Raw genomic sequence first — 224,165 nt, forward strand, 5'->3', positions numbered from 1 at the left:
GGCAGCAGACCTTGGTCTGCTGCCGCTTCCGTGTTCACCGGGTCCGGGGCTATCAGTGCCCGGATTCGCGCTCCAGCCGCTGCCGCGAGTTGACCAGATGGGTGCGCATCGCGGCGGCCGCGGCCATGGCATCGCCGGCCTCGACGGCGGCCAGCACCGCTGCGTGCTCGGCCGCCACCTCGGCAAGGCGGGTGGTTTCCCCGTCGGTTGCGCTGGCCTCCAGCCGGTAGCGCGGCATGGCAATCATGGCCGGACCGAGGGCCGCTATCGCATCCTGAAGGAAGGGGTTGCCGCTGGCCTCGGCGACGGTTCGATGGAACTCGAAATCATGGGCCAAAGCCGCGGCCGGGTTTGAACCGGAGCGAGAGAAGTCAGCGTTTGCGGCGCGCAGGGCCGCCACCTGCTGGTCCGTCCGCCGGACGGCGGCCAAGGCAGCGGCTTCGCTTTCCACGCCGGTGCGGAATTCAACCAGCGCCCGCCGCTCCTGCAGCGTCCGCACCGGCCTGGCGGTCCGCGGCCCGTCCGGTTCTACCGGCGGCGTCAGGGCAAAGCTGCCGCTGCCGCGCCGGGTATGCACCAGGCCCTCGGCCTGCAGCCGGGTGATGGCCTCGCGCACCACGGTGCGGCTCACGCCGTGCTCGGCGATCAGCGTGTTCTCGCTGGGCAGCTTGTCGCCCGGCGCGATCTCGCCGTCGACAATGCTCCGGCGCAGCTCATCGACCAGGGCGGACGTCAGATTCGGTTTCATCGCTGAAGGTGCCTTCCTTCGTGACAGGTGCGGGAACGACGGCGGTGCAGGGCACCGCCGTCGTCATGTGGATTATGCGCGGCCCGGGTTAGGCGCGGCCGAACTCCACGCTGTCCGTGGTCCAGGCGCGGGCCTGGTCGCTGAAGGTAAAGCCGAGGCCCGGACGGTCCGGTACGATCATCCGGCCGCCGCGGGTCTCGAGACGCTCGTTGAACAGCGGGTCGAGCCAGTCGAAATGCTCCACCCACGGTTCGCGCGGGTAGGTGGCGGCCAGGTGCAGGTGGATCTCCATGGCGAAGTGCGGGGCCAGGTCCAACCCCGCCTGGTCGGCCAGCGTGGCCAGCCGGAGGAACTGCGTGATACCGCCGACGCGCGGCGCGTCGGGTTGGATGATGTCGCAGGCGCGGGCGGCGATCAGCCGTTCGTGCTCGGCGACCGAGGCCAGCATTTCGCCGGTTGCGATCGGCGTGTCTAGGGCGGCGGCAAGGGCGGCGTGGCCCTCGGCGTCGTAGGCGTCCAGCGGCTCTTCGATCCAGACCAGGTCGAACTGCTCCAGTCGGCGTCCCATGCGGAGGGCTGTGGCGCGGTCCCACTGCTGGTTGGCATCCACCATCAGCGGCACGTCGTCGCCGATGTGCTCGCGGACGGCAGCAACACGGCGCAGGTCCTCTGCGGTGTCGGGCAGGCCGACTTTGATCTTGATGCCGCCGATGCCCTCCTCGATGGAGCGGCTGGCGCGGTCCTTGACCTCGTCGATGGAGGCATTCAGGAAGCCGCCCGAGGTGTTGTAGGTACGGACCGAGTCGCGGTGCGCACCGAGGAACTTGGCCAGCGGCAGCCCGGCTCGCTTGGCCTTGAGGTCGTATAGCGCAATGTCCAGGGCGGCCAAGGCCTGGGTGGCGACCCCGGAGCGGCCCACCGAGGCGCCGGCCCACAGCAGCTTGTTGTACAGCTTGGCGATGTCGTTGGGGTCCTCGCCGATCATGGTCTCGGCGACTTCCTTGGCATGGGCATACTGGGCGGGCCCGCCGGCACGTTTGGAGTAGCTGAAGCCCAGGCCCTGATGGCCCTGTTCGGTGGTGATCTCGGCAAATAGGAAGACCACTTCGGTCATCGGCTTCTGGCGCCCGGTGAAGACCTTGGCATCGGAAATCGGGGTGGCCAGCGGCAGCGTGGCGGTTGAAAGCTTGACGTGCCGGATGGCATCGGGAGTGTAGGGCATGGCGGTCCTTGTGGGGGGGAGCAGGTGAACTCATCCTACAAGTAGCCAACTTGTTCTACAACCCTTGGGCTGTGCCTAGCTTACCGGAGTGACCAGCGAGGCGTCGCGCAGGTAGCTGCGCAGGTTCTTTAGGGTCAATTCCGCCATGTCGGAGCGGGTCTCGTGGGTTCCGCTGCCGATGTGGGGGAGCAGGACGACGTTCTCCAGTTCCGTCAGCTCGGTGGGGACATGTGGCTCGGACGCAAAGACATCCAGTCCGGCGCCGGCCAGGCGGCCCTCCGCCAAGGCTGAGACCAAGGCTTGCTCGTCCACTACGGAGCCTCGGGCAATGTTGACCAGATATCCGTCAGAACCGAGCTTGGCCAGCACGTCGGCGTCGACCAGGCGTGCCGTCTCGGGGCCTCCGGCTGCGGCGATGACCAGCACCTCCACGGCTTCGGCCAGGGCGGCCGGTGAGGCATGGTAGGCGAAGTCGCAGCCTTCGACGGGACGGCGGTTGTGATAGTGGATCTCGCAGTCGAAGGCCTCCAGTCGCTTCGCGATGGCCCTGCCGATGCGGCCCAGGCCGAGGATGCCGACCTTCTTGCCGGAAGCGCGGACGGCCAGCGGGTAGGACGGGGTTGATTCCCACTCGCCCCGGCGGACAAACCGGTCGGCGGCGGTGGTCTGGCGCAACACATCCAGGTAGAGGGCCAGCGCTATGTCTGCCACGCAGTCGGTGAGCACCTCCGGTGTGTTGCTGATGGCGATGCCCCGTTCCTTCGCCTGTTTGACGTCCGTGGCATCGTAGCCCACACCGAAGTTCACAATGGCCGCAAGGTTTGGCAGTCGGCGCATCAGGTCGGAATCCACACCGACCCGGCCGGAGCAGACCGCCACCTTAACGCAGTCGGCGTGCCGCAGCAAGAATTCTGCGCGCTCCGGGCCGTCCGGGAGCCGCAGGGCGCCGAACTCGCTGGCCAATGCAGCAGCCACGGCGGGATTTACCGGCCCGACCTGGAGGATCTGCTTCCCGGAGTTGGCTGGGTGGCTTTCGGGCTGCGCGGCTGTGTAGGTGGTCATACTGGCAACAGTAAGAAAGCGGTCGATTCAGGTCCAACACGCAGATGGCATGGATCGATACCCCCGAGGCATTGCCCTGAATTGCGTCCGACCGCAGCGATCGGACCGGGGGGGCTAGACCGGGAGGAACCGTCAGGGGACTGAAGGCCCTGTTGCTCGTTGTGCAGGCGCGATGTCGGACCGCGACAAACCGGCAGCGGCCCAGCGCGATGAGGTCAGAAACCAGAGCAGCGGGCCGAGGAGCGGTAATGCCAGCACCACCAAGGACCAGCCCGACTTAGCGGCGCGCTGCCGGTTGCTCCGCCAAATGCTGACCAGCGCTCCGGTGGCCAGGAGAAGGGCAAAGGGGCCGGCACAGATGACCGCTGATATCCACGTGACTGAATCGAGCAGCAAAGGACCCCCCTCCCTCAATAGTCCTCAGGCCGGACGCACCGGTTTACGGACTGCCTGCTACGAGTCTAGAATCGCATCCCTGCGGCGGACCATCCTCCTAGAGGATGAATTCCGTATGGGTGCCTCCACCCGGGGTAGCACGTGCCGTCGGCGGCCCGTCAGTTCTGTCGCGGAAACTTGGCCAGCACCTTGTGCATCGTGTTGAGGTTCCTCGTTGTGGTCAATTGCTTGTACTTCGCCTTGGCCAGGTGCTTGGACAGCTTCGACTCCAAGGTGCTGCCTTTCGGGACTTCCCAGTACAAGACATCGCCGCCGGGAGCAGCACGCTCTTCGGACGACAGCCCGGGGCAGTCCTCGAGCATTCGTTTCACTACGTCCTGACCGGTGGTGATCACCGCATAGGCATGTCGGGGAACACCGTCCTCGGCCGGGGTAAAAGGGTAGCCGTCGATGATGGCCGCTACTTCTTCCCGGCTTTTGACGATCACCCAGGCGTCGTAGCCGAAGGCTGCGCGCAAGGCTGATTGGACGCTTTCCTTGACCGCTGCCGGATCATCGGCCTCTGCGCGGAGAACTACGTTGCCGGACGCCAGCACCGTCTGGACGTCCGCGAAGCCGGCATGGGCCAGGACCTGACTCAAATCCTTCATGGCAATCCGAATTCCGCCGACATTGATGCCCCGTAGGAAGACCGCAAAGGTGTGGGGAGCCCGGGTAGTGACAGACATATTTTTATTGTGCCCTGCAAGGTGCTGGTCGGCCCGGTTTTCGTTGTATGCAGTAGGTGTAATCGGTTGACCAAACCGCCCCGAGAGAGATGAAGTCAGGCAGATGCAGAAATCGGCATATGTACCAATGTCGCCTTGCAGCCTCAGGGAACTGTCGTCTTGAGAAGTAACCATTAACCAAGTCGTTGAGTGAACCATTAACCATAGTCTGAGTGGTTACGACCGGGCTTTGCAGCGGGAATTCTGCCTTGTTTTACCCCGGGAGCACTCCTACGCTGAACCATGTTGGAGCGGCATCGGGAAGGATGCCTCATTCACTTTGGGGCACTGCGGCTGAGAACTGAGAGTGTCACTCGCAGTGCCTAGGACACGGGCGGGCATCCGGCCGGCGGGGGAAGCAGAGCGTGGCTCTGGCAACAGTATGAAAGCGGTGAGGGATGTCCTCGCTGGGCGTCCTATGGGGGATTCATGGCCTATGTACTGAGTGTCGATGTCGGCACAAGTTTCACGGCAGCAGCGACTGTCCGATACGGGGAAGGGGATCTTGACGCTCGGCAGCCGCAGCCTGTTGGTTTGGGTTCGCGTGCGGCAGCCGTGCCGTCAGTCATCTACCTAGGCGAGGACGGTACCGTCCTGGTCGGCGAGGCCGCCGAGAGACGGGGAACCACTTCCCCTGAGCGGGTGGTCCGCGAATTCAAGCGGCGGATCGGTGATGCTGTGCCGATCATGGTGGGGGACGAGTTCGTCACGCCCGAGAGCATTTTTGCCAGGGTTGTCCGGTGGGTCGTCGACCGGACGCAGGAACGCGAAGGCGAGGCCCCGGCAAGCGTGGTAGTGTCCCATCCTGCTAGCTGGGGCGACTACAAGGTCGGACTGGTCCGGGAGGCCTTGGCCGCCGTCGGACTGGCTGACGTGGTGCCGGTGAGCGAGCCTGAAGCCGCCGCCTTGCATTACGTCTCGCAGACGCGGGTGCCGGCCGGGAGCTTGATCGCGGTCTACGACCTCGGTGGCGGAACCTTTGATGCTGCCGTTTTGCGCAAGGACGACACCTCCTCGTTCACCCTGCTGGGCAGGCCCGGAGGTCTCGACCGGGTGGGCGGAGCGGATGTTGACGACCTCGTCTTTGACCACGTTGCGGCCAATCTGGACGGCGGACTAAACGGCGCTGACCTCACTACACCGCAGGCGCGGATGGCACTGGGTCGAATCAGGCGCGACTGCGTCGAAGCAAAAGAGGCTCTCTCGGTGGATTCCGAGGCGACCATCCCCGTCTTGCTGCCGGAATTGCAGACGGCTGTCCGCCTTGTGCGGACGGAGTTCGAGGGCCTGATCGAGCACCTGGTACGCGATACTATCGGCTCCCTGAACCGGGCGCTGGAGGCAGCGAACGTTGCCGCCGATGACCTGACCGCGGTTCTGCTGACTGGCGGCTCATCCCGGATCCCGTTGGTCGCTCAAATGCTGTCCGCTGAGTTGGGACGTCCCATCGCGATAGACGCGGATCCGAAGGCCTCGATCAGCTTGGGCGCTGCCTACTGCGTGGCCCGAAACCTTGTGGCTCCGGCCAACGAGCACGCACTGGCCCACGTGCGCAGTACGGAAGCGGAAGCAGCCACCACGAGTGAAGTGGGCGGACGGAAGCTTTCGCCCACCGGTTTTCCCGCCCCGATTGCGCAGTCGATCGCCGACGAGGGCACCACCCGTAAGCACGCCTTCTCTGTGCGCGCGGCCGCCGTGACAGTAGCGGTGGCAACCTTGACGGCCCTGACCGCCACGGCCGCTCAAAGTCCCCAAGATTTCGGTCTGTTCGGCTCATCACCGGGCATCGCCCAAGGCAGCGCCGCGGAACGGAACAGCTACCTACCCGGCGGCGCTACCCAGCAAAGCGAAGGCACCGGTCCGGGAAATTCGGTGATGGCAGCCGAGCCGGTGCAGCCCGGTATGAGTCCCGTTGTTTCGTGGGACACATTGGATGGAAAGGCGGCCGACAAGGCCGGCCAGGGCACGGAGGACTCGTCCAAGTCCGGTACTGCAGGGAACGCCCCGCAGGATAAAACGCCGCGAACATCAACGACGGCGCCGGACAGCAGGCCGGGGAGTGCTCCGGGTGGCACACCTACGACAGGTAGAGGCGGCACACCTACCGGTGCCCCCGGCACGCCATCCAATTCCGGCACCAACAGTGGCACCGGCACTCCTGCTCCGGCAAATCCTGGCACCGCGGTTCCGACCCAACCAACGCAGCCGAGTCCGTCGCCCGTGCCCGACCCAGTTGTCACACCTGTACCGACAACTGAACCGGAACCTCAACCGGCGGAGCCGCCCCCTGCTCCGGAGCCGACGTCGTCCGTTGAAGCTCCGCCAGCCGACCCCCCGTCATCACCGGCTTCGACCGGCGCGGAGCAGCCGACCATTCCGGCGGCCGATCCGACTCCTTCGGTGCCGGCATGACAGCTGCGCGACACATCGACGCGGCTGCTGGCCGGCGACTGGTGAACCGGAAAGCCGCGCAATTGCTGGCCGAGGCCTCGGTGGATCCCCGGTCACGGTTGTTGGCCAGTGTGTCCGGACCCGGCGGCTCAGGCAAGAGCACCCTGCTGGAGAACTTGGCGGTGGTCTACGGTGAGGCAGGAATCCCCGTGAGTTCGGGAACGCAAGTCCTGCAGCAAGGCGCGGTGGACGAGGGAACCACCGTGCTGATCGATGATGCGCATCAGTTGAACGCCCCTGACGTGGAGCGCATCCATCGGCTGGTCGACAACAAGCAGCATGTCAACGTAGTCGTCGCCTATCGCCTCTGGCCGCAGTTGCCGGCGTTGAAACGGCTGACGACAACGCTTGAGGCACACCGCCGGCCGGTCCTGTTGGGGCCATGGACCAGGGACGACGTGGCGGCCCACGCCGCCGCCACCCATGGGAAGCCGCTTCCCGGTTCCGTCATAGACCAGGTCTTCGAACTCACGGGCGGCATGCCGTGGCTGGTTCAGCATGCCATGGAAGCGATCGGTGATGGGGGCCGCACGGTACCGAAAGATCCGCTGGAGTTCGGGGGACTCGTCGACCAAATCGGCTATGAACTCGACAAGTTGGAGCCTGACCTTCGCGAGTTGTTGCTGGCGCTGGCGGTCGGTTTCGATCCAGCAGGGCCCCTGCCGGCCGATGTGGAGGCTGCACCGGGCGGAATCGACTCTCTGATGTCGCAGGCAGCGGCAGCGGGGTTGGTTCTTCCGGAGGGCACCCTTCCCGCGCTGATGCGCAGCGTCCTGCTTCGGACCACCCCACTGCATCAGGTGCGGGCGGTCCAACATGCCCTGGCCGATCTCATATCCACCGGCATGACCCCGGACCCTACTGACATAGCCCGTGGTCTCGCCCAAAGCGGACTCCAGGATCCGCGGGTGGCTCGCACGCTCCAAGCGGCCGGCGACAGTGCCTTGGCGACCGAGCCGCAACTGGCCGCAACGCTCTACGAGGAAGCGAGCGCTGCCGGCGCACCGGGAGTAACGACGGCGGCGCGCCGCGCCCAAGCGGCTCTGGTGACCGGAGACCTTGAGGGTGCCGGCCGGCTTGTGGACCCGGTCCTGACGCAACCTGAGGCACCTGACAAGGGCCGCGGTGCAGATGTGGCGGCGTCGTTGTGGGCCCAGCGCGGGATGCTGGCGCGGAGTGCTCAGGTCTACCGCTGGGTTGGCACCCCTGCCGCAGATGCGTCCAACGCTCTGGCCGCCGTCGTGATGATCGGCACCGGTGATCGAGACTCCGCCCTTAACTTGCTCGCCGCCGACCGACCGGAAGAATCACCAACGCTGACGAACGTCGCCGTCGCGCTCATGGGACAAGGCATCGCGGAGTCCGTTGGCGAACACACCGAACGCGCCCTTCCAGCCCTGGTCCGGGCTTCCGACATGCTGACTGCCGCCGGAGCCGCGATCCCACTGCCGGATAGCCCGGCGGCACTTGCCGCGCTGGTGGCCCTGCACAGCGGGGAGCTACCGGTGGCCGAATCCGTGCTCGACGATGCGCTGCGCGGAGGCCAAGGCGGGCCGGCCGACAGGCGCCGGTTGCTGCTCCTGCGGGCTTGGGTCGCCATGCTGCAGGACCATCCCGACAACGCCGTAGCTGCGATAGCAGAGGCTGCCGCCGGCGGAACCAGTCCTACTCCGCGCGACGAATTGTTGCTGGACGCTTTGCGCGTGGGTTTGGCACGCCGAACTGACGACATGGCCGGTTTGGTGCGTGCCTGGGAGCGGGCGCGGGGGCGTCTGCTGCATGTGGCAGTCGACCTCTACAACCTGTTGCCGTTGGGCGAACTGGCAGTGGCCGCCGCCCGCCTGCGCGAGTCCGAACGGCTTCGGCCGCATTTAGCTGACGCGTGGGCGCTGTTGGAAAGACTGGACGAGCCCGCCCTGTGGTCCACGCCGCTGCACTGGTACGCCGTCCAAGCCGCAATTCTCGCGGAGAAGCCCAGCGAGCTGGCACCCCACGCCTCGGCGCTGGTGCGGGCGTCGGGAAAGTATCATATGGCGGCCGTGCTGGCGACAGCCGGCCGGTGCTGGGTATCCGTCCTCGCGGGCAGGATCGACCCGCGTGCAGTCGAGGAATCGGCCCGCGCACTTGCGGCCGCCGGCCTTACCTGGGACGGCGCCCGGCTGGCCGGGCACGCGGCAGCCCATGCGGAAGAGCGCAAGGACATGAGCCGCCTCTTGGCCTGCGCCCGGGATCTGCACCCGGGAACGCGTGGCACAACGGAACCTAGCCATCCAGCCCAGTCCGACGCCAAGGACGAACCACGGATGATCCTGCCAACCGGAAAAGCACCCGCTCCGGAGGGCGCCGCTTTGAGCGAGCGGGAGCGCGAAGTGGCCCGGCTGGTTTTGGAGGGCAAGACCTATCGGGAGATCGGCGCTGCGATTTTCATTTCGCCGCGCACCGCAGAACACCACATTGCGCGGATCCGCCGGCGGTTGGGGGCTGCAAACCGCTCCGAGCTGCTGACCCAGCTACGGCTTGCGCTGGGCGAAGACGGCGCCCAAGGGCCGTAGTTCCGCGTCGTAGCGGGACCTGGGCCCGCCCTACCTAGTCCCGGGAAGCCGCAATCCCCCTCCGGGGAGCGGGCAGCGGGGGAGGAAGCCCCGATGCCGGCAGCAGCACCCCGACCGTAGCTTTGAATCAAGCCAAGCAACATTGCTCGGCGGGCCACCATCCATAGCTTTGGCCACATCCAGTAGGACCTAGATTGGGGAATCAACATAATGCCTACGCTTGCTAGCTCTCTTCTCGAATTCATCATGAATCTGCTCCGGGATCCGCGCGCTGCCGACGAATTCACCGCTGACCCGGACGCTGCCTTGGCCAGCGCCGGACTGTCCGGCGTGTGCTCGGATGACGTGGACGCGATCATGCCGGTCATCCTGGACTATGCTCCGGTTGGGTCCGGATCGTCCTTCGACCGCGAGTACAACACCGGTGGCAACCACGGCGGTGACACCGGCGACTGGTCCAGCGACAACAGCGGCTGGGGCCACGGACGGGACGATGACGACGACGACCATGGGCACGGGCGCGGCCGGGACGACGACGACGACCGCGGCCACGGCGGCGGGCGCGGCCGGGACGACGACGATGACCGCGGCCACGGCCGGGGCCGGGATGATGACGATGACCGCGGCCACGGTGGCGGGCGCGGCCGGGACGACGACGATGACCGCGGCCACGGCGGCGGGCGCGGCGACCATGGCGACGACCACGACCACGCGGTGCAGCAGCTGACGCACATCGTCAACAACTACTCCTACACCTCCCACATCGACGACCGCGACACCACCGTTGACCAGTCCGTGAACCAGAACATCTGGGCCGACGGGGACGTCACTCAGTGGTTCGACAACGACGCCGTGGTGGCATCGGGCGACGACTCGGTCGCGGCCGGCGACGATGCGGACGTGGACAATTCCACTGGCGACGAAAACAACCACTCGATCAACCTCACGACGGGCAACGTCGGCGGCGGAATCGCGATCGGCAATACGGACAACTCCATCGAGGACTCCTACAACGAGGACCACTCCATTGAGGACTCCTACAACACGGACCTCGACCTGGACGTCGACGTGGAGGATTCGTTCAACGACAACTCGAAGGAGATTGATCTGGACAACGTCGGCAACGACTACTCCGACAACTCCACGAACAACTCCCACAATGACAACTCCACCGATGTGGATGTCGACGCTGACCTGGACAACGTCGGCAACGACTACTCCACCGATGTGGACGTCGACGCTGACCTGAACAATGTTGGCAACGACAACTCCGACAACTCCACCAACGTCAACGTCGAGGATAACGAGCTCGCCATTGGCAATACCAACATTGAGGACAACGCTGTTGGCAACACCAACATCGAGGACAATGTGGTGGCTGTTGGCAACGAGGATAACTCGACCACAATCGGAGACATCGCTGCCGACATCGACGCCGACTTCACCTCGATTGACGAGTCGGTCATTATCGCTGACAACGACAACAACGATCTGCTGACCGATAACGACGTGGTCGATGCAGATGTCGAGATCGACTAACCGATACCGATCTGACAACTGAATCACGACAGATCAGCTGTCCAGCAGGGGGCCGGGGGGACCTCCTGCTGGACAGCATCACAGCGTTACGGTCCGACGGGGGCCGGAAACAGGAGGGGACACGGTGGCGGAGCTCGTCAAGCTGGTGGAACAGGGTCTGGAACTGGCCGCGAAGGGCGAACGCGCAGATTTGCAGCGGCGCCTGGAACAGACCCGCAAGCGGCTGAAAGACCCGACCACCAGGGTGATCGTCGTCGGCGAATTCAAACAGGGCAAGAGCCAGCTGATCAACGCGCTGGTGCATGCGCCGGTTTGTCCCATCGACGACGACGTCGCCACCTCCGTGCCCACCGTGGTGAAGCAGGGGAATCCCGCTTCGGCCGTGATCCTGGTGCCGAAGGGCGGCAGCGAATCCGCCGACGGGGAAGTGGAACTGGAACGTCGGCCGATCGCTCTCGAGGAACTGGCCCAGTACGTTTCGGAACGCGGGAACCCGGGCAATGAGCGCCGATTGGCAGCCGCGGAAGTCTTGCTCCCGCGCAAAATCCTGGACGGCGGACTGGCCCTGGTCGACTCTCCGGGCGTTGGCGGACTGGACTCGGCGCACTCCCTGACCACGCTGACCGCGCTGCCGACAGCGGATGCCATGCTGCTGGTCTCCGATGCATCGCAGGAGTTCACCGAGCCGGAACTCCGGTTCCTTCGGCAGGCCCAGCGGATCTGCCCGAACGTAGCCGGCGTCCTGTCCAAAACGGACCTGTACCCGCAATGGCGGCGCGTGGCCGAGCTGGACCGGGGGCATCTGGAGCGGATGGGGGCAGACATGCCGCTGATTCCGCTCTCCTCGGAACTGCGGCTGCAGGCCGCCGCGCTGCGCGACAGTGAATTGAACGCCGAATCAGGGTTCCCGGAGCTGGTGGCATACCTGCGGAACAACATCCTGGCCCAGAGCGACCGGCTCCAGCGGCGCTCGGTGGCCCAGGACCTGATCTCCGCCACCGACCATTTGCAGCTGTCGCTGAAGTCCGAACTGAGCGCACTGGAAAATCCGGCCGGCACGCCGGAAATGCTCGCCGACCTGGAAGCGGCCAAGGAACGCGCCGATGAGCTCCGCCGTCGTTCTTCCCGTTGGCAGGTCACGCTCAATGACGGCATAAGCGACCTGATCTCGGATATGGAACATGATCTGCGTGACCGGCTGCGCAGTATTCTGCGGGACGCGGAGCAGGCCATCGATGCCGGTGATCCCGGTCCGCAGTGGGACCAGTTTGTTCACTGGCTTGAACAGCGGGTCGCTTCGGCCGTCTCGGACACCTTCGTGTGGACGAACGAACGGTCGCTGTGGCTGGCGGAACGGGTCGCCGAACACTTCAATCAGGACGAGGTAACCCTGCCGTCGCTGCAAGTGGATTCCACCGAGAACGTGCTGGATCCGGTGGAGGGGGTCCCGGCCCTGGATCCCGGGCGCATGGGACCGGTTCAGAAGATCCTGATCGGCATGCGCGGCTCGTACGGCGGAGTGCTGATGTTCGGTCTGTTGACGGGAATAATGGGCATGGCGTTGATCAACCCGATCTCGGTCGGCGCCGGCCTGTTGCTGGGCGGCAAGGCATACCGGGAGGACAAGGAAGCCCGGTTGAAGCGACGCCAGCAGGAAGCCAAGGCGCTGGTGCGGAAGCAAATTGACGAGGTCGTGTTCCAGGTGGGCAAGCAGCTCAAGGACCGCCTACGCATGGTCCAGCGGGGCACCCGCGACCATTTCACTGCTCTGGCCGAAGAACACCACCGCTCGCTGGCCGATTCGGTGCTTGCTGCACAGAAGGCAGCGAGCAGTTTCAACCAGGAACGCGACCTGCGGATTCGGGAGATCAAAGCATCGCTCGCGCTCGTGGATTCGCTTCGCAAACAGGCTCTTGCGCTGGATGTTGCGCCGCAATTGGCGGCACAGAAATGAATGCGGCAGTGGGAGCGGACGTGGAGGCGGCTCGCAGGCTGGTCCAAGAAGCGATCGAAGCCTACCGCTACGACCCGGCTGTGCGTCAGGTTCTGGAGGGTTATGCGCAACGGCTCGACGAGCCCTTACGGGTGGCCATTGCCGGCATGGTTAAGGCTGGTAAATCGACGCTGCTCAACGCCATCATTGGTGAGGAGATCGCGCCGACCGACACGGGGGAGTGCACCAGGGTGGTCACCTGGTATCGCTACAGCGACACTCCGCGCATCACCCTGTACCCGCGCATTGGATCGCCACGAAACGTGCCGATCAATCGGACGCACGGCCGGCTGGTCTTCGAGCTCGGCGGGATCGAGGCCGGCGACGTCGCACGGCTGGTGGTGGACTGGCCGTCCAAGACCTTACGTGACATCACACTGATCGACACGCCGGGCATCGCCTCGCTCTCCCGGGACCTGTCGGCCCGCTCCACCGAGTTCCTGGCGCCCACCGACGCACCCTCGGAAGCGGACGCCATCATCTACCTGCTGCGGCACCTCCACGCATCCGACCTCGGCTTTTTGGAGTCGTTCCGGGACACCGCCGCAGGCCAGAGCGGCACGGTCAACGCGCTAGCCGTGTTGTCCCGCGCGGACGAGGTCGGTGCGGGACGGATTGATGCACTGCTCTCCGCCCAGGAGATAGCCGCGCGCTACCGTCGCGATGGCGCATTGCGTTCGCTGGCGCTCGGGGTGGTCCCGATTGCCGGCCTGTTGGCGCAATCGGCCCGCAGCCTGAGGCAGGCGGAGTTCTCCATCCTCACCGAACTCGCGTCCCTGGACCGCCGGGAGCGCGAGCGTCTCCTGCTGTCCGCCGACCGGTTCGTCCGCCCCGGAGGACCGCTGACTGCGACGCCGGAAGCGCGTGCGGACTTGCTGGACCGGTTCGGGGTCTTCGGACTCCGGCTGGCAGCGGCGCTGCTGCGCGGTGGCATCTCTGATCCGACCGTGCTGGCGCACGAACTGGCCCGCCGCAGCGGGCTGGATGAACTGCTGGCCGTGATGACCGGGCAGTTCCAAGCCCGCGCCGGACAGCTGAAAGCCCGCACCGCCCTGGTCGGCATTGAGAAGCTGCTGAACGACCATCCGCGCCCCGGCACGGACGCAGTCGCGGCAACCTTGGAACGGCTGCTCGCCAGCGCCCACGCCTTCCGCGAACTGCGGATGCTGGCGGTAGCGCGCACCACCGGGCTGCCGCTGGAACCGCAGCTGGCCGCCGAAGCCGAACGCATGATCGGCGGCGACGGTGTTTCTGCCCACGAACGGCTCGGCCTGCCCGGGGAAACGCCCGGCGACGAGCTGCGGGAACACGCCTTGGCATGCCTGCGGCGGTGGCACGCAGTGGCGGTTGATCCGCTGCGCGGCCGGGCCGTCGCGGAAGCCTGCCAGACCGTCGTCCGCAGCTGCGAGGAGCTGCTGGCCGGCATGCAGCCTGCGTCAGGCGGCCGGTCGGCCGCGCGCCTGGTTCTCGGCACGGAACCATTGGCTGGCCCCGCCCAGGACGCTGGCGACTACCGCCGCGCCGGCTAGGACCAGCTGCAGCACCAGCAGGACTCTGATGCCCAACTCTTGATCGCCCGGGGCCGCCAGGAAGGCATCGGCCAAGAGCGTCACGGCTCCATTGACCAACAACATGGCCAGCAACACGAAGCGTACTTTCCCGTGCCGGCGCATGAGCACACCCAGCAGCACAGCCTCGATCAGGATGACCAGCGCCAGCATGCCCAAGGTCCCCCAAAAGACCACCACCGCGAGGGCCTCCACGGTCTGCTGGTCGTCGCCCCGTTCCAGGCCGTTGATGAGTCCGCGCACGTGCTCGAGGATCTCGTCCCGGGCGAAGAACGCGAAGATCCCCGCGATCAACCCGGACGCGAAACTCAAGATCCACAGGAAACGGACCCTTTTGACGGCAGGTGGCGGCTTCAGGATCTCCCTGATCGGTGCCGGCGTGTGATCCGACAGGGGCGGACGCGGCGGCGCTGGACGTTCCGGTTCGCCGGACAAACCCCCGGTAGCTCCAGGCGCCCCCATTCCTGGTTCATGAGACATGCCAGTAATCTAAACCGCCATCTGTTCGGGCCGCAATGGCGCTCCCGACGCCTCCGGGGTCTCTCAGCCGACGTGGATTCCGGGGCGGCGGGCCGGATCGGGTTCGTTTTGGCGGATAATTTCGCGGACCACGGGCGCGGTGTCCCCCTGTCCCAGGAGCAGATAGCGGAAGAGGTGGCCGAGCGGGTTGCCCTCTGACCATTCGAAATAGGCATGAGGTCGGACACCGGTCGCGTCCCGGACCGCCAAAAGGATGGACGCAATCGCGTTCGGTACAGCGGGGCTTTCCGCCCGCAGCACCCGGTACCCATCGACGTCGACGCCGCGGACCCGCAGGACTTTGGTGAAGGCGGACGGGTCAACAATGTCGATTTCGAGGAATAAGACGTCCGCGGTGCCTGGCACGGCATTCATGTACCGTTGGGAGGCCTCTTTGGCGCTGTACTCGGCTTGATTGCCTGGCCGGCGTTTGGCGATGATGTCCAGCGCGCCGTCATAGTCCAGCGAATCGCTGATGAACCGCCGGGCTGCCTGGTCGAACTCGATTCGGTCGGCGCGCAGCTCGATCGTCCGGGTGACCCGGGATACCAGCGACACCGTGACCATGCCGAGGACGAAGAGTCCGCAGATGGCGATGCCGTCCGGCTTTTCCACGATGTTGGCCAGCAGCGCGTACAGCAGGACCAAGCTCAGCGCGGCGTACCCGGCAGCTGAGCGACGTCTCTGCCGGCGGGCAACAGTGAAGGTTACCGCGACGGCCGCAGAGACCATCATGGCCAAAATCCCGGTCGCGTAGGCTCCGGCCTGGGCATTGACGTCGGCGCGGAAACCCAGGGTGATCAGGACGCTGACCCCGGTGTAGACAAGGACCACCGGCCGGATGGCGCGGGTCCATTCGGGTGCCATGCCGAATCGAGGCAGGTATCGCGGAACAATGTTGATCAGCCCCGCCATGGCCGAGGCTCCGGCGAACCACAGGATCAGGATGGTTGCTGCGTCATAGAACGTCCCGATTCCTTCGCCAAACATCCCGTGGGCCAGATACGAGAGCGCCCTGCCGTCAGCGGGGCCGCCGGGAGCATAGGCCGCTGGCGGGACCAGGACCGCCGTGACGAAGCTGCTGCCCAGCAGGAAACCGCTCATCACCACGGCCGCACAGGTGAGCAGCTTCTTGCTGTTGTGAATGCGCGAGGCCAGGCGCTGGGCCCGGGTCTCGCCGGTGGAGGCGACCAGCGGCATCATGCTCACGCCCGTTTCGAAGCCGGACAGCCCCAGGACCAGCAGCGGAAAGGCCAACAGCAGGGTCAAGGCCAGGCTGCCGAAACCCACGTTCGCCGATGCCACCGCCTGGGTCCAGTCGGAGAGCAGACCCGGTTCTTGGGCGATCGTCGCCAGCCCGGCTGCGATGACCACGGCGTTCATGACCAGGAACACGGAAACCAGCGGTACGGCAATGGCCACCGCCTCGCTGAAGCCGGTGAGGAAGACGCCACCGAGGAGCAGCAGCAGGATGATAGTGACGGGAACGGCCCCGCCTTGCAGGAAGCCGGGAACGTAGGGATTTTCGAGCACGTGCACGGTTGCGTCGGCCGCGGAGAGCGTGATCGTGATAATCCAAGAGGTGGCTATGAACCCGAGCAGGACGAGGATGACCACCTTTCCCTTCCAGAAGGGGAGCAGCCGGTCAAGCATGGCCACCGAACCCTGACCATGCGGGCTCTCGGCGGCCACGCGCCGGTAGAGCGGCAGCATGCCTAGCAAAGTGAGCCCCACGATGAGCAACGTGGCCAGCGGCGACAGCGGTCCGACTGCGATCAGGGCGATCCCGGGAAGATAGGACAGCGTCGAAAAATAGTCGACGCCGGTCAGGCAGACGACCTTCCACCAAGGGTAGGACGCGGTTCCCGGAGCGCTTTCCCGGCCCACCGGCGGGACCTTGTCCTTGACCAGCCAGCGGCCCAGCGGGCGGCGGAGCGGCGGCGGGGGACCCGGCCTCGGCACAACGGCCGGGACCGCATGTTCAAGCGACCAACGCACCTGATTCTCCAGTTGCCCCGGCCGGCGGGCCCCGGTTTGAGGCCCTGTCGCGAGGCGCTCCCACAGTATAAATCCGACATGGGCCGGACACGAGCGGTTGACGGCAAAATTCAACCTCCCAGCAGGGGCTGTTCGCCTGGTGTCGCCAACGTCAGGACGGCTTCTTCGATGAGGTCGTGCTCCTCCAGCGCGCGCTCCACCCGGCGCAGCGCCACTGCCACATCATGTTCGGGCAGGTCGCCGGCCATGTCGACCGCCGCCACCACGTACAGCCGTGAGGGTCCGACGAATTCCATGTGCAGGTAGGTCACCCGGTCCACCTCCGGATGTTGCAACAGCAAATCGACGACGGCGGTGCGCGCCTCGCCGGTCGCGGGTTCTCCTACCAAAAACTTCCGGTTTCGGTCGATCAGCACTACCGCAATAGTCCCGAGCAGCAGGCCCACCAGGATGGACCCTATGGCGTCCGGAACCGCAGATCCGGTGATTTGATGCAGGGCGACGCCCGAAGCCGCAATGGCAATGCCGATGAGGGCCGCGAAGTCTTCGGCGAACACCGCCCGCAAGGTGGGATTGGAACTAATGACGACGTGCTCCAAGGTGTGGCGCCGGTAGTGCCTGGCGCCTTTCCGGGCCTGGCGCAGGGCCTGTGCAAAGGAAACCCCTTCCAGCACGAACGCCAGCGCCAGCACCAGATAGGCCACAATGAAGTCGCTGGCCGGCTCGGGGTTGGCCAGGACCTGAATGCCGTGCCACACCGAGACGACGGCCCCGGCGGTGAACAGGCCGAAGGCGGCGAACATGGACCAGACATAGGCTTCGCGCCCGTAGCCGAGCGGGTGCCGTGCATCCCGCGGTTTGTTCGATCGGCGATCGGCAATCAGCAAGAAGATTTGGTTCCCGGTATCGGCCCAGGAGTGCGCAGCCTCCGCCGTCATGGACGCAGAACCGGTCAGTGCCGCGGCAACAGACTTGGCCACTGCCACCAGTGCATTGGCGCAAAAGGCGATGATGACGGTCAGTACGCTGGACTTCTCCTCCGCCTCGCGCGCGGGCACCGTAGCCTTCATCACCGGATCGGGTTCCCCTCCGCGGTCATAGCCCCATCGAGGCCCAGCGCGGCCCCGCCGAGAAACCCGAAGGTCAACGCGGTCATCCACCAGGGCATTAGCGCTCCTCCCGTCCACGCTCAGGCTAGCGGCGGGGTAGCGAAATCGCTACGGCAGGAAGCCGCGCGGTTGCAGCCAGGAGGAAGGCGTCCCGGGAGTCGGTGATGCTGCCGGCAGTGCGGGTGCTACTTGCCGGGGCGTCCCAATCCGGTGCGCGCCATCGCATCCGCGTAGGCCTCATGCATGACGTCCAGCCATTCCTGCTGGCGCGCCGGCGAACCGGCGAACGCCCGGCCGCTGAGCGCCCGTACCTTGAACGTCTTGAAGCCGCGCCGCCAGAGCAGCGGGTTCTCGGTCTTCAGCAGCAGGCCGGCGAGCCGCTGGGCCTCGGTTCCGTGCGCCACCAGCACCGACGCCCGCGGCACCAGGGCCAGCATCCGCAACAGCGGCTTAAGTCCGGCGCTGATCTGCTGCGGGGTGAGCTTGCCATTGGCCTCGCCCGGGGTGAACCAGGGGTGCACGTTCCACGGCATCACGTATTCCGGCCGCAGGCCCAGCTGCCATTGAAGCCCGAGCATCCGCGTTGTGGCCTCCTCATCGCCCGGCCAGATGAAGCCGGTGTCCGACGCTTGCCCGATGTTGGAGTAAAGCGACACAATCCGGCATTCGTCAGCGTCGTGGATCGGGTCCACATAGGGGACCTCGGTGCCCGGCTTCTGCTCGCGCAGCTCGTCAACCAGGCGGTTGATGTCGGCGACGCCGGAATCGTACCTGCGCTCCATGAGGTCCTTGTGCTGATCGGGTACTGCCGGGCTTGTCATCGGGATGCGGGTCTCCTGAACGGGAAGGGAAGGTGAACGGTAGGCGAATCGGTGTGCCGAGAACGACGGCGGTGCCCGCCTGTGGCGGGACGGCCGCCTTCCGCTGCGGGAGGCGGCTATTGAGCATAGCAACCGAAGCTGGGAGCCTCCCGCCGCCGCGGTGCGGATTTCCGCGCCCGGCCTGCCCGCCCTGTGACGAAGATGACCCGGCCGTTAATCCACGGTGAACGCAATGCTGTGCCAGCCGCTGGCGCCATCCGGGGCTGGAGGCGCCGGAGTTTCCGTCTGCAGCTTGCCGTCTCCGTCCCAGGCCCGAACCCGGAGCCTGTGCTGCCCGGCGGAGACATCGTCCTGCACCAAGTACCACTGGCGCCAGGTGTCCACGGAAGCCTCCGCGGCCAGTTCGGCGTCGGTCCAATCGCCGTCGTCCAACTGCGCCTGAACTCTCGAGATGCCTCGGTGCTGCGCCCAAGCCGTTCCCGCGAAAGCCGTCCGGCCGGCGGCCACGCTGGCCCCGGGGCGAGGCACGTCGATCCGCGAGGCCGTCTTGATCGGGCCATGGTCCGACCAGCCGCGGCTGGTCCAATACGCCATTTTGTCCGCAAACCGCGTGAGCTCCAGGTCCACGACCCACTTTGTCGCGGACACGTACCCGTAAAGCCCCGGCACCACCATCCGCACCGGGAAACCATGTTCCAGTGGCAGGGGTTCGCCGTTCATCCCGATGGCGAGCAACGCGTTCCGCGCATCGGTGAGCACAGCCAGCGGGGTGGAAGCCGTGAACCCGTCGATGCTGGTGGACAGCACCATGTCGGCCTCCGCCAGCGGCCGCGCACGCGCCAGCAGTTCCCGCAGCGGGTAGCCCAGCCAGCGCGCATTCCCAGCCAGGTCCCCGCCCACCTCATTCGAAACGCAGGTCAGGGTGGTGTAGCTCTCCACCAGCTCGGCCTTGAGCAAGTCCTGAAAATCGATACTGATGTCTTCCTCCACCAGCCCGTGGACGCGCAGTTTCCAATCCGCCGGATCCACCGACGGGACAAACAGGGCGGTATCGATGCGGTAGAACTCAGCGTTCGGCGTCACGAACGGAATGGACCCGTCGACCGGTGCCTGCACCCCCTCCGGCAGCGGCTTGGTCGGCCGTGCCGGCGCCGGCAGCCCCAAGGCCTCCCGCACCTGCCGTGCGCCGTTCCGGGCCGCGGAGGCCACGCCGGCCGCAATCCCCATCACGACCGCGGCGCCCGCCATCAGTCCTGCGGTCGCGAGGAATCGGCGGCGTCCCGGATCGGATTCCCGTAGGGCTGCGTCCGCATCGGTGGCTTCGTCCGAGTCGACTCCCTCTGAGTCGACTCCCTCTGCGCCGGCTCCGGTCAGGAGCCGGATCAGCCAGCGCAGGCAGAACAAGCCAACTGCGGTTCCCAACGCCGTCGGGATGGCGTCCGCCGGCACGGAGCCGGCCCGGGTGAGGACACACACCGCCATGCCCACGCCCAGCGCTGCCACCACCAGCGCACCGGCGGTCCAGTTCCGAAGGGCCAGCACACCGATCCCCGCAGCCAGCAGCGCCGCAACGATCCCCATGGCGATGAACAGGACCAGTTTGTCGGCGGTGCCGAAGGTGGAGATGGCGAACTCGGTCAGCCAAGTCGGCGACAGCTCAACCACGGCGGCACCGACGGAGCCAAACGGCGAGGCGGCCGGGCCAAAGAACGCTGCGGCCAGCTCCGCCACGGCAAAGAGCACTGCCGCTGACACGATGCCCGCCACCATTGCCGGCACCCACGCCGTCAATACTGCGGCCTTCGACACTGGCGGTGCTGCCATGCCGGTCCTTGCCCTTCCATCGGTGCCGGGTCCTGCATGCCTGCACGAAAGACACCGCGGACCCTGGTTCGATCATCTACCCGGCATGGCGCCAACACAACCACTCCCGGCAGGCTCTCTGCCCGGCCGACTGCGGTCCGGTCCATCGGGCGTGCCTGCATCATGGCTGAGCGAACAGTTTCCCGCCCGTTCAGTAGAAATTGGTTGACACTTCAACAATCGGATGTTATGGTAGATGCATAAGCATGAAGTTCATCCGAGCTTCAAATCCAGACTTCACACCAGGAGGCACCACATGGCCGTTCAGCTCACCCCAGGAACCTGGAACCTTGATAAGTCCCACACCGAGGTCGGCTTCTCCGTCCGCCACGCCGGCATCAGCAAGGTGCGCGGCCAGTTCACCGACGCCGACGCCACCCTCGTGGTCGGCGACAGCCTGGCCACGTCCTCCGTCGAAGCCGTCGTGAAGACCGCCTCGTTCGACTCCAACGACGACAACCGCGACGCCCACGTCAAGGGCGAGGACTTCTTCAATGTGGAGCAGTACCCGAACATGACCTTCAAGGCCACCAGCGTCGAGGGCAACCCGGAAGAGTTCAAGCTGGCCGGGGAACTGACCATCAAGGACACCACCAAGCCCGTGGTCTTCGACGTCGAGTTCGGCGGCATGGCGGTTGACCCGTTCGGTGCGACCCGCGCCGGCTTCTCGGCCACCACCCAGATCTCCCGCAAGGAATTCGGCATCACCTGGAACGCTGCCCTGGAAGCCGGCGGCGTGCTGGTGGGCGACAAGGTCACCATCACGGTGGACTCGGCCTTCGTTTTGCCGTCCAACTAATTCCCGCGCCACGCAGGGCAGGGTCCGGAGGATCTCCGGACCCTGCCCTGCGGCGTTTAACCAGGTGATGCACGCTCCGGCGCCTTGCCGTCTCTTCCCCGGCGGCGGCCTGGCCCACCGCTAGGCTGGCACCGTGAAGATCGCGATCCTCGACGACTATCAAGACGTAGCGCTCAGCAGTGCCCCGTGGGAGCAGTTGCCGGCGGGCACCGCCGTCGAACGCTTTACTGACCATCTCGACGACGTCGGTGCGCTCGCCGAGCGCCTGGCCGGGGCGCAAGTGGTGGTGACCATGCGCGAGCGGACGCCGATGACCGCCGAACTGATGGACCGGCTGCCCGGCCTCAAGCTGATTACGACCACCGGAATGCGCAATGCCTCGATCGACCTGGACGCGGCACGCGAGCGCGGGGTGACCGTGTGCGGAACGCCAAAAGGGACCGCGGCGCCCGCCGAACTGGCCTGGGCGCTGGTGATGGCTGTGGCCCGGGAGATCCCGCAGAATGACCGGGACGTGCGTGCCGGAGTCTGGCAGGCCCGGATGGGAATCGATCTGGCCGGGTCAACGATCGGACTGCTCGGTCTCGGCAGGTTGGGCCAGCTGATGGCCGGCTACGCTGCGGCCTTCGGGATGGAAGTGCTGGCGTGGAGCCCGCACCTGACCGCAGAGCGGGCCGCGGAGCACCGGGCGAAGCTGGTGTCCAAGGAGGACCTGTTCCGCCGTTCGGACATTGTCAGCATCCACCTGAAGCTCGCGGAATCGACCGTGGGGATTGTCGGAGCCGCGGAACTGGACCTGCTCGGTGCAGCCGGCAGGCTGGTCAACACGTCGCGCGGACCGTTGGTGGATGAGGCGGCTTTGGTTGCGGCGCTGGCCGAGGGAAGGATCGCCGGGGCGGCCCTCGATGTCTTTGACGTGGAACCGCTGCCGCAGGACAGCCCGCTGCTCGGCGCGCCCAACCTGATCCTCAGCCCGCACATCGGTTTCGTCACCGTGGAGGCCCACCGGCTGGGCTACACCCAGATGCTGGAGGACATCCTGGCCTACCTCGATGGCGCGCCGATCAACGTCCTGACCTGACCGCCCGCGGGAGGGCACCCGGGCGCTCCGGGAGGCAGCATTGGTGTGGCGGCCGCCGTCGTGCCCTGGATCAAACCGATGCGTCGGCCGGGGCCAGTTCCATCGCGTGTTCCTCCACGTAGTCCAGCGCCAGCCGTACGGCACCGGCGGCCACTATCGCATCGCCGAACTCGGAGACCGCCACGCGCGGAGGGGTTGCGGTAAGCCGGGGGAGTTCGCGGGTGATCGTGGGCAGCAGGGCCGATGCCGAAGCCGCCACCGCGCCGCCAATGACCACCAGTTCGGGATTGAAGAAGGTCCCCAGTACGGCGATCACCCGGGCCATTCGCAGTCCGATCCGTTCCAGGATCCCCTGCGCCACCTCGTCCCCGCGCGCCGCCGCCTCGAACACGAAACGCGCCGAGACCCGGCTGGTTCCCGGTCCCACCAGTTCGCGGATCAGCGTTGGCTTGTCCGCGGCGAGGGCCTCGTTGCCCCAGTAGCGGGCGAGCCGGGCTATGCCGTCCTGGCTGCCCACCCCGTCCACCAGTTCGAGGGTGCCCACTTCGCCGGCGCCTCCGTTGCAGCCGTGCAGCAGCCGTCCAGATTCAATCAGTCCGGTGCCCAGGCGCTCGCCGGCCAGCATGACGGCCAGGTCGTCGACCCCCGTTCCCACGCCGCTCCAGCGTTCGGCCAGTGCCGCCAGATTTGCGTCGTTCTCCAGGAGTACCGGCCAGCCGTAGTCGGCGAAGACTTCGGTCTGCAGGCCGATGTCGAAGTGCGCGGACAGTTCGTGCCCGGCAGCCACGTTGCCGTGTCGGTCCACCACCGTGGAAACGCCGATGGCGGCGGCCAGCACGGCGGCCGGCGGAAGCCCGGCCTCAGCCAGCGCGCTGGCGACAACCTGCTTGATGGTGGCGCGGCGCGAGGCTGCGCTGGCGGGCGGTTTCTCGAACCGCTCGGACGCCCTGGCCAGGGTCCGGCCCCTCAGATCCGCCACTAGTGCGGTGGCGGTGGCCATGCCCACGTCCATCCCCAGCACGCAGCCAGCTGCCGGGTTGAATTCGAACCGCCGGGCCGGTCTGCCCTTTGTCGTACCCACAAGGCGTTCACCCGGCAGCTCGCGGACCCAGCCCCGGGCCGCCAGATCGTCGCAGACCGCTATCGCGGTGGCGCGGGTGAGTCCTGTCGCCGCGATCAAGTCCGTGCCGGTCACCGCGCCATTCGCCCGCATCACGGACAACACGGCTTTCAAGTTGGCCAGTCGCAGCACTTGCGGAGTGGTGGCGGTGGAGCTCACATCGTTCCCCTTGACCTTGTTCGGCAGCATCAGCATAATAGTAATGGAACATAAATTTAGACGCTAAATAAAAGGAGTTCCCGTGGCAGTGCGGATTGGTATCAACGGTTTCGGACGAATCGGCCGGAACTACTTCCGGGCCGCCATGGCGCAGGGAAAACTGGGCTCCGACCTGGAAATCGTGGCCATCAACGACCTCGGCTCGCCGGAAACGCTGGCGCACCTGCTTAAGTACGATTCGGTCGTCGGCCGGCTGGCTGCCGATGTGGCGGTTGCCGACGGCGATCTGGTGGTGGACGGCAAGGTCGTCAAGGTCCTCGCCGAACCCGATCCCGGCAACCTGCCGTGGCGTGAACTCGGCGTGGACATCGTGATCGAATCCAGCGGCCGCTTCACCTCGGCGGCAGATGCGGAAAAGCATTTGGTGGCTGGCGCGCGCAAGGTCCTGATTTCCGCCCCGGCCAAGGGCGACGTGCTCAGCGTGGTGATGGGCGTCAATGAGGGCGAGTACGACGACGGTGCGCACCACATCGTCTCCAACGCCTCCTGCACCACCAACTGCCTGGCCCCGCTGGCCAAGGTGCTGCACGAGAACTTCGGCATCGAGCAGGGCTTGATGACCACCATCCACGCCTACACCGCGGACCAGAACCTGCAGGACGGCCCGCACCGGGACCTGCGCCGGGCCCGCGCCGCAGCCATCAACATGGTCCCCACGTCCACCGGCGCCGCCAAGGCGATCGGGCAGGTGCTGCCGGAGCTGAAGGGCAAGCTGGACGGGTTTGCCATCCGTGTGCCGGTGCCCACCGGCTCCGCCACCGACCTGACGGTCACCGTGAGCCGCGAGGTCACGGTGGAGGAAGTCAACGACGCGTTCAAGGCCGCCGCCGCGGACCCGCGCCTGGCAGGCATCCTCACCTACACCGAGGACCCGATTGTCTCCTCGGACATCGTCACCGATCCGGCATCGGCCATTTTCGACTCCGGCCTGACCAAGGTCATGGGTAACCAGGTCAAGGTCATCGGCTGGTACGACAACGAGTGGGGCTACTCCAACCGCTTGGTGGACCTGACTTCCCTGGTGGCGGCCAAGCTCTCCTAGTCCGCGGCACCCCGGCGGCCGCCCCCAAGCTCCTAACGGGCTCCCACCCCGCCCGACTGTTCAGCAGGCGCCCTTTTCAGCCGTGAAAAGGGCGCCTGCTGATTTTTCGATTGGGCTTTGGGTTCAGGTGTACATCAACGAACCCGGGGTGGTGAGCAGCTCGCCGGTTTCCAGCCAGGTCTTCAGCCCGGAGAGGATCATGGGCCAGCCGCCGTACAGCTGCTCGTTGGCGCCGTCGCGCAGTTGGTCATGCGTGACAGTGAGCCGGCAGGAGTCCTCCGCCTGTTCGATCTCCCAGGTCACCCGCGATGTGCCCTCGGCGATCACGTCCTCGCCCCAGAGCGCGCGCATGGTCTGCACCAGTCGGTGCGGCGGGTCCACTTCCAGGTTTTCACCTTCGCCCAGCGGGGCATCCGCCCGGGGGTTGGTCATAGTGTAGCTGGAGCCCGGTGCCCAGTCGGTTTCGATCCGGTTGCCGAAGTTGTACTTGCTCCTGATCTCGCTGTCCGTGATGGCCTCCCAGAGCTTGTCCGGGGTGGTGCGGATGTAGATCTCAAAAATCTTTTCCATGGGGTTTTCCAATCGGGATTTGAGGTCGCTCAGCGCAGCGGCCCATGGCTGTGCATACTTGCTCACCCAGCGGTCGTGGATGAGCCGGATGGGCACCGGATTGAGGAAGTGGAGTTTTTCCCGGCCGCGGCGGCGGGTGACCACCAAGTTGGCCGCTTCCAATTGCTTCAGGTGCTTCATGACGCCGAAGCGCGAGATATTGAAGTGCGCTTCGAGTGCAGTGAGAGTCTGCCCGTCCTCGCGGAACAGTTCATCCAGCAGTTCGCGCCGGGTGGGATCCGCCAAAGCTTTGAACACGGCATCCATCAGCCCATAATAGGTGACCAATTAGTCACATGTCGAGGGCTTTTCAAAGTCAAAGGTTAGGCTGCAGCACGGCTTTGATCAGTGGCCGGCCGACGGCGTCGATGCTCCCGTCCGCGGTCAGGCGAAGAGCCTCCAGGGCCCGGTCCATCGGATAGGTCGTGATGAGGCGCTCGCCCAAGTCCGGCAGCGTGGCGAGGAAAGCGAGGGCCTGCTCGAAATCCGACCGGATGGAGATATAGCTGTGCAGGACGGAAAGATTCTTGCTGGTCCGGACCACGGGTGCCGGGGCGGTTCCGGTGGCATACATCGCCACCATGACCAGGCGGCCGCGGGGCCGCAGGTCCTGGACGGCCTGCGCCAGATTCAAGCCCGCGCCGGTCGCTTCGATCCACACATCGTAGGTGTCGGGCAGCTGCCCGGTGGTGCTGTCCAAACCAAGGCTTTCGGCCAATTCAACTCGAGCCGCCTGCCCCGGCCCCTCGCGGCCGATCATCGTCACCGTGGCACCGGCGCGCTGTGCCATCAAACCGGCGAGCAAGCCAATGCTGCGGGTAGTCGAAATCGCCACCCGCTCCCCGGGCTGGATCCGGGCCACCGTGGAGACCGCGCGCCAAGCGATGGAGGCGGGCTCGGCGAGAACCGCGGTGGTATCCGGAACCGATTCCGGCACGGGCACCAGGTTGCGCCACGGAACCAGCGCCCGCTCGGCTGCTTGGCCATGCTGGGTCAAGCCAAGACCGGAGCGCTTGGCGCAGAGGTGCGGCTGGTCCGCCCGGCACGCCTCGCAGTGGCCGCAGCCAACGGTGGAAATCGGCACTACACGGGTCCCGGGCGCGAGCCATTCCGGAACCAGCAGCCCTGCGCGGACCACCGAGCCGACCGACTCGTGGCCGATCACCGTGCCGAGCGGAACCGAGGCCGCCGCCGGGTCGGCACGGTAGACAATGACGTCCGAGCCGCACAACCCGCAGAGGCTCACCCGGAGCTCCACCTCGTCCGCCCCGGGTGCCCGGAGCGGATGGTCGATCAGCCCGACACCGCCGGGCTCGGCCGAGATACGCGCCAAGGCGGGGTTCATGCCTGCCTGGCCCAGCGTACGGCCGCGTGCAGCTGCCACCGTTCAACCTCCTCCGCCACGCCCAGATTCGTTGTTCCGATTTTAACGCCGGGGCTGCGCAGGACGACGGCGGCGCTTCGGTGGGCTGCGAAACCCAACCCAAGCGCCGCCGTCGTGGTGTGCAGGATCAGTAGCTGGCTGGAGAGCCGGCGGCGCCGTCCTCGTCCGAGGGGAGGTACTTGGCGGCCAGCGCTTCGGAGCCGCGGGCCAGCAGCGCCACGTCGGCGCCGACTCCCACAAAGTCGGCGCCCCACTCCATGTAGCGGCGGGCCGAGGCTTCGGCGAAGGCGTTGACCCCCACGAACTTGCCGGCCGCCTTGGCCGCCTTCAGCGCCTTCTCCACGCCGGCAACCACTTCGGGGTGCTCCTGCTGCCCAATCACGCCCATCGACGCGGCGAGATCCGACGGGCCGATGAACACGCCGTCCACGCCGTCCACCGCGGCGATCTCCGCGGCATTCTCCACGGCCTCTGCGGACTCGATCTGCACGATCAGCGTCAGCGTTTCCTCGGCGCGGGTGAGATAGTCCGGGATCCGGTTCCAGCGGGCCGAACGGGCCAGCGCGGAACCAACGCCGCGCACGCCGGCCGGCGGGTAGCGGGTGGCTGCCACGGCCGCCCGGGCCTGCTCGGCGGTGTGCACCATCGGGATGATCAGCGTCTGCGCGCCCAGGTCCAGGTACTGCTTGATCAGCACCGTGTCGTTGACCGGCGGACGGACCACTGGGATGCCGGGGTAGCCGCGCACCGCCTGCAGCTGGGCCAGCACGGACTCCAGCCCGTTGGGGGAGTGCTCGGCGTCGATGAAGATCCAGTCGAAGCCGGCGCCGGCGCACAGCTCCGCGATCAACGGCGAGCCGGAGCAGACCCAGATGCCGGCCAGCGGGCGGTCGGCGGCAGCCAGCGCGTCCTTGAAGGACGGATCGGGTTCTACTCGAAACGGCATGTGATGGTTCCCAGCTGTCCGTAGTCCGCGAACACCGTATCGCCTGCGTGCACCCACATCGGGCGGGTGAAGGATCCGGCGAGGATGGTTTCGCCGGCCTTGAGATGGTCGCCGTGCGGGGCGATCTTGTTGGCCAGCCAGTAGACGCCTGCAGCCGGGTGGTTGAGCACGCCGGCAGCCACGCCGGTCTCCTCCACGGTTTGGTTCTTGTACAGGATGGCGGAGATCCAGCGCAGGTCCACGTCCTGCGGGCGGACCGGGTTGCCGCCGATCACCATGGCGCCCATCGCGGCGTTGTCCGAGATGGTGTCCACGATGGTGCGGCCTTCCATCTCGATCCGCGAGTCCAGGATCTCCAGCGCAGGAACCACGTATTCGGTGGCGTTCAGGACGTCGAAGATGGTGGCGTTGGGGCCCTTGACGTCGCGGTTGAGTACAAAGGCCAGTTCCACTTCGATGCGCGGGTGGGTGTACTGGTCCCACTTCACCGTGCAGCCGTTCTCCAGGATCATGTCATCGAAGATGATCCCGTAGTCCGGTTCGCTGATGCCGGTGGCGTACTGCATGGCCTTGGAGGTCAGCCCGATTTTGCGGCCGGCCAGGGTGCGCCCGGCGGCCTCGCTGCGCTCCCGCCACAGGTTCTGGACCTTGTAGGAGTCCTCAATGGTCATCTCCGGGTAGCGGGCGGTCAGCCGTTGCACCGGCGTCCGGGTCCGTCCCGCCTCCACCAGCTCGTTGGCGATGGACTCAATCGTTGACTGGTCAAGCATGCTTGTGGCACCACTTCCTTGTTCCTCAGGGCCGCGACTGGCCCTTCAGCGGGCGGCGGCGCGGTCCCGGCGCCGCATGGGGAGGGCGCCAGCACCATCTTACGGTGGCGCTTGTCACCCCTTGTAAGTTGGTTACGGCGTGAGGGAACAACGACGGCGGTGCCTCCCCGGGAGGTGGCGCGCCCGTGTCCGGGGCTGTGGTGGGAGGCATTCATGGGGGTCTAGCCGTCGCGACGGAAGTCTGGGACGTCCGGGACGCGTTGGAAACCGGCTGATGCGTACGTGGCGACAGCACCGGCATTCGCGCTTTCGGCGCACACGATGGCACTGGACGACCCCATCTCCGCGAGAGCCGAGGCGGCCGCCACGGTGATCGCCCTTCCATAGCCGCGGCCGCGATGATCGCGGTGCACCCCCACGGGCTCGAGCAATCCCGGCCGGCCCGCACCGGCCGACCATACAGTCGCGGTCGCGACCGCGCAGCCATCGTCGTCATAGGCGAGCAGGCAACGGGCTTCGGCGTAGGGCGGGCCGGCGGCCATGGTGTGCCAGCGTTCCTCGGTGAATCGCGAGCTGCCGAAGGATGCGTGCTGCACCTCGGCTCGTACAGATGCCAGTCGGGGCCCGACGTTCTCAATCTGCATCCCGCAGTCCTGCACGGGCGTGCTGAGGTCGCGGCTCAAAGGTGTCCAGGGCTCGCCGGCTTTCCACCCGTGGCCCTCTAATAGCGATCGGAAGGCGGCACCGAAGCGCGCTTCGACAGTGACAGTTCCCTCCGGCAGGACTCGGCGCAGGGGATCGGCTATATCGGCCAGCATGTGGGACGCAAGCTCGGGGTTGTGCTCGGCCGGTGGCGCAATCGCGATCCGCAACAGTGTGGGGCCGTCCAGCATCCCGACGGCGAGGATCCGGCCAGCAAGGGCCCATGTTCGGAGTCTCGCGGCCAGGGCCGGCGCACCGATTTGCCAGGCCCATCCCAGATCGCCCGGATGTAACTGCACGGGCATCCCATCATGCTGCCAACTCCGGAGCGCGTCTAACACGGCGGGCAAGCTGCCGAGGTCCGGAGTATTCAGGGTGATCGACATGTTACCCATGACACACCGGCCCATCGGTCGGCGCGAGTCACCACGCCGGATACGAGGCAATGAGTGCCGGCCGCGACGAGCACTTCAGTGTCCGCTGGGACTTGGCCACGCCCGTCCTATCCATTCCCATGGCGAACCTGCAGAATGGCGCCATGGAGGATACAAAACTCAACGCACTGGCCCTGGTCTGCACACTGACCCCGTCGCCCAAGCCGTCCAGCAGCGAGCTACTGGCCCGGCAGGTCATCACGCAACTGTCCCGGCAGGACGTGGACTGTGAGTTGCTGCGGGTGGTGGACCATGACGTCAAGCCCGGCGTCCAGACGGACATGGGCGACGGCGATGCCTGGCCGTCCATCCGCGCCAAGGTGCTGCAGGCGGACATCCTGGTGCTGGCTACGCCGATCTGGCTGGGCCATCCGGCTAGCCTGGCCCAGCGCGTGCTCGAACGGCTGGACGCCGAGCTGTCCGAAACCGACGAGGCCGGCCGGCCCAGCATGTTCGACAAGGTCGCGCTGGTGGCGGTCGTCGGAAACGAGGACGGAGCACACCATGTCACGGCCGAGCTGTACCAGGGACTGGCCGACGTTGGCTTCAGTATCCCTGCCCAGGGGTCCACGTACTGGGTGGGCGAGGCGATGCATGGCACCGATTTCCAGGACCTGCCGGAGACTCCCGAGGTCACCGCGACGACCACCGCGGCGGCTGCCCGGAATGCCGTTCATCTGGCCCGGCTGCTGCGCCGCGATCCCTATCCTGTCGGGTAACGCGGCCCGCCCCCGGCTAGGGTAGGCAGGTGAACTCCTTCCTCCGCAAGCCCTGGACCGGACGGATCGGGGCGCTGCTGGGCATCCTGACCATGGCGCTAAGCCTGCGCCCTGCGGTCTCCGCGGTGGGCCCGCTGCTGGGCGAACTGGGCCCGGAACTGGGCTTCGATGCGACCACCATCGGCGCGCTGGCCATGCTGCCGCCGCTGGTCTTCGCGGTGGCCGGCTTGTGCACACCGGCGCTGATCCGCTGGCTCGGGCTGGAAAAGGTGCTGGTCGCGGCCGTGCTGCTGGCAGTCGCTGGCCAAGTGGGCCGCGCCGCCGTCGACGGGGTCTGGCCCTTCCTGGCCCTGAGCGCGGTGGTGATGGCCGGGTACGGCATGGGCAACGTGGTGCTGCCGCCCCTCGTGCGGAAATACTTCCCGGACCGCATAGCGGTGGTCACCGCAGGCTATGTGACGCTGCTGGCGGTGGGCACGGCCATGAGCCCGCAGTTCTCGGTCCCGTTGGCGGATGCCGCTGGCTGGCGGGTCTCGCTTGCGCTCTGGGCGTCGGTCAGCGCCGTGGTGCTCATTCCGTGGGCGGTGCAGGCGGTGCGCGACCGCCGGCAGGGCAGGACCTACGACGACGGTGCCTCGGCTGCGGCTGCTTCCTCGCCTACGCCAAAGAAGCTTAACCCGTGGCGCTCGCCGGTGGCCTGGGGCCTGGCCATTTTCCTGGCCGGCAATTCCGCACAGACCTACGTGTACTTCACCTGGTTGCCGCCGTATCTCACCGAGCACGGCATCGACGCCGCGACGGCGGGTTCGGCCTTGGCCTACTTCGCCATCCTGGGGCTGCCTGTCAGCCTGCTGGTGCCGCTGATTGTGCCCCGGCTGAAGCATCCGATCGCCGCCATCCTGGTCTTCACCGTTTGCTGGATGGGCGGGCATGCGGGACTGCTGCTGTCGCCGGACAACGGCACCTGGTGGTGGGTGACGCTCTCCGGGCTGGGACAGGGCACCTTCGCCGTGGCACTGCTGATGGTCAATCTGCGCTCGCGCACCGTCCACGGCTCGGCCGTGCTGTCCGGCTTCAGTCAAGGCCTCGGTTACGCCGGTGCCAGCGTGGCTCCGCTCTTGTTCGGGGTGGTGCACGAATCTACCGGCTCGTGGACTGCATCCTTTGCCATGCTGGGCGCCTGCATTGTGGTGATGCTGGTAGGCGCGGTCATGATCAACGGTCCGCGCCGCATTGAGGACCCGCCGGGGGACGGCCGCAGACGCAGGACCCCGCTCGACCCGGTGGACGCTACGCAGACGCCACCGCCGGTGGCAGGCCGGCTGCCCCGCTGATCCGGCTTCTGAAGCCCGGCAATTGGCCCACCTCCTGTCCCCCAGGGTGACAAGCCATGGGCCGATAACGCACCGGAATCCACTTCCGCCGCCGGTCCGCGGGGCCTAGACTCGATTCAACCGGATCATGGATCACATTGAGGCCCCTGCCCGGGCCCGCCTCAGGGGTTTGAAGACCTGCCGGGATAAGGGGCCGCCGCGGCTCACTCCTCAGAGACACCGGTTGATCGGCGGATGGCGGCCGCAGCCGGCAACAGGAAGAAGTTCGGCATGCGGATTGCCGTCGATCTCACCAAATGCCAGGGCTACGCCCAATGCGCCTTTCTCGCCCCGGAGGTCTTCCGTATCCAAGGGGATGAGGCGCTCACGTACGACCCCGACCCTAACGAGGCGGAACGCACCCGGATCCGGCGCGCCGCCGCTGCCTGTCCGGTTCAGGCCATCACACTCGAACAGACGGACCGGTCGGACGGATCGCACCATCTGGAAACGCGGCCCGGGACGGCTGGCAGCACCGGGGACGCCGGCAACACGTTCAAGAAAACAGGCCGGATCCTCATCGTTGGAGCATCCCTGACTGGGCTGCATGCGGCAGAGCGGCTGCGCGAGGAAGGGTTCACCGGTTCGCTGACCCTGGTCGGCGCAGAACCGCACGAGCCTTACGACCGGCCGCCGCTGTCGAAACAGCTCCTGGCCGGGACGATGCGCTCGGCAGATACCTCGTTGCCGCAACGCCGGGACATTGGCGCCAGCTGGCGGCTGGGCGTCGCGGCGACCGGTCTGGACCTGCCGGCGAAGCAAGTTGAGCTCGCAGACGGCAGCCGGATCGAATTCGACAAGTTGTTGATCGCCACCGGCCTGCGTTCCCGCCCCTGGCCCAACCCAGCGGAGGCGGCACTGGACGGTGTGTTGACCCTGCGCACCCGGGAGGACGCTTCGAGGCTCCGGCAACTCCTGGCCGCCCGCCCACGCCGGGTGCTGGTCATCGGCGCCGGATTCATCGGCTGCGAGGTGGCATCCGTGTGCCGCGAACTCGGTCTGCCGGTCACCGTGGCAGAGGCCGGACCAGCACCGCTCGTCGCCGCCCTCGGTGGCACGATCGGCGCCATAGCCGGGGAGCTGCAGATCGAGAAGGGCGTGGATCTGCGCTGCGACGTCCGGGTCACTTCGCTGGAAGGTGATGCCGCAGGACAGCTGCGCCGGGCCGTCCTGTCCGACGGGACAACAGTAGAGGCCGACGTGGCGGTCGCCGCACTGGGCTCGGTGCGAAATGTCGAATGGCTCGCAGACTCCGGGTTGGCGTGCGGCGTGTGGGGCGTGGCCTGCGACGCCGGCTGCCGCGCCTTCGATGCGAACGGGCTGGTCACCGATGACGTCTTCGTCGCCGGGGACATAGCGCGGGCCCCGCAGCCGATGTACGGCTACCAATTCCTGGCCGTTGAGCACTGGGGCAACGCCATCTCCCAGGCCGAGGTCGCGGCGCACAATATGGTCAGCAGCGAGACCGACCGCTGGCCGCATCTGGCGGTACCGCAATTCTGGTCGGTCCAGTTCGGCACCGAAATCAAGAGCGTCGGGGTTCCCTCGGCGGCTGATGAAGTGGCCATCGTCCAAGGATCGGTGGCGCAGCGGCGCTTCCTTGCGGTCTACGGCTACAAGGGCCGCATCGTGGCGGCCGTCGCCTTCAACCAGAACAAGTGGCTCGAATTCTACGAACCGTTGATTGAACAGGCTGCACCCTTCCCTCCCTCGTTCCACCACGTGGACGAGTCGGCCGATGGACACCCGGTGCCGGCCGGCTTCAGGCCGACGGTCAGCCCCACCCAGGACGCAACCGTCGTGGTGACCGGCCACGACCCCAACGAACGCCGCGCCAAATTGACCGACCGCGCCGCCGGTGACACGCCGTCCCGGAGACCGGCAGAAACCGCGCCACGATCCAAGGAGCATTCACCATGAACCAAGCCAGCTCGTGGGAGCAGGTCCTCGACTATTCCAACCGGGCCAACCCCTACCCGTTTTACGCTGAACTCCGCAAGATACCGGTGACACGGCTTCCGGACGGCACCTACCTGGTCAGCACCTACGCAGAGATCGCCTCGCTGCTGCACGACCCGCGGTCCAGCTCCGATATCAGCCGCAATGCCGCCGCAGCCGCCGCGGGCATCTCCGGGGAGGAGGGTGACGGCGCCGGCATGACGCCAACGTTCCTGATGATGGATCCGCCCGATCACGACAGGTTTCGCCGGATGACCATGCGCCATTTTGGACCGCCCACGACGCCCGGCCGGATCGCCGGGTTGGAGCCCCGGATGAGGGAAATTGTCACCGACCTGATCGACAAGATGGCGGGCCGCAACAGGATCGACGTCGTCGATGAGCTGGCCTATCCGCTGCCGGTCACGGTGATTTGCGAGCTGCTCGGCGTGCCTGCGAGCGATAGGCAGCGCTTCCGGGTCTGGGTGGACGTCGCCCTGCAATCCACCGATCCCGGGCTCGATCCCGAAACCCAGCAGAAAAAGCGAGCGGAAGCCGGTGCGGAGCTTCGCGCTTTCATGGAAGAGCTGGTCGAGTCCCACCGGAAGTCACCGGGCGACGACATGCTCTCGGCGATGGCCACCGACGACAGCCCGGAAGGCCGTTTGCCGGCGGAGCAGCTGGTGGGCACCGGCCTGCTGCTGCTCATAGCCGGACACGAAACCACCGTGAACCTCATCGCCAACGGAGCACTGACCCTGCTCCGCCACCCGCACGAGCTCCAGAGACTGCGCGACGACCCGGACCTGGCCATCCCGATGGTGGAGGAGCTGCTGCGCTACGAACCGCCCGTGCATTTTGTCCCGTTCCGCACCGCGCTCGACGATATCGACATCGCCGGCACCACCATCCCTGCAGGTGCCTCCTTCACGCTGCTCCTGGCCGCAGCCAACCGCGACCCCGCCCACGTCACCGACCCCGACCGCTTCACCCCGGACCGGCCCAACAACGGCCACCTGGGCTTCGGCGGCGGCATTCACCTCTGCTTCGGAGCTCCGCTGGCCCGGTTGGAAGCCCAGATTGCCCTCACAGAATTCGCCAGCAGAATCCAGAACCCGAGACTGCTGGAGGACCCGCCGGCTTACCGGCCCAGCCCGTTCCTGCGGGGACCGTCGCACCTCCCGATAGAGATCGACGGCATCACTGGGGAGAAGACGATCTGAACGTAGGATGGGTCCGGACAAAGGAGGCCCATCATGGATCGCCTGCGGATTGCGGCACGGCTGGTGCTGACTGCCATCTGGCTGGGCTTGATCATGGGAATCTCGCTGATCGAGGCACCCCTGAAGTTCCAGGCTCCCGGCATCACCATTCCGCTCGGCCTGGGCATTGGCCGGCTGGTTTTCACCGCGATGAACGTTGTGGAATTGGTCCTGGCCGGGCTGCTGCTGCTGTCCCTGGTGGGGCAGCGCGTGGACCGGCGGTTCTGGGCGCTGGTCGGGGGCGCCGTCGTCGTGCTCGTGGCCAAGGTGATGGTGATCCGGCCGCTCCTCAACCGGCAGACGGACCTAGTGCTGGCCGGCGCTGACGACGGCGGCTCCGCCCTCCACTACCTGTACATCGCGGCAGACGGCGTGCTGATCATCCTGCTGGTCTTGATGCTCATCGCCGCGGCACGCCGCTGGGTGCCGACGCCCGCCCTTGAACCGGAGCGGCGCCGGCGCTGAACCGCCTGCCGGCGTCGGTTGCCCGGCGTCAGCACCCGCAGTTCACCAAACGCCGGTTACCACTCGCCCTGGAGCGTGTAGGGCCGGGACCACAACGCAATCTGCAGGACCACGGCTTTCAGCCAGGCCTGCATCATCGCATCCACGTCCTGCGCGGAATCGCTGCCACGGGACAGGAAGGGCCGCATCGTGGTGACCACCGGCCCGATCAGCGCGATGAGATAGCGCAGCGGGACAACCTGGGTGGACCCGACATGGTCGGTGGCGTTCTTATGCTCGGGGGTGTGCCGCAGGGCAATCTCGTTCTGGTAGTCCAGCCATTCCTGGTCGTAGGGCTTGGTGCAGGTGTCCCGGATCCACTGGCCGAACCGCTGGCGGACAGCCGTCAGATAGTCCTCGATCGGCGGGCCGTCCGGCCGGGAAAAGTGGGCCACGAGGTGGGGCTGCCCGGCGATGAAGCGATACCAGACGTCGAGGACGTCCTCCACCTGGCCGTCGAGGATCTCACCGGCACGGCGCAGCATCGCAGCGTCGTCTTCGCCCAACATGACGCTCGCTTTGAGGTCTTCGAGCTCGGCCAGCGTGACCGGTGAGGTGGACACCGCGCCGTACTCGTAACCCGGAATGCTTGAACCGCTGGATGCATGGACCGACATGACAGTGCCTCCACTGAAAGGATTGTGGTGAATGGCGCCCTGAACGGCCATTAATACTCCGCGGCGCCGGTAGGGTCAACGAGTCAATTGCCGAAAGCAGGCGGTGCGACTTCGTCCGGCCGGGCTTCTCGCTCCTTCTTGCTGCGCTCGGTCGGCACGGTGACGATGATCGAGGCGATAGCGATCACGACCATGAACACATTGAACAGCAGCCCGACGGCTCCGCCGAAGCGCAGCGCCACGTTGTCCTGTCGGCCGATGAACAGCCCCCAGGACTGGATGATGCTTGGGTCGACCGCTTGGGCCGCTACGTACAGGGCAGCGGAAATGGCGACGCCGATGGCGTTGCCCAGCGAGGACGCCATCTTGTAGATGCCGGAGGCCGCGCCGACCTGGGCATCCGGGACGTTGGACAGGGCCGCATCGGTGGAGGGGGTCGCGTAGAAGCCCAGGCCCACGCCGAAGAGCGTGAACCCAATGACGGTGAGCACAATGTACTCACCGATCCGCAGGAAGGTGGTGGAGCACAGCAGGATGCCCACACCGGTGATCATGCTGCCCCACAGCATCGGCTTCCTCGGACCGAAGCGCTGCAGCAGTTTCTCGCCGACGCGGATGGTGGCCAGGATGGCGATCAGATAACCGAGCGTCAGCAGTCCCGACTGCAGCGAATTCATGCCGGCGGCGACCTGTACCAGTCCCAGCGCCACGATCAGGGTGCCCGCGGCGCCGTTGAGCAGGAAGTTGGACAGCGTCGCGCCGGTGAACGTGCCGTTGCTGAAGAGCTTCAGGTCCACGAACGAGTAGCTGCGGTGCGTCTCGATTTGTAGGAAGAGTAGACCGAACACCACGAAGGCAGCCACCAGGGCCAGGCCGGGCCCGCTGAACCAGCCGATAACCGGCCCTTGCGAAATATAGACGTTGATGGCCACCAGCATGACGATGAAACACGCCAATCCGCCCCAGTCGAAGTGGTGATGGCCGGCGTCGGGATCTGCCGCGGCCTGCGACTCCGGCGTGCCGCGGAGCAGGAACAGCGCCAGCACGGACAGCACGATCGAGATCCAGAAGATGGACCGCCAGCCCAGGAAGGAGGAGGCCATCAGCCCGCCGAACAGCGCGCAGAAACCGGATCCGCCCCAGGAGCCGATGGACCAATACGACAGTGCGCGCTGCCGGTCCTTGCCCTCGTAGTAGCTCTTGATCAGCGCCATCGTCGAGGGCATGATGCACGCTGCGGACAGACCCTGGATGGCGCGTCCGCCCAGCAGCATGAAGGACGTCAGCGCGCCCAGATTTTCCGGCGTCAGGGCGATCAGCAGCGAACCCAGGATGCTGAGGTAGATACCGATGTACATGATTCTGGCGCGGCCGATCCGGTCGGCCAGTCCGCCGGCGACCACGATGAAGATGCCGGAAAACAATGACGTGATCGATACAGCTAGGTTCGCCAGCGTCTGTTCGACGCCGAGCTGGTCCTTGATGCCGGGGATGACGTTGAGCAGCGTCTGGGCGAAGAGCCAGAAATTGATGACGGCCAGGACGATGCCCAGCAGCCACTTGTCGGTCGGTTTCCAGTCGGTCCGGACGGGGACCGACGTTGATGAGGTCATGGGAACAATCCCTTACTGTGCCAAGTACTACTGGGCCAAGTACGCCAGCGCGGCCACGACCTGAGCCTGGGTGGCGACCGAGAGCGTCGGATCGATGGCGGGGGCGAAGAACGGCGAGTGGTTGGCGGGGATGTCCTGGGAGAACGTCCCCTTTTCCACCGCAGCGCGGTACTTGTCGGCCGGAACGGAACCGACGGTCCAGTACGTGTAGGGGATACCAAACGCGTCCGGCAGCCGGCTGAAGTCCTCGGACGCGGTGTTCGGGTCGGTGTGGAAGACCTCGTCGCTGCCAAAGTGCTTGGTGAACGCGGCGGTGACGCGCTGAGTGGTTTCGGCGTCATTATCGGTTAGCGGGTACTGGTCGTAGTAGTCGAAGTCAGGATCGTTGGGCGAGCCGGAAGCCGCACACTCACCGCGGACAATGCGCTCGATCGAGGTCATAATCCGTTTCCTCAGACCCATATCGTACGTGCGCAGGTTCAGCAGCAGCACCGCATGGTCCGAGATGATGTTGGACTTGGTGCCGGCGTTGGAAGCGCCGACCGTTACCACCGCAAACTCGCCCGGCTCGGTCTCGCGCGAAACGATGGCCTGCAGCCGCAGCACGATCGACGCGGCCAGCACCACCGGGTCCACTGAGTTGTGTGGCATCGAACCGTGCGCGCCGCGCCCATGCACGGTGATCTTCAGCGAATCGCCGGCGGAAAGGACGGGCCCCGCGGTGGTGCCGACCTTGCCAGCCTCGGTGGTCATCACATGCTGGCCGAAGGCCACGTCCGGTTTGGGCAGTTTGTCGACCAGTCCGTCGTCGACCATTGCCTTCGCGCCGGCGGCTGTCTCCTCGCCAGGTTGGAAGAGCGCCACATGCGTGCCGGCCCAGCCGTCGCGGTGGGCAGCCATCAGCTTCGCCGCGCCCAGCAGCGCCGTAATGTGCATGTCGTGCCCGCAGGCATGCATCACGCCGTCATTTTCGGAGGCGTAGTCCAGTCCGGTGGCCTCCTTAACGGGGAGCGCGTCGATGTCCGCCCGCGAGAGCACGGTGCGGCCCGACCCGTTGTCCAAGACGCCGACGACGCCGGTGCCGCCGATCCGCTGGACCTCGTAGCCGAAGCCGGTCAACTCCTGCTCGATCCGGTCCGCTGTACGGTGTTCTTCCATGCTGAGCTCGGGGTTCCGGTGCAGGTCCTTGTACAGCTCCCGTTGCCAGTCCAACCCCTGCTTGAGGGAAGCGAAAAGGTCATCCGACATCGTCATGGTGTGCTCTTCCTGTCCGCCGGCACGAGAAGCGCAGGCACGCGGCTCTCGGAGGCGCGGTTTCCCCTTAACGTAGACCCGTGCCTGCCTGCACACAACGACGCCGGTGCCTGGATGGGGTGCGAAACCCCACGCAAGCACCGGCGTCGTCGTGGCGGACCTGAGACGGCCAGGCCCAGTATTGGACGGTCAGTCAGCCGCCGCTACAGCGCTGGCCGTCGGGCTAGAACGGGTAGTTGGCGATCTCCGGGCGGACGGTGAGCCATTGGAGTTCGGTGAAGGATTCCATATTGGCCTGGTGGCCGCCGATCCGGGAGCCGTTGCCGGAGTTTTTGGTGCCGCCGAACGGGGAGTTGGCTTCGTCGGAGACGGTTTGTTCGTTGATGTGGACCTTGCCGGAGTCCACCCGGTCGGCGACCTGCATGGCCAGTCCGACGTCGCCGAGGATGGACAGCGAGAGCCCGTACTCGTTGGCGTTGGCCAGTTCCACGGCTTCGTCGATGGTGGAGAACTTGATCACCGGGGCGACCGGGCCGAAGATCTCGTCCTTCCACGCGGTGTTCTCCGGGTCCAGGTCGGCGAGCACGGTGGGGGAGTAGAACGGGCCGTCGTTGGTCCCGCCGGCGGCCAGCCGGGCGCCGGCGGCGACCGCGTCCTGCACGATCGAGTCGATGCGCTTGAGCTGGTGTTCGTCGATGATCGGGCCGAGCGCGACGGTGCCGGTCTTCGGGTCACCGACCGGCAGGTTCTTCGCCTTCTCGGCCAGCGCGGCGACGTAGTCCTCGTAGATGTCTTCGTGGACGATGTGCCGGCCGGTGGTCATGCAGATCTGGCCCTGGTGCATGAACGAGCCAAACGCGGCGGCGGACGCGGCCTTGGCCAGATCGGCGCCGGGCAGCACGATCATGGCGTTGTTGCCGCCCAGTTCCAGGTGCGCGCGCTTGAGGTTGCGGGCGGCGGACTCGCCGATCTTCCGGCCGGCGGCGGTGGAACCGGTGAAGGAGATGACCCGGACCTCGGGGGCCTCGACCACGGCCGCGCCGATGTCCGCGCCGCCGGGCAGCAGGGACAGCAGGCCGGCGGGCAGGCCGGCTTCTTCGAAGATGCGCACCAGGCTCACGCCGCCGCAGACGGCGGTGCGGGGGTCGGGCTTGAGCAGCACAGCGTTGCCCAGCGCCAGCGCCGGGGCGACGGCGCGGATGGAGAGGATCAGCGGGAAGTTGAACGGCGCGATCACGGACACGACGCCGACCGGGCGGCGGCGGGCGAAGGACCAGCGGTCCTCGTTGGAGGTGAGCACGTCGCCGGCCGGCAGCGAGGGCAGCGCTGCGGCCTCAAAGCATTCGTTGGCGGCGATATGGGTTTCCAGCCCGGCCTTGGGGCCGATGCCGCCGGATTCGCGGACGATCCAGGCCTGGATCTCCTCGGCGTGTTCTTCCCAGAGCGCCCCGGCACGGCGCAGCACGGCGGCGCGTTCCTCGGGTTTGCGGGCGGCCCATTCCTTCTGCGCCGCGGCGGCCACCGAGGCCGCCTCGCGGACGTCCTCGACCGAGGCCAGGCCGTAGGATCCCAGTGTGTCGCCGGTGGCCGGTTCCACGGAAGAAGCGGTGCCGGCACCGCCGTCGCGCCAGCCGTTGAGGTAGATCTTGCCCTCCCACAGGGAGGCATCAAGCAGGGACATAGCCCGTCCTTTCAGTGATGGGGTAGTTACGTTCCGGCCGCCGCGGGGCGATCCGGGGTCTGGGTTCTTAGCCGGCGATCTTCAGCACGGCCTTGATGGTGCCGCCGGACGTGGAGTCGGCGACGGCCGTATCGATCTGGTCGAAGTCGTAGTACTTCACGAGTTTGTCGAACGGGAACCGGCCGGCCTTGTAGAGCGCGATCAGGCCGGGGATCAGCTGTGCCGAGGTGCTGGAACCGCCGAGGGTTCCGATGATCCGCTTGCCCCAAAGGGTGCGCAGGTGGTCCACCGAGAAGCGTGCCTCCGCGGGCGCCCCGCCGATCAGGATCAGCGTGCCCAGCATGCCGACGGCGTCCGCGGCCTCCTCCAGCACCTTGATGTTGCCGGTGCATTCCAGCACGTAGTCCGCCGGGCCGCCGCAGATCCGCTGGATCTCCTCCAGCGCGTTGGTCTTGCCGGAGTTGATGGTGTGCGTGGCACCCAGTTCGCGCGCTAGCTCCAGCCGCGAATCGTGCAGGTCGATGGCGATGATGGTGGCGGCCGGCGTGTTTTTCGCGGCCATGACGGCGGCCAGGCCCACAGCGCCGGCGCCGTAGACCACCAGCGACTGTCCGGGCTCCGGCTTGGCGGTGTTGAAGACCGCGCCGGCGCCGGTGGTGATGCCGCAGGCCAGCGGTCCCACCAGTTCCAGCGGGATGTCCTGGTCCACCTTCACCAGCGAGGTCGCCAGAGCCAGCGAGTAGTCCGCGAAGGAGGACTGACCGAAGAAGTGGCCGGAAATCGTGCTGCCGTCAGCCCGGGTATACGCGGATGTCCCGGCGTCCGGCCCCTTGAACCGGGAGCCGCTGACCAGCGCCTCGCCCAGCCGCAGGCAGTAGCGGTGCTCGCCGCGCAGGCAGTTCTTGCACTCGCCGCAGTAGGGCCAGCCCATGATCACGTGGTCGCCGACGGCCACATTGGTGACGCCCGGTCCCACTGCTTCCACCACGCCGGAGCCTTCATGGCCCAGCACGCCCGGCAGCGGCAGCGGCATGTCGCCGGCCTGCGTGATCAGGTCCGTGTGGCACAGCCCGACGGCGGCCACCTTCACCAGCACTTCGCCCGGCCCGGGCGGGTCCAGCTCCAGCTGCTCGGGTACGAACGGGGCGTTCTTCTCCTCGACTACCAGCGCATTGATCTTCATGTCCTGCTCCTAGCCCTGCGGAAGTTGGTTGATATGTCAATCAGTAGCCCAGCGGACGACGGCGGTGCAACCTTGCGGCGTGGCGCTCACCAGGGGGAGTCTCCTGACCCCCGGACGCCGACACCATCCCTGTCTACCCCAGGGACGGCGGCGCGGTCCATGGCGGGTTGAGCCGGTTGCCGAAGGTGGAGGGCTGGATGCCGGTTTGGGACAGCGACATCCCCTGCACATTGCTCAGCCGGCGGACGTTGGCCGCCAGGTGCTCCAAGAGCTCACTCATGGAAACATTCTGCACGACGCATGAAGGCTGTACATTCGGACCGTGAGCCTGTGGAAGGGCGGGGACAAGGACTGGTGGGACTTTCTGTTCATCGCCGGGGTGGTCCTCAAGGGACTGGACGGAGCGGTCGAAATTATCGGCGGCGTGCTGCTGCTGGTGGCTGATCCAGCCCAGATCCACGGCCTTGTCCTGCGGCTGACCCAGCCCGAACTCGCTGAAGATCCCCAAGATTTCATTGCCACGCATTTGTTGCATGCATCGGGCAGCTTGACCGGCAGCGCCGTGGCCTGCGCGGCCGTTTACTTGTTGGTGCACGGTGCCGTGAAGGTGGTGCTGGTGACAGCCGTGCTGATGAACAAGCTCTGGGCCTATCCGTGGATGATCGGGGTGTTGTTGGCGTTCATTGCCTATCAGCTCTACCAGTTCGCCGTCTCGCCCACGCCGGGTCTGATTGCCCTGACCGTCTTCGACGTACTGGTTGTGGTGCTGACCTGGCACGAATACCGCCGGCAGCGGGAACACCAGACCGCCTGACCGCTGGCTGCCGCCGTGCGGACTATGCCGTGGTGCCGATTTCCCGTTCCATGTCGGCGATGCTCAGCACTCGGCCGAAGAACGTCCCGACGGCATCCAGGGTGGCGGATTGGGCAGCTTCGGACCGGCCCCCGGTAGCGTCCGACAGGAACGCCACCTTGTAGTCGTTCATGTAGGCGCTCCGGGCGGTAGACTCGCAGCACACTTCGGTCAGAGTGCCGGCGATGATCACGGTGTCCACGGTGTTGAGCCCGCGGATGGTGGCCAGCACGCTCTTGAGCGGGGTGTTGTGGAAAGCATCGTAACGGTGCTTGTCCAGCACGTAGTCGTCGGCTTCGGGCTTCAGCTCCTCGACTACTTCCACGCCATCGGTTCCGCGGCGCATGCCGACGGTCTGCAGCCGCTGGTTGTAGGTGGTCTCCAGCGGGGACACATCGAACGAGTCAAGCAGCACGTGCCGGGTGTAGATCACCGGGATGCCCGCCTGCCGGCAAGCGGCGACGGCGGTCACCATCTCCGGCAGCCGCTTGCGTGCCATCGGCACCTCCATCGGCGCGCCTTCCAGCACAAAGTCGTTCTGCATATCGATCATCAGCAGTGCGGACCTGGCCGCATCAATGCTCCACATGGTGCCCCTTGGTGAGGATCTGGCCGGCGCGCGGCAGGTGACTGGACTTGAGACCTAGGTTACATGGCCCCCGACGTGCTGCCGGCTACGCCCAGCCGGCAGCGGGCGACGGCGAGGGCTAATCCTGCTCGTCCAACTCCCGCTGTGCGGCGGCGGCAGCTTTCCTCGTCCGGTCGGCAGTCTTGGCCGCAGACACCAGATCTTCCTCGGCCGCTTCGATCTTGCGGTCGGTAGCGGTGACCTCACGCTTCAGATCCTCGATGCGCTGTTTCAGTTCATCCAATTCATCGGAGAGTGCATCGCGGCGGTTTTGCAGCTGGTCCAGCTTGTCCAGGACCCTCTGTTCTTTTGCCTCGGCATCAACTTTGCGCTGCTCGGCCTTTTCCACCTCGGCCCGGGCCAGCCGGCGGCGCCGCTCCGCACCCTCGGCTTTCTGCTTCGCCGCCCGATCGACCCTGGCCGTCCGGCGTTCGGCGAGCTCATCCCGCTGCGGGGTCTTTGCGCTGCGGCGGGACGGGGGAGCGGGCGCGGGCGAGCCGACGGCTTCCGGCACGGCCACGATGCCGTCCAGATCCACCGGGTCCAACCCGGTCGAGGAGAACGATTCGGTGAGCAGGCCGCTGGCCAGTGCAGCCCCCGCTGCAGGGTCGGACATTGCGGCCCGCAGGGTCTGCTCAACATCGGTCACGACAGCCGGGCTGACGGGATGGCCCAGTTCGCCCGCCAACTGCCGGCCGCTTGACGCCAAGGCGGACAGAAGCCCGCGGCGCTGATCGCCCAGCGCTCGCATCTGACTGGGGTCCAGTTCGTGCTGCGCCTGGGTCATCGCCGCCCCCAGCTCGATGACCCCCTCGATTTCATCGCGGCGGTGGCGTGCCATCATGTTGAGCAGCCAAGCCGCGGCCGTCGGTTTCGACAGGCTACGCAACCGGGCGGCCAGAGCCTTGTCTCCGTCCTGCGCGGCTTCCTTGGCCTTCGCGTTGCGGGCAGCGGTGAACTCACCGGGCAACAGCGCGTAAAGTTCCTGCGCCGCGCTCTCCAGATCCATGCCGCCTAGCCTAATCGGCACCGTCCCCGGCGCCTCTCAGGCACGGCGCAGTTGCCTACCGGGACTTCCGAGTCTCTTTGTCGTTGGCCTTGCGCAGCGCCTCGACCAGTTCGGACTTATCCATCTTCGACCGGCCGGGGACATCAAGCTTCTTCGCCAAATCGTAGAGATGCTCCTTGGAGGCGTTCTCATCCACTCCGCCCTTGGTCTGCCGCGAGGTGTCCTTGCCGCCCTGGGCCTGCTTGTCCGAGGGGCCGTATTTCTCCTTCGGCTCCCAGTGGTCGCCCACTTTTTCATGGGTGTGCTTGAGCGCGCTATAGGCCACGCGGTGCGCGCGTTCCTCGTCGCCGTACGTTTCGGCGGCAGAATCATGGGCCTCCGCGAACGTCTCCTGCGCCTTCTTGCCGGAACGCTGCAGCGTGCTCGGCAGTTCGCTCTGCTTCGGCTTCCCGCTCTTGGTCGTCTTGGGCATCCGGACCACGTCCCTTCTTCAAGGATTTGTTTCCGTTCCACCTCCAACGTGGCACAGTTCAACGGCCGTGCCAAGGGACATAGCGCCCCTGTGGAGGGGAAGAACGTTCCCGCCGTCGTCGCGTCGAAATGATGATTAGGTGCCCGGAGCGTGCCGTTCAAGGGAACGGCAGGGAGTTGACGTCGGCTCGTGATTTCCGCCACGGAAGGTGGGCCCATAAGCTGTCGACGTGCTCAGCGTTCTTCGAATCCCGGGCTTGCTTCGTGCCTTCATCCCGGCGCTGACAGGCAGACTGTCCTTGGCGATGGTCGGCCTTTGTCTGTTGCTGGCTGTACAGGAGACCACCGGCTCATTCGCGCAGGCGGGATTCGTCGCAGCTGTTTTCGGTTTCGCCAACGTCACCGCTTCCCCGTGGCGGGCGCGCGCCGTTGATCGTTGGGGGCAGCGGGTGCCCCTCTCGATCATGGCCACCGCGCACGCCGCAGGGCTCCTCGGACTTGCAGCCATCATCGCCCCCGGTGGTGGCGCATTCGTGTGGTTGCTCGCCCTTGGAGCTTTGATCGGGTTGAGTGCGCCGCCGCTAGGTGCGTCCATGCGGGCCATCTGGTCATCCCTGACGGTTCCCGGCGACCAACGTCGGAAAGCGTTCAGCCTCGACGCGGTCAGCGAAGAACTCCTCTTCGTGGCTGGCCCCGTCGTCATCACGACCGTGATCACCACGGCTTCACCGAGCACCGGGCTCGTTCTCACCGCCGTTACCGCTCTCATCGGGACCTTGGGAATGGTGCTGAGCCGCGCATCCCGGAGCCTCGCTTGGGTGAGCTTGCCGAGGGCGAGGGGCGATCAGCCACTGCGCCAGCCCGGCTTTGCGCGCGTGCTCTTGGTGCTCGCCGGGGTTGGTGGGGTGGTGGGCGTGGTCGAGATCGCAGCTCCCGCCTTCGCGATCGAGTACGGAAGCGTCGAACTTTCAGGATGGCTGCTGGCCGCGTTTGCCGCCGGCAGTGCTCTCGGTGGCATCGCTTACGGCCACCTCAAGCTGAAGGCATCGCTGGTCAGCACCCTGTTTGTGCTGTGCTGCGGCATGGGTGTGCTGGTCTCGCTCGTGGCCTGGGCACCATCCCTCATCGTCTTGGCTGTGGGCCTCGCCCTCGCGGGGATGTTCTTGGCTCCTACGCTGATCACTGGATACCTCATCGCCGATGGCTCCGTGCCCAAGGCATCGCAGACCGAGGCCTCAGCCTGGATCAATACGACGGTGAACTTCGGTGCCTCGATCGCGTCCGCAGTCGCAGGAATCATCGTCGATCAGTCCGGGCCCGCGACTTCACTTTTCCTGGTCGGCTGCGCGGCCCTCTTGCTGGCCTGCACAACACCCTTCAGGCGGTTGTCGGTGCTCCCGGCTTCCGCAGCGCTCGAGGTGCAGTGACCCGGACCGCGCCCGCCGGCGTGTCCTGATGGGCACAATGGAAGGGTGACCCAGCCAGCCTCCCGGACCACCGAACCTCCACGCAGCCAGTACCGGCCGTTTAATCTGGAGGCCATCGGCTCGGGCTTGGTCTTCGCCCGGTCCCTGGACAACTTGGCTGCGGCGATGACTGCGGGGGCGGCCGCTTCCCCGCGCGGCGCTTCCGCAACGGAACCAATCCACGGCGGCACCGCCGTCGTGCAGGCTCCGCCGGGCACCGGAAAGACCACGCTGGTGCCGCCGCTGGTGGCGAACCTGGCAGCCCGGACAACCGACCGCCAGCCCCGCATCGTGGTCACCCAGCCGCGCCGGGTGGCGGCGCGTTCGGCGGCGCGGCGGCTGGCCTTTCTCGACGGCAGCAAACTGGGCGGCCGCGTGGGCTATACGGTCCGCGGCGAGCGCCAGGCCGGCGCGCAGACCCTGATCGAGTTCGTCACGCCGGGGATCCTGCTGCGCCGGCTGCTCTCCGACCCCGGACTGGAGGGCACGGACGCGGTGATCCTGGACGAAGTGCACGAGCGCGGACTGGAAACCGACCTGCTGCTGGGCATGCTCGGCGAAGTGCGCCAGCTGCGCGCGGACCTCGCGCTGGTGGCGATGTCCGCCACCCTGGATGCTCCGCGGTTCGCCTCCCTGATCGGAGCGCCCGACGGCGGTGGGCCGGCTCCGGTGGTCGACTGCCCTTCCGCGCTGCACCCCTTGGACGTGCGGTGGGCGCCTGCGGCCGGACCGCGGCTGGATGAGCGCGGCGTGGCACGTAGTTTCCTAAACCATGTAGCCGGCACCGCGGCAGCGGCCCACGCCGAAGCGCTCGCCGGCGATTCGACGATCGATGCCCTGGTGTTCGTTCCCGGCGCGTGGGAAGTGCAGCAGGTGGCAGCGCTGATCCGGGACAAGGTCCGAAGCGCCGGCAGCAATGGCGCCAAGCAGGCCGGGACGCGGAACACCGAGGTGCTGGAACTGCACGGCCAGGTTGATGCAGCCACGCAAGACCGGGCCGTCGCCGGCCGGGAACCCGGTGGGGTGCCGCGGGTCATCGTTTCCACCTCGCTGGCCGAGTCCTCGCTCACCGTGCCCGGGGTGCGGCTGGTCATCGACTCCGGCTTGTCACGGGAGCCGCGCCGGGATGCCGCCCGCGGGATGTCCGGCTTGGTCACCGTCTCGGCCTCGCGGGCTTCGGCCGACCAGCGCGCCGGCCGCGCCGCCCGTCAAGGGCCGGGCACCGTGGTGCGCTGCTACGACCAAAAGATTTTCGGTGCCGCCCCGGCGCACCCCACGCCGGAGATCGCCGTCGCCGACCTCACGGCGGCCGCCCTGCTGCTGGCCTGCGGGGGTGCACCCGGCGGCGAGGGGCTGCGGCTTCCGGACCCGCCGCCGGCCGCGGCCATGGGCGATGCCGTGCGGACCCTGCACGATCTGGGCGCCATCGACGACGACGGCCGGGCCACCGAGCTGGGGCGGATCCTGTCCCGGGTTCCGGCGGACCCGCGGTTGGGCCGGGCGTTGCTGGACGGTGCGGCGGTCGCCGGGCCGCAGGCCGCGGCCGAGGTTGTTGCGCTGGTCTCCGGAGACCAGCGCGCACCAGGCGCCGACCTGGCGAAACTGCTGGCCTCCCTTCGGGCCGCCGGAACGGGTGATCCAGCGGCCCGCCGCTGGCGCGAGGAGGCGCGGCGGCTGGCGGAGATCGCGCGGCAGGAGGGCACCGCCGTCGTGCCTTTCCGCAACGGTGGCCCGGCAGGCCCGGCGGAAACGGCGGGACATATTGTTGCGCTGGCCTTCCCCGAACGGGTCGCCCGCCGCGTCACCGGAGGTACCGGCCAGACCTACCTGCTGGCGTCCGGGACCCGCGCCGGATTGCCGTCGGGCAGTTCGCTGGCCGGCCACGAGTGGCTGGCCGTGGCCGAAGTGTCCCGGGCACAGGGCCGCGATGCGGCCGGGACCGGGGCAGTGATCCGTGCCGCGGCGCCGCTGGAGGCGGACACGGCGGAGGCCGCCGCCGGAACGCTGCTGACCGACCGGCTGGAAGCGCGGTTCGACGCCGGCAGGGTTGCGGCCCGCCGCGAGCGCCGGCTGGGGGCGATTGTGCTTTCCTCGACGCCGGTTAAACCCTCGGCCGCCGAAGGCCGGGAAGCGGTGGCACGCGCATTGGAGTCCGGCGGGCTGGGCATGATCGGCTGGTCGGAACCGGCCGAGGCACTGCGCCGCCGGCTGGCGCTGCTGCACCGGGAACTGGGGGAGCCCTGGCCGGATGTCGCGGAACCGGCCTTGCTGGCCCGGCTCTCCGACTGGCTGTCGCCCGAACTGGAGGCGCTGGCCGGCGGCAAACCGGCCGCGTCGGTGAATTTGGCCGAGCCGCTGCGCCGGCTGCTGCCCTGGCCCGACGCCGCCAGGTTCGACGAACTGGCGCCCGAGCGTCTGCAGGTGCCCAGCGGTTCGCGGGTGCGGATCGACTACCCGGCACCGGATGACCGCGGGCGCCCCGTGGTGGCGGTGAAACTGCAGGAATGCTTCGGCTGGGCGGAAACACCCCGGCTGGTGGACGGGCGGGTTCCGGTGCTGTTCCACCTGCTCTCGCCGGCCGGCCGGCCGCTGGCGGTGACCGACGATCTGGCTTCATTCTGGTCCGGTCCGTATGCGCAGGTGCGCGCGGAAATGCGCGGCCGATACCCGAAGCATCCGTGGCCGGAGGACCCGTGGTCAGCCCCGGCCACCGCCCGGACCAAGAACCGGATGTAGGCCGACACTCAGGAGGAAGGCACGCGGGAAGGAAGGGCCGCGGGTTACCGCATGAGCTGGCGGGAGATCAGCAGCCGCTGGATCTGGTTGGTGCCTTCGAAGATTTGCATCACCTTCGCCTCGCGCATGTACCGCTCGGCCGGGAAGTCCCGGGTGTAGCCCGCCCCGCCCAGCACCTGAACGGCGTTGGTGGTCACGCTCATGGCGTTGTCGGTGGCCACCAGCTTAGCGATGGAGGCCTCCCGGCCGTACGCCAGGCCGGCGTCCTTCAACCGGGCGGCGGAGAGGTACATGGCACGGGCGGTTTCCGTTTCCACGGCCATGTCGGCAAGAAGGAACGCCAGCCCCTCGTGCTCGATCAGCCGCTTGCCGAACGCCTCCCGCTCGTTGGCGTAGGACGCCGCCAGAGCCAGCGCGGCCTGCGCCAGCCCGGTGGCCACCGCGGCAATGCCCAGCCGGCCGGAATCGAGTGCTGCGAAAGCAATGGCCAGGCCCTGGCCCTCCTCGCCGATCATCCGGTCGGCGGCCACCTGCACGTCGTCGAAATGCATGGTGGCCGTGGTGGAACCGGTCAGTCCCATCTTGTGTTCCGGCGGTGCGGCAGTCAGTCCGGCGGCGTCGGCCGGCACCAGGAAGCAGGAGACCCCCCGCCGCGGATCGTCGGAGGTCTTGGCCATGACCGTATAGAAGTCGGCCTGGCCGGCATGCGTGGTCCAGGCCTTCGCGCCCCTAATCAGATAGCCGTCGCCATGCCGCACGGCGCGGGTCCGCATCGCCGCCGGGTCGGAACCGGCGTGCGCTTCCGAGAGGCAGTAGGCACCCAGGGTGTCGCCCGAGAGCATGTCCGGCAGCCAGGTCTTGCGCTGCCTATCGCTGCCAAAGTGCACCAGCGGGAAGCAGGAGAGGGCGTGTACGCTGACGCCGACGGCCACACTGCTCCAGGCTGCGCCGATTTCCTCGAGAACCTGCAGATAGACCTCGGCCGGCTGGCTGCCTCCGCCGAACTCTTCGGGGTATGGCAGGCTGAGCAGCCCGGTTTCGCCCAGCGTCCGGAAGACTTCGCGTGGGAACCGTTCGGCTTCTTCGGCGGCTGAGGCCTGCGGCATCAATTCGCTGGTGGCGATGTCGCGCACCAGTTCGAGCAGGTCCTGCGCTTCCTCCGTTGGCAACAAGCGCTGCACAACCATCGTCACTCACCCCTCCGGCTGCCGGCCTTGGGTGCGGGCCGGCTTTAGGACGTCCACAGCATCGGCAGGTTCGCCGCCGAACCGCGGAGCATCCGTATGTGATTGCGTGCGTCAACTACAACACGGGGTCCATGCAGGTACAAGCACGTGCGCATCACGATCTTGGCTGCGGTGCACAGTCCGTTGAGCGCGCTCCAACGGTTCAGGTTTTTTCACCAGTGACCGCGGCGTCCGGCGGGCGTACTCTGGGACGAAGCCCTTCAACATCGGAAGGTGATGTGCCATGGCCCGGAGATGGAAGCGGTGGCTGCCCGCCGCCGTCGTACCTGCTGTCATTGCCGGCGGGGTGCTCACAGGGTCGCTACAGGCCAATGCCGCGGGCGATTTGCCGGACAAAACCCCGCAGCAGTTGCTGGAAATGATGGCCGGCAGCGACGTCCATGAGCTGTCCGGGACGGTGGAGCAGGATTCCGCGCTGGGGCTTCCGGAGTTGCCGAAGGATCTGCCAGCGGAGCAGGGCGGGCAGTTGGCCACGGCGCTGGAACTGCTCTCCGGCTCCCACACCGCCCGCGTCTACCGGGGCGGACCGGACCGAGCCCGACTGCAGGTTTTCGACCGATTTGCCGAGCGGGACGTGATCCGCAACGGTCTCGAGGGCTGGGTCTACAACTCCAAGGAGAATGAGGCTGTCCACCTGATCCTGCCTGGCAAAACCGGCGGTGGAAACGAGTCTGACGAGAGTGCTGCCCCACAGGCCGAGGCGTACACTCCGGAGCGGCTCGCCGACTACCTGTTGGAGGGCATCGGGCCGGAGTCCAGGGTATCGGTCGGGGATGACACCTCAGTCGCGGGCCGCAGCGCGTACCAGTTGGTGGTGGTGCCCAACAGCACCGAAACGCTGGTGGGTTCCATGGTGCTGGCCATTGATGCCGAGACGGGCCTGCCGCTCGACGTACAGGTTCAGGCGCGCGGCCAGCAGGAGCCGGCATTCCAGGTGGCCTATACCAAGCTGAGCCTGGCGGCACCGGACGCCAAGCTGTTCGAGTTTACCCCGCCGGCCGGCGCCACCGTGACCGAGCATGCCGTGCCGCAGCACCGGACCGGCTCGGAGATGCCGCAGCATCAAGGCAACAACGACGGCGGGGCGGGCCCTCGGGATCAGGGCACCAAACACGGCACCGGCTGGGAGACCATTACCGAAGTCCCCGCAGCGGCTCTGCCGGACGGCTGGGCGGATTCTCCGCTGCTGGCACAGGCCAGCAAGCCTGTGGACGGCGGGCGGGTGATTTCCACCGCGCTGGTCAACGTGTATCTGACCAAAGACGGCCGCGTGTTCGCCGGCTCCGTCCCGCTGGAGCAGTTGCAGGCAGCCGCGGAGGGCCGGTGAGCGGCAGCGGCACCTCCGCCGCGCTGGCCATCGAAACCTCCGGACTGACCAAACGCTTCGGCCGGCAGACCGCCGTCGACTCGCTGGATTTGGCGGTACCGCACGGCTCGGTCTTTGGCTTTTTGGGGCCGAACGGCTCCGGGAAAACCACCACCATCCGGGTGATGCTCGGGCTGGCCGGTGCCACCAGCGGGAGCGTCCGGATCTTCGGGCATGACATGCCCGGGGCGTTGCGGAGCGTGCTGCCGCAGGTCGGGGCGCTGATCGAGGGCCCGGCCTTCTACCCCTTCCTCTCCGGTGCCGCCAACCTGCACCGCTTGGATACCGCGGACCGGCACGCTCCGGCTGCAACCCGCCGCCGCCGGATCGGCGAGGCACTGGAGCGGGTCGGGCTGACGCACGCGGCGAACAAGAAGGTGCGCGCGTATTCGCTGGGCATGAAGCAGCGGCTGGGCATCGCCAACGCGTTGCTGATGCCGCGCCAACTGCTGGTGCTGGACGAGCCAACCAACGGGCTGGATCCGCAGGGCACCCGCGAGGTGCGCAGCCTGGTCCGCTCACTGGCCGGCGAGGGAAGCACCGTGTTCGTCTCCAGCCACCTGCTTTCCGAAGTGGAACAGATCTGCAGCCACGCCGCCGTCATGCGCGCCGGCAGGCTGGTGGCCCAGGGGACCTTGGACGAACTGCGCCGCGTGGGCCTGACCCACCTGAGCATCCAGACCCCCGACGCCGAAGCCGCCCGGGACGTACTGCGCCGGCTTGGGTTGGAACCGGACGGCGCGGCGGCTGCCTTGGACGGGCAGGTGAGCACTGCGATGAACCGCCCCGAACTGCTGCCCGAGGACATCGCGGCCGCGCTGGTCGCGGACGGCGTGCGGCTCCGCGGGTTCGTGGTGGAGGCCGGCAGCCTGGAGGACCGGTATGTGGAGCTGACGGGGGAGGGGTTCGACGTTGTCCAGTGACGCGCAGTCTGTCCCCGCCGCGGCCGACTGCCAGAGTGCCGAGCCCGTGGACCGCCGCGAGGAGCACAGCGAGGAGCACCTCGGCGCCGGGCCCGCCGGACACCCCGCCGGTGGCTTGGCCCCAACCCCGCCGGAGAGCCGTCGGCCGTCCGCCGGGTGGGCGCTCTTCGGCTCCGAACTCAGCGTGCTGTTCCGCCGGCTTCGCACCTGGGCCATGCTGCTGGCCTTGGCCGCCGTGCCGGTGCTCATCGCGGTGGTCGTCCGGTTCGCCGCCGACGAAGGTGGGCCCGGCGGCGGCCCGCCGTTCCTGAACCAGATCACGCAGAACGGCCTATTCGTCGCCCTGACCGGCTTGGTGGTCTCCATCCCGTTGTTCCTGCCGCTGACCGTCAGCGTGGTCGCCGGCGACACCATCGCCGGCGAGGCCGGCCACGGCACCCTCCGCTACTTGCTCACCGCCCCGGCCGGACGGCTGCGGCTGCTGGCGGTCAAGTACGGCGCCGCCGTCGTCTTCTGCATCGCCGCTGCGCTCGCCATAGTGGTGGCCGGCGCGGTGATCGGCACCATCCTCTTCGGCACCGGATCGGTGACCCTGCTTTCCGGCGACACCATCGGCGTCGGCGAATCCCTGGTCCGGCTGCTCCTCGTGGCCACCTACGTGGCCCTGTCGCTGGCCGGACTGGCCGCCATCGGACTCTTTATCTCCACCCTCACCGAAGTCCCCGTCGGGGCGATGGCAACGACGGCGGTGCTCGCCGTCGTCACCCAAATCATCGGCGCCCTGCCGCAGCTCGACTGGCTGCACCCCTGGCTCTTCACCTACCACTGGCTCGACTTCGCCGACCTGCTCCGCCAGCCCATCTCCTGGGATGCCTTCGGCGCCAACGCCCTCCTGCAGGGCGGCTACATCGCCGTCTTCTGTGCCCTCGCCTACAGCCGCTTCAGCACCAAGGACGTGCTGTCCTAGGGTACTGCCTTGGCGCCTTGTTCCTTGCTGGCAGCTTGTGCCCTCCGGCAACGCTTGTAGGATGACGGGAGTTCAGCTCTGACGGAACGCCTTTGGACGGACTGACATGGCCACTTTTCTGGAACTTCACCACACGGGTGCGCCGCTGCTGTTGCCGAATGCATGGGACGTCGGCTCCGCCCTGGCCTTTGCGGCGGCAGGGTTCCCCGCCGTCGGAACTACCAGTTTCGGCATCGCGGCCAGCGCTGGCCAGCCCGACGGCGGCCGGTCCAGCAAGTCGGCAACGGCGGCACTCGCGGCGCCGTTGGTCCGCTTGCCGGTCCACATCACTGCGGACATCGAGGACGGTTACTCGGACGACCCCGACGAGGTTGCCGCCTTCGTGGCCGACCTGGCGGCCCACGGCGTGGTCGGGATCAACATCGAGGACAGCAAAGCCGGGCATTTGGTAGAGCCCGCGGTCTTGGCCGGCAAGGTTGCCGCCATCAAACAACGCACCCCCGGCGTGTTCGTCAACGCGCGGGTGGACAACATCTGGTTTGCCGAACAAGCCACCGTGGGCGCCGTCCGGCTCCGGGCTAACACCTACGCTGACGCTGGGGCCGACGGAATCTTTGTCCCCGGACTGGCCGACGTAGAGGACATCCGGCGCGTCACCGCCGGAATCGGATTGCCGGTCAACGTGCTGGCACATCCCTCGCTGACGGTTGCCGAGCTGGGAGAACTGGGAATCCGGCGGGTGAGTTCCGGGTCCCTGCCCTACCGTGCAGCAGTGGACGCTGCCGTCTACGTTGCCATTGTCCTGCGCGACGGCGGGCAGGTGCCGCCCGCCACTTCCTACTGGGAGATGCAGTCCCGCCTCGAGGCGTTCAGCCAAGGCCGGACGGCCTGACCACCAGGCTGCGACAGAATCGCCACCCTCCGCTGGGAGGACGGCGCCTCGGCGCCCCTAAGGTTGGAAGGCTCAGCTTCACCAGTGGCGTATAGCCCCTAACCGTTTGCTGTAACCTCTGCTGTTCGTCCGGCTGGGATCCGTCCCGTTCAGGCGAGGCGGTGGCGGCCGGTTCCGCGGCTCCACGGAATCCAGCTGCGGCTCCGGCGCGGCTGTTCGAGATGGCCTGCTTGCTCCATCGGATCAGCTGCGTCGTCCGGCAGCCGTCGGTCCTCGCCCGCCACAACATGTGCGGTTCCCGGCCCGGGTATCTGGGCGGCGGCCAGGTTCGGCATGCCGATGTCTCTGCCCATCCCGTGCAGGGGCTTTGGGCCCATCCGCTCCATCGTTTCGGATGAAGTGTCGCGCCGTTCCTGCTTTTCCCGCATAATTGCCCCCATGGCTTCTTGGTAATTCCCCTGCGGCCTAGAGTAAACCGGTTTTCTCGAAAATGGTCGAAAAATCCCGAGAAAATTTGCCCGACGATTGTTGTAACGGATAGTTACATCGGCGAGGCCGAGTTAGTGCGCTTGGAAGACTCTTGGTTTGAGAAGCCGGAAACCCGCTGCATGGTGGGCGGCGTCCGACCTAAGCCGGGACGCCGCCGTCGTCGTGGGGCGACGTCATGGGAGTCAGCCGAGCTGCTCCGCGAGGATGTCCAGCGCATCGCTCCAACCGTCGAAAACATTGTTATCTCCGGCGAAGCCAGCAATGCCGCGAAGGTGGAAGGTCATCTCCGTGTGGCCGCCTTCAAGTTCGGCCAGTTGCACTGTGATGACCGGCGAGTCTTCGATCCGGTCGCCGGGCGAGCCCCATGTGAACACGAGTCGTTCCGGTTCGACAACTTCGAGATACTGCCCGGCAGTGGGATATTCGCTGCCGTCGGGCGCGATCATCTTGTATTCATAGGTCCCGCCGACGCTCGGGTTGATGCGGACGAATTCGCGGGGGCTGGCGACTTCGCGGGGATGCCACCAGCGGGCGGCTTCGTCCGGGTCGGTCCAGGCGCGCCAGATGATCTCGCGGGGCGCGTCGAAGGTGCGGGTGATGGTGAATTGCTTGTCCTGTGTAGCGGTTTGCTCAATCATTTCCGGCATTCTCCTTGAGTTCGCGGAGCCGCTCGTCCAACAAATCAAAGCGCTCGTTCCAGAGACCTCGGTGGTGGTCGATCCAGGCCGAAACGTCGTCCAGGGGTTCGGTGCGGAGCGTGCAGTTGCGCCACTGCGCGGAGGCTGTCCGCTCAATCAGGCCAGCCTTTTCCAACACCCGCAGATGCTGTGAAACGGCTGGTCGGCTGATTTGGAACGGTTCTGCCAGTTCGCCGGCCGTGGCCGAACCCTGCCGTAGTCGGGACAGGATAGCCCGGCGGGTGGGATCCGCCAGTGCGGCAAAGACCAGGCTCAGCTGATCTGGCGCCCCTGCCATGTAAGCAACTCCTTATGTAAGTTACGACTTAAATATACTCGTGTCAGCGGGGCCGTCAAGAGGCCGAGCTACCCGGCTACACCTCCTAGAACCTGGACGAACTGCCCGATCCGCTGAAGCTCCCGCCGCTGCTGCCGTAGCCGGTGGTGCTGCCGCTGCTGCGTGAAGAATCTACGCTGCTCTGCGCCGAGCTGTACCCGGCGTTGAAGGCGTAGGCGGAGTAGAACATGTGCGGCGGGTACACCGTGTCAAGGATGGTGGGGGAGGACCGGCGGTCCCCGCTGCGGAGTTCTTCGTCCATGTCTTCACGCATTGTGTCCTTCTCGGACGACGTTTTGGCATACGCGTCGATGACAGTGTCCGCGTGTGCCTTGAGGAGGTCGGTGAATTCGCTGCGGCTGTTCTGTATAAAGCGCAAGGCGGTGTCCGGCGTGGTCCTGCCATCAGCGAGACCGGCGGCCCAGTCCTCCAGATCCTCCCGGGTACCGTCGCGGAAGGAGCGCAGGGCGGCAGCCGTTGCCGCGGACCTTGCCGTTTCCGGGCCCTCCTCGAGCAGCGAATCGATGCCGTCCAGATCCTCGCGCAAGGGCGCCAGTTGCCGGTCCCAGGCCCGATCCCATCCGGAGGCCAGGTTCAGGAACGTGTTGGTGTCGGCGATGACGTCATCCAGCGCATCCAGCTCCGTCGCAATGCGCGCATACTCGACCGCCGTCTTGACGTTCTTGCCCGACTTCAACTCCTTCTCGCCCATGGCATGGACCCTGTCGTTTAGCCTGCTTGCTTCGGTGTAACCGGTCATGAAGCCGCGGTATTTTTCCAACATCCGCGAACCGTATTCCGACGTCGGCGGAATAGTGTTCGCGTTGACCTCGGTGGCGTCGAGGTCCAGGGAAACACTGGAAAAGCTGCGGTCGCCGCGTTCGATCTCGCGACGTGCTCTGGCAAGATTCTGCCGCCGAACACCGAAGCGGACTCCACAGAACCCGACGACGGCGATGCCCGCCGCCCAGAGGCTGCCGATGAAGGCCCCGGAGCGGTACCACGGGCGGTTGATCAATTCCGCGCCGCGTTCGATGCCGGCGATCGTTCCGTCCGTCCACTGGGCGTCGCGGAAAAGGTCCTTGGTGGCCTCCTGGATATCCTCGCGCTGCTCCAGCGGGATCTTGCGGTCCTCACCCATGTAGGTCCCCACCCAGCGGCCTACCGGGTCCAAGGCGAAGATATAGAGCCCGTCCGCCCACTTCTGGCCGTCGGCACTCAGCCACTCTGCATGTTCCGCGCGGGCGAAGCGAAGCACCTCTTCGTTGAGATTGGCAGAGGCCGAGCCATTGTAGGTGTAGATAGCCACCTTCGTCGGCTGGTAAAAGTCGACGGCCTCCACGGCGGGAAGGAGTGTGTTTTGGTCAAGAACGCCGGCGGTGTCCTCCACGACCACGTCGGTGGGTGGCACGGCGTATGCGGCCGGGGCTGCGGCCAGCAGCCCGGCCAGCACCAGCAACAGCGTGCCAAGTATCCTTCTCATCTGTCCCGTTCCTCCGGTTCTGCGGTAAATGGCTTCACGGGCACCCTACCCGGTGCGGGGAACTGGCAGATGGACGTGACACGCGACGGTGGGCCGGCTCCGAGAGCAGGCCCACCGCCGTCGTCGTATGGGTGTTATCGAGGGCTAGAGGCTGACGCCGAAAACCAACGGGAGCAGGGTGTAGAGCGTCACCACGATCAGTACCAAGGAGACAAGATTCAGCCAGAGGCCGGCCCGCACCATCTGTTTGATCGACACCTCGCCGGAGCCGAAGGCCACCGCGTTCGACGGCGTGGCCACCGGCAGCATGTACGCCGAGCAGACAGCGAGGGTCATGACGATGGTCATCAGGAGCGGATCGATGCCGACGCCCACGGCAACGGCACCCATGATTGGGAAGAAGGCCGCGGCGGTGGCAGTGTTGCTGGTGAGCTCGGTGAGGCCCAGGCCGACCACCGCGGCGACCAGCACGATGACCACTGGAGGCATGCCGTTCAGCCCGCCCACCTGGTTGCCGATCCATTCTGACAAGCCCGTTGCGGTGAACATGGCGGAGAGTGAAAGGCCGCCGCCGAACAGCAGGAGCAGGCCCCACGGGATGTCGCGGGCCGAGGACCACTGCAGCAGCGGTGCCGACCCCTTGCCGGCCGAACGCTTGTTGGCCGGGACCAGGAAACAGGCAATGGCAGCGCCCATGGCTACCTGCGTGTCCGAAATGGTGGCGAGGAAGGGCAGGGCCTGGGCTACTGCGGGAATTTGGGCGATGAAGGGCACCGCGACCCAGAAGAAAATAGCGGCCAGGAAGATAGCGCCGACGCGCCGCTCGGGGGTTGTCATGGCCCCGAGCTTCGCGATTTCGTCGCGGATGAGCTGTGCCCCGCCGGGGATCTGCTCCAGCCGGGTACGGAAGACGAGCTTGGTCAGCACGAACCAGGCGATGAACAGCATGACTGCTGCGAACGGCACGCCGACCAGCATCCACTGGCCGAACTGCATCTCGTAGTTCTGTTCAGAACCGAGGTAGGCGGCCATCAGTGCCATGGGCGGCTGGCCAATGAGGGTGGCCATGGAGCCGATGGTGACGCCGTAGGCGATGCCGAGCATCATGGCCGCGGCGAACTTGGCGTCCACCGCGTCACGGTCGATGTTGCGGATCAGCTGCAGGATGGAGACGCCGATCGGCACCATGATCACCGCCGTGGCGGTGTTGGAGACCCAGGCCGAGATCATGGCCGAGGCGACCATCAGACCGAGGACGATCTGCGCGGGGCGGGTTCCGACGGCTCGGATGGTCAGGAGTGCAATGCGCCGGTGCAGGTTGCTCTTCTCCGTGGCCAAGCCCAGGATCACTCCGCCCATCACCAGGAAGACCACCGGGTTGGCGTAGGGCGCGGCGACATTGGCCATGCTGTCCATCCCGAACAGCGGGAAGAGGACCAGCGGCAGCAGCGAAGTCACCGGGATAGGGGCGGCTTCGGTCATCCACCAGATCGCCATCCAGAGCGCACAGCCCGCGACGGCGCGGCCTTCGAACGCCAGCGAATCCGGCAGGATGAAGAAAAGGGCCAGCCCGGCCAGCGGTCCGGCGAGAAGCGCTACGAGCTTCCTGCCGGTGCGGGTCTCGGGGGCTGTGGTCTGTTCAGCGTCGCCGCCGGGGCGAGCTTCGGCCGCCTCAGGGCGGTTCTGGGTTTCCTGTGACATCAATCGTCCTTGGTTGTGCGACGGGGACCACACAACCGTAGTCACGTGACTTGGCGAACAGAAGTACTTATTTGGGCCTCATTGATACTTCCGGAGTCATAGTCCGCTCACAGCTTTGTGTTACCGCTGCCACCGAGGGCGTGCGGTTGGCGGCACTAAGTCCTGCGGGATTGATATCCAGCAAGTATCAGTGGTGGGAAACTAGGTATTTTACCTGCCTAATTCCCGCGCCTAAAGTGGGTCAGAAGCCAGCGACCAGGCTGCGACCGGAACGGACAGGAGGCCGGTATGGAGACCCGCCAGCTGCGATACTTCGTGGCCGTGGCCGAGGAGCGCCATTTCGGCCGTGCCGCGCTTCGCCTGCACATGGCCCAGCCGCCGCTCTCACACCAAATCAAGCAGCTCGAGGAACAGCTGGGCACGCAGCTGCTGGTCCGCACCACCCGCAAGGTGGAGTTGACGCCGGCCGGGGAGCTGCTGCTGGTCCGGGCCCGAGGGCTGTTGGCCGAGATCGACCAGCTGGGACAGGACGTGAAGCTGGTGGGCCAGGGGGCCAGCGGCGTGCTGCGGGTCGGCGTGGTTGGATCCGCCACTTACCGGTTGATGCCGCGCATTGTCGAGGCGGCGGGCAGGCGGCTGCCGGGATTGAAGCTGCATGTGCTGGGTGAAATGCTCACTCCTGCCTTGGAAGAGGCGCTGGAGGAAAACCGCATCGACGTCGCTGTGCTGCGTCCGCCGGTACGGTCCGGAGAACTTGAACTGACGTTCCTGGAGCAGGACGAACTCGTCGTTGCGCTCCCGGAAGACCATCCCTTGGCGTCACACGGTTCGCTGGAGCTGGCCGACCTGGCCGGGGAAAAGTTCGTTTCCTATCCGCGGACCTCGGCGGTATGCGGCATCTTCATGGACGCCTGCCGCCAGGTCGGCTTCCGGCCCCGGATTGTGCAGGAAGCCAGCGAGACATCCACCCTGCTGGCCTTCGTCGCGTCGGGCATGGGGTTGGCGCTGGTGCCGATGACGCGCCGGGTGTTTGCCCTGCAGGGCACGGTACTGCGCCCGCTGCGCGACGCCCCGGCGGTGGATTTGGCGCTGGCTTGGCGGCGCGGCAGCGATTCTCCGCTGATCAAGAACTTTGTAGACCTGTTCGAAACATCCACTGTCCCGGAAGGAACCGCACGTGAAGATTGAGCGGATTGAAGCCATCCCCTACGCCATCCCTTACACGCACCCGCTGAAGTTTGCCAGCGGCGAAGTGACGACGGCGGACCACGTTCTCCTGCGCGTCCACGCGGACAACGGGCTCGTGGGGGTAGCGGACGCGCCGCCGCGCCCGTATACCTACGGCGAGACCCAGGCCTCGATCGTGACGATCGTTGAACAAGTCTTCGCCCCGCAGGTGACCGGCTTGGACGTACTGGATCGCGGCAAAATTCACGCCGTGCTGAACCGCACCATCCACAATCAGGTGGCCAAGGGGGCGCTGGACATCGCTCTGTGGGACCTGATGGGCAAGGCCACGGAGACCCCGGTGCACAAGCTGCTCGGTGGGTACATGGATCACATGCGCGTCAGCCACATGCTGGGCTTCCGTCCGGCCCAGGAGTTGTTGGACGAAGCCCTGCGGTTCGGCGAGGAGTACGGGATCACCACGTTCAAGCTGAAAGTGGGACGCCGGCCGCTGGCCTTGGACATTGAGGCGTGCCGTGTGCTCCGGGAAGGGCTGGGCGAGGACGTCGACATCTATCTGGATGCCAACCGCGGCTGGACCGCGAATGAAGCCCTCGAGGTCCTGCGCCGCACCGAAGGCCTCGGACTGAGCCTGTTGGAGGAGCCGTGCGACGCGAAGGAAGCCATGAGCCGACGCCGGCTGGTGGAGAAGTCTCCCATCCCGGTGGTGGGAGATGAATCTGTCCCCACTGCCGGGGACGTCTCCCGCGAACTTCTTTCCGGAGGCTGTAATGCAATCTGCATCAAGACCGCCCGCAGCGGGTTCACTGAGGCGCAGCAGATCCTGGGCCTGTGCACCGGGCTGGGCGTGGACGTGACCATGGGAAACCAGATTGATACCCAGGTCGGTTCCCTGGCCACGGTCACTTTTGGTGCCGCCCACGAGGCCACCAGCCGGCGCGCCGGAGAGCTGTCCAATTTCCTGGACATGGCCGACGACCTGCTGGCCGAGCCCATCCGGATTGAAAACGGAACCATTTCCGTCCGCGACGTGCCCGGCGTCGGCGCTGCCATCGACGAGGGCAAACTCGCCAAGTACCGCTTGTCCTGACCCCTTCACCAAACACCCAGGAGAATCCACACATGCTGTTCCTCGCCCGAATGGAAGTCCAGTTCCCCGCGCACCTGTCCGCGGAGGAGGTCATCCGGCTGCAAGGACTGGAGAAAGAGTACTCGCAGGGCCTGCAGCGGGACGGCCGTTTCGCCGGCATCTGGCGCGTTGTGGGCGAGTACGCCAACTACTCGCTGTTCGACGTCGCCTCGAATGACGAGCTGCATGAGATCCTCAGCGGTTTCCCGATGTACCCCTACATGAAAATCAAGGTCACGCCGCTGGCCAAGCACCCCAACTCCATTAGGTGACCGCCGGAAATTCATATCAAACCGGTCCCAATGGCGATCCAAAAGGTATTTCCCTCGACGATGCCCCGGGCCTAGATTGAGTGCCATATCACCGTCAGCTCTCGCGCCGACGATCCACCTCATCCACCACTGCTCGAAGGAGCGCCATGTCCATCGAATCCACCGCCAGTGCCGCAGCCTCTGGAAACGCCGCTACCGACCGTTTCCGCCAGTCGGGCAAAACCGGCGCGGTCCACGCCAGCCAAGAGCGGGTGAACCTGCTGGCCAGCAAGCTGGTCAACGCCGTCAACGACATCGTGCTGGAAGAGCGCGTGACGTATGACGAGTACAACGCCTTCAAGGCCTGGCTGATCAAGGTGGGCGAGGACGGCGAATGGCCGCTGTTCTTGGACGTCTGGGTTGAGCACTCCGTGGAGGACGTAGCCACCAGCCACCGTCACGGCAACAAGGGTTCCATCGAGGGGCCGTACTACATCCCCGACGCCCCGGAACAGAAGTCGCCGGCGAAGATCAGCATGCGCCCGGATGAAAAGGGCACCCCGCTGCTCTTCCAGGGCCAGGTCCGCTCCACGGACGGCTCCCCGCTGCCGAACGCGAAGATCGAACTGTGGCACGCCGACGAAGAAGGCTATTACTCCCAGTTCGCTCCGGGCATTCCGGAGTGGAACCTGCGCGGGAGCTTTATTGCCGATGCGCAGGGCAACTTCCACATCGACACCATGCAGCCGGCCCCGTACCAGATCCCCACCGACGGCGCCTGCGGCCAGTTGATCGCCGCCGCGGGCTGGCATGCCTGGCGCCCGGCGCACCTGCACCTGAAGGTTTCCGCACCTGGCCACGAACTGCTGACCGCCCAGCTGTACTTCCCGGGCGACCCGCACAACGAGGACGACATCGCCACTGCGGTCAAGCCGGAACTGATGCTGGACATCAAGCCGGCCGAATCCGGCACCGGCGTGCAGACCACCTACGACTTCGTCCTGGACCCCGCGTCCTAGCCGGCAGGCCAGGAGGACCCATGTCGCCGCACTCCGCCCTGCCCGCCGTTGATGCCCGCGGGCTGATGGAAGCCTTCGCCGGCTGGGGCGGTGCCGCCACAGTCGTCACGGTGAACGGCGGAGACGGTGTGCCCTGCGGAGTCGGGGCCAGCGCTGCCGGCCCGGTGTCACAGGATCCGCCGCTGATCCAAGTCACTCTGTGGCGCAGCCCCGGAGTGCGGCGCGTGCTGGGCAATTCCGCTTTCGCGGTCAACGTGCTCTCGCATAATCAGGCGGACAGCGCGCGCCGCATAGCCTCCCGGGCGACGTCCGGCCTGGAGTGGCGGGACGACGGCGGTGTCCCCATTTTGAGCGGCAATGCCGCCACGATCGTGTGCGCACCGTGGAACGTGTACGACGGCGGTGACCACGTTCTCCTCGTGGGTGAAGTTTTGAGATACGACTTCGGCACTGCCCGGCCGCTGGTGCTGGGGGAGGGCCTGCGGCCCGGCGCGGACGACGACGGACAACAACCGGAGCCGGTGCTGTGGTCGTGGGGCGCGTCCGGGGTGTGATTCTCCTGCTGTCTAGGGCGTGTAGGCGATCTGGCACGGTCATGGCAGGTTGAAGCTACTCGTGCCATCCAACAACGGTGGGCCGGCTCCAAGAGCCGGCCCACCGCCGTCGTTATTTGGGGGGTGAGAGGGGTTACAGCTGCGTGCCGGTGGGGCCGCTGTCCTTCACTTCGCCGCGCCAGGCGCCGGTTTCGGTGCCGCGGGTTTCAATGAACTCCTTGAACTTCTTCATGTCCGACTTCACCTGCTTGTCGTCGAGGTTCAGGGCTGCGCCCGCCTTCTCGGCAAAGGTTTCCGGGTCCCATTCGAAGCGAACGGACACCTTGGTGCTGTCGGCGCCAAGCTGGGTGAACGTGACAACGCCGGCGTGCGACGTGCCGTCGGTGCTGCGCCAGGCGATCCGCTGGTCCGGCTGCTGCTCGACGATCTCGGTATCGAACTCGCGCTCCACGCCACCGACCTTGGTCTTCCAATGGTTGGTGGTGTCGGTCAGCTGGGTCACCGACTCCACTCCGGACATGAAGTTCGGAAAGGACTCGAACTGCGTCCACTGGTCGTACGCGGTACGAACCGGAACGGCTACATCAATGGTTTCTTCCACGGTCTGCATATAGTGCCTCCTTTGGAATCGGGCCGGTCCCGCCATTGCGGGTTCACAACGGCCTCATGAACCCCACGGTACACAAAAGACAGCTTGCTGACTAATTCCGGCGCGGTGCGTAGGGTGGCTGGTGGGGGCAAATCCAGAACCGACCGACAGGAGTGGATAATGCGCGCTGTAGTGTTCGAGGAATTCAAGACCTTCCCCACGATCAAGGATGTGGAGCGGCCGAAACCGCGGGCCGGAGAGGTGCTGCTGAAGGTTGCCGGCGCCGGCGCCTGCCATTCCGACGTGGCCATTTACAACGACTTCGAAGCCGGCGGACCGGGCGCCGTGCCGCCGCCGTTCACGCTGGGGCACGAGAGTTCCGGCTGGGTGGAGGAGCTCGGCGAAGGTGTTGAGGGCTTCAACGTCGGCGACGCCTATCTGGTCTACGGGCCGATCGGCTGCGGGCATTGCAAGGCCTGTTCGCGCGGCCAGGACACGTACTGCGAGAACGCGGCCAAGATGCCGTACCTAGGGGTCGGTCTGGGGCGCGACGGCGGGATGGCTGAGTATGTGAGCGTGCCGGCGAGGAACCTGGTTCCCTTGGGCGACGCCGACCCGGTGGCGGCGGCACCGCTGGCCGACGCCGCGCTGACCCCGTACCACGCGATCAAGCAGGCGCTGCCGCATCTGGCCGGCGGCGGCAAGTATGCGCTGGTGATCGGGCTCGGCGGCCTGGGGCAGATCGCCGTCCAGATCCTGAAGGCGCTCACCGGCGCCACGGTGATTGCCACGGACATGAAGGAAGACGCGATGCGCAAGGCCGAAGAGGCCGGCGCGGTGACCGTGCCCGGCGGCGAGGGCCAGGCGGAGAAAATCCGGGAGATCACCGGCGGCCGCGGCGTGGATGCCGCCTTCGACTTTGTGGGCGTCGGCCCGACCGTCAAGACAGCGGCCGCATCGATGGCCCGGCTGTCCCGGCTGACCATCGTGGGGATCGCCGGCGGCACCCTCGAATGGAGCTTCTTCACCAACCCGTACGAGTCGGTCATCACCAACACCTACTGGGGCACCATCGAGGACCTGCACGAAGTGGTGGACATGTACAGGGCCGGCCAGATTGTGCCGGAGGTCCACCGCTTCAGCATGGACGACGCCTTGGAGGCCTACCGGAAGCTGCAGGCCGGCGAGATCTCCGGCCGGGCCGTGGTGGTCCCGCACGGCGGCTAGCCAACGTCATGGCCCGACAGCCGTGGGCCAGGCTGCGACGGCCGGCCCACGCCGTCTTCGGCGGGCGCTCCCGGGTACGCACAGCGCCGGCGGGTCACCATGTGCCCCTGCCCTGGTCGCCAGCACATTCATTGGCTGGCGGCGCTGTCCGGACTCGCCGCGCGGTTTTCAACATCGAAAGTGACACGTAGGGAAAATGGTTTACCTTTGCCAGTTCATCGAGCTGCTCGGATGTTTGGCGAGCAACATTCGACCAAGCCCATAAGCGGTCAGGGAAAGCGTCGATGATCACTGTTTATGCCGCCGGTTCAGCCGGTGAGTTCGACCCTTATATAGGTGACACCATTCCCCGACAAATGACCTGTTAATCTGAACCTATATGGATCCCGTTGGTCACTTGCTTGCCATGACTGGCGGATTCATGACCAGATTGTCCAAGTATTGGGCTGCCGTTGTAGCCCTTCGAACATTCGAAGCAGCATGCACTGTACGTGAAGCCGCTCGAAGGTTTCATGAAGGAAGCATTGACGTCGCTTCGCGGTTATCGCGACATAGGTCACCAAAATCTTGATTGCAACTGTGCTGCGCCTCATGTTGTATGTTCATTCCATTTTCATAAGACAGTGCTTTTGAAAAGAAAAAGATGCCATAGGATGAAGCTGATTAGTCAAGCAAATTAGACGAAAGAGCAATGCCCCCCATGAGCGACCACACGCCCAACACCTTCACGCCGACTCCCTCACCATCGGCGGAAAACCCGTACCCGTACCCGGGCTCGTACTCGAACCAGTACAAGCCCGAGCCCAAGTACAACCTGTTCGCGCTCATCTCGTTCATCAGCGCGTTCTTCCTGTCGGTGCTGGCGATCGTCATGGGCCACATCGCACTGTCGCAGATCAAGAAGACCGGCGAAAGGGGCAGGGGCCTCGCATTGGCGGGGCTGATCCTCGGCTATCTGGGTACGCTGGCGGGCTTGGCTTTTACTGTGGTGATGATTGTGGTGGCGCTGGCGGCGCCGACTTCTTCGGAGTTTGATGTTTTTGACAGCAAAGCGCCTAGTGGCATCCCCCAGACGGCACAGGCACCGACCGTGACCAATGACCTACCCACCTCGACGGAGGGGGGCACCGTCTCGGCGCACTTCTGCGAGGTACTGGCCAGCATGAATGCGTCGGAGCAGACGCCCGAGGAGGTGCTGAGCTCGTACAAGCGCCTTGGAGAGGTCGTCAGCCCTAACCAGCAGGTCTACGCCGATTTCTACACCTTTGTGGCCAATTCGCAGGAGGCCACGCCCGATCCGGACGAGCTCCAGACGATCATGGATAAGGTTCAGGTCGCTTCGGTTTCAGATTCCCATGCGTGTGCGGCGCTAAGCGGCGGAAAGTAGGCACAACACGTCACCCTGGTCGAGGGCCGCTCGGGCAAGGCCTAACCAGCGCGCGGCACTGCCCCGCGGCGGAATCACCGGGGCGCCCGCGGCGTTGAGCCGGATGTGAAACGTCTAGGTTTTCTCTCGTTCGGCCACTGGAGTCCGGTTGTCGGCTCGCCCGTTCCCACCGCGGCGGAGGGCCTGCTGCAAAGCATCGACCTGGCCGTGGCCGCCGAAGAAGCCGGCGTGGATGGCGCCTACTTCCGCGTGCACCACTTTGCCCGGCAGCAGTCCTCTCCCTTTCCGCTGCTGGCCGCCATCGCCGCGCGGACCAGCCGGATCGAGATCGGCACCGGTGTGATCGACATGCGTTATGAAAACCCCCTGTATATGGCCGAAGAGGCCGCGGCCACTGACCTGATCAGCGGAGGCCGCCTGCAGCTGGGCATCAGCCGGGGGTCGCCCGAGCCGGCGCTGAACGGGGCTGCGGCCTTCGGGTACCGGCCCGCCGAGGGCGAGACCGACGCGGACATGGCCCGCCGCCACACCACCGTGTTCCGCCGCGCCATCACCGGCGCGGGAATGGTTCCGGCGGACCCGAACCACATGCAGGGCGGACAGGCCGGCATGCTCCCCGTGGAGCCGGTCTCTCCCGGGCTACCCGAGCGGATCTGGTGGGGCGCCGGATCCCGGGCCACCGCCGTGTGGGCCGCCGAACAGGGGATGAACCTGATGAGCTCCACGCTGTTGATTGAAGACACCGGCGTGCCGTTCGACCAGCTCCAAGCCGAACAGATCCACCTGTTCCGCGAAGCCTGGCAGAAGGCCGGCCACAGCCATGCGCCGCGGGTGTCGGTCAGCCGCAGCGTGATGCCTCTTGTCGATGACGAAGACCGGCGTTACTTTGGGCTGCGCGGCCAGGCGGACCAGCATGACCAGGTGGGCATGCTGGACGGCACCCGCTCCCGGTTCGGCAAGAGCTACATCGGCGAGCCGGATAAGATTGCCGCGACCCTGGCTGCGGACCAGGCGGTGCAAGCCGCGGATACGGTGCTGCTGACCGTGCCGAACTACCTGGGCGTGGAATACAACGCCAAGCTGCTGGGCAACATCGTGCAACATGTGGCGCCGGCCGCCGGCTGGCGCTAGGGCACGGCTACTGCAGCACGTCGTTCAGGTCGTAGGAGACCGGCTCGTCCAGCTGCTCGTAGGTGCACGATTCCGGATCGCGGTCCGGCCGCCAGCGGACAAACTGCGCTGTGTGCCGGAAACGCTCGCCCTCCATGTGGTCGTACTTGACCTCCAGCACCCGCTCCGGCCGCAGGGGAACGAACGAGAGGTCCTTTCCGCCGCTCCACCGGCTGCCTTCGGACGTGAGCGGTGTGCGCTGGCCGGCCTCGTGCTGCTCTCGGTTCCACGGATGGTCGCCTGAATCGGCGATCAGCGGCTGCAGTTCCTCGAACAGCTCCTCGCGGCGTTTCATGCTGAACGCCCCGGCCACGCCCACGTGAACCAGCGTCCCGCCGTCGTTGTAGATACCCAGCAGCAGCGACCCCACCCGGCCCGGGCCGCTCTTGTGCACTCGGTAGCCGGCCACCACGCAATCGGCCGTGCGCTCGTGCTTGATTTTGAACATGGTCCGCTTGTCCGGCTGGTAGGTCCCGTCCAGCGGCTTGGCCACCACACCGTCCAGCCCGGCACCCTCGAATTCGTGGAACCACTTCTCGGCCACGGCCGGATCATCCGTAGTCCGGGTCAGATGGATGGGATTGACGACGGCGGAGAGCGCCTTCTCCAGCGCGGCCCGCCTTTCCTCGAAGGGGCGAGAGGTCAGGTCTTCGTCGCCGAGGGCCAGCAGGTCGAACGCCACGAACCGGGCCGGTGTCTGCACCGAGAGCAGCTTGACCCGGCTGGCCGCCGGGTGGATGCGCTGCTGCAGCACTTCGAAGTCCAGCCGGTCGCCGCCTTCGCCCACCATGATGATCTCCCCGTCCACCACGCAGCGCTCCGGCAACTGCTCGCGGAAAGCCTCCACCAGTTCGGGGAAGTAGCGGGTCATCGGCTTCTCGTTCCGGCTGCCAATCTCCACGGTGTCGCCGTCACGGAAGATGATCGAGCGGAAGCCGTCCCACTTCGGCTCGTACTTCATTCCACTGGCGGGGATTTTGGCCACCCCTTTGGCCAGCATGGGCGGTACGGGCGGCATCAGCGGCAGGTCCATGCGCCCATTCTGGGTGCTGGCCCAGCCAGTGTCCATGCCCTCGCGGGCAAGGGAAGCGGCTAAGGGGTCGGAGGAATCCCGGTTGGCATTGCGGGAGCTGTGCCTGCACAGCCCGTCTGGAGGCGTCAGACCCGGCGGTAGATGTCCGCCACTGGACAGTGAAACGGGTCAGAAGCGGCTATTCCAACGGCACCCAGATAGCGGACTATGGCCGCATACGATGCCAGCAGGCTGGTCTCCGTGTACGGAATGGAATGTTCGCGGCAGTATTCGCGAACCATCGGCGCCGCCTTGCTCAAGCAAGGGCGGGGCATGTCAGGGAACAGGTGGTGCTCGGTCTGGCGGTTCAGGCCGCCCATCAGCAGATCCATGATCCAACCGCCGCGGATATTGCGCGAGGCTGTCACCTGGCGGGTGACGAAGTCAGGCCGGCTGGACTTGGAATAGATCGGCATGCCCTTGTGGTTCGGCGCAAACGACGCGCCCATGTAGAAGCCGAAAACCGCCATCTGAACGCCAATGAACGCGAATGCCTGCCCTAACGGGAGCAACCAGAAGACAACCGCGAGCAGCACCGCGGCGCGGGCAGTGAGAATGCTCAGCTCCAGCCAGCGGTGCTCCACCTTGTCCTGCCGGATCAGGTACTTGAAGGAATCCACATAGAGGGCGAAGCCCAGGAACGGCAGCAGCGGGAACAACAGGTATCCCTGGAGCCGCGTGACGCGGGCCATGGCCCCGCGGCGCCCGGCTGCAGCATCCGGATGGAACGCGATGGACCCGGTCTTGATGTCCGGATCCTTATCCACGGTGTTAGGGAAGCCATGATGCCGGGTGTGCTTGCGCATCCACATGGCGTAGCTGATGCCCACGAGGCTGGTGCCGACTAGCCGGGCCGCCCAATCATTGACCCGCTTGGACTTGAACACCTGATGATGTGCAGCCTCGTGGGACAGGAACGCAAACTGGGTGAACAGCGCCCCTATCGCAGACGCAATCAGCAGTTGGTACCAGCTGTTGCCGAGCAGGGAGAATCCAGTCCAGGCCGCGGCAAGCAGGGCCAGCAGGACCGCGAAGAGGGTGATGTAGTACCAGCGGCGGCGTTTCTGCAGTCCGGATTGTCTGATCTTTTCCGCTAAGGCCAGATAGCCGGCGGCGATGTTGTTCGGAGCCTTAGGGGCAGGAGCTGTGGGGGTCTGTGCCGGGAAAATGGGTGCGAATGTCTTGGGCTGGGGGTCCATGTGGGATACCTCGAAACCAACCGGCGGCGGTACAACAGAAATACCGCACGAGCACCGGTCTCTGGCTGAAATCTACTCCTGTTGGACCAGCCTGTCACCAGATACGGAGATAGTGACTGGCGATGGTGGTGCCCGCAAGCGGTTGCTCCCCAGTGGAAGCGGCTGCTTCAGCGGACGAGCGCGCTAAATAGTGGACGGGATGTCGGGAGAAGCGCCCCGCTCAGCGGCGGGCCCGCGGGCGAGGTGCGCTGGGCAGATACTGCATTGAATCAAGCGAGGAACTGACTAGCGTCCGGTACCGGCCGCCGGGAGGGGCAGCGGGATCATTTGGGGGAGCGTACGCGGCATGTAGGTCCTTGCTGATGGCCTGGGCCGCGGCTTGGAGCAGCCGCACGAACCCGGTGACAGGCGCGTCGTCGTTCGGCACCACCACACTGACTGCGGCGACCACGACCTCGTTGACCCCGCGAATAGGCACAGCGATTCCGCGCGCCTCAGGATGGATATACCCGCTCCCGCAGGCGTAGCCGTCGCGGCGGATTTGCTGCAGCAAGCCGCGCAGGTTATCCGGTACCTGAACAGTCTGCTCGGTGTAACGGAACAAGTCGTCGGCCAAGACTTCGTCTTGGAAACTGGTGTCGGCGTGGGCAAGCAACACCAAGCCGCTACTGGAGGCATGCAACGGCAGACGGCCGCCCACCAGGGTCACGTTCACCACCGCATCGCGTGCGGACAGTCGCTCCAGGAAAAGCACTTCGTAGCCTTCCAAAATTCCAAGCTGGGTATGTTGGCGCACGCGGGATTGGACTTCCTGCAGGTACGGTTTGGCGATCTCGCGCAGACCCAGCGCACCCGGTGTCCGGCAAGCAATTTCCCACAGGCGCACGCCCAAGCGGTATGTTTTGTCCGGCTGGCGTTCCAGCAGGCCGAACTGTTCCATCTCGGTGACCAACCGGTGGGTGGTCGCCAGTGCCAGCCCGCTCCGAGCAGATAACTGCGACACGGTGAGGAACACGGCGTCCACGTCGAACGCGGCAAGGATCTGCATGATCCGGCTCAAAGCAGAACGTCCGGCTGACGACTTCGCCACTTCTTTTTCCTTTCATCGGAAACCACCCTGTTGAGCAATTGTGGCACGGCTCATAGTTCTGAGAGCCGGCAGAGGTGCCGGGAACGACGGATGCGGGGCTACCAGGCTCGGCGCGGGAAGGATGAAGATGCTTCGACGGAGAAACATCACCACAGCGGCCACCTTCGCGGTATTGACTACGGCGGCGCTCGCCTTGAGTGCGTGCGGCGGCAACGCGGCGGCAGGTTCGGAGGCCAGCGGCGGAGAGGGCGGCCCCGTTCAGGTGGGCTACTTCCCGCTGGTGCACACCTCCACCGCAGTGAACGCAGATGAGGCCGGGATCTTCGCGGAGAATGGGCTCAATGCTGAGCTCGTGGCCACCCAGGGTGGTGCCGCCGCTATTCCAGCGCTGATCTCCGGAAGCGTTGACTTTACCTACAGCAACTACACGTCGGCGCTGTTGGCCGTGGAGAAGGGGTTGCCCATCCGCTTGGTCTCCGGCAACGACGTGGGCAGTGCCGATCATGGCATTTTCGTCACCGCCGAGTCGGGCATTGAAAAGGTCGCGGATCTCAAAGGCAAGACATTCGCCGTCAACAACCTGCAGAACATCGGAACCGTGGCGATCAAGGCGCTGATGGAAGACGCGGGCTTGGCTGCCGACGACGTCAAGCTGGTGGAGATGCCCTACCCGGACATGCAAGCAGCCCTTGAACGGGGTGCGGTGGATGCCATCTGGCAGGTGGAGCCCTTCCAGTCCAGCGCCACTGAAGCGGGACTGGTCAAGATCGGTGACTTGTTCAGCGGGCCGGTGGCGGACATGCCAGTAGCCGGCTGGGTGACCACGGAGGCCTTCGCCAAGGAAAACCCGGAGGCAGTCGCGGCCTTCAAGAAGTCCATCGCGACATCGGCCGAAGAGCTGCAGGGCAATCGGGAGCGTCTAGTCGAGCTAGTGCCGACCTTCACCAAGGTGGCAGCCGACGTGGTCGAGGCCGCGGAAATGCCCAGGTTCCAGGGCGGGCTGGATGTGAAGCAATTGCAGAAAACCGCCGACTTGATGCTCAAGTACAAGATCACCGGTAGCGAGCTGGACGTCCAGTCGCTCGTCGCCGAGTAGGAGGATCCCATGACAGCTGAAATGCTCGCCTCGAACGCTCGCGTGCTGGACGTTGATCCGTTCAGTGACGACTTTCTCACCAATCCATATGACGCGCACGAGCAGATGCGCGAAGCCGGGCCAGTATTCTGGCTGGAGCGTTACGGGGTCTATGGCGTGGCCCGGCACGATGAGGTTGCAAGGGTCTTGACCGATCATGAAACCTTCGTCTCTTCACGCGGCGTGGGCTTATCCGACTTCGCTAAGGAAAAGCCGTGGCGGGCGCCGAGCCTGTTGCTGGAGGCAGACCCGCCGCAGCACACGAAGGCGCGGCAGGTGGTCACCAAGATCCTGACCGTGAAGCTGCTGCGCTCGCTGAAGGAGGGTTTCCAAGCACAGGCGGATGAATTGGTGGCCCGGGTGGCAGCGCGAGGCGGTGTCGTCGACGGCGTCCACGACCTTGCCGAGCCTTTTCCGCTTGCAGTGTTCCCGGATTTCATCGGCCTGTCGAAGGACGGTCGTGAGAACCTGCTGCCTTACGGCTCGATGGTTTTCAACACCTTCGGTCCGCGAAACGGCCACTTCGAGCGCGCTCTCGAGCGTGGAGCCGCAGCGCAAGGCTGGATCATGGAACAGTGCCGGCCGGGTTCTCCGGCGCCGGACGGGCTGGGCGCCCAGATCCATGCTGCCGCCGCCGAGGCCGGGTTCAACGAGGAGGACCAAGCCAAGCTGCTCCGCTCCTTCCTCTCCGCGGGAGTGGATACCACGGTGCACGGCATCGGCAACGCTCTGCAGTGTCTGGCGGAGAACCCGGAGCAGTTCGCAGCCTTGCGGGATGATCCGTCGTTGGCCCGGGCTGCCTTCGAAGAAACCGTGCGCTATACCTCGCCTGTGCAGACCTTTTTCCGGACCACCAACAAGGACACCGAACTCTCCGGCGTCACGCTGCCTGAAGGATCCAAGGTTCTGATGTTCCTAGCCGCTGCAAACCGCGATCCGCGCCAGTGGGAGAGCCCGGCCGCGTTCGATATCCGGCGGAAGGCTGCGGGCCACGTAGGCTTCGGCTTCGGCATCCATGCTTGCCTGGGCCAGATGCTCGCTCGCCTGGAAGGCGAGTGTTTCCTGACGGCTTTGGCCCGGCACGTTTCGCGGCTCGAGCTGGCCGGACAGCCGAAACAGCAGCTGAACAACACCTTGCGCGGCCTGGACAGCCTCCCGCTGCACCTGACCGCCGCCTGAGCACTATCGAGGAGCGATCTATGCCTAAAGTAACCTTCATCCAGCCCGACGGCATGCAAAACGTGCTAGACACCGAGGCCGGAATTAGCTTGATGCGCGCGGCCGTTTCCCACGGACTCCCCGGAATCGTTGCCGAATGCGGTGGAACGGCCATGTGCGCTACCTGCCACGTCTATGTGGAAGACGGCTACCTGGACGGGCTCCCGGAGATCAGCGACGTGGAGGACGAGATGCTGGACTGCACTGCCTCCGAACGCTGCGCCAACAGCCGGCTTTCCTGCCAGCTACCCGTGGTGTCCGACCTCGCGGTCCGGCTTCCGGACGCCCAGGTCTGACCATGCCGGTGGATGCAGGCACGCTGATCATCGGCGCTTGCCAGACAGGGGTGCAGCTAGCAGCCAGCCTGCGCGAGCTGGGCGACACTGCACCTATCACTCTGGTGGGGGAGGAGCACCATGCCCCCTACCAGCGGCCGCCGCTCTCCAAAGAACTGCACCACGGAGCAGTTGACGTCGCTGCCCTGTCCTTCCGTACGGCGGACTGGTACCAGCGCCAAAACATCTCCCTGATCACCGGCGAGCGGATTGTCCAGCTCGAACGGAACACCGACGGCGGTGTCGCGACTTCCGCGGGCAGGCGAATCTTCCGCTTCTCCCGGCTCGCCTTGGCCACCGGGGCCGCGGTGCGGCGACTGCCGCTGGAGGGCGCGGAGCTAGACGGCGTGCACTACCTGCGCGACGCCGCAGATGCCGGGCGGCTTGCCGCGGATCTAGCAACCGCCCGGGACGTGGTAGTGGTCGGCGGCGGCTTCATCGGGTTGGAAGTCGCTGCAGGTGCCCGCGCCGCCGGAAAGCGCGTCACGATCCTGGAGGCTGCACCGCGGCTGGTCGGCCGCGCCGTGGCAGAGGCGACCAGCGAGTACTTCCGTGCTGCGCACCAGCGCCGCGGCACCAACGTGGTGCTGGACGCGCAGATCACGCGGTTGGCCGGGACTGGCAGCAAGGTTGCCGGTGTCGAACTGGCCGATGGCACCCAGGTGAGCGCCGACGTCGTGCTTATTGGCGTTGGGGTGGTTCCGCGCACAGAACTGGCCGAGCAGCTGGGCCTGTCAGTGGGGAACGGGATCGAGGTGGATGAGTACGGCTTGTGTTCGGACGGACTTACCGTGGCCGCGGGAGACTGTGCCAGCCTGCCCAATCCGTATGCCCGCGGCGCCGGCGGCCGGGTGCGGATGGAATCCGTACCGCACGCCATGGGACACGCGAAAACGGCTGCGGCCACACTTCTGGGCCGCAGCGAACCGTACCGGATCCTGCCGTGGTTCTGGTCGGACCAAGCGGACATAAAGCTGCAGATCGCCGGCCTCTCCGCCGCTTTCGACCAGACGGTGCTGCGCGGTGACCCTGATGCTGACAAGTTCTCGCTGCTGTACTACCGGGAGGGCAGAATCATCGCAGCCGACTGCGTCAACTCTGCAGCCGACTTCATGGCAGTACGGAATGCCTTGGCCCACGGGCAGGACATTCCCGCTGCGGCGGCCGCGGATCCGGGTGCACGCTTGAAGCAGTTGGTCGTCGAGCCCGTCATCGCTTGAGGTCCCGAGCCGGACTTCTCCGGCCCGGTGTCCACGGCCCACCCGCCCCGGACGAAGAATCAGCAGGCGGCCTTCCCATACGTGGAAAGGCCGCCTGCTGAATAGTTGATGTGGAACGGGATTAGTCGCCGATGTAGAAGAGGCGCTTGTTGACGAATTCGTCCATGCCCAGCGGGCCGAGTTCGCGGCCGAAGCCGGAGCGCTTCACGCCGCCGAAGGGCAGGTCCGCGGCTTCACCGACGCCGTTGACGTTGGCCATGCCCACGTTCAGCTGCTGGGCAATCTTACGGGCCCGCTCCTCATCGGTGGAGAACACGGCACCGCCGAGACCGTAGTCGGTGTCATTCGCGAGTTCCAGGGCCTCTTCGTCGCTGGAGACCTTGTAGACCACTGCTACCGGTCCAAAGAGCTCTTCACGGTAGGCGCGCATTTCTGGGGTGACGCCGGTGAGTACGGCCGGGGCGAAATAGGCGGCGGGGCCGTCATGCAGGGTGCCGCCGGCGTGCAGGGTGGCGCCCTTGTTCACCGCGTCCTTGAGCTGCTCGTGCAGTCCTTCGGCGGCGGCCCGGGAGGAGAGCGGAGCGTAGGTGCCCTCGGCCTCTTCTGCCGGGTCACCGGGCTTGAGGTCCTTGGCCAGGTTGGTCAGCTCGGCCACGAAATCGTCGTAGATGTCCTCCATGACGATCATGCGCTTGTTGGAATTGCAGGCCTGGCCGGTGTTCTCGATCCGGGTGGCCCAGGCCTCGGCGGCCGTGGCCTTCACGTCTTCGGTATCCAGCACCACGTAGGGGTCGGAGCCGCCCAGCTCCAGCACGGCCTTCTTCAGGTTCTTGCCGGCCAGTTCACCGATGATCGCGCCGGCCCGCTCGGAGCCGGTCAGCGAGACGCCTTGGATACGCGGGTCGGCGATGATGTCCGCGATCTGTTCGTGGCTGGCGAAGAGGTTGATGTACACGCCCTCGGGGACGCCGGCGTCGTCCATAATCTGCTGGATGGCCAGCGCCGAGCGCGGGCACGTCTCGGCGTGCTTGAGGATGATGGTGTTGCCCAGCACCAGGTTCGGCGCGGCGAAACGGGCCACCTGGTAGTACGGGTAGTTCCACGGCATGATGCCCAGCAGCGGTCCGACCGGCAGCTTCTGGATCATGGCGCGGCCGCCGCCGATGGGTTTGATCTCCCGGTCAGCGGCCAGTTCCGGTCCCTCGGTGGCGAAGTAGTTGAAGATTTCCGTGCAGAACTCCGCCTCCCCCTTGGATTCGGAGAGCGGTTTGCCCATCTCTTCGGTGATAATCGCGGCCAGCTCGTCGGCCCGTTCGGTGAACAGGTCGGCCAGACGGGACACCACCTTGGCGCGGTCCGCGATCGGCACCTCTTTCCAGGATGCGTAGGCAGCCTGCGACTTGGCGAGGGCGTCCTTGACCTCGGCGTCTGTGGCAGTGGGGAACTCCTCGATCACCTCGCCGGTGGACGGGTTTTGGACCCGGTAGCCCGGCTGGGTGGATGAAGCGGCGTGGGAAGTGGTGGTCACAGCCCTGGTCTCCTTCAGATAATGACGTATCAGCGGGGCGGCCGCACGGCCGTCTCCAGTTTCCATCTTGTACCGTCCGGCCGGTTATGTGAAGCGGGTTACGCTGACGGCATGAGGGGAAAATGCCGGCCCCGGCGGAGCGTAGGAAGGCAGCACGGCCGAGAGGTGCGGAATGAAGCGCTCCGGCTCCATTATCACCAATCGGCTGGCGAACGAAGTGTTCGCTTTCCTGGCCGAGGTGGTGAACGAAACCACCGAATCCGGTAACTGCTCCTCACATCACACAACAGCACCAACGCAGGGCGCCTACGAGGTTCAACAGGTGAAAAGTTTCATGTCAAGGCCGGAGGGGGATGACGCGGCTGATTCCGGTCAGGGTTCATTCTCCAGTGCCTTCGTTCTCGCCCTCAGCATCACCCAAATCGCTGCACTCATAACAAGAAAGGAAACGGCAAGCGGAACCGCAACCACCGTCACGTAGAAACCGCCCAACAGTGCGGAAATGACGGCTTGCAGGCTGAGAATTGCGGCTGCTATCGCAGAAGCGATCATGACCCGCTTCCACTTTCCGGCATCGCGGCTGCTGAGCTGGGAAGCCCTGAAATTTCGGCTTGCCTCAGGCTCAAACAACTGCGCTAAAGACAGGCCCATGAGGCATGGAAAGAACGGAAATGCCGGATTTCGAAGAAAGTCGGGAGTGCTGATGGCTGCAACGATGACCGTGGCGGTCATGAACACAATAACGAAAACATACTTCCCCCGCCGGTGGGTCAGCCTCAACGTGCCGCTGCCACGGCCGCTCCGACCGAACAGAACGAGCAACCCCCACACCGCGACGAGGACGGCATACGCGGATGCGAGAAGGCGCAACCAGGAATCGAACGGCCCTATCCAAAAAAGGACAACGGACAGGACCCCCAGGACTATGACGAAAAGCCCATCAGCAATCCGGAGGCCCGTTTCGACCTTCGCGGACATCATGCGCTTATTGCACCCGGGGTCTATGCCGGTGTCAATCGATGGGGCGGCTGAGCGAATAGTCTTCTGGTCGAACATCGGCTGAGATGTCTCATACGAGCGGGATGCCAACCTGATCCCCCAAGCCGTTACCTTCGCCTTCGACGAGCAGGAATACGACCGAGTACTGCTGCAGACGTGGGAGTGGTTTGCCCGGAGGGCTTAGACTCGCGGCGTCATTCCAGCGGCAGGGGCGTTAGCTCGGGGAACATGGCATCAATGTCAGGCTCCTCCCATCGTTTGCCCGCCGGTTCGTCGACGTCGAAGACGCCAGGGTGGTCTGGGTAGTCGTCCCAGATCTCCCTGCCGGTAAGGTCCGTGTAGGTGTCGGAGGCGACGTAGGAGAGCAGTTCCGCCTGCGCGACCTCTTCCTGAGCGGTCAGGCGCCCGTCGGCCAGCGCAGAAGGGTCATCCCGGACCGCCTCGAAGTAGTCCCGGCCCTGGGCGACGACCCAGCTGCGGAAGTCCGTAAAGCAGTCATCGCCGCAGAGTGTCAGCAGCACGAAGGCCGCGCCCCACAGCTCCCAGGAATAGAGCTCCTGGTTGTGGCGGACGAACTCAGCATCGAACGCGGCGACTTCTGCGGCGGGAAGCTCCGACAGGCATTCTTTCAGCCCGTCGGCGTGCCTCTGGGTGCTTCCGTCAGAGGCCGCGTGCGTCCTTTCGATGATGTCCCAGAAGCCGCCGTCCTCGATGGTGGCGACGCCGCCGCAGGGTGCCGGCGCCGCCACCTCCTCACCGGATCCGCAGCCGGCAATCAGGATCCCGGCCGCCAGCAGCGGCACCGTCCAGGTCTTCGCCCTCATCCCGCTGTGCGTCTTCTCAGCGGCAGGCCCTGAATCGTCTTCGGTGTCACAGCCGCATGAGCTTTGTGGGTCATGCCCGCATGATTTCACGTCGCAGCGCCGATTCCTTGCAACACCGTCCTCTTAGTCTGCCGTGCTGCCAGGCGTCCGACCGCATTGTGACTGCCAGGCCACCCCGACTGGTGCTTTCCCGCCCGGGCTGCTTGATCCCTAGCGTTCGCGGAGCAGTTTCTCCATGTCCCGCCGGTCCTTCTTGGTGGGCCGGCCGGCGCCGCGGTCGCGCTGCGGGATGCCTAGAGCCGGAGCCACCGGGCGCGGCGGCGTGTGGTCGGTAAAGCAATGCGAGGCCGCCTCGGCGCCCACGCGCTTGGCGATCAGCCGGCGCACCTCCAGGATCCGCTCGTAGCCGGGCTGCCGCACCCGAAGGGTGTCCCCCGGCACCACGGACTGGGAGGCCTTGACCGGATTCCCGTTCAACCGGACATGTCCCGCACGGCAGGCAGCGGTGGCCGCGGATCGGGTCTTGTAGGCGCGGATCGCCCACAGCCACGCATCAACGCGCACCGAACTGGGGGTATTGGCTGAAGTGTTCATGCCCCTCCGAGTCTAGCGCCGACCCTCCGCCAGCCCCTGCAGGACAGGTCACCGTCCTTTCGCCGTCAAAGGTGATTTTTCCTTTCACCACGTGTTCACAGCCAGTTGGCCAGCAGGTTCGCAACCGCTGTGAAGCTCGCTGCAAGGGGGGAACCGCACGAACACCACCTACGAAGGGCCTCATTCCCATGGCATCTCGCTTGATCCGAACATTGACTTGCTCCGTCGCGGCCGTCGCCGTCGGAGCTACCCTCGCCGCCATTCCGGCGAGCGCACAGGACACCGGACAGAACACAGCGCAGGACAAGAAGACCGGGCAGGAAGCCCCGCTGCTGATCGGCCACCGCGGTGCCGCCGGGACGGCGCCGGAGAACACGGTGGCTGCGTTCAAGGACGGCCGGGCTTCCGGTGCCGACTTCTTTGAAATCGATGTGCAGCTCAGCGCCGACGGCGTACCGTTCCTGTTCCACGACGACACTCCCGCCCGGACCACCAACGTGGAGGAGGTCTTCCCGGAGCGTGCCGGTGACCCGATCACGTCCTTCACCTGGGATGAATTGCAGCAGCTCGACGCCGGATCCTACTTCGGTGCCGAGTTTGCCGGCGAACGCATCCCGCATCTGGACGACGCCGCGAAGGTCGCCACGGTGAACACGGGCGTGTACATCGAGATCAAGTCGCCGAAGAACTCCCCGGGCATCGAACAGCTTGTCGCCGACGAGCTGCGCACCGACGCCAAGTGGAAGAAGCTCGTCGCGGCGGACAAGATCCAGGTCCTCAGCTTCGATGAAACCTCCAACCGCACCTTCGCCGAGATCGCCCCGGAGATCGCGCTGCAGCAGCTCGCCAGCACCGTGCCGGGCCCGGCTGTGCTGGAATCCTGGGCCAGCTTCGCCGATTCGGTCGGCACCAACTACCGCACGCTGACGGCGCAGAACGTGGCCGACACCAAGGCCGCCGGTCTGGTCATCGGCGTCTACACCGCCAACTCGCCCGCAGCCGTCCAGCATTCCATCAATCTGGGCGTCGACGCCGTCACCGGTGACTTCCCGATCCAGACCGCCCGCTACCTGGACGGGCGGAAGCCCTTCCCGGCGGGCGCCGGCGTGGAAATCGCCGGCGCGGTCAATGATCCGGTCGGCAACGATGTGCAGCAGGAGACCGGCGAGCACGTGGTGCTGCGCAACGCCGCCGGGCACACCCTCGACGTCAGCGGCTACATCATCCGCGACGCCGCCAATAACGTGCTGGAAATCGGCGACGGCTACATCCTTGCGCCGGGCGCCGAACTGCGCGTCTACACCGGTCCCGGCACCAACAGCGCGCACGCCTACTACAACGGTGGCAGCGCCTCCGTGCTGAACAACGGCGGCGACTCGGTGGCCCTGTGGAGCCCGCAGGGGCAGCTGCAGGACATTTTCGCCAACTAAGAGGGAACCTCCTTTCACCAACGACGTCGGTGCTTGGGACCAGCTTCAGCGCTGCCCTAAGTGCCGACGTCGTTTATATGGCGTGCAATGTGTCGGCTTCTGCTGCACCTGTCGTCCGCCAGCCCACAGCGTGTGCGGAACTCCCGTCGATGCGTGAATTTTTGCAGCAAACATCAAACGTCTAATGTTTAGGGATGACATTGGACCGGACCCATGCAGAGCCGCCCGCAACCGTGAAGGACGAGGACCGCGACGTCCCGACGGTGGAGTTTGCAGACGCCTTGGTGCCGGAAATGCAGCTGCCGGAGCCGGCACCAACGCCGGGGTTGGGCCGGGAGCCAACTCCGGAGCCGGTCACCGCCGGCCGCCGCCGCTGGCTGGCCGCGGCGGCAGTGGCCGCCGTCGTCCTCATCGGGCTGAACCTGCGGGCGGGCATTGCCAGCGCGGCGGCGCTGTTCCACGATCTGCAGCAGCTGTTGGGCTACGGGCCGCTGGTCGCTGCGCTGCTGCCCACGGTCCCGGTGCTGTGCTTCGCGCTGGCCGGGGCCGCGACCGCCTGGTTGAGCAGCCGAATGGGGCTGGAGCGGGCCATCGCGCTGGCACTGGCGCTGTTGGCCGCGGGACTGGGGCTGCGCGGCGTCGAGTCCGTCGGCTTCCTGCTCGCGGGCACGGTGGTGTCCATGTCCGGGCTGGCGGTCTGCAACGTCGCGATGCCGACGTTCATCCGCAAGTACTTCGCGCACCGGCCGTCAACGATGACCGGTGCCTACACCATTTCCATGTCCGTCGGAGCAACCATCGCCGCAGCGGTCAGCGTACCGCTGGCCATGCAGCTGGAATCGCCGTCGCTCGGCCTCGCCGCCTGGTCGCTGCTCGCCGTCGTCGGGCTGGCGGTCTTCCTGCCGATGACGCTGGCCCGGCGCCAGCCGGCTCCTGGGACCCGCGGCCACCTGTCGCCGTGGCCGCTGCTGCGCACGCGCAAGGGTTTGCTGCTGACGGGGCTGTTCACCATTCAGGCGCTGCTGGTCTATACCGTGATGGGGTGGTTCCCGTACATCCTGATCTCGCGCGGAATGGCTCCAGCGGCGGCTGGACAAACCCTGGCGCTGGTGCAGGTGGTTTCCATTCCCGCCGTCGTCCTGCTGCTGGCGATGGCAGCCCGGCCGGGACTGCTGCGGCCGGCCTTCATGCTCACCTGCGCGGCGTCCCTGGCCGGCTATCTCGCTCTGCTGGTACTGCCCGCCGAATTGTCCGTGGTCCCGGCTGTCCTGATCGGCCTGGGCTTCGGTGTCTTCCCGCTGCTGATGCTGGTGATCAGCCGCACCGGTTCCGACGCCGCCGAGACCACCGCACTCTCCACGCTGGCCCAATCGGTGGGCTACTTGTTCGCAGCGCTGGGACCGTTCGGACTGGGCCTGCTGCATGACGCGCTGGCCGACTGGACCGTCCCGCTGGTGCTGCTGGTGGCCGGCGCGGTGCTGCAGCTGCTGCTGGCGCACGGCGTGAGTTCCCTGGTGCGGGAGCGACGGAAATGACTGCAGCTCCGGGGCAAGGCCCCTTGCACCGGCCGCCGCTGGCGGAAGAAGTCACCGCCCGGCTGCGCGAGTCCATCGTGGCGGGACGGTGGCCGCTGGGCGGGCGGATCCCGCCGGAGCCGGAGCTGATGGCCAGTCTGGGCGTCTCCCGCGGCACGCTGCGGGAAGCGGTCAAGGCGCTGGCCCACGCCGGGATGCTGGAGGTCCGCCGCGGCGACGGAACCTACGTGCGCGCCACCAGCGAGATCAGCGGCACCGCCCGCCGTGCCTACCGCGAGTACGACGACGAGGACGTGCTGCAGGTGCGCTTCGCGCTGGACACCCAGGCCGCGCGGCTGGCTGCTCAGACGATGCAAGAGGCGGTGGACGACGGCGCCGTCGCGGCGCTGCGCGACATGCTTGCCCGTCGCCGGCAGGCCTGGGCCGAGCAGGATCTGGAGGGTTGGATCGCCGCTGACTGGGACTTCCATCAAGCGGTAGCTGCAGCGTCCGGCAATCCGCTGCTGCACGAGCTGTATTCCAGTTTTGGCGATGTGTTCCACGGGGCAAAGATGGCCCAGCGTTTGCGCGACGGCTTCGACGGCTGCCTGCGCGCCGGCCATGAGGATCTCGCGGACGCCATCGCGGCGGGCGATGCGGATGCCGCGGCGCAGACGGTGGTAGCCAACCTGCAGTACTGCTTGAAATGGATGCCGCAGCGCCAGCCATAGGTCCGCAGCGGCAGGCGCTCTGGACGCCGCGAGCACAACGGCGCCCGGCTCGCGCAGAGCGCTTGGGGGAGCCCACAAGCGGCCACTGGTGGGCCTTGTGGCACGATCCCACGCGGCCGGGGTACCTTGAATCACGAACCCCGGAACGTACGGGATGAGGGAACGAGGAAAGCTGGCAATGTCGACTTCGACGAAACCGTCCGGAAGCACGCGCAAGTCGTGGCTGAAGATCACCGCGGCAGTGGTCGGCGCCGTCGTCGTGCTGTTGCTGTTGGTGTTGCTGGCCAAGTGGCTGCGCACCATGCCGGGAGTGCAGGACTTCCTGGCCGCCTACCCCGGCCGCTCCGAGCTTCCCGAGTCGGCCCCGGTGGGGCTGCCGGCTTGGCTGGGCTGGCAGCATTTCCTCAACTTCTTCTTCCTGGTGCTGATCATCCGCACCGGGCTGCAGGTGCGCACCGAGACGCGCTCACCGGCCTACTGGACCCGCAACAACCAGGGCCTTGTCAAGACCAAGAACAAGCCGACCAAGATCACGCTGAACCTCTGGTTCCACCTGACGCTGGATGCCTTGTGGGTGCTCAACGGGATCGTGTTCATGGTGCTGATCTTCGCCACCGGGCACTGGATGCGGATTGTGCCCACCAGCTGGGACGTTTTCCCGAACGCGCTCTCCGCGGCCCTGCAGTACGCCTCGCTGGACTGGCCGCTGGAAAACGGCTGGGTGAATTACAACGCGCTGCAGCTGTTGACCTATTTCGCCACCGTCTTCATCGCGGCGCCGCTGGCGATCATTTCCGGCCTGCGCACCTCGGCCGCCTGGCCCAAGAAGGCCGCGGTGAACAAGTACTTTCCGATCGAGGCGGCCCGGGCCATCCACTTCCCGGTGATGGTGTACTTCGTGGCATTCATCGTGGTGCACGTGACGCTGGTGCTGGCGACCGGTGCCTTGCGCAACCTCAACCACATGTATGCGGCATCGGACGATGGCGGCTGGGCCGGCTTCTGGATCTTCGCCGCCTCGCTGGCGGTCACGGTTGCGGCATGGCTCCTGGCCCGGCCGATCTTCCTGCGGCCGATCGCCTCGCTGACCGGTAAGGTCACCTCCCGCTGACGCATGGCCACCTCGGGCTAACCGGCAAGGCCGCCTCCCGCTAACCGCGACACGCTGGCAGCTGCCGGTGCGGCAGGCGCCGCGCTCACGCACGGCTACACTGCCCACGTGATCACTGTTGCGGCCGTTGCCGCCTGCTGTCTCCTTGCCCTGCTGGCCGTCTTCCAGATCCTGCTGGCCGCCGGCCTGCCGCTGGGCCGGTTCGCCTGGGGAGGCAGCCACCGTGTCCTGCCGGCCAAGTTCCGCATCGGCAGCGCAGTTTCCGTGGTCCTGTATGGCTTCTTCGGGCTCATCATTTTGGACCGGGCGCAGCTTCTGGACGCGCTGCCGCACACCGTGTCGCTGGTCTTATGCTGGGTCCTGACGGCCTACCTGTTCCTCGGCGTCCTGATGAATGCCATCTCGCGCAGCAAGCACGAGCGGTGGACCATGACGCCCGTGGCCTTGGTGCTGGGCGCGCTCAGCCTGGCGGTTGCCCTGGGCTGAGGACGCTCTCCCGCACGTACAGCGGAGAGAAAAATCGGGGCTTGCCCCGCGCGCACGGCGGGCTCACGATTGGTTCACTACGGCCGATCAGGAGGCAGCCATGCAGGTCCGTTTCCGCCGAGCGCTGATTGCCCTTGCGGCGATTGTGGCCGTCCCGGCGGCCCTGGCCGGCGGCGTGGTCTTCTGGCTGCGCTTCAGCCCTCGGCCGCTGGCGGTGCTGCTTCGGGTGTTGGCCGAGTGGGACGGCCGGCGCATGGCCCGCGCCATGGCCCGCCATGTGCCGGACGGCGTCAGCGAAATCCTGAACCAGCAGTACCTCAGCAACCATGGCCACACCTACCTGGACGTGTTCTTCCCTGACGAGGCAGCACGGGATGCGCTGCGCCTGCCGACGATCGTTTGGATCCACGGCGGAGCGTGGATTTCCGGGACCAAGGACTACATCGCCAATTACCTGCGGATTTTGGCCTCCTACGGTTTTACCACTGTTGGTGTGGACTATTCGCTGGCGCACAAGCGCCGCTATCCGGCGCCCGTGCGACAGAGCGCTGCAGCCTTGCGCTACCTGGAACACAATGCCGAGCGGCTGCACATCGATACCGAGCGGATAGTGCTCGCCGGGGACTCGGCCGGCGCACAGATCGCGGCGCAGCTGGCGCTAGTCGTCTCCGATCCGGAGTATGCCAAAAAGCTCGGCATCGCCTCCCCTACGGCGCCCGCCAGGCTGCGCGCGGTGCTGTTGCACTGCGGCGGCTACGATCTGTCGCTAACCGGGGCGGACCAAGCCGGGAACCAGAACTATTTGCGCACCGTGCTGTGGTCCTACACCGGGGCCAAGGATTACTTGGAGCGGCCGTACACCGCCTTGGCCTCGGTTGCCCGGCATGTGAGCGACAAGTTCCCGCCGGCTTTCGTCTCGGCGGGCAATACCGACCCGCTGCTGCCGCACTCGCTGGCGTTGGTCAAGGAGCTGAAGAAGAACGGTACGGAGGTCGAGGAGTTCTTCCCGCAGACGGCTGCCGGGCTGGGGCACCAATTCCAGTTCAACCTGGACCTGGAGGCGGCGTGGCGGGCGCTGGAGCGCAGTGTGCACTTCCTCCGCCAGCACACCGGCTGACTGTCCGGACGCGGCGCGCACCCTCCCAGCTAAGCGGCGGCGAACTCCTCGGTGTCCACGTCGGCTTGGGTGGCGGCGTTGTAGCGCGGGCCGTGGACAGTGTCCTGGTTGATCAGCGACTCCAGCCGCTGCAGCACGTCTGCATCCAGTGCCACCTCCTCGGCGCGCAGGTTTTCGTCCAAGTGGGCGATACTCCTGGTGCCCGGCAGCGCAATCACGTGCTTGCCGCGGGACAGCACCCAGGCGAGGGCCAGCTGGGCAGGTGAGCAGCCGGCGTCGTCCGCGATGGCACGGAATCCATCCAGCAGCGCCAGGTTCTGTGGGTAGTTTTCGGCGGAGAAGCGCGGCATACCGTGGCGGATGTCGTTCGCTGGCAGCGCCGACGGATCATCCAGTGTGCCGGTGAGGAAACCGCGCGCCAGCGGGCTAAAGGCGACGAAGGCCGTGCCGAGTTCCGCACAGGCTGCCAGCGTTCCCAGTTCCGGATTGCGCGTCCAGAGCGAGTATTCGGTCTGCAGGGCCGCAATCGGGTGCACCGCATGCGCCCGGCGCAGGGTTGTCGCGGAGACCTCGGACAGGCCAATCGCCCCGATCTTGCCGGCGGTGACCAGCTCGGCCAGCGCGCCGACCGACTCCTCGACGGCGATGGTCTTGTCCCAGCGGTGCAGGTAGTAGAGGTCAATGTGGTCCGTGCGCAGCCGTTGCAGTGCCGCGTCGCAGGTTGCCCTGAGCGTCTCCGGGCGCCCGTCGATGACCCGCCGGCCGGCCACGCTTGTCATGCCGCACTTGCTGGCCAGGAAGTACTCCTCCCGCCGGGAGCCCAACACCTCGCCGATCAGTTCCTCGTTCGCGGCGGCCCCGTACAGCGCAGCGGTATCGAAGTGCCTCACGCCCGCGTCCAGTGCATGCAGCAGAAGTTTCGCCGCGTCCTCGCGGGCCGGCGGGATCCCGTACGCGTGGCTCAGGTTCATGCAGCCCAGCCCAATGCTGCCGACGTCAAGCGTTCCGATCGTGCGCGTAGTCATGCTTTCACGTTACAGCGGCACGGGAACCACAGTCCCGCCGTGTGCCGGCTTACTCCGTCCGGTCCCGGCTGGTCGGGGTGCCCACTTCCTCCGAGAGCGGGATCTCCTTGACGAAGCAGGCGAGCACCAGGGCGGCGAGCACGATGGGGACGGCGTAAAGATAGATAGGCGGCAGCGCCTGGGCGAAGGCATGCGCGATGAACTCCTGGGCCGGGGCCGGCAGCGAAGCGACCACGGCGGGGCCGAGCGAACTGAAGCTTTGGCCGCCTCCGGAACGCATCGTCGTCAGCAACTCGGGCGGCGCCGTCGAAAATTGCTCGGTCAACCGGCTGATGAAAATAGCGCCGAAGAGCGAAATGCCGAAGGTGGCGCCGATCTGGCGGAAGTAGTTGGTGGCCGAAGTAGCGGTGCCCAGATCCCGACGTCGGACGCTGTTCTGCACGATCAGCACCAGGTTTTGCATGATGGAGCCCAGTCCTAGCCCCAGCACCAGCATGCCGGCGGCGGTGAACGCGTACGGCGTGGTGTCGGAAATCCGCGAGAGCATGACCAGCCCGGCCGCGATCAGCGCGGTGCCGATGATCGGGAAGACCTTGTAGCGGCCGGTGCGGGTCACCAGCTGCCCGGTGATGGTGGTGGCCCCCACCATGCCCGCCGTCATCGGAATCATCATCAGGCCCGACTCGGTGGCGCTGGCGCCGTTGACCATCTGCAGGAAGGTGGGCAAATAGGCGATCGCCGAGAACATCGCAATGCCCACACACACGCCCATCAGGGTGGGCAGCGTGAAGTCCCGGTCGCGGAACAGCCGCAGCGGCAGGACCGGTTCCACGGCCCGGCGCTCGGCCAGCACGAACAACACCGAGGCGACCACGGTGAGGGCGCCGAGCACGATGATCACCGGGCTGTCCCACGGATAGGTGGTCCCGCCCCAGCTGGTGAACAAGATGACCGCCGCACTGGCGACCGCCAGCAGGAAGGTGCCCAGATAGTCCAGCTTGGGCCGGGGCCCGCCCGGCTTATGCAAGTGCAGGGTGGTGGTGATGACGACCAGCGCCGCGGCCCCCAGCGGCAGGTTGATGTAGAAGATCCATCGCCAGTTCCAGTTGTCGGTGATGAACCCGCCCAAGAGCGGCCCGCTGACCGAAGCGAGTCCGAAAGCCGCTCCGATCAAACCCATGTACTTGCCCCGCTCGCGCGGCGAAACAAGATCACCGATGATCGCCTGCGCGCCGATCATCAGCCCGCCGCCGCCAACCCCCTGGATGGCGCGGAAGGCGATCAGCTGCGGCATGCTCTGGGCCATGCCGGAGAGCATGGAGCCGCCCAGGAACACTGCGATCGCGAAGATGAAGATGCTCTTGCGCCCGAACAGGTCGCCGAGCTTGCCGTAGATCGGCAGCCCGATGGTGGCGGCCAGAATGTAGGCGGTGATCACCCACGAGATGTGCTCCAGCCCATTCAGGTCCCCGACGATCGTGGGCAGCGCGGTCGCCACGATGGTCTGGTCCAGCGCGGCCAGCAGCACGGCGAGCATCAGCCCCAGGAACACCACCATGATCCGCGGCTGTGCGGTCGCCGCGCGGTCCCGGACGTGGTTCCGGTCCTGGTCCGTGGGGACGGAAACCGGTGCTGTTGAAGGGCCGGCAGGCTGCTGGCCCCGGTCTGGGCTGGGAGGTACTGCCATGGTGAACTTTCCGGCGGCGCGGGTGGCGCAGGCGGCCTTGATGTGGTTGCCTGGGGACGCCCGCCGCCCCGCGTGTGTACCGTACTGCCGTCCGCGGAGCGGCACAACCCCCGATTCCGGCACGGCGCTGACGTACGCTGGAAGCCTGCCCAGCGAAGGGACATGCCAATGGACGACGCCGGATCCCGCCTGATCTTCGGCTGCATGGGTTTGGGCGGTGGCTGGGGGAGCGGCCCGTTGGAGGCAGCCGACGTCGCCGCCGCCCACACGGTGGTGGAAGCGGCGCTGGAGATCGGCATCAGGATTTTCGACCACGCCGACATTTACGCCCACGGCAAGGCGGAGGCGGCGTTCGGCCGGGTGCTGGCCGAGCGCCCGGAACTCCGGGAAACCATCCAGCTGCAGAGCAAATGCGGCATCCGGCTGCCCGCTCCCGGGCTGGCCGGGCAGTATGACTCATCTCGCGAGGCGATCATGGCCAGTGCCGAGGAAAGCCTGCGCCGCCTGCACACCGACCACCTGGACACGCTGCTGATCCACCGGCCTGACCCGCTGGCCCCGGCTGAAGAGATCGCCGAGGCCTTCAGCCACCTCCGGATGGCGGGGAAGGTCCGCCGGCTGGGCGTCTCGAACATGTCCGGCGAGCAGATGCGGTGGCTGCAGGCAGCGCTTGACGAGCCGCTTACTGTAAACCAGCTGGAAATGAGCCTGTACCGGCGGGACTGGCTTGAATCAGGTGTGCTGGTCAACCACCCGGAAGGCGCGGCCGTCAGCTTCCCGCACGGCACCCTGGAGTATTGCGCTGCGCACCAGGTGGAGCTGCAGGCGTGGAGCTCGCTGGCCCGGGGCCGCTACAGCGGCCGGCCGATGGAGCCGGACGCCGGCAACCACGCCACCGTCGGCCAAGCAGGAACCGAGGTCGCTGCGGACCAAGCGACGGCGGCTCTGGTCACCGAACTGGCGCGGGACAAGGGCTGCACGCAGGAAGCCGTGGTGCTGGGCTGGCTGCTGCGCCATCCCGCCAACATCCGGCCGGTCGTCGGTACCAGCAACCCGGACCGGATCAAGGGCTGCGCCCAAGCCGAGGAGATCGGCGCCGCGATGACCCGGCAGGATTGGTACGCGCTGTGGGTTGCGGCACGGGGGCGTCCGCTTCCCTAAACGAACGCGGGCTGCTCCAGCCGGCGGAACACGGAATCGTGGAAGACCAGCGGCTGGTGCGCGCCGTTATGCGTGGTTAGCCCATGTACCTCCAGCAGCACCACCTGGTGGTCTCCGGCCGGAACCTCCTGGTGCACTGAGCAGTCCAGCCAGAGCGCTGCGTCGTTGAGGAAGAGCGCGTCCTGGTCGGTGCGGTGCAGGCTCAGCCCGGCGAAGCGGTCACCGTTCTTGGAAGCAATCTGGCGGCAGACGCCGTCGTGCCCTGTGCCCAGCACCGATACACCGATCCGACCGGCTTGGCGGACCAGCGGCCAGGTTCGAGAGGTGTTCTGCACCGCGAACATCACCAGCGGCGGTTCGAGCGAAACGCCCACGGTGAAGGAGGAAGCGACGATGCCTTGGGGCTTGCCGTCGATGACGGCGCAGAGCGCTGCGATTCCGGAGGGAAAGCGCCCGAAGGCGGAGCGCAGGGTGTTCGGGGTCAAGTCGTTGTGCAGGGACATGGCCATCCTTGAAGCTAGGGCGCATCCGCTGCTGCCGGAGGACACGCGTACTTGCCTGCCGACAAACCCGGCGGGCCGAATCATCACCTGGAGCACCCCGCTACGGTAGAGGGTTGCCGGCCAACCAGCCAGGGCTGTGAAGTTGGCGCTCGTGATTCATTTCCACGGTAAGAGTGCGATGTGTCCCCGGTCAAACACGGGTAACAGTTCGTTAAGAACCTCCGGGGCCGAGCGCGGGCACCCGCATTCCGCTGACTCAGGCGTCGGCTGGCTGGTCCGCGCCGCGGTTAAGCCGGAACGGATGCGCGGGATAGACGCCCAGAATCCGGATTTCGGTGGTGAAGAATTCCAGTTCCTCGAAGGCATGGATCATTGACTGGTCCTCCGGATGGCCTTCGACGTCCACCATGAACATGGTGGCAGCGAATTCGCCGCCGACCATGTAGCTCTCCAGTCGGGTCATGTTGATGCCGTTGGTCGCGAAGCCGCCGAGGGCCTTGTACAGCGCCGAGGGAACGTTCCGCACCCGGAAGACAAAGCTGGTCACCGCGGGCCCGGACAGCTCCTCGCGGCTGGGCACGGGCCGACGGTCGGCCAGCACCACAAACCGGGTGGTGTTCGTCGGATCGTCTTCTACTTTCTCGGCGAAGACTTGCAGGCCGTAAAGTTCTGCAGCCATCGGCGGCGCGAGCGAGACCTTGGTCGGATCGTTCCATTCGGCTACCTCACGGGCCGATCCGGCGGTATCGCCTGCGATGACCGGCGTCAGCCCCAAGCGGCGGATCAGCTTGCGGCACTGTCCCAATGCATGGATGTGGCTGTGCACTTCACGGGCCTGTTCCACCGTGGCACCCGGAATGCCGAGCAGGCTGAAGCGGATGGGCAGGAAGAATTCCTCCACGATCTGCAGCGTGGTCCGGGGCAGCAGGGCATGGATGTCCGCCACCCGGCCGGCGATCGAGTTGTCAATAGGGATCATCGCCAGTTCGGCTTCGCCGCTCGTGACGGCGGCGAACGCGTCTTCAAAGCTGGCGCACGGCACCGCGTCCCAGCCGGGCCGGACCTCAAGGCACGCCATATGCGAGTTCGAGCCGGGTTCACCTTGGTACGCGATTGCTGGAGCCATGGGCGAAATTATCCCATCCGGACAGCCCGGGGCTTTATTCGGCGGGCTCCGGTCCGCGTCACAAAGCCGGAGCTATGCGCCGATAGAGTGGAAGGCGTGGAAGGATCCAACCCCCGTGCCGTTGCCCTCTGGCTCGCTGCTGCCGTCGTCGCCCTCTTCGCCGTCAGCCTGACCGTGATGCCGTCCATCATGGGGCTGGACATCATGCCGCCGCTGATTGTGGTGTCCGTGCTGTTGATGATCGGCGCCGTAGTGCTGGCCGGCATGGCTATCGCAGCCAGGCGGTCCGGGCAGCGGTAAAGCCGCCCTTCAACGGTCAGGCGACGATGCCGAAGCCTCCGGTCCACGGGACCTTCTCGGCGGCGGCCAAGGTGATCTGCAGGAACCCCAGGGCCTCGAGTTCCCGGGCCCGGGACAGGGCGCCGGCATCGATGGCGTGCAGTCCGGCGGCGGTGACCACCTCGGCCAGCAGGGACTTGGCCTCAGCGTCGTCCCCTGCCATGAGCACGGTGGTGGGAAGGCCGCCGACGGTGCCGGAGGACAACGTGGCGGCGAGGGTCGTGTTGAAGGCCTTGACCACGCGGGAGTCCGGCAGCGAGGCACTAAGTTCGGCTGCCGCCGAGCTGTCAGACGGGACGGTGAGCGAGTCGAAGGTTTCGAAGTTCAGCGGGTTGGTGATGTCCACCACCACCTTTCCTGCCAACTGGTCGCCGCGGGTGCGGACGACGTCGGACAGGGCGGGGTACGGCACCGCCAAGATGACAACGTCGCCGGTTACGGGTCTGTCGTCGTCGTGCCCGAACGTCTCGACGACGTTCCCGCCTTTGCTGACCACGCCGGAGATGGCTTGGCCCATGTTGCCGCTACCGATGATGCTGACGTTTGCCACGGGAACGCTCCTCAGATCTGCCGGACTGCCAGAACGTACGAGCGCAACGGTAGCAGCATCGACCCGGGAGTCAAGGCCCGCAGCGGGGCTCTGCCGGCGGACTCAGCCTGACAGGTGGTCTCTAGCCGAGGTGGGATTCCTGCGTGATGCCATAGGGCACATCGTCGCTCAGTTCCACGGTGAACTGCCCGGGGCCCGTGCGGGTGACCAGGATGCCGCAATCCCCGTCGATGGCCGCGATTTTTTGCAATTCTTCCACCGCAGCATTGAGAAGATCGTGGGCCTCGGAGGCCGTCTGTGCCGTCAAAGACTTGGTAGCCAAAGTCGTGGCCATGGTTCTGCCTTTCGTGACCGGAGGCTGCCGCAGAGGAGAAAGCGCGGTGGTAGCTTCCGGCCGGAACGTGGTGCCATGCGGAACGGTGCATGGAAGTTTACATTCTGCCATTCCAATGGACATCAGATGAATTTTCAAGCGGCGTGGCGGACGCCGCCTCTCGCGATCTGGCGGCTCTGGCGCGGATTTTGCGGGGATCGGCAGCAGACAAGTGTGGTCAAGAATACGTTACTGGGCACCGACGTTACGGGAGCGGGCAGCCGATAGTGGGAGCAGGGGCTACAGCTCGAACGCGGACATCTACATCGGCTTTGCGGTGCTGGTCGCGCCGGTTTGATAGCCCCGTTTGCGATCCTTAGAAAGGGTTCAGCAGCCGGTGGACGAACTGCCTGGTGCGATCTTCCTGCGGTTCGCGCAGCACCTGCTCGGGGTGACCGCGTTCCACCACCACACCGCCGTCCATGAACACGACTTCGCTGGCCACTTCCCGGGCGAACGCCAGCTCGTGCGTGACCAGTGCCATGGTCCAGCCTTCCTCGGCCAGCTCCTTGATCACATGCAGCACATCGCCCACCAGTTCGGGGTCCAAGGCAGAGGTCGGCTCGTCGAAGAGCAGCAGCGAGGGTTTGAGCGCCAGTGCCCGGACAATGCCGACCCGTTGCTGCTGTCCGCCGGAGAGCTGGTGCGGGTACTGGTCTTCCTTGCCGGTCAGGCCCACGCGTTCCAATAGCGACATCGCCTCACGCACGGCCTCGGCCCGGGGCCGCTTCTGCACCTGGACCGGGCCCTCGATGATGTTCTGCAGCACGGTCATGTGCGGGAACAGGTTGTAGTGCTGGAACACCATGGCACTGCGGTCCCGCAGCGCGGAGATTTGCTTGCGGTTCACCGCGGAGCCGAAGTCCACGGCCGGTCCGCCCGCGAAGGCGACCCGTCCGCCGTCGGGAATCTCCAAGCCGTTCAGGCAGCGCAGTACGGTGGTCTTGCCGGAGCCCGAGGGACCGATCAACGCCAGCACGCCTCCGGTCTTCACCGACAGGTCAATGGACGTCAGCACCTGGTTGTCGCCGAAGGACTTGCGAAGTCCCTCCACGGAGAGGACGGGATCGCCGTCGGCGCCCGCGGGCGACTCCATCGGCGGAAAGTCAGTGGGCGACATAGCGGTCCAGCCTCTTCTCCAGTCGGGTTTGCGCGGCGGAGAGGACCAGGCAGAACACCCAGTAGACCGCCGCGGCCTCGATGTACAGCAGCAGGAATTTCTGGCTGAAGGCAGCGATTTCCTGGGCAACACGGAACGCTTCGGTAACCAGGATCAGCGACGCGAGGGACGTATCCTTGACCAGCGAAATGAAGGTGTTGGACAGCGGTGGTACCGATACCCGCGCGGCCTGCGGTAGGACGATCCGGCGCAGGGTGGTGGTGCCGGACATCCCGATGGTGTGGCCGGCTTCCCACTGCCCCTTGGGGACGGACAGAATTGCAGCCCGGATGATTTCGGCCGCATAGCCGCCCACGTTCAGCGAGAACGCGATGATCGCGCTGGGCCACGGCTGGAGCACCACCCCGATGCTCGGCAGGCCGTAGAAGATCACGAACAGCTGCACCAGCAGCGGAGTCCCGCGGATGACCGAGATGTAGGCCCGGGCGATGCCGGCCAAGATCCGCTTGCCGCTGATCCGCATCAACGCGAGGAAGATGGCCAGGACCAAGCCAATGGCGAAACTGGCCAGCGCCAGCGGGATGGTGCCGGTCAGTCCGCCCTGGACGATGGGCCAGAACGAGCTGGCCAGCAGCTCCCAATCGATGTCCATATGGCTACGTTAGCGTCTTGGATCCGCCCGCTTACTGGGAGACGTCTGCGCCGAAGTACTTCTCGGAGATTTTGGCCAGCGTGCCGTCGGCGCGCAGCTCATCAAGCGCCTTGTTGAAGGCATCCACCAGGTCATCGCTGCCCTTCTGGAAAGTGAAGGCGCTCTGCGACTCTTCATTCGTCTCCGCGGCCACCTTGATGTTCTGGTTGTCGTGGGTTTTCTGGTAGTCCAAGTAGGTGAGCTTGTCGTTGACGGTGGCGTCCACCCGGCCCTGTTCCAGCAGCGAAACCGCCTGCGCCCAGCCCTCAACCGCCTGCACCTTGGCACCGGCCGACTTGGCCATTGCGTACCAGTTGCTGGTGAGCGACTGGGCGGTGGTCTTGCCCTTCAGGTCGGCCAGCGAGGAGATATCGTTGGTGTCACTCTTCACGACGACGACGCCGGTGCTCACCGTGTAGGGGTCGGAGAAGTCGTACTCGGCCTGGCGCTGTTTGTTGATGGAGACCTGGTTGGCGATGACGTCGAAACGCCCGGCGTCCAGTCCCGCGAAGATGGCATCCCACTGGGTCTCTTCGAACTTCACGTCCACGCCCAGCTTCTCCGCCACCGCCTCGACGACCTCGACGTCGTAACCGGTCAGCTCACCGGTACCCCCCTCGTGGAAGCTGAACGGACGGTACGTGCCCTCGGTCCCCACGGTGATCACGCCGGCGTCCTGGATCTCCTGCAGCGAGCTGGCGGCGGCCGAGGTCGAGGGCTGCGACTCCGTCGGCGAGGGGGTGCTGCAGCCGGCCAGCACCAGAGCGGCAGCTGCAACGGCACCGAGCACTGACAAACGACGACGAATCATGGTGGAAATTCCTTGTGGTCTAGGAGGGTAAGCCTGCCGCTGGGGGTGGCCGGCGACGCTGAACGCTAGCACGTACAACAACCGCTACCTCAAGATATGTTCCGAACTGTGTCGGTACTGTGAGCAGCCGCACGCTGCCCGGGACGCAGCGGCACGCTGCCGGGCCCTCACCCGGCGGCAGGCACCGCCCTTGCCCGGCGGCAGGCACCGCCGTCGGGCGTGGGTCAGTCCGCGGCCACCCGGACCCGCAGCGCGCCCGGGTCGACGCGCATCGAGAGCCGGGAACCCAGGCCAATATGGTCCCCGTCCAGCTGCATCTCCTGCGGGCGGCCGGCGGTGATCTCCACTTCCTTGCCCTGGTAGTAGTCCACCGACGGGTCCACGCTCCGGCCGCGCTTGGCGAGCCCGGCCAGCACGCCGAGCCAGCCCAAGCGGCCGCGCGGGGAGATGGTCATGATGTCCAACAGGCCGTCATCGATCTGTGCGCCGGGGAACATCTCGAAACCGCCCTGGATCTTGCCGCAATTGCCGCCCATCACGCTGCGCATCCGCAGGGTCACGGGTCTGCCGCCGTCGATGGAAAGCGTGGCCCGGACCGGTTTACCCGGCAGGTTGCGCAAACCGGCCTCCACGTAGGCGAGCCAGCCGATTCGGTCTTTGAGCGCGTCGTCCGTGCCACCAATGACAGCGGCGTCGAAGCCAAGGCCGGCCATGACCAGGAACACCGCGCCGCTGCCGGCGCCGTCCACCTTGGCACGCACGGCGTCGATCTGCCGGTCGCGGCCGGTCAAGGCGATGCGCACCGCGGTCTCCGGATCGTCCACAGGCAGGTCCAGGTTGCGCGCCAGCAGGTTGCCGGTGCCCAGCGGAATCACCCCCAAGGGGGTATCAGTTCCGGCCAGCCGCCCGGCCACGCGCCGCACGGTGCCGTCACCGCCGGCCGCGATGACAAGGTCGACTCCGGAATTCATCGCCTGCTGCGTCTGTCCGGCACCTGGGTCCTCCAGCGTGGTCTCCAGCCAGAGCGGCGGCTGCCAGCCGGTTTCGGCGCACAGGCCCTCGACCAGCTCGATCAGATCAAAGCTGAACTTTTTCGATGGGTTCCAAACCACCGCGGCGCGGCGGGATCCTGAGGGAGCAAATTCAGTCATGATGTCCTTACTGCAGTCCTGTCCGGCCGGCGCCGTGGCCTTGCAACCCGACGAAACCCATTGAAGCAGCATTCGCCACCTGCCGCCCGGCTCGACATCGCCACGGGGCGCTTATAAGTTCGAACAGGACAATCTCGGATCCAGGAGAATAATGCTTCGGCGCGCTCTAGCACTCATCATGGCCCTGCTGCTGACGGTAGCGGTAGCTGCCTGTGCTCCCGAGCGTGAATCGCCCGACCCAAGCGCCCAGGCGTTGGCCGAAGGCCTGGCCGCTAACGATGTCTCGGCGGTCACTTTCGCTGATGCCACCGGGGCGCAGGTGCAGGAGCAGCTCGCCGCGCTGACCAAGGATATGGACCCGTGGCAGCCCGACGTCACAGTGGCCGACGTCGAAGAAGTCGAATCCAACCTGTTCCGGGCCACCCTTTCCTATGACTGGCCGGTGCCGGACTCGGAGCAGAGCTGGAGCTACACCACGACGGCGGACCTGCACTATGCGGACGACCGCTGGCAGGTGCGCTGGACGCCGCAGGTCCTTGAACCCTCGCTAGCCGAGGGCGAGCGGCTGGTGCTGGCCACGGCAGAGCCGCAGCGTGGCCAGATCCTTGACGCCGACGGCGAGGCGATCGTCAAGAACCGTCCGGTCAAGATTGTCGGGATCGACAAGAGCGGACTGGACAAAACAGCCGCCGAGGACTCCGCCCGGGAGCTGGCAGCGCTGGTCGACATCGATGCGGCAGACTACGCGAAGAAGGTCGCTGCCTACGGGCCGGAGGCCTTCGTTGACGCGATCACCCTTCGCGAGGGCGCCTTCAAGAAGCTGGACCAGGGGAAACTAGAGGATATCGACGGCTTGCTAGCCGTGGACGACCAGATCCCGCTGGCACCCAGCCGCACCTTCGCCGGGCCGGTGCTGGGCTCCGTCCGGGAGGCCACCGCAGAGGACATCGAGAAGTCCGAAGGAAAGGTGGTGGCCGGCGAGACAGTCGGATCTTCCGGCCTGCAGGCTGCCTTCAACAAGGAGCTCTCGGGCACTCCCGGAGTCACAGTGTCCGCGGTGGCGCAGCCAGCAGAAGAAGGCGCCGAAGCGCCGTCCCGCCGACTGTTCCACCAGGACGCTGCCGACGGCAAGGACCTGAAGACCACGCTGGTGCCGGACCTGCAGTCCGCCGCGGAGGACATCCTGGCCGACACCAAGTCGCCGAGTTCGATCGTCGCGCTGCGGCCGTCGACGGGTGCCGTCCTCGCGGCGGCCAACGGGCCGGACAGCGAAGGCTACAACACTGCGTTTTTGGGCCGCTACGCACCCGGTTCAACCTTCAAGATCGCCACCGCACTGGGCCTGCTGCGCAACGGCATGACCCCGGACTCCACCGTCACCTGCGATCCGGACCTGGTGGTGGACGGCCGCACCTTCGAGAACGCGGACAGCTACCCGGCGGCCTTCACCGGCAAGATCACCTTGACCGAGGCCATCGCCCACTCCTGCAATACGGCGTTCATCTCCGAACACCAGAAGCTCTCGCAGGACCAGCTCGCCGATGCCGCGGGTGCGCTGGGTGTCGGCATGACCGCAAACCCCGGGATCGAGGCCTTTTTGGGCAGTGTGCCGCGCGAAGACTCCAAGGGCACCGCCCACGCCGCCTCGATGATCGGCCAGTCCCGCGTGCAAACGTCGCCGCTGTCGCTCGCCACCATGATGGCGGCCGTGGTGAAAGGCGGATCCGTGGTGCCCACCTTGGTGGAGGGACACGATCCGCAAGCCAAGCTGCCGGACGTGCCGAAGCTAACCAGCAAGGAAGCCGAGCAGCTGCGGACCATGATGCGCTCCGCCGTGGTGGATGGCTACCTGGCCAATCTGGCCGACCTGCCCGGCAAGCCTGCGATCGGCAAGACCGGAACCGCGGAGTACGGCTCCGAGGATCCGCCGCAGACGCACTCCTGGGTCATCGCCGGCCATGGCGACCTTGCCATTGCGGTGTTCGTAGAGGACGGCAAGCTTGGCGCTGAGACGGCCGGCCCGCTGGCCGAGGCCTTCTTGGAAGCCGCCGCCGACTAGGCGGTTCCTACCAGCGGTGGGCCACGTCCACCACCAGCCGGGACATGTTGCCCGGGCCATCCAGCGTGAAGACCCTAAACGGCAGCCGCGCACGCACGCCCAGGCCGATGGTGCTGTAGCCCTCGAAGCTTCCGCCCCAGGCGAGCTGCCGGAAGGTGTTGTAGCCACGGACGTTGGCCAGTTCCTTCGGATTGGCGGGACGGTAGGTGGCGCGGCCGCTGGAATTGTAGGCCGGTGCCCTGACGACCACGGCCAGGTCGGCGCCGCCGCGCAGCGGGATCACGCGGCCGGAGCCTTGGGCCCGCACCGTTCCGTATCGAACGGAGTAGCCGGCAACATCACCGCGGATGGTGATGACCATGCGGTCGTAGCAGGTGTGCTGTCCGGTGCGGACATTGGTGATCGGGGCTGTGGTGCTACCGGGTGCGGATTTTGCTCCCGATCCCCAGGAAATCCCGCAGTAGGAGGCGGCGGTCGCGGGGCCCGGTGCCACCAACCCCAGGCCCAAAACCAGCAGGATCACGGACAGCCATGTGGGGAGCTTCCTCATGGCACACCGCCTTTCATCGGGGACCAGATGCACTCAGGATAGAAGCGTTTCCCGGCGCTGCACCGGGCGGTTCCGAACTGACGCTGAAACCGTTACGGCGCCCCGTTCCGGCCGGTAGTTCCTTGATCTTCCGGTGACCGGTCCGTGACCCGCCCCTCCGGAAACCGCACTATTACGCCCTTACGTAACATAAATACAACCGTGTCATTTCGCGCGCGACGAGTGGCATACTGTGAGCGTTAGCCGGTCACGGACCCCCAATTTACGTGACCGGCGAATCCCCCAAAGTGCCAGCCCCGCGTGAACACACCGCGGGGCTGGCCAATTTAAACGCCGCCTTTCCGCCTCGCCTTGCGGGGGAGTGTCAGTCTGGGGAGTATCAGCCGGTCCTGACGTCCATCACCATGGCCGACGTGATCCGGCGCAGGTCGTCGAAGCCGATCGAGAACATGGCGCGATGATCGCCGGCGCCGGCCCACAGCACGGAATGGCCTGCCAGTGACCGATCAAGCACGGTGCGGATCGGCGCGGGGTGTCCCACCGGTGCCACGCCGCCGATGGCTTGGCCGGTATGCGTGAGGACGAAGTCCGCGTCGGCCCGCCGGATACGGTCCATTCCCAGCGTGGCCGCTACCATCCTGGTATCCACCCGTGCTGCACCGCTGGCCAAGATCAACAGCGGGCTGCCGCCGGAATCGAACACCAGGCTGTTGGCTATGGCTGCCACATCGCAGCCCAGCACCCTGGCCGCCTCTGCGGCGGTGGGAACCTCGTCGTCGAAGACCATGACGGTATCCGCAACGCCACGTTCCACCAAGGCGGTCCGGACCGCGGCCACGGGGTTATTCATGACCCGATGGTATCCAAGGGGCCGGAGCCTCAGCCCACATCGAAGCCGCTGAGCCCGCCCGTAGCGGCCGTGTACGTTGTTTCCACGCCCCTGACCCGGCCCGGCGTGCTGCCGGATTCGAGTGCCGCCACCAGTTGCTCGACGGCATCCCGCCGGCCCTCGGCCACCACGCCGACGGATCCGTCGGGCTGGTTCACCGCCGATCCGGCCAACCCCAACCGCTCGGCCTGGTCGCGGGTCCAGTAGCGGAAGCCTACGCCCTGAACCCGGCCCCTTACCGTTGCGCTGAGGCGGACGTCCGGGCTGGTCACGTCCTGTTCGTCCATGCGTCCCTCCTAACGGAGCTGCATCCAGCGTACGACGGCGGCGCCCCGCCTCAGCTGGTGCCGGAACCGTAGGGGCGGGTGATTGCCTCCAGAAAGTGGCCGTCCGGGTCGGTGAAGTAGACGCCGCGGCCGCCGTCGTTGTGGTTGATGTGCCCGGGCCTGCTCCTGGCCGGGTCCGCCCAGTAGTCGATTCCTGCCGACTGGATGCGTGCGAAGATTCCGTCGAAGTCGTCTTCGCTGACCAGAAAGGCATAGTGCTGGGGCTGCACTCTTCCCACCGCGTCCGCGTAGTCCAGCGCCACGCCGCCTTCCAGCGTGACTGACATAAAGTGTCCGAACATCGGCTGCGGCGGACCGAGTCCAAAGATCTCCGCAAAGAATGCGGCCGACGCTTTCTTATCCGCGGCATACACAATGGTGTGATTGAACGAGACGGCCATGACGCTCTCCGATTGCGGTGGCCGGACTGCCCTCGTCCGGCGATTCCGGCTCTATTCAACTCCGCGCCCCGCTGTTGGACAAGGTGCGTCGCAGCGCATAACGGCGCGTTAACGCAGTAGCGGACGGAACCGGCACTTCGATGGGTGCCGGCGTCGTCCGCAAAGAGTGGGTGGTGCTGCGCTCTACGCCTGCTGGCTAGGCAAACGCCAGACCGTGCAATCCTGGGTGCTGATGGCGCGCCGTGAACCGTCCGCGGCGTCGCGGATCCAGACCAAGCCGACACCCGGCGCGGTGCGGTCGACGCGGCCCCGGTACTGGACGGCATTGTCCATGCGGGCCTCGACCGAATCGCCGCGGCGCAGATGCCCGAGGTTGCGGATCCGGGTGGGAGTGGAATTGACCAGGGGGGACTGACCGGTTGTGGATAGTGTCATTCATGACCTCCGATGTAGCGGGCGGGAAAAAGGCGTGCCCTGACAGACCGGATCAGCCGTGCGGCCGGTCTGTCGTGGCAACGTTCAGGAACTGCTGGTTAGGCACCAAGGCCGGTTCATGCCGGCTGCAGAAGGACGCTAGCAATGCGGGCGGGGAAGCAGAGCGGCAGGGCGCGGGAAAGAACTTCTCCGCTGATCTCCTGCTCTAAACATGCTGGTCCCTCGGTATTACATTCGCAGTTTCGTGTAATGGAACGGGCACTTATCCGGGTTTATTCCGGTGTGGCCAAAAAAGTTTGGGGTCAGGGGTTACTGGGGCGGCAGCTGCTGCAGCGACCAGGTATTGCCGTCCGGATCACTGAAATAGACGAAATGTCCCCACGGCTGCACGTCCACGGCGCTGGCTTCGACACCGCGGCCGATCAGTTCCTCCCGCGCTGCCGCGGCGTCGGCGACCACCATTTGCAGGCCCCGCTGAGAGCCGGGCACCATCTCGGTGATGCCGTCCCCGATCACGATGGAACAGGCTGAACCGGGAGGCGTGAGCTGCACGAACCGGAGTTCCGGATTCACTTGGTAGTCGTGGTCCGCGTTGAAGCCCACCTGCTCTACATAAAACTTCTTCGCCCGGTCCACGTCGGTGACCGGCACTGGAACGAGTTCAAGTTTCATCTCCATGGCAGACACGCTAGCGCCGGCACCCGGGTGGGGATAGGGGCAAGCCGCGCCCGCGGTCAGCTCCTGTCCCTGGCCAGGCGGAGTTGGTACCCCTCGGACTTCTCAAACAGGCTGCGCGGGTGGGAGCCGTTGTTGGCGAGCCAGACGATGTCCGCATCGAGCGTCACCGCATCAATCCGCCCGGTCCGCAGCATCATTCCGTCCCTGTGAACTTCCACCATGGTGCCGGGAACCAGGTCCCAGTTTTCGAGCGGGGTATCAGGCATTTCGGTACTCCTCAGATCGGGCCAACGGCGGGTGCATCCCTCCTCAACAATGCGGGCGGAGGGTGGCGGCCACAAGGGCTCCGGCCCGATGTTCACTCCGAATTAACACGGGACTTCGAGCTGCGGCGAGGGTGCTCATTCATGAAGTGGCTTCGCTCCGACAAGAGCCCGGGCGGATTGTACAAACACACTGAGCTGCGTTCACCGGCTTTCCAATCGGCTTCAGTGGGGGAGAAGGGCCGAAAGCTATAGCCGGTCACCAGCTTCTCGGCATGCTGCCCAAGAAAATCTGCGCAAACGCGGGTGGCCTCACCGCCCAGCGCACGCTCGCCGGGATAGGGCTGGTGCCCGTGAGTGACGACGCCGAAGACCTCACCTTCGTGTGGCTCACCGCAGGGCACGGGGAAGAGAGCAGTCTGCGTGGGGCCGGAGGTATATTCCCAGTCGAAAAACACGCAATCGCCGGGCCGGGCAGCGCTCAACGTTGACGGCTTGGTTCCCGCCTTCCACTGCTCGGCCAGGAAGCTCTCAATGTACGCGGATTCGGCCTCTAATTCCGCTTCACTGAGGGGAACCTCCGGCTCATCGGATGGCTCCACGGAGGATCCGGACGGCAGGGGAGTGGCAAAGCGGCCGGTCGCCGGGGCGGCGCCGCCAGCCGCAGAACCGGACGCTCCGCTGCCGGCGGTGGGCGCCGCCGTCGGGCTCTTTGATTCCACCGGTGCAGCACTTGCGTCTGATCGCAAAGGCCCCGAGCATCCGGCGAGCAGCACCGCGCCGATCGCCACGTGGGCAGCCGTCAACCTGATCCGCATGGTCCCCCCGATGCCAGTGCCGAAGCCGCATACGAAGCCAGCCGGAACGTCAGCAGCCTAGCAGGGCACTGCTACCTGATCCGGGACGCTGAGGCACAACCGGCGCGATCACCTGACGGTGGCAGCAGTAGCGTCGGCCGTTTTCTTCCGGTAGATGGCCAGGAAGGAGGAAATCCGGCGTACCGCTTCTTCGATGTCCTCCACCGAAGGCAGGATCACGAAGCGGAAGTGGTCCGGCGTCGGCCAATGGAAGGCGCTGCCGTGCGAGACCAGGATCTTCTCCTCCTCCAGCAGATCCAGCACGAACTTTTCGTCGTCCTCGAAGGGATAAAGCGCGGGATCGAGCTTGGGGAACAGGTACATGGCCCCGGCAGCCGGGACGCAGCTGACACCGGGAATCTGGTTGAGCAGCCGGCAGGCCAGATCGCGCTGTTCGCGCAACCGTCCGCCGGGCTTCACCAAGTCGCCGATGGACTGGTAGCCGCCCAGTGAGGTCTGGATGGCGTGCTGGGCCGGCACGTTCGAGCACAACCGCAGCGAGGCCAGCAGTTCCAGCGATTCGCGGTACGCGGCGGTCTCGGCGCGGGGACCGCTGATGGCCACCCAGCCAGCCCGGTAGCCGGGCATTCGGTAGGCCTTGGACAACCCGCTGAAGGTGAGCACCGGCAGGTCCGGGGCTACGGACGCGGTATGGATGTGGACGGCGTCCTCGTAGGTGATCTTTTCGTAGATCTCGTCGGAGAACAGCACCAAATTGTGCTTGCGTGCCAGTGCCGCGAACTGCTCCAGCACGTGCCGTGGGTAGACGGCGCCGGTGGGATTGTTGGGGTTGATCAGCACGATCGCTCGGGTCCGGCCGGTGATCTTGGCTTCCACGTCCGCCAAGTCCGGCCACCAGTGGTTGTCCTCGTCACACAGGTAGTGCACGGCCTTGCCCCCGGAGAGGGTCACGGACGCGGTCCACAGCGGGTAGTCGGGCGCGGGGATCAGCACTTCGTCGCCGTTCTCCAGGAACGCTTGCAGCGTCATCGAGATGAGTTCGGAGACACCGTTGCCGATGAAGATGTCCTCCACGCCGATCTGCATCAGGCCCTTGGTCTGGTAGTACTGCGAGATCGCCGTGCGGGCGGAGAAGATGCCCTTGGAATCGCTGTAGCCCTGGGCTCCGCGCAGGTGGTGGATCATGTCCACCACAATGGATTCCGGCGCCTCCAGTCCGAACGGCGCCGGATCCCCGAGGTTCATCCGCAGGATGCGGTGGCCCTCGGCCTCCATCTTTTTGGCCGCGTGCAAAATCGGGCCGCGGAGCTCGTATCGGACGTTCTGGAGTTTGCTGGAGTGCTGCATCGGACGCATGCCCTATGTTTTCACATCCGGCACAGGCCGTTCATGTGGTCTTCAACACGGTGCCGTGGTACATGCTCCGACGGCGGCAGGTCTGGTGCCCGACGCCGTAACGGCCTAGCGTGATGACCCCAACGCGGAGCACCTACGGAGGAACGCCATGAGCCTGAAGCACATCAACCCGGACGGAATGTTCCGCAGTCCGGCCTTTTCCCAGGGCGTGCTCGTGGAGGGACCGGGACGGCTGCTGGTTGTCGGCGGCCAGAACGGGGTCAATGCCGACGGCGACATGGTCAGCGACGACCTCGCTGGCCAGACACGGCAGGCCATGCGCAACGTGCTGGCAGTGCTCAAGGAGGCGGGCGCAACCCAGCAGGACGTCGCGAAGCTGAACATCTATCTGGCCGCCGGGCAGGACGCGAACGAAGGGTACGCCGCGGCCGCCGAAGTCTGGGGGCAGGTGCCGACGGCGATCACCGTCCTGCAGGTGGGCTCCGCCCGGCCCGGCGTCCTGGTGGAGATCGACGCCCTCGCGCAGGTTCCGGAACAGTGAGCGCGTCGCGGTGCCGCTCGAAGCCGTGGTGCCGCCCCTACCAAGGGCGGTGCACGACGGCGGTGCGGGCCGCCGTCGCGCCCGTCCCTCAGGGGAGGTAACCGGCGCGGCTACTGCGGGCGGACGCGGTGCTTGCTGACGATGGAAACCCGGTTGAACGCGTTCATCGCGACTGTGATCCAACTGACCGCGGAGAACTCCTCGTCGGTGAGCTGTTCACGGGCGGCCGCGTACTCCCGCTCCTGGCTGTGGTGGGCCGGAAGTTCGGTCAGCGCCTCGGCCAGGGCCAGGGCCGCGCGTTCCTTCTCTGTGAACACTTCGGTGTCCCGCCAGGACGGAAGGACGGACAGCCGCTGAGCTGTTTCACCTTCGCCCAACGCCAGCCGGGTGTGCATGTTCAGGCAGTAGGCGCAGCCGTTGATTTGCGAGATGCGCAGATTGAGCAACTCCACCAACTTCCGGTCCAAACCGGCTGCTTCCGCGGCGTCGCCGACCTTGAGGGCCAGACCGTTGAGGGCGCGGTACGCCGCCGGGGTCTGCTTGTCGATGTAGATGTTGGCGCGCCGTTCGTCGGTGCTCACTCAAGCCTCCTGGTTACTGGGGTCACTGGGGTGAATTCCCATTCTGGCACCCTGCCCTCCACAACCGGTGAAGAGTAGCGTGTGCCCCATGGAATTCGAGAGACCCTTTGCCGAGCCCACCCAGCGCCGGATCCGGGTCCGGCTGGGCGGAAGCCTGGTGGCGGACAGTACCCGGGCCCAGTTACTGGTCGCCTACGGACCGGGCGAACTGCCCACGTACTACCTGCCGCGGGAGGATGTGGCAGCAGGAGCGCTGTCTCATCCGCGCGCGGGGTCTGCCGGGCAACAGATCTGGGACGTGACCCTCGGCAGCGAGCGGGCGGAAGCGGGTGCCTGGGAGCACCCACTTCCAACCGGAGCGCTGGCCGCATTGGCCGGACACGTGACCTTCTCCTGGCGGCAACTGGAATGGTATGAGGAAGACGAGCCGGTGCTGGTGCATGCCCGCGATCCCTACAAGCGGGTGGATACGCTGCGCAGTTCGCGCCGGGTCCAGGTCTATCTTGAGGGCCAGAAGGTGGCCGACAGCGTCCGGCCGCTGCTGCTCTTCGAAACGCACTTGCCCGTCCGCTACTACTTGCCGGCTGAGGACGTAATGACCGGCCTGCTGGAAGCCAGCGACACCGTCACCAGCTGCCCCTACAAGGGCCAGGCCCGGTACTGGTCCGTCCGACTGGGCCAGGGCATGGTGCGCGACGTGTTGTGGAGCTATCCGGATCCCATCGCGGAAAACCCGAAGATCCGGGACCTGTTCTGCTTCTTCAATGAGCGGGTGGACCTGGTGGTTGACGGCGTTCCGCAGGAGCGGCCGGACACTCCCTGGTCCTGAAAGTCGGGGCGGTCCGGATCGGACTGCTTCTGCTGCTTATACCTTCTTCTTCGCGGAGAAGAAAAGACTTTTGCGCGTTTTTCCCACGCCAACCCGTTGCACAATCAGCATGCTTATGATTCCTTTGGGGAGAAGCGATTCTGGTCCCGCACTTCCCCGAGTGAGAGTGGTCTGACGATGCATTGCGACGAGGCTGACGCACAGGTTTTGTTCCGCCAAGCGAAGCGCGCCAAGGGATCCTTGCGTGCAGCCTTGGAAGAGGAGCTGGTGCTGGGACACCTGGGCATCGCCGAAGGGATTGCCCGCAATTATGCGGGCCCGGGCCGGGAGATCGACGACCTGCAGCAAGTGGCACGGCTGGGACTGCTCAAGGCCGTCCGCGGCTTCGATCCGGACCACGGCGCCGACTTTGCGGCCTATGCCGTCCCTACCGTGCATGGTGAACTGAAGCGGTATCTGCGGGACAGCTCGTGGACCGTCCGGCCGCCGCGCCATCTGCAGGACCTGCGAACGGCGGCCATCAAAATGACGCCGGAACTTGCGCAGCGGCTGGGCCGCGAACCGCGTCTGACGGAGTTGGCCAGCGCGCTGGCGGAGAGCCCGGAGACGGTGGCCGAAGCGCTGAATTGCCACGGCAGCCTGCGCCCGGTATCGCTGGATGGAACCCCTGAAGGGCAGAGCCTCGCCGAGTCGCTGGCAGCGACGGACGGCGGCACCGAACGGACCGAGGAGCTGGTGATGCTGCGGGGTGCTATCCGTGAGCTCGAGCCGCGCGAACGGCAACTGCTCTTTTACCGTTACTTTCAGGAAGAATCGCAGCGTCGCATCGGCGAACGCATCGGCATGACGCAGATGCAGGTCTCCCGCGCGCTGGCCCGGATCCTGGTCAAACTTCAGCGCCGGGTGCTGGGGGAACAGCCAGCGCCGGTCCGGCAACCGATGCTGACGGCGTAGCCACCGGAAGTTCCGCAACCGCCGCCAGCACATCGTCCGCGCTGACGGCCAGCAGTGCCGGGTCGGGGTCAGCGGAGAACGTGTCGCCCAGCCGCAGGCTTTCGTCGGTCAGGACCGTGTGCGGTCCCGGTGGCGGGCCCCACACGCTGACCGGTGCCGGACCGAAGATGACAACTGACGGCCTGGCGTAAGCGGAGGCCAGATGCGCCGCGCCGGTGTCGGCGGAAATGACGACGGCGGCGTCGGCCACCGTGGCAGCAAATTCCGCCAGCGACAGAGTACCGGCGACGACGGATTCCGGCCCCAGCCCGGCCAGCTCGGCAACGGCCTGCGCGCGCGGCCGTTCGGCCGTGCTCCCGGTGAACAGGACCCGGTGGCCCTGCAATGCCAGTTCGCGGGCGACGGCGGCGAACCGCTCAGCCGGCCAGAGCCGGCTGCCGTAGGCGGCACCGACGTGAAGGACGGTCGCGCCCGGGCATAGACTCGGCACCTTTGGCTTCGCGAGCCGGTAGTCCAGCGGATCGGCGTCAATCCCGTGCCACTGCAGCAGGCGGGCCCAGCGCTCGCGTTCGTGCACATCGTCCGGCCACGCAGGGCCGTTCCAGCCCGGCGCGCAGTGTCCGATCCGGACGGCGGGCTGCAGCGCTTCCAGCCTGCCGCGGCTCTCCGTGCCGTTGCCGTGCAGGTTCACAGCGATCTCCACCCGGCCGGGCTCCAGCGCCACCGGGACATCCAATCCGTGCGTGGGCAGCAGGTCGTCCACGGATCCGGTGAGCTCAAGGATGGGCCGAAGCCAGGCCTGGGCGGCGTAGAGAATCCGATGGTCCGGGTAGGCCACGCGCAAGGCCCGCAGCGCGGGAACAGCAACCAGCAGATCGCCCAGCTTCAGCGCCCGGAGCACCAGCAGCTCGGGCCGTCCGTCCCGTTCCAGTTCTTGAGGTTCCGCCACTGCGCCTTCCTTCCAAGCCGGCTGTGGCCCATCCTGCCAGATGCCTGCAGCATCCGCTTCCCAGCCCTGGCCAGCCGCCGGGAGGCAGCCGCACGGCAAATCCAGTAGCAACAGAAGTGTTTAGGTCGCGGCTTTGCTGGGAACAGTGCTGGTATGAGCGCAACCGCAGTCTCCCCGCCGCGGGCCATCCTGTTCGACCGGGACGGCACGCTGGTCACGGACGTGCCCTATAACCCGGATCCCGCCGAGGTCCGGCCCGTCACCGGCGCCCGTGAGGCGCTCGAGGCGGTCCGGGCAGCCGGGCTGCCCTGCGGAGTGCTGACCAATCAATCCGGCATTGGACGCGGACTGTTGAACCGGGATCAGGTCGACGCCGTCAACGCGCGGGTCGAAGAGTTACTCGGCCCCTTCGACGTTTGGGAAATCTGTCCGCATCACCCCGACGACGGCTGCCGCTGCCGCAAACCGCAGCCCGGGATGATCCTCGCGGCTTGCCACCGGCTGGGACTGGACCCGTCCGACGTGGCCTACATCGGGGACATCGGGGCCGACGTCGAGGCTGCCGCCGCTGCCGGCGGGACCGGAGTGCTGGTACCAACGCCGGTTACTCGGCGCGAAGAGGTGGAAGCCGCCGAACTGGTGGCAGAGAATCTGGCCGAAGCCGTTTCCCTTCTGCTGGCGGGCCGCCCGTGAGCCGCGTGCTGGTGGCGCGGCTGGACAGCGCAGGTGACGTGCTGCTGGCCGGCCCGGCGGTGCGGGCGGTGGCAGCCGGCCAAGGCGGCAGCCCCAACGACGTCATGATGCTGTGTGGCCCGCAGGGCAAAGCCGCCGCGGAATTGCTTCCCGGCGTTGCCGAGGTTTTCAGCTGGGCCAGTCCGTGGATTGTTGACCCTGCGCCGCCGGCAACCCAGGACCACGTTGCCGCGCTGGTGGACTGGGTACGGACAACCCGCATCTCCGAGGCCATCATTCTGACCTCCTTCCACCAGTCGCCGTTGCCGCTGGCGCTGCTGCTGCGGCTGGCCGGCGTCGGGCAGATCACCGGGGCTTCCGTGGACTACGCCGGCTCGCTGCTGGACCAGCGGCTCCGCCCGGGCGAAGACTTTCCGGAGGACCAGCCGGAGGCCGAGCGTGCGCTGGAGATCGCAGCGGCTGCCGGCTACCGGCTGCCCGCCGGCGATGACGGCCGGCTGCAGGTACGCGACATCCCGGATACCTCATTCCTGACCGGCGACGAGCCGTACATCGCGGTCCATCCCGGCGCGGCGGTTCCGGCCCGGGCCTGGCCGCCGCTGCACCATACCGCCGCCGTCGAACTGCTGATCGGCGCAGGATACCGGGTGGTGGTCACCGGCGGCCCGCAGGAGCAGGAGCTGACCGCCACCGTGGCCGTCCCGGGTGCGCTGGACCTGGGCGGGCAAACCGACCTGCGGAGCCTGGCCGGAGTACTCGCCGGAGCCTCCGCCGTCGTCACCGGGAACACCGGACCGGCGCACCTGGCCGCCGCCGTGGGCACCCCGGTGGTGTCACTGTTCGCCCCGGTGGTGCCGGCGATCCGCTGGGCGCCCTACAAGGTCCCGCTGGAGCTGCTCGGTGACCAGCATGCACCTTGCCGGCTCAGCCGTGCCCGCATCTGCCCGGTTCCCGGGCATCCCTGCCTGTCCAATGTGGCCCCGGAAGATGTGCTGGAGGCCGTACAGCGGCTGACCCGCGATGTGACGTACCTGTCCGCCCGGAGAAAGACGAGGAACGCATGAAGATTCTGCTCTGGCATGTCCATGGTGGCTGGACCGACGCTTTTGTGCGCGGCCGCCACGAGTACCTGCTGCCCGCCACGGCCGAGGGCGGCGCGTGGGGGTTGGGCCGCGCCGGCCGCGACTGGCCGCAGTCGGTGCGGGACGTGGAGCCGGGCCGATTGCGCGACGAGGAACCCGATGTGGTGGTGCTGCAGCGGCCCGAGGAGATTGAGGAATGCGAGCGGCTGCTCGGCCGCCGGCCGGGACGGGACATTCCCGCGGTGTTCCTGGAACACAACACGCCCAAGGGCGATGTGCCCAACTCGCTGCATCCGCTGGCCGACCAGCAGGACATGACGATAGTGCACGTCACCCACTTCAACGAGTTGTTCTGGGACTGCGGAACGGCCCGGACCACCGTGATCGAGCACGGCATCGTGGACCCCGGCAAGCTCTACACCGGAGAACTGGAACGCCAGGGCGTGGTGGTCAACGAACCGGTACGCCGCTGGCGCGTCACCGGGACGGACCTGCTGCCGGCTTTTGCGCAGGCAGGGCCGCTGGACGTGTTCGGCATGGGAACCGACCAGTTGGCCGCTGCCACCGGTCTGGGCCCTGACCAGCTGCGCGTCCGGGGAGATCGGCCAACCCACCTGCTGCACGCCGAGCTGGCCCGCTGCCGCCTTTACCTGCACCCGCTGCGCTGGACGTCGCTGGGCCTGGCGCTGCTGGAAGCCATGCATCTGGGCATGCCGGTAGTGGCGCTGGCCACTACGGAGGCGGCCCGGGCGGTTCCACCGGAAGCGGGGGCCATCTCCACTGATGTGGACCAGCTGCGCCGCGAAGCCGCCCGCCTGCTGAAGGATCCGGACGAGGCGGCGGCACGCGGCGCCGTCGCGCGCGAGGCGGCGCTGCAGAACTACGGGCTGCAGGCATTCCTGGACAACTGGGACAGCCTGCTGGCCGAGACCACCACACGTACCGGACGGGCCATGGCCGCCAACGAGAGGAGAGAGCCGTGAGGATATCGATGGTTTCCGAACATGCCAGCCCGCTGGCCGCGCTGGGCGGGGTGGACGCCGGCGGCCAGAACGTGCACGTGGCTGCCCTCTCCGCAGCGTTGGCCCGCCGCGGGCACAGCGTGAGCGTCTACACCCGCCGCGATGATCCGTTGCTGCCGGCCCGCGTCACCATGCGGCCCGGGGTGGAAGTGGTCCACATCAACGCCGGCCCGCCGGAACCGGTCTCCAAGGACGAGTTGCTGCCGTTCATGGGCCAGCTGGCCGACGGCATCAGCGCCGATTGGGCGGAGAACCCGCCGGACGTGGTGCACGCCCACTTCTGGATGTCCGGCGTCGCTGCCCTTGATGCAGCTCGCCGCGCGGGCAGCTGCCGGGTGCCGGTGCTGCAGACTTTCCACGCGCTTGGCACCGTGAAGCGGCGCCACCAGGGCGCCCAGGACACCAGCCCGGCACAGCGTGCCTGGCTGGAACCCCTGGTGGGCCGCGACGTGGACCGCATCATCGCCACCTGCTCAGACGAGGTGTTCGAGTTGGCGGCCATGGGCATCCCGCGCAGCAAGGTGTCCATCGCCCCCTGCGGCGTGGATGTGCGACTCTTTACCGCCGACGGCGAGGCCGAACCGCGCGGCCGCACCCACCGGATTGTCACGCTCGGCCGGCTGGTTCCGCGCAAGGGCATCGATCTGGCGGTGCGCGCCCTGCGGCTGCTCAAGGACCAAGGCATCGACGACGTCGAGCTGCTGGTGGTCGGCGGGGCCGCCGGCGCGGCGGGGCTGGCGGCCGATCCGGAAGCCCAGCGGCTGCGCGGCTTGGCCCGGGAGCTCGGCGTGGAAGACCAACTGGTGCTGCGCGGCCAGCTGTCGCAGACCGAAATCCCGCCGGTGCTGCGCGGCGCCGACGTGGTCATCTGCGCCCCGTGGTACGAACCGTTCGGGATTGTCCCGCTGGAAGCGATGGCCTGCGGTGTTCCGGTGGTCGCGGCCTCGGTCGGCGGCCTGATCGACACCGTGGTGGACCGGAAGACCGGTCTGCACGTGCCGCCGCGGGACCCGCAGGCAGTGGCGGACGCCGTCGCCGAGCTGTTGGCGAATCCGGAGTTGCGCCGGGAACTGGGCAAAGCCGGGCAACAGCGCGTCCGCACCCGCTACTCCTGGGACCGGGTGGCCGCGGACACCGAAAAGGCCTATCACCTGGCGGTTAACCAAGGGTCCAGCGCAGTCGCCGTCGGAGCCCGGCAACTCGAAGGAGAAGCACTGTGAAACGCGCAGTAACGGACGGCCGCCCAACCACCGCCGGCACCGGTGCGCCGACCGCTGCCGTGCCGCGCGCCTCGGCCCGCACCGACGCCTATCTCCGGCCAGGCCCCGCACTCGTCCCGGTGCCGCCGGTCCCTGAACGGCACACCGGAACCGAGGCGGTGGACGCGGTGCTGGCGCACCTGCAGGCCGTGGAGCCCGCGGTGGAATCGCTGCGCGCCCAGGCCGGGCAACTGGCCGGCTGGGGGACCGAGCTGGCCCGGCGGCTGCTCGCCGGCGGGCGGCTGCTGGCGGCCGGCAACGGCGGTTCCGCGGCCGAAGCCCAGCACCTCACCGCGGAACTGGTGGGCCGCTTCGAGGGCGAACGGCAGGCATTCTCCGCCATCTCACTGCACGCGGACACTTCGGCTGTCACGGCGATATCGAACGACTACGGCTACGACCATCTCTTCGCCCGGCAGGTGCTGGGCCACGGACGGGCCGGCGACGTGCTGCTCCTGCTGACCACCAGCGGCAAGAGCGAGAACCTGCTCCGGGCGGCCGAGGCTGCCCGCGACATTGGCATCACCAGCTGGGCGCTGACCGGCAGCGCACCGAATCCGTTGACCAGGCTCTGCGACGACTACGTGGCCGTGGACGCGCTGCCTGCGAATGTGCAGGAGGGCCACCTGATGGCGCTGCACGCGTTGTGCCGGGCCTTCGACGCCGAGGTGGCGCGGCACGCGAACTCCACCGCAGACGCAGAACGGGGCCCACACAGCGGGGTGGCCCGGTCATGAGGATTGTAGTGGTGGGCGACGTCCTGCTGGATGCCGATGTGGAAGGGGCAGCGACCAGGCTGAGCCCGGACGGACCGGTCCCGGTGGTGGACGCTGCCGAAACGACGTACCGTGCCGGGGGAGCGGGGCTGGTTGCCCGGATGCTGGCCCGTGACGGCCGGGACGTCCTCCTGGTCACGGCACTGTCCGACGACGATGCCTCCTCGCGGCTGCGCGATACCTTGGACGGGATCCAGGTGGTCGCCGGACCGTCCGGCGCGCCGACCCCGGTGAAGACCCGCATCCGCGCCGGCGGCCAATCAGTGGTCCGGGTGGACGAGGGCTGCGCCCCCGCCCCGTTGCCGGTTCCGACCCCGGACATGCTTGACGCGCTTGGAACGGCCGACGCCATCATCGTGGCAGACTACGGCCGCGGTCTGGCAGCTACACCCGCGCTGCGCGATGCGCTCGCTCCGCTGGTGCACCAGATTCCGGTGGTCTGGGACCCGCACCCGGCCGGCCCGGATCCGGTCGAGGGCGTGGCTGCCGCGACGCCGAACCTACCGGAGGCGCTGCGGATGGTCGGACTCGCGAAGGGCGGCACCGGCGAAGCAGCGCTCGCCGCCGCCGAACTGCGCTCGCGCTGGAACAGCCGCGCCGTCGTCGTCACGCTGGGCGAGGAAGGGGCGATAGTCCAGCAGGACGGCGAACTGCCGCAGGCGATTCCCGCCCCCGCGGCGGAGGCGGCCGATACCTGCGGCGCAGGCGACCGGTTCGCCGCCTCGCTGGCGGTGGGCCTGGCCTCCGGGCTCGCGCTGAACGCCTCGGTGGAGGACGCCGTTGGGCAGGCGGCGGCCTTCCTCGCCGCCGGCGGCGTGGCCTCGTTGCGCGAAGATATCGCGCCGGTCCAGCTGCACGGGCCCGGCGTGGATGCCATGCGGGTTGCCGCCCAGACGCGCGAAGTCGGCGGCACGGTGGTGGCGACCGGAGGCTGCTTTGACCTACTGCACGCAGGCCACGCCAGAACGCTGGCGGCCGCACGGAAGCTGGGGGACTGCCTGATCGTCTGCCTCAATTCGGACGATTCGGTCCGCCGGCTGAAGGGTGAGGAACGCCCGATCATGAACCAGGAGGACCGCGCTGAACTGCTGCTGGCCCTGGAGTGCGTGGATGCCGTGCTGGTCTTCGATGAATCCACTCCGGAAACGGCGCTGGAACGGCTGCGTCCGGACATCTGGGTCAAGGGCGGCGACTACACCGCCGACCAGCTGCCCGAAGCCCGGCTGCTGCAGTCGTGGGGCGGTCAGACCGTCACCGTGCCCTACTACCCGGCCCGTTCCACCACCGGTCTGGCCGCAGCGCTGGCGAAGGTCGGCTGAGGCCACCGGAGCATCAACCACGGAGCGTCATCCATCCTGTGGCGAGAAGGGCGGATCCCGGGGTTCCCGGATGCTTTCTCTCCACCGATAGCCCCGGCGGGAAACCGCCATCTCGAACCTGAGGAGGAAAACATGAGTATTGCAGCAACCAATCCCGGCCGTGTCCTGGTTACCGGCGGAGGATCCGGACTGGGAGCCGCCGTGGTGGAAGCGGTCCTGGCGGCCGGCGGCACCCCGGTGGTGCTGGACCGCGACGTGAGCCGGGTGGGCCAGGCCAAGAGCGTGGAGGTCGACGTCGCCGACCGCACCGCCGTCGAAGCAGCCGTGCAGCAGGCCGCCGACACGCTTGGCGGGCTGGACGCCGTGGTGACCGCCGCCGGCATTGACCGCTGCGGACGTCTGGAGGACGTCCCCGCCGAGGAATGGGAAAAGGTCATTGGGGTCAACCTGATGGGTACTGTCTCGGTGGTGCGGGCGGCCCTGCCGCACCTGATGTCCTCGCACGGACGGGTGATCACGGTGGCCTCGTCGCTGGGGATCAAGGCCGTCTCCGACGCCACCGCTTACTGCGCCTCCAAGTTCGGCGTAGTGGGTTTCAGCCGCGCGCTGGCGGCCGAAACGCGCGGGCAGGTCGGCGTCACCACGATGATTCCGGCGGGCATGAAGACCAGGTTTTTCGATGACCGCACCGAGCAGTACAAGCCGCGGGACGACTCCCGGCTCAACGACCCGGAACGGGTGGCCGATGCCATCATCTTCGCGCTCTCACAACCGAAGGGCTGCGAAGTGCGTGAGATGGTCATTTGCCACGAAGAAGAAGACTCGTGGCCCTAAGCTGACGGAGATCCGCGTAGACATCTTCTGCGCGGATCTCCCGCGTCAGCGAGAACTGATGGCTGCAGCGTTCAGCCGTCCAGCCCACTTGGGTCAGATCCGCCCCGCACGCCGGACAGTTCGTCATCCAGGACATGTGGACCCGGTGCATGGTCCGGCCCAGCGCCCCGGCCATGATCATGTTCCCGGCCCAATAAATGCCGACCGTCGGTGTGCCGACGGCCTGGGCCAGATGCCGCGGCCCGCTGTCGTTGCCCACCATCACGTCGCTGGCCCGTAGCAGTGCGGAGAGCTCGTCCAGGCCCAGCCTGCCGGCCACGGAGCTGATGCTGCCGCCGCCGGATCCGGCTGTCTCGCGGCCGCGTTCCACCACTTCGTCGGCCAGTGCGACGTCGGACCGGTCGCCCACCACCAGGACCTGGCACCCGTCGTCGGCCGCCCAGGCAGCCACCTGGCCAAAGTACGACGCCGGCCACCGCCGCCGTTCGTCGGTTGCACCTGGATGGATGGTCACCAGCGAGGGCCGGCCGTCGTCGAGCAGCCCGGCCAGCAACGCCTCTTCGTCGTGCAGCGGCTCCAGCTCCGGCTGGAGCGCGGCCGGGGCCGCGCCGGCCAGGCCCACCACCTCCAGCGCCCGCAACACCTCGTGTTGGTAGTAGAGGTACGGGATGGTCCGCTCGAGCGCCGCCGCGTCTTCGGTCCGGGTACCTACAGTGTGCTGGGCGCCCAGTTCCAGCAGGAACGGGTTCGAATTCCGGCCGCCGCCGTGCAGTTGCACCGCCAGGTCGAATTGCTCGCCGCGCATCCGCTGCTGGAACTGCGCCACAGCCTGCGGGTCCTCCGGTCCCGGCCGGACGCCGTGCGCGAACGGCAGCGGCTCTACCCGGTGCACCGGGCTGGGCCTGCCGCGGAACAACGCTGCGTGGGCCTCGGTGCCTAAAAGGGTCAGGGTCGCCTCCGGATAGGCGGCAGCGAGCGACTCAAGGGCAGGGACCGAAAACAGCACATCGCCCAGGCCGCCGCCGCGGAGTACCGCAATTTTCCGTACGTCCTCGAAGGGCTGCAGCACCGGTCCGATTCCGATCCCGTGCCTGGCCTCGGTGCTCAGCCGCTGGTCGCCGAAAGCGGCGCCGCCTGTAGGGGAATCTGTCATCTCGACCTCCTGGATCCACGCCCGCGGCAGCCAATTCATGTCGGCTCCGGGGTTTCATCACTGCAGCAGTTTCGGGGCTTCCCTGTCTCCCACAGCCCCCATACGTCCCGCCCACGGGAGCCCCGCCGTGAAATTCACCCTAAGGCGCTTCCGGGTCGCTGGCCAGAGCCCGCAACCCTCTTGGAGCTGCTCGCGGCCCGCCGGAACCTTGTTCCGCCGCGGAGGAAACCGAGGACGCGGCGACGGAATCCGGCTTCGGCTGGGACTGTCTGAAAGCGCGCAGCGAGGGGTAGGAATCCAGTACCACGCGATGCGGCAGGCGTTGCTGTTGGCGGGGAATCCCCGCGGCGGGCAGCGCACCGGCGTTGCGTGAACGTGGACCTAAACCAGAGACCAGCGGGCCGGCCTTGGCCCTGCCTTGGACGGGAGGAGCGATATGACCACCGATTCCGATACTGCCCGGGACATTGTCTCGCTGGAGGTGTACGACCCCAGGGACGGCAGCCTGGTGGGAGCGCTGGAGGAAGCAACCCCCGACGAGGTGCGCGCCGCCGTCGCCTCCGCCAAAGCAGCCCAACCCGGCTGGGCCGGCACCGATGCTGCCGCCCGCGGTGAACTGCTGGAAGCCGCCGCCGCAGCATTGCAGGAACACGCCGCGGAACTTGCCGAGCTGAACGCGCGCGAAACCGGCCGGCCCGAACACGAAGCCCTGGAGGGCGTCATGGCCGGGGCGGGAACGCTGCGGCAGTACGCGCAGTTGGGTCCGGTGCACCGCGGCCGCAGCCTGCGCGGCGGTCAACTGGCCGTCGACTACACCGTCAGCGAACCGCGTGGCGTGGCAGTGGTGCTGACGCCGTGGAACGATCCGGTGGCGGTGGCCGCCGGGCTGCTGGGCGCGGCGCTGGCGACCGGCAACACGGTGCTGCACAAACCCAGCGAACGCTGCCCGCATCTGGGCGAACTGCTGGGCCGGATTTTCTCCGACGTGCTGCCCGCGAAGGTCATGACCACACTGAACGGCGGACCGGCAGTGGGTGCCGCGCTGGCCAGCAACCCGGACGTAGACGTCATCGCGCACGTGGGCTCCAGCCTCACCGGCGCCAGGATTGCCCGGGCCGCAGCCCTCACCGGTGCCCATGTCATCCGGGAGAACGGCGGCAATGATCCGCTGGTGGTGGACGACGGCGTAGACCCCGTGTGGGCGGCCGAACAGGCAGCCATAGGTGCGTTCACCAACAGCGGGCAGATCTGCACCTCGGTGGAACGCATCTATGCGCACCGCTCCGTCGCCGAGCGGTTCTGTGAAGCGCTCGTCGCCGAGGCCCGCAAGCGCAACACGGAACGCCTGATGGCCCCGCTGGTGGACCGCCGGCTGAGGGACAGCGTCCACGCGCAGGTGGCCGAAGCGCTCGCGCTCGGCGCAACCGCAGCCGAAGGCGGTGCGGTGCCCGAAGGCCCCGGCGCGCACTACCCGGCCACCGTCCTGCTGAACTGCGCGGACCACATGGCCGTGATGCAGGAGGAGACTTTCGGCCCGGTGGCCCCGGTCCAGGTGGTGGACAGCTTCGATGACGGGCTGCGGCTCGCGGCGGAAGGCCGGTACGGCCTGGCCGCGAACGTCCTGACAGCGGACATGGAACATGCCCACCGCGCCGTGGCAGCGCTCCAAGTCGGCACCGTCAAGGTCAACGCGGTTTTCGGCGGCGCGCCCGGTGGTTCCGCCCAGCCCCGCAGGGCCAGCGGCCACGGTTTCGGCTACGGGCCTGAACTGCTGGACGAGTTCAGCGCAGTCAAAGTGGTCCATCTCGGCCTGCCCGGCGGAGCACGGCCATGAGCACCCCCTTGTCGGATGTTTCCGGACTGGCCGGCTGGCTGCCTGCCCGGCTGGCCGAGGCCGCACCGCAGGTCACCGTGGTGGGCGACGTGATGCTGGACGGCTGGTTCAGCGGACGGATCGAACGGTTCTGCCGGGAGGCGCCGGCACCGGTAGTGGACATGGCCAAACGGGAGTATGCCCCGGGCGGCGCCGCCAACACGGCCATGAATCTGGCCGCCCTCGGCGCGCGGGTGCGCATGGTTGGCTTGATTGGACCGGACGACGCCGGACGGCAGTTGCGTACGCTGCTTCAGGAAGCGGGGGTGGACACCTCGGGGCTGGTGGAACACGGAGACGTCCTGACCACCACCAAGTACCGCATCATCGGCGGCGACCAGATCATGCTGCGCCTGGACGAGACCATGGAGCGGGTCCCCGAAGCCGCCCAGGAGCGGCTGGCTGCGGCCGTGCCTACTGCCCTGGCCGGCAGCGACGCCATGGTGGTTTGCGACTACGGCACCGGCGGGTTGGGCGATGCTGTCCGCAGCGTGCTGGCCCGGGACCGCGGCGGCAGACTGCTGGTGGTCGATGCCCACGACCCGTCGCTCTGGTCGGGGATAACACCGGATCTCGTCACGCCCAACGCCGCTGAAGCTGCCGGTCTGCTGGGTGTGACGCTGGACCCGGACACCGACCGGGCTGCCGCAGTGGCCGCCCATGCAGGCAAACTGTTGCAGGCAACCGGGGCGGGGGCCGCCGTCGTCACGCTGGACAAGGACGGCTCCCTCCTGTTAATGCACGACGGCGGAACCCACCGAACGTGGGCAAGCCCGGTTACCGAGAAGCAGGCCTCGGGGGCGGGCGACACCTACGTGGCGTGCCTGACCCTGGCTCGGGCCGCAGGCCTGCCGTTGAGTACCAGCCTGGACTTGGCTCAAGCGGCCGCCGATGTGGTGGTGCACCGGCGAGGCACCTCGGTCTGCAGCACCATGGACCTGGCCGCGCACCTGGGAACCTTCTCAGATGCAGCACTGGACGCGGAAGAGCTTGGACAGGCGGTGGCGGCCGAGCGGGCGGCGGGGCGGCGGATTGTGCTGACGAACGGATGTTTCGACGTGCTGCACCGCGGCCACACCCGCTACCTGACCCAGGCCAAACAGCTGGGCGATGTGCTGGTGGTGGCGTTGAACAGCGACGCGTCCGCGCGCCGGCTGAAGGGGCCCGACCGGCCGATCAACGCGGCAGCGGACCGGGCCGGCATCATCGCTGCGCTCAGCTGCGTGGATTACGTGACCGTCTTCGACACGGACACGCCCATTCCGCTGATCGAAGCCATCCGGCCGGATATCTACGCGAAGGGCGGGGATTATTCGCCGGAGATGCTCGAGGAGACGGCGGTGGTGGAGGCCTGCGGTGGCGAGGTCTGCATCCTGGATTACGTCGCCGACCATTCCACCACGGCTGTGGTCCGGCGCATCCGAGGCTCGGCGCCTTCGGCAGGAACAGGCTCGCCGCAGGCCGCAGGAGCCGATCCGGCATGAGCCGCAGGAGTGCGGGCAGCTGGGCCCTGCCACCCCCGGATCCCTGGCCCGAGCTGGAGGTGCTGGTGCCCAGTTACGGCCGGGAGGCGGAACTGGCCGTGACGCTTTCCGGGCTGGCGGCCCAGGACGGCCCGGCGTTCTCGGTGGTGATCAGCGATCAGTCCGATGGAGCGCCAGCCTGGGAGCATCCGGCTGTCGCTGCGATGACCAGAGTGCTGGAGGCCCAAGGCCGGCCGGTCCGGCTGGAACAGCACCTGCCCCGGCGCGGCCTCGCCGAGCAGCGCGACTTCTTGCTCAGCCTGGCTACCGCCGAACTTGTGCTGTTCTTGGATAACGACGTGTGGCTTGAACCGGGCATGTTGGCGCGGATGACCGCGGCCATCCGGCAGGAAGGCTGCGGGCTTGTTGGAGCGGCCGTGCAAGGCATGTCCTTCCTGGACGATGTTCGCCCGGGGGAGCAGGAACCCTTTGAGCTGTGGGACGGCCCGGTGCTTCCCGAGCGCATCCGCCGCTCCGACGAACGATTCGCCCGCTGGCAGCTGCACAACGCGGCGAACCTGACGCACATCGCCGCGGAGTTGGGGATTCCCGACGGCGGCTGGCGGCTGTACAAGATCGCTTGGGCGGGCGGCTGCGTGCTGTACCGGAGGGACGCCTTGCTGGACTGCGGCGGCTTCGAGTTCTGGCGGGAGCTGCCACCGGGCCACGCCGGCGAGGATGTAGTGGCCCAACTAAAGGTCATGGAACGCTATGGCGGCGCCGGCATCCTGCCCTCCGGCGCCGTGCACCTGGAATCACCGACCACTGTCACCGACCGTTCCACCGAAGCCGCGGACGTGGTCCTGCGCGAATAAGCGGTGACTCCCGGAGTCGCCGCGCCGCTCGTCCAACGCCGCCCGGCCAACGCCGCCCGTCCAACGCAACCCTTCCTCAACAGCCAGATCTCGTCGCCCTCGAGTGCCGCCTCTTTTCGGGATTCCGGGCCTCAGTGCCCTCAAGCGCGGCCAATGATCCGAAAATACCTTGCCTGCATCCCCAAGCACCGGTCCCTGTCCTAGAACGGTGGCGGGTCCTGCTGTTGGCTTGTCGGCGGTGGGTCCTGCTGGGTCGTGAGCGGTTCGACGTGCCGGCGTTGGTCCTCGGGGAGGGCGGCGGCGACGGAGGGCGGGTAGTGCGGTTGGCCGGGAGGGTCGTTGTCTTCGCCGGGACGCTCGGTGTAGGTCCGGGCGGCCGGGGTGGTCACTTCGAACACCCCGGGTGCGGGCTGTGCCATGGTCCAGCCCGCGTTGGTTTTCAGCCGGTGGTGGGTTTCGCAGGGCGGGCCGAGGTTCCCGGCGTCGGTTGCGCCCTGAGCGCCGTCCGCGCGGAAGGCCTGGGTGTGGTCGATCTGGCAGGCCTTGCCGTGTTTGCGGCAGCCGGCGAACGGACACACCTCGTCCCGTTTCCGCACCATCCGGGCCAGGTCCGCCGGCGGCTTGTACCGGGTGCGGCCGTAGGAGAGCCTGGCCCCGGTCTCCGGGTGGGTCAGGACCCGGTAGAACGACGTCGCATCCGCGCACAGCTGCCTCGCCGCGTCCGCGGGGATCGGACCGTACCCGTCCAGCGTCGCCGGTTCCTCGCCGAGTCCCAGCAGCGAGAGCACCGGGACGGTGACAGCGGGTTCGGCGTGGATCCCGGCCGCCGGTCCGGTGTCCATCCCCGCGTGGACGAGCAGGTCGGTGAACACGTCGGCCCGCAGCTGCCCGGTGGACCGGGTTTCGCCGTCCTGGCCGCGCAGATGCCGCGCGGCGCGGGTGAGCCGGTCATCGATCGCGGCGGCCTGCTCGGCCGGCAGGTACGCGGTCAGCCACGCCATCCCGTCCGGGGCCGGTTCCACGCCCACGTTCCGGCGCTGCTCCGCGGCGCGGCGGCGCCGGGTGATGGTTTCCGGGTGCGTGCGCTCGCGCAGCCGCCGGGCCATGTCCCGCAGCGACCGCAGCGACCTGCCCTTCACCCTGGCCAGCAGGGTTTGTTCAAACCCGGCGGTGGCCGCCTCCGGCAGGGACCGGCCCTGGGTGACAATGACCGCGGCCTGCTCCCGGTCCAGGTCCCCGGCGGCCATCGCGGCCAGGGTGGCGGGGAACAAGCGGTGCAGGTCCGCGGCCTGGTCCATTCTGGCGCGGGCCCGGTCCTCGGGCAGGCCGAGCAGGCAGCCCAGTTCCTCCGCCGCGGAGGTGGCGGCCAGCAGCTGCCGCTGCTTCAAGGTGGTGCAGCCCGGCCCCGGCGGCGGCAGCTGCGCCAGCGCGCTCTGCCCCAGCCGCGCTTCCAGTGCCACCTCCCGGCCGTCCAGCCAGCACCGCACCCGCTGCACCGCGGCCAGATGCTCCACCGTCTCCTGATACCCCAGGCCATCCGTTTCGGAGCCGGTCAGGGTGGCCAGCAGCACCGCCGGCTCCGCGCCCGCCACCAGTGTTTGAAGGCGTTCGGCGTAGTAGTCCGCGTTCGCTTTCGAATCGAACAAACCCTCCGGCAGCCAGCAGCCCTCGGGCAGGTTCGGCAAATCCGCGAACTCCGCCGGCACCGGCCCCACCCCCGGCGGCCGGTCGAAGGCGTCGTCGAGGTCCCGCGGCTCGAAGTCCTGGCGGTAGGCCCGGTTCCCCTGGTCGAGCTCCTCCTCCGGGGCCGGCGGGATCTCCAGCCCCGCGTACGGGTCCGGGCCCGGCTCGAACACCGGCTCCGCCCACCGCTCCGGTGCCGGCACCGGTTCCTTCCGGGCCGGCTTCATCCGCGCCAGAATCGCCGCGATCGCCGCCTCACGCTCCTCCTGCGACGGCAACCGCCGGCCCTGCCCGGAGACCGGTTCCCGCTCCGCGTTCTCCTCCATGACCCCACTCAACCAGCTACCTACGACAATTTGGCGGCAAGAAAGTGAGGGTGGGGATATAAAAGCGTCGGGCCTTGAGGGTGGCAAGATCCGGGGGTGGCAGCAGAAGTGGCGACCGGGAAGATTCGGGGGCGGCAGCGGAAGTTGCGGTCGGCAGATTCAGGATCGCAGTGGAAAGAAGCGCGTGGAAGATCCGGGGCGGCAGCGGAAAGCGGAGCCCAAGGAACCCGAGGGACGGAGAACATTTAGGGAGGCAGTCGCAGCGGTGTGGGGGACCTTCACTGCAGCGCCGGACTCGGGACGGCCTAGTGGCTATTCGTGGTCCTGCCAGCCGTCGCTCTCCGTGTAGCTGGCGACCAAGGTGCCCGCTCCCGGCAGCATTGAGTCGTCGGGATCGTCGAAGAGCCGTGCCTGGTCCGCCTTGCTGTGGGACAGGATGGACTCCGCAGCTTCTTTGGCCTCCGTCAAGGACGCACCGAACACCTCGGTCCGGACGGGCAGGTTATCGGTGCTGATGACGTCGGCATCGGTTTCGCTCAGCGGCACCGTATAGCCGCGCTGCTCTTCGCTGACCGGAAACTCGAAGTTCCCTTCGTCCGGGTCGGCCGGAATGACATACTCCACGTAATAGGACATGGTGGTACTCCCTTCAGCATTGGTCTGCTTCGAGCTCGTCGCGCGGCTAGTTCGTCGAAAGCTATCACCCATCCGGCCGTTGTCCTACAGGATGGCATGGGGCGCGGATGCCTCCAGAGTGAGTTCCTTCCACCCCTATCTGGTAACGCTTATTTGGATGCTGTACTCGGGGCAGGACCCATCGCGGCAGTCGTCCATCGAGCTGCCGGCGACGTGGACGGTCGTCTTACCCGCCGGGGTGTCTGCAGGAATAGTGAACGGCTGGCTAAAGGACCCATCCGGCTTAACTGTCGTTGCGACCGCCCGGCCGACGGGGCCGTGGTCATCGATTACTTGCAGTGAGTAGGTCTTAGAAAGTGAGTAGGTCTTGGAATCCGGGTACCCCAGATCACAGCTTGCAGCCCCTGCAGATACCGTCAGTGTTCCGCCAGCTCGGACCGATTCCTTGTCGATCCTGAGCGCGGCCGGACCGCAGTCGTTGGTACAGGAGGTCAATGCAACGGCCGCAAAGACTGCAGAGACGGCGACGCCGGGAAAGCTGTGCCTCCAGAAAATTTCCCAACACCTCCGGATCGCACGCTGCGCCTGAACTCTAGTCTTCAACGGGTGCGGCGTCGGTGGTCATGGCGGTGGGGCAGCGGTGATTTCGACGTCGGTGCTGCCGCCTTCCGTGACGAGGAATGCTGCGCTGGTTCCGGTGAAGTTCGCTCCAACCCCTCCGGGGTCGGTGCAGTAGGTGGCGAGGTTGTTTTGGCCCGCAGGCAGTTCCAGCACCGTGGTGCCGCTTTCGTTTGCCTCAAAGGGCAACGCCACGCCGCTGCCGGCGATGGAGTTTTCGGCCGCCGACAGGCCGACAGTGGAGCCACCAATGAGCTTGCAGACGTAGGCGCCGTGGCCGCGCTGGCCGAGGGTGCCGCCGGCACCGGCAACGATCCGGGCCTTGGCCGCGCCAATGGGCCGGCTCCCTGGGGAGGAGTTGCCGGAGAAAGGCCCGCCCGGCGTCGAGGCGCTTCCGGATGAAGCCGTTTCTGGCGTCAAATCGCTCCCGGCGGACGTTGCGTCAGGCGTCGAGGTGCTGTCGGTCAATTCCCGTTCGGCCGGGGGCGGCACTGTTGCCTCGTCCACGCCCGCGGAGCAGCCGGTCAAGGCAGCGAGCAGGACGGCAGCGGTCAGCAGCGGCAGGGCCCGTTCCATAAAGCGATCCTGTCCGGACCACCTTGGATTTCCCTTGCATCATTAGGCGAGCACCGCCGTCGTCGTTAGACTGACAACTGCGTAAGGGAGTATCCCCCTGCGCTGCAGCCGTCAACACGTAGGGCACCGACGCCCGGCCGGCTGCAGCGACCGGCAGTGCCGGAGGAGAGACTTGCGGCCTATACCGCTACCCGCTTACGAAAGGGAAACATGAGCGTTTCTCCCCTGATCTGGGGCATCACGATCGTTGTCATCCTCGCGTTGCTCGCGTTCGACTACTTCTTCCACATCCGCAAGGCGCATGTGCCGTCGCTGAGGGAAGCCGCCATCTGGTCCGCCCTGTATGTGGGCATTGCCATCGTCTTTGGCATTCTGGTTCTGATCTTCGGCGGCGTGGAGATGGGCTCCGAGTACTTCGCCGGCTACATCACGGAAAAGGCGCTCTCGGTTGACAACCTGTTCGTCTTCCTCATCATCATCGCCAGCTTCGCCGTGCCGCGCGAAGACCAGCAGAAGGTGCTGCTGTTCGGGATCGTCTTCTCGCTGATCGCGCGTACCGGGTTCATTTTCCTCGGCGCGGCGCTGATTAACTCCTTCGCGTGGGTGTTCTACCTCTTCGGCCTGATTCTGATCGTGACGGCCGGCAACCTGCTCAAGCCCAGCCACGGCGGCGATGAAGCGGACAACTTCATCATCCGGACGGCCAAGCGCTTCTTCCACACCACCGACTACTACGACGGCGACAAGCTGTTCACCATCCAGAACGGCAAGCGTGCCCTGACCCCGATGCTGCTGGTCATGGTGGCCATCGGCGGCACGGACATCCTGTTCGCGCTGGACTCCATTCCCGCGATCTTCGGCCTGACGCAGAACGTTTACATCGTCTTTACCGCCACGGCGTTCTCGCTGATGGGCCTGCGCCAGCTGTACTTCCTGATCGACGGCCTGCTGGACCGGTTGATCTACCTGTCCTACGGGCTGGCAGCGATCCTGGCCTTCATCGGCGTGAAGCTGATCCTGCACGCACTGCACGAGAACAACCTGCCGTTCGTCAATGACGGCAACCCGGTGCCGGTCGTCGAGATCTCGACCGGACTCTCGCTTACCGTGATTGTCGGCATCCTGGTGGTCACCGTTGTCGCCTCGCTGCTGAGCAAGGCCGGCAAGGCGCAGAACGCCATTAATAACGCCCGCCGCCACGCGCTCAACTACATCGACCTCTCCTACACTGCGGACAAGGCAGAGCGCGAACGAATCTACGGACTGCTGGTGGAGGAAGAACGCCAGATCGAGCAAATGGAGCCGAAGTACCGTAACAAGGCCAAGGACGTGGACAAGATCCGCGAACAAGTGGCTGAAGCACACCGCCAGCATGCGGAGTACCAAAGGGGCTAACCGACCAGATCCGGAGGGGCCGGCCAGACCCGGAGGGGCACGACGGCCCCTCCGGATCCGGCCACGGAGGAACCATGGCTGATGAACGCAGGACCGGCGGGCAGTCCGGCAACCCGCTGATGATGGGCCTGATTTTCGGGATCCTGCTTGGCGTGGTGATCTCCTCGGTGACCGGCCAATGGTGGTGGCTTGCCCTTGGCGTGGCCTTGGGCGCCGCCGTCAGCGGGGGCCGGGCCGCGGCCCTGAGGAGGGGCCACGGGCAGGGCCCGGACAGCGAAAATCCGCACCCGGGCAGCCGCTGACCCACGGCGGATACGGGCCTTGTGAACCGATTGGGCGGGGCGGTGCGGGACAAGTTCTGCACCCCCTTCAAGGGCAAAACTTCCGGTGCTACGGTGAGGGCTACTGATCAAGAAAACCCGCATTTCCTATCGCCCGGGAAGGTGATCACGATGGCCGAGCAGGTCAACACGACCCACGCAGCGAACAAGAAGTACGCGGAGCTGTGCAAGAAGCCGGGACCGTGGATTACGGTCTATGTGGATGCCAGTGCCGGGACCGTGGAAGCGCTCCGCGCGGGGGATGTGCTGCCGGAGAGACTGCGTGAATCGCTCGAAAAGCAAGGCGCCGCGAAAGCGGACATACGGGCCGTCATCGACGCCGTGTCCCCGGCCACCGGCATGCCGTCGCCGGTCAGCCGCTACGTGCTGGTGCGCGGCGGCGAGGCGGAAGTCAACGAGGTGCTTCCGGGTGCGTTGTCCGGGCCCGAAGTTGTCGAAGCCGGTCCGATCCCGAACCTTGTGCCGCTGTTGAAGGCGCGCGGCGAGGACTTCCCGTATGTTGTGGCAGAGGTTGGCCGGGACGGCGGTGAAGTCCATCTGCAGTACGCGCGCCGAAACGGCGTGGCGGAAACGAGGATGGTGGAAGGCGACCGGGAGAACCTGACCAAGATCCCCGGCGGCGGGTGGTCGCAGGGCCGCTACCAGCACCGCACGGAGGAAATCTGGCGCAGGAACGCCGATGAGATCGCGGCCGAGATCGATCGCGTGGTGCAGGCCAGCAAGGCGCGGCTGTTGATTATCGCGGGGGACATTCGGGCCCGTGAGCTGGTGGTTGAGCAGCTCTCCGAAGCCAGCCGGGCAATTGAGTCCACCTTCGAATCGCATACCCGAACCGGCGGCGCCGACAAGGAAGCGCTCCGCGCCGAAATCGCCGCCCGGGTGGCGCACGTCTGGACCGAACAACGCAAAGCCATCCTGAACCGGCTGGCCAACCAGACCGGACAGGCCCACCCGGAATGGACCGTGGGTTTGGGCGAGTGTATCCGCGCGCTGCAGCAGGCGCAGGTGGGAACACTGATCATGAACGACAACGCGCTCGCCGATCACCACGTGAACGTGCTGAACGCAGAGCCTTGGATTGCCACCGCCGGCGAGCAACCGGTCAACGGCGAGCTGCTGGCCAAGATCCCTGCACCGGCGGCGCTGGTGCGGGCCGCGGCGCTGACCTACGCCCGGGTAACCATGGTCCCGGAAGGTGCGCTGCCGGGAGGGAAGAACATTGCGGCACTGCTTCGCTGGCCCACCGGTCCGGATGTGCCGCGGGGCTAGCGGGGTCGCAGAGCCGCGGTTGGCCAGCGGCCGACCGCCGGCCAACGCCCGAACGGCCCGCCGCTGGCCAACGCTAGAGTGCGCTGGCCCTGAAGCCACCCAGGGCCAGCGCCACGGGCACCGCGGCCGCGGCCGCACCGGCATGCGGGCGGCAGGCCGGCGGGTAAGGCAGCGGCGGACGGACTTCCAGTGCGGCCTGGCCGCTGAAGAGTTCCGGCAGCCGGTAGTCGAAACCTTCGGCGGCATCGAGCAATCCTGCCGCCAAGTGAGCGGCCTCCTCCTGGAAGCCGGTGCGCAGCAGGCCCATCACAATCCACGCTGTGTCCGGGGTCCAGACCGCTCCCGCGCGGCGGCGGGTGGGCCAGTAGCCCGGGTTCGCTGTGGACAGCGTACGGATGCCGTAGCCGGTGAACAACGCCCGGTCCATCAGTCGCGCGGCCACCGTCCGGGTTTCTTCGGCGTCCAGCAGCCCGGTGCCCAGCAGGTGCCCCATGCCTGATCCGATGCCGTCCACCGGCCGGTCCCGGCCGTCCAGTGCCATCGCCGGGTAAGGTCCGGCGTCGTCCGAACACCAGAACCGATCGCGGAAGTTGGCCGCCAGCCGCGACGCGTAGTCCCGCCACTCGTCACCGGCGTTGGCTGCGCCGAAGTAGTCCAGCAGCACCGAAGCCGCGCGGGCCGCCTCGTAGGCATAGGCCTGCAGGTCCGCCGGTGCAACGGTTCCGGTGGCCGTGCTGCCGTCCAGATAGCGGTAGGCGCCGCGGGTGTCCCCGATGCCCTGGTGGGCGGGCCCTTGCAGGGGCGGGACCGGCATCTTCACGAAGCCGTCGCCGTCGGGATCGGCGTCATCGCGCAGCCAATCCAGCGCAGCGTCCAGCTGGGGCAGCAGGTCGCGGACGGCGTCCTCGGGCATGCCGGACTGCCAGGCGTCGTGCAACAGCACGATCCAGAGCAGCGTGGCATCTGGTGAACCGTAGATCACCGGGGGAAGCTCCCGGACCACTGCATCCACGGCCATCGACAGCCGGCGCTGCCGCACTTCCTGCACCATCAGGCCAGGCTGTTCGCCGGTATCTTCCCGCTCCGCTGTGCCCTGCCACCGGGCCACCACACGCAGCGTCCCCTCCGCGATGGTGGAATCGACCGGCAGCAGCAGCCGGGCGGCCACCAACGACTCCCTGCCGTACAACGTCAGGAACCACGGGGCGCCCGCGGCCAGGAAGACGTCGGCCGGGGTATCCCGCGCGGCCATGCGCAGGCTGTTGAGATCGGTCAGTGAACGGTTCATCAGCCGCTGCAGCCGGGAGTCTCCCGCGACGGACGGCGTGCGCAGCACCGGTGCGGAGGCGGCAGTCAGGGGAGCCCCGGCGTCGTCGTAATCAATACTCCAAACGAGGACGACGACGGTGCCCGGCTTGAGCAGTGCCGTCCATTCCAGCCGGACCAAGCTGCCGTCGAAGCCTGCCTCCGCGCCCTCGGCCGTCAGCACCGCGCGCGTACCCTCACGCCAGCTCCACTGGGCCTCGCCGGGCGCCACCGAACCGGCCTCGCCTGCCGCCCCGGCACGCACCTGTTCCAAGGGGATGGCATCCGCCACCAGATCAACCCGGACATGGAGTTTCAGCTCATCGGTGAGCCCGGAGGTGAAGGTCAACGCTTCGGCCAGCCGGCCGCCTTCCACCGCACGAGAGCGGTTCAGGGTCACCAGCGGGTCTGTTCCCTCCGCTGCCGTCCGGATGAAGGAGAGGAAGTCCGCCCGGCCGGCTGACCGTGACTGGGTGGAGATCCAGTCCGGCTCCTGGCCGTTGACCGTGAGCAGGCAGCGGGCCAAGACCCGGTCGTCCCCGAAGTACACGCCCTGCGCCCCATGCCCCCGGATCTGTCCGTGCGGTTCGCTCCATGCTTGGAGCGGAGCCGCAAACACTCCGGTCAGGTCATGCACGTTCGGCTGGCGGTAGACCATGGACTCATCTTGGCAGTATCGGTTGTCGCGGAACAGTCTTTTTCCCGCAGCCGGTTGGCCGCAACGCTTTAGCGGCCGGTACCTCCGGACCCACCGTCCTGCCCGCCCGGCGACCAGGAGAGATGGATCTCCACGCCGTTCTCTGTCTCCTCAATGACCAAGCACAGATCTTCGCCGTACAGCTCCTCGGGCGCTGCTGCGTCGCTTTCACGCTGCTGAACCAGGTCGCTCAGCGCGGCTGCCATGGCCCGGCCCCAGTCATGGGGATTCTTGCTGTTGGCGGCGGCAGAGGCCGTATAGGTGGCGTTCATCCGGGCACCATACATGGCGTTCATCCGGCACCTCCTGACTGCACGATTAGAACCTGCCGCACGACGCTGTGCCGCAGGTCTCACCAGAGTAGCCAGCGGCCTGACCCCGATCCACCTTTTCCCGTACATTACTTATATGTGACGCCAGTCATACCCCACGCGGCAGGAGGTCTTCATGGTGGGCAGCACGGCCGATCGGGCGGAAGAAATGGACAAGGCCGTCCAGAGGGTACGGGACGAGATCCTGTCCGGCGGACTGGCACCTGGCACCCCGGTGAGCGTGTCCGGACTCGCCAGCCGGTTTGGCACCGAAAACGCCCTGATGCACGACGCCGTCGCAGCCCTCGCCGAAGAAGGCCTGATTGAAGCGACCGGGCATGAACACCGCATCGTCACCCTCGGCCCACACCAGGCTGTCCAGCTCCTGGACGTGATGGGCGTGGTGCTGGTGGCGCTGTTCGAACGAGCGGCCCCGAGGTTGTCGCCCGAGGACACCAGCAGAATGGCCACCTTGGCGGATGATCTGCGGACCGCCCTGCAGCACGAAGACATGCTGGCGTCGCACCGTGCCATCGGCGGCCTGGTGGACATCATCCTTCAAGCAGGCGACCATCAGGAACTGCGGGAAGTGAACACCCATGTGCTCGGCCGTTCCCTGGCCCGGCTGCACCTTTTCCAACATGCGATCGCCTATCCCATCTGGACCGACGGCTGGGACGAGACAGTGCAGTACTTGCAGCGCGGCCAGTCCGAGGCTGCCGTGGAAAGGCTCCGCCGGACGTTCTGGATCCTCGCCGAAGAACTGGCGCCGGAGAGTTCGTAGCCGGCCTGCGGGTCTGCCGGGAGGCGGCCCGGTGAGGGGATAAGGTGAAACCCGGCCGGATTGATCCGGCCGTCCCCGCCCGGCCGTTCGACCCCATGGACCAAGCTTGACCTCGACCGCACAACAGACTGCCGATACCCAACCGCGTTCCGAGGACCGCTCCCGCTCCAACCCCAGTCCGGTACCCCGGAAGCCCGGTCCGTTTGCAGGCCGCTTGACCGTGCTCGCCGGCATTCTCTTGCTCGCGCTGAGCCTCCGGCTGGCCGTCTCCGGCGTCTCGCCGGTGCTGGCAGACATGGCCGCGGATCTGCCGTTCGGTACCGCCTCCACCGGAGTGTTGGGCATGCTGCCCACCGCGGCCTTCGCCGCCGCTGGGTTCGCCGTGCCGGTACTGCTGCGGCGACTCGGGTTGGAAGCCCTGCTGTTGGTGGCAATCCTCATGGCCGCGGTCGGCCAACTCGGCCGGGCGATGGCCTCGGACGTGCCGTCGTTCCTGGTCCTGTCCGGCCTGACCATGGCCGGCTACGGCGTCGGCAACATCCTGCTGCCGCCGCTGGTGAAGCGTTATTTCCCCGATCGGATCGGCCTGGTCACGGCGCTCTACGTGACGCTGCTGGCGGTCAGCACAGCGTTCAGCCCGCTGCTGGCCGTGCCGCTTGAGCAGGCCGCCGGCTGGCGTTTCTCGATCGGGGTCTGGGCAGCCGTGAGCGTGGCGGCCCTTGTGCCGTGGTTGGTGACTGCGTGGACGGAGCATTCCCGGCGCAAAATCTCCCGCCTGGTGCTGCAGCCCTACCGCCCCGGCGGTTTGGACCCGCTTCAGCAAGCGCACCGCGACGGCGCACGGCCGCCGATGGGCCATGCCGCGGCGGCCCCGGCGGGTGTTGGCGGCGCGGGTCCAGCCGGTCCCGCGCCCGGTGCCGCAGCCACCACCACCAGCACGACGGCGGTGCGCGTCTGGCGATCGCCGCTCGCCTGGGGTTTGGCCCTGGTTTTCGCCGGGACCTCGTCCAATACCTTTGCCATGTTCACCTGGCTGCCGCCGTTGCTGGTGGACAGCGGGATGTTGCCGCCGATGGCCGGCACCATGCTGGCCTACTACGCCATCCTGGCCCTGCCGACCAGCCTGCTGGTGCCGCTGATCGCGGCGCGGTTGCGCAATCCGCTGGGCCTGGGCCTGCTCTTCATCGGCTTCTACGCGGCCGGGTACGCCGGCCTGCTGCTCTCGCCGTCGTTCGGTACCTGGCTCTGGATCACCTTGGCCGGCTTGGGGCAGGGCACCTTCGCCCTGGCCCTGCTGTTGGTCAACCTCCGGACCCGAACCACCGCCGGCGCCGGAGCGCTGTCCGGGTTCGCGCAAGGGATCGGCTACACCGTCGCCTGCGCCGGTCCGCTGGCCTTCGGGCTGCTGCGCGACGTCAGCGGCGGCTGGGGTGCTTCCTTCGGTTTGTTGGGCGCCGCCCTGCTTCTCCTGGCGGTCGGCCTGGTCATTGTGGGACGCCCCCGGTATCTGGAGGACTCGGTCCGGAACTGAAGCGGCGGCCCGTTCCGCGGCCAGCCGGGCGCCGGTAGGCTGACGGCAGAGTCCGCTACGAGGAGGCGCCATGAAGTTCAATGACCTGCTGGCCGATGCCTACGGGCGGATCCAGGAACGCGTCCACCATGTGCTGGAAGGCCTGGACGCCGACCAGCTGGCTGCCCAACCGGGCGGCGACAGCAACTCGATCGGCTGGCTGGTCTGGCACCTGACCCGCATCCAGGACGACCACATAGCCGATGTCGCCGGCACCCAGCAGTACTGGCTTGCCGGCTGGTCTGAGCGCTTCGACCTGCCGCTGGCCGAGAAGGACCATGGTTTCGGCCACACGCCCGAACAAGTGGCGGCGGTCCGGGTGGAATCGGCCGACTTGCTCCGCGACTATTACGACGACGTGCATGCCGGCACGCTGGCCTACCTGGCCGGACTCACCGAGGACGATCTGGACCGGATTGTCGACACCCGGTGGGATCCGCACGTGAAGCTGGGCGTCCGGCTGGTGAGCGTGATGGACGACTGCATGGAACACATCGGCCAAGCCGCGTATGTGAAGGGCATGCTCGCCCGCGGGGAAGTCTAGGAGCCGTCACCACCTTGTTGCCCGGGGGCGGCTGGACTACCATTCAAGGAGTTAGAAACAACTGCATACAGCCTTCGACATGCGGCGGGAGAGTCCTGCTGAGCACTAGGTCAGCAGGCGCCGTAGGAGCAATACCTCCCCAGGAATCTCTCAGGCCCCTGTACCGCCGCGGAGAGGCAACTCTGGAAAGCAGCCGGACCGTTCGTGGACCGGCTCACCGACGGTGCAAGCAGGAACCGGCCCCCGTGCCGTCCTGCGGAATCTCTCAGGTTCAGCCACAGAGCGGGGAGGAACCCTTCACTACCGGCATGGCCACCCCATGGCGGAGATTAACTGGAGTTCCTCAATGACGGCTAAAGCCAACCTCGCCACCCGGCCCGGCAGCACTTCCTTCGCAGACCGCCACATTGGCCCGCGCCGGAACGACGCGGAAGCCATGCTTAAGCAGTTGGGCTATGCAAGTGTCGACGATCTCGTGGATGCTGCGGTGCCCGCAGACATCCGCCAGCAGGAGCCGCTTGCCCTGCCCGAGGCGCGCAGCGAAGCTCAGGTTCTGGGCGACCTGCGGGCCCTGGCTGCCAAGAACGTGATGGCCGTGCAGATGATCGGCCAAGGCTACTTCGACACCATCACTCCGCCAGTGATCCGCCGCAATGTGGTGGAGGACCCGGCCTGGTACACCGCCTACACCCCGTACCAGCCGGAAATCTCGCAGGGCCGGCTGGAGGCGCTGCTGAACTTCCAGACCATGGTGCAGGACCTGACCGCGCTGCCGATCGCCAACGCCTCGCTGCTGGACGAAGCCACCGCGGTGGCCGAAGCCGTGCTGCTGATGCGCCGCTCCAACAAGGCCAAGGCCGCCGGCAAGACCGTGCTGGACGCGGACCTGCTGCCGCAGACCATCGCCGTCGTCAAGGGCCGGGCCAAGGCTCTGGACTTCGAGGTTGAGGTGGCCGACCTTTCCGCCGGGCTGCCCGAGGGCGATATTTCCGGCATCGTGCTGCAGCAGCCGGGAGCCTCCGGCCGCGTCTTCGACCATGCTCCGGTGATCGCGCAGGCCAAGGAACGCGGCGCCATGGTCACCGTGGCCGCGGACCTGCTGGCCCTGACCCTGATCACGCCGCCGGGCGAGCAGGGGGCGGACATCGCCGTCGGCAATACCCAGCGTTTCGGCGTCCCGCTGTTCTTCGGCGGCCCGCATGCCGCCTACATGGCGGTGCGCAAGGGACTTGAGCGCTCGCTGCCCGGCCGCCTGGTGGGTGTGTCCAAGGACGACGCCGGCCGCCCCGCCTACCGTCTGGCGCTGCAGACCCGCGAGCAGCACATCCGCCGCGAGAAGGCCACCTCCAACATCTGCACCGCGCAGGCGCTGCTCGCCGTGGTGGCCAGCATGTACGCGGTTTACCACGGTCCCGAGGGGCTGAAGGCAATCGCGCAGCACGCCAACCAGGCCGCCCGCACCCTCGCCGGGGTGCTCACCGGCGCCGGCTTCAGCCTGGCCGCCGACCAGTTCTTTGACACGCTCACGGTGAAGGCGCCGGGCAAGGCCGCGGAGATCGTCGCGGCCGCCGAGGCCAAGGGCGTGAACCTGCGCCACGTCGACGCCGACCAGGTGGGCATTTCCACCGATGAAACAACGACGGCGGAGCACCTCGCCTTGGTTGCGGAGGCGTTCGGCGTGGAGGGCGCGGCCGGCAGGACCGCCGAGTCCGCTGCCGGGCCGCGCTTCGAGCTGCCGGAAGACCTGCTGCGCAGCTCGTCCTACCTGGACCACCCGGTGTTCCACAGCTACCGCTCCGAGACCCGGATGCTGCGCTACCTGCGCCGGCTGTCCGACCGCGACCTGGCGCTGGACCGGACCATGATCCCGCTGGGCTCCTGCACCATGAAGCTGAATGCCACGGCGGAAATGGAAGCGATGACCTGGCCGGAATTCGCCTCCATCCACCCGTTCGCTCCCGCCAGCCAGACGGCCGGCTGGCGCGAACTGATCGCCGACCTGGAGGAACGCCTCGCCGCGATCACCGGCTACGCGGGTGTCTCCATCCAGCCCAACGCCGGCTCGCAGGGCGAATACGCCGGCCTGCTCGCCATCCGCCGCTACCACCTGGCCAACGGTGACGACCAGCGCGACGTCTGCCTGATCCCCGCCTCGGCGCACGGCACCAACGCGGCGTCGGCCGTGCTGGCCGGCATGAAGGTGGTGGTGGTCGCCACCGCACCGGACGGCACCATCGACCACGCCGACCTGCGCGCCAAGATCGACCAGCACGCCGACGCGCTCTCCGCCATCATGATCACCTACCCGTCCACGCATGGGGTGTACGACGCCGACGTGCGCGACGTCTGCGACGCGGTGCATGCGGCCGGCGGCCAGGTCTACATCGACGGCGCCAACCTCAACGCGCTGGTCGGGCTGGCCCAGCCGGGCAAGTTCGGCGGCGACGTCTCGCACCTGAACCTGCACAAGACCTTCTGCATCCCGCACGGCGGCGGCGGCCCCGGCGTCGGACCGGTGGCCGTGGCCGAGCACCTGGTGCCGTTCCTGCCCGGCAACGCCGCGCTGGCCGAACACGAGGGCAAGGGCGTGCCGGTCTCCGCCACCGAGTACGGCTCGGCCGGCGTGCTGCCGATCTCCTGGGCCTACGTGGCCATGATGGGCGCCGAAGGGCTGACCGAAGCAACCAAGAGCGCACTGCTGGCGGCCAACTACGTTGCCAAGCGGCTGGACGAGCACTTCCCGGTGCTCTACACCGGCAACGACGGGCTGGTGGCGCACGAATGCATCCTGGACCTGCGCGAACTGACCGCCCGGTCGGGCGTGACCGCTGAAGACGTGGCCAAGCGCCTGATCGACTACGGCTTCCACGCACCCACGCTGTCCTTCCCGGTGGCCGGCACCCTGATGGTGGAACCCACCGAGTCCGAGGACCTGGAAGAGATCGAGCGGTTCATCGACGCGATGATTTCCATCCGCGGCGAAATCGACCAGGTGCTCAACGGCGACTTCCCGTTGGAGAACAGCCCGCTGCGGCTGGCTCCGCACACCACCGCCGCCGTGGTCAGCTCCGACTGGGACCGTCCCTACACCCGCGAACAGGCCGCCTTCCCGGTGCCTGGCCTGCAGGTGGACAAGTACTTCGCTCCGGTCGGACGGATCGACGGCGCCGCCGGCGACCGCCACCTGATCTGCAGCTGCCCGCCGCCCGAAGCTTTCGAGAACTAGGAAAGGTCTGCACCCTTTGACTACCGAGACCACCACCACGCCCCGGCACACCGCGCTCTACGAGGAACACGAGCGGCTGGGTGCTTCCTTCACCGACTTCGGCGGCTGGATGATGCCGCTGAAGTACAGCAGCGAACTGGCCGAACACAAAGCCGTGCGCAACAGCGCCGGGCTTTTCGACCTCTCGCACATGGGCGAAGTCTGGGTCACCGGCCCGGAAGCCGGAAAGTTCCTGGACTACGCCCTGGTCGGCAAGCTCTCCGCGGTCGCCGAGGGCCGGGCCAAGTATTCGCTGATCTGCAACGCCGACGGCGGGATCATCGACGACCTGATCATTTACCGGCGTCCTGCGACCCAGGACGGGGACCGCTACCTGGTGGTGCCCAATGCCGGCAACGCCCCGACGGTCGCCGCGGAACTGGCGGCGCGGGCGAAGGGCTTCGATGTCGCCGTGGAGGACGACACGGCCAACACCTCGCTGGTGGCCGTCCAGGGCCCCAAGTCGGTGGAGATCCTGCTCCAGTTGGTGCCGGCGGCCCAGCACGCCACCGTGCGGGAGATGAAGTACTACTCCGCCGACGAGGTGAGCTTCACCGTGGACGGAGCGCCGCGCAAGCTGCTGCTGGCCCGCACCGGCTACACCGGTGAGGACGGCTTCGAGATCTACGTTCCGAACATGAACGCCGGCTCGCTCTGGAACGCCCTGCTGGAGGCCGGGCGGAGCGTTGACCTGCTGCCGGCCGGCCTGGCCTGCCGCGACTCGCTCCGGCTCGAAGCCGGCATGCCGCTGTACGGCAACGAGCTCAGCCTGCAGGCCAGCCCCTTCGACGCCGGCCTGGGCGGTGTGGTCTCGCTCAAGAAGGACAGCGACTTCGTGGGCCGCAGCGCCCTCGAGGCACAGAAGGAAAAGGGCTCGGCCCGCAAACTTGTGGGCCTCAAGGGCGCCGGACGGCGTGCCGGCCGCTCCCACTACCCGGTGCTGAAGGACGGCCAGACCATCGGCGAAGTTACCTCCGGCCAGCCCAGCCCCACCCTTGGCTACCCGATTGCGCTGGCCTACGTGGACGCCGAGTACGCCGAGCCCGGAACCCGGGTGGACGTGGACCTGCGCGGCAAGCCGGAGCCGTTCGACGTGGTCGAGCTGCCCTTCTATCGGCGGGAACAGTAGCCGCTCCCGCCACCTAGGCATCTGCCGTCCCCGCGGCCGCGGGGACGGCACCGCCGTACCTCCCAACCCCGAAAGGACAGGGATGACATGGCTGTAGGCGTTTTCGATCTTTTCTCCGTCGGCATCGGCCCCTCCAGTTCCCACACGGTGGGACCGATGCGGGCTGCCGCGGTGTTCGTGCGTGAGGTGGCCGAGGCAGGCCTGCTGGAGAAGGTGGGCGGGCTCCGCGTGGACCTGTACGGTTCGCTGGCCGCCACCGGCCGCGGCCACGGCACCTTCACTGCCGTGCTGCTGGGACTGGAGGGCTTCGAACCGGAGGCGATCCTGCCCCAGCAGGTGGAGGAGCGGCTGGCGGACATCGCCGCGACGGGCAAACTGCAGCTGGGCGGGGAACTGCCCGGCGCCACGGCGCGTCCACTCGAATACGGTGTGCAGGACATGGTGCTGCACCCGCTCACCGTGCTGCCGCGGCACACCAACGGCATGCGCTTCCAAGTGCTGACAGCCCCGGACGACGGCGATGCCCAAGTGCTGCACGAAGCCACCTTTTTCTCTGTGGGCGGCGGATTCATTGTCCGCGACGGCGAAGAGGAAGCAGCCCAGGAAGAACTGGAGTCTTCCAAGCAGCAGCTGCCCTATCCGTTCCGCACCGCGGCCGAACTGCTGGAACACTGCCGCAGCACCGGTCTGGGCATCAGCGACATCATGATGCTCAACGAGGAGGCGTCACGCCCGCGCGAGGAGATCGAGGCCGGGCTGGTGCATATCTTCGACGTGATGGAGGAGTGCAAGGATTCGGCGATCCGCCGCGAAGGCAACCTGCCCGGCGGACTCAACGTCCGCCGTCGTGCTCCCGCGTGGCATGAGCGGCTGCTCAAGGAAGACCCCAACCGGGACCACAAGTTCTGGCAGGAATGGGTGAACTTGGTGGCGCTGGCGGTGAACGAGGAAAACGCCTCCGGCGGCCGGGTGGTCACCGCGCCCACCAACGGCGCCGCCGGGATCATCCCCGCCGTGCTGTTCTACGCCACCCACTACGCTCCCGGCATGGAGCACGCCACGCGCCAGGACAAGGAGCAGGTGGTGGTGAAGTTCCTGCTGACCGCCGGTGCCGTCGGAGTCCTCTACAAAGAGCAGGCCTCGATCTCCGGCGCCGAAGTCGGTTGCCAGGGCGAAGTCGGTTCCGCCTCGTCGATGGCGGCCGCGGGCCTGGCCGAAGTGCTCGGCGGGACCCCGATGCAGGTGGAGAACGCGGCCGAGATCGCCATGGAGCACAACCTGGGGCTGACCTGCGATCCGATCGGCGGATTGGTGCAGATCCCGTGCATCGAGCGGAACGCGATCGGGGCCGCCAAAGCCGTAAACGCAGCCAAAATGGCGCTGATGGGCGACGGCACGCATCGAGTGTCGCTGGACCAAGTGATCGTGACCATGCGCGAGACCGGACGCGATATGAGCGACAAGTACAAGGAGACCGCCACCGGCGGCCTCGCCGTCAACGTGGTGGAGTGCTAGGAAGCCAGTTCTTCCACATCGCGGCCGGACCCGCCGGACCCGCCGGACCAGCCGGGCCCGCCGACAGCCGGCGGGCCGGGCGGCCGCCGCGGCGGCATCGGCGGCCGGCGGGGAACGAGCGGCTTGCGCTCGGCGCCGGGAGTGGGCTGCTCGTGCGAGCCTTGTCTTGACGCCGGGGCGGCATCTGCAACCTGACTGGCGGCAGGACGGTTTTCCCCCGGTCGCATGGGCAAACGTTTGACCGAGGGCTCTGCGGCGTCCCGCAGCCGAACCGTCTGCGAACGCAGCTGGTCGGCCAGTTTGTCGCCTAGCGCCTTGGCCCGGCCGGCAGCGGCAGCCCACGGCAGGGCGGCGATGGCCGGGCCGACGGAGCGGGCCGCAGTTGAAAGCCGATCCGCTGCCGGCCGTCGGTCTGCCGCCGCAGGCCGATTGAGCAGCATGAAGATCGCCGCGAGCAGGCCAACCGGGATCGAGACCAGCACGGCCACGGCACCGGCGTACATCGCCAGGAAGAGTTTGGTAGGGGAGTCGAACATGCCCGCGACGAAGGCGGCGGCCCCCAGCAACAGCCAGAGCCAGAAGACCGCGACGCAGATCAGGGTGGTGCGTGCCCTGCGGTAGGTGCGGAGCGACCGTCCACGCACCGTGTGCTTTGCCGCCTCCACCGCTTCCTGCTCCCCCGCAACAGCCCCGCTGACGGAGGCACCTGAGCACATTGTAAGTCGCTGCCGGCGCCGGAGTGGGGAAAGGCACGCCGGTGGATTCGCCCGCGGGAATGCGGCTCTGCCGGCGGCTGCGCCCCGACCGAGGGTTCAGCTGCACCGGGGCCGGTGCTAGGGTGGCCGCAGGCCGGCCCGGAAGGCCGCCGGCGAAGGATGCACCAGGACGACTGAATCACTGTCGACAACAGGGAGGGAGCCTGGACTATGTCCACTTCAGCGACGCCTCACATACTCATCTTGGGCGGCGGCTACGTCGGCCTGTACACGGCGTGGGGGATCCGCAAGCGGCTGGGGCCGGAAGCGGCACGGATCACCGTGGTAGAGCCGAACTCCTACATGACCTACCAGCCGCTGCTGCCCGAAGTAGGCGGCGGTGAAATTGAACCGCGGATCGTCACCGTCAACCTGCGCAGTGCGCTCAAGGACGTCGACATTGTCCGCGGCAAGCTCGTCTCCCTTGACGTCCAGGCCAAAACGGCCACGCTGCGCGAAATCGGCGGCGGCGGCCTCTCGTTGGACTACGACCACGTCGTGTTTGCTGTCGGCGCGGTGACCCGGACGTTCCCCACCCCGGGGCTGGACGAACACGGCATCGGCTTCAAGACAGTGGAAGAGGCCATCTACTGCCGGGACAAGGTGCTGGACAACGTTGCCTTCGCCGCCGGCACCAGCGACCCGGAAGCGCGGGCCAAGGCGCTCACCTTCGTGGTGGTCGGCGGTGGCTACACGGGCGTCGAGGCCCTGACCGAATTGAGCGATCTGTCCAAACTCGCCGTCGACGCACACCCGGAACTGGACCGCTCCCAGCTGCGCTGGGTGCTCATCGAGGCGCTGGACCGGGTGGCTCCCGAAGTGGGGTCGAATCTGTCCCAGTGGACGTTGGGCCACCTGCGCGAGCGTGGCATCGACGTGCGGCTGAAGACCACGATGCCGTCCTGCGTCGACTCGGTCGCCGAGCTCAGTACCGGTGAACGCATTCCCGCCGGCCTGATTATCTGGACGGCGGGCATGAAGCCCAATCCGGTGCTGGATGACACCAACGTCCCGCGCGGCCCGAAGGGACACGTGAACGCGAACGCCCGGCTGCAGGTCATCGACGGTTCGGGCCAGGTGGTCCACGGCGCCTGGGCCGCCGGCGACTGCGCCCAAATTCCCGATCTGGCAGCCAAGGAGCAACCCGCCTACTGCCCGCCGAACGCCCAGCACGCAGTCCGCCAAGCCAAAGTGCTGGCGCAGAATGTGGTCAACGCGGTCCAGGGCCAGGGCCCGGCGGAGTACCGGCACAAGACCCTGGGAACGGTGGCGACCTACGGCGTCGGCCGGGGCGCGGCCAAGATCCTGGGTTATGAGATGAAGGGCAAGCCGGCCTGGTACGCGGCGATGGGTTACCACGGCCTGGCGCTGCCCACCTGGATCCACAAATGGCGCCTGCTGGCCGGCTGGAGTTCGCTGATCCTCGGCGACCGGGATATCACCTCGATGGGGGCCACCAGGCATCCGCGGCGGGCCTTCGTGGACGCCCACGCGGACACGCAGAAGGGCAAGAAATAGCTGCCGCTGCCGCCACCGCACCGGTCAGCGGCGCGCGGAACTGCTGCGCGCCCGGGAACCTGATGCTGCGCGAAAGGTGAGCTAACTCTCCATTGTTACGGGGGATCCGGACTGCCGCGACACCTGCCGCCGGGAAGGCGGGCACTGGGAGTAGCCTGCTGGACGGAGCCCGACCCGGGCAGCGAGGAGTGCAGCATGTCCAAACAGCCCAGCGGCGCGCTGCTTTTTGTCCTCACCTGCGCCATGGGCGTGGGCCCGCTGCTCAACTACGGGCTGAGCACCGTCAGCCCGCTCGTCATCGAGGACCTGGGCATCAGCGAGGGCCAGTTCGGCCTGCTGGCCACTGCCATCTTCGCCAGCGCCGCGGTGTGCAGCGTATGGCTGGGGAAGCTCAGCGACAGGATCTCCAACCGCGCCCAGCTGGTGCTGATCTTCGCCGGCACGGCCGTGGCCTTGGTCATCGCAGCGCTCGCGCACAGCTACGTGGTTCTGGTGATCGCCGCGCTGCTGGCCGGCCCCGCCCAGGCCATCTCCAACCCGACCACCAACCGCATCATCATCTCGCAGGTCCCTGCGCCCAAGCGGCCCGGCTGGATCGGCGTGAAACAGTCCGGCGTCCAAGGCAGCCAGCTTTTCTCCGGCCTGTTCTTCCCCTTGGTCGCCCTGTGGGCCGGCTGGCAAGGCGCCACTGCGCTGGCCGCCGTCGTCGCCGTCGGGCTGCTGCTCTACGGCCTGCGCAAACTCCCGGAAAACCCCATAACGACGGCGGTGCCCGCGCCTTCCACCGCCACCTCGCCGTCGCGCGTCACGCCGCCCGCCGGTGGCCCCGCTTCATCGGCAGACACGTCCCAGAGTGCCGGTGCCCAGACCAGGTTCCCGCTTTCGGTCTGGCTGTTCGGCGGCTACTCTCTGCTCGCCGGTCTGGGCATGCAGGCCACCAACGTCTACCTGCCGCTGTTCACCGTCCGGGAACTGGGTTTCAGTCTGGTCATGGGTGGTGTGGCAGCCGGCGTGTCAGGCGTAGTTGGTGTGACGTCCCGCGTGCTGTGGGGGCGGCGAATGGCCAAGGGTGTGCGCGCTTCTTCGTTGCTCATCCTGCTCGGGTTCGGCGCGCTCGCAGGTGCTGCGGCATTCCTGGCGTCCGGGACGTTCAATATGCCGGCACTCCTCTGGCTGGGCGTCATCCTGCACGGTGCCACCGTGCTGGGCGCCAATGTGGTGGTGATGGCGGGCGTGATGCGCGTGGTGCCGGCCCAGCGGGTGGGAGCGGCTTCCGGCATCGTGTCGATGGGCATGTATGCCGGTTTCGCCGCCGGACCGCTTCTGATGGGCCTGCTGCTGGAGGCCACCGGCAGCTTCCACACCGGTTGGCTGCTGGTCGGTGCCGCCTACCTGCTGTGCTCCGCGCTGGCGTTCGCTCTGCGCGCCTACGGCAACCGCACCGGCGTCGTGCGCTAGCCCTGCTCCGACTGCCGCAGATGAGACCTGCTGCGACTTCCTGCGTGGCTCCCGCGTGGCGCGGCCCCGCCTTCCCCTGCCCGGCCTAAGCTGGATGGTTTGCGGCGGTCCCGGTGACCGCAGAAAGGGGCATGGTGAAACGACGTTCGCTAGGACGGTCCGGCTTGCAGGTCTCCGAACTCAGCTTTGGCGCCGGCGGATACTGGGGAATGAAGACCTTCCCTGAACGGCAAGCGGCGCAGCTGGTTGACCAGGCCCTCGAAGGCGGCATCACCGTCTTCGACACCGGCCCGAACTACAGCCGTGGCAACGCCGAAGTACGGCTGGGCCGCATCCTCAAGGGCCGGACGGAGAATCTGGTCATCTCCACGAAAGCGGGATCCCACTGGATCAACAACCGCAATGTGAAGGACTACTCGCCGCGGGCTATTGAAGACAGCGTTCATGCCAGTCTGCGGCGGCTGCAGATCGACCACCTGCCGCTGCTGCATTTCCACGGATTTCCCACCCCGGCCGAACCCGCCATCGAAACCGCGCTGAAGCTGAAGGAGCGCGGGACGGTCGGCGCGCTCGGTGTCTCTACCGGCCGCGGCGGAGCCAAGAAAGCGCTGAAGCTGGGTGTCTTCGACGCACTGATGGTGGAGTACAACATTGTGGACCGCTCGCTGGAGGCGGTGATCTCCGAGGCGCGGGAAGCCGGGGTGGGCGTCAAGCTCAAGTCGCCGCTCGCGCAGACCCTGTACTCGCGGGATATCTTCAAGATCGGCGCACCCAGCGACGTCTGGTATCTGCTGCGGGCGCTCAAGAACCACCGGCGCAAGTTCGTCGAGGGACGGAAATACCGGTTCATTAACGACGTCGACGGACTCGCCGCGAGCGAGATTGCGTTGGCCTTCGCCCTGAACCATCCGGGAGTCTCCACTGCGGTGATCGGCACGGTGAAGCCGGGACATCTCCGTTCCAACCTGCGGGTTCCCCATATCCAGCTTCCGGCGGAATTGCTGGAACGGATCGAACGGGCAGGATCAGCCGGCCGCAGGTGAGGGCTCTACGGCACGTAGGCCGACGCGGTCCAGAGGTGGAAGACCGCATAGGCCCGGAGCGGAGCCCACGCCTGTCCGATCTCGCGGGCTTGCCTGGCGGTCTTGACCTCAAGGGCCCGTTGCAGCACCAGGTCGCCCTCCGGATAGGCGTCGCGGTCGTGCAGTGCCCGCATGGCCAGATACTCGACCGTCCACGGGCCGATGCCGGGCACTGCCAACAGGCGGCGGCGGGTATCGGCGTGGTCGGAGTCCGGGGCGATGCGCAGCCCGTCAGCACAAACTTCGGCCAGGGCATGGACGGTGCGCGCGCGGGCGTTGGTCAGGCCGACGGCCCCGCGGATGGTGTCCGGTCCGGCAGCGGCAAGTTTGTCCGCGGTGGGGAACAAGGCCAGGTCTGCGGCGGGCGAGCCGAAAGCGGAGACCAGACGGCCAGTAAAGGTGCGGGCTGCGGCCAGCGAAACCTGCTGGCCCACCACCGTGGAGACGGCACCTTCAAAACCGTCCGGGTACCCGAGGATCCGCAGTCCGGGGCGGGCGGCAACCAGCGGACCGACCTCGGCGTCGCCGCCCAACGTCGCGGCCACCCGCTCCGGTTCCAGGTCCAGATCGAGCCAGCCGCGCACCGCCGTCGTTATTTCCGCCACTACGGCCGGGGAAGCGCTTCCGATATCCAGGGTGACGGAGCCCGGTGACAGGGTGGCAGTGGCCTGCACCGGGCCGCTGCCGGTGTTGAACAGGCGGGTGCAGGTGCCCGCCGCTGGATCGACCCGCTCGAGGCCGGGAACCGCATGGGCGGCCAAGGCTGCCAGCGCGGCGGGAGCGTCGAACGGCGGTGCCAGCGGCAGGGTGACCTGCATGGATCAGCGGGCCTTGACCGCCAGCACCGGGCAATCGACGGTCAGCAGGATTTCCTGGGCCGTGCTGCCCATCAGCAGCTTGCCCACCGGGGAGCGCTTGCGCAGGCCGATGATCAGCAGCGAGACCGAGAGTTCTTCGACCAGATCCACAATCTCCTCCACGGCGTCTTTGCCGCGGACGAACTGCTTGAATTCGGTGTCCAGGCCGGAGTTGTGCAGTTCCTGCTGGACCCATGCCGCGTCGTGGGCGTCCGAAAACGACTCGTCCTTCTGCGTCCCGCCCGGGCTGGCATTGACCACCACCAGCTTCTCGTTGTTCTGGGTGGCCATCTGGATGCCCTTGCTCAAGGCCGCTCGGCCTTCGGGACGCGGGGCGTAGGCAACAAGAATCGTCAACGTGGTCTCCTTACCGGATAACTCTGGCAGTGTCTGGCTGCGGCCGGGCGTGCACGTCCGGACCCCGCGAGCCAGCGGGTGGACCTTATTGTGGCACGCATCTCAGCGCGCAGCCGGATGCGTGAAGTGAATGTGAAAGCGCAAGCCTCAGTTCCAGACACCGGAGGATCCGCGCCGGTGGCTGTCCACCAGATGGGTGTCGATCATGCCGATGGCCTCCATCAGGGCGAACATGGTGGTGGGCCCGACGAACGCGAAGCCCCGCGTGCGCAGCGCCTTGGACAGCGCGACGGATTCCGGCGACGTGGTGGGCACCTCCCCGATGTGGCGCGGCGACGGTGTGCTCTCCGGCTGGAAGGACCAGACGAAGTCGCTCAAACCGCCTTCCGCCCGCAACTTGATGGTGGCGTTGGCGTTGGTGATCGCGGCACGGATCTTCGCGCGGTTGCGGACAATGCCGGCGTCTTGCATCAAGCGTTCGACGTCGTCCTCGGTGTAGGCGGCGACGGTGTCTACGTGGAAGTTGTGGAACGCGCTCCGGAAGGCCGGGCGTTTGCGCAGGATGGTGGCCCAGGACAGCCCGGCCTGGAAACCCTCCAGCGTGATGCGCTCATAGACGCCCTGTTCGCCGCGGACCGGCATGCCCCATTCGGTGTCGTAGTACTCGCGCAGCAGCGGATCCGTGGCGGCCCAGGCCGGCCGGGCCAGGCCGTCCTCGCAGAGCACGACGCCGGAAGCGGTTTTCTCCATGATGCTGATTCTCTCCTAGCGCGCCGGGTGTTGTCCTGTCCTGCCCCAGTGCTGTGGACAAGTGGTGAAAGTTCAGCCGAGGCCGGTCACCCGCATGGTTAGGTTCAGCCGGCCTCCGGTCAGCCCGCAGGCCGGGTCGGCGGTGCCCGGGTAGATCTTGGGAACGCCGTGGTAGGCGAAGCGGGCCGGTCCGCCGAAGACGAACAGGTCACCGGAGCGCAGCCGGATGTCCGTATAGGGCTTGGTGCGTGTTTCGGTGTTGCCGAAGCGGAACAGGCAGTCGTCTCCGATGCTGAGCGACACTACCGGAGCGCCGGACTGCTCGTCCTTGTCCTGGTGCATGCCCATCTTGGCGGTGTCGTCGTAGAAGTTGATCAGCGCGGTGTCCGGTTCGTAGTCCTGGCCCGCGGCCGGGTCCTGGTAGGCCTCGGCCAGTGCCCGCCGGCCCCAGTCGGCCAGCCAGCCGGGGAAGTCCAGCACCCGTTGACCGTTCACGTCGTCGGCCGTGCGGGTGTACTTGTAGGGTGCCCAGTGCCAGCCCAGGCACAGCGTCCGCACGCTCATCTCGTGGCCGCCCGGCAGCTTGGCCGCCCGATAGGGGACCGGCCCGCGGCCAAATTCGCGGCACGCTTCGACCAGTTCGCGCTGCTGCTCCACGTCCAGCCAGCCCGGTACGTAAACTGCGCCCGGCGCGATCTCCCGGGGACCGGCCGGAGCGTCGCCGAACAAAGTGCTCATGCTGCGGACTCCAGCCCCAGCAGGTAGGCCTTCGCTTCCGGCCCGCCCAGGTACCCGCCGAAGGCACCGTCCGACCGGAGCACGCGGTGGCAGGGCACGACGACGGGCAACGGGTTGGTGGCGCAGGCGCTGCCCACCGCGCGCACGGCCTTGGGATTTCTGACGGCGGCGGCCACCTGAGCGTAGCTCTCGGTCCTGCCATAGGGGATCTCGGGCAGGTGGTTGAGCACCTCCGCGCGGAAGCCCTTGGACAGCCGCCGGTCCAGCGGTACGTCGAAGAAGCGCCGCTGGCCCGCGAAGTATTCGTCCAGCTGCCGGACGGCTGCCTCCAAGCGGGCCGGAGAGCGCAGGATGCGCGGGCTGACCGTTCCCGCCAGGCGGGCGAGCACGTCGTCGTGGTTTTCGCTGGCAAACGCCACGCGGACCAGACCTTTGTCGGTCGCCACCAGCAGCAGCTTTCCGACCGGTGTATCGGTGGTGGTGTAGGCCAGATCGAGTGTGCCGGCAGCCGCCGCCTCCTGTTCCAGCCGCTGATGCAACCGCTCCAGTTGCGCTGGGTCCACGCGGGTCAGCACATCCAGTTCAGGTCCGGCTCCAGTGTCCAGGACCGCAAATTCTTCGGCTGTCATCGGAATGCTCCTTCGCTTGCATCGGGTGCGGCCGCCTCCGTGGCGTGCTCGCCGTGCCGGTAGAGCGCCCGCAGCTTGGCCCTGCCGTCGGCGGCCGCGCGGCGGACCGCGTCCGTAGTGGAACCGGTGAGTTCGGCGGCTTCGGCATACGGCAGGCCGGCCAGATAGTGCAGCGCCACGGCTTCGCGCTGTCGCAGGGGCAGCGCCGCGACCGCCTGGCGCAGTTCGTCGTCGTCATTTCCGGGGAGGCCCAGCGACGACGGCGACTCGGGCAGGTGCTCCGTGGGCACCGGGGTCCGGGCCCGCCGCCGGAGCACGTCAATGGCCTTGCGGTGCGCGATTCTCACCAGCCAGGCCTCATGGTTCGCGTCCGCGGGCAGCTCCGGATAAGCCGTGAATGCGGAGAGAAAGGCTTCCGACCACGCGTCTTCGGCATCGGGCCCGGGTCCCAGCACCGCCCGACAGACGCGCAGCACGGCGGGGCCATGGTCGGTGACCAGCTGCTCGAAGGGTTTCATCTGCACACCCGGTAGACGGCTGACGGGCCGGTTTCGTGAGGGGGTGCGCATCAGAAAAGCTTGCCGGCTTTCACCTCGGCCGGCTCCTCCAGCTCCAGCAGGAACCGCTTCCGCTCCAGCCCGCCGGCGTAGCCCACCAACGAGCCATCCGCGCCGACCACCCGGTGGCACGGCACCACGATGGAGATCGGGTTCTTGCCGTTGGCGTGGCCCACTGCCTGCGCCAAATGCACATCGCCCAGGGCGGCCGCCAACTGCCCATAGGAACGGGTCTGGCCGTACGGGATCTCCCGCAGCAGCGCCCACACTTTCAGTTTGAAGGGATCGCCCTTCGGTGCCAGCGGGAGGTCGAAGTCCCTGCGCTGGCCGGCGAAATACTCCGCCAGCTGTTCGGTGACTGCTTCGAAGCCGACGGCGGTGCGCTCGCCGAACGTCGCAGCGTCCGGCATCCGCTTGTGGCTGGGAAAGTAGAGCGCGGTCAGCGAACCGTCCTCGGCGACGGCTGTCAGCTCACCGAGCGGGGTATCGATGAGGGTGTGCACGCGGGTCATGGCGCTCCTTCGTCCGCTTCCATTCTCTCCTGTGCAGACGTTCCCGCGCGCTGAAACGTGAGGCTTCGGTTGCCTATTCGGCCTGCCGTCTTGCGGCGGCGTCGCGAAGTTCAGAGTTTTTCAGGCGCAGGAAACTGATCAGCAGGACCAGCACCCACACCACCAGCACGGCCATCCCGACCAGGAAGGCGACGTACAGGACCCCGAGTGTTGAAAACAATGCCATTGCCCTTCCCTGCTTGCATGGCCCCGCTGGGCGCGAGGCAATCCGGGTCAGCCTACCCGCCGTCCGCCGCCCTGCGCGGATGGACACACCAGGTGAATGACGCCGTCCGCGGGGTCAACTTGCTTAAGAGAGCTAATGGTTAGACCTCGGGCGGTGAACAGCGCCGGCTACAACTTCCTGCGCTGGCTCGGCGGCGCCGCGTCGGTGATCCTGGTGGGGCACGTGGCCGAATGGTTCGGCAACATCTCCGCTCCCTTCTGGTCGGCGGCCGCCTGCAGCCTGGTGGCCGCCGGCATGCTGCTGCTGCGCAAGTACGAGGCGCCCGCCGATCCGCACATCGTGCCCGCCGATGCTGCGGCGATCGGCGCAGACTAGGAGTCGAAGCCCATGCCGGCCGCATCCATGGCTTTCAGCCAGGGGCCGCGACGTCCTTGGTTGCGGTCCGCGCGGATCATGGCCGCAGTGGTGAGCTTGACGCCCAGCCAGGCGAGCGGCTCGGGCGGGAACGGCAGCGGCTTCTTCCGCACCAGCTGCAGCCGGGTGCGCTCGGTCGGCTGGCCGGAGAGCAAGTCCAGCATCACGTTGGCCCCGAAGCGGGACGCTCCCACACCCAGGCCGGTGAACCCGGCGCAGTAGGCCACCCGGCCGCCGTACGCGGTGTCGAAGAAGGAAAAGAAGCGGCTGCAGGTGTCGATGGCGCCGCCCCAGGCGTGGCTGAAGCGGACGCCGGCCAGCTGCGGGAAGGTTGCGTAGAAGTGGGCGGCCAGCCGGCGGAACGTTTCCGGGCGCTGCTCGTGGCTGTGCCGGAGCGAGCGGCCGTAATGGTAGACCGCGTCGTAGCCGCCGAACAGCATCCGGTCCTGTCCCAGGGCGTCGGTGGTCAGCCGATAGTAGTGGAACCGGTTGTCGTTGTCCGAGATGCCGAACTGTTCGGCCCAGCCGAGTGCTTCCCGCTGCGCCCCGGTCAGCGGTTCGGTCATCAGGACGTAGTCGTACACCGGGACGGTATGCAGCCGGGTGCGTGCCAGCAGCGACGGGAAGGCGTTGGTTGCCAGCGCGACCCGCTGGGCCGTCACCGAGCCGAAGTCCGTGTGCAGCGCGATCAATCCGGCCCGCCCTGCCATGGAACGCACCGGAGTATTTTCGTAAATTTCGACGCCGGCGCCCAGGCAGGCGTCGCGCAGTCCCCACGCCAGTTTGGCCGGGTGCACCATCGCCGTTCCGTTCCGGTCGCGCAAGCCCGCCCGGTAGGCCGACGAGGCGACCTCCCGCTGCACGGCGGACCGGTCCAGGAACTCCAGCGCAGGGTCCTCGGCGGCTTCCTCCTGTAGCCAGGCGACGTGGTGCTCTTCGGTGGCCACCGAGAGCGTTCCGGTCCGCTCGAAACCGGCATCGATGCCGTACCGAACCAAGGTTTGTTCGATCTCGTCCAGGTTCTGCAGGCCCAGTTTGCCCAGCAGTTCGGTTTCGTCCGGCAGATGTTTCTGCCCGTTCGCGCTGCCATGGGTCAGGCTGGCCTCGCAGAATCCGCCATTGCGGCCGGAGGCGGCCCAGCCGATCCGGTTGCCCTCCAGCAGCACCACCGAACGGCCGGGGTCGCGTTCCTTGGCCAGCAGCGCGGTCCACAAGCCGGTGTAGCCGCCCCCGACCACCGCCAGGTCCGCCGAGATCGAGCCACGAAGCGGCGGCAGCGCCTCGGGGCGGGAAGGATCGTCCAGCCAGTAGGGCGTGGGGGATGCCCCGGCCAGTGCAGCGTCGATGAGGGACTCGGGGATCTCTTCTTCCGCCCGGTCGTAGAAGGTTTTCATGCCCGCACCGCCTGCCTCTCGAACACTGGTTCGCCGGCCACGAACGTCAGGTCGGTGCCGACGGTGTGCAACTCCGTTGCCGGGAGGCTGAACGGATCGACGCTCAAGACCACCAGATCCGCCGGCGCTCCGGGAACGATCCGGCCGCCGTCGTCATGTCGGTTCAGCCACGCCGAGCCGGACGTATAGGCGGCCAGCGCGGTCTCCAGAGAGAGCGCTTCGCCCGGCAGCAGCGGTCCGTCCGAACCGTCGTCGGGGTGGCTGCGGTTGACCGCCACATGGATGGCCTGCCACGGGTCCGGTGTGGAAACGGGCCAGTCCGAGCCCATCGCCAGCCGGGCGCCGGCCGCAGCCAGGGAACGGAACGGATACTGCCAGCCGGCGCGCTCGTCGCCGATCAGCGGGACGGTCAGGTCGCGCATTTGGGCGTCGTTGCAGGCCCAGAGCGCCTGCACATTCGCGCTGACGTCCAACTCACCAAAGCGGGCCACGTCGGCGGGGTGGATGATCTGCAAGTGCGCCATGTGGTGCCGCCCGGTGCCGCGGCCGTTAACACGGCGGGCGTGCTCGACGGCGTCCAGGCCGTCGCGCACGGCGCGGTCGCCGATCACGTGCAGATGCAGATCGAACCCGGCCGCATCCAGGGCCGCCGCCACTGCCAGCAGCACATCCTTGGACAGGTAGGTCAGTCCACGGCCGTCCGCTGCGTCGCTCGCCGCCGCTGCCGCCGCTGCCGCAGCCGCGCCGCCGGGGGCACCGCCCTCGTTAGCCGCCGCACCTTCACAGGCGCACGGCGCCAGGTAGGGCTCCAGCATGGCCGCGGTCCGGTTTTCGGGCACCCCGTCCACCATGATTTTGGCGGTCGTGGTGCGGAAACCGGCGGCCGAATTTTGCTCCCGCCGGCGGATAAACTCGGCCACCAGATCCGGAACAGATTCCAGCGTGGTGGACCGTGGAACCCAGAGCGCTCCGGCGGCGCGGCCGGTCAGCAGGTCCTGGTTCAACAGCATCCGGTAGGCGGCGCTGGCCTCCGGATAGCCGGCATAGTCGCCCAGAATCGCTTCCTGCCAGCCGGTGACGCCCATCGAGTGAAGGTAGCGCTGGGCCTCCAGCAGGCCGGCGCGCATCTCCTCGACGGTGGCGCGGGGAATGACCCGGTTCACCAGGTCCATCGCGCCCTCATGCAGCGTCCCGCTCGGGAAGCCGGCGGCATCGCGCTCCAGCAGCCCGTCCTGCGGATCGGGGGTCGCGGCATCGATGCCGGCCAGCTCCAGCGCCTTGGTATTGACCCACGCGCTGTGGTGGTCGGCGTTGACCAGATAGGCCGGCCGGTCCGGGACCACCGCGTCCAGCATCTGGCGGGTGGGATAGCCGCCCGGAAAATCCGCCTTGTGCCAGCCACCGCCGGTGATCCAGCCGCTGCCGCCGGACGCACCTCTGCTGCCGGAGGCGGCGGATCCGGCGATCTGGGCCAGCACCGCATCGGCGCCGGCGCAGTGGGACAGGTCGCAGCCCAGCCGCTCCAGCCCGGCCATCACCGCGTGCACGTGCGCGTCGGTGAAGCCAGGTGCCAGCAGCCGGCCGTGCAGGTCGATGGCCGTGGCCCGCGGTCCCGCGGCAGCCCGGACGTCGGCATCTGTTCCGACGGCGGTGACCGCTCCGTCCGTGACGGCGACGGCCGTGGCCGCCGGATGCAGGCGCAGGCCATCGAAGATCCTGCCGGAGTGGAAAATCCAACCAGCCGCCATGGCCGCTCCTGTGTCCCCGGCACGTGCCGGAAATGAACGAGTTTCACTTATGACACAGTGGGCGGGGGGACATTGTCAATGGTTGTCCGCCGGGCCCCGTGGGTGACTCCCTGCGGCCTGGCTTCCTGTACGACGGTGGATGGGCGCCCGCGGCGCGGCATCTCCCGTTCCCTGCGCGGACAGGGTGCCCCTTTCTGTGTCCTGTCGCATACAGTTGCCTGAGACTACCTATTGAGGAAGGGAGTGGGGGCGTGCGGGAAACCCGCGGTACCAGCCGGGCGCTGTCGGCCGGGGTGCTGATTGCCGGCATCCTGGTGGTGGCAGCCAACCTGCGCCCGGTGCTGACCAGCGTGGGCCCGCTGCTGGACCAGATCGGCGCGGACACCGGACTGGGCGTTGCCGCCCTGGGCGTGCTGGCCGCGGTGCCGCTGCTGGCCTTCGGCGCGGTCTCGCCGCTGGCGCACGGGCTCAGCGAGAAGTTCGGCGTCGAACGCACAGTCTTCGGCGCCCTGCTGCTGCTGGTCGCCGGGACGTTGCTGCGACCCATTCCGGGCACCCTCGCTAATCTGTGGATCGGCACCTTGTTGATCGGCGCCGCCATCGCTGTGTGCAACGTGATGCTGCCGGCGCTGCTCAAACGCGACTTTCCCGAGCGGATGGCCTCGCTGACCGGAGGCTATTCCGCCGTGCTCGGCGGCTGCGCCTCGCTGGGCGCCGGACTTGCCGTGCCGCTCTCGCTCGTTCCGATCGGCGGCGAACCGGCCGGCTGGCGCTTCGCCCTGACCGCCTTCGTGGTGCTGGCGGTGCCGGCCGTGCTGCTCTGGCTGCCCCGGCTGCGCCGAGGACGCCAGCTTTCCGGACAGGCCGCCCGGGACGCGGCCGCGGCGCCGGCCCTGGTCCGGGGCGCGGTCTGGAAGTCCGGCATCGCCTGGCAGGTGACGCTCTACATGGGCTTGCAGTCCATGATCTTCTACATCCTTATCACCTGGCTGCCCACGCTGGAACGGTTCCACGGCCGCAGCGGGCTGGCGTCCGGCTGGGACCTGATGCTGTTCCAGTTGATCGGCGTGGTCTCCAGCCTGCTGACGCCGGTGGTCCTGCGCGGGCCGACACAGCGGCTGGCTGCCTCCGGCCCGCCGCTGCTTGTGTTGGCCGGGGTGCTGGGCATCCTGCTGATGCCGCAGATCATGCTGTTCTGGGTGCTGGTGGCAGGCTTCGGCTGCGGCAGCTCGCTGGTCACCGCGCTCGCGCTCTTCGGCCTGCGCACCCGCACGCACCGCGAGGCGAGCGCCCTCTCGGGGATGGCCCAGTCGATCGGTTATCTGCTGGCCGCCGCAGGGCCGCCGATCTTTGGCGGACTCTTCGCCGCATCCGGCGCCTGGGCAGCTTCCCTGGCCGTGCTGTGCATCATCGCCGTCCTGCAGGCAGCCACCGGCCTGCTGGTGGGACGGGACCGCTTCGCGTTCGTGGCCTGACGCTGCCGTGCGTCGGCGTCACGCGCCGCAGCTACATCCCTGAGCGGTACGTTTCCAGCTGCCGGAACCGGCGCTGCAGCGACTCGCGCCGATGTTCGTCGTCGCGGGCCGTGAGCTCGATGTGGCGCCGGCCGAAGCGCCAGAGCAGGAGGTCGTCCAACAGCCGGTCCGGACCGGGGGAGTACCGATGCTCGAGGGCGGCGCGGACATCGGTGATGGTTTCCGGATTCAACAAGGCCGCCAGCTCGGTGGTGGTCTTCAGGCCGTGCGCGGCCAACAGCTCCGCGGCCCAGCCCCAGTCGTCGTCGGACTTGCGGTCCACATGCGGCAGCAGGGTCTGCCAGACTTCCCGGACCCGGCGGGGCGTCAGCGGTGCCGCGCCTTCGCCCTCTTCGTCCCAGTAGCCGGTGACGGTCTCGTACCGCTCGTGCAGTTCCGCAAAGGCCGACTCAACCGCCTCCAACATGGCTGCGGTGGCGGTGAACTGCCGGTCGAAATAAGGGCTCCAAGCGCGAGGATCCGAGGACTTGAAGCGGATATCGTGCTCCAGCTCGGACCACGCATGCGAAAGGATCGTGCGGATTTGGACCTCGAAGAGGTAGCTGCCGGTGGCGCGGGCCGGTTCGCCCAAGGCCTGCTGGTACGCCTTGACCGTGTTGTTCTGCAGCGTGCGCAGGATCAGGTGGCGGCTGGCGTAGCCATAAGTGCCGGACTCGATCGAGCCGATGTCCTTCTCGCGGTCGGCGCGGCAGTCGAAGTCGCTGCGCTGCCGCTTGATCAGCGCTGCGGCCTCGCGGATTTCGTGCGGCAGGCTCACGATCACCCGGACACCGACCAGATCGTGGATCTCGCGTAGCGGGTCCGGGAACTCCAGCGCCGGGGCATCACCCGGTTCGGTCGGCTGCAGCATCCGCGACGCCTTGTCACGGAACGATTCGACGCTCTTGGTCCGGGCGGTGACAAACAGCGGCGTCAGTTCGGCGTTGCCGAAGATGTCCCGGATGCCGGACTGCAATTGGGACGTAACCGTTGCCAGCGCCGGGCGCACCCGCTCGTACCGCGCGGTGTTCGCCTCCACCTGGGCCCGCAGCCGCTCGTCCAACCGGTCCCAATGTATGCCCATGCGCGCCTGGCTCTCCTGCGGTAGGTATATGTGGCTCTGAATAACCTACCAAGGCCGGCCGGGAGGGCCGGCACCGGCAGTTTCGCCCGGTCCGGCCCCTCGAATCCCTTAGCCCTCGGCGTGCGCGTCCGCCAGCTTCAGCACCTCGTCCAGGATGGACAGGCCGGACCGGGCGTCCTCCGCGCTGATGTTCAGCGGCGGCACCACATGGATCCGGTTGAAGTTGGCGAACGGCAGCAGCCCGCGGGACTTGCAGGCCGCGATCAGCTCGTTCATCTCCGGGCTCGAGGAGCCGTACGGCGCCAGCGGCTCGCGTGTGGTCCGGCTCCGCACCAGCTCCACCGCCCAGAAGGCCCCGACGCCGCGCACCTCGCCGACCGATGGGTGTTTCGCCGCCAGCTCCGAGAGCCCGGGACCGAACACATCGGTACCCAGCGAAGCGGCATGCTCCACCATCTGCTCCTCGCGCATCGCGTTGATCGTGGCCACCGCCGCGGCACAAGCCAGCGGATGCCCGGAGTAGGTCAAGCCACCCGGATAGACCCGCTTGGCGAAGGTCGCATAGATCTCCTCGGAGATCGCCACGCCGCCCAGCGGTACGTAGCCCGAGTTAACGCCCTTGGCGAAGGTCAGCAGGTCCGGGACCACCCCGGCGTGGTCGATCGCGAACCACTTTCCCGAGCGGCCGAACCCAGCCATCACCTCGTCGGCGATGAACACGATCCCGTACTTGGTGGCCAGCTCGCGGATACCCTGCAGGTAGCCCGGCGGCGGCACCATGATGCCCGCGGTGCCCGGGATGGACTCCAGCACGATCGCGGCAAAGCGGTCGGCGCCCTCCAGCTGGATGGTGGTCTCCAGGTGCTCCAGCGCGCGCTGGCATTCCTGGGCTTCGTCCTCGGCGTGGAACTGGCTGCGGTACAGGAACGGTGCATGGAAGTGGACCGTGCCGGCGTTCCCGTAGTCGTTGGCCAGCCGCCGCGGGTCGCCGGTGATGTTCACGGCCAGCGCGGTGCCGCCGTGGTAGGAGCGGTAGGCGGAGAGCACCTTGTAGCGGCCGGTGTGCAGCCGGGCCATCCGCACCGCATGCTCCACGGCCTCCGCGCCGCCGTTCGTGAAGAAAATCCGGTTCAGGTCACCGGGCGTCAGCTCGGCGATTAGCCGTGCGGCTTCCGAACGCGCCGCGTTCACGTGCTGCGGCGCCACGGTGCACAGCAGCCCCGCCTGCTCCTGGATCGCAGCCACAACCTTGGGGTGTTGGTGGCCAATGTTGGTGTTGACCAGCTGCGAGGAGAAGTCCAGCAGCTTGTTGCCCTCGCCGTCCCATACCCAGGAACCCTCCGCCCGGCTGATCACCATGGGCGTGATCAGCTCCTGCGCGGACCAGGAATGGAACACGTGCTGGCGGTCCAGCTGATACGCGCGGCGGCTGGCTTCCAGTTCTTCGGCGTTCAACGCGCTGCCGGTGGTGGTGGTCATTTGTCTCTCCTTAAACTACGACGGCGGACGGTCGGGTCGGCGGGCAGTTGCGGCAGGCGGGTGCCGGCTTGGCGGGATCAAACATTCTGCGGGAAGCCCAAGTTGATGCCGCCGTGGCTCGGGTCCAGCCAGCGGGTGGTCACCACCTTGCCGCGGGTGAAGAAGTGCACGCCCTCGGAGCCGTGTGCGTGGCTGTCGCCGAACAGCGAGTTCTTCCAGCCGCCGAACGAGTAGTACGCCATCGGCACCGGGATCGGGACGTTGATGCCCACCATACCCACCTGCACCTCGTTCTCGAAGCGGCGGGCGGCGCCGCCGTCGTTGGTGAAAATCGCGGTGCCGTTGCCGTACGGGTTGTCGTTGATCAGCGCCAGCCCCTCGTCGTAGCCCGGCACGCGCACCACGGACAGGACCGGCCCGAAGATCTCGTCGGTGTAGATGGACATCTGCGGCGTCACCCGGTCGAACAGCGTCGGTGCCAGGAAGAAGCCATCGCCCTCGGCATCGGGCTCCACGCTGCGCCCGTCCAGCACCAGCTCGGCGCCGGCGTCCTCGCCCGCCGCGATGTAGCCGGCCACCTTGTCCCGGTGCGCTGCCGTGACCAGTGGGCCCATGTCCGTGCCGCGCATGCCGTCGCCCACGCGCAGCTTCGCGGTGCGCTCGGCGATCTTGGCCACCAGTTCGTCAGCGACGGACTCCACCGCCACCACCGCGGAAATCGCCATGCAGCGCTCGCCGGCAGCGCCATAACCGGCATTGACCGCGGCGTCAGCGGCCAGGTCCAGGTCCGCGTCCGGAAGCACCAGCATGTGGTTCTTCGCCCCGCCCAGCGCCTGCACCCGCTTGCCGGAGGCCGTGCCGCGCTCGTAGACGTAGCGGGCGATCGGCGTCGAACCGACGAACGAAACGGACTTGATCTCCGGATGCTCCAGCAGCGCGTCCACGGACTCCTTGTCGCCGTGCACCACGTTGAACACGCCGTCCGGCAGCCCGGCTTCCTTCCACAGCTCAGCCAGCCAGTTGGCCGCCGTCGGATCCTTCTCGCTCGGCTTGAGCACCACGGTGTTGCCCGATGCGATGGCCACCGGGAAGAACCACATGGGCACCATCGCGGGGAAGTTGAACGGGGAGATGATCGCCGCCGGTCCCACCGGCTGCCGCAGCGAATGCACATCCACCTTGCTGGACGCGTTCTCGGTGTAGCCGCCCTTGAGCAGATGCGGAATGCCGCAGGCGAACTCCACCACTTCCTGCCCGCGGGACACCTCGCCGAGCGCGTCGTCCAGCACCTTGCCGTGCTCGGCCGTGATGATCGCAGCCAGCTCGCCCTTGCGCGCGTTCAGCAACTCGCGGAAGGCGAAGAGGATCTGTACGCGCCGTGCCAGCGAAGTGTCCCGCCAGGCCGGAAAGGCTGCCGCCGCTGCCTGCACCGCTTGATTCACGACGGCGGAGCTTGCCAAAGCGACGCGGGAGGAGACTTTGCCGGTGGCCGGGTTGGTCACCTCGCCCAGTCGGCCCTCCGGATCCGGGCTGGCGTAGCTGCCGTCAATCCAGTGCTGGATGGTCTGCATGGTGCTCCTCGGTGTAGTCCTAAGTCATGCGGGCACGTGCCCACCTTCTTTGGATCATCCTGCGCCGTTCCTCCATCGTGAACCACTTACACCACGTCGGAATTTACTGCTGCGGCGTTACACTATGTCAATGCTGACAGTGCAGGATGTCTTGGAGCTGGACGTGGTGCGCGCCGGAGCACCGGAAATCCTCGCCGGAGCTGGCGCCCTGACCGCCCCGGTCCGCTGGGTGCATGTGGCCGAGCTGAAGAGCCTGGCTGGTCTGTTGGAAGGCGGTGAGCTGGTCCTCACCACCGGCTTGGCGTTCGAGGATTCCGTAGCCGAGGCAGCCCGCTATCTGGGTGAGCTGGCAGCGGCAGGTGCCGCCGCCGTCGTCGTCGAAATTACCTCCGCCAGGCCCCGGACTGCTGCCGCACTGCGCCAAGCCGCCCACGATGCCGTGCTGCCGGTGATTTTGCTGGCCGAGCGGATCCGTTTTGTTGAGGTCACCGAAGTGGTGCACCGCCTGCTGGTCGCCAGCCAACTGGCGCAGCTGGAACGGTCGCGGCAGGTACACGAGGTCTTCACCAACCTCAGCCTGGAGAATGCGCCGCCGGAGGAGATCGTGCACCGCGCCGCCGAGCTGCTCGGTGCGCCGGTGGTGCTCGAAGACGTGGAGCACTTGGTGCTGGCGTTCGCGACGGCCGGTGTGCCCGCACCGGAACTGCTGGCTGACTGGACGGATCGCTCCCGGCTGGTGCACTACCGGGAGGAAACAGCACAAGCCGGTACCGAAGGCTGGCTGCAGACCCCGGTGGGCCTGCGCGGGCAACGCTGGGGCCGCTTGGTGGTACCTGCGGACGCCCGGGTCCGGGCCGCTGGCCACACCGGACCGGACCTCCACACCGACGCCGGAGCCGCCATGGTGCTCGAACGGGCCGGCCAGGCGTTGACCATCAACCGGATGGCCGAACGTGACCAGCGCGAACTCGGACATCAGGCCCGGGCCGGTCTGCTGCACGAACTCCGCCGGCCCGGAGCCCTTGAAGAGAGCGACGCCGTGACTCGGGCGGCGGCACTGGGGTTGGCGCCGGCGCCTGACTATCTGCCGGTGGTATTTCGGCTCGCGAAGCAGCCGGACGAGGAACCGATCGAGCTGCAGCGGCGTGAGCGCGCGCTGCTGGAACTGCTGCAGCGGGTACTGGCGGACGCTCGCGTCTCCGGACTGCCGGCCAGCCTGCAGTCCGGAACCATCGGAATGCTGGTCGGACTGCCCGCCAGGCAGCTGGAAGACCCGGTGCTGGAACGGCTGTGCGGGCAGCTGGCCGAGCAAGCCAGCGTCGACTGGACAGTGGGCGTTGGCCGCGGCCGGCCGCAACTGCTGGCTGCCGCGGCCGGACTGGATGAAGCCGCGCACGTGGCTGAATCCGCGGCAGGAATCGGCTCCGCGGCAGGCCTCGGCGGCGGCCGGCGGTTCTACCGATCCGCCGACGTCCGGCTGCGCGGACTGCTCTCCATGCTGCGCGACGATCCGCGGGCGGCCGCCTTCACCGACGCCGAACTCGCCCCCATCGCGCAGGACGCCGAAGCCCTCGAACTGCTCCTGCACTACCTGGAATCCGGAGGGAACAAGGCCCAGCTCGCGCGGAAGGGCTACCTCAGCCGTCCCACCCTGTATGCCAAGCTGGCGCGGCTGCAAGAGAAGCTGGGCGTCCCGCTCGACGACGCCGAGTCACGGACCTCGCTCCATGTTGCGCTGCTGCTGCACCGGCTGCGGAGCTGACCCGAGATCCCGGCTAACAGCAGCTGAACCAACGCCGGCCATCCCACCAAAGCCCGCCCGCAGATATGGTGGAAGCATGAGCCAGACAAGCGACACGGCACAGTTCAGCACCAAAGGCGCCTACGTTCACAGCGGCGAAGAGTTCGACCGGGACACCAGCTACATCGAGGACCGGATCGTGGCCGACCCCGATGCCGTCCGTGCCTCGGACGGGCCGACCGGCGGCACCATTGGCAACCCGAACGGAGGCCTCGGCGACGGCGCCAAAGCCTGGCCGGTGGAGGCTGGCCGTTACCGCTTGGTTGCCGCGCGCGCTTGCCCCTGGGCCAACCGGGCCATTATCGTCCGCCGGCTGCTCGGGCTCGAAGACGCCATCTCGCTGGGTTTGCCCGGCCCCACCCACGACGCCCGCTCCTGGACCTTCGACCTGGACCCGGGCGGCCGGGACCCCGTGCTGGGTACCGAGCGCCTGCAGGAGAACTACTTCAAGCGCTTCCCGGACTACCCCCGCGGCATCACCGTGCCGGCCATAGTTGACGAGGCGAGCGGCGCCGTCGTCACCAATGACTACCCCCAGATGACCCTGGACTTCTCCACTGAGTGGAAGGATTTCCACCGCGACGGCGCCCCGGACCTGCTCCCGGCCGACAAGATCGAGGAGATGCAGCCGGTCATCAAGCGGATCTACACCGAGGTCAACAACGGCGTCTACCGCTGCGGTTTCGCCGGCTCGCAAGAAGCCTATAACGCTGCCTATGACCGGCTCTGGGCGGCAATGGACTGGCTCGAGGAGCGCCTCACTAACCAGCGCTACCTGATGGGCGACACGATTACCGAAGCCGACGTTCGCCTCTTCACCACGCTGGCCCGCTTCGACGCCGTCTACCACGGCCACTTCAAATGCAACCGGAACAAGCTGACCGAGATGCCCGCGCTGTGGGGCTACGCCCGCGACCTGTTCCAGACCCCGGGCTTCGGCGACACCACCGACTTCGTGCAGATTAAGCAGCACTATTACATCGTGCACGAGGACATCAACCCCACCCGGATCGTCCCGCAAGGACCGGATCTCTCCGGCTGGCTGACCGAGCACGGCCGCGAAGCCCTCGGGGGCAGCCCGTTCGGAAACGGCACCGCACCGGGCCCGGTGCGGGAATCCGAACGCGTCACTCCCGGCCACAATCCGCTCTACCCGGCCTGACCGCCGTGTCCCGCGCCTTGAACGACGACGGCGGTGCCCGCCCCTTGGGCGACGACGGCGGTGCCCACCCCTTAAACGAAGAAGGTGGCGCGCGCCCGCGGATTGCCGTTAGCTTCGTCCGGGGCGCTCCGTCCCATCCTGCGTGGTTCTCGAAGGTACTGGCGGATTTGGCCGAGAGGGCGGCTGACGGCCTGAGCGCAGCCGGAGCGGAACCCGTCGTCGTAGATTCGGCCTCAGGCCACGTCTTCAGTGCGCTGGATTACCAAGGCGTAGTCATTCTCGGCGGCGGCGACGTGGATCCAGCCCGCTACGGCGGCGACACCGACGAGCCCACCGTCCACTGTGTGGATACCGGAGCGGACGAGGCCGAGATCGACTTAGTCAAAGGCGCCATCGAGAACGGCCGACCCGTGCTCGGAATCTGTCGCGGTCTCCAGCTCATCAACGTTGCCTTCGCGGGCTCGCTCTGTGAAGACCTCGGTCCGGATTCCATCCACAAGATTCACCAGCCGCAGCCGCCCATGGCGAACCATCGGGTGCAGATCGCACCCGACAGCCTGCTGGCCACCGCCCTCGGTACCGAAACCATCACGGTCCAGTCCGGCCATCACCAAGCGGTCCGCCGGCTCGGTGACCGACTGCGCGTGGTAGCAACCGCGGCCGACGGCGTGGTCGAAGCCGTGGAACTAGCCCGCCCCGATGAAGGCTGGCTGCTCGCCGTGCAATGGCATCCCGAAGAACCTGGCTCGCCCGTCGGGCAACTCCACGCGCTGCTCAGGCCATTCGTTGAAGCCTGCCGTCGGACACCGGTGGGCCTCGTCGGGTAGAGGGCAATCCGTCCGGGCAGCGACTTAGGGAGCCCCGGAGCGGGTCCGGCCACGCGCGTAGGACCGTAAACACCCGGATCAACGCCTCGATACCTACGCGGCGCACCATTTCGTCATCCGAAAGTGTCAGACCCGGCTTATAGGCTGTTTTCAGTAGCAGTTCTGTACCAAACGTTGACCATCGGGTGTGGTTTTCCGGTGGTGTCTGCGGGCTTTGTTCCGTGACCGTTCGTAGTCGACGCCGTGCCCTGGGTGGGCATGCTGAAGATTGAGACGCGTGAGAATGTTTGATCCGGCAGCACCGCAACCTTCCGCCGCAGCCCCGGCTGACCCCGGCACCATGCCTGCGCCCGGCGCTGTCGGGCCTGCGACCGGCGTTCCCGGGCCGGTAGGATCTTCCGCCGTGAGCGGCGTGGCGGTTTCGCTGCCGCCGGTCGATCTTGAGGCGTCCGCGGAGGAGTTGGTGGACCAGCTCACCGCCAGGGAGGACGCCAAGGACGCGATCGCCGCGGACCAGGCCAGGCTGATGGTCGCGCTGGAACGGCGGATCCGCGCCGAGCGTGCCGCCGCCGGCGTCCCGGCTGCGCGGCGGGGTGAAGGGATCGCCAAGCAAATCGGGTTGGCGCGGCGGGAGTCCCCGCACCGGGCGGCCCTGCTGCTGGGCCGGGCCAGGGTCCTGGTCAACCAGATGCCGCACACGCTCACGGCACTGCAGGCGGGGCAGCTGAATGAGTGGCGGGCGGCGATCCTGGTCCGGGAAACCGACTGCCTGAGCCCGGAGCACCGCGGCCGCGTGGACCGGGAGCTGGCCGGGAGCCCGGACCGTCTGCACGGGATGGGGAACCGGCAGTTGGAGGCAGAGGCAAACGGATCGCGTACCGGCTGGACCCGCGGGCGGTGGTGGGCCGGGCGGCGAAGGCCGAAGCGGACCGGCATGTCTCCTCCCGGCCCGAACCCGATGTGATGGTCTCGGTCCGGACCCTGCTGCCGGTGGCCCAAGGGGTGGCGGTGATGGCCGCGCTGCATCAGGAGGCGGAGCGGCTGCGCAATGCCGGGGACCCCAGGAGCAGGGGCCAGATGATGGCCGATACCGTGTTTGAACGAGTCACCGGGCGGAGCACCGCCGACCCGGCCCGGCTGGAAGTGCAGCTGGTGATGACCGACCGGGCGCTGCTGCAGGGCGGGACCGAACCGGCCTGGCTGACCGGCTACGGCATCGTCCCGGCCCAGTACGCCCGCGACCTGATCCGCCTGCCGCAGGCCCCGCCAATTGAACCCACCGCCGCGCCCGGGAGCGCAGGTGCCGGCCGGAACCCGGCAGGCCAGATCCCGCCGGGCAGCGCCTTCGGGCAGAAGGCGCCGCCGGCGGGAACCGAGCCGGGCTGGAAGACCGCTCACGAGCAGGCCCGGCAGACAGGCTGCGGAACCTGAAGGTCGGCGGGGTGGCGGATGTTTGGATCCGGCGGTTGTATACCGCGCCGGGGACCGGGCAGTTGCTGGGCATGGACTCGAAGGCCCGGAAGTTCCCGGACGGGATCCGGCGGATGGTCATGGCCCGGGACGCGTTCTGCACCGGCCCGTGGTGCGACGCGCCGATCCGGCACATCGACCACATTTTCGCCTACGCCGAGGGCGGGCCCACCAGCCTGGCAAACGGGCAGGGGCTGTGCGAGCGCTGCAATCAATCGAAGGAAGCCGACGGCTGGTCCGCCAAACCCCTCCCCGGGCCCCGGCGCAGCGTCAAGACCACCACACCCACGGGTCACACCTACACCTCCACCGCCCCACCCCTGCCCGGGGCCACGATGAACGGGCCAACCGCTGACCCAGTGGGTGCTCCGCGTGGAACGCAATCTGCCAGAGAGGCGCGGTTCTTGGTGAAAGCTGCCCTGCGGCAAACGGGTGCTCGCGACGACGTCCGGCGTCTAGGCAGCAGCGCTGAGAGTGGCTGGGCGACTGTCCGTATCCCGCGGGAAGAACTGATTAGCCCTGCAGCGTAACGGGAAAGGCTGCGTGGGATAACCAGGGTTGCTGGTTTCCCACGCCGCCTCTGTGGAGCCTAGGGCAGGTGGAGCCTATGTTAGGTGTCTGTCTGCGTAGACCTTCATGGCATCCCGCACGAAAGATGCGCCCTGCTCGCCGCCGTAGTTGGCGCCGAACCGTGGGTCTGCCACATACATTTCACCCAGCCCGGTGAAGTAACCGAAGGACACTTCCTGGCCGCCGTTGGCGCTGGTCAGCCAGTCGAACTGACGCCGCGCCAATGCCTGCGCTTCGTCGCTATCGGCAGCCAATCCGGACTGAGCGGCGGCAACCCAGTCCGCCATCAATTGCTTGGATTGGTCCTTCCAGGACGTCCGCTCGGCGTCGGACATGCCGCGCCACCACTGGTCGCCCTTGGCGTAAGCGTCCTTGCCCCAGCGTTCTTCGACTTCCTCCTTGTACTGGGTGTGGTCGAATCCGTCGAACATTTCATCGGCCATCAGCTGTTCGCCCCTTTCCGCCTTATCGATAGTGGTTTGTACGGAGACGATCTGCTTTTCGAGTCGATCGCGCTCCTGCATGAGAAGTTCCAGATGTCCGCGCAGAGCGGCCGTCGTATCCCGTGTGCCTTCCAGCACCTTGTTGATCTCGGACAGACCCAATCCAAGCTGGCGCAGCAGGAGGATCCGCTGGAGCCGCAGCAGGGCCTCGTCGTCGTAATAGCGGTAGCCGTTGTAGCCCGTGCTGCTTGGCTCAAGCAGGCCAATGTCCTGGTAATGCCGCAAAGTCCTGCTGGTAGTTCCGGCAGCTTTAGCGACTTCTTGGATCGAATACATTCTGACCTGCGCCATTCCCATAGCAACCACTATGAAGCTTGACGCAACGTCAAGGTCAAGGCGTGTGTGGGCGGGTTCGCGCGGCGTAATCGTCGGCCAGCATCAGCAGCGCAGACAGGAACCGACTGGCGGGATAACATCGGCACGTGCACGCAGACCGGCCCGCTGATTCTCCCCGCGGCAGCCGCGGGGGAGTGCATGTGCCGGGCGGAAGGAACTCCACCCAGCGCGAGGGCATCCAATTGCCGGTGCCGCTGGCTCTACTGTTGGCGCTGGTTGCAGGAGTGGGGCTGGCCGTGCAGAGCCGGCTCAACAGCCAGCTGGGAATTGAACTGGGGGACAGTGTGGGAGCGGCCTTGGTCAGCTTCGGCACGGGCTTCGCGGCGGTTGTGCTTTTCACGCTGTTGCGGCCGAGGGTGCGGCAAAAATTACGAGGCGTTCCAGCGTTGCTGCGACGGCGCGTATACCCACGCTGGTACCTGCTGGCCGGCGTCGTGGGGGCCCTTTACGTGTTCGCACAGGCGGCAACGGTGGGGCCGATCGGATTGTCCCTGTTCACCATAGCGATCGTGACCGGGCAGATGGCTTCGGGTCTGCTGATGGACCGGCTGGGCATCGGAGCCGGCCGGAAGATTGCGGTCAGTGGGGCCCGAATAGCGGGAGCCGTGCTCGCCTTTCTGGCAGCGGTCATTGCCGCCAGCGCCCATTTTGGGTCATCGACGGCAGCGGGACCGCTGGTCTTGTTCATGCTGATCCCACTGGTGTCAGGATTGCTTCAGAGCGTCCAGCAGGGTGTCTTAGGCCAGATAGGTACGGCGCACGGCAGCCCGGTCATTTCCACGCTGCTGAACTTCGGTGTGGGAACGGTGGCTCTGCTGGCGGTCTGGATGGTGCAGGCGGCGATCATCGGGCGGGCCGACCTGCTCACCGGGCCGTGGTGGCTGTATTTGGGTGGTCCGCTGGGCACCATGATCCTGGCCGCCGCCACCGTCTGTGTGGCCAGCACCGGCGTGCTGCTGATGACGCTGACGGTGATCGGCGGACAGTTGGTCGGAGCGTTGGCCGTGGATATTTTCTGGCCGTCTGCGGGAAGCGTGGTCGGCCCGGAAACGCTGCTGGGCATTGGAATGACCGGCGTGGGCCTGCTGATTGCTGCGCGTGCCGGCCGGCAGCGCCGGACCGGCTGACCGCGAACCGGTTGACCGCGGACCGCGGACCGGAAGGGTCCGGGATGCACCGGACTGCAGCCTGCCGCAGCCTCAGCGGAAGGCGGGGATGCCGGTGATTTTCTGGCCGAGGATCAAGGTGTGGACTTCGTCGGTGCCTTCGTAAGTGCGGACGGATTCGAGGTTGTTGGCGTGCCGCAGCGGTGAGTAGTCCAAGGTGATGCCGTTGCCGCCGAGGATGGTGCGGCATTCGCGGGCGATCTTGATGGCTTCTCGGCAGTTGTTGAGTTTGCCCACGGATATCTGGTGGGGCTGCAGGTTGCCGGCGTCCTTGAGCCGGCCCAGGTGCAGGGCGAGCAAGAGGCCTTTGTTGATTTCCAGCGCCATGTTGACCAGCTTTTCCTGGGTGAGTTGGTAGCCGGCCAGCGGTTTGTCGAACTGCAGGCGTTCCTTGGAGTAGTCGACGGCGGCCTGCCAGGCGTCGCGGGCGGCGCCCATCGCGCCCCAGATGATGCCGTAGCGGGCTTCGTTCAAGCACTCGAACGGTCCGCGCAGGCCCTTGGCGTGGGGCATGAGCGCGTCGGCGGGGAGCCGGACGTCGGTGAGTTCGATGTCGCACTGGATGGAGGCGCGCATGGAGAGCTTGGGTTCGATCGGGGTGGCTGTGAATCCGGGCGTGTCGGTGGGCACCAGGAAGCCGCGCACGCCGTCGTCGGTCTGGGCCCAGATAATTGCGATTTGGGCGACGGAGGCGAGGCCGATCCAGCGTTTGGAGCCGTTGAGGATCCAGTCGGCGTCGGGACCTGAGCCGTCGCGGCGGGCGAAGGTCTTCATGCTTCCGGGGTCGGAGCCGGCGGTGGGTTCGGTCAGGCCGAAGCAGCCGATGGCTTCGCCGGCGGCCATCTGCGGCAGCCATTGTTGTTTTTGTTCTTCGGAGCCGTGTTTGTGGATGGCGCTCATCGCCAGCGAGCCCTGCACCGAGACGAAGGTGCGCAGTCCGGAGTCGCCGGCTTCGAGTTCGGCAGCAGCCAGGCCGTAGTCGACGGCGGAGCGGCCGGCGCAACCGTAGCCGTCCAAGTGCATGCCGAGCAGGCCCAGCTTGGCCATCTCGGGCACGATCTCCAGCGGAAACACCGCGTTTTCATACCAGCCGGCGATCTGCGGCTTGATCGCGCTGTCCACGAAGGCGCGGACGTCGTTCCGCAACGCGAGCTCGGAATCACTGAGCAGCGAGTCGAGATTGATCAGATCGGCTTCAGCGGACAAGTGGAGCCCTTTCGCTCGGAACAACGTATTCGGCTCGATGGCGGCCGGTTGCTCCCACGATAACCTCTGGCAGGAACGGCGCGCCGTTGCGGCGTTACCATAAGCCAATGGACGACGGCGGTGCCTCCTTCGGCCAGATGCGATCGGTGGGCGGAACGGACCCGGAAGGCCGGGCAGCGTTGGCCATCCTGCAGATGCTGCAGGACGTGGAGCCATGGCTGCAGCGGGATGAGGCAGCCGTTGAACCGGGGTCGCCGCTGGCCCAACTGGACGAACAATTCACCGCGGCCCAAAGTGTGAGCGGCCTGCTGCGCCAGTCCTTGGCTGCAGCCACCGACAATGTGCTGGCGCTGCGCCGACTGTTGTTTGAGGAACACGGCGAGCAGGGAACGGCGGAATATCGGCTGCAGACGCATGCGCCGTACTCGTTGGTACGGACGGTTATCGAGTGCAGTTCCACCGTGTTGTGGGCGCTGCTGCCGGCCGAGGGCACCGAGCGGGCCCGGCGCAGTCTGGTGCTCATTGCTCGGGACGTGTTCAACGCGGCGTCGTTCTGGGATGCCTATCTGGCGGACTTCCGGCCGGAACGGCATGCCGGGGCGATGGAGTATTTCAACGGGCTGCGTCAAACGGTCAACGAGGTGGCGGCGCGGCTGGAGCTGCCGCCGATCTTTGCGCGGAAGGCCGACGGTTCCTGGGGCTACGCCACCAAGAACCGTACCCAAACGTCGATCCTGAAAGACCTGCGAAGCGAGGACCTGCCGCCGTCGTTAATGTATGTCTGGCAGTTCTGCAGCGGCCATTCGCACGGGCTGGAATGGGCGGCCATGGGCGGAGCCCGCTACCCGGATCCGTTCAGTGAATCCGGCACCTTCCGGGCCGGGAGCATGGAGCAGCTGCGGCAGATGTGCGACGTGTCGCTGGGCCTGGTGCCGCGCGCCTGGGACGTCTTCGACGCGCAGCGCCGCGTGTGGCCGCTGCTGTGAACAGGTTGATTCAGCGATAGGCGCGGTGCAGGTTCTCCTTGGTGGAGGCCCCGGTCGGGCGTTCCGAGATCCACGGTCCGGTCCCCTCCGAAGGGTCCAGGACGCCGGCTTCGAACCAGGTGTAGTCGCCGGCGAGTACCCGGGCGGCAAGCTTGCCGTCGCTGGTGTCCGAATTGCGCCAGAGTTCGCCGAAGAGCTGGTGGATCCGCTCCCGGGACTGCAGGCAGAAGGCGTCCGCCAACTGGTACGCTGCCTTGCCTTGCACCGGGTCCTGGCTGCGCAGCATCTCGGCGTGGCTGCAGCTGGCGGCCATGGCGAAGAGCTCGGCGCCAATATCCACGATCCTGCCCAGGAACGCCTGCCGCTTCTCCAGCCCCGCCTGCCACCGGCCCATGCCGAGGAACGTCTGCCGGGCCAGCCGGCGGGAGGAACGCTCGATGTAGCGCAGATGCTTGGCCAGTGGGCCGAAGTCGTTGTAGGCCTTGGGGTTCATGCCTTGGCCGGCGAGCAGTTGGGGAAGCCATTTGGCGTAGAAACTGCTGGCACCCATGGCCGCTTTTGCCTTGGCCTGTAGATCGGCGTCGGCCGACGCCAAATCTCCAGCGGCGGACAAATGCGCATCCACAGCCTCCCGGGCGATCAGCAGATGCATGATTTCGGTGGAGCCTTCGAAGATCCGGTTGATCCGCATGTCGCGCAGCGACTGCTCCGCCGGCACGGCGCGTTCGCCGCGGGCAGCCAGCGATTCGGCTGTCTCGTAGCCTCGGCCGCCGCGGATCTGGACCAGTTCGTCGGCAATCTTGTAGGCGAACTCGCTGGACCACAACTTGGCCAGCGCTGCTTCAATCCGGACATCCTTCATGCCGGCATCGGCGAGTCCGGCAGACAGCTCAAAGACTGCGTTGAGAGCGAAAGAGCTGGCGGCGATGAAGGCGATCTTCTTGCTGACCGCCTCATGCTTGCCGACGGGCTTGCCCCACTGTACGCGGGCGTTGGACCATTCCCGGGCGATCTTCAGCGACCATTTGCCGCCAGCCGCGCAGAGCGCGGGGATGGACAGGCGGCCGGTATTCAGCGTGGTCAACGCAATCTTCAGGCCCTGGCCTTCACGGCCCAGGCGGTTGGCCGCGGGGACCCGGACGTTGTCGAACCGGGTGACACCGTTTTCGATGCCCCTCAGGCCCATGAAGGAGTTGCGGTTTTCCACCGTGATGCCGGGCGAGTCAGCTTCCACCACGAACGCCGAGATGCCGCCGCGCTGGCCGTCGTGCTCCGGGACCTTGGCCATCACCACCACCAGTTCGGCGATTACGCCGTTGGTGGTCCAGAGTTTGCTGCCGTTGAGCAGGTAGGCCTCGCCGTCTTCGGTGGGAGTGGCGGTGGTGCCCAGACGCGCGGGGTCGGAACCAACGTCGGGTTCGGTCAGCAGGAACGCAGTCACGGCGCCGGCCGCGCAGCGGGGCAGATACTCGCGCTTCTGCTCCTCGGTGCCGAACACCTTCACCGGCTCGGGAACGCCAATGGACTGGTGGGCCGAGAGCAAGGCCCCGAGTGAAGGATGTATCGAGCCGAGCAGCATCAGGGCGCGGCCGTAGTAGAGCAGCGACAGCCCCAGGCCGCCGTATTCGACCGGGATCTTCATGCCGAAGGTGCCCAGTTTCGCCAAGCCGTCGATGTATTCGTCCGGGATCTTCGCGTCGCGTTCTATCCGTGCACTATCCATGGTGCGGGCGTACTCCTCCAGCCGCGCCAGGAAGGACTCGCCGGCCTCACGCTCCGACGCGGTCGGCAGCGGATGCGGGTGGATCAGGTCGAGTTCGAACCGTCCCATGTACAGGCCCTTGGCGAAGCTCGGCCGGGTCCATTCCGTTTCGCGCGACGCCTCGGCGAGTTCGCGTGCGTCCCGTTCAGTGGTCTCCGCCGGGCCGGCTGTGCCCGCTTCTGCTGGCAACGGTCCTGCAGCGGCATCTTGGCTGGCGCTGGCTTTTTTCTGGTCGGTCTCGGCGCTCATGGCAGTCCCCTTCGACGCGGGCCTGCCGGGCTTCAGGCCCTGTGCTGTCCCCTTATGTTACTTCCCGGTAGCTCTTTTGCCGAGGGTTCTTTTTAGGCTCGGGGAATATCCCGGATTACCTGAAGCTTCAACTAAAGGAACACTGCACGCGACCTCGGGAGCATTAATGGACTTCGGCATCTTCACCTTCGGCGAACTGACACGTGGCCCGGACGGTGAGGCGTTGTCGCCCCGGCAGCGTCTGGACGAGTTGGTCCAGCTGGCGAAGATTGCCGATCAGGCGGGCATCTCCTTCCTGGGACTCGGCGAACACCACCGCAGGGACTTCGCCATCTCCGCCCCCGAAGTTGTCCTGGCGGCCATCGCCCGCGAGACCTCCACGCTGCGGTTGGCCACCGCCGTCACCGTGCTGTCGACCCAGGATCCGGTGCGGCTGTTCGAGCAGTTCGCCACGCTGGACCTGCTGTCCGGAGGGCGGGCAGAAATCATTGCCGGCCGGGGCGCCTTCACCGAGTCTTATCCGCTGTTCGGGTACGACACGGCCGATTATGACGGCCTGTTCGAAGAGAAGCTGCAGTTGCTGCTTGCCGCCCGCGAGCAGGAGAACCTGAGCTGGAACGGAACGCACCACCACAGCATCAGCAGGATGGATGTGGTGCCGCGGCCGCTGCAGGAGAAGCTGCCGGTCTGGGTAGGCGTGGGCGGTACGCCCTCCTCCTTCGAGCGCGCCGGCCGGTTGGGGCTGCCGCTGTACTTGGCGCTGCTCTCCGGGCCTCAGCACTTCACCCGGCACGTTGAGTACTACCGCGAATCCGCCGCTGCGCACGGGCACGACCCGGCCACCCTGCCGGTGGGAACCGGCGGCCACTTCTTCGTGGCTCCCACCTCCCAAGAGGCCCGCGACACGTTCTACCCGTACTACCGCGCCTACTTCGAGCAGAACATGCCGCGGCCGGCGGGGCTTTTCCCGCGCGAGACCTTCGAGGCGTGGGCCGGTCCCGGCGGAGGCCTCTTGGCCGGAAGCCCGCAGGAAGTGATCGACAAGATTATGGAGCAGTACCAGTTGTTCGGCCACGACCGCTACATGGCACAGGTGGGCCTCGGCGGGCTCCCGTTCGCGGACACCGCCCGTTCCATCGAATTGCTCGCCACCGAAATCATGCCGGTGGTCCAGCGCGAAACCCATCCGGCCAAACGGCCCTAGCGGCCGGGTCGGGCACCAGGCCAGTTGGTGCGCCAGGTCCGCTTGCGAGCCCTAGGGGACAGGCGTGCCTGAACCCTAGGGGAGAGGTGTGCCCCGGCCAAGCCGCCCGGTGCTGTGCTCTGCGGACTCAACGTGCCGCAGGATCGCCTCGGCGCAGGCGGCGGGCTGTTCCCAGTGCACCATGTGCCCGGCGTCCGGCACCGCGGTGTACCGCCAGCCCGGGTGCCGGGCCAGAAAATCCGCGACCGCGGCCGGCGGCCGGGTGGGATCCCGCGTGCCGGTCATCACCAGGGTGGGTGCCGATACCAGCTCCGCCACGCCCGGCGCCGCGCCGGTTACTCCGGCCGGCAAACTTTGGCGGACGACGGCGGGGTGCCGCCTGAAGGCGGCCAGGAACGTTTCGCGGCCCTCGCCTTGCGGCTCGGTGCCGCCGCGGAACCACGCACCAATCAGCTCCTCGCCGGCGGCCAGGTCGGCTTCCGGGTCCGAAGATTCGCCGCCGAACAGCCGGGTCAGCTTGTCCACCGTTGCCGCCGACGGTGCCACCGGAACCATCCCCACCAAGGTCAGCGACGCCGTCGTGCTTGCGAAGCGTGCCGCGATGGTGGCGGCGATGCTTCCGCCCAGAGAATGTCCTACCCAGTGCACCGGGCCGCCGCCGAATTGTTCGGCCAGGGTGGCGGCAACGTTCTCCACCGTCCAGTCGAAGCCGGCGGGAAGGGCGCCGCCGTAGCCGGGCAGTTCCGCGGCCACCACCTGGCGGCCGCGTGCGGAGAGTCGGTCCGCCAGCGGTTTCCAGTACACGGCGGAGCAGGCCCAGCCGTGGAGCAGGACGATGGGAAGCGGCATGACTTGATTATGCACGGGTCGCGTCCGCCGATGGGGTGGAGTGGCGCTAGCTGGTCAGGGATGCGGGCGTGGACCGCAAGCCGGTGGCGTTCATGAGGTACTGGCGGGCCGGTAAATCCGAACTGCAGCCGTTGCCACTAGCCTGTTCCTAGCGGTCCGCTGATCCAGTGGCCGGGACAAGGAGTTGGTATGGGGATTGTCAACGGCGAAGTGTCTTTTTGGTATGCCGACGGTGGGCTGCCCGCGCCCGGCCCGGCACTGGCGGAGAGCACGACGGCGGACGTCGCCGTGGTCGGCGCGGGCTACACCGGGTTGTGGACGGCTTACTACCTGAAACAGGCGCGTCCGGATCTTGACGTGGTGGTGCTGGAGAGCCGCTTCGCCGGCTTCGGCGCGTCGGGCCGCAACGGCGGCTGGCTGACCAACAGCATGACAGGCGGGCGCGAGGGCTACGCCGCCAGCCACGGACGCGAGCTGACCGGCCGGTTCCAGACGCTGCTGAACCAGACCGTGGATGAGGTCATCCGGGTGGCCGCCGCCGAAGGCATCGACGCGGACATGTACAAGGGCGGCGAACTGATCGTGGCCCGGAACCCGGCGCAGCTGCAGCGGCTGCAGGCGTGGGCCGCGGCGGAGTCGGTCTGGCCCGAGGCCGGCGCCCGCCTGTTGGACGCGACGGAGACCAGCCAGCGCATCCGGGTCGGCCGGGCAGTGGGTTCGCTGTTCCAGCCGCACTGCGCGCGGATCCATCCGGCTAAGCTGGTCCGCGGGCTGGCCGACGCCGTCCGGCGGATGGGAGTGCGGCTGTACGAAGAAACCACCGTCACCGACATCTTGCCGGGCCAGGCCCGCACTGACCGCGGAACCGTCCAGGCGCGGTATATCCTGCGCGCCACCGAAGGGTTCACCGCCGGGTTGAAATCGGCGCACCGGGACTGGCTGCCAATGAACTCGTCGTTGATTGTCACCGAACCGTTGCCGAGCGAGGTCTGGGCGGAGATCGGTTGGGATGAGGCCGAAGCCCTGGGCGACATGGCCCATGCCTACATGTACGCCCAGCGCACCGCGGACGGACGGATCGCGCTCGGCGGCCGCGGCGTGCCCTACCGCTACGGCTCAGCCCTGGACGCCGACGGCGCCACACAGTCGAAAACCGTTGCCCAGCTGGCAAGTATCCTGCACTCGATGTTCCCGGCCACCCGCGCCGCCCGCCTGGAACATGCTTGGTCCGGCGTGCTGGGCGTCCCGCGCGATTGGAAGGCCACGGTCGGCCTTGATCCGCGGACCGGGCTGGGCTGGGCCGGGGGTTATGTGGGCACCGGCGTCGCCGCCACCAACCTGGCCGCCCGCACCTTGCGCGACCTCATCGTGGACCCGGGCAGCGAGCTGGTGCGGATGCCCTGGGTGAACCGGAAGGTGCGCCGCTGGGAGGTGGAACCGCTGCGCTGGATCGCCGTGCAGGCCATGTACGCCGCCTACCACGCGGCCGACCGGGCCGAGGCCGGCGGGCTGCAATCCACCTCGCTGATTGCCCGGGTAGCCGACAAAGTTTCCGGGCGCGGCTGACCGCTCCGCTGCCATAATGACTCCATGGACGTTGACGGACAGGTGGAGCCGGAGGGTTTCTGGGCCATGGTGGCGGAGGGTGAACAGCGCATCCGGGAGACGTTCCCCGAGCTGCCCTGTTTCGCCCTCGCCGATTGGGACGGCCCCGTCATGGTGGGGGAATGGAATGAGGATAACGGCCCGCACGGGCTGCTGCACGGCGATCCTGGACTGGGCTTGCCCCATGCCCAGGTCCTGACCACCGTGCACGGGGTGAACCAGAGCATCCGAACGATGCGGCTGGGGGCGGGCCCGATGGTGTCGGACACGGACTCCTTCCGGCAGAAGCTCAACGAGCTGGAGCTCCAGGAGCCGCGGATGGTGGGCATCGCCGTCGACGGTCAGGAAGTGGAGTTTGCCTTCTGGCAGGACGGCGGCAAATGGTGGGCCGGAGCCGAGCGTGACGGCTACGGCATCATGATCGAAGCCGCCGGGCTCGACCCAGCCCGGGTGCAGCTGCGGCGGGTGGAGAACATCGAACCGTATCTGGACGCGCGGCGCGTCTGGCTGCGGCAGGTCCGCGGCGACATCTAACGCCAAAACCTAACAGAGACGGCGGGTGGCCGGCTCCCAGCCGGCCACCCGCCGCCTTCTCATCCCAAGGTCGGGCTCCCTCCCCTTGGGGGTTAGGGGGCTGGTCAGAGGTGGTTCATTCCCTCCACCAGCACGGAGCGCAGGATCTGTTCAATCTGGTCGAACTCGCGCTGGCCCACGGTCAGCGGCGGTGCCAGCTGGACCACAGGGTCGCCGCGGTCGTCGGCGCGGCAGTACAAGCCGGCGTCGAACAGTGCGTTGGACAGGTAACCGCGCAGCAGGTGCTCTGATTCTTCGTCGTTGAAGGTTTCCTTGGTGGCCTTGTCTTTGACCAGCTCGATTCCATAGAAGTAGCCCTCGCCCCGGACATCGCCAACGATCGGCAGGTCCAGCAGCTTCTCCAGTGTCCGGCGGAAGGCCGGGGCGTTCTCCTTGACGTGGTCGTTCAGGCCCTCGCGTTCGAAGATGTCCAGATTAGCCATGGCCACCGCGGCCGAGACCGGGTGCCCGCCGAAGGTGTAGCCGTGGTAGAACGTGGTGTCGCCGTGCTTGAACGGTTCGAACAGCCGGTCGGACGCGATCATGGCACCGATGGGGGAGTAGCCGCTGGTCATGCCCTTGGCGCAGGTGATCATGTCCGGCACGTAGTCGAAATCCGTGGAGGCGAACATCGACCCGATCCGGCCGAAGGCGCAGATGACTTCGTCGGAGACGAGCAGGACGTCGTATTCGTCGCAGATCTCACGCACCCGTTCGAAGTACCCGGGCGGCGGCGGGAAGCAGCCGCCGGAGTTCTGCACCGGCTCCAGGAACACCGCGGCCACGGTGTCGGGACCTTCGAACTCGATGGCTTCGCCGATCCGGTCGGCGGCCCAGCGGCCGAACGCCTTCGGGTCCTCCAGACCGGCCGGTGCGCGGTACTGGTTGGTGTTGGGGACCCGGAAGGCGCCCGGCACCAGGGGCTCGAAGGGTGCCTTCATATCCGGGATGCCGGTGATGGAAAGCGCACCCTGCGGCGTGCCGTGGTAGGCGACGGCGCGGGAGATCACCTTGGTCTTGTTGGGCTTGCCTTGGAGCTTGAAGTACTGCTTGGCCAGCTTCCAGGCCGATTCCACGGCTTCGCCGCCGCCGGTGGTGAAGAAGACACGGTTCAGGTCCCCGGGAGCATGGTGGGCGAGGCGTTCGGCCAGTTCAATGGCGGCCGGGTGAGCGTAGGACCACAACGGCATGAAGGCCAGTTCCTTGGCCTGCCGCGCGGCGGCCTGGGCCAGTTCCTCGCGGCCGTGGCCCACCTGGACCACGAAGAGTCCGGCGAGTCCGTCAATGTATTCGCGGCCCTGGTCGTCGTAGATGAGGTGGCCTTCGCCGCGGGTGATCACCGGCACGTTGCCTCCGGCGGCCAGCGGGGCGTGGCGGGCCATGTGCATCCACAAATGGTCGCGGGCGGCCTGCTGGCGGTCCGTTCCCATCGGCGTGGTGTAAGCCCGGCGCATCGGTGCGTCGGTGGTGGTTCCGGCCGGTGTGCCTTGGCCCGGAATGCTGGTGCTTGGCGATGCGGATGTTTGTGTCATCGGGTTCCCCAGTTGTATTCCTGCTTGCGCAGCGAGAGGTACATGAATGTTTCAGTGCTCAGGACGCCGGGAATGTCGCGGATCTGGTTGACCAGCCGCAGCAAATCCTGGTCGTTCTCGCAGATAACTTCGGCCAGGATGTCGAATGACCCGGCGGTGACCAGGCAGTAATCCACCTGGTCGAGTGCGGCGATCTTGTCAGACACCTCCAGCAGGTCGGCAGCGGTCTTGATGCCCAGCATGGCTTGCCGGGCGAAGCCCAACTGCAGCGGGTTGGTCACTGCAACGATCTGCACGATGCCGGCGTCGGTCAGCTTCTGCACGCGTTGCCGTACCGCCGCTTCCGAAAGGCCAATGGCCTTTCCGATCGCTGCGTAGGAGCGCCGGCCGTCTTCCTGTAATTGCTCGATGATGGCCTTGGAGACCTCGTCAACCGCAGCGCTGTGGGAGTTGCCGTTGTGGCCGTGCCCGGCGCTGGGGAGCAAGGTCAAGCGTATCCACCTCCTGTGAAACGGATCTCCGCCATCGGCGGGACTTCTTGCTATTGAATCCGTTGTCTGTGGCTTGCGCAAGTAGTGGATTCGAAAAAATATGCAGCTTTAGCTATCGAAATACAAACCCCTTGTGGTTACTATCTGTTGTGAAGCGGGTCACAGCTGTTTCCTGGTGCGGGCAGTCCGGTCCCGCGGTGCATACTTCGCGGGTGCATCGCGCTGGGACGGGGAAATCGCTACTCGGGGGGCGGGGCCCGCTTCGGATTCCGTCGTGTAACCAAATATTTACAACTGAAACTATTGTCGAGTCCTCCGGTGTCTGCGAGTATCAACGCACCAAGCGAGGTCCACTTTCCGACGACTGGGAGCATCAGATGCCGAAACGACTACCTGAAGACCCACGCCTGCGCGGCTTGATTGCCGCGCAGATGTCCCGCCGTAAGGTACTGATGGGCGCCGGAGGGCTGACTCTGGCCGGGCTGCTCGCTGCGTGCGGCACCGGCGGCACGGGCAGTTCGTCGAACACCAGCGCAGCGGGTGGGCTGACGCCGGCGCAGGACGTCTCGGACCAGGAAAAGGTAGTCAACTGGGCCAACTGGACCCTGTACCTGGACTACGACGACTCCAACCAGACGTACCCGTCACTCGAGGCCTTCAGCAAGCAGAGCGGCATCAAGGCCAGCTACTCCGAGGATATTGACGGCAACGACACCTACTTCGGCAAGGTCCAGGGTCAGCTCGCCGCCGGGCAGGACATTGGACAGGACATCATCACGCTGACCGACTGGATGGCTGCGCGCCTGATCCGGCTGGGTTACACCCAGGAACTGGACCACGCAAACATTCCAAATGCGGCCAATCTGCTCAAGGCCCTACAGGACGTGGACTTCGATCCCGGCCGGAAGAATTCCCTGACCTGGCAGTCCGGCTACGCCGGCATCGCCTGGAACAAGGAAGCTGTCCCGGGCGGCCTGAAGACCGTGAGCGACCTGTGGAAGCCGGAGCTCAAGGGACGCGTGGAAGTGCTGGACGAAATGCGCGACACGATGGGCCTGCTGATGATGGATAACGGCGTAGACATCTCCGGCAACTGGGGCGCGAACGAATACGACGCCGCGCTGGAGGTCCTGCAGAAGCAGATTTCCAGTGGCCAGATCCGGCAGGTCAAGGGCAACTCCTACAAGGAAGACCTGATTTCCGGCGATGCGCTCGCGGTGCTCTGCTGGTCCGGCGACATCACCCAGTTGAACTTCGAGGAAGGCGACAAATGGGAATTCGCCATTCCGGAAGGCGGCGGCACGCTGTGGTCTGACAATCTGATGGTGCCGATCGGATCGCCGCATAAAAAGAATGCGGAAGCCCTCATGGACTACTACTACGACCCGGTGAACGCAGCGACCGTCGCCGCCTACGTCAACTTCATCTGCCCGGTGGAGGGTGCCAAGGAGGCCATGGAGAAGATCGATCCGGAGCTGGTGGATAATCCGCTGATCTTCCCGACCGAGGAGGACCTGGCCAGCGTCAGCGTGTTCCGCAGCCTGGAAGCCGACGAGGAAACCGACTTCAGCGACCGGTTCCAGCAGACGATTGGCAACTGATGACTCAGGCACCCCTGCGGACAGAGAATGCCAGCGCCGCCGGCGAAGAGAGCGGAGCGGACCTGGTGCTGGCAGCCATCACCAAGCGGTTCGGCGACTTCGTCGCGGTGGAGGACCTTGACCTGACGATCCCGGCAGGGAAGTTTTTCGCCCTGCTCGGGCCCTCCGGTTGCGGCAAGACCACCACGCTGCGCATGGTAGCCGGGCTGGAACAGCCCACCTCCGGAACCATCAGCATTGGCGGCAAGGACATCAGCCGGTCCAGCGCCCATCAGCGCCCGGTCAACACGGTCTTCCAGAACTACGCGCTGTTCCCGCACATGAGCGTTCTGGACAACGTCTCCTTCGGGCTTCGGCGCCGCAAGGTCCGCGATGCCCGGGCCCAAGCCCAGGCGGCGCTGGAGCTGGTCGAGCTCTCGCACCTGGCCGCGCGCCGGCCGGCCCAGCTCTCCGGCGGACAGCAGCAGCGGGTGGCTTTGGCGCGCGCGATCGTCAACCACCCGGCCGTGCTGTTGCTGGATGAGCCGCTGGGTGCCCTGGACATGAAGCTGCGCCGGCAGATGCAGGTGGAACTGAAGAAGATCCAGACCGAGGTCGGCCTGACGTTTGTGCATGTCACGCACGACCAAGAGGAAGCCATGACCATGGCGGACACCGTGGCCGTGATGAATGCCGGCAAGGTGGAGCAGATGGGCGCCCCGCGCGAACTGTACGAACTGCCGCGCACCGTCTTCGTGGCGAACTTCCTGGGCAAGTCCAATCTGGTCGCCGGCGACATTGTGGAGGACCGCGGCGACGCCGTCGTCGTCAATGCCAACGGCAACAGGCTGGCCGTGCTCAAGGAGCGCGCCACCGTGCACCAGGGCAAGGCCCTGATCGGCATCCGGCCGGAAAAGCTGCGGATGATGTGGCCGCAGGACGCACCGGCAGATGCGGCCAACGTCCTGCACGGTACGGTACTGGACACCTCGTTTACCGGGGTCAGCACCGATTACCTGGTGGAGGTGCCAGGGATCGGTACCCTGGGCGTCTTCAGCCAGAACCACGGCCAGCAGCTGGCCCAGCCGGGCGACGGCGTGGCGCTCAGTTGGGACACCGAGCACGCCTTCGGGCTGGGCGGCGCCGATGACGCACAGTACGGGGCGCCCGAGGCTGACGACTGATGGGCGCCCAGACCACCACGGCGGACCAGACGCCGTCGCCGGACACGCGGCACGGCAGCGGCGGTCCCGGCAGCGGCGAGCTGAAGGCGGAGCGCCGCCGGGGGCGGATGGGTTACTGGCTGATCCTGCCGGGGTTCGTCTTCCTGCTGCTGTTCTTTGTGCTTCCCGTGTTCTCTCTGCTGGCGACGTCGCTCTATACGAAGCCGCCGGGAGCGGACATCGGCCAGTTTGTTCCGGCGCTGGAATTCAACAACTATGTGCGGATGCTGGGCAGCTACTGGCCGGAGCTGCTGCGTTCCTTCGGCTTCGCCCTGATCGCGACGGCAGCGGCGCTGGCCATCGGTTATCCGATGGCCTACCTGATTGCGGTCAGGCTGCGCAATCACGCCCTGCTGCGCGGCATCCTGCTGGTGCTGATCATCGCCCCGTTCTTCACCAGCTTCATCCTGCGCACGCAGGCCTGGAAGCAGATCCTCGCCGATGAGGGGCCGGTGGTTTCCGTGCTTCGCGCCTTCGCCCTGCTTCCCGACGACGGGCGGCTCACCGCCACTGCCTTCGCTGTGGTCTGCGGCCTGACCTACAACTTCCTGCCGTTCATGGCCCTGCCCATCTACGCGAACCTGGAACGGCTGGACATCCGCTTGATCGAGGCCGGAAACGATTTGTATGCCAGCGGCTTCACTACCTTCCGGACGGTGACGCTGCCGCTGTCGATGCCCGGCGTGATCGCCGGAACGCTGCTGACGTTCATTCCCGCCGCCGGCGACTACATTAACGCCGCACTGCTGGGCAACAACCGGGACACCACCATGATCGGCCAAGTCGTCGACTCCCGGTTCTTCCGGGTGGTGGACTATCCCGGGGCCTCGGCGCTGTCCTTCGTGTTGATGCTGGCGATCCTCGCCCTGGTCTTCATCTACGTCCGCCGCTTCGGCACCAAAGAACTGCTGTAAGGGGAAACACGGTGAAAAACTCCTTCGGCCGCTGGCTGGTTCCTGTGATCGGCGGACTGGCGTTCGTCTTCCTGCTGGTCCCGATCGCCTATGTCTTCGCGTTTTCCTTCAACAACGCCGGGCGCACCAATCTCACCTGGCGCGGTTTTACCTGGGACAACTGGCGCAATCCGTGCGGTGCTCCGGAAGTCTGTTCCGCGCTCGGCAACAGCCTGCAGGTCGGTGCCACGGCGACGCTGATCGCCGTCCTCCTCGGCACCGCCATCGCCATCGGGCTGGTGCGCTACCGTTTCCGGTTCAATGCCACCGCCAACATGTTGATCTTCCTGCCGCTGGCCACCCCGGAGGTTGTCCTCGGCGCCTCACTGCTGGCGCAATTCCTCAATGTGGGTGCAGAACTGGGCAAGGGAACCATCATCATTGCGCACACCGTTTTCTGCATTTCGTTCGTGGTGGTGACGGTCAAGGCGCGCGTGGCCAGCCTTGACCCGAAGCTGGAGGAAGCAGCGGCCGACCTGTATGCCTCGCCGATGCAGGCTTTCTGGCGGGTGACCTTCCCGCTGCTGCTGCCGGGCATCGTGGCGGCGGGCCTGCTGAGCTTCGCGATCAGCTTCGACGATTTCATCATCACCAACTTCAACTCCGGCAACGTGGACACCTTCCCGAAGTTCATCTACGTGGCCGCCACCCGCGGCATTCCTGCGCAGGCCAATGTGATCGGTTCGGCGATGTTCATCATCGCGCTGCTGATCGTGATCGGCGGCCAGGTCCTGGCACACCGCCGCCGCAAAATGCTGGCCGCTCGCTGACGCCCCGTCCCCGGCATGCTGCCGGCCCGTTGAGAGGAGCACTTCATGATCGATCGGAACCGGCTGGCTGAGCTGTTCGACCGCGAGCGGCGGGACTTCGAAGCCAAGCACCCCCAGTCCAAAGCACTGTACGACGGCGCAGCCCACCTCTTCGGCAAAGTCCCGATGACGTGGATGAACAAGAAGGCGGGCGGCTTCCCGCTGTATGTGGAACGGGCGCGCGGTTGCCGGGTGTGGGACGTGGACGGCCTCGAGTACATCGATTTCGCGCTGGGGGACACCGGCGCGATGGCCGGACATTCTCCGCAGCCCACCGTCGACGCGATCATCCGGCGGGCCGCCGACGACGGCGGGCTGGCGACGATGCTGCCCACAGCCGATGCAGAGTGGGTGGGGGCCGAGCTGGCGCGGCGGTTCGGCGTGGAACGCTGGAGCTTCGCGCTCACCGCCACGGACGCCAACCGCTGGGCCATCCGGTTGGTCCGGGCGCTGACCGGCCGGGGCAAGATCCTGTTCAATCCGTACTGCTACCACGGGTCGGTGGACGAGTCGCTGATCGTGGCCGGTCCGGACGGCGAGGGGATGAGCCGCCCCGGCAATGTGGGGGCGCCGGTAGATGTGACGGAGACCAGCCGGGTGGCGGAGTTCAACGATCTCGCTGCGCTGGATCGGCAGCTTGCCCACGGCGACGTGGCCGCGGTGCTGATGGAGCCCGCACTGACCAACATCGGCATCGTGCTGCCCGAACCGGGCTACCTGCAGGGGGTGCGGGAGCTGACCCGCCGGCACGGGACGCTGCTGATCATCGACGAGACGCATACTTTCTCCGCCGGCCCCGGCGGGGCAACGGCGGCGTGGGGGCTGGAACCGGACATCGTGGTGATCGGAAAATCCATTGGCGGCGGCATTCCGTGCGGTGCCTATGGACTCAGCGCCGAACTGGCGGAGCGGGCGCTGAGCCGGACCGACTTGGACCTGGTGGACATGGGCGGCGTCGGCGGCACCCTGGCCGGAAACCCGTTGTCCGTGGCAGCCATGCGCGCCACGCTGGAGCACGTCCTGACGGACCAGGCCTTCGAATCGATGATCGGCCGTGCCACCGAATTCGCCGCCGGCATCCAGAGGGTGATCGACACGTATTCGCTGCCCTGGTCGGTTTCCCAACTGGGCGCCCGTGCCGAATATCGATTCGCCAACCCGGCGCCCCGGAACGGCACCGATTCGGCGGCCGGCCATGACGGCGAGCTGGAAGACTTCCTGCACCTGTATCTGGCCAACCGCGGGATCCTGCTGACGCCGTTCCACAACATGGCGCTGATGTGCCCGCAGACGACCAGTGCCGACGTGGCACGCCATCACGAAATTTTCGAAGAAGCTATCCGGGAGCTGACCGGCCGCTGACGACGCACCGACCCGACGGGCGGCTTGGGACAATGGCTGCATGACGATCGCTAAATCCGCCATCCTGTTTGTCCTGGCCGCCGTTGCCGAGATCGGCGGAGCGTGGCTGGTGTGGCAGGCCGTGCGCGAGGACCGGGCCTGGTGGTTCGCCGGCCTGGGCGTGATGGCACTGGGCCTTTACGGGTTCATTGCCGCGCAGCAGCCGGATGCCAACTTCGGCCGGGTGCTGGCCGCCTACGGCGGCGTGTTCATCGCGGGGTCGCTGGCCTGGGCCATGCTGCTGGACGGGTTCCAGCCGGACCGCTGGGACTACATCGGGGCCGGAATCGCGCTCGCCGGCGTCGCGGTCATCATGTACGCCCCGCGTAGCGGCAGCTAACGGGCTGCGCTTGCCGGCGGACTGCGCCCGCCCGGCCAATTGATGCACCGGACCGCAACCGAAGCCGTTCTTTGTTAATCTGTTCCGGTGACATTTACAAAGCGGTTTGTGGCTCTGGGGGATTCGTTCACTGAAGGGGTAGGGGACTACGACCCCACGTTGCCAAACGGGGTTCGCGGCTGGGCCGACCGGGTGGCCGAGCAGCTCATGCTGGCCGATTCCGGCTGGGGCTACGCCAACCTGGCCGTCCGGGGCAAGAAGATCGCCCAAGTGATGGACGCACAGGTGGACGCCGCCGTCGCGCTCAAGCCGACCCTGGTTACCCTCTACGCCGGCGGCAACGACATCCTGCGCCCGCGGGTAAACATCGACGCGCTGATGGCCAGCTATGAGGCCGGCGTCGGCAGGCTGGCTGCCACCGGCGCCGACGTCGTGCTGTTCACTGGCTTTGACAGCGTCGCCTCGGCAGTTTTCGGCAAGACCCGGGGCCGCACCGCCATCTACAACGAATGGGTGCGGGAGATTGCCGACCTGCACGGAGCGAAGATCGTTGACTACTGGCGGATGCGCGATTTCCGCGACTGGCGCTACTGGGACGCCGACCGGCTGCACATGTCCACCGCGGGCCACACCCTGATGGCCAAAAAAGTGCTCGAGGTGCTGCAAGCGGAGGACGTAATCGATCTGCCGACGCTGCCGGATCTGGCGGTGCTGTCCCGCCGCGCTGCCATGGTGGCCAACGTCCGCTGGGCGCGCGAGTACTTGGGCCCGTGGCTAGGGCGGCGGCTGCGCGGCACATCCTCCGGTGATTCGCTCACGCCAAAGTATCCCCAGCTGACCGGGCTGCACGCCACCGCCTGACCAACGCCAAACGGGCCGGCCTCAGCCAAACGGGCCGGACAAAGATCCCGGCCGGCTGCTGAGGGTTGGCTGTCCTGTCTGGAAGCTTGGCGTCCGGAGTGCTTGGCTTGGACCATGGACGCAGATGCCCGGATCCAGCCAGCGGACCAACCGGAGTTCCACGACGATGAACCGCACGACGTCGTCGGTCTCGCCGCCCGCCTGAACTGGCTGCGCGCCGGTGTTCTCGGCGCCAACGACGGAATTGTTTCAGTTGCCGCGCTCATGGTGGGCGTCGCCGGCGCCACCAGCGACTTCGGAGCCCTGCTGACGGCCGGACTTGCAGCGGTAATCGGCGGCGCCACCTCCATGGCCCTGGGCGAGTATGTCTCCGTTTCCAGTTCCAGCGACAGCCAGAAAGCGCTGATCGCCAAGGAAAAACGGGAACTGCAGGAACAGCCCGAGGAAGAGCTTGCCGAGCTGGCCGCGCTCTACCAAGAACGCGGGCTGACGCCGGGCACGGCCAGGCAGGTGGCCAAGGAGTTGACCGCACACGATGCGCTGGCAGCCCACCTGCACGCGGAACTGAACATGCAGGACGACGACCTGGTCAGCCCGTGGCATGCAGCCTTCGCCTCCGCAATAGCCTTCCTCCTCGGTGCCGCCTTGCCCATGCTGGCCATGCTGCTGCCGCCGGCAGACCTGCGGATCCCGATCACCTTCGCCGCCGTTCTGGTGTCACTCGCCGCGACCGGGGCGACCGGCGCCTGGCTGGGCGGCGCCAAGGTCTTTCGGGCGGCTTGCCGGGTGGTTATCGGCGGCGCGCTGGCACTGATCGCCACCCTGCTGATCGGCACCTGGTTGGGCGGCACTGGGGTGGTCTAAAGCCGCAGCGCCGGCCGCGGCCCGGACAGGCACCCCAGCCCCGCCGCACGGCCCCGGCAACCCTTAGGAACAACGGTTGAAGGATCAAGTTTTGTGGCAGAATGGAGGCATGACTTCTGCACGCTGGCTCGACCCCGAAGAACGCCAGGCCTGGCTGGCTTTGCTGGCGGTGTCCACCCTGTTGCCGGGCACGCTTGACGCCCCGCTGTACCGGGAAGGCAAACTGACCCTGTTTGACTACCACGTCCTGGCCATGCTGTCCGAGGCCCCGGACCGCTCGCTGCCGATGAGCGAGCTGGCTTCGCGGACCTATTCCTCGCTGTCCAGGCTCTCGCATGTGGTCAAGAAGCTCCAGGGTCGTGGCTGGGTCGAGCGGGCCCAGTGCGCCGAGGACGCGCGGGTCACCATGGCGCTGCTGACGGAGCCGGGGATGCAGGCGATTCAGTCCCTGGCGCCGGGGCACGTCGAAGCGGTGCGGCAAGCGGTTTTCGACGGACTGGACCGCCGGGATGTGCAGGACCTGGAGCGGATCGGCAAGAAGATCGTGCAGCAGTTGGAGCCCAGCAGCTGGGTGCTGCGCGAGCCCCGACTGAACGCCTGAGGCGCGCCGTCGCCGCCGAGGGGGCGGTGGCCGTCGTTGGTTTGATCGAAACGTCTGCTGCCCCTAAGATGGGAAGGCGTTAAGTCACGCAACATCGGCACCCCTTGCCCAGGCACGCGGTGCGGGAGTTGTGTGGCGTCCGTGTTTACCTAGAAATAAGGATCGCGGATAGGCCGTTCTTCCCTCGGGAAGAGGTGGTTTATCTGCACCTGACTTCACCGTCTTCCCCGCGGCGAGGCACTTCGGCTGGATCTCACCCCGCCAGGTTCACCTCCGGAAAGTCGCAGTAATAACGGTGTCACAACTGGTGGCGGGCGCTCTTACACGCAGATTCGCAGGCAGCTTTACGGCGTCTCTGCGTCAGGTCCGTCATATTTACTACAACTGGAGGAGAGATCATGGCAGCACACTGCCAGGTGACCGGAGCCGAGCCCGGCTTTGGCCACAGCATTTCGCACTCGCACCGCCGCAACAAGCGCCGGTTCGACCCGAACATTCAGAAGAAGCGCTACTGGGTTCCGTCCCTGCGCCGGAATGTCACGCTGCAGGTTTCGGCCCGCGGCATCAAGACCATCGACGTCCGCGGCATTGACGCAGTCGTCGCCGAGCTCCTCGCGAAGGGTGTGAAGCTCTAGTGGCAAAGGACAAGGACGTACGTCCGATCATCAAGCTGAAGTCCACCGCTGGCACCGGCTTCACCTACGTGACCCGGAAGAACCGTCGTAACGACCCGGACCGCATTGTCCTGAAGAAGTACGACCCGGTGATCCGCAAGCACGTTGAATTCCGAGAGGAGCGCTAAACATGGCCAAGAAGTCCAAGATTGCTCGCAATGAGCAGCGCAAGGTCGTTGTCGAGCGTTACGCCGCGAAGCGTGCCGAGCTGAAGAAGACCCTGGTCGACGTCAACGCGACCGACGAGGCCCGTGAAGAGGCCCGCCTGGGCCTGCAGAAGCTGCCGCGCAACGCTTCTCCGGTCCGCGTCCGCAACCGCGACCAGATCGACGGCCGCCCCCGCGGCACGCTCCAGAAGTTCGGCATCTCGCGCGTGCGTTTCCGCACCATGGCGCACAACGGCGAACTGCCGGGCATCAAGAAGTCCAGCTGGTAAAAACCCGCTGGCTTCACCATGAAGCTGCTTGAAGGGCGGCGGTCCCAGTCCGGGACCGCCGCCCTTCTGTCTGCCCGGAAGGCGCCGTCCAGCACTCCTCGCGTGCCCGCCCGCATCCTGGCGAGACCCCTTCAGAATGACGACGGCGGTGCCCGCCGTTACGGGGAATGGCGCCCTCGGCACGACGCGCGGAGGGCGCACATCATATGCTCTGGGCGGAAAAAGCGAGCCGTCTGGGGCAGAATCGGCTCAGAATCCGGGTAATTCGCTAAAAATTCCGCCAGATTCCGCGGATTTTGCCGGATCTGGGCGGCCAAGCTGGTAAGTTTTCGCTCAGTAGCTTTCCGCAGCCGCGGAAGCTCTGAACAAACCAAAGCAGTCCAGGAGGACAAAAATTGGCTATCAACCGCAGTGAACTTGTTGCAGCTGTTGCAGAGAAGGCTGGCACCAGCCAGACCGCAGTGAACGGTGTCCTGGACGCTGTCTTCGACATCTTCGCAACCTCCGTCTCCAAGGGCGAGAAGATCACCATCCCGGGCTGGCTGGCAGTCGAGCGCACCGACCGTGCTGCCCGCACCGGCCGCAACCCGCAGACCGGCGAATCCATCCAGATTCCGGCCGGCCACAGCGTCAAGCTGACCGCTGGTTCCAAGCTGAAGGCTGCTGTCTCCAAGAAGTAGTCCTCACCCTTACTTCCGCAGGACCGTCACCGGCAACCGGTGGCGGTCCTGCGGTTTAACCCCTTGGCTTCTACGGGCGGTAAAATAAGGGGCGGATGTGCGCCGCATGGTGCCGGATCCGAAGACTTATCAGGACGGGAGGACTGAGGGCATGGTCCAGCGGGAAGGTCGGCTGTTGCGCGGCTGGCTGGGAGCTGCCGTGGCCACCTCCCTCGCCGCGCTCTCGCATCTGGCCGGTGGTGGTCACGTCCCCGCGCCGGCCGTGTGGCTCCTGGCGCTTGCCCTCGCCGGGCTGGTCTGCGTCGGCTTAGCCGGCAAGTCACTGTCCTGGACACGATTGCTGGCGGCAGTGGGCATCAGCCAAGCCATCTACCACGTGCTGTTCCAGCTGGGCCACGCGGCGCCTGCGGATCTCCCGACGGCGGCCGGCCATGCGGGCCATCATTTGGCACTGCTGCCGGCCGGATCGCTGGTCCCCGGAGTGTCTGTCCAGACGGCCACGGCCGCGAATCCCGCCATGCTGGCTGCCCATCTGGCTGCTGCTGCGGCTACCGTGCTGCTACTGCGCCGGGGCGAGCATGCTGCGGCCGCGCTGGCCGGAACAGTGGCCCTCGCTCATCCCCGCAGGTTGAGCAGTTGGCGCCCGATTCCCAGGCCTCGGCTGGCCGCCCCGGTGAAGCTGCTGGTCCAGCCCTTCGCGGCCTTGGGAGTGCCACTGCTGGTCTTGCGGCACCGGGGGCCGCCGTTGCGTCACGCTTTCTGACCCGCGCACTGCGCCCCCCTGACGAAAGAACGTGATGAACCACCCTTTGAACATCCCTGCCCCGGTCCGCATCAGTACCGATGAGTCTTCGGTCTCCCGGCGGCGCCGGGAGGAACGCCTCCGCGCTGCGCGGCAAGCGACGGCCCGCCGGCTCCTCGCCTCTGCCCTGATCGCCATGTTGCTCTGGCTGGCCTTGGCGCTGGCGGTTGCCCGTCCCGCCGCGGCCCACGACGAACTGATCGGCTCGACACCTGAGAACGGTGCCGTCCTGGACACTGCGCCGACAGAAGTCACGCTTAAGTTCAGCGCCAACGTGATGGACATCGGCGCCACCACCCAGGTGCTGGACGGTGAGGGTACCGATTGGGCCGCTGGCGCGCCGGTGCTGAGCGGCAGCGAGGTCAGCATTCCGCTGCGGGACGGCATGCCGGACGGTGACTACCAGTTGGGTTGGCGGGTGGTTTCCAGTGACGGCCATCCAATCGAGGGCAACCTGAAGTTCTCGATAGCAGCCGGGAGCCCTGCAGCGTCAACCGCCGCCGACGGGGCCGGCAACGCGTCGGCGGCTGCCGGACAAGAAGTTGGTCCCAGCAACCTCGGACTCTTCGTCGCGCTAGGGGCCGGCGCGTTGGCCATCGCCGCTGGCTTGGCCGCCTTCGTGATCAGCAAGCGGGGCGGGGGCAAGGAGGGTCGTGGCTGAGCGGTTGGCTCCACCAGCTAAACCGCGTGCTGCGGCGATCACTGCGGACGGGGTCGGCAGGGGATGGGTCCTGGCCGGAGCCATTGTCCTGGTCCTGGCCCTGGTTGCCGCCCTGCTCTATTCCGGGGCTGCCGCCGCCCGGCAACTGTCCGATCCGGGTGCCCTGACCCGGTGGGCGCTGCCGGTGGCCAAGGCAGCCAACAACACGGCACTGGCTGCGGTGATCGCCTCGCTGCTTTTCGCCGTCGGGATCTTGCCCAAGCAGTTGCGTCCCAACCGCAGGCCCGGCAGGGGCGACGACGGGCCCGAGCACCCGGCGTTCACGGCCGCGCTGAGACTGGCCGCGGTGGCGGCAGTGGTCTGGACGCTGGCGGCGATGGCCGTACTGGTCTTCAGCTTCTCCGACATCGCCGGCCTGCCGGTCAGCGGGGATGCCAGCTACACCGCCGGATTCGTGGGATTCATGACGGATATCGGCACCGGCCAGGCATGGCTTTCCATCACCATCGTGGCCGCCATCGTCGCCACGCTCATCTTAGGGCTCCGCTCGCTTCCGGGGCTCGGTATGACGCTCGCGCTGGCGACGATCGGCGGACTGCTGCCGATGGCCCTGATCGGGCACTCCGCCGGCGGCGACGACCACTACGGCGCGGTTAACTCGATCGGCCTGCACCTGCTGGGCGCCTGCCTGTGGGTGGGCGGCATCATTGTGCTTGCGGTCATTTCCGAAACGCTGGGCACCAAGGACATCACCGGCCAAGTGCTGCGCCGCTACTCCTCGCTGGCGCTGATCAGCTTCTTCCTGGTCTTCTTCTCCGGCATCATCAACGCGTCGATCCGGATCACTTCGCTGGACCAGCTCTCCAGCCCCTACGGCGTGCTGGTGGTGATCAAGGCCCTCGCCACGCTGCTGCTGGGGGCGATCGGCTTGATGCACCGGCAGTGGATCATCCCCGAGTTGGGCACCAAGTCCGGCAAGCGGGTCCTGTGGCAGCTCATCACGGTGGAACTGCTGATCATGGCGGCGGTGTTTGGGATTGCCACGGCCTTGGGGCGCACAGCGCCGCCCACGCCGGAAGAACTGCCGGTGGACGCCTCCCCGGCGCGCATTCTGACCGGCTACGACCTTCCGCCCGAACTCGTCAGCGGTAGTTGGCTCACGGTCTGGCGCTGGGACTGGCTGTGGGTCACGTTCGCCTTGGTGGCCGGTATTGCCTACCTTGTGGCCGCCGTCAGGCTGCACCGCCGCGGCGACCGCTGGCCGGTGGCACGGACCGTCAGTTGGATGGTGGGCTTGCTGGCGCTCACGTACGTCACCTCCGGGGCCCCGGCCGTCTACGGGATGGTGCTCTTCAGCGCGCACATGCTCGACCACATGGCGCTGACCATGGTGGTGCCGCTGTTCCTGGTCCTGGGCTCGCCGATCACGCTGGCGCTGAAGGCGCTGCCGCCCCGACGGGACGGGAGCATGGGCCTGCGCGAATGGATCCTCTGGCTGGTGCAATCGAAATACTCGCAGATCGTCACACACCCGCTCTTTGCCGCCGCGAACTTTGCCGGCTCGATCATCATCTTCTATTACTCGCCGCTGTTCCGGTTTGCCTTGGATGAACACACCGGCCACGAGCTGATGAACCTGCACTTCCTGCTGACCGGCTATCTGTTCATCCTCACGATGATCGGCCAGGACCCGCTGCCGCGGCGGGCCCCGTATCCCATGCGGTTGTTGATCCTCTTCGCCACCATGGCCTTCCACGCCTTCTTCGGCGTGGCCCTGACCAGCTCGACGGCCCTGATCCAGGCCTCCTGGTTCGGCAGCATGGGCCGGGACTGGGGCCTGTCGGCCATGGAAGACCAGCAAGTCGGCGGCGCCATCATGTGGGGCGTCGGCGAAATCCCCACCCTCTGCGTCGCCGTCGGAGTGGCGATCATGTGGTCGCGCTCGGATGCCCGGGAAACAAAGCGTAAAGATCGTTCAGCCGAGAGGAATAACGACGCCGAGCTGGCAGCTTATAACGATATGTTTGCCGAGATGGCCCGGCAGGACGCACGCATTGTCCCGCCCGGGGCCGTCAGGCCGGCGGCCGGCCACCGCGCGCCAGCTGGCAACCAGCACGTACCGAAAACCACCAACGGGCAGGAGCCCGCTCCGGACCCGATAACGCCGGCCGGAGCCAAGGAGAATCCAGATGACTGAGGCAGCCGAGACCATCCGCACGAGTTACCGGGTCCGGGGCTCCGATCTTGTGGGCCGCAACTGGCTCAACACCGGCGGCAAGCAGCTGGGATTGGAAGACCTGCGCGGCAAAATCGTGCTGTTGGATTTTTGGACTTTTTGCTGCATCAACTGCCTGCACGTGCTGGACGAGCTGCGGCCGCTGGAAGCGAAGTACAAGGACGTGCTGGTCACGGTCGGTGTGCATTCGCCCAAGTTCGAGCATGAAGCCGACCCGGTGGCGCTGGCCGCGGCCGTGGAGCGCTACGAGATCCAGCATCCGGTTCTGGACGACCCGGAGCTCGACACCTGGCAGGCCTACGCCGCCCGGGCATGGCCGACGCTGGTGGTGATTGACCCGGAGGGCTACATCGTGGCGCACCTGTCCGGCGAAGGACACGCCGGCGGCCTGGATTCGCTGGTCAAGGAACTGGTGGCCGAGCACGAGGCCAAGGGCACGCTGCACCGCGGCGACGGCCCCTACGTTCCCGCGGAAAGCACCGCCGGCGACCTGCGCTTCCCCGGCAAGGTCATACCGCTGCCGGACGGCGTGGGGTCCGAGGGCGGCTCCTTCCTAATAACCGATACCGGTCACCACCGGCTGGTGGAGCTCGCGGCTGACCTGTCCACGGTGCTCGCGACCTACGGCTCCGGCGAGAAGGGCTGGCAGGACGGAGCTGCCGGCGAGGCCAAGTTCAACGAACCCCAGGGCCTGGCCCTGCTGCCGGAGGAGATCCGCACGCAGGCGGGTTACGACGTCGTGATTGCAGACTCCGTGAACCATCGGCTGCGCGGTCTGTCGCTGGCCACCGGCGAGGTGACCACTGTGGCAGGCAACGGGGTGCAGCGCCTGCTGGATGCCGACACGCAGCGGACTGCTCCGGGGATGGCGCAGGCGGGTCCCGGATCCGTCGCAGACGAAGCTCCGGCCGGCGAAGCGCTGGAAGAAGAACTTGCCGAAGCCATCGCAGCCAGCTGGGCCCAGTTGGCAGCCGATCCGCTGGCTGTCTCGCTCAGTTCGCCCTGGGATGTCTACTGGTCGGAGCAGTTGAACGCTGTGGTGATCGCGATGGCCGGCGTGCACCAGATCTTCACGTTGGACCCGCTCTCCGGCCAGGTGGCCATCCTGGCCGGTACCGGGCTGGAAGGCCTGCAGGACGGCGACGCCACCGTGGCGTGGTTTGCCCAGTCGTCCGGCCTCGCCGGTGACGCGGCCGGCAACATCTGGGTTGCGGATTCGGAAACGTCGGCGCTGCGCAAGATCTCCTTTGTGGACGTCAACGGCGAAAACCGGGTGCAGGTGTCCACCGCCATCGGCGCCGGCCTCTTCGACTTTGGCTTCCGCGACGGCGCGGCCGCCGAGGCGCGGCTGCAGCATCCTTTGGGCGTGGCGGTCCTGCCGGACGGCTCCGTGGCGGTGGCCGACACCTACAACGGGGCGGTGCGCCGCTACGATCCGGCCAGCGAGACCGTCTCCACGCTGGCGCGGGGGCTGGCCGAGCCGTCCGATGTGCTGCTGGATACCTCGGCCGTGGCTGACGGCGGCGAACCGCTGCTGCTGGTGGTCGAGGCGAACAAGCACCAGCTCATCCGGCTGCCCATCCCCAAGGAAGCGCTGACCGTGGACGAGGGGGCCTCGCAGACGCAGCGGCCCAAGACCGAGGTGTCGGCCGGTCCGCTGGCGCTCACCGTCCGCTTCGCCGCTCCCAAGGGCCAGAAGCTGGACGACCGCTGGGGCGATCCCACCCAGTTGAAGATCTCCTCCTCACCGGAGAACCTGTTGGTCTCCGGCGGCGGCACCTCGGTGGGCCTGCTCCGCGAACTGGTGCTGTCCGACGAAGTCACCGAGGGCGTTCTGCACATCACCGCCCGGGCGGCGGCGTGCGACGGCGAGCCCGGCGGCGAGATCCCGGACCACGCCGCCTGCCACCTGTACCAGCAGGACTGGGGCATCCCGGTAGTCATCGGCTCGGGGACAGGGGAGCTGACGCTGGACCTGCGCGGGCTGGACTAAACCGGCCGCGCAACCCATCAAACGACGGAGGCGGCACCCGTCCGCCTCCGTTGTTGCTGTGGTGGGCCGAGCTGTTAGTACTCCACCACGGGGGTGAGGGTCACATTTTTGTCATTAACGGACAGCTGGCCGGTGAAACGGAACCTTTGCTCCAGTTCGCGTTTCACAGACGCGCCGGTGAACAAGTCAATCTCCACCACGTGCAGCTTCGCCACTCCGCTCAACGGGCTGAGTACCCAGCTGCCCTTGAACGGCTCCACCTTGACCTCGGGATACTTCACGATCGACCAGTCGATGGTGTTGTCCTGGACCCGGTCCATGGAGGCGCTGAACGGACAGCCGGAGGGCTGCAGAACGCGCTGCTCCGCACACGAGTCCAGGAATGCGTTGACCTGGCCGCTCAGGTCGTCCACCAGCTTGGGCGTGGCGGCGGTTGCCAGCGAAAGCCGGGCGTCTTGGGCGTTCTGCGGGCCGGTCAGTACGGACTCGACCACCGGTGCGGCGAAGTAATCGCTGGCGTAGTGGGCCTCGAAGCTGCCGGGGTAGAACACGGCGAAGGAATTCTTGCCCTCCGGCAGAGCCACCCGGGTGCCGTTCAGCGAGGCTTCGTTTTCATTGACCACGTCCACGCTGATGGTGGGCAGTGTGCTGGGCACGAACGACCACTGGTTGAAAAAGAGCCACGTGGTGCCGGTCTTCTCCAAGGCGAAGGTGGTGCTGTGGGCGACGCCGTCAACCGTGTAGCTGACCGTCTGGTCCACCCTGTTGTCGCCCGCCGGAACCGGATCCTGGATTTCCAGGTTTGCCAGCGTGTCCACCGAGGCCTTGAGCGCGGCGCCGTCGAGCATGGCGGCGTTGGCATCGGGCACGGTGGCGTGCAGCAGACCGAGCGCGGTCCCGCCGTCGCCGTCTTCCAAGGCGTTGAAGTAGGCCTTGACCTGGTGCTGCGGGCTGAACACGAAGGCATTGACCAGCACAATAGTCAGCGCGGCAGCGGCCACGGCAAGCATCAGGCACAGCAGCCACGTGGCCACGGTCCTCAGTACTTTCGAATTTCCCACCAACCCTACGTTACCCGCTGGCGGGACGTTCCCCCGGATCGGCAAGAGGCGGGTTACAGCGCCGGCGACGGCGGTGCGCCTGCTACCAGCGCCGGCGCCGCCGCCTGGTTCCGAACAGGCCCCGCACCAGTTCACGGCCCAGGACCGAGACGGTTTGCAAGGCAAAATCCTTCACGGCGTCGTTGTCTGCACTGCCCTGCGGCGGTGTTTCCGTCCGGGACGGCGGCGTATGGCGCGGCCCGGGCTGCCGCGGGGACGGGCTGTCCGGTGCCGGCGGGGCCAGGCCTGGCGGGACGGGTGGACGGGCGGCCGAGGATGGTTTCTTCGATCCGGCGGGCCTCGGCGTCGATGTCTGCCGGGGTCGGTGGGGCGGTTGACGGCGTAGGCGAGCCGTCCGCCGTCGTGCTGGCCGCAGGACTGCCGGATCCCGCGCTGCCCGATTCGGAGGCGGCGGGAACCGGAGCACCGGAGAGTTTCTCGAACGCCGAGCGGCTGTCCACCACCGGCCCGTAGACCGGCATCAACGAGGAGCCGGCCACAATGGCCTGCACGGTGGCGGCCGGGGAGGGGCCCATGGTGGAGCCGGGGGAGCAGAGCCGGGTCCAGGCCACCGGCGTGGGGGCGCCTTGCTCATTCATCACCGTCACCACCGCTTCGCCGATCCCCGCGCTGGTCAGCACTTCCTCCAGGTCGTAGTCGCTGACCGGGAAGGTGGAGACGGTGGACTTCAGTGCCTTGGCGTCCTCGGGAGTGAAGGCGCGGAGCGCGTGCTGCACGCGGTTGGCCAGCTGGCCCAGCACATCCGCCGGAACATCGCGGGGTGTCTGGGTCACAAAGAAGATCCCCACGCCTTTGGATCGGATCAGCCGCACCGTGGTGGCGATGGACTGCAGGAACGCTTTGGACGCGTCGCGGAAGAGCAGATGCGCCTCGTCCAGGAAGAACACTAGCTTGGGCTGTTCCGCGTCCCCCACCTCCGGCAGTTCCGCGAACAGGTCGGCGATCAACCACATCATGAAGGTGGAGAACAGCAGCGGCCGCTGCTGCAGCGAGGACAGCTCCAGGCAGGAGATGATGCCGCGGCCGTCACCGGCGGTACGCAGCAGCTCAGCGGTGTCGAACTCGGTCTCGCCGAAGAACGTGGCCATGCCCTGGGCCTCCAGGGACACCAGTTCGCGCAGGATCACCCCGGCAGTGGCCTTGGAGAGACCGCCCAGATTCTCGAGGGCCTCTTTGCCCTCGGCGGAAACCAGGAACTGGATGACGGCGCGCAGGTCGGCCAAATTGTAGAGTTCCAGGTCGTTCTGGTCCGCATAGTAGAAGACCAGTTGCAGGCTGGATTCCTGCGTCTCGTTCAGTTCCATCACCCGGGACAGCAGCAGCGGGCCGAAATCGGAGATCCGAGCGCGGACGGGGACACCGGTGCCGTCACCGCCCAGCGAGTAATACTCCACCGGATAGGCGCTCGGCTTCCAATCCTGCCCGACGGCAGCCGTCCGCTCAGCGAGCTTGGCGCTCCCCGCGGACGGAGTGGACAGACCGGTCAGGTCGCCCTTGATATCCGCCAGGAACACGGGGACACCGTGCGCCGAAAGCTGTTCGGCGATGACCTGAAGCGTGATCGTCTTGCCCGTGCCGGTGGCGCCGGAGATCAATCCGTGCCGGTTCATCATGGACAGCGGCAGCCGGACCGCTGCCTCCGGCTGCACCTGGCCGTCCACCAGCGCTGCGCCCAGATGGATGGCCTGCCCGTTGAAGCTGTAGCCCTGCCGGATTGCTGCCGCATGTTCTGCCGGAGTCCGCACCATGGCAGAAGCGTAGACCACGCAGGGTGTCAGCCAAAGAGCCGGCTGCGGCGGTCTCTGCCATAATCAGCGCATGGAACTGGTACCAGAGGACCTCAAACATCTGCGCCGCTGCGTGGAACTGGCACGTGAAGCCTTGAACGACGGCGACGAACCGTTCGGCTCGGTGCTGGTCGATGCCGGCGGCAACGTGTTGTTCGAGGACCGCAACCGGGTCAAGGGCGGGGACCAGACCCGGCATCCGGAGTTCGAGATTGCCCGCTGGGCGGCCAGCAACCTCGTCCCCGAAGAACGCCTCACCGCGACCGTTTACACCTCCGGGGAGCACTGTCCGATGTGTTCGGCGGCGCACGCCTGGGTAGGACTGGGCCGGATCGTCTATGCCGCGTCGTCGGAACAGCTGGTCGGCTGGCTGGCGGAATGGGGCATCGGAGCGGCGCCGGTGGCCGCGTTGCCGATCCAGATGGTGGCCCCGGGGATTGAGGTCGGCGGTCCGTCACCGGAGCTGGCGGACGAGGTCCGCGGGCTGCACCAGCAGTTCCACCGGCGCTGAACGGCCAGCCGGCCGGAAACTTTACGCGGGGAGGCTACTTCACCGCGTACGGCGGGCGCATCAGCCCGTCGTCCACGGACTCCGCCGGGTCGGAGCCCAGCTCAACGATCTTGTTGCCCGCGTCCACGTGCACCACGGAGGGAACGAAGGACCGCGCCTCGGCGTCGGTCATGTCCGCGTAGGTGATCAGGATGACCAGGTCGCCTACATGCATCAGATGCGCGGCCGCCCCGTTGATGCCGACGACGCCTGAACCGCGTTCACCGGCGATAGCGTAGGTCTCCAGCCGGGCGCCGTTGGTGACATCCACAATGGACACCAGCTCGCCGGGAAGGATGTCGGCAGCGTCCAGCAGGTCAAGGTCCACGGTTACGGACCCGACGTAATGCAGATCGGCGTGCGTCACCGTCGCACGGTGGATCTTGGACTTGAACATTTTGCGCATCATCGGGTCCTAGTTTAGTCTCCCGTCGGCAACCGGTGAAACGGATCCGCTTCTGGTCTGCCCGAAGCGCCGCGACTAGGGTGGAGCCACCGGGAGGCGGCGATGTGATCCATCGAAGCAGGAGGCGTCCATGAGTTCGGATATCGGCAAGAATCGGTACGACGACGGCGGTCCCCGGCCGGCCGCCGATGCTCCGGCAGGAGCCGAGGAGCCTTTGGAACCTGGACCCGCGCCTACGGAGGCAGCTGCCCCGCCCACCCAGGCCATGCCAGCTGCCACCCAAACAGCTCCTGCGCCCACCCAGGCAGTACCCGCCGCGGACCTCGAGCCCCCGCCCACAACTGCCTTCGACCGCCCGCCCACCGCGGACAGCCTGGACCCGGATGCCCGCGAGCAGTTTATGGATTCGGACGCGGACCGGCCGATCGCCGCAGAACGGACCTACAGCGACACCAGCGCCTATCGGCCTGAAGCCGCCCTCGACGCGGAGTCACTGTACCTGAGGGAACACAATGCCTACGGCGGGATCAGGTTGGGCTCGGCCTTCTTCGGCTGGCTGACCGCAGCGGCCTTGGTTGTGCTGATCACGTCGGCGGTTGTCGGCGTCGCCGCGGCCTTCGGGATGGCCAATGAGACCGAAGTGCGCGGCTGGGCGGACAACTTGAACGAAGGCAACGGCGCGACAGCCCTCACCGCAGCGGTGGCGGTTGCCGTCATCGTCTTACTGGCCTATTTCGGCGGCGGCTATGTGGCAGGCCGGATGGCACGGTTCGACGGCATCAGGCAGGGACTGACGGTATGGCTTTGGGGCCTCGTCATGTCGGTCGTTGCAGGACTGATCGGTTTGACCGTCGGCGGCTTCCGCTTGCTGACCGGCCCGGTCGTGCCTGTCATTGAGCGGCCCCTCCAAGAGCTGACTTTTCCGGCGCTGATCACACTGGCAGTAGTGCTGTTGGCCAGTCTGGCCGGGGCCCTTCTAGGCGGCGCCGCCGGCATGCGCTACCACCGGGCAGTTGACCGATCCGGCTTCGAACCCGACGAGGACTTCGAGTAGCACTCTCCACCGACGGCAGCAGGGCAAAGAGAAGCACCCCGGCCCATCGGCCGGGGTGCGCGTGGAGCGGGCGACGGGAATCGAACCCGCGTATCGAGCTTGGGAAGCTAGCGCTCTACCATTGAGCTACGCCCGCACAGGAGCCGGCGTGGAAGCCGGATCCGGTAAATCAATGAAACAGAGTTTACCCCAGGTCAGCGAGGAGCCGGAATTCAGGCCGGCTGGCCTGCCGTGGCGGCTTCCCGCTCGCGGGCTTCGCTGATTTCTTCGGCCCGGGCAGCATTGGCTTCTTGGGTCAGAGCTGCCCCGGCTTCGGCATCACGAGTCAGGTTTTCCCCGGTTTCAGGATCGAACAGGTGCATCTTGCGGGTATCCAGCCAGAGTTCGGCCGAGCGCCCGCCGCGGATCCGGCTTGCGGCGTCCAGCGTCACCACGATCTGCGGACGCAATTCGTCCGCGTCCATGTCCCTGGCCAGCGAATTCAGCAGGTCGCGGACCTCCGGATCCGGGTCGAAGTCCATGTAGCCGTACTGTTCGTTGCCGAGCCACTCGGTGTGGGTCAGTTCGGCCGTGAACGTGGAACCCATGTCCTTCTTGTGCTCTTCCACCAGCGAAGCATCTTCGAAGAATTCCGGCCGCAGGCCCACCAGAACTATTTTCTTGCCCGCGGCGGCTCTGGCCTTGTCTTCAGAGACCGGGATGTTTCCGATGGGGGTCCTGAGGGCGTCGCCCTCCAAGGTGGCCGGCAGGAAATTCATCGACGGAGATCCGATAAAGCCCGCCACGAACAGGTTGATCGGCTGCTCGTACAGTTCACGCGGGGAAGCAATCTGCTGCAGCACCCCCTTCTTCAGGACTGCCACCCGGTCACCCAGGGTCATGGCCTCGGTCTGGTCGTGCGTGACGTAGACGCTGGTGACACCGAGCCGGCGTTGCATCTGTGAAATTTCCGACCGCATCTGGCCGCGCAGCTTGGCATCCAAGTTGGAAAGCGGCTCGTCGAACAAGAATGCATCGGCTTGCCGGACGATCGCCCGCCCCATGGCCACGCGCTGTCGCTGGCCGCCGGAGAGATTGCCCGGTTTGCGCTCCAGGTGATCGGTCAGCTCCAAGGTCTTGGCGGCGTCGGTGACGAGCTTCCGGATCTCGTCGTCGGTGTGCTTGCCCTTGGCCAACCTCAGCGGGAAGGCGATGTTCTCAAACACGGTCAGGTGCGGGTAGAGGGCGTAGTTCTGGAAGACCATGGCCAGGTTCCGGTCCCGGGGCGCCTTCTCGTTGACGCGCTTACCATCGATCAGCAAGTCACCCGAGGTGATGTCCTCGAGCCCCACGATCATGCGCAGCAGGGTTGATTTGCCGCAGCCGGAGGGGCCCACCAGGATGATGAATTCGCCGTCCTCGATGTCGATGCTGACGTCGTTGACTGCGGGGAAGCCGTCGCCATACTGCTTGACGAGGTTCTGCAACGTGATCGATGCCATGGGATGTCCTTTCCTGCCGCGGGCCTAGCCCTTGACGGCGCCTTGGGTCAGGCCGGAGACGATTTGGCGCTGGAACAACAGGACCAGCAGCACAATGGGAATGGTGACGATGATGGCGGCCGCGGAGATCGCGCCGACCGGGGACTCGAACTGGGAAGCGCCGGTGAAAAAGGCCAGCGCAGCAGGGACTGTCCGTGCGGCCTCGGTGGAGGTCAGCGAGATGCCGTAGACGAAGTCGTTCCAGGCGATGAAGAAGGCGATGATCGCCGTCGTGAAGACCCCCGGGGCGGCCAGCGGCACGATCGCCTTGCGGAACGCTTGCCACGTGGTGGCCCCGTCCACCTGCGCGGCCTGTTCCAGTTCCCAAGGGATCTGGCGGAAGAAGGCCGCCAGCGTCCAGATGGAGATGGGCAGGGTCAGCGACAGGTAGGGGATGATCAAGCCCGGCCAGGTGTCGTACAGGCCGATGTTCCGCCACAGGTTGAACAGAGGGGTGACGATCGAGATCACCGGGAAGATGGAGACTGCCAGCGCGGTGGTGAGGATGACCTTTTTGCCCGGGAAGTCCAGCCGGGCAATGGCGTAGGCGCAGAGCGTGGCCAGGACGACGGCGATGAATGTTGCGATCAGCGCGATGCCGATGGAGTTCCACAAGGAGCTCAGGAACAATTCCTGCGCTGTGCCGACCAGGATTTGTTCATAGTTGGTTCCGGTCCAGGTGGTGGGCAGGAACTTGCCCGTGGTCAGGTCACTGGGCAGCTTGAACGAGGTGGCCATGATGGACGCCACCGGGAACAGTGCGTAGAGCAGCACCAGGACGGAAATAATAATCCAGGTAACCCGCTCCTTGGTCCGTGATGCTCTCATCACCTACCTCCTCTCTGGCCGGCAAGGTCCACTTTGAACAGCTTGATGGCGATGAAACAAATCAGCAGCACGCAGACGAACAACAGCACGGACACCGCGGAGCCGAGGCCGATTTCCAAGCGCCCAATGGATGTCCGGTAGGCGAGGAGCGAGAGCACCTCGGTGTTGAACGCGCCGTTGGTCATGATGAAAACGTTGTCGAATATTCGGAACGCATCGAGCGCCCGGAACAGCACGGCCACCATGATCGCAGCCTTCATGTTCGGCAGGATCACCCGGCGCATCCGCTGCCACCACGTGGCGCCGTCCACTTCCGCGGCTTCGGTGAGCTCATCGGGCACCTGCGCCAGGCCCGCCAGCAGCAGCAGCGAAATGAACGGGGTGGTCTTCCAGATTTCGCTGGCCATGATCACTGCCAACGACGTCCACGTCCCCGCGAACCAGTTGAGGTCAGGACTGATTCCCGGCACCCAGTTAAACCAGGTGTTCACGAAGCCGGAGTTGATATCGAACATGTAAAACCAAGCAAACGCGGAGACCACGGTGATGATCCCGTAGGGGACCAAGATGGCGGTTCGCAGCCAGCCTCGCACTGCCTTGAGCGCCTTGTGCATCACCAGCGCCAGTGCGAAACCCAGAATGAGTTCCACGACGACGGTCACCACCATGATCAGCAGCGTCACCCCGAGGTCCCGCCACCAGACCACGTCCGTCAGGACCACGCCGTAGTTGCCCAGCCCGACGAATGCGCGCTCGTCAGGGGCGGTGAGCCGGAAGCTGAACAGCGAGTCGAACACTGCCTGCAGGATCGGGTAGGCGGTGACGGCCAGCATGATGACGAAGGCCGGGCCCGCCAGCCACCAGCCCAACCGGCGCTCCGCTTTGGCACGCTCACTGAACTGCTGGACGGCGCGGCGCTTGCTGGCCCGCCCGGTTTCGCCGCTCGGGAGAGTGGGCGTTTCGGTCGTGGTGCTCACAGCAGGTTCTCCCCCCGTAGGACGGAAACAATGAAGTCCGATGTCTCCTGTGGCGTGATGGCGGGATCCACCAGATCCGGCGGGGCGAAATTCTGCTGCAGGCTGGTGGAAACCTCGTTGTAAAAGACCGTCTGCGGACGCGGCGCCGCCAGTTCCAAGGATTCGCGAATGGTGTCGGCCATCGGGAAGGCTTCCTTGATCCGCGGATCGTCATAAGCCTCAGTGTTCGAGGGCGGGTTGCCGTTGGTAATGAAGTACTCAGCCTGGTTCTCCGGGGAGACGATGCACTCGATGGCGGCGTAGGCTAGATCGGGGTGTTTGCTGGCCGCCCCAACGCCCAGATTGATGCCGCCGAGCGGCGGCGCAGATTGCTCGCCTTCCGTCATCCGCGGGTAGAGCGCCCAACCGATGTCCTTGGTCAGCGATGGATCCAGGGAGCCATCCTCCACCGCGGCGTTGGTCGCCGGCCAGACGAACGGCCAGTTGACCATAAACGAGCCTTTGTCGCCTTGGAACAGGATCATCGAATTGTTCTCGTCCTGGGTTGGCAGCCCGGGCCCGCCCAGGCCGTCCTTGCCGATGGTGGAGATGACCTGGGCGGCTTCCTCGCCGGCCTTGCTGGCCAGACCCAGCTGAATCTGGTCGGCCTTAGCCTCGGGGTTCTCCAGAATGTGGCCACCGGCCGATTCGACCAAGGCATTCAGCCAGACGGTCATGGATTCGCCGCGCTGGCCCTGCACGCCCAGGAACTTGTCTTCCTTGGAAGCGGCCTCGATCAGTTGTTGCCAGGTGACCGGTTTCGTCATGTCCAGTCCCGCCGCCTCGGCCACCGACTTTCGGTACCAGAGCAGTTGAGTGTTGGCCCAGAACGGAACGGCTACGAGTTTGTCTTTCCAAGTGGCCCCGGTGAGAGCCCCCTCCACCACGTTCTGCGTGGTGCGCTGCGCGACCGTCTCCGGGACAGGAGCCAGGAATCCCGGCTCCGCCAGTTCGGGGATGAACGGTGGATCAAGGCTCATAATGTCCAGTGACGAGTCGCCGGCCGCCAGCCGCCGGGCCAGCTGCTCCCGCTGCGATGCGGCGTCATTGGGCAACAACGAGGTCTCGATCCGGTACTCGCCGCCGGCAGCCTGGGTACACTTTTCGGCAATCGCTGCCTGGCCGCCGGCGTCCGGGTTGATGTACCAGGTCAGGGTGGGAGGTCCCTCGTCAGCGCCGCAACCGGCCAGCAGCGTCGCTCCGAGCGCCAGCACTACGGCTGCTCCGATTCGGGCTGTAGCACGCCGGTTGCGCGGCCGGTCTCCGTCTCTGGGCATCGGCTAGCCTCCACGTTCTGGTTGACGCTCCGGCTGCCCGGCTTCTGTCGCTTGAAGGTGCCACGCAGCCTCGTAGAAGTAGAGCGTATTATCCTGCAGGCAAATGCGCCATGGTTCGCGCGGGCGCGGGCCCGGCCGGCGGTGGGAATACGGCGAGCAGCATGGGGCGTTGTGCCGCATACCGTCCGGCATCTGCGGGCGCAGCGTGAGGGAAAGGCGAGCATGGGGAATTCACGTGGGAAATTCAACTGAAAACGCCCGGCGGCGGGAAAGCTGGCTGCGCTTCCGGGATAACCGGAACCAGGCGTTGGCCGTCGATCACGGCTGGCTGACGCTGACCTCGCTACAGTGGCTTCCCGCCGAGCCGACACCGTTGGACCAGATCACGGGCCTGTGGAGTGCCAACGGACCCGCCTCCGCCGGGGGACATGCCACACTGACAGCCAACGCCGACGACGGCTTGTACTTCATGGAAACCGGCGAGCCGGCGGTCGGGACTTTCACAGCCACGTTGGGCAATGAGGAATCGCTGCTGTGGGTGCGCCGCGGCAGCATCGCCGTCGAACTCGCCGCCCGTGGCGACCGCTATGCGGTCCGGACGCGGGACAATGACTCACCGGTACACGCAGACTTCAAGGCCGTTCCGGTCTTCGACTACAACCCGGACCTGGTGGTTACCGGCCGGTTCAATGAATTCGACCAACCGCGGACCCTCCCCATCGCCACATCGAACCCAGACGTTCCAGGCGCCATCACCGCGGTGGGCACGGTCAGTTTCGAGCTCGACGGCTCCGGGTACACCCTGATGGCCGAACCGGAGAAACTGGGTGCGTTGTCGCTGAACTTCCATGACGCCACCAACGGCGACACCACGGCGGGTTGGCGTTCCGTCGCCACACGCCGTCCCGGGCCTGACGGAACCGTGCTGATCGATTTTAACCGTGCCACGAATTTTCCCAGCGCTTTCACCGACTTCGGCACCTGCCCGATGCCGGTTGACGGCAACGTCATAGCAGCCCCGGTGGAAGCCGGTGAACGCCGGGCGCGCTGACTTCTCGGCCGAACGATGGCGCCGAAAGCCGGTCTGGGGGAGGATCGTCGAATGGGACCGACAGCGGACGACTTCCGCATCATCACAGACGACCTGGCCGGCCGCTTCGCTGAATTGCCGGACGATGCCTGGGGCAAGCCGGCGCTTGAGCTGGCGTGGGACTGTCGCGAGACTGCCGCCCACATCATGGACGATTTCGCGTTCTACGCGATGCAGCTGTCCGGTCGCCAACCGCCGCAGGACGACTACGTGGTGCTGGTGGATCCGCCGGCTTGGCGGTCAGGCGGGCCGGACATCTTGTTGTGGCCCGATCCGGCGACGGGGACTGCCGGAATCGTCAGCTGCTTCGATGCCGCGGCCGGCCTGCTGTATGCCGTCACCGCCACTGCGCCGGCAGGGCACCTGGGCTACCATCCGGCGGGAATCTCGGACGCGTCCGGTTTTGCTGCCATGGGTGTGGCCGAAGCCGTGCTGCACGGCTTCGATATCCTCGCTGCCCAGGGGATCGACTACCGTCCGGACGACGGGGTGATCGGGCGGACGATGGACCGGATTTTCCCGACGGCGGAGCGGACCGGCGATATCTGGCAGGACCTGTTGAGGGCCAGCGGCAGGACCTCCGAAACCCGCGGACAGAAGTGGCGGTGGGACTCGTCGGTCCGCGGATGAGTCCTGCGGGCGGGAGCGTGGCGGGGGCCGTAGGCTGGTAGCAGTCCTGCGAGGATGCAGGGGAACCGACGGAAGCCGCTATGACCGTAGACAAGAACACGCGCCGGCTCGAAGACAATATCGAGACCGATTTTTCGGACAAGATGAGCTATGGCTCCTACCTGTCCCTGGACCAGTTGCTCTCTGCCCAGCACCCGGTGAGCCGTCCGGAGCACCACGACGAACTTCTGTTCATCATCCAGCACCAGACCTCCGAGCTGTGGCTGAAGCTTGTGTTGCATGAGTTGCGCACGGTACGGCAGAAACTGCGCGACGACGACTTGCGCTTCGCGATGAAGGGCATCGCGCGGATCAAGCACATCCAGCGCTCGCTGACCGAGCAATGGTCGGTGCTGGCAACCCTCACGCCGTCCGAATACGCGGAGTTCCGCGGGTCGCTGGGATCGTCTTCGGGCTTTCAGTCCTATCAGTACCGTGCCGTGGAGTTCATGCTGGGCAACAAGAACAAGGGCATGCTGGACGTCTTCGCGAATGATCCGGCCGCGCAAGCCTTGCTCACGGAACTGCTCAATCAGAGCAGCGTGTACGACGAGTTCTTGGCTTATCTGCACCGGCACGGCTACCCGGTCCCGGCGGAATTACTGGACCGGGACGTGACCGAGGCGCACGTCTTCAACCCGGAACTGGTGGAGACCTTCACCTCCGTCTACGAGCACGCCGGGCAAAACTGGGACGTCTACGAGGCCTGCGAGGAATTGGTGGATCTGGAAGACAACTTCCAGCTCTGGCGCTTCCGGCACCTGAAAACAGTGGAGCGGACCATCGGCATGAAGCGCGGCACCGGCGGGTCCTCCGGCGTTGGCTTCCTCCGCCGGGCGCTGGAGCTCACGTTCTTCCCCGAGCTCTACGCGGTGCGCACGGAGATCGGCCAGGCTGGGCCAGTCGAATAAGGCGACCCGGGAGGGCTGCCGGCGGAGGCCGTTCGTTCCCCCGCCGGCAGCGGCCTGATGGCCGTCAACGCAGGTTGTGCGGCCCGACTGATTCCATGGTCGCACCCTGAGGCGGTTGGGGACAGGGGTGAAGCACGGAAGCCGCAAGCTGACGTCGGCGTCATGCGGCAGGGGAGGGGCCTGGTCCCGTGTATTTTTAGAGTGTGCTGATCTCCGACCGTGATATTCGTGCCGAAGTGGACTCCGAACGCATCATTCTTGATCCGTTCCAGCCGGACATGATCCAGCCCTCGAGCGTGGACGTGCGGCTTGACCGGTTCTTCCGGCTGTTCGACAACCACAAGTACGCACACATCGACCCGCAACTGGAGCAGCCTGAGCTCACCCGGCTGGTGGAGGTGGACCCGGAGGAGCCGCTCATCCTGCATCCGGGCGAATTTGTCCTCGGATCCACGTACGAGACGGTGACACTGCCCGACGACATCGCCGCCCGGCTGGAGGGCAAGTCCTCGCTGGGACGGCTCGGCCTGCTGACCCACTCGACGGCAGGTTTCATCGATCCCGGTTTTTCCGGACACGTGACGCTTGAGCTCTCCAACATGGCGACGCTGCCGATCAAGCTCTGGCCGGGCTCCAAGATCGGCCAGTTGTGCTTCTTCCGGCTGTCGTCGCCGGCAGAGCATCCGTACGGTTCCGGCGAATACGGCAACCGCTACCAGGGCCAGCGCGGCCCCACCGCGTCGCGCAGCTACCAGAACTTCCACCGCACGGTCATCGAACGCTGATCCGGCAGGCTGCGTGCGCGGCGGCGCAGCCAGGGCCTTCGGAAACCATCCCGGACCCAGCCCGGCGGACTGAGCCCGGCGGGCTGAGCCTGCGGGACTCAGGCCGCGGGAGTGGTGGCCCGCTGGATCTTTGCCGGCGTTTTGACCGGGAGCAGCAGCAGCAGGCCGGCCAGCAGCACTACCAGGATGCCCAGGATGCCGTAGCGCTGTTCGCCGAAGACGGTGATAAACAGTGCGAACAGCGACGGCGCCAGGAAGCTGACGGCCCGGCCGGTGGTGGCGTAGAGGCCGAAGAACTCGCCTTCCTCGCCGCGCGGCGCGAGCCGGGCCAGATAGGCGCGCGACGACGATTGGGCCGGTCCGACGAACAGGCACAGCAGCAGGCCAAACACCCAGAAAGTGGTATCGCCGGTCCAGGTGTTGCCGAAGAACACATGGTCGCCGGCGCCCAGCACGAAGATGGCGGCCGCCGCGACGATCAGTCCGGACAATGCCCAGACGATGACGTTCTTCGGGCCGACCCGGTCGTCCAGCACCCCGCCGCAGACGGCACCGAGCGCCGCCACGACATTGCCGGCGATGGCGAAGACGATCACCTGGCTGAGCGAGAAGCCGAAGGTGCCGGCGGCGATCACCCCGCCGAAGGTAAACACCGCGGCGAGCCCATCGCGGAAAATGGCACTGGCAATCAGGAAGAAAATCGTGTGCGGGCTGGAGCGGAAGATTGCCTTGATGCGGCGGAAGAGCAGCCCGTAGGAAGCGAAGAAACCCAACGACGCGGCCGCCGGCTGCCGAGGGATCTCCGGAACGGCAAACAGCACCGGCAGCGCGAAGACCATGAACCAGACGGCGCAGAACACCGCCACCAGGCGGATGTTCAGCCCGTTGTCCGCGGTGGCCCCGAACCAACCGGTTTCCGGCAAGACGAACCCGACGAGTACCAGGGACAACGCCACGACCCCGCCAACATAGCCCATCGCCCAGCCGAAGCCGCTGACTTTGCCGATCGTCGACGGGGTGGAGATCTGCGTGAGCATCGCGTAGTAGTTCACGTTCGCGAACTCGAAAAACACGTTGGCCAGGGCGATCAGCGCCACGCCGAGGAAGAGGAACCCCGGCGATGGGAAGACGAAGAAGCAGAGGCCGGTCAGCACGGCCACCGCCACACTGTTGACGCCAAGCCAAAGTTTGCGGCGGCCGCCGGTGTCCGAACGCTGACCGGTAACCGGCGCCAGCAGCGCGATGGCGAGTCCGGCTATGGCCAGTCCGTAGCCGAGGATTTCCGAGGCGAACGCCTCGCCGCCGAATGCATCGCTGGTCAGATAGACGGTAAAGACAAACGTTGTCATCACGGCGTTAAAAGCGGCCGAGCCCCAGTCCCAGGATGCCCAAGCCAAGACGTGCTTCTTGTTCAGCCGTTCTGCTGCCGCACCGCCAGCTTCTTGGGTTGCCGGTATGCCCACCGAGTCAGTCATACCGCGATGCTATCCGTTTCGCCCGCTGCGAACTTTGAGCAGCGCCGCGAGCCCCGTGAATCTTTGCCTAACAGTGAGTCCGACGGCCAGGCGGGGGAGGCCGGGCGGCTGGAGATCACGCCCCGCGGGGGCGGAACCGTTTATGCCATGGGTAGAATGGAGCATCGCCCTGTCCGCCTAATCCTTGCCAAACCTGAAGGAAGTTCCGGAGTATCCTCGTGCTGATTGTGCTCACCATGCTTTTTGCGGTGGCCTTTGTAGCGCCTCTGATTTTCCGGAAACTCGGCCGGTCAACCTTCTACATTCTGGCTGCGGTTCCTGCCGCCGGTTTCGTCTGGCTGATTGCCACGTTCGGCAACTACACCAACGCGAACCAGAAAGCTCTTGACGGCGCTCCCAACGCTCCGCCGTCGGAAGTCTTCGCCTGGGTGCCGGGCCTGCAGCTGGAGCTGGCCTTCCGGATGGACACCCTGGCCGCGGTGCTCTGCATCCTTATTCTCGGTGTCGGGGCCCTGGTGCTGTTCTACTGCGCCCGCTATTTCAAGGCCGACGATCCTGACATCGGTCCTTTCGGTGCACAGTTGCTGGCCTTCAGCGGCGCCATGTTCGGCCTGGTCACCGCTGACGACCTGATCCTGATGTACATCTTCTGGGAACTGACCAGCGTTCTCTCCTACCTGCTGATCGGGTACGCCAGGCACCGGCTGTCGGCGCGTAGGTCGGCGCTGCAGGCATTGATCGTCACCACCTTGGGCGGCCTGGCGATGCTGGTCGGCATCCTGATGATCGGCCAGACCGCCGGCACCTACCGGACGTCCGAGATCCTCGCCAACGCCGATTCGCTCCTTGCCCACGGCCAGATCATCGATATAGCCATCCTGCTGGTGCTTGTTGGCGCAATCAGCAAGTCGGCCTTGGTGCCCTTCCACTTCTGGCTCCCGGCGGCGATGGCCGCGCCGACGCCGGTCAGCGCCTACCTGCACGCCGCGGCCATGGTCAAGGCCGGCATCTACTTGGTGGCCTTGCTGGCTCCCGGATTCTCCGGCACCGAGTACTGGCACCCTGTGGTGCTGGGACTCGGGCTGCTGACCATGCTGGTGGGAGGCTGGCAGGCCCTGCGCCAGCACGACCTGAAGCTGATCCTGGCCTACGGCACGGTCAGCCAGTTGGGTTTCCTGACTCTCGTGTTCGGACTGGGCTCCCAGGAAGCTGCCTTGGCCGGCATGGGTATGTTGCTGGCCCACGGCTTCTTCAAGGCGACGCTGTTCCTGGTGGTGGGCATCATTGACCACCAGTCCGGAACGCGTGATATCCGCGAACTGTCGCATCTGTACCGCCAAGCTCCGAAGCTCTTTGTGGTCGCCTTGATCGGCACCGCCTCGATGGCCGGCCTACCTCCGTTGTTGGGTTTCGTTGCCAAAGAGTCGGTCTACGAAGCCTTCGTCCACCGTGAGGAGGCGTCCGGCTGGGTGGGCGGTCTGCTGCTGGCGGGCATTGTGATTGGCTCAATCCTGACCTTCGCCTATAGTGCCCGGTTTATCTGGGGCGGATTCGCGGCCAAGCCAGGACTGGAGGCCATCGAGTTCAAACCCGTTCCGTGGGCCTTCCTGGCCGCGCCGGCCATTCTGGCCGTGGCCACCGTGCTCTTCGGGCTCTGGCCGGTGCCGGTAGAAGAGGCCGTCGCGCCGTATGCAGGACTTTTCCCGTTGGATACGGTCGCCACGCATCTGGCGCTCTGGCACGGATTGACGCCGGCGCTGGGCCTGACAGCAATCACCCTTGCCGCCGGCGCAGCTTTGTTCATGCTGCGCACGCCGGTAGCCGCCTTCCAGGCGAAGATCCATTTCATGCCCGAGGCAGACCGGATCTACCGCGGCATCATCAACGTGCTGGACGAGGTGGCCATCTGGGTCACCGGCCGCACCCAGCGCGGTTCGTTGGTCTTCTACCTGTGCGTGATCTTGATCGTGGCCATCGTGACGCCACTCACCGCCGTCGTGCTGATGGATGCCCCGCTGCCGGAAAGCCTGGTCTGGTTCGATACGCCGGCGCAGGCCATCGCAGGGCTGATCGTGGCGGCCGGAGCGCTCGGTGCCATCCGCGCGAACAAGCGCTTCATGGCGGTGCTGATGGTCTCGGTGACCGGCTACGGACTGGCCTTTATCTTTGCCATCCAGGGTGCTCCGGATCTGGCCTTGACCCAATTGCTGGTGGAAACGATCTCCCTGGTGGCCATTGTGCTGGCGCTGCGTTCCCTGCCGGCGCGGCTATGGCTGCGCACACCCGGGCGTTTCAAACTGCTGCGCGCCATCATCGGTGCGGCATTTGGCCTGACCATGATCGTGATTGCGATGACCGCGATGGCGGCACGTACGGCAGATCCGGTGTCACTTGCCCTGCCGAAGTTGGCCTACGAGGACGGCGGCGGCAGGAACATCGTCAACGTCATCCTGGTGGACATCCGGGCGTGGGACACATTCGGGGAGATTTCCGTGCTGGCTCTGGCAGCTACCGGTGTGGCCAGCCTGATCTTTATCCGCGGCCGCGGAGACAAGCGCCCGCTGTCCGTTGACGCCGTTGCCAGCGGCTCGGTGGGCCGCGGCTACGAAATGGTGGCGCACTCGGACCGCGAGGCGGCGGCACTGGCGACCGCCCGCAAGTTCGCCGTGGTGCCGCGCGATGCCTGGCTCGTTGCCGGCCGGACGCTGGCGCCGGAACGCCGGTCCATCATCTTCGAGGTGATCACCCGGCTGCTCTTCCACTCCGTGATGATCTTCTCCGTCTACCTGCTGCTGGCCGGCCACAACCTGCCCGGCGGAGGTTTCGCCGGCGGGCTGCTGGCGGGCATTGCACTGACCATCCGCTATCTGGCCGGTGGGCGCGTCGAATTGGCGGAAGCGACCCCGGTCAGTGCGGGGCTGCTGCTGGGCTTGGGGCTTGCCGCCGCGTCCCTGACAGCCGTCGTCCCGATCTTCCTGGGCGGCCAGGTCTTCCAAAGCGCCATCATCGAGTTCAGCCTGCCGATTTTCGGTGACCACAAGTTCGTCACCTCGACGATTTTTGATATCGGCGTCTATCTGGTGGTGGTCGGGTTGGTGCTGGACGTGCTGCGCAGCTTCGGCTCCGAAATCGACGAACGAACCGAAGAGCGTACTTCCCGCAGCCGAAAGACGTCGGAACTCCACGCGCCGGCAACGATCGAGGAGGAGGTGTCCTCATGACGGTCAACCTGACACTGCTGCTGGTGATGGGCGTGCTGTTCGCGGTGGGCGTCTACCTGATCCTGGAACGTAGCCTGACCCGGGTGATGCTCGGCCTGATGCTGATCACCAACGGCGCCAACCTGCTGCTGCTCAGCACCGGCGGGCCCGCGGGACTGGCGCCGATCTTCGGCATTGACGTTCCCGCCGAGGCCTACAGCGATCCGCTGCCCCAGGCCTTGATCCTCACGTCCATTGTTATCTCCTTTGCGGTCACGGCGTTCATGCTGGCCATCATTTACCGCTCCTGGGTGCTGGGACGGCAGGACGAGGTCCAGGACGATATCGAAGACCGCCGCGTGGCAAACCAGCCGACCTTCGATGCGGAAGACGACGCCGAGATCCCGGCCGAAACCACCGAGTTCGTCCCGCCGGACGAGGCGGAGGAAACACCTGCAACCAACAGGGCCCGGACGGAGAGGGAGAAGTGAACGCCGCACTGATCGCGCCGCTGGCAGTAGTCCTGCCGCTGCTGGGCGCTGCCTTGGCGTTCGTCCTGATCCGCCATCCAAACGCCCAGCGCCGGACCGGTGCCATCACGCTGACCGTGACGCTGGCACTGGAGGTCGTCATGCTGGCCTCGGCCTGGGCCAACGGTGCCCAGGCCGTGAATATCGGCGGCTGGATCCCGCCGTTCGGCATCACCATGGTGGTCGATGAGCTTTCCGCACTGATGCTGGTGGTCTCTTCCGCGGTCAGCCTGGCGGTGCTGCTGTATGCCTCCGGCCAGGGCATGACGGACAGCGACGAAGAAGGTCCGGTTTCGATCTTCCACCCGACCTACCTGATCCTGGTGGCCGGTGTGTCCAACGCGTTCCTGACCGGCGATCTGTTCAACCTCTATGTGGGCTTCGAAATGCTGCTCACGGCCAGCTACGTGCTGATGACCTTGGGAGGCACCAGCCCGCGCATCCGCGCAGGGGTGACGTACGTCGTCGTCAGCGTTATCTCCTCGATGCTGTTCCTAGTGTCCATCGCGATGATCTACGCGGCGACCGGAACGATCAACATGGCGGACCTGGCGATCAAGCTTGGCGAACTGGAACCGTCGACGCAGATGACGCTGCACCTCATGCTGCTGGTGGCCTTCGGGATCAAGGCGGCGGTCTTCCCGTTGTCCTTCTGGTTGCCCGACTCCTACCCGACGGCGCCGGCGCCGGTTACCGCGGTGTTCGCCGGCCTGCTGACCAAGGTCGGCGTCTATGCCCTGATCCGCACCGAGACGCTGCTGTTCCCGGGCGACCGCCTGAACACGTTCCTGATGGTGGTGGCCGTGCTGACCATGCTGGTCGGCATCCTGGGTGCCGTGGCCCAGATCGACATCAAGCGCATGCTCTCCTTCACGCTGGTGAGCCACATCGGCTACATGGTGTTCGGTTTGGCGATGTCCTCGGTGGTGGGCCTGGGGGCCGCGGTCTACTACGTGGCGCACCACATCACCGTGCAGACTAGCCTGTTCCTGGTGGCCGGCCTGATTGAACGCCGCGGCGGCACCACCAACATGGACCGGCTCGGCGGCCTGGCCAAGCTGTCTCCGTTGCTGGCCATCTTGTTCTTTGTCCCGGCCATGAACCTTGCCGGGATCCCGCCGTTCTCCGGTTTCCTGGGCAAGATCGGCTTGGTGCAGGGAGGCGTGGACCTGGGCACTCCGATCGCCTGGGTGCTGGTGGCGGGCAGCATGATCACATCGCTGCTGACGCTGCTTGCTTTGGCCCGGGTCTGGAACCGCGTGTTCTGGCGGCGTCCGGAAGATGCCGAGCACCCGGATCCGGTCTTGGTGGCAACCAAGCCCGACGGGTCGGCGGTACGGACCACCCGGCACGTGGAGGAGCATCCGCACGGGCGGTTCACCGGGCGCGGCATCGTTCAGCTGCTGCCCATGCCGATGGTCTGGCCGACGATCGGGCTGGTGGCAATGGGCCTAGCCCTGACCGTATTCGCCGGCCCGCTCTTCGAACTGAGCGACCAGGCGGCACGGGAGATGCTGCAGCGCACGCCGTATATCGAGGCGGTCCTGGGCGACGGCGCCATGCAGGGTGGTGGCCAATGAGGAAACCGCGCATCTCCATCTGGGTCGAGCTGCCGCTGCTGGCCTGGCTGGTCTTCCTCTGGGGCGCTTTGTGGCAGGATTTTAGCGCTGGCAACCTGATCTTCGGTTTGCTGATCGCGCTGCTCATCGTGAACCTGTTCTACCTGCCGCCGGTCGAACTGAGCGGGCGTTTCAATCCACTGGCAGCGGTGATCTTCGCCGCGACCTTCGTGTGGAAGGTGGCGGTGGCGAGCTTCGAAGTGCTCTGGCTGGCCCTGACGGCCGGACCGAGGCTGCGCAACGCCGTGGTGGCGGTGCGCTTGCGAAGCCACTCGGACCTGCTGGTGACGGCCACAGGGCACGCCATCTCGCTGATCCCAGGAAGCTTCGTGGTGGATGTGGACCGGTCCACATCCACGCTCTACCTACACGTGATCGACGTGGCCACCAAGGAAGCCGCCGAAGACTTTCAGGCCGAGGTGCGAAAGATCGAGGCGGGCCTGATCCGGATGATGGGGACCAAGGAAGAACTGGAACTGGTCAAAGCTGAAGGTGCCGGCAGAAGAGGAGCAGCGTAAACGTGGAAATCATGTCGCTTGCCCAAATCGTCGTCATGGTCATTCTGGCCCTGGCCGCGGTGCTGGCGCTGGTCCGCCTGGTCCGCGGGCCGTCGCTGTTGGACCGGCTGCTGGCCATAGACGTGCTGCTGGCGGTTGTCTGCGCCGGACTGATCGTGGATATGGCGATCGGCGGCCACATGAACAGTCTGACGCTGGTCGTGGTGATCTGCCTGGTCGGCTTCATCGGTTCCGTGGCCGTGGCCCGATTCGTCACCGATGGGCGGCCCCGTGAACACTGACCTGATCCTCGACCTTGCCACTGCCGCCTGCTTGATCACCGGCTCGGTGATGTCCTTGGCCGCCGGCATCGGCCTGCTGCGGTTCCCGGACCTGCTTTCGCGGATGCACGCTGCCACGAAACCGCAGGTGTTCGGCTTGCTGCTGCTGCTGACGGGTTTGGGACTTCAGCTGGGCAGCTGGGCGGCGGTGCCCGTGTTGCTCATCGCGTGGCTGTTCCAGCTGCTCACCGTGCCGGTCTCGGCACACATGGTGGGCCGCGCCGGATACCGCACCAAACACTTGCGGAGGGAAATCCTCAGCGTGGACGACCTCGACGCGGTGGTGGAAGCGGCAGCCGAAGAAGAGCCGGAAGTGGAGTTCGACGCCGCAGCGGTGGACGCCGCTGGGACCGACGCGGCCGAGGTGGACGCCGCTGCGGCCGAGCCCGCCGACGCTGCGGACGGCGCTGCTGCTACGGGCGGCACGGACCCCGGGGTCGGTGACAGGCAGAGTGCGGCGACGGCGGCTGGTCCAGTCCGGAACGACCAGGACTCCACCGGGTCGCACAAGGCCTAGTGCCCCAGAAGGTCTGGTTCCGCACAAGGTCTGGTTCCGCACCAGGTCCAGGAGAGCTGGCGGGGACGAGGCTGCAGCCCCGTCCCCGCCAGCGTTTCCCGAATGCGCTCTAGACGATTTCCGGGGTCTTTTCGTAGTGCCGCACTGCCTTGGCGGTGGCCCGCTTGAGCAGTACCTGGACCACCCGGCCCACCGTGCCGGAGACCACCGCGAAAATCACGGCAGACCGCAGGCTGTTCTCCAGGTCATCGTCGGCCTGGGGTGCATCGTTGCCGGTGACCTTCTTCCACACGAAGCCCAAGATGCGGGTGGCTGCCAATCCGGCACCGACGCTCACCAGGGTGCCTAAGAGCCTCAATATAACGGTCATGCCTGCTCCTTTCCGGGGCGCCGCGTCCCCGTGTCATCAGCTCTGCCGCTCCCAGCCTACTGCCCGGCACCCGCCCATCCCGCCGTCGTCGTGCATTTTCCGGCGGGTAGTGGCCGAATGGGTCCGCCAGCCGGGCGAGTGTAGACTGGTTGCTGCTGCTAGACAGCACCTATAACGACAGGGGAGCGTCCGACCGACCGGCACACGCCGGACACGGGAGGGACGCTGAGAGTGCGGAGAGACCGCAGACCCTCGAACCTGCTCCGGTTAGTACCGGCGAAGGGAGTCGAGTTCTCGGGGCGCGCCGCTTGGACCGCCCTCCCCTCCTGCACCCAGGAGGATTGAAGTGAGTACCGTTTCGAATGCACCCACCACGCCCAGTCCCTCGCGCACGCCGCGCTATGGCTGGCGGGTGGTGGACATCGTCGTCGCCTCGGTGATTGCCGTGGCCGTCGGCGTCATCTTCTGGGCCTGGTCCGCGGCTTGGCCGCTGATCGAGGGCCTCACCGTGGCGTTCCCGCCCTCCGCGGGCCTCTACACCGGCGGATGGCTCATGGCCGGCGTGCTGGGCGGGCTGATCATCCGCAAGCCCGGCGCCGCGATCTACTGCGAGATGCTGGCCGCCATCGTCTCCGGCCTGCTGGGCACCAGCTTCGGCATGAGCGTGCTGGTTTCCGGCCTGATCCAGGGCCTGGGCGCCGAAGTCGTCTTCCTGCTCTTCCTCTACCGGAAATTCAACCTGCTGGTGGCGATGCTGGCCGGACTCGGCGCCGGCCTGGCGCTGTCGATCAGCGAGAACATCCTCTACAACATGCTCTGGGCGCCCGAATGGCAGCTGGCCTACGTGGGCTTCGCCGCGGTGTCCGGCGTGGTGATCGCCGGGTTGCTGCCTTGGCTGGCAGTCAAGGGCCTGGCGAGGACAGGCGTGCTGTCCTCCTTCGCGGCGGGCCGCGCGGCAGACGTCTGAGCCGTTCCATGCGACTCCAGAGTACGACGGCGGTGTCCGGCCCGGCGCCGGTCCTCGCCGAGGGGTGGGGCTGGCGGCATGCCGGCCGCAAGGATCCGGCGGTCAGCGGGGCCAGCTTCAGCATTGCACCCGGTGAACGGGTGCTGTTGCTGGGTGCCTCCGGCGCCGGGAAGTCCACGCTGCTGCACGCGATGGCGGGCGTGCTCGGCGACGACGGGGAAGGCGAGGAAGCCGGGCGGCTCACCGTGGCCGGGCTGCGTCCCTCGGAAGCCCGCGGCCGGGCCGGGCTGGTGTTGCAGGACCCGGAAAGCCAGCTGGTGCTGGCGCGGGTGGGCGACGAGGTAGCCTTCGGGGCGGAGAACCTCTCCGTCCCGCGCGCACAGATCTGGGACCGGGTCCGCGAATCGCTGGCCGACGTCGGACTGGAGGTGCCGCTGGACCATCCCACCGCAGCCCTGTCGGGCGGGCAGAAACAGCGGCTGGCGCTGGCATCGGTCCTGGCCATGCGGCCGGGGCTGCTGCTGCTGGACGAGCCGACCGCGAACCTGGACCCCGAGGGCGTGCACGAAGTGCGCGACGCCGTGGCCCGGGTGCTGGACCGGACCGGTGCCACTTTGGTGGTGGTGGAACACCGCGTGGCCGTCTGGGCGGACGTGGTGGACCGGGTGATCGTGCTGGCGGCCGGAGGCGGCGTGTTGGCAGACGGCCCGCCGGACAAGGTGCTGGCCGAAAGCGCCACCCGCGCCCGGCTGGTGGAGGCGGGTGTTTGGGTTCCCGGACATACGCCGCGGCTTCAGCTGCCCGCGGCTCCGGTTCCCGGCGGACCCTTGTTGCAGGCGGTGCGATTGGACGCGGCCCGGAGCCGGAAGACCGGGCCGGTGCTGCGGGGCGTGGACTTGGACCTGCTCAGCGGACAAGCGCTGAGCATCACCGGACCGAACGGCGCCGGCAAGTCGACGCTGGCTCTCACGCTGGGCGGCCTGCTGGCGCCCGCCGGGGGGAAGCTGTCCGCGACCCCGGCATTGCACCGGGGCGCGGCGCAGTCCCCGGTGAAATGGAAGTCCGCCCAGCTGGTGGCCCGGATTGGCAGCGTGTTCCAAGAACCGGAACATCAGTTCCTGACCAGCACGGTGGCCGACGAACTGGAGTTCGGTCCGCGGCGGGTGGCGAAGCTGCCCGAGGCGGAGGTCCGGCAGCTGGTGGACAACATTGCCGAACGGCTCCGCCTGACCCGGCTGCTGCGGGCCAACCCGTTTACCCTCTCCGGCGGCGAGAAGCGCCGGCTCTCGGTGGCCACCATGCTGGCCACGAGTCCGGACATCCTGATGCTGGACGAGCCGACTTTCGGGCAGGACGCCAACACCTGGGCTGAACTGGTCACGCTGCTGGCCGAGTTGGTGGCCGCCGGCAAGAGCGTGGTGTCCGTGACGCACGACGCCGACTTCACCGCGGCGCTTGGCGGTACGGCTGTGCGCGTGGACGGCGGCGCAGTCCAACCGGCGCAGACGCTTCGGAGGGCAGCATGAGCGCGGACCTGATGACTCCTCGGCTGACCGCGTCGCCGTTCAGCCGAGCCAACCCGGTGTCCAAGCTGGCTGCTGCCGCCGTCATCACCGTGGTGGTCATGCTCAGCGTGGACTGGGTCAGCGCGTCGGTGGTGCTGGCGGCCGAGCTGCTGCTGATGCCCGTGCTGGGGGTGAACCCGTGGCTGCTGTTCAAGCGCGGCTGGCCCTTGCTGGCGGCGGCGGCGACCGGGGCCTGGGCCACCGCATTGTTGGCGGAGAAGACCGGAGCCGTGCTGTTCCAGCTCGGGCCGGTGGTGTTCACCGAAGACTCGGTGGCTGGCGGAGTCGCCATTGGCCTGCGTTCGCTCGCCGTCGCCCTGCCGGGCATTTTCCTGCTGTTGACCACCGACCCGACCGACCTGGCCGACGCGCTGGCGCAGAAGCTCAAGCTGCCGCACCGGTTCGTTTTGGGGGCGCTGGCCGCCATGCGGTTGGTCGGGCTGTTGGTGGAGGAATGGCACACTCTGGGTCTGGCCCGCCGCGCCCGAGGGGTCGGGGCGGAGAACCGGCCGCTGGCCAAGGCCGGTGCGTTCCTGGGCCAGGCGTTCGGGCTGATTGTGCAGGCCATCCGACGGGCCACGCGGCTGGCGGTTGCCATGGAAGCGCGCGGATTCGGCGCGGGTCAGCGGACCTGGGCGCGTGAGTCCAGCTACAGCACGGTGGACGTTTGGGTGCTGCTGGGCGGCGTACTGATCGCTGGCGCAGCGGCCGCGGCGGCAGTAGCCGCCGGCACCTGGAACTTCATCTTCATCTGAGCCTGGCGCCCCGGGCTTCGGGCCCCGCGCCCCGGGCCCTGAGCCGGGCCCTGGGCCGGACGGCGTCGGGAGGACGCGGCAGCTACTCCCGGCTGCCTTCGGCCAGCAGCGCGGTGAGTTCCTCCGTCAGCTCCGGCGACATCGGGATCTCCTTGCCGTCGATGCTCTTCACCGGTGCCAGCAGCCGGATGCTGGAGACAAGCCAGACGGCATCGGCCTCGTAGAGGTCGTCCGGTTCCAGCGGGCCGTAGCCTAGCTGCCAACCGGCTGCGGCTGCCGCCTTGAACAGCACCGCCTGGGACGTGCCCGGCAGGATGCCGCTTTCCAAAAGCGGCGTGACCAAAGTCCGAACGCCCTCGCGCACCCGAGCCATCAGCACGGTGGAGGTCGGTCCTTCGAGGACGCGGCCATCGCTGGACGTGAAGATGACGTCGTCGGCGTCGTTCTTGCGGGCGTAGCGCAGCGCCGCCATGTTGACCGCATAGGAGAGCGTCTTGGCGCCCATCAGCAACCACGGGGCTCGTTCGGCCAGCGAGCTGTCATAGCCGCGGTCCAGCAGCAACACCGATATCCCGTCGGTGCGCTGGCGCTGTCCAGCCGACGGCGGCAGCGAGGCCTGGACCCAGGCGGTGGGTGCGGTGGCGCCTTCCACGCCGCGGGTCACCAGTAGTTTGATGACCAGCTCCTCGACCGGCGGGTGCTCCGCGATCGCCGTCTTGATGGCACGCTCCCAGGCGTCTGCGGGCGGCAGCTGCAAATCCATGGTTTGGGCGGACGTTGCCAGCCGGTCCAGATGCGCCTGTACCTTGCGCGGAATGCCGTTCACCGCCAGCAGGGACTCGAAAATGCCGTCGCCGCGGGTCGCACCGAGATCGGTTGCCATGAGCTGGGGCTGTGAAGCGTCTGCGATGCGGCCAGCCTCGTAGGCGGGGTCCAAGAACACCAGAACTGTCATATGCCCAGCTTAGTTTGTCGCTGGCCGCCGGGTAGGCTAGGGAGGATTGCGCCGGCGCACGGCGGGAGGGGAGGAGCAGCCGCGTGCTGTGGTCGTTTGCGGGACTGGGCACATTCCCCGACTGGGTTGTCGCCATTCTCGGCGTGATCGACATGGCCATCCGCATCATCGCCTTGGGCGTGATTCCCGGCAACCGCCGGCCCAACACCGCCATGGCGTGGCTGCTCGCCATTTTCTTCATCCCGCTTATCGGCCTCTTGCTGTTCTTCATGTTCGGCAGCTACCGGCTCTCGGAACGCCGCATCGCCAAGCAAGCGGAGATCAACCGCCGTGTCTGGGCCGCCACCCATGACCTGGAGGAGCCCCGCAGCAAGCGGGACGCACCGGCCTGGGTGCATTCGGCGGCCGAGCTGAACCGGCGGCTCGGTGCCTTCCCCATCGTGGACAGCAACCATGTGGAGCTGTACCCGGACTACGATGCCTCGATTGCCGCTATGACCGAGGCCGTGCGCGAGGCCCGCGAATTCGTGAACATCGAGTTCTACATCATGAGCAGGGACGCGACCACCGGCGAACTCTTTGCCGCGCTGGAAGAAGCCGCAGCCCGTGGCGTCCGGGTGCGCTTGTTGTTCGATCACATCGGAGCCCTCCGCGTGACCGGCTACCGCAAGTTCCGCCGTTGGCTGGACACCACCCAGATTGACTGGCGCCGTTCGCTGCCGGTGCTGCCGGTCCGCGGCCAGTGGCGCCGGATCGATCTGCGCAACCACCGCAAGATCCTGGTGGTGGACGGGCGGGTGGCCTTCACCGGATCGCAGAACCTGATCGAGCCCGGCTACCGGCGGACCTCCAGCGAAAAGATCGGTCGCAAGTGGGTGGAACTGATGGCGCGCTACGAAGGGCCCATCGTTACCGCACTGAACGTGGTGTTCGCCACCGACTGGTTGAGCGAAACCGACGACATCCTCGAAACCCAGCTCTTCACTCCGGTTCCATCCCGCGAGCCCGGTCCGATGACCTGCCAGGCCCTGCCCAGCGGCCCGGGCTTTGCCACCGAGAACAACCTGCGCCTGTTCAACACGCTGATCTATGCGGCAGTGGAGCGGCTGTCCATCTGCAGTCCGTACTTCGTGCCTGATGATTCGCTGCTCTATGCCATTACGACGGCGGCGCAGCGCGGGGTTGAAGTGGAGCTCTTCGTATCGGAGCTCGGCGACCAAGCGTTGGTCCACCATGCACAGCAGTCCTATTACCAGGCCTTACTGGAGGCCGGTGTGCGAATTTACCGTTACCCCAAACCGCTGGTGCTGCACGCCAAGCACTTCACGGTGGACAACGAAGTGGCCGTTATCGGTTCCAGCAACATGGATATGCGCTCCTTCTCGCTGAACATGGAGGTTTCCGTGATGATGCTCGGCGACCACATCGTGGAGGAGCTGTCCGATATCCAGGACAGCTATCGGGTGATCTCCAAGGAGCTCACCCTGGAGGAGTGGAGGCAGCGACCGCGCTGGCAGCGCTACGTGGACAACGTGGCCCGGCTGACCGCCACGCTGCAGTAGCCGGGTGCGCTAGTCAGGGAACACCGCCCCCAGCGCCGAGAGCACGCCGAAGGCCTTGGCCCGCACCTCGTCCCACTCGTCGTCGGGCACGGAGTCTGCCGTGATCGCCCCTCCGACGCCCAGGCTGAGCCGGTTGCCGTTCATCACCAGCGTCCGGATCACCACGGACAGGTCCGCGGCCCCGTCCAGCGAAAAGTAGCCCACGGCGCCGGAGTAGACGCCGCGCGGTCCGGTCTCCAGCCGGTCCAGGATGTCCATGGTGCTGATCTTCGGCGCGCCGGTCATCGAGCCGGCCGGAAAGGCTGCCGCTACGGCTTCGGCCCGGACAGCGCCGGGCAACAGCTGCGCGTCGATGGTGGAGACCATCTGGTGCACGGTGGCGTAGGACTCGATGGCGCACAGCCGGCTGACCCGCAGCGAACCCGGTACGGCAAAGTGGCTCAGGTCGTTCCGCAGCAAGTCCACGATCATGATGTTTTCGGCCCGGTCTTTGACGCTGCCGGCCAGTTCCTGGACAACTGCCGCATCGGCGTCGGGATCCGGCAGGCGGCGCCGGGTGCCTTTGATCGGTTCGGCCCGCAGGCCGCCGTCGGCAGCAATGCTGAGGAACCGCTCGGGTGAGGTGCTGGCCACTGTGAGTGTCCCGAATCGCAAGAGGCTGGCAAAAGGCGCAGGATTGCGACGGCGGAGGAGCAGGTAGGTGTTGAGCGGATCCAGCGGTTCTTCTGCGGTGGCGTGCAAGTGGGTGGTCAGGCACACTTCGTAGGTATTGCCCTCGCTGATTTCGGCTTGGGCTGCGCGGATCTTGGCCAGGTAGGCCTCGCGTGAGTCACGGGACTGGAAAACCGGGGCGGCGGCCGGCCCTGCCGGGTCAGGAGATGGGTCGGTAGCCGGTGGCAGGCTGCCGAGGACTGCTGCAGTTTCGGCAATCCAATCAGTTGCTTCGGCCAGCTGGGACGGCCCGGCCAGGGCCAGCAACCACGTGCACTGCCGGACATGGTCCAGCAGGACGGCGCGGCCGGCGAACAGCAGCGCGGCATCCGGCACGGCGCCGTGGTCGTGGTCCGGCAAGTTCTCCGGCACCCCGGGGCCGGTGTCCTTGCCGCCGGTTTCACGTTTGAGCTCGTAGCCCAGATAGCCCAGCCAACCCAACGCGAAACTGCCGGGTACGTCCCCGGGCGCGGTGGCCGGGCGGTGTCGCCAGGTGCTGTCCAGCCAGCGGAAGAACCCACCGCTGATCCGCGCGGTGGTGTTGCGCTGGCGCACCAGCGTAGTGCCGTTCCGGTGCTCGGCCCATTGACCGAAGCTGCCGCCGTCGTCGGCCATAATGCTGATCCGGTTCCGGTCGGCGGCTTCGTGGACGTTGGAACTGTCCAGCCAGACACTGCGGTCCGAGCCGGCGTACAAGCGGCGGTAGGCCGCCTCGGCATCCGGATAGGCATCCACGCGTTCGGCCACCAGCCGGACGCCCTCGCGCGCCGTCCGCTCGGGGGCCAAAGCATGTTCAAGCGCGGGCAGCGAAGCCAATGCCGCCAGGACCTGCTCCGGGGCGGCGCCGGCGAAGCCGGTTTCGACAACGATGTCCGCGGCGGCAGCCACGTTGTCGCCGGCCAGCCAGGCCTCCTCCTGGTCCGCCCACATGTCCCAAAACGGTTCATACGTTGCACCGTCGCGGGCCAATGCCCTGGTCCACCGGTCAACGGACGGAGCCTGCAGCCACACCACGGCGTCGAGCAGGCCGCGGGCCGCGGCGTGCGCAGCCCCGACTCCCTCCAGGACCACGACGTCGGCGGGTTCCGTGATCCGGGAGGCACCGTCGTCGTCCTTGTTCCAGTCCCACGCAATCCAGCGCCCGGACTCACCGGCTGCCAAAGGACGCAGCACGGTTTCCAGGTAGCGCTGTTGTCCGCCGGCCAAGCCGTGCCAGCCCGGGTAGATATCCTCCAGGTGAAACAGCGAGACGCTGCGGTGGATCCTCAGCAGCGCCGCCAGTTCCACCGCCAGCGTGGTCTTGCCGGATCCGGAGCGCCCGTCGACAGCAATCAGGATTGGCTTAACGGGCATCGAGTTCCCTGCGCACGAACTCGATGATTCCCTTCAGCGAGGCGTCGATCATTTGCCAGCTCGCGTCGAAATCGGCGGCCTCGCCGAACCACGGGTCGTAGATCCCCTGGGCCGAGGGACCAAGGTGGCTGACGGCGGGGTCGAAGGAGCGCCACAGCCTGACTTTCTCCCGGGCGGCATCGTTCGGCGCGCCGTTCCGCAGTTGGTCGTAGTGGTCCACGTCCAGGGCCAGGATCAGGTCGCGTTCGTCGTACCACGAGATGTCGAACTGGCGGGCCCGGTGGTCCAGCGCGGTAAGGCCGGACTGCGCCAGACGCTCGCCGGCCCGCTGGTCGATCGGCCGCCCCAGCTCCCAACCGGTGGTGCCCGCGGAGTCAACGCTGACCTGGCCGCCCAGCCCGGCTTCCTTGAGGGCGCGGGCCAGCATCCGCTCGGCCATGGGCGAGCGGCAAATGTTGCCGGTGCAGACAGCGATGATGCGGTACATGTGTCGAGTCTATGAGTAAGGCGGCTACAGGAAAGCCAGCATCAGACCGACCGCCATGAAAAGTACACCGAAGGCCCTGTTCATCACAGTCAGTCCGCGCACCGTCCGGGTGAACCGCTGGAAGGACCTGGCAGCTGCGGCGAAGAAAAACCACATGACCAGGATGTCCACCACGATGACGGTGGCGATCATGACCAGGTACTGCGGCAGTTGCGGCTGGTCCAGCCGGATGAATCCGGGCATGAACGCCAGAAAGAAGACGATCGCTTTGGGGTTGAGCAGGTTGACCCATACGCCGCGCTGGAACATGGAGAAGGCCGGCTCGTCGCGGCGCGCCGCTTCGACCTCCGCGCCACCCTGGGGCGTGGCGAAGAACTGGCGCAGGCCAAGGTAAACCAGGTAGGCCGCACCGGCATACTTGATGGCGGCGAACAGCGCCGGGGAGTTGGAGACCAGCAGGCCCAGGCCCAGCGCCACAATTGCCACGTGGATCACCAGGGCGGCCTGCTGGCCCAAGATGCCCCAGATGGACCGGTGGAAACCGGCGTTGAGCGAGTTGCTCATGGTGTTGATGGCACCGGCGCCCGGGGTGAAGCTAATCACTACCGTGGCGCCGAGCAGCGCCAGCCATAAGGAGAATTGCACCAGATGATCCTACGGTGCGGGCCAGCGCAACCCGTCCATCTCCTCTTCCATCACCGCCATGGCCGCGTTGTGGCCGCCGATGCCGCTGACGCCGCCGCCGCGGCGGGCGCCGGCACCGCACAGCAGGATCTGTTCATGGGCGGTGGCCACGCCCCAGCGCCGGGCGGGGGTGTCCAGTGGCTCGTCGTCTTCGGCGAACGGCCAGTCCAGCGGTCCGTGGAAGATGCTCCCACCGGTGAGGTTCAGCGCCTGCTGCAGGTCGAGCGTGGTCTTGGTTTCGATGCACGGTTCTCCGCGGTCGTCGCTCAGGATGCAGTCTTCGATCGGCTCGTCGAGCACCGAATTAAGCGAGGCCAGCACGGCTTGCTGCAGCTGGGCGCGCATCGCGTCGTTGTTCTCCTCGGTGAGCAGCCGGTGCGGGGTCTGCAGCGTAAACACGGTGAGGGTCTGGGCGCCGGATGCCTGCAGCTCAGGCGAGAGGATGGACGGGTCGGTGAGGGAATGGCAGTAGATTTCCGCGGGCAGCGGATCCGGAATCCGGCCGTCGGCGCCTTCCGTGAAGGCCCGCTCCAGCTGTGGGTACAGCTCGTTGATGTGGAAGGTTCCGCCAAAAGCCGCTTCCGGCGCCACCGTGCTGTCCCGCAGTTTCGGCAACCGGGACAACAGCAGGTTCACTTTGGCTTGTGCTCCCTCGGGCTGGGGACCCGGCCGCGTGGCCGGTTCGGCGCCGCCGGCGGCCAGCAGCCTGTTCAGGACCGTGGGCGAGACGTTGGCTAGTACCCGCTTCGCGGAAACGACGACGTCGGTCCCGCCGTCGTTGTACCGCACCTCTCCGTCCGGGGTCACCGAGGTGGCCTCGGCCGAAGTGCGCAGTTCCGCACCGGCGCGGCGGGCGGCCGTTTCCAGCGCGGCGGTGACGGCGCCCATGCCGCCCGCGGGCACGTCCCAGTCGCCTGTGCCGCCGCCGACCACATGGTAGAGGAAGCACTTGTTCTGCTGTAGGTCGGCGTCGTGGGCGCGGGCAAAGGTACTGATCAGCGCGTCGGTGAGCACCACGCCGCGGACCAGGTCCGAGGCGAAGCTGCGCTCCAGCACGTCGCCGATCGGACGGTCGATGAAATCGTTCCAGGTTTCGTCGTCGCCCAGCCGGCGGCGCAGCTCGGAGCGGCGGGGCAGCGGCTCGGTGACAGTTGGCCAGACCGCCTGGGCCAGCTGGCCGGTGCGCTGGTAGAACTCGGTGAAGGTGCCGAAGTCAGCGGCGGCGCCCACAGCGCTGAAGGACGAGCGGGTGGCCTCCCGGTCCTGGTTGTCCACCAGCAGCCCGGTGCTCGTGCCCGGCAGCGGCGTGTAGGACGAGTAGCGCCGGCGCAGCAGCCGCAGGTCCAGGTTGAGCTCCTCGATGATGCGCCGCGGCAGCAGGCTGACCAGATACGAATAGCGGGAGATGCGGGCGCCGGTGCCGGGGAAGACTTCCGCGGATACCGCCGCACCGCCGAGCCGGTCTTCGCGCTCGAGCACCAGCACGCTGTGTCCGGCGCGGGCCAGATAGGCGGCGGCAACCAAGCCGTTGTGGCCGCCGCCGATGACCACGACGTCATACTGTCCGGGCATGTCCGCCAGAATCCTGTCTGCTCTTGGGGTCAGGGTTTGCGGGCCAAAATCTCGCCGTTGGGAATCAGGAACCAGGCATCCGGCGCGTCGGCCCAGGCCAGCCAGCCCTGCGCAATCCGCTCCAGCCCGGCCTTGTCGAGCAGCCCGCGTTCCAGCGACTGTTCCGCGTAGGCCGAGTGCAGGACGCGCTCGGACCACACATCGCCCTGCCAGCGGCGCTGTTCTTCAGTGGCGTACAGCCAATTGGACGACGACGGAATGATCTCGCGGAAGCCTGCTGCCTGCGCCCAGGAAATCAGGTGCCGGCCGGCGTCCGGTTCCGCCCGGTTGCCGCGGGCGATCTGCTGGTAGGTGTCCATCCAGTCGGTGAGTTCGGGCAGCTCCGGGTACCAGCTCATGCCGTGGAAATCAGCGTCCCTCACGGCCACGATGCCGCCGGGCTTGACCACCCGCCGCATTTCGTAGAGTGCAGCCACCGGGTCGGTCAGGTGCTGCAGGACCTGGTGGGCGTGGACCACGTCGAAGGTGTCGTCGTCGAACTCGAGGTCGTAGATGTTGCCGCTGACGAACGTGGCGTTCTCGATGCCGCGCAGCGCGGCGAGTTCGGCCGCCTGGGTCAGCACGTCATCGGACCGGTCCAGGCCGATGACCTGCCCGGGAGCCACCAGCTCGGCCAAATCAACGGTGATGCTGCCCGGGCCGCAGCCCACGTCCAGCAACATCATGCCGGGCTTGAGTTCGGGCAGAAGATAGGCTGCGCAGTCCTCTGCGGTGCGGACCGCATGGGCGTTGACCACGCTTTTGTGGTGGCCGTGGGAGTAGACCTCGTCCTTCATAGTGGGAGACTACTCTGCGCCCCTGCCGGCACGTAGCTGCCGTGCCGGAATGTTGCGCTATTTGTCGACTCCGGCGGACCCGCCGGTCTCCGGTTCGTCGCTGCCTTGGGGCGCCTCGCCGGCCGGATTCCCGTTGACGCCTAGGTCCTCCTCGCGGCCGGCGACCTCCAGGCAGGCAGCCGACGTGGCGGTGATGATGCCGGCTAGGAAGTCGGCGAGCCGCTGGCGGTCCTCCGCCGGGTAGCTGTCCAGTACCTGGCCGATGTGCCGGGCCAGCGGGGCGAACATCGCGCCGCCGGTGGCACGGGCCTTGTCCGTCAGCTCCAGGTACACCTTGCGGCGGTCGGTGTCGCTGCGCGTGCGGTTGACGTGCCCGGAGCGGTCCAGCCGGTCGACCAGCGCAGTGG

General features: G+C 66.8%; 213 protein-coding genes, 1 tRNA gene, 1 pseudogene and 4 riboswitches (1 of these 219 running past the window's edge). Of the genes and pseudogenes, 112 read left to right on the forward strand and 103 right to left on the reverse strand.

The window, feature by feature from the left end:
- Positions 1–52: 52 nt before the first annotated feature.
- The 5 genes from AC5RW2_RS09505 to AC5RW2_RS09525 all read right to left on the reverse strand — a co-directional run bounded on the left by AC5RW2_RS09505 (position 53) and on the right by AC5RW2_RS09525 (position 4,156).
- Positions 53–748, reverse strand: coding sequence for a FadR/GntR family transcriptional regulator (locus AC5RW2_RS09505; RefSeq protein WP_493951365.1), 696 nt, complete (start codon positions 746–748; stop codon positions 53–55).
- Positions 749–836: 88 nt separating this feature from the next.
- Positions 837–1,970: an L-talarate/galactarate dehydratase gene (locus AC5RW2_RS09510; protein WP_493951364.1), complete on the reverse strand. Its 1,134-nt coding sequence runs from the start codon at positions 1,968–1,970 to the stop codon at positions 837–839.
- A 75-nt stretch (positions 1,971–2,045) separates the two neighbouring features.
- On the reverse strand, positions 2,046–3,032 hold the full coding sequence (locus AC5RW2_RS09515) for a 2-hydroxyacid dehydrogenase (RefSeq protein WP_493962591.1): 987 nt from the start codon (positions 3,030–3,032) through the stop codon (positions 2,046–2,048).
- 132 nt (positions 3,033–3,164) lie between these two features.
- A complete protein-coding gene (locus tag AC5RW2_RS09520) occupies positions 3,165–3,446 on the reverse strand; it encodes a PLDc N-terminal domain-containing protein (protein ID WP_494073901.1) in 282 nt (93 codons plus the stop codon).
- 140 nt (positions 3,447–3,586) lie between these two features.
- Positions 3,587–4,156, reverse strand: coding sequence for a DUF1697 domain-containing protein (locus AC5RW2_RS09525; RefSeq protein ID WP_493962590.1), 570 nt, complete (start codon positions 4,154–4,156; stop codon positions 3,587–3,589).
- Positions 4,157–4,729: 573 nt separating this feature from the next.
- Between AC5RW2_RS09525 and AC5RW2_RS09530 the strand changes: the two genes are divergently transcribed.
- The 5 genes from AC5RW2_RS09530 (at position 4,730) to AC5RW2_RS09550 (ending at position 14,259) form a co-directional block, all read left to right on the forward strand.
- Positions 4,730–6,607: an Hsp70 family protein gene (locus AC5RW2_RS09530; RefSeq protein ID WP_493962589.1), complete on the forward strand. Its 1,878-nt coding sequence runs from the start codon at positions 4,730–4,732 to the stop codon at positions 6,605–6,607.
- Complete coding sequence (locus AC5RW2_RS09535; protein ID WP_493962588.1) at positions 6,604–9,198, forward strand: LuxR C-terminal-related transcriptional regulator; 2,595 nt, start codon at positions 6,604–6,606, stop codon at positions 9,196–9,198. Before AC5RW2_RS09530 ends, AC5RW2_RS09535 begins: the two co-directional genes overlap by 4 nt.
- A 210-nt stretch (positions 9,199–9,408) precedes the next feature.
- Entirely contained in the window at positions 9,409–10,737 is a 1,329-nt protein-coding gene (locus AC5RW2_RS09540; protein WP_493962587.1) for an IniB N-terminal domain-containing protein, read from the forward strand.
- A gap of 124 nt (positions 10,738–10,861) precedes the next feature.
- The gene (locus AC5RW2_RS09545) at positions 10,862–12,691 is read left to right on the forward strand and encodes a dynamin family protein (protein ID WP_493962586.1); all 1,830 of its coding nucleotides are present in this window, start codon (positions 10,862–10,864) and stop codon (positions 12,689–12,691) included.
- A complete protein-coding gene (locus AC5RW2_RS09550) occupies positions 12,688–14,259 on the forward strand; it encodes a dynamin family protein (RefSeq protein ID WP_493962585.1) in 1,572 nt (523 codons plus the stop codon). Before AC5RW2_RS09545 ends, AC5RW2_RS09550 begins: the two co-directional genes overlap by 4 nt.
- On the opposite strand, the gene AC5RW2_RS09555 is transcribed toward AC5RW2_RS09550, so the two are convergent.
- The 5 genes from AC5RW2_RS09555 to AC5RW2_RS09575 all read right to left on the reverse strand — a co-directional run bounded on the left by AC5RW2_RS09555 (position 14,167) and on the right by AC5RW2_RS09575 (position 20,569).
- Entirely contained in the window at positions 14,167–14,610 is a 444-nt protein-coding gene (locus tag AC5RW2_RS09555) for a hypothetical protein (protein ID WP_493962584.1), read from the reverse strand. The genes AC5RW2_RS09550 and AC5RW2_RS09555 overlap by 93 nt on opposite strands.
- Before the next feature lie 231 nt (positions 14,611–14,841).
- Positions 14,842–16,815 (reverse strand): amino acid transporter, encoded by a 1,974-nt coding sequence (locus AC5RW2_RS09560; protein ID WP_493962583.1) that lies wholly within the window; start codon positions 16,813–16,815, stop codon positions 14,842–14,844.
- A 110-nt stretch (positions 16,816–16,925) separates the two neighbouring features.
- Positions 16,926–17,885 (reverse strand): cation diffusion facilitator family transporter, encoded by a 960-nt coding sequence (locus tag AC5RW2_RS09565; RefSeq protein WP_493962582.1) that lies wholly within the window; start codon positions 17,883–17,885, stop codon positions 16,926–16,928.
- 224 nt (positions 17,886–18,109) lie between these two features.
- On the reverse strand, positions 18,110–18,745 hold the full coding sequence (locus tag AC5RW2_RS09570) for a uracil-DNA glycosylase family protein (protein WP_493962581.1): 636 nt from the start codon (positions 18,743–18,745) through the stop codon (positions 18,110–18,112).
- Between the two features lie 213 nt (positions 18,746–18,958).
- Positions 18,959–20,569 (reverse strand): molybdopterin-dependent oxidoreductase, encoded by a 1,611-nt coding sequence (locus AC5RW2_RS09575; protein ID WP_493962580.1) that lies wholly within the window; start codon positions 20,567–20,569, stop codon positions 18,959–18,961.
- A 295-nt stretch (positions 20,570–20,864) separates the two neighbouring features.
- Here AC5RW2_RS09575 and AC5RW2_RS09580 point away from each other — a divergent pair, with 295 nt between their 5' ends.
- Complete coding sequence (locus AC5RW2_RS09580) at positions 20,865–21,407, forward strand: YceI family protein (RefSeq protein WP_493951350.1); 543 nt, start codon at positions 20,865–20,867, stop codon at positions 21,405–21,407.
- Between the two features lie 133 nt (positions 21,408–21,540).
- Positions 21,541–22,488 (forward strand): D-2-hydroxyacid dehydrogenase family protein, encoded by a 948-nt coding sequence (locus tag AC5RW2_RS09585; RefSeq protein WP_493962579.1) that lies wholly within the window; start codon positions 21,541–21,543, stop codon positions 22,486–22,488.
- 70 nt (positions 22,489–22,558) lie between these two features.
- On the opposite strand, the gene AC5RW2_RS09590 is transcribed toward AC5RW2_RS09585, so the two are convergent.
- Complete coding sequence (locus tag AC5RW2_RS09590) at positions 22,559–23,797, reverse strand: ROK family transcriptional regulator (RefSeq protein ID WP_493962578.1); 1,239 nt, start codon at positions 23,795–23,797, stop codon at positions 22,559–22,561.
- A 52-nt stretch (positions 23,798–23,849) separates the two neighbouring features.
- Here AC5RW2_RS09590 and gap point away from each other — a divergent pair, with 52 nt between their 5' ends.
- Positions 23,850–24,869: a type I glyceraldehyde-3-phosphate dehydrogenase gene (gap, locus tag AC5RW2_RS09595; protein ID WP_493962577.1), complete on the forward strand. Its 1,020-nt coding sequence runs from the start codon at positions 23,850–23,852 to the stop codon at positions 24,867–24,869.
- Between the two features lie 123 nt (positions 24,870–24,992).
- On the opposite strand, the gene AC5RW2_RS09600 is transcribed toward gap, so the two are convergent.
- From AC5RW2_RS09600 to AC5RW2_RS09620, 5 genes are all read right to left on the reverse strand, one after another.
- Positions 24,993–25,745, reverse strand: coding sequence for an ArsR/SmtB family transcription factor (locus tag AC5RW2_RS09600; RefSeq protein WP_493962576.1), 753 nt, complete (start codon positions 25,743–25,745; stop codon positions 24,993–24,995).
- Positions 25,746–25,794: 49 nt separating this feature from the next.
- Positions 25,795–26,862 carry a zinc-dependent alcohol dehydrogenase gene (locus AC5RW2_RS09605; protein WP_493962575.1) on the reverse strand — a complete coding sequence of 356 codons (1,068 nt, stop codon included), beginning with the start codon at positions 26,860–26,862 and terminating at the stop codon, positions 25,795–25,797.
- Positions 26,863–26,989: 127 nt separating this feature from the next.
- Positions 26,990–27,808: an HpcH/HpaI aldolase family protein gene (locus AC5RW2_RS09610; RefSeq protein ID WP_493962574.1), complete on the reverse strand. Its 819-nt coding sequence runs from the start codon at positions 27,806–27,808 to the stop codon at positions 26,990–26,992.
- Positions 27,793–28,578 (reverse strand): 2-oxo-hept-4-ene-1,7-dioate hydratase, encoded by a 786-nt coding sequence (hpaH, locus tag AC5RW2_RS09615; RefSeq protein ID WP_493951343.1) that lies wholly within the window; start codon positions 28,576–28,578, stop codon positions 27,793–27,795. Before hpaH ends, AC5RW2_RS09610 begins: the two co-directional genes overlap by 16 nt.
- A gap of 221 nt (positions 28,579–28,799) precedes the next feature.
- On the reverse strand, positions 28,800–29,666 hold the full coding sequence (locus AC5RW2_RS09620; RefSeq protein WP_494073902.1) for a GNAT family N-acetyltransferase: 867 nt from the start codon (positions 29,664–29,666) through the stop codon (positions 28,800–28,802).
- Between the two features lie 152 nt (positions 29,667–29,818).
- Here AC5RW2_RS09620 and AC5RW2_RS09625 point away from each other — a divergent pair, with 152 nt between their 5' ends.
- From AC5RW2_RS09625 to AC5RW2_RS09645, 5 genes are all read left to right on the forward strand, one after another.
- Entirely contained in the window at positions 29,819–30,433 is a 615-nt protein-coding gene (locus tag AC5RW2_RS09625) for a flavodoxin family protein (protein ID WP_493951341.1), read from the forward strand.
- Positions 30,434–30,462: 29 nt separating this feature from the next.
- Positions 30,463–31,767, forward strand: a complete 1,305-nt coding sequence (locus AC5RW2_RS09630; RefSeq protein WP_493962572.1) for an MFS transporter — start codon at positions 30,463–30,465, stop codon at positions 31,765–31,767.
- A gap of 234 nt (positions 31,768–32,001) precedes the next feature.
- Positions 32,002–33,726, forward strand: coding sequence for an FAD-dependent oxidoreductase (locus AC5RW2_RS09635; RefSeq protein WP_493962571.1), 1,725 nt, complete (start codon positions 32,002–32,004; stop codon positions 33,724–33,726).
- Positions 33,723–34,967, forward strand: coding sequence for a cytochrome P450 (locus AC5RW2_RS09640; RefSeq protein WP_493962570.1), 1,245 nt, complete (start codon positions 33,723–33,725; stop codon positions 34,965–34,967). Before AC5RW2_RS09635 ends, AC5RW2_RS09640 begins: the two co-directional genes overlap by 4 nt.
- 33 nt (positions 34,968–35,000) lie before the next feature.
- Positions 35,001–35,471: a hypothetical protein gene (locus AC5RW2_RS09645; protein WP_493962569.1), complete on the forward strand. Its 471-nt coding sequence runs from the start codon at positions 35,001–35,003 to the stop codon at positions 35,469–35,471.
- Between the two features lie 56 nt (positions 35,472–35,527).
- On the opposite strand, the gene AC5RW2_RS09650 is transcribed toward AC5RW2_RS09645, so the two are convergent.
- The 6 genes from AC5RW2_RS09650 to AC5RW2_RS09675 all read right to left on the reverse strand — a co-directional run bounded on the left by AC5RW2_RS09650 (position 35,528) and on the right by AC5RW2_RS09675 (position 42,138).
- On the reverse strand, positions 35,528–36,127 hold the full coding sequence (locus AC5RW2_RS09650; protein ID WP_493945140.1) for a protoglobin domain-containing protein: 600 nt from the start codon (positions 36,125–36,127) through the stop codon (positions 35,528–35,530).
- An 83-nt stretch (positions 36,128–36,210) separates the two neighbouring features.
- Complete coding sequence (locus AC5RW2_RS09655; RefSeq protein ID WP_493962568.1) at positions 36,211–37,740, reverse strand: MFS transporter; 1,530 nt, start codon at positions 37,738–37,740, stop codon at positions 36,211–36,213.
- Between the two features lie 27 nt (positions 37,741–37,767).
- Positions 37,768–38,994 (reverse strand): amidohydrolase, encoded by a 1,227-nt coding sequence (locus AC5RW2_RS09660; RefSeq protein WP_493962567.1) that lies wholly within the window; start codon positions 38,992–38,994, stop codon positions 37,768–37,770.
- Positions 38,995–39,217: 223 nt separating this feature from the next.
- A complete protein-coding gene (locus tag AC5RW2_RS09665) occupies positions 39,218–40,675 on the reverse strand; it encodes a benzaldehyde dehydrogenase (RefSeq protein ID WP_493962566.1) in 1,458 nt (485 codons plus the stop codon).
- 67 nt (positions 40,676–40,742) lie between these two features.
- A complete protein-coding gene (locus AC5RW2_RS09670; RefSeq protein ID WP_493962565.1) occupies positions 40,743–41,858 on the reverse strand; it encodes an NAD(P)-dependent alcohol dehydrogenase in 1,116 nt (371 codons plus the stop codon).
- 133 nt (positions 41,859–41,991) lie between these two features.
- Positions 41,992–42,138, reverse strand: a complete 147-nt coding sequence (locus AC5RW2_RS09675) for a hypothetical protein (RefSeq protein WP_493951332.1) — start codon at positions 42,136–42,138, stop codon at positions 41,992–41,994.
- A gap of 42 nt (positions 42,139–42,180) precedes the next feature.
- On the opposite strand from AC5RW2_RS09675, the gene AC5RW2_RS09680 reads away from it, so the two are divergent.
- A complete protein-coding gene (locus AC5RW2_RS09680; RefSeq protein WP_493962564.1) occupies positions 42,181–42,672 on the forward strand; it encodes a DUF2127 domain-containing protein in 492 nt (163 codons plus the stop codon).
- 22 nt (positions 42,673–42,694) lie between these two features.
- Here the strand turns inward: AC5RW2_RS09680 and AC5RW2_RS09685 are convergent, their stop codons facing one another.
- From AC5RW2_RS09685 to AC5RW2_RS09695, 3 genes are all read right to left on the reverse strand, one after another.
- The gene (locus tag AC5RW2_RS09685) at positions 42,695–43,300 is read right to left on the reverse strand and encodes an isochorismatase family protein (protein ID WP_493951330.1); all 606 of its coding nucleotides are present in this window, start codon (positions 43,298–43,300) and stop codon (positions 42,695–42,697) included.
- A gap of 118 nt (positions 43,301–43,418) precedes the next feature.
- Entirely contained in the window at positions 43,419–44,348 is a 930-nt protein-coding gene (locus AC5RW2_RS09690) for a hypothetical protein (protein ID WP_493962563.1), read from the reverse strand.
- 55 nt (positions 44,349–44,403) lie between these two features.
- Positions 44,404–44,820, reverse strand: coding sequence for a ChaB family protein (locus AC5RW2_RS09695; RefSeq protein WP_493962562.1), 417 nt, complete (start codon positions 44,818–44,820; stop codon positions 44,404–44,406).
- 229 nt (positions 44,821–45,049) lie between these two features.
- Here AC5RW2_RS09695 and AC5RW2_RS09700 point away from each other — a divergent pair, with 229 nt between their 5' ends.
- Complete coding sequence (locus tag AC5RW2_RS09700; RefSeq protein WP_493962561.1) at positions 45,050–46,246, forward strand: MFS transporter; 1,197 nt, start codon at positions 45,050–45,052, stop codon at positions 46,244–46,246.
- Positions 46,247–46,291: 45 nt separating this feature from the next.
- Complete coding sequence (hrpB, locus tag AC5RW2_RS09705; RefSeq protein WP_493962560.1) at positions 46,292–49,021, forward strand: ATP-dependent helicase HrpB; 2,730 nt, start codon at positions 46,292–46,294, stop codon at positions 49,019–49,021.
- A 44-nt stretch (positions 49,022–49,065) separates the two neighbouring features.
- On the opposite strand, the gene AC5RW2_RS09710 is transcribed toward hrpB, so the two are convergent.
- A complete protein-coding gene (locus tag AC5RW2_RS09710) occupies positions 49,066–50,208 on the reverse strand; it encodes an acyl-CoA dehydrogenase family protein (protein ID WP_493962802.1) in 1,143 nt (380 codons plus the stop codon).
- Positions 50,209–50,491: 283 nt separating this feature from the next.
- Here AC5RW2_RS09710 and AC5RW2_RS09715 point away from each other — a divergent pair, with 283 nt between their 5' ends.
- From AC5RW2_RS09715 to AC5RW2_RS09730, 4 genes are all read left to right on the forward strand, one after another.
- Entirely contained in the window at positions 50,492–51,595 is a 1,104-nt protein-coding gene (locus AC5RW2_RS09715) for a LolA family protein (protein WP_493962559.1), read from the forward strand.
- Complete coding sequence (locus AC5RW2_RS09720; RefSeq protein ID WP_493962558.1) at positions 51,592–52,557, forward strand: ABC transporter ATP-binding protein; 966 nt, start codon at positions 51,592–51,594, stop codon at positions 52,555–52,557. Before AC5RW2_RS09715 ends, AC5RW2_RS09720 begins: the two co-directional genes overlap by 4 nt.
- Before the next feature lie 115 nt (positions 52,558–52,672).
- Complete coding sequence (locus AC5RW2_RS09725; protein WP_493962801.1) at positions 52,673–53,524, forward strand: ABC transporter permease; 852 nt, start codon at positions 52,673–52,675, stop codon at positions 53,522–53,524.
- Between the two features lie 106 nt (positions 53,525–53,630).
- The gene (locus AC5RW2_RS09730) at positions 53,631–54,416 is read left to right on the forward strand and encodes an isocitrate lyase/PEP mutase family protein (protein WP_493951322.1); all 786 of its coding nucleotides are present in this window, start codon (positions 53,631–53,633) and stop codon (positions 54,414–54,416) included.
- A 149-nt stretch (positions 54,417–54,565) separates the two neighbouring features.
- Here AC5RW2_RS09730 and AC5RW2_RS09735 read toward each other — a convergent pair whose 3' ends face one another.
- The 5 genes from AC5RW2_RS09735 to AC5RW2_RS09755 form a co-directional block, all read right to left on the reverse strand.
- Positions 54,566–54,856 (reverse strand): hypothetical protein, encoded by a 291-nt coding sequence (locus AC5RW2_RS09735; protein ID WP_493951321.1) that lies wholly within the window; start codon positions 54,854–54,856, stop codon positions 54,566–54,568.
- Positions 54,857–55,087: 231 nt separating this feature from the next.
- On the reverse strand, positions 55,088–55,543 hold the full coding sequence (locus tag AC5RW2_RS09740; RefSeq protein WP_493951320.1) for an SRPBCC family protein: 456 nt from the start codon (positions 55,541–55,543) through the stop codon (positions 55,088–55,090).
- Positions 55,536–55,880, reverse strand: a complete 345-nt coding sequence (locus AC5RW2_RS09745; protein ID WP_493951319.1) for an ArsR/SmtB family transcription factor — start codon at positions 55,878–55,880, stop codon at positions 55,536–55,538. The genes AC5RW2_RS09740 and AC5RW2_RS09745 overlap by 8 nt, the downstream gene beginning before the upstream one ends.
- An 85-nt stretch (positions 55,881–55,965) precedes the next feature.
- Positions 55,966–57,402 carry a DUF5129 domain-containing protein gene (locus AC5RW2_RS09750; RefSeq protein ID WP_493962557.1) on the reverse strand — a complete coding sequence of 479 codons (1,437 nt, stop codon included), beginning with the start codon at positions 57,400–57,402 and terminating at the stop codon, positions 55,966–55,968.
- Positions 57,403–57,546: 144 nt separating this feature from the next.
- A complete protein-coding gene (locus AC5RW2_RS09755) occupies positions 57,547–59,103 on the reverse strand; it encodes an SLC13 family permease (protein WP_493962556.1) in 1,557 nt (518 codons plus the stop codon).
- Positions 59,104–59,391: 288 nt separating this feature from the next.
- Here AC5RW2_RS09755 and AC5RW2_RS09760 point away from each other — a divergent pair, with 288 nt between their 5' ends.
- The 5 genes from AC5RW2_RS09760 to AC5RW2_RS09780 all read left to right on the forward strand — a co-directional run bounded on the left by AC5RW2_RS09760 (position 59,392) and on the right by AC5RW2_RS09780 (position 63,244).
- The gene (locus AC5RW2_RS09760; protein ID WP_493951316.1) at positions 59,392–60,291 is read left to right on the forward strand and encodes a LysR substrate-binding domain-containing protein; all 900 of its coding nucleotides are present in this window, start codon (positions 59,392–59,394) and stop codon (positions 60,289–60,291) included.
- Positions 60,281–61,381, forward strand: coding sequence for an enolase C-terminal domain-like protein (locus AC5RW2_RS09765; protein WP_493962555.1), 1,101 nt, complete (start codon positions 60,281–60,283; stop codon positions 61,379–61,381). The genes AC5RW2_RS09760 and AC5RW2_RS09765 overlap by 11 nt, the downstream gene beginning before the upstream one ends.
- A gap of 32 nt (positions 61,382–61,413) precedes the next feature.
- Complete coding sequence (gene catC, locus AC5RW2_RS09770; protein ID WP_493951314.1) at positions 61,414–61,692, forward strand: muconolactone Delta-isomerase; 279 nt, start codon at positions 61,414–61,416, stop codon at positions 61,690–61,692.
- A 146-nt stretch (positions 61,693–61,838) separates the two neighbouring features.
- Positions 61,839–62,690, forward strand: coding sequence for a catechol 1,2-dioxygenase (catA, locus tag AC5RW2_RS09775; RefSeq protein WP_493951313.1), 852 nt, complete (start codon positions 61,839–61,841; stop codon positions 62,688–62,690).
- A gap of 20 nt (positions 62,691–62,710) precedes the next feature.
- The gene (locus AC5RW2_RS09780; protein WP_493951312.1) at positions 62,711–63,244 is read left to right on the forward strand and encodes a flavin reductase family protein; all 534 of its coding nucleotides are present in this window, start codon (positions 62,711–62,713) and stop codon (positions 63,242–63,244) included.
- Between the two features lie 133 nt (positions 63,245–63,377).
- Here AC5RW2_RS09780 and AC5RW2_RS09785 read toward each other — a convergent pair whose 3' ends face one another.
- The gene (locus tag AC5RW2_RS09785) at positions 63,378–63,854 is read right to left on the reverse strand and encodes an SRPBCC family protein (RefSeq protein ID WP_493951311.1); all 477 of its coding nucleotides are present in this window, start codon (positions 63,852–63,854) and stop codon (positions 63,378–63,380) included.
- A gap of 159 nt (positions 63,855–64,013) precedes the next feature.
- Here AC5RW2_RS09785 and AC5RW2_RS09790 point away from each other — a divergent pair, with 159 nt between their 5' ends.
- The 3 genes from AC5RW2_RS09790 to AC5RW2_RS09800 all read left to right on the forward strand — a co-directional run bounded on the left by AC5RW2_RS09790 (position 64,014) and on the right by AC5RW2_RS09800 (position 67,578).
- Positions 64,014–65,060: an NAD(P)-dependent alcohol dehydrogenase gene (locus AC5RW2_RS09790; RefSeq protein ID WP_493951310.1), complete on the forward strand. Its 1,047-nt coding sequence runs from the start codon at positions 64,014–64,016 to the stop codon at positions 65,058–65,060.
- Positions 65,061–65,760: 700 nt separating this feature from the next.
- Positions 65,761–66,447 carry a DUF4190 domain-containing protein gene (locus AC5RW2_RS09795; RefSeq protein WP_493951309.1) on the forward strand — a complete coding sequence of 229 codons (687 nt, stop codon included), beginning with the start codon at positions 65,761–65,763 and terminating at the stop codon, positions 66,445–66,447.
- A gap of 105 nt (positions 66,448–66,552) precedes the next feature.
- Complete coding sequence (locus AC5RW2_RS09800; protein WP_493951308.1) at positions 66,553–67,578, forward strand: LLM class flavin-dependent oxidoreductase; 1,026 nt, start codon at positions 66,553–66,555, stop codon at positions 67,576–67,578.
- A 7-nt stretch (positions 67,579–67,585) separates the two neighbouring features.
- Here the strand turns inward: AC5RW2_RS09800 and AC5RW2_RS09805 are convergent, their stop codons facing one another.
- The 3 genes from AC5RW2_RS09805 to AC5RW2_RS09815 all read right to left on the reverse strand — a co-directional run bounded on the left by AC5RW2_RS09805 (position 67,586) and on the right by AC5RW2_RS09815 (position 70,978).
- Positions 67,586–68,650, reverse strand: a complete 1,065-nt coding sequence (locus AC5RW2_RS09805) for an ATP-dependent DNA ligase (RefSeq protein ID WP_493962554.1) — start codon at positions 68,648–68,650, stop codon at positions 67,586–67,588.
- A gap of 125 nt (positions 68,651–68,775) precedes the next feature.
- Positions 68,776–69,888, reverse strand: a complete 1,113-nt coding sequence (locus tag AC5RW2_RS09810) for a fatty acid desaturase family protein (RefSeq protein ID WP_493951306.1) — start codon at positions 69,886–69,888, stop codon at positions 68,776–68,778.
- A gap of 220 nt (positions 69,889–70,108) precedes the next feature.
- Positions 70,109–70,978 carry an IclR family transcriptional regulator gene (locus AC5RW2_RS09815; protein ID WP_493951305.1) on the reverse strand — a complete coding sequence of 290 codons (870 nt, stop codon included), beginning with the start codon at positions 70,976–70,978 and terminating at the stop codon, positions 70,109–70,111.
- A 127-nt stretch (positions 70,979–71,105) separates the two neighbouring features.
- On the opposite strand from AC5RW2_RS09815, the gene AC5RW2_RS09820 reads away from it, so the two are divergent.
- Genes AC5RW2_RS09820 through AC5RW2_RS09835 form a run of 4 tightly spaced genes read left to right on the forward strand, consistent with a single transcriptional unit; the run spans position 71,106 to position 74,886 of the window.
- A complete protein-coding gene (locus AC5RW2_RS09820; RefSeq protein ID WP_493962553.1) occupies positions 71,106–72,074 on the forward strand; it encodes an ABC transporter substrate-binding protein in 969 nt (322 codons plus the stop codon).
- 9 nt (positions 72,075–72,083) lie between these two features.
- Positions 72,084–73,292 carry a cytochrome P450 gene (locus AC5RW2_RS09825; protein WP_493962552.1) on the forward strand — a complete coding sequence of 403 codons (1,209 nt, stop codon included), beginning with the start codon at positions 72,084–72,086 and terminating at the stop codon, positions 73,290–73,292.
- 20 nt (positions 73,293–73,312) lie between these two features.
- Positions 73,313–73,627: a 2Fe-2S iron-sulfur cluster-binding protein gene (locus AC5RW2_RS09830; protein ID WP_493962551.1), complete on the forward strand. Its 315-nt coding sequence runs from the start codon at positions 73,313–73,315 to the stop codon at positions 73,625–73,627.
- Between the two features lie 2 nt (positions 73,628–73,629).
- Positions 73,630–74,886, forward strand: a complete 1,257-nt coding sequence (locus AC5RW2_RS09835) for an NAD(P)/FAD-dependent oxidoreductase (RefSeq protein WP_493962550.1) — start codon at positions 73,630–73,632, stop codon at positions 74,884–74,886.
- A 121-nt stretch (positions 74,887–75,007) separates the two neighbouring features.
- Here AC5RW2_RS09835 and AC5RW2_RS09840 read toward each other — a convergent pair whose 3' ends face one another.
- From AC5RW2_RS09840 to AC5RW2_RS09855, 4 genes are all read right to left on the reverse strand, one after another.
- A complete protein-coding gene (locus AC5RW2_RS09840) occupies positions 75,008–76,414 on the reverse strand; it encodes an NAD-dependent succinate-semialdehyde dehydrogenase (protein WP_493962549.1) in 1,407 nt (468 codons plus the stop codon).
- A gap of 372 nt (positions 76,415–76,786) precedes the next feature.
- Positions 76,787–77,470, reverse strand: a complete 684-nt coding sequence (locus AC5RW2_RS09845; RefSeq protein WP_493962548.1) for a hypothetical protein — start codon at positions 77,468–77,470, stop codon at positions 76,787–76,789.
- A 137-nt stretch (positions 77,471–77,607) separates the two neighbouring features.
- The gene (locus AC5RW2_RS09850; protein WP_493962547.1) at positions 77,608–78,237 is read right to left on the reverse strand and encodes a DUF4240 domain-containing protein; all 630 of its coding nucleotides are present in this window, start codon (positions 78,235–78,237) and stop codon (positions 77,608–77,610) included.
- A gap of 210 nt (positions 78,238–78,447) precedes the next feature.
- The gene (locus AC5RW2_RS09855; RefSeq protein ID WP_493951297.1) at positions 78,448–78,831 is read right to left on the reverse strand and encodes an RNA-binding S4 domain-containing protein; all 384 of its coding nucleotides are present in this window, start codon (positions 78,829–78,831) and stop codon (positions 78,448–78,450) included.
- Between the two features lie 212 nt (positions 78,832–79,043).
- On the opposite strand from AC5RW2_RS09855, the gene AC5RW2_RS09860 reads away from it, so the two are divergent.
- The 6 genes from AC5RW2_RS09860 to AC5RW2_RS09885 all read left to right on the forward strand — a co-directional run bounded on the left by AC5RW2_RS09860 (position 79,044) and on the right by AC5RW2_RS09885 (position 85,220).
- Positions 79,044–80,261 carry a glycerophosphodiester phosphodiesterase family protein gene (locus AC5RW2_RS09860; RefSeq protein ID WP_493962546.1) on the forward strand — a complete coding sequence of 406 codons (1,218 nt, stop codon included), beginning with the start codon at positions 79,044–79,046 and terminating at the stop codon, positions 80,259–80,261.
- A 293-nt stretch (positions 80,262–80,554) separates the two neighbouring features.
- Positions 80,555–81,796: an MFS transporter gene (locus AC5RW2_RS09865; RefSeq protein ID WP_493962800.1), complete on the forward strand. Its 1,242-nt coding sequence runs from the start codon at positions 80,555–80,557 to the stop codon at positions 81,794–81,796.
- The gene (locus AC5RW2_RS09870) at positions 81,793–82,506 is read left to right on the forward strand and encodes a FadR/GntR family transcriptional regulator (RefSeq protein ID WP_493962545.1); all 714 of its coding nucleotides are present in this window, start codon (positions 81,793–81,795) and stop codon (positions 82,504–82,506) included. The genes AC5RW2_RS09865 and AC5RW2_RS09870 overlap by 4 nt, the downstream gene beginning before the upstream one ends.
- 178 nt (positions 82,507–82,684) lie before the next feature.
- Positions 82,685–83,617, forward strand: coding sequence for a cytochrome b/b6 domain-containing protein (locus AC5RW2_RS09875; protein WP_493962544.1), 933 nt, complete (start codon positions 82,685–82,687; stop codon positions 83,615–83,617).
- A 108-nt stretch (positions 83,618–83,725) separates the two neighbouring features.
- Complete coding sequence (locus AC5RW2_RS09880; protein WP_493962543.1) at positions 83,726–84,103, forward strand: hypothetical protein; 378 nt, start codon at positions 83,726–83,728, stop codon at positions 84,101–84,103.
- 100 nt (positions 84,104–84,203) lie between these two features.
- On the forward strand, positions 84,204–85,220 hold the full coding sequence (locus AC5RW2_RS09885) for an alpha/beta hydrolase (protein ID WP_493962542.1): 1,017 nt from the start codon (positions 84,204–84,206) through the stop codon (positions 85,218–85,220).
- Between the two features lie 29 nt (positions 85,221–85,249).
- Here the strand turns inward: AC5RW2_RS09885 and AC5RW2_RS09890 are convergent, their stop codons facing one another.
- Complete coding sequence (locus AC5RW2_RS09890) at positions 85,250–86,245, reverse strand: aldo/keto reductase (RefSeq protein WP_493962541.1); 996 nt, start codon at positions 86,243–86,245, stop codon at positions 85,250–85,252.
- 49 nt (positions 86,246–86,294) lie between these two features.
- A complete protein-coding gene (locus AC5RW2_RS09895) occupies positions 86,295–87,932 on the reverse strand; it encodes an MDR family MFS transporter (protein WP_493962540.1) in 1,638 nt (545 codons plus the stop codon).
- 168 nt (positions 87,933–88,100) lie between these two features.
- Between AC5RW2_RS09895 and AC5RW2_RS09900 the strand changes: the two genes are divergently transcribed.
- Complete coding sequence (locus tag AC5RW2_RS09900) at positions 88,101–89,093, forward strand: aldo/keto reductase (protein ID WP_493962539.1); 993 nt, start codon at positions 88,101–88,103, stop codon at positions 89,091–89,093.
- Here the strand turns inward: AC5RW2_RS09900 and AC5RW2_RS09905 are convergent.
- Both AC5RW2_RS09905 and AC5RW2_RS09910 read right to left on the reverse strand, forming a co-directional pair.
- Positions 89,090–89,596 (reverse strand): flavin reductase family protein, encoded by a 507-nt coding sequence (locus AC5RW2_RS09905; RefSeq protein ID WP_493962538.1) that lies wholly within the window; start codon positions 89,594–89,596, stop codon positions 89,090–89,092. The two genes, AC5RW2_RS09900 and AC5RW2_RS09905, sit on opposite strands and share 4 nt — an antisense overlap.
- Before the next feature lie 42 nt (positions 89,597–89,638).
- Positions 89,639–89,753, reverse strand: a riboswitch (SAM riboswitch).
- Between the two features lie 99 nt (positions 89,754–89,852).
- Positions 89,853–90,722 carry a prephenate dehydratase gene (locus AC5RW2_RS09910; RefSeq protein ID WP_493962537.1) on the reverse strand — a complete coding sequence of 290 codons (870 nt, stop codon included), beginning with the start codon at positions 90,720–90,722 and terminating at the stop codon, positions 89,853–89,855.
- Positions 90,723–90,818: 96 nt separating this feature from the next.
- On the opposite strand from AC5RW2_RS09910, the gene AC5RW2_RS09915 reads away from it, so the two are divergent.
- Positions 90,819–91,022, forward strand: a complete 204-nt coding sequence (locus AC5RW2_RS09915) for a hypothetical protein (protein WP_493951286.1) — start codon at positions 90,819–90,821, stop codon at positions 91,020–91,022.
- Positions 91,023–91,038: 16 nt separating this feature from the next.
- On the opposite strand, the gene AC5RW2_RS09920 is transcribed toward AC5RW2_RS09915, so the two are convergent.
- The 6 genes from AC5RW2_RS09920 to AC5RW2_RS09945 form a co-directional block, all read right to left on the reverse strand.
- Entirely contained in the window at positions 91,039–91,611 is a 573-nt protein-coding gene (locus tag AC5RW2_RS09920; RefSeq protein WP_493962536.1) for an NADPH-dependent F420 reductase, read from the reverse strand.
- A 121-nt stretch (positions 91,612–91,732) separates the two neighbouring features.
- On the reverse strand, positions 91,733–91,945 hold the full coding sequence (locus AC5RW2_RS09925) for a hypothetical protein (protein WP_493951284.1): 213 nt from the start codon (positions 91,943–91,945) through the stop codon (positions 91,733–91,735).
- A gap of 355 nt (positions 91,946–92,300) precedes the next feature.
- On the reverse strand, positions 92,301–93,104 hold the full coding sequence (locus AC5RW2_RS09930) for an amino acid ABC transporter ATP-binding protein (RefSeq protein ID WP_493951283.1): 804 nt from the start codon (positions 93,102–93,104) through the stop codon (positions 92,301–92,303).
- Positions 93,091–93,756, reverse strand: coding sequence for an amino acid ABC transporter permease (locus tag AC5RW2_RS09935; protein ID WP_493962535.1), 666 nt, complete (start codon positions 93,754–93,756; stop codon positions 93,091–93,093). The genes AC5RW2_RS09930 and AC5RW2_RS09935 overlap by 14 nt, the downstream gene beginning before the upstream one ends.
- A 31-nt stretch (positions 93,757–93,787) precedes the next feature.
- Positions 93,788–94,606: an amino acid ABC transporter substrate-binding protein gene (locus AC5RW2_RS09940; protein ID WP_493962534.1), complete on the reverse strand. Its 819-nt coding sequence runs from the start codon at positions 94,604–94,606 to the stop codon at positions 93,788–93,790.
- Between the two features lie 224 nt (positions 94,607–94,830).
- A complete protein-coding gene (locus AC5RW2_RS09945; RefSeq protein ID WP_493951280.1) occupies positions 94,831–95,757 on the reverse strand; it encodes a diacylglycerol/lipid kinase family protein in 927 nt (308 codons plus the stop codon).
- A 151-nt stretch (positions 95,758–95,908) separates the two neighbouring features.
- Between AC5RW2_RS09945 and AC5RW2_RS09950 the strand changes: the two genes are divergently transcribed.
- The gene (locus AC5RW2_RS09950) at positions 95,909–97,816 is read left to right on the forward strand and encodes a penicillin-binding transpeptidase domain-containing protein (protein ID WP_493962533.1); all 1,908 of its coding nucleotides are present in this window, start codon (positions 95,909–95,911) and stop codon (positions 97,814–97,816) included.
- 7 nt (positions 97,817–97,823) lie between these two features.
- On the opposite strand, the gene AC5RW2_RS09955 is transcribed toward AC5RW2_RS09950, so the two are convergent.
- The 9 genes from AC5RW2_RS09955 to AC5RW2_RS09995 all read right to left on the reverse strand — a co-directional run bounded on the left by AC5RW2_RS09955 (position 97,824) and on the right by AC5RW2_RS09995 (position 103,532).
- Entirely contained in the window at positions 97,824–98,366 is a 543-nt protein-coding gene (locus AC5RW2_RS09955; RefSeq protein ID WP_493962532.1) for an AMIN-like domain-containing (lipo)protein, read from the reverse strand.
- A 379-nt stretch (positions 98,367–98,745) separates the two neighbouring features.
- Positions 98,746–99,216, reverse strand: coding sequence for a YbaK/EbsC family protein (locus AC5RW2_RS09960; protein ID WP_493962531.1), 471 nt, complete (start codon positions 99,214–99,216; stop codon positions 98,746–98,748).
- Positions 99,217–99,245: 29 nt separating this feature from the next.
- On the reverse strand, positions 99,246–99,542 hold the full coding sequence (locus tag AC5RW2_RS09965) for an acylphosphatase (RefSeq protein WP_493962530.1): 297 nt from the start codon (positions 99,540–99,542) through the stop codon (positions 99,246–99,248).
- Between the two features lie 50 nt (positions 99,543–99,592).
- Positions 99,593–99,982, reverse strand: a complete 390-nt coding sequence (locus AC5RW2_RS09970; RefSeq protein ID WP_493962529.1) for a VOC family protein — start codon at positions 99,980–99,982, stop codon at positions 99,593–99,595.
- Between the two features lie 183 nt (positions 99,983–100,165).
- The gene (locus tag AC5RW2_RS09975; RefSeq protein ID WP_493951274.1) at positions 100,166–100,417 is read right to left on the reverse strand and encodes a hypothetical protein; all 252 of its coding nucleotides are present in this window, start codon (positions 100,415–100,417) and stop codon (positions 100,166–100,168) included.
- A 309-nt stretch (positions 100,418–100,726) separates the two neighbouring features.
- Positions 100,727–101,095: a VOC family protein gene (locus AC5RW2_RS09980; protein WP_493962528.1), complete on the reverse strand. Its 369-nt coding sequence runs from the start codon at positions 101,093–101,095 to the stop codon at positions 100,727–100,729.
- Between the two features lie 56 nt (positions 101,096–101,151).
- Positions 101,152–101,361, reverse strand: coding sequence for a hypothetical protein (locus AC5RW2_RS09985; protein ID WP_493962527.1), 210 nt, complete (start codon positions 101,359–101,361; stop codon positions 101,152–101,154).
- Between the two features lie 92 nt (positions 101,362–101,453).
- Entirely contained in the window at positions 101,454–102,149 is a 696-nt protein-coding gene (locus AC5RW2_RS09990) for a septum formation family protein (RefSeq protein WP_494073903.1), read from the reverse strand.
- A 135-nt stretch (positions 102,150–102,284) separates the two neighbouring features.
- Entirely contained in the window at positions 102,285–103,532 is a 1,248-nt protein-coding gene (locus tag AC5RW2_RS09995; RefSeq protein ID WP_493951270.1) for a pyridoxal phosphate-dependent aminotransferase, read from the reverse strand.
- A gap of 148 nt (positions 103,533–103,680) precedes the next feature.
- Between AC5RW2_RS09995 and AC5RW2_RS10000 the strand changes: the two genes are divergently transcribed.
- Complete coding sequence (locus AC5RW2_RS10000) at positions 103,681–104,073, forward strand: RidA family protein (protein WP_493951269.1); 393 nt, start codon at positions 103,681–103,683, stop codon at positions 104,071–104,073.
- A 110-nt stretch (positions 104,074–104,183) separates the two neighbouring features.
- Here AC5RW2_RS10000 and AC5RW2_RS10005 read toward each other — a convergent pair whose 3' ends face one another.
- Positions 104,184–104,654 (reverse strand): carboxymuconolactone decarboxylase family protein, encoded by a 471-nt coding sequence (locus tag AC5RW2_RS10005; protein WP_493951268.1) that lies wholly within the window; start codon positions 104,652–104,654, stop codon positions 104,184–104,186.
- An 88-nt stretch (positions 104,655–104,742) separates the two neighbouring features.
- On the opposite strand from AC5RW2_RS10005, the gene AC5RW2_RS10010 reads away from it, so the two are divergent.
- Together AC5RW2_RS10010 and AC5RW2_RS10015 are read left to right on the forward strand one after the other, a co-directional pair.
- Positions 104,743–105,483 carry a DUF427 domain-containing protein gene (locus AC5RW2_RS10010; RefSeq protein ID WP_493962525.1) on the forward strand — a complete coding sequence of 247 codons (741 nt, stop codon included), beginning with the start codon at positions 104,743–104,745 and terminating at the stop codon, positions 105,481–105,483.
- 240 nt (positions 105,484–105,723) lie between these two features.
- Positions 105,724–106,437 (forward strand): sigma-70 family RNA polymerase sigma factor, encoded by a 714-nt coding sequence (locus AC5RW2_RS10015; protein ID WP_493951266.1) that lies wholly within the window; start codon positions 105,724–105,726, stop codon positions 106,435–106,437.
- Here the strand turns inward: AC5RW2_RS10015 and AC5RW2_RS10020 are convergent.
- Positions 106,370–107,386 carry a glycosyltransferase family 9 protein gene (locus tag AC5RW2_RS10020; protein WP_493962523.1) on the reverse strand — a complete coding sequence of 339 codons (1,017 nt, stop codon included), beginning with the start codon at positions 107,384–107,386 and terminating at the stop codon, positions 106,370–106,372. The genes AC5RW2_RS10015 and AC5RW2_RS10020 overlap by 68 nt on opposite strands.
- Before the next feature lie 153 nt (positions 107,387–107,539).
- Between AC5RW2_RS10020 and AC5RW2_RS10025 the strand changes: the two genes are divergently transcribed.
- The 7 genes from AC5RW2_RS10025 (at position 107,540) to AC5RW2_RS10055 (ending at position 114,371) form a co-directional block, all read left to right on the forward strand.
- Entirely contained in the window at positions 107,540–108,079 is a 540-nt protein-coding gene (locus AC5RW2_RS10025; protein WP_493962522.1) for a D-glycero-alpha-D-manno-heptose-1,7-bisphosphate 7-phosphatase, read from the forward strand.
- Positions 108,076–109,143, forward strand: a complete 1,068-nt coding sequence (locus tag AC5RW2_RS10030; protein WP_493962521.1) for a glycosyltransferase family 9 protein — start codon at positions 108,076–108,078, stop codon at positions 109,141–109,143. The genes AC5RW2_RS10025 and AC5RW2_RS10030 overlap by 4 nt, the downstream gene beginning before the upstream one ends.
- Positions 109,140–110,144: a glycosyltransferase family 4 protein gene (locus tag AC5RW2_RS10035; protein ID WP_493962520.1), complete on the forward strand. Its 1,005-nt coding sequence runs from the start codon at positions 109,140–109,142 to the stop codon at positions 110,142–110,144. Before AC5RW2_RS10030 ends, AC5RW2_RS10035 begins: the two co-directional genes overlap by 4 nt.
- A complete protein-coding gene (locus tag AC5RW2_RS10040; protein WP_493962519.1) occupies positions 110,141–111,403 on the forward strand; it encodes a glycosyltransferase in 1,263 nt (420 codons plus the stop codon). The genes AC5RW2_RS10035 and AC5RW2_RS10040 overlap by 4 nt, the downstream gene beginning before the upstream one ends.
- 119 nt (positions 111,404–111,522) lie before the next feature.
- Complete coding sequence (locus tag AC5RW2_RS10045) at positions 111,523–112,179, forward strand: D-sedoheptulose-7-phosphate isomerase (RefSeq protein WP_493951534.1); 657 nt, start codon at positions 111,523–111,525, stop codon at positions 112,177–112,179.
- A complete protein-coding gene (gene rfaE2 / locus AC5RW2_RS10050) occupies positions 112,176–113,537 on the forward strand; it encodes a D-glycero-beta-D-manno-heptose 1-phosphate adenylyltransferase (protein ID WP_493962518.1) in 1,362 nt (453 codons plus the stop codon). Before AC5RW2_RS10045 ends, rfaE2 (AC5RW2_RS10050) begins: the two co-directional genes overlap by 4 nt.
- Positions 113,538–113,669: 132 nt before the next feature.
- Positions 113,670–114,371 carry an SDR family oxidoreductase gene (locus AC5RW2_RS10055; protein WP_493962517.1) on the forward strand — a complete coding sequence of 234 codons (702 nt, stop codon included), beginning with the start codon at positions 113,670–113,672 and terminating at the stop codon, positions 114,369–114,371.
- On the opposite strand, the gene AC5RW2_RS10060 is transcribed toward AC5RW2_RS10055, so the two are convergent.
- Entirely contained in the window at positions 114,337–115,524 is a 1,188-nt protein-coding gene (locus AC5RW2_RS10060; RefSeq protein ID WP_493962516.1) for a glycosyltransferase family 9 protein, read from the reverse strand. The two genes, AC5RW2_RS10055 and AC5RW2_RS10060, sit on opposite strands and share 35 nt — an antisense overlap.
- A 436-nt stretch (positions 115,525–115,960) precedes the next feature.
- Between AC5RW2_RS10060 and AC5RW2_RS10065 the strand changes: the two genes are divergently transcribed.
- From AC5RW2_RS10065 to AC5RW2_RS10075, 3 genes are read left to right on the forward strand one after another with little or no spacing between them, the layout of a single operon-like run.
- Complete coding sequence (locus AC5RW2_RS10065) at positions 115,961–117,358, forward strand: aldehyde dehydrogenase family protein (RefSeq protein WP_493962515.1); 1,398 nt, start codon at positions 115,961–115,963, stop codon at positions 117,356–117,358.
- The gene (gene rfaE2, locus AC5RW2_RS10070; RefSeq protein WP_493962514.1) at positions 117,355–118,881 is read left to right on the forward strand and encodes a D-glycero-beta-D-manno-heptose 1-phosphate adenylyltransferase; all 1,527 of its coding nucleotides are present in this window, start codon (positions 117,355–117,357) and stop codon (positions 118,879–118,881) included. Before AC5RW2_RS10065 ends, rfaE2 (AC5RW2_RS10070) begins: the two co-directional genes overlap by 4 nt.
- Entirely contained in the window at positions 118,878–119,735 is an 858-nt protein-coding gene (locus tag AC5RW2_RS10075) for a glycosyltransferase family 2 protein (protein WP_493962513.1), read from the forward strand. The genes rfaE2 (AC5RW2_RS10070) and AC5RW2_RS10075 overlap by 4 nt, the downstream gene beginning before the upstream one ends.
- A 200-nt stretch (positions 119,736–119,935) precedes the next feature.
- On the opposite strand, the gene AC5RW2_RS10080 is transcribed toward AC5RW2_RS10075, so the two are convergent.
- The 3 genes from AC5RW2_RS10080 to AC5RW2_RS10090 form a co-directional block, all read right to left on the reverse strand.
- Positions 119,936–121,744: an HNH endonuclease signature motif containing protein gene (locus AC5RW2_RS10080; protein WP_493951254.1), complete on the reverse strand. Its 1,809-nt coding sequence runs from the start codon at positions 121,742–121,744 to the stop codon at positions 119,936–119,938.
- 312 nt (positions 121,745–122,056) lie between these two features.
- On the reverse strand, positions 122,057–122,380 hold the full coding sequence (locus tag AC5RW2_RS10085) for a hypothetical protein (RefSeq protein WP_493951253.1): 324 nt from the start codon (positions 122,378–122,380) through the stop codon (positions 122,057–122,059).
- A 621-nt stretch (positions 122,381–123,001) separates the two neighbouring features.
- Positions 123,002–123,574 carry a hypothetical protein gene (locus AC5RW2_RS10090; protein WP_493951252.1) on the reverse strand — a complete coding sequence of 191 codons (573 nt, stop codon included), beginning with the start codon at positions 123,572–123,574 and terminating at the stop codon, positions 123,002–123,004.
- 210 nt (positions 123,575–123,784) lie between these two features.
- On the opposite strand from AC5RW2_RS10090, the gene AC5RW2_RS10095 reads away from it, so the two are divergent.
- From AC5RW2_RS10095 to AC5RW2_RS10105, 3 genes are all read left to right on the forward strand, one after another.
- Entirely contained in the window at positions 123,785–124,969 is a 1,185-nt protein-coding gene (locus AC5RW2_RS10095) for a TerC family protein (RefSeq protein WP_493962512.1), read from the forward strand.
- Positions 124,970–125,043: 74 nt separating this feature from the next.
- Positions 125,044–125,271 (forward strand): hypothetical protein, encoded by a 228-nt coding sequence (locus AC5RW2_RS10100; protein ID WP_493962511.1) that lies wholly within the window; start codon positions 125,044–125,046, stop codon positions 125,269–125,271.
- A 150-nt stretch (positions 125,272–125,421) separates the two neighbouring features.
- Positions 125,422–126,579 (forward strand): baeRF2 domain-containing protein, encoded by a 1,158-nt coding sequence (locus AC5RW2_RS10105; RefSeq protein WP_493962510.1) that lies wholly within the window; start codon positions 125,422–125,424, stop codon positions 126,577–126,579.
- Positions 126,580–126,652: 73 nt separating this feature from the next.
- Here the strand turns inward: AC5RW2_RS10105 and AC5RW2_RS10110 are convergent, their stop codons facing one another.
- Both AC5RW2_RS10110 and AC5RW2_RS10115 read right to left on the reverse strand, forming a co-directional pair.
- Positions 126,653–128,542 (reverse strand): glycogen debranching N-terminal domain-containing protein, encoded by a 1,890-nt coding sequence (locus tag AC5RW2_RS10110; protein WP_493962509.1) that lies wholly within the window; start codon positions 128,540–128,542, stop codon positions 126,653–126,655.
- Between the two features lie 68 nt (positions 128,543–128,610).
- Positions 128,611–128,877 carry a hypothetical protein gene (locus tag AC5RW2_RS10115; RefSeq protein WP_493951247.1) on the reverse strand — a complete coding sequence of 89 codons (267 nt, stop codon included), beginning with the start codon at positions 128,875–128,877 and terminating at the stop codon, positions 128,611–128,613.
- Positions 128,878–129,028: 151 nt separating this feature from the next.
- Between AC5RW2_RS10115 and AC5RW2_RS10120 the strand changes: the two genes are divergently transcribed.
- The 6 genes from AC5RW2_RS10120 (at position 129,029) to AC5RW2_RS10145 (ending at position 137,699) form a co-directional block, all read left to right on the forward strand.
- Positions 129,029–129,676, forward strand: coding sequence for a GntR family transcriptional regulator (locus tag AC5RW2_RS10120; protein WP_493962508.1), 648 nt, complete (start codon positions 129,029–129,031; stop codon positions 129,674–129,676).
- Positions 129,677–129,896: 220 nt separating this feature from the next.
- The gene (locus tag AC5RW2_RS10125; RefSeq protein WP_494073909.1) at positions 129,897–131,207 is read left to right on the forward strand and encodes an MFS transporter; all 1,311 of its coding nucleotides are present in this window, start codon (positions 129,897–129,899) and stop codon (positions 131,205–131,207) included.
- 70 nt (positions 131,208–131,277) lie between these two features.
- A complete protein-coding gene (locus AC5RW2_RS10130) occupies positions 131,278–131,790 on the forward strand; it encodes a mycothiol transferase (RefSeq protein ID WP_493962506.1) in 513 nt (170 codons plus the stop codon).
- 75 nt (positions 131,791–131,865) lie between these two features.
- Positions 131,866–131,966, forward strand: a riboswitch (glycine riboswitch).
- Positions 131,967–132,081, forward strand: a riboswitch (glycine riboswitch). It abuts the riboswitch before it with no gap.
- A 55-nt stretch (positions 132,082–132,136) separates the two neighbouring features.
- Complete coding sequence (gene gcvP / locus AC5RW2_RS10135) at positions 132,137–135,016, forward strand: aminomethyl-transferring glycine dehydrogenase (protein WP_493962505.1); 2,880 nt, start codon at positions 132,137–132,139, stop codon at positions 135,014–135,016.
- Between the two features lie 16 nt (positions 135,017–135,032).
- Positions 135,033–136,184 (forward strand): glycine cleavage system aminomethyltransferase GcvT, encoded by a 1,152-nt coding sequence (gene gcvT, locus AC5RW2_RS10140; RefSeq protein WP_493962504.1) that lies wholly within the window; start codon positions 135,033–135,035, stop codon positions 136,182–136,184.
- 87 nt (positions 136,185–136,271) lie between these two features.
- Positions 136,272–137,699: an L-serine ammonia-lyase gene (locus tag AC5RW2_RS10145; RefSeq protein WP_493962503.1), complete on the forward strand. Its 1,428-nt coding sequence runs from the start codon at positions 136,272–136,274 to the stop codon at positions 137,697–137,699.
- Here the strand turns inward: AC5RW2_RS10145 and AC5RW2_RS10150 are convergent.
- Entirely contained in the window at positions 137,696–138,415 is a 720-nt protein-coding gene (locus AC5RW2_RS10150; protein WP_493962502.1) for a hypothetical protein, read from the reverse strand. The two genes, AC5RW2_RS10145 and AC5RW2_RS10150, sit on opposite strands and share 4 nt — an antisense overlap.
- Before the next feature lie 210 nt (positions 138,416–138,625).
- Between AC5RW2_RS10150 and AC5RW2_RS10155 the strand changes: the two genes are divergently transcribed.
- The 3 genes from AC5RW2_RS10155 to AC5RW2_RS10165 all read left to right on the forward strand — a co-directional run bounded on the left by AC5RW2_RS10155 (position 138,626) and on the right by AC5RW2_RS10165 (position 142,473).
- Positions 138,626–139,972: an NAD(P)/FAD-dependent oxidoreductase gene (locus AC5RW2_RS10155; protein ID WP_493962501.1), complete on the forward strand. Its 1,347-nt coding sequence runs from the start codon at positions 138,626–138,628 to the stop codon at positions 139,970–139,972.
- Between the two features lie 195 nt (positions 139,973–140,167).
- Positions 140,168–141,430: an MFS transporter gene (locus AC5RW2_RS10160; RefSeq protein ID WP_493962500.1), complete on the forward strand. Its 1,263-nt coding sequence runs from the start codon at positions 140,168–140,170 to the stop codon at positions 141,428–141,430.
- A gap of 164 nt (positions 141,431–141,594) precedes the next feature.
- Positions 141,595–142,473, forward strand: coding sequence for an aldo/keto reductase (locus AC5RW2_RS10165; protein WP_494073904.1), 879 nt, complete (start codon positions 141,595–141,597; stop codon positions 142,471–142,473).
- A 5-nt stretch (positions 142,474–142,478) separates the two neighbouring features.
- Here the strand turns inward: AC5RW2_RS10165 and AC5RW2_RS10170 are convergent, their stop codons facing one another.
- The 8 genes from AC5RW2_RS10170 to AC5RW2_RS10205 form a co-directional block, all read right to left on the reverse strand.
- Positions 142,479–143,330 carry a DNA-3-methyladenine glycosylase family protein gene (locus AC5RW2_RS10170; RefSeq protein ID WP_493962498.1) on the reverse strand — a complete coding sequence of 284 codons (852 nt, stop codon included), beginning with the start codon at positions 143,328–143,330 and terminating at the stop codon, positions 142,479–142,481.
- Between the two features lie 3 nt (positions 143,331–143,333).
- Positions 143,334–143,726, reverse strand: a complete 393-nt coding sequence (locus AC5RW2_RS10175; protein ID WP_493951235.1) for a universal stress protein — start codon at positions 143,724–143,726, stop codon at positions 143,334–143,336.
- A 147-nt stretch (positions 143,727–143,873) separates the two neighbouring features.
- A complete protein-coding gene (locus AC5RW2_RS10180) occupies positions 143,874–144,476 on the reverse strand; it encodes a DNA-3-methyladenine glycosylase I (RefSeq protein ID WP_493951234.1) in 603 nt (200 codons plus the stop codon).
- 72 nt (positions 144,477–144,548) lie between these two features.
- Positions 144,549–145,214 carry an alpha-ketoglutarate-dependent dioxygenase AlkB family protein gene (locus AC5RW2_RS10185; protein ID WP_493962497.1) on the reverse strand — a complete coding sequence of 222 codons (666 nt, stop codon included), beginning with the start codon at positions 145,212–145,214 and terminating at the stop codon, positions 144,549–144,551.
- Positions 145,211–145,843 carry a methylated-DNA--[protein]-cysteine S-methyltransferase gene (locus tag AC5RW2_RS10190; protein WP_493951231.1) on the reverse strand — a complete coding sequence of 211 codons (633 nt, stop codon included), beginning with the start codon at positions 145,841–145,843 and terminating at the stop codon, positions 145,211–145,213. The genes AC5RW2_RS10185 and AC5RW2_RS10190 overlap by 4 nt, the downstream gene beginning before the upstream one ends.
- Complete coding sequence (locus AC5RW2_RS10195; RefSeq protein WP_493951533.1) at positions 145,840–146,361, reverse strand: RNA polymerase sigma factor; 522 nt, start codon at positions 146,359–146,361, stop codon at positions 145,840–145,842. Before AC5RW2_RS10195 ends, AC5RW2_RS10190 begins: the two co-directional genes overlap by 4 nt.
- A gap of 50 nt (positions 146,362–146,411) precedes the next feature.
- A complete protein-coding gene (locus tag AC5RW2_RS10200; protein WP_493962496.1) occupies positions 146,412–146,912 on the reverse strand; it encodes a methylated-DNA--[protein]-cysteine S-methyltransferase in 501 nt (166 codons plus the stop codon).
- A 73-nt stretch (positions 146,913–146,985) separates the two neighbouring features.
- Complete coding sequence (locus AC5RW2_RS10205) at positions 146,986–147,138, reverse strand: hypothetical protein (RefSeq protein WP_493951229.1); 153 nt, start codon at positions 147,136–147,138, stop codon at positions 146,986–146,988.
- Between the two features lie 135 nt (positions 147,139–147,273).
- Here AC5RW2_RS10205 and AC5RW2_RS10210 point away from each other — a divergent pair, with 135 nt between their 5' ends.
- Complete coding sequence (locus AC5RW2_RS10210; RefSeq protein WP_493962495.1) at positions 147,274–147,513, forward strand: hypothetical protein; 240 nt, start codon at positions 147,274–147,276, stop codon at positions 147,511–147,513.
- Here AC5RW2_RS10210 and AC5RW2_RS10215 read toward each other — a convergent pair.
- Together AC5RW2_RS10215 and AC5RW2_RS10220 are read right to left on the reverse strand one after the other, a co-directional pair.
- Positions 147,510–148,946, reverse strand: coding sequence for an NAD(P)/FAD-dependent oxidoreductase (locus AC5RW2_RS10215; protein WP_493962494.1), 1,437 nt, complete (start codon positions 148,944–148,946; stop codon positions 147,510–147,512). The genes AC5RW2_RS10210 and AC5RW2_RS10215 overlap by 4 nt on opposite strands.
- Positions 148,943–150,694: an amidohydrolase gene (locus tag AC5RW2_RS10220; protein ID WP_493962493.1), complete on the reverse strand. Its 1,752-nt coding sequence runs from the start codon at positions 150,692–150,694 to the stop codon at positions 148,943–148,945. The genes AC5RW2_RS10215 and AC5RW2_RS10220 overlap by 4 nt, the downstream gene beginning before the upstream one ends.
- A gap of 251 nt (positions 150,695–150,945) precedes the next feature.
- Between AC5RW2_RS10220 and AC5RW2_RS10225 the strand changes: the two genes are divergently transcribed.
- Positions 150,946–152,169: an MFS transporter gene (locus tag AC5RW2_RS10225; RefSeq protein ID WP_493962492.1), complete on the forward strand. Its 1,224-nt coding sequence runs from the start codon at positions 150,946–150,948 to the stop codon at positions 152,167–152,169.
- A 31-nt stretch (positions 152,170–152,200) separates the two neighbouring features.
- Here the strand turns inward: AC5RW2_RS10225 and AC5RW2_RS10230 are convergent, their stop codons facing one another.
- From AC5RW2_RS10230 to AC5RW2_RS10240, 3 genes are all read right to left on the reverse strand, one after another.
- Positions 152,201–153,292: a GTP pyrophosphokinase gene (locus AC5RW2_RS10230; RefSeq protein WP_493962491.1), complete on the reverse strand. Its 1,092-nt coding sequence runs from the start codon at positions 153,290–153,292 to the stop codon at positions 152,201–152,203.
- Between the two features lie 108 nt (positions 153,293–153,400).
- Complete coding sequence (locus AC5RW2_RS10235) at positions 153,401–154,771, reverse strand: aspartate aminotransferase family protein (protein WP_493962490.1); 1,371 nt, start codon at positions 154,769–154,771, stop codon at positions 153,401–153,403.
- Positions 154,772–154,848: 77 nt separating this feature from the next.
- Positions 154,849–156,342 carry a CoA-acylating methylmalonate-semialdehyde dehydrogenase gene (locus AC5RW2_RS10240; protein ID WP_493962489.1) on the reverse strand — a complete coding sequence of 498 codons (1,494 nt, stop codon included), beginning with the start codon at positions 156,340–156,342 and terminating at the stop codon, positions 154,849–154,851.
- 130 nt (positions 156,343–156,472) lie between these two features.
- Here AC5RW2_RS10240 and AC5RW2_RS10245 point away from each other — a divergent pair, with 130 nt between their 5' ends.
- The 6 genes from AC5RW2_RS10245 to AC5RW2_RS10270 all read left to right on the forward strand — a co-directional run bounded on the left by AC5RW2_RS10245 (position 156,473) and on the right by AC5RW2_RS10270 (position 162,132).
- Positions 156,473–158,104, forward strand: coding sequence for a PucR family transcriptional regulator (locus AC5RW2_RS10245; RefSeq protein WP_493962488.1), 1,632 nt, complete (start codon positions 156,473–156,475; stop codon positions 158,102–158,104).
- A gap of 76 nt (positions 158,105–158,180) precedes the next feature.
- Positions 158,181–159,305, forward strand: a complete 1,125-nt coding sequence (locus AC5RW2_RS10250; RefSeq protein ID WP_493962487.1) for a glutathione S-transferase family protein — start codon at positions 158,181–158,183, stop codon at positions 159,303–159,305.
- Between the two features lie 5 nt (positions 159,306–159,310).
- Complete coding sequence (locus tag AC5RW2_RS10255; RefSeq protein WP_493962486.1) at positions 159,311–160,132, forward strand: gamma-glutamyl-gamma-aminobutyrate hydrolase family protein; 822 nt, start codon at positions 159,311–159,313, stop codon at positions 160,130–160,132.
- 403 nt (positions 160,133–160,535) lie between these two features.
- Positions 160,536–161,096, forward strand: a complete 561-nt coding sequence (locus AC5RW2_RS10260; RefSeq protein ID WP_493962485.1) for a hypothetical protein — start codon at positions 160,536–160,538, stop codon at positions 161,094–161,096.
- Complete coding sequence (locus tag AC5RW2_RS10265; protein ID WP_493962484.1) at positions 161,096–161,563, forward strand: hypothetical protein; 468 nt, start codon at positions 161,096–161,098, stop codon at positions 161,561–161,563. The genes AC5RW2_RS10260 and AC5RW2_RS10265 overlap by 1 nt, the downstream gene beginning before the upstream one ends.
- A gap of 11 nt (positions 161,564–161,574) precedes the next feature.
- Positions 161,575–162,132: an HNH endonuclease gene (locus AC5RW2_RS10270; RefSeq protein WP_493962483.1), complete on the forward strand. Its 558-nt coding sequence runs from the start codon at positions 161,575–161,577 to the stop codon at positions 162,130–162,132.
- A gap of 75 nt (positions 162,133–162,207) precedes the next feature.
- On the opposite strand, the gene AC5RW2_RS10275 is transcribed toward AC5RW2_RS10270, so the two are convergent.
- A complete protein-coding gene (locus tag AC5RW2_RS10275; protein WP_493962482.1) occupies positions 162,208–162,972 on the reverse strand; it encodes a MerR family transcriptional regulator in 765 nt (254 codons plus the stop codon).
- A 125-nt stretch (positions 162,973–163,097) separates the two neighbouring features.
- Here AC5RW2_RS10275 and AC5RW2_RS10280 point away from each other — a divergent pair, with 125 nt between their 5' ends.
- Positions 163,098–164,138, forward strand: coding sequence for a DMT family transporter (locus AC5RW2_RS10280; RefSeq protein ID WP_493962481.1), 1,041 nt, complete (start codon positions 163,098–163,100; stop codon positions 164,136–164,138).
- 72 nt (positions 164,139–164,210) lie between these two features.
- Here the strand turns inward: AC5RW2_RS10280 and AC5RW2_RS10285 are convergent, their stop codons facing one another.
- Positions 164,211–165,383: an acyl-CoA dehydrogenase family protein gene (locus AC5RW2_RS10285; RefSeq protein ID WP_493962480.1), complete on the reverse strand. Its 1,173-nt coding sequence runs from the start codon at positions 165,381–165,383 to the stop codon at positions 164,211–164,213.
- 107 nt (positions 165,384–165,490) lie between these two features.
- Between AC5RW2_RS10285 and AC5RW2_RS10290 the strand changes: the two genes are divergently transcribed.
- On the forward strand, positions 165,491–166,369 hold the full coding sequence (locus tag AC5RW2_RS10290; RefSeq protein WP_493962479.1) for a hypothetical protein: 879 nt from the start codon (positions 165,491–165,493) through the stop codon (positions 166,367–166,369).
- Positions 166,370–166,379: 10 nt separating this feature from the next.
- Here the strand turns inward: AC5RW2_RS10290 and AC5RW2_RS10295 are convergent, their stop codons facing one another.
- Positions 166,380–168,380 (reverse strand): acyl-CoA dehydrogenase family protein, encoded by a 2,001-nt coding sequence (locus tag AC5RW2_RS10295; RefSeq protein WP_493962478.1) that lies wholly within the window; start codon positions 168,378–168,380, stop codon positions 166,380–166,382.
- A 166-nt stretch (positions 168,381–168,546) separates the two neighbouring features.
- On the opposite strand from AC5RW2_RS10295, the gene AC5RW2_RS10300 reads away from it, so the two are divergent.
- Positions 168,547–169,584 carry an LLM class flavin-dependent oxidoreductase gene (locus AC5RW2_RS10300; protein WP_493962477.1) on the forward strand — a complete coding sequence of 346 codons (1,038 nt, stop codon included), beginning with the start codon at positions 168,547–168,549 and terminating at the stop codon, positions 169,582–169,584.
- A 75-nt stretch (positions 169,585–169,659) separates the two neighbouring features.
- Here AC5RW2_RS10300 and AC5RW2_RS10305 read toward each other — a convergent pair whose 3' ends face one another.
- Positions 169,660–170,433, reverse strand: a complete 774-nt coding sequence (locus tag AC5RW2_RS10305) for an alpha/beta fold hydrolase (protein ID WP_493962476.1) — start codon at positions 170,431–170,433, stop codon at positions 169,660–169,662.
- A 189-nt stretch (positions 170,434–170,622) separates the two neighbouring features.
- Here AC5RW2_RS10305 and AC5RW2_RS10310 point away from each other — a divergent pair, with 189 nt between their 5' ends.
- A complete protein-coding gene (locus tag AC5RW2_RS10310) occupies positions 170,623–171,999 on the forward strand; it encodes an NAD(P)/FAD-dependent oxidoreductase (protein ID WP_493962475.1) in 1,377 nt (458 codons plus the stop codon).
- A 24-nt stretch (positions 172,000–172,023) separates the two neighbouring features.
- The gene (locus AC5RW2_RS10315) at positions 172,024–172,572 is read left to right on the forward strand and encodes a hypothetical protein (protein ID WP_493962474.1); all 549 of its coding nucleotides are present in this window, start codon (positions 172,024–172,026) and stop codon (positions 172,570–172,572) included.
- A gap of 104 nt (positions 172,573–172,676) precedes the next feature.
- Here the strand turns inward: AC5RW2_RS10315 and AC5RW2_RS10320 are convergent, their stop codons facing one another.
- Complete coding sequence (locus AC5RW2_RS10320; RefSeq protein ID WP_493962799.1) at positions 172,677–174,065, reverse strand: aspartate aminotransferase family protein; 1,389 nt, start codon at positions 174,063–174,065, stop codon at positions 172,677–172,679.
- A 74-nt stretch (positions 174,066–174,139) separates the two neighbouring features.
- On the reverse strand, positions 174,140–174,634 hold the full coding sequence (locus AC5RW2_RS10325) for an Lrp/AsnC family transcriptional regulator (protein ID WP_493949205.1): 495 nt from the start codon (positions 174,632–174,634) through the stop codon (positions 174,140–174,142).
- Positions 174,635–175,011: 377 nt separating this feature from the next.
- On the opposite strand from AC5RW2_RS10325, the gene AC5RW2_RS10330 reads away from it, so the two are divergent.
- The 17 genes from AC5RW2_RS10330 to AC5RW2_RS10410 all read left to right on the forward strand — a co-directional run bounded on the left by AC5RW2_RS10330 (position 175,012) and on the right by AC5RW2_RS10410 (position 190,748).
- On the forward strand, positions 175,012–176,235 hold the full coding sequence (locus tag AC5RW2_RS10330; protein WP_493962473.1) for an ABC transporter substrate-binding protein: 1,224 nt from the start codon (positions 175,012–175,014) through the stop codon (positions 176,233–176,235).
- Positions 176,235–177,398 (forward strand): ABC transporter ATP-binding protein, encoded by a 1,164-nt coding sequence (locus AC5RW2_RS10335; RefSeq protein WP_493949207.1) that lies wholly within the window; start codon positions 176,235–176,237, stop codon positions 177,396–177,398. Before AC5RW2_RS10330 ends, AC5RW2_RS10335 begins: the two co-directional genes overlap by 1 nt.
- Complete coding sequence (locus AC5RW2_RS10340; protein ID WP_493962472.1) at positions 177,398–178,351, forward strand: ABC transporter permease; 954 nt, start codon at positions 177,398–177,400, stop codon at positions 178,349–178,351. Before AC5RW2_RS10335 ends, AC5RW2_RS10340 begins: the two co-directional genes overlap by 1 nt.
- Positions 178,352–178,362: 11 nt before the next feature.
- Positions 178,363–179,160, forward strand: coding sequence for an ABC transporter permease (locus AC5RW2_RS10345; protein WP_493962471.1), 798 nt, complete (start codon positions 178,363–178,365; stop codon positions 179,158–179,160).
- Positions 179,161–179,205: 45 nt separating this feature from the next.
- A complete protein-coding gene (locus tag AC5RW2_RS10350; protein ID WP_493962470.1) occupies positions 179,206–180,561 on the forward strand; it encodes a transaminase in 1,356 nt (451 codons plus the stop codon).
- 40 nt (positions 180,562–180,601) lie between these two features.
- A complete protein-coding gene (locus tag AC5RW2_RS10355) occupies positions 180,602–180,940 on the forward strand; it encodes a YnfA family protein (RefSeq protein WP_136785727.1) in 339 nt (112 codons plus the stop codon).
- A gap of 87 nt (positions 180,941–181,027) precedes the next feature.
- Positions 181,028–181,801 carry an SGNH/GDSL hydrolase family protein gene (locus tag AC5RW2_RS10360; RefSeq protein WP_493962469.1) on the forward strand — a complete coding sequence of 258 codons (774 nt, stop codon included), beginning with the start codon at positions 181,028–181,030 and terminating at the stop codon, positions 181,799–181,801.
- Positions 181,802–181,915: 114 nt separating this feature from the next.
- Positions 181,916–182,665 (forward strand): VIT1/CCC1 transporter family protein, encoded by a 750-nt coding sequence (locus AC5RW2_RS10365; protein ID WP_493962468.1) that lies wholly within the window; start codon positions 181,916–181,918, stop codon positions 182,663–182,665.
- A 109-nt stretch (positions 182,666–182,774) separates the two neighbouring features.
- Positions 182,775–183,266, forward strand: coding sequence for a MarR family winged helix-turn-helix transcriptional regulator (locus AC5RW2_RS10370; RefSeq protein WP_493962467.1), 492 nt, complete (start codon positions 182,775–182,777; stop codon positions 183,264–183,266).
- 398 nt (positions 183,267–183,664) lie between these two features.
- Complete coding sequence (gene rpmB / locus AC5RW2_RS10375; RefSeq protein WP_136785732.1) at positions 183,665–183,901, forward strand: 50S ribosomal protein L28; 237 nt, start codon at positions 183,665–183,667, stop codon at positions 183,899–183,901.
- Entirely contained in the window at positions 183,901–184,068 is a 168-nt protein-coding gene (gene rpmG / locus AC5RW2_RS10380) for a 50S ribosomal protein L33 (RefSeq protein ID WP_127512989.1), read from the forward strand. Before rpmB ends, rpmG begins: the two co-directional genes overlap by 1 nt.
- A gap of 2 nt (positions 184,069–184,070) precedes the next feature.
- Complete coding sequence (gene rpsN, locus AC5RW2_RS10385; RefSeq protein ID WP_493939214.1) at positions 184,071–184,376, forward strand: 30S ribosomal protein S14; 306 nt, start codon at positions 184,071–184,073, stop codon at positions 184,374–184,376.
- 395 nt (positions 184,377–184,771) lie between these two features.
- On the forward strand, positions 184,772–185,056 hold the full coding sequence (locus AC5RW2_RS10390) for an HU family DNA-binding protein (protein WP_127512987.1): 285 nt from the start codon (positions 184,772–184,774) through the stop codon (positions 185,054–185,056).
- A 151-nt stretch (positions 185,057–185,207) separates the two neighbouring features.
- Positions 185,208–185,819 carry a hypothetical protein gene (locus AC5RW2_RS10395; protein ID WP_494073905.1) on the forward strand — a complete coding sequence of 204 codons (612 nt, stop codon included), beginning with the start codon at positions 185,208–185,210 and terminating at the stop codon, positions 185,817–185,819.
- 34 nt (positions 185,820–185,853) lie between these two features.
- Positions 185,854–186,519 (forward strand): copper resistance CopC family protein, encoded by a 666-nt coding sequence (locus tag AC5RW2_RS10400; RefSeq protein ID WP_493962465.1) that lies wholly within the window; start codon positions 185,854–185,856, stop codon positions 186,517–186,519.
- Complete coding sequence (locus tag AC5RW2_RS10405; protein ID WP_493962464.1) at positions 186,512–188,716, forward strand: bifunctional copper resistance protein CopD/cytochrome c oxidase assembly protein; 2,205 nt, start codon at positions 186,512–186,514, stop codon at positions 188,714–188,716. The genes AC5RW2_RS10400 and AC5RW2_RS10405 overlap by 8 nt, the downstream gene beginning before the upstream one ends.
- Entirely contained in the window at positions 188,709–190,748 is a 2,040-nt protein-coding gene (locus tag AC5RW2_RS10410; RefSeq protein ID WP_493962463.1) for an NHL domain-containing thioredoxin family protein, read from the forward strand. The genes AC5RW2_RS10405 and AC5RW2_RS10410 overlap by 8 nt, the downstream gene beginning before the upstream one ends.
- Positions 190,749–190,822: 74 nt before the next feature.
- On the opposite strand, the gene AC5RW2_RS10415 is transcribed toward AC5RW2_RS10410, so the two are convergent.
- Positions 190,823–191,809 (reverse strand): hypothetical protein, encoded by a 987-nt coding sequence (locus AC5RW2_RS10415; protein WP_493962462.1) that lies wholly within the window; start codon positions 191,807–191,809, stop codon positions 190,823–190,825.
- Between the two features lie 131 nt (positions 191,810–191,940).
- Positions 191,941–193,617, reverse strand: coding sequence for a helicase HerA-like domain-containing protein (locus tag AC5RW2_RS10420; RefSeq protein ID WP_493962461.1), 1,677 nt, complete (start codon positions 193,615–193,617; stop codon positions 191,941–191,943).
- A gap of 70 nt (positions 193,618–193,687) precedes the next feature.
- On the opposite strand from AC5RW2_RS10420, the gene AC5RW2_RS10425 reads away from it, so the two are divergent.
- The gene (locus tag AC5RW2_RS10425; RefSeq protein ID WP_493962460.1) at positions 193,688–194,167 is read left to right on the forward strand and encodes a nucleoside deaminase; all 480 of its coding nucleotides are present in this window, start codon (positions 193,688–193,690) and stop codon (positions 194,165–194,167) included.
- A 34-nt stretch (positions 194,168–194,201) separates the two neighbouring features.
- Here the strand turns inward: AC5RW2_RS10425 and panD are convergent, their stop codons facing one another.
- Positions 194,202–194,615, reverse strand: coding sequence for an aspartate 1-decarboxylase (panD, locus tag AC5RW2_RS10430; protein ID WP_493962459.1), 414 nt, complete (start codon positions 194,613–194,615; stop codon positions 194,202–194,204).
- 127 nt (positions 194,616–194,742) lie between these two features.
- Here panD and AC5RW2_RS10435 point away from each other — a divergent pair, with 127 nt between their 5' ends.
- Positions 194,743–195,666: a hypothetical protein gene (locus AC5RW2_RS10435; RefSeq protein ID WP_493962458.1), complete on the forward strand. Its 924-nt coding sequence runs from the start codon at positions 194,743–194,745 to the stop codon at positions 195,664–195,666.
- 62 nt (positions 195,667–195,728) lie between these two features.
- On the opposite strand, the gene AC5RW2_RS10440 is transcribed toward AC5RW2_RS10435, so the two are convergent.
- The 5 genes from AC5RW2_RS10440 to AC5RW2_RS10460 form a co-directional block, all read right to left on the reverse strand.
- A tRNA-Gly gene (locus AC5RW2_RS10440) sits at positions 195,729–195,802 on the reverse strand.
- 76 nt (positions 195,803–195,878) lie between these two features.
- Entirely contained in the window at positions 195,879–197,147 is a 1,269-nt protein-coding gene (locus AC5RW2_RS10445) for an ABC transporter ATP-binding protein (RefSeq protein WP_493962457.1), read from the reverse strand.
- A 24-nt stretch (positions 197,148–197,171) separates the two neighbouring features.
- Positions 197,172–198,014 (reverse strand): carbohydrate ABC transporter permease, encoded by an 843-nt coding sequence (locus tag AC5RW2_RS10450; protein ID WP_493949224.1) that lies wholly within the window; start codon positions 198,012–198,014, stop codon positions 197,172–197,174.
- Positions 198,014–198,991, reverse strand: a complete 978-nt coding sequence (locus AC5RW2_RS10455) for a carbohydrate ABC transporter permease (protein WP_493962456.1) — start codon at positions 198,989–198,991, stop codon at positions 198,014–198,016. Before AC5RW2_RS10455 ends, AC5RW2_RS10450 begins: the two co-directional genes overlap by 1 nt.
- Positions 198,988–200,307: an extracellular solute-binding protein gene (locus AC5RW2_RS10460; RefSeq protein WP_493962455.1), complete on the reverse strand. Its 1,320-nt coding sequence runs from the start codon at positions 200,305–200,307 to the stop codon at positions 198,988–198,990. The genes AC5RW2_RS10455 and AC5RW2_RS10460 overlap by 4 nt, the downstream gene beginning before the upstream one ends.
- Before the next feature lie 235 nt (positions 200,308–200,542).
- Here AC5RW2_RS10460 and AC5RW2_RS10465 point away from each other — a divergent pair, with 235 nt between their 5' ends.
- The 4 genes from AC5RW2_RS10465 (at position 200,543) to dcd (ending at position 203,762) form a co-directional block, all read left to right on the forward strand.
- Complete coding sequence (locus tag AC5RW2_RS10465) at positions 200,543–201,358, forward strand: DUF1684 domain-containing protein (RefSeq protein ID WP_493962454.1); 816 nt, start codon at positions 200,543–200,545, stop codon at positions 201,356–201,358.
- Positions 201,359–201,409: 51 nt separating this feature from the next.
- A complete protein-coding gene (locus AC5RW2_RS10470; protein ID WP_493949228.1) occupies positions 201,410–202,027 on the forward strand; it encodes a DinB family protein in 618 nt (205 codons plus the stop codon).
- Between the two features lie 80 nt (positions 202,028–202,107).
- Positions 202,108–202,977, forward strand: coding sequence for a tryptophan 2,3-dioxygenase (kynA, locus tag AC5RW2_RS10475; RefSeq protein WP_493962453.1), 870 nt, complete (start codon positions 202,108–202,110; stop codon positions 202,975–202,977).
- Positions 202,978–203,180: 203 nt separating this feature from the next.
- Positions 203,181–203,762 carry a dCTP deaminase gene (dcd, locus tag AC5RW2_RS10480; RefSeq protein WP_127512972.1) on the forward strand — a complete coding sequence of 194 codons (582 nt, stop codon included), beginning with the start codon at positions 203,181–203,183 and terminating at the stop codon, positions 203,760–203,762.
- Between the two features lie 98 nt (positions 203,763–203,860).
- On the opposite strand, the gene AC5RW2_RS10485 is transcribed toward dcd, so the two are convergent.
- On the reverse strand, positions 203,861–205,237 hold the full coding sequence (locus AC5RW2_RS10485; RefSeq protein WP_493962452.1) for an MFS transporter: 1,377 nt from the start codon (positions 205,235–205,237) through the stop codon (positions 203,861–203,863).
- Between the two features lie 218 nt (positions 205,238–205,455).
- On the opposite strand from AC5RW2_RS10485, the gene AC5RW2_RS10490 reads away from it, so the two are divergent.
- The 6 genes and pseudogenes from AC5RW2_RS10490 to mnhG all read left to right on the forward strand — a co-directional run.
- Positions 205,456–208,458, forward strand: a complete 3,003-nt coding sequence (locus tag AC5RW2_RS10490) for a Na+/H+ antiporter subunit A (protein WP_493962451.1) — start codon at positions 205,456–205,458, stop codon at positions 208,456–208,458.
- On the forward strand, positions 208,455–208,928 hold the full coding sequence (locus tag AC5RW2_RS10495; RefSeq protein ID WP_493949232.1) for a Na(+)/H(+) antiporter subunit C: 474 nt from the start codon (positions 208,455–208,457) through the stop codon (positions 208,926–208,928). Before AC5RW2_RS10490 ends, AC5RW2_RS10495 begins: the two co-directional genes overlap by 4 nt.
- Positions 208,925–210,547, forward strand: coding sequence for a Na+/H+ antiporter subunit D (locus AC5RW2_RS10500; RefSeq protein WP_493962450.1), 1,623 nt, complete (start codon positions 208,925–208,927; stop codon positions 210,545–210,547). The genes AC5RW2_RS10495 and AC5RW2_RS10500 overlap by 4 nt, the downstream gene beginning before the upstream one ends.
- Positions 210,544–211,104 carry a Na+/H+ antiporter subunit E gene (locus AC5RW2_RS10505; protein WP_493962449.1) on the forward strand — a complete coding sequence of 187 codons (561 nt, stop codon included), beginning with the start codon at positions 210,544–210,546 and terminating at the stop codon, positions 211,102–211,104. Before AC5RW2_RS10500 ends, AC5RW2_RS10505 begins: the two co-directional genes overlap by 4 nt.
- An 11-nt stretch (positions 211,105–211,115) precedes the next feature.
- Entirely contained in the window at positions 211,116–211,385 is a 270-nt protein-coding gene (locus AC5RW2_RS10510) for an MrpF/PhaF family protein (protein WP_493962798.1), read from the forward strand.
- Positions 211,363–211,731 (forward strand): annotated as a pseudogene (mnhG, locus tag AC5RW2_RS10515) (monovalent cation/H(+) antiporter subunit G); the annotation flags it as partial. The gene AC5RW2_RS10510 and the pseudogene mnhG, both read left to right, overlap by 23 nt.
- Before the next feature lie 319 nt (positions 211,732–212,050).
- On the opposite strand, the gene AC5RW2_RS10520 reads toward mnhG, so the two are convergent.
- Entirely contained in the window at positions 212,051–212,311 is a 261-nt protein-coding gene (locus AC5RW2_RS10520; RefSeq protein ID WP_493949235.1) for a DUF4235 domain-containing protein, read from the reverse strand.
- A gap of 169 nt (positions 212,312–212,480) precedes the next feature.
- Positions 212,481–212,613, forward strand: a riboswitch (TPP riboswitch).
- Between the two features lie 44 nt (positions 212,614–212,657).
- Between AC5RW2_RS10520 and AC5RW2_RS10525 the strand changes: the two genes are divergently transcribed.
- The 3 genes from AC5RW2_RS10525 to AC5RW2_RS10535 are packed head-to-tail and all read left to right on the forward strand — an operon-like array spanning position 212,658 to position 215,598.
- Positions 212,658–213,278 (forward strand): ECF transporter S component, encoded by a 621-nt coding sequence (locus AC5RW2_RS10525; RefSeq protein ID WP_493949236.1) that lies wholly within the window; start codon positions 212,658–212,660, stop codon positions 213,276–213,278.
- Between the two features lie 8 nt (positions 213,279–213,286).
- A complete protein-coding gene (locus AC5RW2_RS10530) occupies positions 213,287–214,804 on the forward strand; it encodes an ABC transporter ATP-binding protein (RefSeq protein ID WP_493962448.1) in 1,518 nt (505 codons plus the stop codon).
- On the forward strand, positions 214,801–215,598 hold the full coding sequence (locus tag AC5RW2_RS10535; protein ID WP_493949238.1) for an energy-coupling factor transporter transmembrane component T family protein: 798 nt from the start codon (positions 214,801–214,803) through the stop codon (positions 215,596–215,598). Before AC5RW2_RS10530 ends, AC5RW2_RS10535 begins: the two co-directional genes overlap by 4 nt.
- 82 nt (positions 215,599–215,680) lie before the next feature.
- Here AC5RW2_RS10535 and AC5RW2_RS10540 read toward each other — a convergent pair whose 3' ends face one another.
- Positions 215,681–216,553: an aminodeoxychorismate lyase gene (locus tag AC5RW2_RS10540; protein WP_493949239.1), complete on the reverse strand. Its 873-nt coding sequence runs from the start codon at positions 216,551–216,553 to the stop codon at positions 215,681–215,683.
- Positions 216,554–216,636: 83 nt separating this feature from the next.
- On the opposite strand from AC5RW2_RS10540, the gene cls reads away from it, so the two are divergent.
- Positions 216,637–218,115 (forward strand): cardiolipin synthase, encoded by a 1,479-nt coding sequence (cls, locus tag AC5RW2_RS10545; RefSeq protein WP_493962447.1) that lies wholly within the window; start codon positions 216,637–216,639, stop codon positions 218,113–218,115.
- Between the two features lie 9 nt (positions 218,116–218,124).
- Here cls and pabB read toward each other — a convergent pair whose 3' ends face one another.
- The 6 genes in view from pabB to AC5RW2_RS10575 are tightly spaced (at most 57 nt apart) and all read right to left on the reverse strand, a layout consistent with a single transcriptional unit that may run on beyond the window.
- Positions 218,125–220,179, reverse strand: a complete 2,055-nt coding sequence (gene pabB, locus AC5RW2_RS10550; RefSeq protein ID WP_493962446.1) for an aminodeoxychorismate synthase component I — start codon at positions 220,177–220,179, stop codon at positions 218,125–218,127.
- Positions 220,169–220,666, reverse strand: a complete 498-nt coding sequence (locus tag AC5RW2_RS10555; RefSeq protein WP_493962445.1) for a low molecular weight protein-tyrosine-phosphatase — start codon at positions 220,664–220,666, stop codon at positions 220,169–220,171. The genes pabB and AC5RW2_RS10555 overlap by 11 nt, the downstream gene beginning before the upstream one ends.
- 24 nt (positions 220,667–220,690) lie before the next feature.
- Positions 220,691–221,311 (reverse strand): LysE family transporter, encoded by a 621-nt coding sequence (locus tag AC5RW2_RS10560; RefSeq protein ID WP_493962444.1) that lies wholly within the window; start codon positions 221,309–221,311, stop codon positions 220,691–220,693.
- A gap of 9 nt (positions 221,312–221,320) precedes the next feature.
- Positions 221,321–222,922 (reverse strand): phytoene desaturase family protein, encoded by a 1,602-nt coding sequence (locus AC5RW2_RS10565; protein ID WP_493962443.1) that lies wholly within the window; start codon positions 222,920–222,922, stop codon positions 221,321–221,323.
- 29 nt (positions 222,923–222,951) lie between these two features.
- Complete coding sequence (locus AC5RW2_RS10570; protein WP_493962442.1) at positions 222,952–223,758, reverse strand: class I SAM-dependent methyltransferase; 807 nt, start codon at positions 223,756–223,758, stop codon at positions 222,952–222,954.
- A gap of 57 nt (positions 223,759–223,815) precedes the next feature.
- Positions 223,816–224,165 carry the 3' portion of a MarR family winged helix-turn-helix transcriptional regulator gene (locus AC5RW2_RS10575; protein WP_493962441.1) on the reverse strand. The gene runs 205 nt beyond the window's last position, so the window shows 350 of its 555 coding nt (coding positions 206–555); its start codon lies beyond the right edge, outside the window; the stop codon is at positions 223,816–223,818.

It is taken from the genome of Arthrobacter sp. B0316-1-20, assembly GCF_059091865.1.

What these genes read in the sequence shown, in the direction of transcription:
- AC5RW2_RS09505 (WP_493951365.1), bottom strand. Translation starts at nt 748, where the DNA reads ATGAAACCGAATCTGACGTCCGCCCTGGTCGATGAGCTGCGCCGGAGC.
- AC5RW2_RS09510 (WP_493951364.1), bottom strand. Translation starts at nt 1,970, where the DNA reads ATGCCCTACACTCCCGATGCCATCCGGCACGTCAAGCTTTCAACCGCC.
- AC5RW2_RS09515 (WP_493962591.1), bottom strand. Translation starts at nt 3,032, where the DNA reads ATGACCACCTACACAGCCGCGCAGCCCGAAAGCCACCCAGCCAACTCC.
- AC5RW2_RS09525 (WP_493962590.1), bottom strand. Translation starts at nt 4,156, where the DNA reads ATGTCTGTCACTACCCGGGCTCCCCACACCTTTGCGGTCTTCCTACGG.
- AC5RW2_RS09535 (WP_493962588.1), top strand. Translation starts at nt 6,604, where the DNA reads ATGACAGCTGCGCGACACATCGACGCGGCTGCTGGCCGGCGACTGGTG.
- AC5RW2_RS09540 (WP_493962587.1), top strand. Translation starts at nt 9,409, where the DNA reads ATGCCTACGCTTGCTAGCTCTCTTCTCGAATTCATCATGAATCTGCTC.
- AC5RW2_RS09550 (WP_493962585.1), top strand. Translation starts at nt 12,688, where the DNA reads ATGAATGCGGCAGTGGGAGCGGACGTGGAGGCGGCTCGCAGGCTGGTC.
- AC5RW2_RS09565 (WP_493962582.1), bottom strand. Translation starts at nt 17,885, where the DNA reads ATGAAGGCTACGGTGCCCGCGCGCGAGGCGGAGGAGAAGTCCAGCGTA.
- AC5RW2_RS09570 (WP_493962581.1), bottom strand. Translation starts at nt 18,745, where the DNA reads ATGACAAGCCCGGCAGTACCCGATCAGCACAAGGACCTCATGGAGCGC.
- AC5RW2_RS09575 (WP_493962580.1), bottom strand. Translation starts at nt 20,569, where the DNA reads ATGGCAGCACCGCCAGTGTCGAAGGCCGCAGTATTGACGGCGTGGGTG.
- AC5RW2_RS09580 (WP_493951350.1), top strand. Translation starts at nt 20,865, where the DNA reads ATGGCCGTTCAGCTCACCCCAGGAACCTGGAACCTTGATAAGTCCCAC.
- AC5RW2_RS09590 (WP_493962578.1), bottom strand. Translation starts at nt 23,797, where the DNA reads ATGCTGCCGAACAAGGTCAAGGGGAACGATGTGAGCTCCACCGCCACC.
- AC5RW2_RS09600 (WP_493962576.1), bottom strand. Translation starts at nt 25,745, where the DNA reads ATGGATGCCGTGTTCAAAGCTTTGGCGGATCCCACCCGGCGCGAACTG.
- AC5RW2_RS09610 (WP_493962574.1), bottom strand. Translation starts at nt 27,808, where the DNA reads ATGCCGTTTCGAGTAGAACCCGATCCGTCCTTCAAGGACGCGCTGGCT.
- hpaH (WP_493951343.1), bottom strand. Translation starts at nt 28,578, where the DNA reads ATGCTTGACCAGTCAACGATTGAGTCCATCGCCAACGAGCTGGTGGAG.
- AC5RW2_RS09620 (WP_494073902.1), bottom strand. Translation starts at nt 29,666, where the DNA reads ATGTCGATCACCCTGAATACTCCGGACCTCGGCAGCTTGCCCGCCGTG.
- AC5RW2_RS09625 (WP_493951341.1), top strand. Translation starts at nt 29,819, where the DNA reads ATGGAGGATACAAAACTCAACGCACTGGCCCTGGTCTGCACACTGACC.
- AC5RW2_RS09635 (WP_493962571.1), top strand. Translation starts at nt 32,002, where the DNA reads ATGGCGGCCGCAGCCGGCAACAGGAAGAAGTTCGGCATGCGGATTGCC.
- AC5RW2_RS09640 (WP_493962570.1), top strand. Translation starts at nt 33,723, where the DNA reads ATGAACCAAGCCAGCTCGTGGGAGCAGGTCCTCGACTATTCCAACCGG.
- AC5RW2_RS09645 (WP_493962569.1), top strand. Translation starts at nt 35,001, where the DNA reads ATGGATCGCCTGCGGATTGCGGCACGGCTGGTGCTGACTGCCATCTGG.
- AC5RW2_RS09650 (WP_493945140.1), bottom strand. Translation starts at nt 36,127, where the DNA reads ATGTCGGTCCATGCATCCAGCGGTTCAAGCATTCCGGGTTACGAGTAC.
- AC5RW2_RS09655 (WP_493962568.1), bottom strand. Translation starts at nt 37,740, where the DNA reads ATGACCTCATCAACGTCGGTCCCCGTCCGGACCGACTGGAAACCGACC.
- AC5RW2_RS09660 (WP_493962567.1), bottom strand. Translation starts at nt 38,994, where the DNA reads ATGACGATGTCGGATGACCTTTTCGCTTCCCTCAAGCAGGGGTTGGAC.
- AC5RW2_RS09665 (WP_493962566.1), bottom strand. Translation starts at nt 40,675, where the DNA reads ATGTCCCTGCTTGATGCCTCCCTGTGGGAGGGCAAGATCTACCTCAAC.
- AC5RW2_RS09670 (WP_493962565.1), bottom strand. Translation starts at nt 41,858, where the DNA reads ATGAAGATCAATGCGCTGGTAGTCGAGGAGAAGAACGCCCCGTTCGTA.
- AC5RW2_RS09675 (WP_493951332.1), bottom strand. Translation starts at nt 42,138, where the DNA reads ATGAGTGAGCTCTTGGAGCACCTGGCGGCCAACGTCCGCCGGCTGAGC.
- AC5RW2_RS09685 (WP_493951330.1), bottom strand. Translation starts at nt 43,300, where the DNA reads ATGTGGAGCATTGATGCGGCCAGGTCCGCACTGCTGATGATCGATATG.
- AC5RW2_RS09690 (WP_493962563.1), bottom strand. Translation starts at nt 44,348, where the DNA reads ATGGATCTGGAGAGCGCGGCGCAGGAACTTTACGCGCTGTTGCCCGGT.
- AC5RW2_RS09695 (WP_493962562.1), bottom strand. Translation starts at nt 44,820, where the DNA reads ATGCCCAAGACGACCAAGAGCGGGAAGCCGAAGCAGAGCGAACTGCCG.
- AC5RW2_RS09710 (WP_493962802.1), bottom strand. Translation starts at nt 50,208, where the DNA reads ATGGTTGTGCAGCGCTTGTTGCCAACGGAGGAAGCGCAGGACCTGCTC.
- AC5RW2_RS09715 (WP_493962559.1), top strand. Translation starts at nt 50,492, where the DNA reads ATGGCCCGGAGATGGAAGCGGTGGCTGCCCGCCGCCGTCGTACCTGCT.
- AC5RW2_RS09730 (WP_493951322.1), top strand. Translation starts at nt 53,631, where the DNA reads ATGGCCACTTTTCTGGAACTTCACCACACGGGTGCGCCGCTGCTGTTG.
- AC5RW2_RS09735 (WP_493951321.1), bottom strand. Translation starts at nt 54,856, where the DNA reads ATGGGGGCAATTATGCGGGAAAAGCAGGAACGGCGCGACACTTCATCC.
- AC5RW2_RS09740 (WP_493951320.1), bottom strand. Translation starts at nt 55,543, where the DNA reads ATGATTGAGCAAACCGCTACACAGGACAAGCAATTCACCATCACCCGC.
- AC5RW2_RS09745 (WP_493951319.1), bottom strand. Translation starts at nt 55,880, where the DNA reads ATGGCAGGGGCGCCAGATCAGCTGAGCCTGGTCTTTGCCGCACTGGCG.
- AC5RW2_RS09750 (WP_493962557.1), bottom strand. Translation starts at nt 57,402, where the DNA reads ATGAGAAGGATACTTGGCACGCTGTTGCTGGTGCTGGCCGGGCTGCTG.
- AC5RW2_RS09755 (WP_493962556.1), bottom strand. Translation starts at nt 59,103, where the DNA reads ATGTCACAGGAAACCCAGAACCGCCCTGAGGCGGCCGAAGCTCGCCCC.
- AC5RW2_RS09760 (WP_493951316.1), top strand. Translation starts at nt 59,392, where the DNA reads ATGGAGACCCGCCAGCTGCGATACTTCGTGGCCGTGGCCGAGGAGCGC.
- catC (WP_493951314.1), top strand. Translation starts at nt 61,414, where the DNA reads ATGCTGTTCCTCGCCCGAATGGAAGTCCAGTTCCCCGCGCACCTGTCC.
- catA (WP_493951313.1), top strand. Translation starts at nt 61,839, where the DNA reads ATGTCCATCGAATCCACCGCCAGTGCCGCAGCCTCTGGAAACGCCGCT.
- AC5RW2_RS09780 (WP_493951312.1), top strand. Translation starts at nt 62,711, where the DNA reads ATGTCGCCGCACTCCGCCCTGCCCGCCGTTGATGCCCGCGGGCTGATG.
- AC5RW2_RS09785 (WP_493951311.1), bottom strand. Translation starts at nt 63,854, where the DNA reads ATGCAGACCGTGGAAGAAACCATTGATGTAGCCGTTCCGGTTCGTACC.
- AC5RW2_RS09790 (WP_493951310.1), top strand. Translation starts at nt 64,014, where the DNA reads ATGCGCGCTGTAGTGTTCGAGGAATTCAAGACCTTCCCCACGATCAAG.
- AC5RW2_RS09795 (WP_493951309.1), top strand. Translation starts at nt 65,761, where the DNA reads ATGAGCGACCACACGCCCAACACCTTCACGCCGACTCCCTCACCATCG.
- AC5RW2_RS09805 (WP_493962554.1), bottom strand. Translation starts at nt 68,650, where the DNA reads ATGGACCTGCCGCTGATGCCGCCCGTACCGCCCATGCTGGCCAAAGGG.
- AC5RW2_RS09810 (WP_493951306.1), bottom strand. Translation starts at nt 69,888, where the DNA reads ATGGACCCCCAGCCCAAGACATTCGCACCCATTTTCCCGGCACAGACC.
- AC5RW2_RS09820 (WP_493962553.1), top strand. Translation starts at nt 71,106, where the DNA reads ATGCTTCGACGGAGAAACATCACCACAGCGGCCACCTTCGCGGTATTG.
- AC5RW2_RS09825 (WP_493962552.1), top strand. Translation starts at nt 72,084, where the DNA reads ATGACAGCTGAAATGCTCGCCTCGAACGCTCGCGTGCTGGACGTTGAT.
- AC5RW2_RS09830 (WP_493962551.1), top strand. Translation starts at nt 73,313, where the DNA reads ATGCCTAAAGTAACCTTCATCCAGCCCGACGGCATGCAAAACGTGCTA.
- AC5RW2_RS09835 (WP_493962550.1), top strand. Translation starts at nt 73,630, where the DNA reads ATGCCGGTGGATGCAGGCACGCTGATCATCGGCGCTTGCCAGACAGGG.
- AC5RW2_RS09845 (WP_493962548.1), bottom strand. Translation starts at nt 77,470, where the DNA reads ATGTTCGACCAGAAGACTATTCGCTCAGCCGCCCCATCGATTGACACC.
- AC5RW2_RS09850 (WP_493962547.1), bottom strand. Translation starts at nt 78,237, where the DNA reads ATGAGGGCGAAGACCTGGACGGTGCCGCTGCTGGCGGCCGGGATCCTG.
- AC5RW2_RS09855 (WP_493951297.1), bottom strand. Translation starts at nt 78,831, where the DNA reads ATGAACACTTCAGCCAATACCCCCAGTTCGGTGCGCGTTGATGCGTGG.
- AC5RW2_RS09865 (WP_493962800.1), top strand. Translation starts at nt 80,555, where the DNA reads ATGCAGCTGCCGGAGCCGGCACCAACGCCGGGGTTGGGCCGGGAGCCA.
- AC5RW2_RS09870 (WP_493962545.1), top strand. Translation starts at nt 81,793, where the DNA reads ATGACTGCAGCTCCGGGGCAAGGCCCCTTGCACCGGCCGCCGCTGGCG.
- AC5RW2_RS09875 (WP_493962544.1), top strand. Translation starts at nt 82,685, where the DNA reads ATGTCGACTTCGACGAAACCGTCCGGAAGCACGCGCAAGTCGTGGCTG.
- AC5RW2_RS09885 (WP_493962542.1), top strand. Translation starts at nt 84,204, where the DNA reads ATGCAGGTCCGTTTCCGCCGAGCGCTGATTGCCCTTGCGGCGATTGTG.
- AC5RW2_RS09890 (WP_493962541.1), bottom strand. Translation starts at nt 86,245, where the DNA reads ATGACTACGCGCACGATCGGAACGCTTGACGTCGGCAGCATTGGGCTG.
- AC5RW2_RS09895 (WP_493962540.1), bottom strand. Translation starts at nt 87,932, where the DNA reads ATGGCAGTACCTCCCAGCCCAGACCGGGGCCAGCAGCCTGCCGGCCCT.
- AC5RW2_RS09900 (WP_493962539.1), top strand. Translation starts at nt 88,101, where the DNA reads ATGGACGACGCCGGATCCCGCCTGATCTTCGGCTGCATGGGTTTGGGC.
- AC5RW2_RS09905 (WP_493962538.1), bottom strand. Translation starts at nt 89,596, where the DNA reads ATGTCCCTGCACAACGACTTGACCCCGAACACCCTGCGCTCCGCCTTC.
- AC5RW2_RS09910 (WP_493962537.1), bottom strand. Translation starts at nt 90,722, where the DNA reads ATGGCTCCAGCAATCGCGTACCAAGGTGAACCCGGCTCGAACTCGCAT.
- AC5RW2_RS09925 (WP_493951284.1), bottom strand. Translation starts at nt 91,945, where the DNA reads ATGGCCACGACTTTGGCTACCAAGTCTTTGACGGCACAGACGGCCTCC.
- AC5RW2_RS09930 (WP_493951283.1), bottom strand. Translation starts at nt 93,104, where the DNA reads ATGTCGCCCACTGACTTTCCGCCGATGGAGTCGCCCGCGGGCGCCGAC.
- AC5RW2_RS09935 (WP_493962535.1), bottom strand. Translation starts at nt 93,756, where the DNA reads ATGGACATCGATTGGGAGCTGCTGGCCAGCTCGTTCTGGCCCATCGTC.
- AC5RW2_RS09940 (WP_493962534.1), bottom strand. Translation starts at nt 94,606, where the DNA reads ATGATTCGTCGTCGTTTGTCAGTGCTCGGTGCCGTTGCAGCTGCCGCT.
- AC5RW2_RS09945 (WP_493951280.1), bottom strand. Translation starts at nt 95,757, where the DNA reads ATGACTGAATTTGCTCCCTCAGGATCCCGCCGCGCCGCGGTGGTTTGG.
- AC5RW2_RS09950 (WP_493962533.1), top strand. Translation starts at nt 95,909, where the DNA reads ATGCTTCGGCGCGCTCTAGCACTCATCATGGCCCTGCTGCTGACGGTA.
- AC5RW2_RS09955 (WP_493962532.1), bottom strand. Translation starts at nt 98,366, where the DNA reads ATGAGGAAGCTCCCCACATGGCTGTCCGTGATCCTGCTGGTTTTGGGC.
- AC5RW2_RS09960 (WP_493962531.1), bottom strand. Translation starts at nt 99,216, where the DNA reads ATGAATAACCCCGTGGCCGCGGTCCGGACCGCCTTGGTGGAACGTGGC.
- AC5RW2_RS09965 (WP_493962530.1), bottom strand. Translation starts at nt 99,542, where the DNA reads ATGGACGAACAGGACGTGACCAGCCCGGACGTCCGCCTCAGCGCAACG.
- AC5RW2_RS09970 (WP_493962529.1), bottom strand. Translation starts at nt 99,982, where the DNA reads ATGGCCGTCTCGTTCAATCACACCATTGTGTATGCCGCGGATAAGAAA.
- AC5RW2_RS09975 (WP_493951274.1), bottom strand. Translation starts at nt 100,417, where the DNA reads ATGACACTATCCACAACCGGTCAGTCCCCCCTGGTCAATTCCACTCCC.
- AC5RW2_RS09980 (WP_493962528.1), bottom strand. Translation starts at nt 101,095, where the DNA reads ATGGAGATGAAACTTGAACTCGTTCCAGTGCCGGTCACCGACGTGGAC.
- AC5RW2_RS09985 (WP_493962527.1), bottom strand. Translation starts at nt 101,361, where the DNA reads ATGCCTGATACCCCGCTCGAAAACTGGGACCTGGTTCCCGGCACCATG.
- AC5RW2_RS09995 (WP_493951270.1), bottom strand. Translation starts at nt 103,532, where the DNA reads ATGCGTCCGATGCAGCACTCCAGCAAACTCCAGAACGTCCGATACGAG.
- AC5RW2_RS10000 (WP_493951269.1), top strand. Translation starts at nt 103,681, where the DNA reads ATGAGCCTGAAGCACATCAACCCGGACGGAATGTTCCGCAGTCCGGCC.
- AC5RW2_RS10010 (WP_493962525.1), top strand. Translation starts at nt 104,743, where the DNA reads ATGGAATTCGAGAGACCCTTTGCCGAGCCCACCCAGCGCCGGATCCGG.
- AC5RW2_RS10025 (WP_493962522.1), top strand. Translation starts at nt 107,540, where the DNA reads ATGAGCGCAACCGCAGTCTCCCCGCCGCGGGCCATCCTGTTCGACCGG.
- AC5RW2_RS10035 (WP_493962520.1), top strand. Translation starts at nt 109,140, where the DNA reads ATGAAGATTCTGCTCTGGCATGTCCATGGTGGCTGGACCGACGCTTTT.
- rfaE2 (WP_493962518.1), top strand. Translation starts at nt 112,176, where the DNA reads ATGAGGATTGTAGTGGTGGGCGACGTCCTGCTGGATGCCGATGTGGAA.
- AC5RW2_RS10055 (WP_493962517.1), top strand. Translation starts at nt 113,670, where the DNA reads ATGAGTATTGCAGCAACCAATCCCGGCCGTGTCCTGGTTACCGGCGGA.
- AC5RW2_RS10060 (WP_493962516.1), bottom strand. Translation starts at nt 115,524, where the DNA reads ATGACAGATTCCCCTACAGGCGGCGCCGCTTTCGGCGACCAGCGGCTG.
- AC5RW2_RS10065 (WP_493962515.1), top strand. Translation starts at nt 115,961, where the DNA reads ATGACCACCGATTCCGATACTGCCCGGGACATTGTCTCGCTGGAGGTG.
- rfaE2 (WP_493962514.1), top strand. Translation starts at nt 117,355, where the DNA reads ATGAGCACCCCCTTGTCGGATGTTTCCGGACTGGCCGGCTGGCTGCCT.
- AC5RW2_RS10075 (WP_493962513.1), top strand. Translation starts at nt 118,878, where the DNA reads ATGAGCCGCAGGAGTGCGGGCAGCTGGGCCCTGCCACCCCCGGATCCC.
- AC5RW2_RS10080 (WP_493951254.1), bottom strand. Translation starts at nt 121,744, where the DNA reads ATGGAGGAGAACGCGGAGCGGGAACCGGTCTCCGGGCAGGGCCGGCGG.
- AC5RW2_RS10085 (WP_493951253.1), bottom strand. Translation starts at nt 122,380, where the DNA reads ATGTCCTATTACGTGGAGTATGTCATTCCGGCCGACCCGGACGAAGGG.
- AC5RW2_RS10090 (WP_493951252.1), bottom strand. Translation starts at nt 123,574, where the DNA reads ATGGAACGGGCCCTGCCGCTGCTGACCGCTGCCGTCCTGCTCGCTGCC.
- AC5RW2_RS10095 (WP_493962512.1), top strand. Translation starts at nt 123,785, where the DNA reads ATGAGCGTTTCTCCCCTGATCTGGGGCATCACGATCGTTGTCATCCTC.
- AC5RW2_RS10100 (WP_493962511.1), top strand. Translation starts at nt 125,044, where the DNA reads ATGGCTGATGAACGCAGGACCGGCGGGCAGTCCGGCAACCCGCTGATG.
- AC5RW2_RS10105 (WP_493962510.1), top strand. Translation starts at nt 125,422, where the DNA reads ATGGCCGAGCAGGTCAACACGACCCACGCAGCGAACAAGAAGTACGCG.
- AC5RW2_RS10110 (WP_493962509.1), bottom strand. Translation starts at nt 128,542, where the DNA reads ATGGTCTACCGCCAGCCGAACGTGCATGACCTGACCGGAGTGTTTGCG.
- AC5RW2_RS10115 (WP_493951247.1), bottom strand. Translation starts at nt 128,877, where the DNA reads ATGAACGCCATGTATGGTGCCCGGATGAACGCCACCTATACGGCCTCT.
- AC5RW2_RS10120 (WP_493962508.1), top strand. Translation starts at nt 129,029, where the DNA reads ATGGTGGGCAGCACGGCCGATCGGGCGGAAGAAATGGACAAGGCCGTC.
- AC5RW2_RS10130 (WP_493962506.1), top strand. Translation starts at nt 131,278, where the DNA reads ATGAAGTTCAATGACCTGCTGGCCGATGCCTACGGGCGGATCCAGGAA.
- gcvP (WP_493962505.1), top strand. Translation starts at nt 132,137, where the DNA reads ATGACGGCTAAAGCCAACCTCGCCACCCGGCCCGGCAGCACTTCCTTC.
- AC5RW2_RS10145 (WP_493962503.1), top strand. Translation starts at nt 136,272, where the DNA reads ATGGCTGTAGGCGTTTTCGATCTTTTCTCCGTCGGCATCGGCCCCTCC.
- AC5RW2_RS10150 (WP_493962502.1), bottom strand. Translation starts at nt 138,415, where the DNA reads ATGTGCTCAGGTGCCTCCGTCAGCGGGGCTGTTGCGGGGGAGCAGGAA.
- AC5RW2_RS10155 (WP_493962501.1), top strand. Translation starts at nt 138,626, where the DNA reads ATGTCCACTTCAGCGACGCCTCACATACTCATCTTGGGCGGCGGCTAC.
- AC5RW2_RS10160 (WP_493962500.1), top strand. Translation starts at nt 140,168, where the DNA reads ATGTCCAAACAGCCCAGCGGCGCGCTGCTTTTTGTCCTCACCTGCGCC.
- AC5RW2_RS10170 (WP_493962498.1), bottom strand. Translation starts at nt 143,330, where the DNA reads ATGCAGGTCACCCTGCCGCTGGCACCGCCGTTCGACGCTCCCGCCGCG.
- AC5RW2_RS10180 (WP_493951234.1), bottom strand. Translation starts at nt 144,476, where the DNA reads ATGGAGAAAACCGCTTCCGGCGTCGTGCTCTGCGAGGACGGCCTGGCC.
- AC5RW2_RS10185 (WP_493962497.1), bottom strand. Translation starts at nt 145,214, where the DNA reads ATGAGCACTTTGTTCGGCGACGCTCCGGCCGGTCCCCGGGAGATCGCG.
- AC5RW2_RS10190 (WP_493951231.1), bottom strand. Translation starts at nt 145,843, where the DNA reads ATGACAGCCGAAGAATTTGCGGTCCTGGACACTGGAGCCGGACCTGAA.
- AC5RW2_RS10195 (WP_493951533.1), bottom strand. Translation starts at nt 146,361, where the DNA reads ATGAAACCCTTCGAGCAGCTGGTCACCGACCATGGCCCCGCCGTGCTG.
- AC5RW2_RS10200 (WP_493962496.1), bottom strand. Translation starts at nt 146,912, where the DNA reads ATGACCCGCGTGCACACCCTCATCGATACCCCGCTCGGTGAGCTGACA.
- AC5RW2_RS10205 (WP_493951229.1), bottom strand. Translation starts at nt 147,138, where the DNA reads ATGGCATTGTTTTCAACACTCGGGGTCCTGTACGTCGCCTTCCTGGTC.
- AC5RW2_RS10210 (WP_493962495.1), top strand. Translation starts at nt 147,274, where the DNA reads ATGGTTAGACCTCGGGCGGTGAACAGCGCCGGCTACAACTTCCTGCGC.
- AC5RW2_RS10215 (WP_493962494.1), bottom strand. Translation starts at nt 148,946, where the DNA reads ATGAAAACCTTCTACGACCGGGCGGAAGAAGAGATCCCCGAGTCCCTC.
- AC5RW2_RS10220 (WP_493962493.1), bottom strand. Translation starts at nt 150,694, where the DNA reads ATGGCGGCTGGTTGGATTTTCCACTCCGGCAGGATCTTCGATGGCCTG.
- AC5RW2_RS10230 (WP_493962491.1), bottom strand. Translation starts at nt 153,292, where the DNA reads ATGGGCATACATTGGGACCGGTTGGACGAGCGGCTGCGGGCCCAGGTG.
- AC5RW2_RS10235 (WP_493962490.1), bottom strand. Translation starts at nt 154,771, where the DNA reads ATGACCACCACCACCGGCAGCGCGTTGAACGCCGAAGAACTGGAAGCC.
- AC5RW2_RS10240 (WP_493962489.1), bottom strand. Translation starts at nt 156,342, where the DNA reads ATGCAGACCATCCAGCACTGGATTGACGGCAGCTACGCCAGCCCGGAT.
- AC5RW2_RS10245 (WP_493962488.1), top strand. Translation starts at nt 156,473, where the DNA reads ATGCTGACAGTGCAGGATGTCTTGGAGCTGGACGTGGTGCGCGCCGGA.
- AC5RW2_RS10250 (WP_493962487.1), top strand. Translation starts at nt 158,181, where the DNA reads ATGAGCCAGACAAGCGACACGGCACAGTTCAGCACCAAAGGCGCCTAC.
- AC5RW2_RS10265 (WP_493962484.1), top strand. Translation starts at nt 161,096, where the DNA reads ATGGTCTCGGTCCGGACCCTGCTGCCGGTGGCCCAAGGGGTGGCGGTG.
- AC5RW2_RS10275 (WP_493962482.1), bottom strand. Translation starts at nt 162,972, where the DNA reads ATGGGAATGGCGCAGGTCAGAATGTATTCGATCCAAGAAGTCGCTAAA.
- AC5RW2_RS10290 (WP_493962479.1), top strand. Translation starts at nt 165,491, where the DNA reads ATGGACGACGGCGGTGCCTCCTTCGGCCAGATGCGATCGGTGGGCGGA.
- AC5RW2_RS10295 (WP_493962478.1), bottom strand. Translation starts at nt 168,380, where the DNA reads ATGAGCGCCGAGACCGACCAGAAAAAAGCCAGCGCCAGCCAAGATGCC.
- AC5RW2_RS10300 (WP_493962477.1), top strand. Translation starts at nt 168,547, where the DNA reads ATGGACTTCGGCATCTTCACCTTCGGCGAACTGACACGTGGCCCGGAC.
- AC5RW2_RS10305 (WP_493962476.1), bottom strand. Translation starts at nt 170,433, where the DNA reads ATGCCGCTTCCCATCGTCCTGCTCCACGGCTGGGCCTGCTCCGCCGTG.
- AC5RW2_RS10310 (WP_493962475.1), top strand. Translation starts at nt 170,623, where the DNA reads ATGGGGATTGTCAACGGCGAAGTGTCTTTTTGGTATGCCGACGGTGGG.
- AC5RW2_RS10315 (WP_493962474.1), top strand. Translation starts at nt 172,024, where the DNA reads ATGGACGTTGACGGACAGGTGGAGCCGGAGGGTTTCTGGGCCATGGTG.
- AC5RW2_RS10320 (WP_493962799.1), bottom strand. Translation starts at nt 174,065, where the DNA reads ATGCGCCGGGCTTACACCACGCCGATGGGAACGGACCGCCAGCAGGCC.
- AC5RW2_RS10330 (WP_493962473.1), top strand. Translation starts at nt 175,012, where the DNA reads ATGCCGAAACGACTACCTGAAGACCCACGCCTGCGCGGCTTGATTGCC.
- AC5RW2_RS10335 (WP_493949207.1), top strand. Translation starts at nt 176,235, where the DNA reads ATGACTCAGGCACCCCTGCGGACAGAGAATGCCAGCGCCGCCGGCGAA.
- AC5RW2_RS10340 (WP_493962472.1), top strand. Translation starts at nt 177,398, where the DNA reads ATGGGCGCCCAGACCACCACGGCGGACCAGACGCCGTCGCCGGACACG.
- AC5RW2_RS10350 (WP_493962470.1), top strand. Translation starts at nt 179,206, where the DNA reads ATGATCGATCGGAACCGGCTGGCTGAGCTGTTCGACCGCGAGCGGCGG.
- AC5RW2_RS10355 (WP_136785727.1), top strand. Translation starts at nt 180,602, where the DNA reads ATGACGATCGCTAAATCCGCCATCCTGTTTGTCCTGGCCGCCGTTGCC.
- AC5RW2_RS10365 (WP_493962468.1), top strand. Translation starts at nt 181,916, where the DNA reads ATGGACGCAGATGCCCGGATCCAGCCAGCGGACCAACCGGAGTTCCAC.
- AC5RW2_RS10370 (WP_493962467.1), top strand. Translation starts at nt 182,775, where the DNA reads ATGACTTCTGCACGCTGGCTCGACCCCGAAGAACGCCAGGCCTGGCTG.
- rpmB (WP_136785732.1), top strand. Translation starts at nt 183,665, where the DNA reads ATGGCAGCACACTGCCAGGTGACCGGAGCCGAGCCCGGCTTTGGCCAC.
- rpsN (WP_493939214.1), top strand. Translation starts at nt 184,071, where the DNA reads ATGGCCAAGAAGTCCAAGATTGCTCGCAATGAGCAGCGCAAGGTCGTT.
- AC5RW2_RS10395 (WP_494073905.1), top strand. Translation starts at nt 185,208, where the DNA reads ATGGTCCAGCGGGAAGGTCGGCTGTTGCGCGGCTGGCTGGGAGCTGCC.
- AC5RW2_RS10400 (WP_493962465.1), top strand. Translation starts at nt 185,854, where the DNA reads ATGAACCACCCTTTGAACATCCCTGCCCCGGTCCGCATCAGTACCGAT.
- AC5RW2_RS10410 (WP_493962463.1), top strand. Translation starts at nt 188,709, where the DNA reads ATGACTGAGGCAGCCGAGACCATCCGCACGAGTTACCGGGTCCGGGGC.
- AC5RW2_RS10420 (WP_493962461.1), bottom strand. Translation starts at nt 193,617, where the DNA reads ATGGTGCGGACTCCGGCAGAACATGCGGCAGCAATCCGGCAGGGCTAC.
- AC5RW2_RS10425 (WP_493962460.1), top strand. Translation starts at nt 193,688, where the DNA reads ATGGAACTGGTACCAGAGGACCTCAAACATCTGCGCCGCTGCGTGGAA.
- panD (WP_493962459.1), bottom strand. Translation starts at nt 194,615, where the DNA reads ATGATGCGCAAAATGTTCAAGTCCAAGATCCACCGTGCGACGGTGACG.
- AC5RW2_RS10435 (WP_493962458.1), top strand. Translation starts at nt 194,743, where the DNA reads ATGAGTTCGGATATCGGCAAGAATCGGTACGACGACGGCGGTCCCCGG.
- AC5RW2_RS10445 (WP_493962457.1), bottom strand. Translation starts at nt 197,147, where the DNA reads ATGGCATCGATCACGTTGCAGAACCTCGTCAAGCAGTATGGCGACGGC.
- AC5RW2_RS10450 (WP_493949224.1), bottom strand. Translation starts at nt 198,014, where the DNA reads ATGAGAGCATCACGGACCAAGGAGCGGGTTACCTGGATTATTATTTCC.
- AC5RW2_RS10460 (WP_493962455.1), bottom strand. Translation starts at nt 200,307, where the DNA reads ATGCCCAGAGACGGAGACCGGCCGCGCAACCGGCGTGCTACAGCCCGA.
- AC5RW2_RS10470 (WP_493949228.1), top strand. Translation starts at nt 201,410, where the DNA reads ATGGGACCGACAGCGGACGACTTCCGCATCATCACAGACGACCTGGCC.
- kynA (WP_493962453.1), top strand. Translation starts at nt 202,108, where the DNA reads ATGACCGTAGACAAGAACACGCGCCGGCTCGAAGACAATATCGAGACC.
- AC5RW2_RS10485 (WP_493962452.1), bottom strand. Translation starts at nt 205,237, where the DNA reads ATGACTGACTCGGTGGGCATACCGGCAACCCAAGAAGCTGGCGGTGCG.
- AC5RW2_RS10495 (WP_493949232.1), top strand. Translation starts at nt 208,455, where the DNA reads ATGACGGTCAACCTGACACTGCTGCTGGTGATGGGCGTGCTGTTCGCG.
- AC5RW2_RS10505 (WP_493962449.1), top strand. Translation starts at nt 210,544, where the DNA reads ATGAGGAAACCGCGCATCTCCATCTGGGTCGAGCTGCCGCTGCTGGCC.
- AC5RW2_RS10510 (WP_493962798.1), top strand. Translation starts at nt 211,116, where the DNA reads ATGTCGCTTGCCCAAATCGTCGTCATGGTCATTCTGGCCCTGGCCGCG.
- AC5RW2_RS10520 (WP_493949235.1), bottom strand. Translation starts at nt 212,311, where the DNA reads ATGACCGTTATATTGAGGCTCTTAGGCACCCTGGTGAGCGTCGGTGCC.
- AC5RW2_RS10530 (WP_493962448.1), top strand. Translation starts at nt 213,287, where the DNA reads ATGCGACTCCAGAGTACGACGGCGGTGTCCGGCCCGGCGCCGGTCCTC.
- AC5RW2_RS10535 (WP_493949238.1), top strand. Translation starts at nt 214,801, where the DNA reads ATGAGCGCGGACCTGATGACTCCTCGGCTGACCGCGTCGCCGTTCAGC.
- AC5RW2_RS10540 (WP_493949239.1), bottom strand. Translation starts at nt 216,553, where the DNA reads ATGACAGTTCTGGTGTTCTTGGACCCCGCCTACGAGGCTGGCCGCATC.
- pabB (WP_493962446.1), bottom strand. Translation starts at nt 220,179, where the DNA reads ATGCCCGTTAAGCCAATCCTGATTGCTGTCGACGGGCGCTCCGGATCC.
- AC5RW2_RS10555 (WP_493962445.1), bottom strand. Translation starts at nt 220,666, where the DNA reads ATGTACCGCATCATCGCTGTCTGCACCGGCAACATTTGCCGCTCGCCC.
- AC5RW2_RS10565 (WP_493962443.1), bottom strand. Translation starts at nt 222,922, where the DNA reads ATGCCCGGACAGTATGACGTCGTGGTCATCGGCGGCGGCCACAACGGC.
- AC5RW2_RS10570 (WP_493962442.1), bottom strand. Translation starts at nt 223,758, where the DNA reads ATGAAGGACGAGGTCTACTCCCACGGCCACCACAAAAGCGTGGTCAAC.